Genomic DNA, 229,998 nt, shown 5'->3' with positions numbered 1-229,998 from the left:
CGGCGGCCGAGGCCGTGGCGGCCGGCCGCACCGGAGATCTCGGGGCGGGGCTGGTGGCGGGCACCGTGCCACCCGGTGAGCTGCCGGAGGCCGCCGTGCCGGAGCCGGAATCGCTGCCCGCGCAGGCGCGCTCGGCCGCACTCGCCCGGCTCGCGCAGCGCGCGGTCACCGGCGCGGGGCTGCGCCCGGTGGGGGAGCGCACACCCCCCATCACCCTGCCGCCGAGCCCGCTCGCCCCGCGCCACCACTGGGTGGTGGACGAGTCGGCACGCGCTCCCGAGGAAGAGGACACCGCCCCCGCGGCCGTGGGGGCGGGCCGGACCGGGTCGGCGGTCGCGCCCGCGGCGGCGCACGGCGGCGGGGCGTCCGCCGGGTCCATCGTGCTCGAAGAGCTGTCGCGGACCGGCGTCTTCCCGCTCGCCGACCTGACCGAGCGGATGCAGTTGGTGGCCGACCTGGGCTTCGACTCCCTGATGCTGCAGGAGCTGGAGGTCAACATCGGCAAGCGCATACCGGGATTCCGCACCGAGGAGATCTTCTCGCCCGACCTCACCGTGGAACGGCTGGTCGCGCTGGTCGATCCGCATGTCACGCACGAGCCGGCCGCCGGTGCGCCGCTGCCGCAGCGGACGCGGGGGGAGTGGGACGCGGCGAGTGCCCGCGCCGACGACTTCCCCGAGGTGCGGCAGTTCGAGGAGCGGTTGAGCGCGATCGCCGGCAGCGGCGCGGACTTCCCGTACTTCCGCGTCCATCAGGGCAACATCCGCGATACGACCATGATCGACGGACGGCCGTACCTGTCCTTCGGCAGCTACAACTACCTGGGGCTCTCCGGCCATCCGGCGGTCAACGAGGCCGTGCACCGGGCGGTGGACCGGTACGGCACCTCGGTCTCCGCGAGCCGGGTGCTCTCCGGCGAACGGGAGCTGACCGTACGGCTGGAGCGGGCGCTCGCCGACTTCCTCGGCGTCCCGGACTGCCTGGCGCTGGTCAGCGGCCACGCCACCAATGTCACCGCGATAGGGCATCTCGTCGGCCCGCGGGACCTCGTGCTGCACGACGCGCTCGCCCACGACAGCATCCTCCAGGGCTGCGCCCTGTCCGGGGCGGCCCGGCGTCCCTTCCCCCACAACGACATCGGCGGGCTGGAGGACGCGCTGCGGCGCAACCGGTCCCGGTTCAGACGGGTGCTGATCGCCGTCGAGGGCGCCTACAGCATGGACGGCGATCTGGTCGACCTGCCCGCCGTGATCGAGCTGAAGCGGCGCTACGGCGCCCTGCTGATGGTCGACGAGGCGCACAGCATCGGCACGGTGGGCGAACGCGGCCGTGGCGTGGGCGAGTTCTTCGGCGTCGACCGGTCCGGTGTGGATCTGTGGATGGGCACCCTGTCCAAGGCGTTCGCCAGCTGCGGCGGCTATCTCGGCGGCTCGGCCCGGATGGTGCGGTGGCTGCGGCATACGCTGCCCGGCTTCGTCTACAGCGTCGGGCTGACCCCGGCCAACGCGGCCGCGGCGCTGGCCGCCACCGAGCTGATCCTCGCGGAGCCGCACCGGGTGGCCGCCCTGCGGCGCAACGCGGAGCTCTTCCTGGGCCTGGCCGCGGCGGCCGGTCTGGCGACCGGCTCCAGCGCCCACACGCCGATCGTGCCGTGTGTGCTCGGCGACTCGGCGCGGACCCTGCGCGTCGCGGACCGGCTCTTCGACCGCGGTGTCATCGCCGATCCGATCTTCCACCCGGCCGTCGAGGAAGGGCTCGCCAGGCTGCGGTTCTTCGTCACCAGCGAGCACCGCGAGGACGACATCCGGCGCACCGTGGCGATCCTGGCCGAGGAGGTGGCGGCCGCCGGGGGATGAGGGGGACACCGTCGGATCCACGTCAGATCAGGGTGCGTTCGATCCGGCTGAGCGTGGCGCCCTGCCCCGATCCCCCGGAGTCCTCGGCGGGGGCGGTGCCATGCCGCTCCTCGGCGCCGCCCACCCGCTGGGAGAGCAGATAGGCGATGATCTCCGCCTCCTGCTCCTGGACGTCGTCGTAGGTCGCGCGCAGGAGCATGTCACGCACGAGGTCGGGGTCGAGGTTGGGGAAGAGGAGGCGGGCGCTCGCCTCGTCCAGCCAACCCGCCCCGCGATGGCAGCAGATGATGTGGCCCAGCTCATGCAAGATAATGTGCTCCTGATGCGCGCTGGTCGTGTTGGCGTCGTAGAAGATGAGGTCCTCGTCGCGGGCGGCGACCCACATGCCGCACGGGTGCGTCGCGGGCATCTGCATCGGGACCAGCGTGATGGGGCGGCCGCGGACCTCGCCGAGATAGCGGCAGAGCTCGGCCACATCGGCCGTTTCCGGCAGGTCGAGGTCGGCGATCCGCCGCGCACCGGCCTTGCGGAGCTTTTTCAGCTGACTGCGCCGGTCGTGGTCGGCCGACCGTCCCTTGTTGGCGCCCCTCACCCAGCCGCACCCCTCATTCCTGGTCCGAGGAGTCGGTCACGGGCGGAAGGCCCTGCAGCTGCCGGTACTGGTCCATGATGGTCGTGATGGCCTCGAGGTTCTCCTTCTTCATCCCCGCCGCCCGCATCGCCACGGCGCGGACCCCGGCCTGACGGAGCGCCTCGATGGCGGCGACCTCGCTGAGCACGGACTCGGCGACCTGGTCGTCGAAGAAGTAGGCCACCGATACGCCGAAGAAGCGCGCCAGGGCGGCCAGCAGGTCCGGTGAGGGATTGGAGCGCTTGCCCGTCCGCAACTGCGACAGATACACACCCCCGACCTTGAGCTCGGGGTTGGCCCGCTTCAGCTCCTCCGCCACCTCGGCGTTGGTCCAGTGCTTGCCCTTGGGACGAACCGTCTTGAAGAGGTTGTCCAGACGCACTGCCAGCGTGGGCCGGTCATCAGTCTCGGACATGCGAATCTCCCTCCCTCACCTCCTCGGCTTTGCCCCCGGCTAATCGTCAGTTTCGCAGATTAGCGGTCAGTTGACAATCTGACCCAACTCCGCCAACGTGGACCTCGCCGATAGCTGCCAGCTAACTCCGCTCACGGGGGTGGCCGAGTAGGTTGTCAGTCCTGTCGGCCCGGCTCGGCCCCGCTCTCAGGGCTGCGCCGAGCTGGGCCGAGCGGGGACCACCCGTTCGGCCCGGAAGAGGAAAACGGGGGAATCACGGGGGAAATCCCGCTCGGCCTGACGGGGGCAGACCGGGCGGGATCCCTCTCGTCCCGCTCTCAGCGCGCTTTGGCCAGCCGCCGGTAGGCGGAGGCCACCTTGGTGAGCCAGACGACCTCGGCGGTGAAGTTGTCCGTGTCGCGGTCCTCGAAGTCGCCGGTGTCCGCGTTGTCATCGGGAATGGTGCCGGTGCGCTTGGCGTGCAGGGCCTGCCTGATCTGCGCCGCCTCGGCGAACGCCTGCCGGGACTCCTCGCTCCCCTTGGGGCCCGCCGGGCCGTCGCCGCCCGTGGTGCGGTCGATGTAGGGGCGCAACTCCCGCCAGCCGTCCCGTATTTCGATGACCCGCCGGTGGAGCCGGTAGTTGAGGTCGGAGACCGCGGCCCCCGGCGGCTCCAGGACGATGTCCGGAGAGGACTCGTACAGATCCCGCCACAGCGGATACAGGGCCCGGTAGGACCGGTAACCGCGCGCCCACTCCAGCAGCTTGGTGGCCGAGGGCCCCCAGGAGGAGATCGTCAGGGCGAGCGAGAGGGTGAGGATGCCCAGCGCGCTGAAGACGGAGGCGGCCAGCGTCCAGCCGCCGATGTCGAGCCCGCCCGCGGCCGTGAGGACGTTGACCACCCGGGCCAGGCAGTAGAGGAACAGGATCACCGCGGCGACGGAGAGCATCCGCAGCGCCTGCCCCAGCGAGGTCTTGCCCGCCATCCGGGCGTACGGCACGCACTGGCGCAGGATGGTGACGCACGGAACCGCCTGGGAGACCATGAAGACCAGGAGGTAGGTGAGGATCAGCGGCTGCCCGCTGCCGGTGTTGAAGTCCTCGGCCGGCCGCCCGGGGCCGTCGGCGATGAAGAACAGCGCCGTCAGCAGCGCGTCGAGGGCGAAGCCGATGATCAGCCAGTAGCGGGCCCTGCGCCCCGACTCCTCGGAGGCGGACGCCCAGTGCAGCAGGATGATCTGCGCGCTGACGCAGAAGGCGACCGCCGACAGATGCATCACCAGGATCGCGAGGTTGCCCACGCCCAGGAAGCGCTCGCTCCCCATGGCGAAGGCACCCATCGTGAAGGTGAGGCACTGCAGCAGCAGGGTGATCACGAGCGCGCGGTAGGCGGTGTCCCGCCAGCTGCGCCTGACCTGGAACAGTCGGTAGATCAGCGCGGCATACGACGACAGCGCCGCGATGACGAAGCAGAGAGTCTTGATGGTGGTCACGGCCCTTTCCCCCACAGGTGCCGAACGGTTTCAGTCGGTGTGCTCGCCCAAGGGAACCACGAGTCCGATCCCCTCGGCCGCCACCGCGATGGCGTAGTCGAAGAACGCGGTCTCGTCCCGGACGCTGTCATGGGTACGGCTGAAGACCTGGAAGACCAGGAGCCCGACCAGACTGCTCCACAGCACGATGCCGCGCTCGATGAGGTCCGAGAACGGAGCCTCGGGCACCCCGCCGAAGAGCGCCTCGGCGTCCGGCAGGAGCAGCGGCGGCCCCGGCACCTGACGCCGGGGGGCGGTGAGTTCACCGGCCTCCAGCGCCGCACGCACGATGCCGGCCAGCACCGCGGGGGTGCGTGAGGCGGGCGGGACGGTGTCCTGCGGGGCGTGGTAGCCCGGCACGGGCGAACCGTAGACCAGCGTGAACTCGGCGGGGTTGGCGAAGGACCACCGGCGCAGCGCCCGGGTGGCCGCGAGGAGCCGCCCGCCCGCCGACGCGCCGGCGTCCCGGGCGGCCTGATCGGCCTGCTCCATCGCGGCGCCGGAGTCGTTGTAGGCGTCGATGAGCAGCGCGGTCAGCAGCTCGTCCCGATGCGGAAAGACGGCTTCCACATCGCTGAGGGCGAGTCCGCCCTCACGGGCGACGGCATCCAGGGTCAGCCCTCCGGCCCCCAGTTTCACCAGCAGTTGGCGTGCGGTGGACGTGATGACCGCCCGCGGCCTGGTGTTTTCATCGGCGGAAGCTGTTCCGGAAACATCCATGGGCCAAACCGTACCGGTGCGACCGCGCTTCGCGCCCCGTGGACCCTCACCCTTCAGGGGTCTTCGCGGCTATCGTGAGCGGCAGGTGAGGGGATGCACGCGGCACGGCGGGGAACGCGCGCCGACGCCGCGAGGGAGGGGCTGCTGTGGACGGCGGCACGGTGGGGCTGCGGATCGCGTCGGCAGTGGTCGTGCCGGTGGTCAAACGGCTGCTGCTGCCGCCCGCGAGCGCGCCCGGGGCGGAGTACGGCGAGCGGCCCGTGCCGATCCGCCGGCTGGTGTCCTTCGCCCGGGAGCACCGCACCCTCACCGAGGACGATCTGCACAAGCTCGCCCGCGAGCTGGTCCGCCGCGCCGTGCGGGCCGCCGGGCCGCACGATCCGCCGATCGGCGCCGACGAGCACGACTCCGTCGGCCAGGCGCTCACCCGCACCCTGCACGCCCTCGGCGATCTCGACATGGACGACGTCCACGCCTTCGCGCTCGGCCCCGAGCGGCTGGCCGCGGAGCTGTCCCGGCGCGCCGGCCCCGACACGCGCAGGCTGCTGAGCGACGACGCCGCCCGCTTCCACGACCGGCTGCTGGAGACGGCCTGCCTCCACCTCATGCGCTTCTTCAGCCAGCGGCCCGGATTCGCGGCCCGGGCCCAGATCGAGCAGAGCCGCGAGATCCGGGAGCAGAGCGAGAAATTGGACTCCATCCTGCGGCGGCTGCCGGACATCAGCCACCAGGACGCGCGGTTCGAGGAGGAGTACGCGCGCTACGTCGTCGAGTGCCACGGCCGGCTCACGATCTACGGCGTCGACCTCCGCGAACCGGACGGCCAGGACTGGCCGCTGGAGACCGCCTATCTGAGCCTGGAGGCCAGGCCGTACCGCGACGGCACCGACCGGGTGCCGGTGGTCAGCGGCGAGCCCGGGGCCGACCGGGACACCGAGGCCGAGCGGGCCGCGGGCCCGGCCGAGGCGGTCTTCGCCAGCCATGAGCGCGTCCTGCTGCGCGGCGTCGCCGGCACCGGCAAGACCACCCTCGTCCAGTGGCTGGCCCTCTCCACGGCCCAGCAGGACCGGGTGCCGGGCGGGCTCTCGCAGCTGTTCGGGCGCGTCCCCTTCGTCCTGCCGCTGCGCACCCTGGCGCGCAGGGACTCCGAACTGCCCATGCCCGATGACTTCCTGCGCTGGATCGGCTGCCCACTGGTGGGCACCGAGCCCGACGGCTGGGCCGCCCGGGTGCTGCGGCACGGGCGCGGCGTGCTCCTGATCGACGGGGCCGACGAGATCCCGAAGGACGACCGGGCCCGGGTGCGGGCCTGGCTGAAGAAGCTGCTCGCCGTCTTCCCCGGCAACCTGTGGCTGCTCACCTCCCGCCCCTCGGCCCTGGAACGGGGCTGGCTGGCCCGCGAGGGGTTCCAGGAGTTCGCGCTCGCCGCGATGCGGCCCGCCGACATGAAGCAGTTCATCCGGCGCTGGCACACCGCGGCGGGAGCCTCGCAGGAGCTCGGCGAGTCCCTCTCGCTGTCGCTGCGCAGCAGCCCCGAGCTGAGCCGCCTGGCGACCAACCCGCTGATGTGCGGCCTGATCTGCGCCCTGCACCGGGAGCGGCGCGGCTTCCTGCCCCAGGGCCGCGCCTCCCTGTACGAGGCGGCGCTCTCCATGCTCCTGGAGCGGCGCGACCTGGAGCGCGAGGTCTACGGCCGCGGCCGTCCGGCCCTGGACCAGAAGTCGGCCACCGAGCCGCTCCAGAGGCTCGCGTACTGGCTGATCCGCAACGAGCGGACACAGCTCGACCGCCCCGACGCGGTCAACGTGGTGCGGCGGCTCCAGCCCTCCGTCCCCCGCCTCGCCGACGTCGGAACGGCGGAGGAGGCCCTGCAGCATCTGCTGGAGCGCTCCGGTCTGCTGCGCGAACCGGCCCCGGGCGCGGTCGACTTCATCCACCGCACCTTCCAGGACTTCCTGGGCGCCAGGGCCGTGCTGGAAGAGCGCGATATGGGCATGCTGGTGAACAACGCACACCTGGACCAGTGGGAGGACGTGGTGCAGATGGCCGTCGCTCAGGCTCGTCACCAAGAGCGTGCCGACCTGCTGACCCGCCTGCGCGAGCGGGGCGACCGGGAGCAGGACGCCACCGTCCAGGCGCGGCTGAGGCTCCTCGCCCTCGCCTCCCTCGAACAGGCCACCCGCCTGGAGCCGACGGTGCGCGAGGCCATCGAGGACCGGGCCGCCCGGCTGCTGCCGCCGCGCAGCCTGCGGGAGGCCAGGTCACTGGCGCAGACGGGCCCGCTGCTGCTGGGCCTGCTGCCCGACGCCAAGGACCTGGAGGGCGACGAGGAGCTGGCCACCGTCCACGCGATCTGCCAGATCGGCGGGGACGCCGCCATCCCCAGGCTCCGGGAGTTCCTGGGCACCGGCCAGCCCGCGGTGCGCGCCCAACTCCTCGCCCACTGGGACCGGTTCGACACCAAGGTCTACGCGGAGGAGATCGTACGGCCGCTCCTCGACACCGCCCCCGAGGAGATCGTCACGGTGCGCTCACCCGCCGAGCTGGAGGCGCTGCGCACCATGTCCGGCTACCAACGCGTGGGCCTGCACGGCGACTTCGACCCGGAGGACATCCGCGCCTCGCTCGACCCGCGCCGGCTGCGCGAGCTGCGCCTGCGCAACACCCTGCGGCTGGAGGACCTCACCCTGCTCTCCGCCTACCCCGAGCTGGAGACGGTCGCCCTGCAGGGATGCCGGAACGTCAAGGACCCCACGCCGCTGACCCGGCTGCCCCATCTGCGGAGGCTGGAGCTGCGCGACCTCCCCCAGTTCGAGCCCCTGCTGAAACTGGCCGACTGCCCCCGGCTGGAGGGGCTCCTCGTCGGACCGGAGGTGCCCTGGCGCGGTCTGCCCGACCTCCCGCGCCCCGCCGAGCTGCGGCTGCTCTCCCTGCCGTCGTCGGCGGCGCAGCTCGCCGGGATCGTGGAGTGCCGGGAGCTGGAGGAGCTGCGGCTGCAGGACGCCAGCGAGCGCCTGGCCCCGGACGAATGGGGCTCCCTCATCGCCGAGTTGCCCCAGCTGCGGAAGCTGACGCTCTCCCCGCAGCAGCTGAGCATGCTGCTGTTCGCCCCCCGTACCGAGATCCCCCAGGTCACCCACCTGGATGTATGGGCCAGGGCCGGTTCCGCGGTGCCGCTGCGGCGGATCGCCCGGCGCCTCCCGGGGCTCGAGGAGATCCATCTGTCGCAGGTCGCCGAGCTCGATCTCGCCTCCCTCGCCGGACTGCCCCGGCTGCGCCGGGTGCGGCTTGTCTACCCGGGCGAGATACGCGGCGCGGACTCGCTCCCCGACAGCGTGGAACTCGACATCTACCCGCACCCCTGACCGGCGCCACCGCCCACCCGGCTCACACCCGGTGCCGCGATTACCTGGTGGGATGTTTACCCAACGGGTAAGTTCAAGAAAGTAGGCGTAGTTGGTACGGATGTCAGCGGCTGATGTCTCGGGGGAGCGGTGCCGCCCGTCTCCGAGGTCACGGCTGCCGGGCAGCAGAGGACGACTGAGGCGGGACGCAGCAGGATGCGCGTATCGGAAGGGTCACCGCTCTATGGCCGGGACCCTCTGCTGCGCTCACTCGTTCCCCGGCTGACCGGCCTGGCCTACGACGAGCGGTCCCGGGTGGGCCGCGAGCACCAGGGCGACCTTCCCCTGGTGCTGGTGACGGGATACCACGGCATGGGGCGCAGCGCGGTGCTCGAAGAGCTCGCCGCGCGCTACCGCGGCCGGCTGCCGCTGGCCCATGTCCGCGCCGTGGCCACCGAATCCGAGACGTTCCCGCCCGCCCCGGCCGACGGTCGAGCCCCCACCGCCTCGACCCTCGTGGAGATCCTCGCGGAGCTGGTGTGCGGGCTCGCCCCCGATGTGCGCCGCCGCTTCCCGGTCCTGGTGCCCGGCCTGTTCGCCGTCTCCGGCTGGTCCCTGGGCAACGGCGAGCAGCGGGACGTGGCATGCCTGACCTTCGCCCGGCTGCTGCTCGCCTGCCGACTCGCCGACGGGGACGAGAACGCGCTGAGACACGCCTGGGCCACCGCCGTCGAAGGCCGTCTGGAGACGACCGGCGCGCAGGCCGACGCGGAGTGGGGCCGGGACGCGGTCACCGCCGCCGTGGTGGCGGAGTACACCGACCGGTATCAGCCGGCCGCGGCGCGGGAGTGGTACCGGCGGCGCTTCCCGCGGGGCGCGGACGGCCGGGATCCGCTGGTGCTGCTCGGGGAGTGGTTCCAGCGGGGCGGCGACTACCGGCACGCGGCCGAGCAGAGCCTGATGGCCGCCTTCCTCCACGATGTCGCCTCCTCCTACGGCAGGCTGCAGCGGTGGAACCGGGAGCCCTGGCCGCTCATCCTGCTCGACGACGCCCACTTCCCGCCCGGGCAGGACTTCCTCGACCTGCTCCTCGAACACCGCGCGCTGCCCGAACGCCCCGACCACGAGGAGCTCGTCGTCGTGGCCACCCGCCTCGGCGGCCTGCCGGAGAACGCGTCGGCCGCCATCCGCCGCGACCTGCCCGACCTGGTGAAGTCCTCCGGCTGGCAGCGCGGCGGCCTGGCCCTGTCCGCCGGACTGCTCGCCGTCCCCCTCACCCCGCTGAGCCGGGACGACATCCTGCCCCTCCTGGTGCCGGACTGGCCCGCCCGGCCGCTCCACCCCTATCTGGCCTCCGCCGTGCACTCCCTGACCGGCGGGCATCCCGCGGTGACCACCGTCCTGTGCGCGGCCGTCCTGGACGCCACCAGGCGGGGCCGCGGCGTGGGCCCGCGCGACCTCCTCGAACTGCACGCCAAGGACGGCCGCGCCGTCACCGAGGCGCTCCTGGAGCGGCTGCTCCCCAACCGGCGCCAGCGCGACCGGCTGACCCTGCTCTCGCTCGCCCGCGACAGCACCGCGGCGGAGGCGCTGGCCGAGCATCTGCGTCTCCAGGGCCCGGACCAGCTGCCCGCCAACTCCGCCACCGACTATCTCGAAGAGCAGCAGTGGCAGCAACTCACCCCACCCGACGAGCCGTTGGTCACCGACGCGCTGCTGCGGACGCTGCTCGTCCACGAGGCGCGCCGCACCTCCTCGCGGGCCGAGGACGGCCGCAGCTGGCAGGACATCCACCGCTTCCTGCGGATGCACCACGCCCAGCGCGGGGAGAGCGGCGAGGCGGACGCCCTGCGGCACACCCTCGCCGCGGGAAACGCGGAGACGGTGGTGGCCATGCTGACCGAGGAGTTCCAGTCGGAGAAGGACGCCCAGGCCGCCGCCCACTGGCTGCTGTGCCTGCGGTACGCCGCCACCGCGCCCACCCCACCGGCCGCGGAGTGGACCGACGAACGGATGCAGATCGCCCTCGGCGCGCACGACGGCCGGTACGCGGAACTGCATGAGATCGAGCGCTGCGTGAACCGGCTGCTGCACGCCCTGTGGCATGTGTCCGAGCCGCACGCCGAGCCGGACCCCGATATGTGCAAGGCGGTCGGCGAAGAGCTGGCCTACCTCTCCCCGCGCCACCCGTCCTGGCACGCGGTCCTGGGTCAGGCCGCCCGCAGCTGGCCCGCGGCGGCACGGAAGAAGCGCCCCTTCCCTATCTCCGGTCAGTGAGGAAGCATGCTGTTCCGTCTGTTCCGCCGTCACCCTCGCGAGTGGGGGCCGCTCGAATGGCTGGCCGTCGTCGGACTCGGCGCCCTGGTCGCCGGCGCGATCACCGTCGCCGTCAATGTGGTGCAGGGCCCCGGCAGGTGCGGTGACGATCTGCGGGAGATCGACGGAGACTGCGTGGGCGTCACCGCGGAAGCCTTCGAGGCGGACCCGGGCATCGAAAGCCTCATCGGGGCGGTCGCGGACGAGAACGAGCGGGTGCGGCGGGACTGGGAGGATCCGCCGAGCGGCCCCAAGATCCCGTACGTGCGGATCGCGCTGATGATGCCCTTCACCGCGGACGACCACAGCGCCATGACGGTGGACATGATCCGCCGCGGACTCGCCGGTGCCCTGGCCGCCCAACGGCAGGCCAACCGCTTCGGCGGGCCGCAGTACCAGCTGCTGCTCGCCCCCGACGGCCGGAACCTCGACCGCTGGGAGCCCGTCGTCGATCGCCTCGCCGAGCTGGCCGAGGACACCCGGGCACCGCTGGTGGGCGTGACCGGCATCCCGAGCAGCACCCCGGAGACCCGCAGGGCCATCGCCGCGCTCAGCAAGCACAGCATCCCCACCGTCGGCCCGGTCATCACCGCGGCCAACATGAACTCCCCGTACTTCTTCAAGACCTCGCCCAACAACGACCAGTTCGCCCGCGCCCTGGGGCTCTACCTGGACAAGAAGCCGGCCGGGCACCGGGGCTTCCTGGTCTGGGACAACCGCGGCGAGGACGTCTACTCCCAGAATCTGCGCAGCGTCTTCGAGCGCCACTTCGGCACGGCGTACGACCTGACCAACCACAACTCGAACTTCACCGGCACCTCCGGAACCGACAAGGGCATCCCCCAGCGGTTCACCGACGCCGTGCAGAAGATCTGCAACGAGAAGTCCGACACCGTCTTCTTCGCGGGCCGCGACCAGGACCTTCCCGCGTTCATGGAGCGCATGGCGCAGGAGGGCAGCTGCGGGCGCACCACGACGCTGCGCATCCTGAAGGTCGGCATCGGCCTGGAGCCCACCCTCACCGCGGACGCGCCCACCCGGTGGCTGGACGAGGCACGGGCCACCATCGTGGACGCCTCCTCCGTCGACCCCGCCTGGTGGGCGGGGAAGAGCAACCCCAAGAAGGCGCTCGGCCGCTTCCTCGACCGCTTCGAGGAGATACGCAAGCGGCACAAGCTGGGCGGCAAACCGCTGGACGACGGCTACGCCGTGATGTACCACGACGCCTTCGCGCTGCTCGCGGGCGCCGTGGACCGCACCTTCGCCGAGATCAACGAGGGCGGCGAGAAGGCGCCGGAGGCGATGAGCATCCCGACCAAGGACGATGTGTACAACACCCTCATCATCCCGAGCATCGCCGGCGACTCGTGCAGCTCCTGCCTGGTCGGCGCCGGAGGCACCTACGGCTTCGAGGGCCCGGGCAAGAACGACCAATGGGCCGTCTGCAAACCCGTCCCCGTGGTCGAGTACCCGTCCAGCGCCCGCTCCGGCGCCCCGGGCGCGGCCGCCCTCTACCGCACCTACCGCAGCGGCTCCAAGAGCGCCTGCCCCTCCTGACGCGACGGCTCCTCCTGCCACACCGGCTCCTGCCACACCGGCTCCTGGCGCAACAGCACGGCACGGGGTGACGTCCTCCCGTCGTTGACGCCCGACGGATTCCATCATAACGTTCCGATCCGGATCGGAACGTTACTGTGAACGGAGCAGCCCATGAAGGCCGTCATCGTCAGGTCGTCCGGGGATCTCGCCGTGGCCGACGTGCCGGAACCCGTGCCCGGGCCGGGCCAGGTGCTCGTCGACGTCGACGCGATCGGCGTCGGCTACGTGGACGTGATGGCCCGGCGAGGTGAGTACGCCTACTTTCCCGGCGCGGGTTCGGTGCCCGGCCTGGAAGTCGTCGGCCGCGTGACGGCGGTCGGGCCGAACGCGCCCGAGGCGCCGGCCGGGCGGCGAGTTCTCGCCCTGCCCGCCTTCGGCGGCTACGCCGAGAAGGTCGTCGCCGACGCCGACCGGGTCTTTCCGGCGCCGCCGGGCGCCGACGCGGCCGATGTGGTCACGCTGGGCGTGAACGCGCTGGTCGCCGAGGGCGCGCTGCACCGGGCGGGAGCCGCCGCGGGAGAACGTGTGCTCGTGCGCGGCGCCGGCGGCGGGATCGGCGTGCTCGCCACCCAGATCGCCCACGCGCGCGGAGCCGAGGTCACCGTCGTCACCTCGTCCCCGGCCCGCGGCGAACGCCTGCGGGCGCTGGGCGCCGCACGGGTCGTCGACCGGACCGGGTCCGCCCTTCCCGGCGAGACGTACGACGTCGTCGTGGACACGGTCGCCGGCCCGGATCTGGGGAAGCACCTCGAACTCCTGCGGCCCAACGGGCGTTACGTCCTGTGCGGCGCCGCCGGTGGATCCCCCGGGCCGGAAGCGTTCGCGCCGCTGCTGAGCCACTTCCACGCATCGCCGACGCTGTACGCCCTCAGCCTGAACTCGCTGTCGCCCGAGGACCTTCGCTCCTCCTGGGAGAGGATCGTGACGCTGCTGGCGGACGGCCGGCTCTCGGCCGTGCTCGACCGTCGTCTGCCCCTCACCGAGGCCGATGCCGCCCTCCGGCTGGTGGAGAGCGGAAAGCCGTTCGGCAAGGTGGTCCTGTCCCCCCGGTAGGGTGGCTGGACAACAGGGTTTCGTGTGGTTCCGGGAGAGTTCGATGGCACGCCGGCGGGACGAGCGGATCGACCACGCCGTGCTGGCCGCGGTGACCGAACTCGTGGCGGAGGTCGGTTATCCGGCCCTGACCATGGAAGCCATCGCGCAGCGGGCGGGCACCACCAAACCCGCCATCCGCCGGCGCTGGAAGAGCCAGAAACACCTGGTCGTCGAGGCCATGGCGCGGGACCGGGCCGGAGTCGTGGACATGGACACCGGATGCACGCACTGCGACATCGTCGGCCATCTGGAAGCGCTCCGGCTCGCCATGGACGACCCGGTCCTCGGCCATCTGCTCCCGGCACTCGTGGCCGATCTCGCGGACGATCCGGAGCTGCGGGACACCTTCCTCACCGCGGTCTGGGCACCTCGCCGGGAAGCGTGCGAGGTGTCGCTGCGGAAGGGGGTCGCGCGAGGCGACCTCCGCCCCGGCCTCGACGTCGACCTCGTGCTGGACCTGTTCGCCGCCCCCATCGTCTTCCGGTCGCTCTTCGGCCACTCCGGACTCGGACCGAACTTTCCGGAGGACGTCGCGCGCGCCGTGCTCCACGGGGTGGGAACGGGCGACGGGCACCGCTGCGCGGAGCGCGGCTGACACCGGCCGGCCCCGAGCCGCGGGCGGCTCAGTCCGTCTTGCGCGCCACGCCGCCGTAGTAGCCGATATCGCCGGGCCTGGTCCGCGGCGGGGCGTCCGGGCGCCAGAACGGCACCTCGGCCACACCGGGCTCGACCAGGGTGAAGCCGTCGAAGAGCCGCTCGACCTCGGCGCGGGACCGCAGGTTCAGGGTGGCGGTGGCGTTGTCGTACACGGCCTGGGCCGCGCTGCGGTCGGCGAAGTCGCCCGTGGCGTGGGAGAGCACTAGGAAGCTCCCGGCCGGAAGCCCGTCGCGCAGGGTGGCGAGGACCCGCTCGGGCTCCTCCGCCTCGGTGAGGAAGTGGACGATGGCGACGAGGAGCAACGCCACCGGCTCGTCGAAGTCGATGACCTCGCGGACGTCGGGGTGGTCCAGGACGGCCCGCGGATCGCGCAGGTCGGCCAGCGCGATGCTGGTCGCGGCGGAGCCGCGGAGAAGCACATTGGCGTAGGTGTTGACGATCGGGTCGTTGTCGACGTACGCGACGCGCACGTCCGGCGCCAACTCCCGGGCGATCTCGTGGACGTTGGGCGAGCTGGGCAGCCCGGTGCCGATGTCGAGGATCTGCCGGATGCCGCTGCCGACCACGTAGCGCACGGCGCGCCGCAGGAAGTCGCGGTTGGCCCGTACGCCGCTCCACACCTCGGGCGCCGCGGCGGCGAGCCGGTCACCCGCCTCGCGGTCCACCTCGTAGTTGTTCTTGCCGCCCAGGAGGTAGTCGTAGATCCGGGCAGGGTGCGGCCTGCTGGTATCGATCTCCTCGGCGCGGAAGCCGTTCTCCGTCACGCTGTTGCTCCTCTCGACGGCCGTCACGGCCCCCGCGTGCGTGTCCGGCTGTCGAACAGCTTCCCATATCGACGCCGCGCCCGGCCGCCGGAATCCACCCGCGGCCGGTAACGCGGTGTCAGGCGGGCTCGGGCGCCTTCGCCCCGGCGGGCGTTGCCTCGGCGGGTGTTGCCTCTGCGGCCTTCGCCTCGGCGGGCGTTGCCTCGTCCGCCGCTGCCTCGGTCTCAGTCTCAGCCTCTGCCACCGTCTCGGCCACCGTCTCGGCCTCAGCCTCGGTCATGGCCTCGGTCTCGGCCACCGTCTCAGCCTCGGTCTCGGACGGCGCCTCGGCCTTGGCCACCGCCTCAGCCTCGGCCGCGGCAGCCGCTGCCGCGGCGGCGCGTGCCTGGCCCTTGCGGCGCGACCGCTTGCCGTACACGCCCGTCCACACGCCGAGGGAGGCGAGCACGGCGTAGATCAGGACCGGGCTCAGGACCACCATGGTGTCGGTTCTCAGGCTGTAGGACAGCACGATCCGGACCGCGGACTCCATGCAGTAGGCCACACCCCAGACGGTGGTCATCGTCAGCATGGCCTTGCGGAAGCCGTCGACCTTCCACAGACCGTTCCACCAGGCGGTGCTCGCCTCGGTGCCGTCGGTGGCGAACTTGCGCCCCAGGTAGAACATCAGCGGGCGCGGCGTCAGCAGCGTCGCCAGGCACAGCAGCCCGAACAGCCCGGTGATGGCCGAGTCCTTGATCAGCAGGGCGCGGGCGGAGTGTGCGCCGACGGTCGACACCACGGCGGTGATCACGATGAACACGAGGGTGACGATGGCGAGTTCATCGAGGCGGCGGCGCCAGACGATGTGAACGGCGCCGTCGACCACCGGCCAGGCGCTGCTGAGCAGCAGGGCGGCGAATTCGCTCCAGCCGTGGTCGCGCAGCACGTTGTAGGTGAGGATCGGCGCGGCCACGTTGAGGGTGAGAGTGACGATCCAGCCGAGAATGGCGGCGCTCTTGGACCGGGCGGGCGCGGCCGGCCGGTCGCTGACCGGTGGCGCTTGTGGCTCCGGTGCGCTCGAAGCGCCTTGCGTGGTGGTGTCCTGAGTGAGCACGGTTCCCCTGTAACTGTTCCTGGTAGTGCGGGAAAAGAGAAACGTAAAGCAGCCATGTCGCAAGAGGACAGGGCCGGGACATCAAATGTCGCAAAAATCTCGCCAGAAGGTTGTTTCAAGGGGCCGGTAACGGTCAAGTGGCTGCTCGGAGCGGTATTCCGGGGCCCTCTCCGGCGTTTTGGGGCGTCAAAGGCCATTGCGGTGAGAGGCCCTGAGAAAAGCCCTTTGCGAACCCGGTCCGGTAAACGACAGTTTCCGTTGTGTACGGCCGCACCGGAAAATCCGGCCGCTACCCCTGATAGCGGGTCATTGCGGGGCTTCTCCGCACACCTGGGTGACCTGTCGGAGTGTCGTTCGTTGGGCGTCCTGCACGGGCCGTCCCACCGTGGGCGCCGGCGCGGTGAGCCAGGGAGGGTGGCATGTTCGTCCGGCTGGGGCGTTTCGACGTCGCGCGCAGGGTCTGGGTGCTCGCGGGGGCGGTGCTGGTGCTGGTGGTCTCCTGCTGGGCGTGTTCCGGGCTGTCCGGGCGGCTCAGCTACGGCGGGTTCATGGCGCCGGCCGCCGAGGCGACCCGGGCGGCGGACGCGATCCGCAACGAGGTGGGGGAGGGCGGCGCGGACGTCCTGGTCACCTTCCGCAGCAAGGAGCTGACCGCCGCCCGGCCCGCCTTCCGGGAAGCGGTGGAGGACGCGTTGCGCCGGGCGCCCGAAGGCACGGTGGACCGGGCGACGACGGCCTGGTCCTCGGCCAATCCGCTGCTGGTCTCCCTCGACCAGCACGCGACCGTGGTGCCCGTCCTGCTGCGGGGCGACGGGGAGACCGGCCGCACCCAGAGCTATCTGGCGCTGCGGGACGCCCTGCGCGCACCGGGGTTCGAGGTCACCTGGACCGGGCCGAGCGCGATCATCTCGGAGATCGTCCAGCGGTCCCAACGCGACCTGGTGCGCATTGAGTTGATGGTGCTGCCGCTGATGATGCTGCTGATGGTGTTCGTCTTCCGGGGCGTGGTCGCCGCGCTGCTGCCGGTGGTCACCGGAGTCCTGGCGACGGCCGCCGCCCTCGCCGCGCTGCGCGCCGTGGCCGATGTCATCGAGGTCCCGTATGTGACGGTCAACCTCGTGGTGGCCATCGGCCTCGCCGCGGGCGTCGACGCCGGTCTGCTCATCGTCAGCAGATTCCGGGAGGAGCTGCGGGCCGGACGCACCCCGGCGGAGGCCGTCGCCATCACCGTCGACACCGCCGGGCGGACGGTGGCGCTCTCCGGCGTCGTCATGACCTTCATCGCCGTGGGCCTCGCCTTCTTCCCGCTCGGCTTCGTCCGCGCGCTGGGCATCGGCGCGGCGGCCGGGCTGCTGGTGGGAGCCCTGGTGACGGTGACGGTGCTGCCCGCCCTGCTGTTCTGCCTGGGCGACCGCGTGGACGCGCTCTCACCGGCCTGGCTACGGCGCCAGGACGGCCGCCGGGACGGCGCGCTGTGGGGCCGCGTGGCCCGTGCGGTGATGCAGAAGCCCATCGCCTACACCTGCGCCGTCTCCGCGCTGCTGCTCGCCCTCGCGGTGCCGTTCCTGCACACCGTCATCGGCTTCCCGGACCAGCGGATGCTGCCCGCCGGGGCGCCGGCCCGGGTGGCGGCCGAACGCATGGAACACGACTTCGCCGTCTCCGGCCTCGGCACCCTGCAGGCCATCGCCACCTTCGACCACCCCGTGGACCGCGGCCGGGGCCACGCCGACCTGCTGACCTGGACGCGGCACGTCTCCGGACTCCCCGGCGCCCGTGGGGTGCTGGTGGCCGGGACCACCGGGAACAAGGCCGTCGTCTACGTCGGCCAGGACCAGCGGGTGGAGAGTGAATCGGCCAAGTCACTGGTACGGGCCGTGCGCGCGCTGCCCGTACCCGGCGGCAGCGGTGTGCTGGTGGGCGGCGCGTCGGCCCTCGCCGTGGACACCATGGACACCTTCTACCGGCTGCTGCCCCGGGTGCTGGCCTTCATGGTGATCACGAGCTTGGTGCTGCTCACCGTCGCCCTGCGCTCGCTCGTACTTCCCCTCAAGGCGCTGGTGATGAACGGCCTGTCCATCGGCGCCTCCTTCGGCGCCCTCACCTGGATCTTCCAGGACGGACACGCCAGCCGGCCGCTCGGCGCCGAACCGACGGGTTACGTGGACGCGCTGGCCCCCATCGTCATGCTGTTCCTCCTCATCGCGGTGTCCATGGACTACGAACTGTTCCTGCTGCTGCGCATCCGGGAGCAGTACCGCCTGCTCGGGGACGACCGGGAGTCGGTGGCGGTGGGGATCGAGCGCTCGGGGCGGGTGATCAGCGCCGCAGCGGCGGCCGTTCTGGTGGTGACGGCCTGCTTCGCGACCAGCAGCGTGGTCATGGTGAAGGAGATCTGCGTCGGTGTCTTCCTGGCGGTGCTGATCGATGCGGTGCTCGTACGGGCGGTCCTGGTACCCGCCGTGATGCGGCTGCTCGGCGCGGCGAACTGGTGGTGGCCCTTCTCTCGGAGCTCCGGCACGGCCGGGAAGTCCCGTTCGGGTAAGGGCGGGCGGAAATGGCGTACCGGCAAGGGCGGGCGACCGGAGGCCGCCCCGGAACACGCGGCACGGCTTCCGGCCCCCGCCGGGGCGTCAGCCGAACGTCAGCCGCGCTGAGCCGCTGCCCGAGCCGCCGGCCAGCCTGCCCTGCGTCCAGCAGTCCCGGCCCACACCGCGGTCGTTCACCGTGATGTCGACGCCCACGGAGCCTGCGAAGAGGCCCCTGGCGATCTGCACGTTCTCGGCCCGGAAGGTGACGTTGCCGTCGGCGTCGTTGGTGAAGTGGAGCTTGCCGCCACCGGTGCTGGTGCCGACCCGCGCACCGCCCGGCCCGATCCACTCCGCCGTGCCGGTGCCGGTGCCGATGGCCGCGGCACAGGTGCCCTCGGCCATGCCCTCCAGGGTGACCCGCACCTTGGAGACCACGGCGGAGCCGAGGCAGTTTCCGGTGATGGTGGCCCGGTAGCCCGCGACGCCGCTCTGGTCGCGCACGAGCACCAGGTCGGGGTTGGTGGGCTCCACCGTGGCCGTGCCCTTGCAGGTCAACGGCAGGGGCACGGCCGGGGCTTCGGCGGCCGCGCGGGCCGGGGGCTGCTGCCCCAGTAAGGCCACGGCGGTCGCCGAGGCCGCCAGCAGTCCCAGGGCCGCCGTATGGACGAGGGCGCGCCTGCGCCCGTTCGCTGAAGTCACACACTTCTCCCAGCTCGGGCCACACGAAGGGGTGGCCGCTTCCGATGGTTGATCCGTCCGATGATGGCGGCCGGGGGAGGCGTGGCCGTTGGTCCGTGCGGGTGATTCACCCGCACGGTCACCAAGGTGTACCCGTTGTCGTGAAGGCGCCCGCCAACCGCTGACGCGGCTGCCCCGGACGGTGAAGCGGCAACGCAGGGCGGTGACTTGGGCGCCGCCCGGGCGTTGTTCCGGCTGCCGGTCGGTGGCACCGGCGGAGGGGTGGTGGAGGATGACGGGCAAGCGTGGGAAGCCGACCGGAGGGCTGGTGGGGAAGTCGACCGGGACGGCGGCGGGGAAGCCGACCGGGAAACTGCCGTTTCCGGACGCGGCTCTCGTGGCGTACGGGAAGGCGCACCCCGGCACCGGACTGACCATCGGCGTGGTGCTGGAGCTGGAGGGCCCGCCTCCCGACCGGCGCCAACTCGCCGCCTCGCTACGGCCGGTGACGGAACTGCTGGGCACCGGGCCCTCGGACGGCGACCCATGGAGTGGCGCGGACGGGAACGCCGAGGCCGGTCCGGAGCGGGGGCTGTCCGACGTGGCGCACGAGGCGCTGGCGAGGCCGCTGGAGCCGCACCGCTGGTCCTGCTCCACGGTGGCGGGGCTGCAGGGCGACACGTCCGCCCTGGTGTGGCGGGCGGACCACCGGCTGCTCGACGGGGCGGGAGTGGTCGGCCTACTCGCCGCCTGGACGGGCGCTCATGGCTCGGGCGCTCATGGCTCGGCGGCCCTTGGGCCGGGCGCTCACGGTCCGGGTGCGCTTGGCACGGGCGCTCATGGCTCGGGCGCACATGGCTCGGCGGCCCTTGGCTCGGGCGCTCATGGCCCAGAGGCCCATGGCCCGGACACCGCCACGGCCTCCCCCGCGCGGGCCGAACCCTGGCGGGCGCGCGGCGCCCCGCACCGCGCCGTCACCGATCCGCTGCGCGCGGCCTGGCTGTGCGGGACGCCCCTGCTGGCGCGGCGCCGGGGGAACGTGGCGGAAGCCGCCGGTGGCCCGCCCGCCACCCTCTCCTACGCCTGCGTGGAGACCGACCTCGGCCTGCTGCGTGGCATCGCCCGCCGCCACGGCACGACCGTCAACGACGTCTACCTCGCCGCCCTGAGCGGCGCGCTGCGCACCCGGCCCGAACTCCACGGCCCCCATGGGCAGTCGCGCGCCCTGGTCCCGGTGAACGTCCGCGGGCCCGGGGACGCGGCCGTGCTGCGCAACCGCCATATCCCGCTCCGGATCCCGCTCCCCGTGGCGGAGCCCGACGCCGGACGCCGCCTCGCCCTCGTCGCCGCCCGCACGGCGGGCCGCGCCCGCGCACTGCGCCATCCGCTGGTGCGCGCGGTGTTCCGGTCCGTCCCCGCCGCGGCCGGGGGATGGTGTTTCGAGCGGTACTTCGACCCGGCCCGCGCCACCCTGCTCGCCAGCAATGTGCGGGGCCCCTCGTCCCCGCTGGTGGTGGCCGGGCGGCGGGTCCTGCGCGTACTGCCGCTGAACTTCCTCCCGGCCGGACACCGCATGTCCGCCGTCCTGGCCACCGCCCAGGGCCGGGCCGTGGCCGGCTTCACCACCTCCGAGCCGCGCCGGGTCGCCGAGTCGTTCGCGGACGCCTGGCTGGGGGAGTTGCGGGTGCTGGCCACGGCGGGGCCGTGGGGGAGGGGTCAGGCGGCCGGGGCGGATGCCACCGCCTCTCCGGCGGCGTCGGCGAGGTAGGCGGCGTCCAGGGGCCTGGGGTCCGGCAGGCCCGCCGTGTCCTCGGACAGCTTGCTCTGGGCGTACGTCCCGGGCTTGGCTTCGCCGCCTCCGTGCCCCGGCGGCTGCCGAGTCGTGGGGGACCGGTCAGGCTGCCGGGGCGGGTGCCACCGCCTCTCCGGCCGCGTCGACGGGGTAAACGGCGTCCAGGGGTTTGGGGTCGGGCGGCCAGTCGGTGTCGTGGAGCAGCGTTGGCCTCGCCACCTCCGTGCCCCGACGGGCCGCCGAGTCGTGGGGGACTCGTCAGGCGGCCGGGGCGGGTGCCACCGCCTCTCCGGCGGCGTCGGCGAGGTAGGTGGCGTCCAGGGGCTCGGGGTCGGGCAGGCCCGCGGTGTCGTGCAGCAGGTTGCTCCGGTCGTACGTCCTGCGTTGCGCGGTGAAGACCAGCAGCGAGGCCAGGTGGTGCGCGAACAGCGACTCGTAGGGGTCCGGGTCGTCCAGCTCGTCCACGAGGTCCAGGGTCAGCCCCGGGTACAGCCGCTCCAGGACCTTCACGGCGGTGGCGAAGGGGGTGTTGTGCGGATGGGTCAGATGCACGGTGCGCACCCCCGCCGGGGCGCCCGGGCGGGCCGCCGCTCGCGCGGCGCACACCGCCGCGTGGGCCGCGTACTCCACCGGGACCAGGTTGAGCGCCCCGCCGCTCCCCGCGCGGACCCGCACCCGCAGACCGCTGCCGTGGGCGTCGCCACCGTCGAGGAGCGAGGCGAGCGCCGGGTCGTCCTCGGCCCTGCGGCGCAGCGCCTCGTGGATGAGGAACGCCAGCACCGCCAGCGGCTGGCGCTGTCCGCTGCCGTGGACGGGCCGGTCGGAGACGAGCAGCGACGGCCGCAGGATCGTGGCGCCCCGGCCGGTACGGGCGCTCCAGGCGTGCACCGCGCGTTCGGCGGTGTACTTGCTCTCCTCGTACGGCGTCAGGAAGCCGTGGCCGCCGTCCAGGTCGTCCTCGCGGATGTGTCCCTCGGCGCGGCCTCCGGCGACGTACGCGGTGCTCAGGTGGACGACCCGCGCCCCGGCCGCTTCCGTGGCCAGGTCGAGGACGCGCCGGGTGCCGAGGACGTTCGCCTTGAACAGCGGCACCGGGTCGTCGTGCAGTGCGAGGTGCGCGGCACAGTGCCAGACCACCGAGCACGCGTCGGTGAGGGCGCGGCGCTCGCCGTCGGTGAGGCCGAGGCCGGGCAGGGTGAGGTCGGCGGACACGTACCGCAGCCGCCCGCGCGGCGTCGCGGCGCCCGCCAGGCCGTCGAGCCCGTCGAGGGCCGTCTCGACCCGCGCCCGCAGACTCCCTTCCCCTCCCCGGCCGAGGACGGTGACGGGCCGGTCGTCGCCGTCCTCGGCGAGCAGGTGGCGCAGGATGCGGCTGCCGAGGAAACCGGTCGCGCCGGTGAAGAGTACGGCCATGGCGGGCTCCAGACGTCGAAGGGCGGGTGCGGGGCATGGGGATCCGGCGGGGCGATCCGGCGGCGGATCCGAGGGGGCACGCGCTGCGGTGGCGGTTCCCACCGCGCGGTGACCGCGCGGGTGATCGCGCCGGTGAGCGCGCCGGGGCGCGTGCCGAGGACATCACACCGACCGCACCCCGCCGCGCCGCCCGGCCCGCCACATGCACGCTCTGTACGCGCGCTCTGCAGGGGCCTGTCGACGTACATCACCCGAATGGGCTAAGCGGTCCGGGTCGGCTCCGTTCACCTCACCGAGTGCACTTCGCCGCCGTTCCCTCCAACGGGTGTACAGAGGGCCTCGGCGGTCGTCCGTCTGGCCTAGTGTGCGTCGCTGCCGAGAGCGTGACGCGGGCTTCCCGCCGGTGTCGCGAAGTGACTGGAGAAAGGCCCCGGTATGCGTCAGGACGAGGCCGAACCGATCGCGGTGGTGGGGGCGGCCTGCCGGCTTCCCGGCGGCATCCGGGACCTTGACGGGCTCTGGGAGGCCCTGGAGCAGGGCAGGGACCTGGTGGCGGAGGTGCCCGCGGACCGGTTCGACGCCCGCCTGTTCACCGACCCCGCCGTGCCGCGCCGGGGCAAGTCGTACACCGCGGCCGGGGGTTTCCTCGAGGACGTGGCCGGATTCGACGCCGCCTACTTCGGGATCTCCCCCAAGGAAGCGGCCCACATGGACCCTCAGCACCGGCTGCTGCTGGAGATGACCGCCGAGGCGCTGGACGACGCCGCCGTGGACCCCGCCACGCTGGCCGGTTCGGACACCGCGGTGTTCGTCGGCATCTCGGACGCCTCCTACGGTGCGCTCCAGATGTCCGCGCTGCGCACGGTGGGCGCCTACACGATGTCGGGCGCCGCCTCGTCGATCGCCGCCAACCGGCTCTCACACGCCTTCGATCTGCGCGGGCCCAGCATGGCGATCGACACCGCCTGCTCCTCCTCCCTGGTGGCCCTCGACCGCGCCTGCCGCACGCTGTGGGAGGGCGGTGGCCGGGCCGCCGTCTGCGGCGGGGTCAATGTGCTGCTCAGCCCGTTCCACTACGTGGGGTTCTCCCAGGCGTCGATGCTCTCCCAGCGGGGCCGGTGCGCCTCCTTCTCGGCACACGCGGACGGCTTCGTCCGGGCCGAGGGCGGCGGCGTGGTGCTGCTGAAACGGCTGGCGGACGCGGTGGCCGACGGCGACCGGATCCACGGGCTCGTCCTGGGCACCGGCAGCAACAGCGACGGCAGGACCATGGGGCTCGCACTGCCCAGCCCCGAGGCGCAGGAGCGGCTGCTGCGCGAGGTCTACGACCGCGCCCGGGTGCACCCCGACGAGCTGGTGTACTTCGAGGCGCACGGCACCGGCACCCCGGTCGGCGACCCGCTGGAGGCCCTCGCCATCGGCCGGGCCCTCGGCGTACGCCGGATCTCCGGTGCCCTCCCGCTCGGCTCGGTGAAGACCAACCTCGGCCATCTGGAGCCCGCGTCCGGCATGGCCGGTCTGCTCAAGGCCCTCATGGTGCTGCGACACCGCACCGCACCGGCCTCCCTCCACGCCGAACCGCCGCACCCCGACATCGACTTCGAGGGCCTCGGACTGCGGCTCACCACCCGGCCCACGGCCCTCGCCCCCGCCGCGACCGGCGGGCGCGCCGTGGCCGGGGTCAACTCCTTCGGCTTCGGCGGCGCCAACGCCCACGCCATCGTGGCCGACCCCCCGCCCCCGCCGAACCGCCCGCAACCCCCCAGCTCACCGGTGCCCCTGCTCGTCTCGGCCCGCACCGCCAAGGCCCTGTCGGAGGCGGCCGAGGCCACCGCCGCACACCTGGACGAAACGCCCCCCGCCGATTTCTACGACCTGGCCCACACCTCCTGCCTCCGCCGCGGCCGCCACGAACACCGCGCCGTCGTCTGGGCCACCACGCCTGGGGAAGCGGCGCGGGGGCTGCGCGCCTTGACGGCGCCGGACCCCGAGCCGGGGCTGCCGCGTGCCGGCGGGGCTGGTGGGGAGCCGGTTGCGCCCGCCGGAGAGTCGGCCGCGCCCACTGGGGAGCCGACCGCGCCCACCGGGCAGCCGACCCCGCCAGACGGAGAATCGGCCGCGCCCGGCGGGCAGTCGGCCGCAGCCGACGACACACCGGCCACGCCCACCGGCACACCCGCCGCGCCCGCCAAGCCCTCGACCGCCGCCCCCACCCGGGCGCCAGCCGTCCCCGCCCCCGGCGCGGTGAGTCCCGCCGCCGATAGCGGGCGTGTCGCCTTCGTGTTCTGTGGGAACGGCTCGCAATGGGCGGGCATGGGGGCGGATCTCTTCGACGCCGATGCCGTCTTCCGTCGTGCCGTCTGCGAGGCCGACGCCGAGCTCGCGCCGCGTCTGGGCTGGTCGGTGGCCGATCGTCTCACCGCGCCCGCCGGGGAGGCGGACCTCGGGGCGACGGAGGTGGCCCAGCCCCTCCTCTTCGTCGTGCAGTTGGGCATCACCGCGGTGCTGCGTGCCCGGGGGATCGAGCCCGCCATGGTCGTCGGCCACAGCGTCGGGGAAGTGGCCGCCGCCCACATCTGCGGAGCGCTGTCCCTGCCGGACGCGGCGCGGGTGATCGCCGAACGTGGCCGGGTGCAGGGGACCACGGCCGGTAGTGGCCGGATGGCCGCCGTCGGGCTGTCCGCCGACCGGGCCGCGAAGGCTCTCGCCGGGTACGGGGAGAAGCTGGAGATCGCCGGGGTCAACAGCGCCGAGGACGTCACGGTGGCCGGTGACGCCGCCGCCCTCGACCTGCTCGGCGCGGAACTCGCCGCCGAGGGTGTCTTCTTCCGCGACCTGGGCCTCGACTACGCCTTCCACAGCCGCCACATGGACCCCACCGAGGACGAACTCCGCTCCCGCTTGGCCGAGGTGACGCCGTCGCCGGTCCGGGTGCCGTTCTACTCGACCGTCACCGGCTTCCGCGCCCGCGGCACCGATCTCGACGCGGCGTACTGGTGGCAGAACGTACGCCGCCCGGTCCTCTTCGCGGACGCGGTGCGGCGCGCCCTCGCGGACGGGGCCGGCATCCTCCTGGAGATCGGCCCCCATCCCGTCCTGCGCGCCTACCTCCGGCGCCTCACGTCCCGGAGCGGAAAGGCCGGCAGGGGGACCGGCTCCGGCACCCGCACCGGCCGCACCGTCGTCCTGCCGACCCTGCGCCGCGGGGCGGACGGTCCCGCCGCCCTCGGCGCGGCGGCGGCCGGAGCGCTCGCGGCCGGGGCCTCGGCCGATCTCACCCGGCACTTCCCGGTGCCGGGCCGGGTCACCCGGCTCCCCGCCTACCCATGGCAGTACGAGCGCCACTGGTCCGGCACCCCCCGCTCCTGGGCCAACTCCAGCGGTGACGGCGTCATCGTCCACCCTCTCCTCGGCGAGCGCATGCCCACCGCCGTCCCCAGCTGGGAAGGCGCGATCGAGCCCGTCCTCGTGCCCTGGCTCGCCGACCACCGGCTCGGCGGATCGGTCGTCATGCCGGCCACCGGATACGCCGAAGCGCTCCTCGCCGCGGGGCGCGCCGTGCACGGACGGCCGGTCGAGGTGGCACACCTCGACGTCAGCGCCAGCCTCGTGGTGCCCTGGGCCGACGCCTCCGCCGTACGGCTGCGGGTCGGCCTCGACCCCGACACCACCCTCGCCACCGTCACCAGCACCGACGAGCGCGGCCCGGAGCCACGGGCACACGCACGGGCCCGGGTGCGCCCGCTGCTGAGTCCCCGGCCCGGGCCGGTGGACCCGGAGCGGCTGCGCGCCCGGTGCACGACACGCATCAGCGGCGAGGCACACTACGCCGCCTGCGCCGAGGTGGGGCTCGTCTACGGGCCCGCCTTCCGGACGCTGGACGAGGTGCGCCTGGGGGCGCGGACCTCGGTCGCCACCTACCGCCACGAGGCCCCGGGCGCCCCGTACACCGCGCATCCGGCGCTGCTCGACGGAGCCCTCCAGACCGGTGTCGCCCTCCTCCACGACCGGCTGCGGGACCGGGGCGCCTATCTGCCCGCGTCCATCGGCGCGGTGCGGGTGTGGTCGGCGCCGTCGCCCACCGGGATCATGTGGGTCACCGAACGCGAGGCCACCGACAGCGAGGTCTGCTGGGACATCACGGTCGCGGACGCCGACGGCACCGTCACGGCACGCCTGGAGGAGTGCCGGCTGCGCCTGTTCCCGATCGCCCGCACCACCCCCGTCACCCTCCACCACACCGTTCCGCGGGCCGCTCCCCGCCCCCATCTCCCGGCCGCGCCCTCACCCCTGCCGCCGCCCGAGGCGATCCTCCGGGACGCCGCCCCGCGCCTGGACGCCGTACGGGAGCGGTGGCGCGAGGCCCGCTACGACCTGACCTCGCGTCATGACGAGGAGCTGACCGCGCGCTCGGCCGCCGCCGCACTGGCCCGGCTGCTGCCCGACCCCGCGGCGCCGTTCACCGCCGACGACCTCGTGGCGGCCGGTATGGAGGAGCGCCACCGCCCCCTGTTCGCCCTGCTCGAACCCCTCCTGCTGCGCCGCGGCCTGCTCACCGAGACCCCCGGCGGTGGCCGGTGCCTGACCCCCGACGCCCGCCACACCCCGCCGCCGGTGCGCGAGGCCCTCGTCCGGGCCCCCGGGGATGTGCACCGGATCGCCCTGGCGACACATCTGACCCGGCACCTGGCGGACGTCCTCACCGGCCGCGCGAACGCCCTGGCACTGCTCAGCGCCGAATCGGCCGGGCACCTCCTGGAGCAGTACTACGACACCGCGCCGGCCTCCCGCTTCCACAACCGCCTCGCCCAGGCCCTGCTCCGCACCCTGCTCGCCCACTGGCCCGCCGACCGCGCGCTGCGCGTCCTGGAGATCGGCGCCGGCACCGGCGGCATGGCCGCGGCGCTGCTGCCCCTGCTGCCCGCCGACCGCACCCGCTACCGCTACACCGATGTCTCACCGGCCTATCCGGCCCGCGCCCGCAACCGCTTCGGCGACTACGACTTCGTCGAGTACGGCACCTTCGACCTGGACCGGGACCTCGCCGAACAGGGCTACCACCCACAGGGCTTCGACCTCGTCATCGCCGCCAACGCACTGCACACGGCCAAGGACCTGGAGCCCGCCCTCGGCCGCGTGGCCTCGCTCCTCGCGCCCGGCGGACACCTGCTGGCCTTCGAATGCCACGAGCCGGAGCTCCTGCTCCCCGTCTTCGGCGCCCTCGACAGCTTCCACCACCGCACCGACACCGGCCTGCGGCCCGGCTCCCCGCTGCTGACCCGCGAGCAGTGGCCCGCGCTCCTGCGCCGGTGCGGCTTCACCTCCTGTGCCCGCACCGGCGACAGCGAGCAGCCCGGACGCGACCACGCCTCCGTCTTCCTCGCCGCGGCCGGTGGCACCCCCGCCCCCGCCGCCGCACCGCCGCCCCCCGCCCCGTCCGCCGCGTACATCGTCTGCGGCGACACGGCCGACGACCCGCTGCCCCTCGCCGTCACCGAGGCGCTGACCGCACACGGCGCCGGGCACAGCGTCCTCACCGACGCCCACACCGACGCCGCCGCGTGGGGCCGGGCGCTGAGCGGGGCCGGCACCGGCGAGACGACCGTCGTCCTGATCCTGGGCGGCGCCGAACCCGACGACGCCGAGGAGGCCGTCGCCCGCGCCACCCACGCCGGTCAGACGCTGCGGGCCGTCGCGGAGGCGCACCGGTCCCTCGGTTCGCCGGCCGGGGTCCGGCTGTGGCTCGTCACCCGGCCGCACGGCGGCGAGGCCACCCCCGGACCGATCACCCACCCCACCGACGCCGCCGCCTGGGGCGTGGCACGCTGCCTGGCCAACGAGGAACCCGATCTGCGCGGGCGCCGCCTGAGCCTGTGCCGGGGCGGTGACCCGGCCGCGGACGCCACCCGGCTGGTCCGCGAACTGCTCGACACCAAGGCCCCCGGTACCGCCGACGCCGACGACGAGGACGAGATCGTGCTCACCGCGCACGACCGCTTCGTCCCGCGCGAGCGCGCCCTGCCGCCCGCCGTCCCCCTCGCCGACGGCGCGACCCCGCCGCCGTTCGCCCTCCGCGTGCGCAGGCCCGGCCTCTCCTACCGCCTCGCCTGGCAGGAGATCCCCCCGCCGGTCGCGGGCCCCGGAGAGGTGATCGTCGAGGTGCGCGCGGCCGCCCTGAACTACCGGGACATCATGCAGACGGTCGGGCTGCTGCCCACGGAGGCACTGGCCGGCAGTCCACGCGAGGAGAACCTCGGACTCGAATGCGCGGGCGTGGTCACCGCCTGCGGGCCCGGCGTGGACCGCTTCGCGCCCGGGGACCGGGTCGTCGGGCTGCTGGCCGGGGCGCTCTCGTCCCATGTGGTCAGCCCGGCCCGAAACCTGTGGCCGATCCCCGCGGGCGTCACCTTCGCGGAGGCCGCGAGCGTGCCCGTCGCCCTGTGCACCGTCCACTACAGCCTGCTGTACACCGCCCGGATGCGGGCGGGGGAGACCGTGCTCGTGCACGGCGCGGCCGGTGGCGTCGGCCTGGCCGCCCTCCACTCCGCACGGGCGCACGGCGCCACCGTCATCGCCACGGCGGGCAGCGAGCCCAAACGCGACCTGCTGCGCGCACTCGGTGTGGAACACGTCCTCGACTCGCGCTCGCTGGACTTCACCGTCCAGGTCATGGACGTGACCGACGGCAGGGGAGTGGACATCGTCCTCAACTCCCTCTCCGGACAGGCCCTGGCGCGGGGCCTGGAAGTGCTCCGCCCCGGCGGCCGCTTCATCGAACTCGGCAAGCGCGACTTCTACGAGGACCGGACCCTGCCGCTGCGCCCCTTCGGCTCCCATATCTCCTTCCACGGCGTGGATCTGACCACCGTGCTGCGCGACCCCCGGCTGCTGGGTGACCTTCTGGAGGACGTGGGCCGGACCCTGGGGGGCGTGGGGCGGACCCTGGGGGACGGCCAGGCGCCGGGGGAAGGCCCGGAGTTCCAGCCGCTGCCGCACACCGTCTTCCCCGCCGCCCGCGTGGCGGACGCCTTCGTGCTGATGCGCCACTCACGCCATATCGGCAAGGTCGTCGTCACGTTCGACCCGCTGGACGAGCCCTGCGCCGTCGAACCCGCCGACTCGTCCACCTGTCCACCCGCACGGGCGACGTCCGCCACGCCCCGCACACCCCAACTCGACCCGAACGCCTCCTATCTCGTCACGGGCGGCACCAGCGGCTTCGGCGCGGCCACCGCGCGATGGCTCGCCGGGCTCGGCGCCCGGCACCTCGCCCTGGTGAGCCGCAGTGGCGCCCACGGTCCGGAGGCCGCCGCCGTGCGCGACGCGCTCGCCCCGGACGGGGTGCGGGTCACCGCGTACGCCGCGGACGTCGCCGACGTGGAGGCGATGCGCCGGGTGCTGAAGGACATCGACGAGAACGGCCGTCCGCTGCGCGGTGTGGTCCACGCGGCCATGGCCCTGGACGACGCACCCCTCGCCGAGCTGACCGCCGAGCGGATGAGCGCCGTCCTGCGGCCCAAGATCGCCGGAGCTCATGTCCTGGACACCCTGACCCGAGGGCGTCCGCTGGACTTCTTCCTGTGCTACTCCTCCACGACCGCCATGGTGGGCAACTTCAAGCAGTCGGCCTATACGGCGGGCAACCTCTATCTGGAGGGCCTGGCCCGGCTGCGCCGCCGGCACGGCGAGGCGGCGCTCACCCTCGCCTGGGGCGCCATCGGCGAGATCGGTTACGCGGCCCGCAACGACCTGCTCGACTCCCTCCTCGGCCTGGGCATCGAGCCCCTGGCCCCGCACACCGCCCTCGACCACGGCCGACGGCTGCTCGGCGACGACCGGCCGGACGCCCCCGCGGTGGTGGGCGTCTCCCGGACGGACTGGTCGCGCGCCGCCGTTCTGCTGCCCCTGCTGCGCGCCCCGCGCCTCGGCGACCTCGTACCGCCCCAGGTGGGGGACGGGGAGGCCACTCGCGAGGAACTCCTGCGCCGGCTCTCCCTCATGGATGAGGAGACCGCCCTCGCCCACCTCGTGGACCAGCTCACCCGCCTGCTCGCGGAGGTCCTGCAGATGGATCACGAGGCACTCGACCCGCACCGGCGCCTGGACTCGTACGGCATGGACTCCCTGATGGCCGCTCAGGTGCTCGTCTCGCTCAATCAGCGCTACGAACTCGACATCCCGCCCATGGAACTGCTGCGCAGCAACGGCACCATCGCCGAGTTCGCCAGGATCGTGCAGCTCCGGCTGGGACTGCAGGTCACGGCTCCCCCCGGGGCCCCGCCGGGCCCTGGGATCCCCGGCCCGGGCATCCCCGGCCCGGGCATCCCCGGCCCGGGCATCCACGGCCCCGCGACGGAATCCCCCGCCGCCACCGAAGTCCAAGCCCCAGCAGGACCGCTGCCCGTCCCGGCCCAGGCCGGACCGGACCGCTCGGTCACGGCAGGCGGTGCGCGGTGAGCGAACCACAGCCGCGGAGGGGCCGGTCCGCGCCCGCCCCCACGGGCACGCCACGCCAGACACCGGCCGAGGTGGCCGGACGGCTGCTGCGCACCGCGGCCAAGCACACCTACGACCCGGCCCTCGCCATCGACTGGGACGCCCCGCCCGAGCCCGGTCACTGGTATCTCCAGCCGGAGCGGATGTCGCTGTACGCCACCCCCACCTGGCACCGGCTGAGCGAGGAGCGGCGCCTCGCGCTCTCCCGCAGCGAATGGGCCAACATGATCAGCATGGCCACCTGGTTCGAGCTGACCTTGATGCAGATGCTCACCGGCCAGCTGACCGCCCGCGATCCGGCGTCGCCACGCACCCACTACGCGCTGAGCGAGGTGGCCGACGAGACGCGCCACGTCGCCATGTTCGGCCGGGCCCTCGGCACCCTCGGCTGCCCGGCCTACCGGCCGCCCGCCCTCGTCCGGCACCTGGGCCGGGCGGTGCTCCCGCAGCTGCGCGGCGCGAGCCTGTTCGCGGCCGCGCTGCTGATCGAGGAGGTCTACGACCGCTTCCAGCGGGAGGCCATGGGCGACGAGCGGCTGCAGCCCCTCGTACGGCAGGTGTCGCGCCTGCATGTGGTGGAGGAGTCGCGGCATATCCGCTTCGCCCACTCCGAACTCCTGGACGCCACGCGCCGCAGGCCGGGGGCCGTCCTGGAGTTCCACCGGCAGCTGACCGCCTGGTGCGCGATGCTGGCCATGAGCACGTACACCAACGCCCCGATCTACCGGGCCGTGGGCCTCGACCCGCGCCGCGCCGCCCGCGAGGCCCGCGCCAATCCGCACTTCCGGCGGACCATGCGCTGGGCGGGCGAGCGCCTGGTCGCCTTCCTCACCGACGCCGGAATGATCACCGCGCTCCAGCGCCCGCTGTGGCGCCGGAGCCTGCTGCTCGGCCGAACGCACCCGGGGGCGCCCCGCGGGCGCTGAACTCCCCCGGGGAGGCGCTGAACACTCCCCGGGGGGCGCTGAACACCTCCCCGGGGCACGGCACGTCAGCTGAAGATCGCGATGGCCTCGATGGTCAGTTCACCGGTCCCCGGGTTCCAGTCGCGCACCTTGCCCAGACAGCGCGCCGGGAACGTGCCCTCGTGGCTGTCGTCGTTGCGCAGCCCGTCCGTGGCGCACAGGACACGGACCTGCGGCCCCTCGGCCGGATCCTCCGGGTCGCCGTACGGGGCGAGGAAGACGGTGCGCTCGGGGGTCTGCCGGGCCTTGCGGAACCGGCCCCGTATGGAGACGAAGTCCTCGATGTCGCGCAGCCGGACGCTGTCGGCTGCCCCCGGACCGGGGCGGTCGACCGTGTCCAGCGCCCGGGCCAGGGCGTGGTTCCAGGTGATGGTGCCGGTCCTGAGATCGCCGTGGACGATGGCGTCGGTCCGCTCCAGGGTGTCCACGATGAGGCCGATCGCCGTGATGGGCCGGGCGCTCTCGATGTACATGCTGATTTCCTCGCGGCTGACGTTCCTGCCGCCGCTGACGCCCGCGCCGAAGAACCGGGCCCGCAGCGATCCGTCCGTGGTGCGGGTGATCCGCTGCTCGACCTCCCGCTCCAGCGCCTTCTCGTAACGGCCCATCTCGTACAGGTTCATGATGGCCCGGTCATGGAGGTAGAGGCAGATGCCTTCGGTCGGCTTCTCGGGGTTCGGCCGGAAGCGTCTGCGATATCGCTGGAGGCGGACCGCCAGCCAGACCACGACGGCGATCACGCTCACGGCGGTCGCCGTCCACACGAGCATCCAGGGCCACCAGACGCTCCACCACATTCCGTTGTCAACAGCCACGGATCTCCTTGAAGGCGTCGGGGAGGGAGCGGGCGCCCGCGTCCACCATGCGCCCGCCGGTCGTACGCGCCGCCCGGGTCAGCTCCGCGGTGTCCGCCTCGCCGAACCGGAGCGGAAAGGTGGGGACGTCGCGGACCGCCTCCGGCTGTGCCGCGTAACGGCGCTGGAACTCCTTCAGACCGATGCCGGAGGTGTTCTCGCCATCGGTCATGAGGACGATGGAAATGGGCTGTCCGGGATGGTTCTCGGCGATGCCGGATGCCTTCCGGTAGGCGTGGTCGAGCGCGGACCAGATGGCGGTGGAGTTGTCGAAGTCGTCCGCCCCGACGAAGGACTTCACGGAGTCCAGGGCCCGCCGCCCGTCGACGGTGACATCCCGCTCGGCGAGCACTCTGCCGCCGAAGCGCATGACGGTGATCTTCTCCCCCTGGTAGAACCGCACGAACTTCCCCGTGGCGGAGGTGTCGGCACCGCTGAGTCCGGCGAACGTCGAGCGCAGCGAGGCCACCCGCGCGCCCCGCATCGAGGTGGAGAAGTCGAGGAGGAAGATCACGTGGTGGGCGGTGGGCAACCGGGGGTCGCCGTAGTCCTCGACGAGTCGGTCCACCACCGCCCGCTGGTCGGGGAAGTACAGCGCGTTGCCGATGTCCGCCCGCAGCCGGGGGTCCCTGCGCACCTGTGCGCCGAGCGGCCGGCGCAGCGTGCGTTCCATGATCTTCTTCTGTGCCGACGGGCTTCTGAGCCAGTCCGCCACCTTGTCGTACGCCTCGCGCTTGTGCGGGTCGAGGAGGAGCAGCGGATAGTCGGACAGCACCATGCCGTCCTTCGGGTAGACGATCTCCAGCTTCTCGTGGAGCTTGCCGCTCGCGTTGAGCGAGAGCAGCTCCGATTCGTAGGTGATCAGGGCGTCGAGCCGGTCCTGGTGGGCGATGTACTGCTCGCGCAGGTCCGCGCTGCTGTCCGCGGTCAGCTTCTGGCCGGTGCGGAAGCCGCGCAGCCGGTCGCACGAGATGTCCTCGGCGCGCAGCGCGCTGCCGGTCCCGGCCGCGGCGGTCGCGACGCCGACGAGCGCGGACAGGCCGCTGTTGGTGCGTTTCGGGTCGGCCATGCCGAAGCGCACCGAGCCCGCGGCGGCGGCGTCGGCGATGTCCGCCCAGGACACCTGCCCGCCCTTGGCCCTGGACCGCAGGGCCTTCGCCGTCTCCGGCTTCACGCCGACGACCACGGGGGAGAGCATGGTCGTGGTGGCGAGCGGTTTGGCGGTGCTCCTGGACTCCTTGAGCCGGAGCTGGAAGTAGCGGTCGGAGGAGAGCCAGGCGAGGTCGTGGTGGTACTCACCGGGCGTCAGCCCGTTCCCGGCGTCCACGCCGGCCTCGTACTCCATCTCCAGGTCCACCCCCGTGTCCCGGCGGAGGTCGTCGAGCAGTGGCTCCATGTCCCTCAGCTCCGAACTCGCCAGCACCCGCAGGGTGGTGGACTCGTCGTCACCGGAGCCGCAGGCGGTGGCGGTGGCGGTGGCGAGCAGGGCCAGACAGAGCGCGAGAACCAGGTGGCGGTGCGGACGCCGCCTCATGAGGACGTCCCGGGGGTGCTCGTCGGCGGCGGGCAGTCGCCGACGGAGGTGATCATCCGTTCCAGCAGCGGCAGGCTCGGCAGCGTCGCCTTGGTGTCATTGGCCGCCGAGGCGGGCGCCGCGATGCCCTGGTCCTCCAGGAACCGGTACAGCTCGGTGCTGGTCGCCTTGCCGCTGGAGTCCAGGACGCGGAAGCCCAGTTCCATCGCGCGGCGCTGGAGCTGGTCATCGTTCTCGATCAGTTCCCCGAGCCGGTCGCCCTTGGGGGTGAGCGCGATGTACTCGGGCTCGGTCAGGAACTGCGTCGAGGGGTAGAGCAGCACCCGCTGCGAGTCGGGCTTTCCGGTCTGCTGCCGCTGCCGGATCTGGTAGGCGAAGTACTGGTGCTCATAGACCACCACGATCGGGGCCAGGCCCTTTCCCTCGGGCACCTCGTAGGTCTGGAACATCTGCTCCGAGGGAAGCCCCTGGGAGACGAGCGTCGGTTTGATCTTCCGGGCCACGCGGTCCGCCGCCGCGTTGTCCGTCGGAACGGTGTTGCCGTTCTCGACGAAGGCGACCAGCCCCAGATACGTCCCGGCGTGGTTCGCCTCGCAGACGTTCGACGTCTGGGCCAGAATCCTGTTGCTGTTCTCCGTCCGGTATTTCTTGATATTGAGATCGTCCCATCTCGTCCCCTCCGCGCTCAGCTCGATGAACCGCTTCATGTTGAGGGTGTAGTAGAGCGTGCTGCTCCCGTCCGCGCTGACGCCCTGCCGTGGTGTGGCGAGACCGTGGTCCCGCAGGGTTTCGGCGTATTCGCGGTAGGTGGCGAGGACGATGGGGCTGACGAAGGCGGAGTGCCCCTTCGCGTACGCGTTCTTCCGCTTGCGGTCGTTCTTGATCAAGTCGGCCGCGGGCTGGCCGGACGGAAAGGCGAAGTCGTATCCGTCGAAGCCGGTGGTGGCGATGTCCCGGGAACCCATGCGGGTGATGTGCACCCTGATGCCGTGTTTCATCAGGAGGCGCTGGACCTTCTCGTCCTCGAAGAACTCCGACTTGGAGGCGATCTTGCCTTCGAGCGTGGTGACCCCGTCGAAGGGGAGCAGCAGATGCCCTCCCGCGGTGAGCGCCAGCAGCCCGGCCACGGGAAAGACGAGCGCGGTCACGAGCGAACGGAGGGTGCGGCCCCGCAGGGGGAGGCGTCGCGAGGGGCCGCGGATGGCTAAGCGTGGCTCCTCCGCATGGGGTCTTTCTGCGGTCACCGGCTCCTCCTGCCTGGGAAAGGGGAAAGATCATTTCCCTTTGCCTTGGCGGATCGGTGAATTCCGCAGGGATGCGAGCCGAATTCACTGTGGCCGCTCCAGCACCGGGGGTCGCCCGGCCCTCGCACCGCACTTCGCGCGCTCGGTTAACGCCTCAAAGCGGCGCTTTTCGGCCACCTTTGGTTCGTACCTGGCAGTGATCTCTTCCGGTGGCGAACCTGCGGGCGTAAAAGTGCCCACTGAGCCCCCGTCACTTCGCCTTGCCGTCATTTTTTTCGGGTTGCTCCCCGTCACGTTGATCCACCGTCAAGGAAGGATCCGCCTCATGTGGTACCGACGGATCGGACAGACCGCAGTGCGCCGCGCCGGAGCGCGCGGCGCCCGCGCCCTCGTGTCCGGCTGTGTCCTGGCCGCCCTCGGGCTGGCGGCCGCCCCCGCGCCCGGGGCCCTGGCCGCCCCCGCCCCGGTGCGAGGCACCACCACGGCCGCGTCCGCCGTACCGGTCGCACCCGGGACGACGGCCCGCACCGTCACCCTGGTCACCGGCGAGCGGGTCACGCTCCGCGTGGACGGGAGCGTCGTCGTGGCGCCGCGGCCGGGTGCCGAAGCGGACTATGTCACCCGGCGGTTGGACAACGATGTCTTCGTCATTCCGCTGACCGCGCTGCCGTATCTGGGCCGCACCCTGGACCCCGCGCTGTTCAACGTCTCCGCCCTCGCCGCGGCCCGGGTGACCACCACCCCGGTGCGGGTCGAGGCCACCGCGGGCGCCACGGCACCGCCCTCTGGCCCCGCCTTCGGCGCGGCGCTGGCGCGGCAGATCGGCGCCGAGGCGGCGAAGGGAACCGTGGGCGAGGGCCCGCTGTTCGGCGGCGTCACCTCCGTCGCACCGGCGGTCGCCACCGACGGCGTACGGGACACTTCGCGCTCGTCGGTGCGGGCGGACCACTCGGTGAAGGTCACCGTGCTCGGTTCGGACGGCAAACCCCTCCCGGGCACCACGTCGTTCGCGCTGGCCAACGCCGACGACGCCGCCCTCTACCAGGAGCCGTTCCTCGATGCCGTGGACGGCGAGGCGCGGGTCGAGGTCCCCGCGGGCCACTACACCGCCATGGTCTCCGCCCCGGCCTTCGACAGCGCCGGTGAGCCGGCGGGTGTACGCATGGCCACCGCCGAGTTCACCGTCCCCGACGGCGGCACCGGCACCGAGGCCGTGCTCGATCTGCGCAAGGCGACCGAGCGGGTCACCTTCTCGACCCCGAGGCCCGCGGAGGAACACCAGCTGATCCTCCACTACCTGCGCCAGGACGCGAAGCGCGCGGTGGCGGTCAACGGCGGCGTCGGCGTCTCCGGCGGCGCGCCCGTCCAGGTGCAGCCCTCCAGCCGCCCCGTCACCACCGGCGACCTGCGCTTCAACGTGTACACCCACCGCAAGGCGCCCGCGGACGCGGCCACGCCGTACTCCTACGACCTCAAGCTGGCCAACCCCGCCGGCACGATCGCGAGGAACCAGCACTACAAGGTCACCGGGCGCCAACTGGCCACAGTGCGCACCAACTACCACAGCGATACGCCGGGCCGCGCCCAGGAGGTCGCGCGCCTGATGTACCTGCCGTACGAGACCAGTGGTGAGGCGCTGTCCGAGCCGTTCAAGACCCCGGCGCGGCGGACCGAGTACGTCGGCGGCTCCGCCGGTGCCTCCTACGCGGACTGGCTCAAGGCGGGGGAGCGGCGCTTCGTGTCCCAGGAGCAGCCCCTCGTGCCCGGCCGGACCACCACGGTCGACTGGCTGCGCGGACCGCTGGTGCCGGGCTTCACCGAGCCCGCGCGGGGCGCCGCGGCGGACGAGACGTGGTACTGCTCGGCGTGCCGCAAGGGCGACGCCCTCACCTTCTCCCTGGGCGCGGCCACGGTCATGGACTCCGCCGGACACCACGTCCTCGCGGTCCCGTCCGACATCACCTCCTCGCACTTCGCGGTGGTCTCCGGTGACACGACCCTGTACGAGGGCGACGGCGTCCCCGGCGGTGTGCTGACCGTGCCGCCCGGGCAGGCCCCGTACACGGTGGTGTACGACCAGACCAGGACGAACGGCGACTTCCGCCAGTCGCTGACCACCCACACCGAGTGGACCTTCGCCTCGGGACACTCGGGCGGCCAGACCGTGCCGGACAACTGGACGTGTGTGTCGGAGGCGGGCGAGTACGACGGGCCCGCCGAGTGCTCGGCGCTTCCGGTCGTCGTTCCGCACTACCGGCTGGATGCCGGGCTGGACGGTACGAGCCCGGCCGGTGCCGGCCATCTCGTCGTCGGCTTCGGGCATGTGCCGGGCGTGGTGGCCCCGCCCGCGGTCACCAAGGCGCGGGTCGAGGTGTCCTTCGACGACGGCGAGCGGTGGACCGCGGCGTCCATCACCGCGCTCGGCAAGGGCCGGTTCCGCGCGGACTGGACCACGCCGGACTCGGCGGCGGGCCGGGACGCGTCTCTGCGTGTCACCGGGACCGACGCGGACGGCAACGCGGTGACGCAGACCGTGAAGAGCGCGTTCACGGTGGCCGGGGCCCGCGGCTAGTCCGCCTGCGGCGCGCCGTTCCCCTCCCCGCCCCTTCCCGAAACTGGGGCTCCGCCCCAGCCCCCGAAACCGGGGCTGCGCCCCGGGTCCCGGATCGGGGCTGTGCCCCGGGCTCCGGCCTAGGGCTGCGCCCCGGGTCCCGGATCGGGGCTGTGCCCTGGACCCTGGATCGGGGTTGTGCCCCGGGCTCCGGCTTGGGGGTTGTGCCCCGGCCCCGAGATCGGGGCTGTGTCCCGAGTCCTGGATCGGGGGTGTGCCCCGGGCTCCGGCCTAGGGCTGCGCCCCGGGTCCCGGATCGGGGCTGTGCCCTGGACCCTGGATCGGGGTTGTGCCCCGGGCTCCGGCTTGGTGGTTGTGCCCCGGCCCCGAGATCGGGGCTGTGTCCCGAGTCCTGGATCGGGGTTGTGCCCCGGGCTCCGGCTTGGTGGTTGTGCCCCGGCCCCGAGATCGGGGCTGTGTCCCGAGTCCTGGATCGGGGGTGTGCCCCGGGCTCCGGCCTAGGGCTGCGCCCCGGGTCCCGGATCGGGGTTGCGCCCTGGACCCCGGATCGGGGGTGTGCCCCGGGCTCCGGCTTGGTGGTTGTGCCCCGGCCCTGAGATCGGGGCTGCGCCCCGGGTCCTGGATCGGGGGTGTGCCCCGGGCTCCGGCCTAGGGCTGCGTCCCGGGTCCTGGATCGGGGTTGCGCCCTGGACCCTGGATCGGGGGTGTGCCCCGGGCTCCGGCCTAGGGCTGCGTCCCGGGTCCTGGATCGGGGCTGTGCCCCGGGCCCGGCTTGGGGTTGTGCCCCGGGCTCCGAGGGGCTCCGGCTTGGGGGGTTGTGCCCTGGCCCCCGAGATGGGGCTGCGTCCCGGGCCACGGCCCAGGGCTCCGCCCCAGACCCCGGATCGGGGCTGCGCCTTGGGCCCCGAAGCCGGGGCTGCTGGGGGTTGTGCCCCTGGCTCCGGTCCGAGGCTCCGCCCCGGCCCCTGGCCCAGGGTTCCGCCCCGGCCCCTGGCCCAGGGTTCTGCCCCGGACCCCGGATCGGGGTTGCGCCCCTGACCCTGGCCCGAGGCTCCGGCCCCTGACCCCGCCCCAGGGCTCCGCCCCAGGGGTTCTGCCCTCCACCCCGGAGCCGGGCTCCGACCCTCCCTGCCGCCGCCATGCGGCTTCGCCGCGTGGCGGGCTGCGCGGCGGACTTTGGGGTCCAGGGGCGGAGCCCCTGGTAGTGGGAAGGGGCGGGGTGGGGAAAGGTCCACCGGGTGGTCAGTCCGCGTCCCCCTTCGCCCACCGCGAGGTCACCGTGTCGATGGCCGCCGCCGCACGCCGGATCCCCGTGTCGCTCGCGCGCACCGACCGTGCGAACTCCACGTGCAGGAACGGCACATGGTCGGCGGCGGCCCTGCGGCCCTGGACGTTGTCGCGGCCCTCCAGGGGGCAGTCGCGGACCCAGGCGCGGCAGACGGTGAGGTGCCGTGCGGTCAGCGCGGACGCGAGGCGGCGGGCGTCCGGGCGGCCCGCGGAGCCCGTGCCGGTGGAGGCGACGGCGTCCCGGCCCGGCGCCGAGTCGTCGGCGAAACCGTGGACCTGGACGCCGGGCAGACCGCGCCGGGCGAGTTCGTCGCAGACGGCGTCGAAGACGGAGTCCGTACGGTGGGCGGCGTCCGCGGCATCGTCCTCCCCGGCTCTGCGGTGGGCGCCCGCGAGCACCAGGACGCCGCCGGGGGAGTCCAGGAGTACGCGCGCGCCGAGCCGTTCGGTGTCCGCGTCGGAGACCGGGTGCGGCACCTGGACCGACCAGCGGGCGGGCGCGGAGAGGTCCACGTAGACCCGGCCCCAGCCGCGCGGGGCGGGTCCGTCCTCGGTGCGGTCGGACAGTTCGGCGTAGCGGCGGCCGGTGCCGGTGTCGGTGAGGGTACGGAGCCGGAAGCCGGCGTCGGCGAGCGGTGGGCGGGCGCGGTCCGGGTGTCCGTCGAGGATCAGGCCCACCGCGTCGGCGACGGCCCGGCGTTCGGCGCGGCGCGGCTCCCGGTAGCCGGAGTCGGGGCCGAACCCGGCCGTGAAGTCGGTGATCCTGCGCTCCAGCGGGACCTCGGGGGCATCCGCACCGTCCGAGGCGGGGTCCCCGCCCGACCGGCCGATCGTATGCGCGCTCAATGCCGCCAGAAGCAGTCCGAACGCGACCGTGACGGCCGCCACGGTGATCGACTTCGTTCGTATCTCCGCCATGACCGTCCCATCGTAACGACCCCCTTTACGGGGGCATATCGGGATGGAGCGGGCGAAGAGTGGCGCGCAGGTGAACGACTGGCAAAGAAGAGAAGACCGTCGTTTGCCCAGCCTTGGTCATGGCCAAACTGGTTTTCTCGTTATTTCTCTAAGATGTGCAACCCTTTGATCCGTCTGGCTGTCTGACGGTCCGGATCGCACTCGAGTGCGCTCTGTGTGGTGTGAGTTGCATGAGAGGAGCCCATCCGTGGCCGCTTCGCGCTCGAAGCGGCGGCACAAGGTCCGCCGAAGGGCCGACATGTCGCTAGTGGGGGGTATTCGGCCGCCCATAGCGGTGCTGTCGGTGCTGCTCCTCTCCCTCGCGGGAATCACCGCCCTCACCCTGGGCAAACCGGACAACGCCCTGGTCCCCAAGGCGGTCCTGACCTCACAGCAGTACGTCGCCGAAGACGGCGCCATCGCGCTGCGGGCGTCACTGGACGAGTCGGTCACCGACCTCACCAGTACCGCGACCCTCTTCAACGAGGGCCGGCCGGTCTCCGCCGACACCGTCCTCGACAAGGTCGGCAACGTCTACCAGAAGTGGCGCGGTACCGCCGTCATCGAGATCAAATCGGGCAAGATGCTCGCCGCCCGCGGCGAGAACGTCCCGCTGACCGCGATCGATCTCACCAAGCTCACCCGCAGCGACGGGCTGGACCCGCGCATGGTGCGCCTGGAGAACGGCCAGACCCGGCTGATCATCGTCGCCCTGCTGTCCTGGAAGGGCCAGCCGCAGCAGCTGCTCGTCGCCTCCAGCACCCTCAGCTTCCCCGGTGTCGACCTCGGCCCCGGCCGTGCCATCGGCGTCGTCGACTCCACCGGCCATCTGCTCTCCAGCCACGGCGCCCTGGACAGCGAGCGGGCGCGGAAGCAGCTCACCTCGTTCGCCAAGACCGCCGCGCGCAAGGGCCGGCAGCACCCCGTCAAGGCCAAGGAGCCCGGCGCGGGCGGCTATACCGGCGTCAGCGGCCACCTCACCGGGGGCGCCGCCAAGGAGGTCCGCACCGTCGGCGGCTACGCCACACTCGCCGCCCCCCAGGCCGGTGGCGCCACCACCGCCAGCAGCCTCGGCCTGACCGTGGTCACCGAGGTCGACGTCTCGGCCAAGGTCTCCCAGATCACCCGCCCCGCCTTCGGGGTGGCCGCCGCCGGCGCCCTGCTGGCCATCGGCGGGCTCGCGGTGATCGTGCTGCTGGGCACCGTGCAGCGCCCGCTGATCCGGCTGTTCCTGGAGAGCCGCCGCCTCACCCGCGGCGATCTGGCCCGCCCGGTGAGCGTGCCGAGGGCCGGGGAGGCCGCCCGGGTAGGCGCCGCCCTGGAGCGGCTGCGCCGCCAACTCCAGGGCGAGCCCGCGGACGTCGAGGGCCCGGCCGTGCGCAAGGGTCTGGGCGCCCGCGCCCTGCTCGCCGTCTGCGCCGTCCTGCTGCTCGTCTGGTCGGTCCCGCTGATGCTGCTGCTCAACCGCGCCGACTCCGCCGTCAAGGTCCCGGTCCAGATCGTCCACGACCAGAACTCCCGCACCATCACCCTCAGCGACCGGGTCCGCCGCGCGCTCAACGAGGGCCACGCGGACCTGTCCGCGGTCGCCGCCCTGATCGGGGACCGCACCACGCCCGAGGACATGAAGCAGGTGCTGGAGCGCACCATGCAGGACCACGACCGCTATGAGTCGGTGTACGTCCTCGGCGCCGACGGCGAGATCCTCGCGCGGGCCGGCCACTCCCCGCACCACGCGGACGGCAAGGCCCCCTCCAAGCAGGCCCTCGAGGTGACCGGCGAGGGCGGCAAGAAGCCCGTCGTCACCGCCACCGCACAGGCGCCCGGCCGGGGCGGCGCCGCCGTCGTCGGCGAGTTCCGCATCGAGTTCGTCAACGCGCTGCTGGGCCGCCAGGGCATGGGCGAGGTCCGCGTCGTGGACGCCAAGGGCCGCGTCATCGGCGGCGACTCCGGTTACTTCGCCTTCGAGAAGGCGCCCTCGTACCTGAACTCGCTGCTCGCCACCAAGCGGGCGCATGCCACCGTCCAGCGCGGCGGCACGGTGCGGGTCGCGGCCGTCGCGCCGTTCAGCGGGGGCGGCGCGGCCAAGTCGCTCCAGTGGTCCCTGGCGAGCTGGCAGCCCGCGTCCAGTCTGGCGATCCCGGAGTACAGCCTGCAGAACCGGACCGTACTGGCCGGACTGCTGGGGCTGACCGCCGCGGCCGCCTGCCTGGGCTGGCTGCACATCGTCGTCGTACGGCCCCTGCGCGCTCTGGCCGGACAGGCCGAGGCGCTCGCCGCCGGCGACCGCAAGACCGTGCTGTTCCCGCGCCACCACGACGAGGTCGGCGCCGTCGTCCGCAGCCTGGAGCTGATCCGGCAGCAGCTCCAGGGGCAGCCCCGCAAACGGGACGGCGGCAGCCGGACCCCCGCCGGAGTCGGAAGGAACTGAGGCTCTCACCGTGCTCTTCCTCTACACCGTGCTCGTGGTGTGCGAGGCCGTCCTGCTGATCGCCGGCATCGTCGAACAGCGGCGGCACCAGACCAACCTCGACATGATCCCCACCCGGGTCCTGGTCAACGGCATCCGCGGCAAGTCCTCCATCACCCGGCTGTGCGCGGGCGCCCTGCGCGGCGGCGGTCTGACCACCGTCGCCAAGACCACCGGTACGGCGGCCCGCTTCATCCACCCGGACGCCACCGAGGAACCGGTCTACCGCAAGTTCGGCATCGCCAACGTGGTCGAGCAGATCGGCATCGTGCGCCGCGCCGCCGCCTACAGCCCGGAGGCGCTCGTCATCGAGTGCATGGCGGTCATGCCGGCGCTCCAGGAGATCAACCAGTCCAAGCTGATCCGCTCCACGATCGGCGTGCTGTGCAACGTCCGCGAGGACCACCTGGCCGAAATGGGCCCGACGCTGGACGACGTGGCGCGCTCGCTGTGCCGGTCCATGCCCGAGAACGGCATCTGCGTCACCGCCGAGCAGGACCGTTTCGACATCCTCCAGGAGGAGGCGGACGCCCGGAACTGCCAGTTGATCTACGCCGACCCCAAGACGGTCAGCGACGAGGAGCTGCGCGGCTTCAGCTGGTTCACCTTCAAGGAGAACGTGGCCATCGCGCTCACCGTCGCCGAGCTGGTGGGCGTCGACCGCGAGACCGCGCTGCAGGGCATGTACGACGCCCCGCCGGACCCCGGTGTCCTCTCCGTCGAGCGGTACGCCACCGAGGACGGCAAGAAGCTGCGCTTCGCCAACGTCTTCGCGGCCAACGACCCCGAGTCGACGCTGATGAACATCAACCAGCTGCTCGACCTCGGCGCCATCCACCGCCCGCTCAACGTCGTCATCAACTGCCGCCCCGACCGCGTCGAGCGCAACGGCCAGATGGGCGAGATCATCCCCGACCTCGACCCCGAGCAGGTCTTCGTCATCGGGCATCCGGCCAAGTCCGCCATCGACGCCATCCCGGCCGAGTACCGGGGCCGGGCGGTGGACCTCGGCGGCGACCGCCGGGACCCCGAGGAGTTCATGGCCGAGCTGCTCGGCCATCTCGGCCCCGACTCCTCCCTGGTGGCCATCGGCAACATCCACGGCCAGGGGGAGCTCCTCCTGGAGCACCTCGCCGAGCTGCCGGCCGACGACAGCGCCGAGGACGGCCCGGCGGCCCCGTCGGCACCGGAGGCCGAGGAGCGCCCTGTCGAGTACGTGGACACGATGCAGCTCTACGCGCCCCGCCTGGACCCCTACCAGCGGTACCCGGAGGCCTACGAGAACCGGTACGCGCCCCAGGCGCACGTACCGCATCAGCGCGGCTCCGAGGAGCCGTACCCGCGGCAGACCCACGGCCAGGACTCCCGGGAGCACTGGCCCCTGGTGATCCCGACCCCCGACTCCCCGCAGCCTCGCGGCCTGTTCGAGCCGCGTGTCCCGCCCGCCCTGCCCGCCGACGACTCCCAGCAGGGGCAGAACCCAGGAGAGCAGCACCGTTGATCCCCGCCGTCCTCACCCCCGAGATCGCCGCCATCGGCATCGCGATCGGGCTGCTCTTCTCGCTGGTGTGCTATCTGACCACCAACCTCTCGCCCGGCGGCATGATCACCCCGGGCTGGCTGGCACTGACCCTCGTCGAGGATCTGCAGCGGGCCGCGATGGTGGTCGGCGTGACCGTGCTCACCTACGTGGGCACGCTGCTGATGCAGAAGTTCGTGATCCTCTACGGCAAGCGGCTGTTCGCCGCGGTCGTGCTGCTCGGTGTGACGCTCCAGGCGACCGTGATGATCATCCTGTCGCTGGAGTTCCCGCTGATGTACGCGAACCAGACCCTCGGCTTCATCGTCCCCGGACTCATCGCCTACCAGCTGGTCCGCCAGCCCAGGGGAGCCACCCTGCTGTCCACCGGGTCGGTGACGCTGATGGCCTATGTCGTCCTCACCGCCGGAATCCTCCTCGGCGTCATGCCGTCCGCCTGACCCACGACCGGAGCCGATCCCATGCCACCCAAGAAGAAACGCCCCGTCCTGCACGCCGTCACCGTGCTCGCGCTGCTCGGCGCCAGCGGCTATCTGACCGTGGAGCTCAGAAAGGACGAGCAGGCCAAGACGCCCGCCACCCAGGCGGTCATCGACGAGCTCACCCTGGAAGGCGGCACCGGCCGGCAGAGCGGCAAGCAGACCTGGGAGCGGCTGAAGAACCCCGAGCGCACCATCCTGCGCGGTGAGAACGGCCAGATCCTCGCCACCTTCACCGACCGCGCCCGCACCGCCACCCTGCGTGGCCCCTCCCGCACCTTCAGCGAGCCCGCGAACACCAAGTCCAAGGTGATCACCGAGGACTGGGTGCGGCTGATGCCGGAGCCGTGGACCGCGGGCGCCGAGAAGGAGCAGTGGTTCAAGAGCTGGTTCAAGGAGAACTACGGCAGCAAGAAGGAGGATCTCTTCGCGATCGCCTTCCAGTATGTGCAGGGCGCGCCGGTCAAGAAGGACGCCCAGGGCATCCCGTACGCGGGCGACGCGGTCTTCGGGCCGTTCAAGCCGGACGGCGTGGACCGTCTGGAGCAGAACGACTTCTACGACTACCTGGGCATCTCCTACACCTTCCGCAACGGCACCACGCTGGCCCCGCGCCAGGACCGCTACCGGGCACTGGACTGCTCCGGTTTCATCCGCATGGTGATGGGCTACCGCGCCCGCTACCCCCTGATGGCGACCAACGTCCTCGGCGACGGTCTGCCGCGCACCGCCGACGGCATGGCCCGCTCCAAGACCGGCGTCGACATCATCAAGATCCAGGGCCCCGACCCCTGGTACACCCGGCCGACCAACATCGATGTACTGCAACCCGGTGACCTGCTGTTCTTCAAGATGGATCACCGCACCGGCAACCATATGGACCATGTCGCGTTGTACCTGGGGCTGGACACCGACGGCCACCGGGTCTTCGTCTCCAGCCGCAAGGAGCAGAACGGCCCCACCATCGGCGACAACGGCGGTGTCTCCCGTATCGACGGCAACGGCTTCTACGCCGGGCTCTTCCGCAGCGCCAAGCGCCTCTGAGGACCCGCAAGGAGAAAGCACCCGAAAATCGGGCAAAGCTTTTCCGCGTTGCGGCAGACTTTAACGCCTCGTTTCCTTGTAGCGTTCGCGTTTATGCGGGTAGGTTCTGGCGTCATGACCGCATCCCAGACTCCGACCACTGCCGAGGAGCTGCGCGGTGCCGGCCTGCGGGTGACGGCCGCCCGTGTCGCGCTGCTCGAAACCGTCCGGGACGGTGACCACCTCGGTGTCGAGGCGATCGCCTCCGGGGTACGCGATCGCGTCGGCCACATCTCCCTGCAGGCCGTGTACGAGGCCCTTCACGCGATGACCGCGGCGGGCCTCGTACGCCGCATCGAACCGGCCGGCCACCCCGTCCGGTTCGAGGGACGCGTCGGCGACAACCACCACCACGTCGTGTGCCGGTCGTGTGGTGCCGTCGCCGACGTCGACTGTGCCGCCGGTGAGGCGCCCTGCCTGACCGCGTCCGACGACCACGGCTTCTCGATCGACGAGGCCGAAGTCATCTACTGGGGCCTGTGCTCCGACTGTTCCACCGCCACGAGTTCCTGAGCACCATGATCCGCCCAGCTTGGAAGGATTCCCATGTCCGAGAACCATGAGGCAATCGTCGTAGACGCGAAGACGGAGGAGGCGGGGGGCTGCCCGGTCGCGCACGAGCGCGCTCCGCATCCGACTCAGGGGGGCGGCAACCGTCAGTGGTGGCCGGAGCGGCTCAATCTGAAGATCCTTGCCAAGAACCCGGCCGTGGCGAACCCCCTGGACGAGGGGTTCGACTACGCGGAGGCGTTCCAGGGGCTTGACCTCGCCGCGGTGAAGCAGGACATCGCCGAGGTGCTGACCACCTCGCAGGACTGGTGGCCGGCGGACTTCGGCCACTACGGCCCGTTCATGATCCGTATGGCGTGGCACAGCGCCGGCACCTACCGGATCAGCGACGGCCGCGGTGGCGCGGGCGCCGGTCAGCAGCGCTTCGCCCCACTCAACAGCTGGCCGGACAACGGCAACCTGGACAAGGCGCGCCGTCTGCTGTGGCCCGTGAAGAAGAAGTACGGACAGGCCCTGTCCTGGGCCGACCTGATGATCCTCACCGGCAATGTCGCCCTGGAGTCCATGGGCTTCACCACCTTCGGCTTCGGCGGCGGCCGCGAGGACGTCTGGGAGTCCGAGGAGGACGTGTACTGGGGCCCGGAGAGCACCTGGCTCGGGGACGAGCGCTACACCGGCGACCGTGAGCTGGAGAACCCGCTCGGCGCCGTGCAGATGGGTCTGATCTACGTCAACCCGGAGGGCCCGAACGGAAACCCGGACCCGATCGCGGCGGCCCGCGACATCCGCGAGACGTTCCGCCGGATGGCGATGAACGACGAGGAGACGGTCGCGCTGATCGCGGGCGGCCACACCTTCGGCAAGACCCACGGCGCGGGCCCGGCCGACCACGTCGGCGCGGACCCCGAGGCCGCCACCATCGAGGAGCAGGGCCTGGGCTGGCGGAACACCTACGGCACCGGCAAGGGCGCGGACGCCATCACCTCGGGTCTCGAGGTCACCTGGACCACCACGCCCACCCAGTGGAGCAACAACTTCTTCGAGAACCTCTTCGGCTACGAGTGGGAGCTGACCAAGAGCCCGGCCGGCGCCCACCAGTGGCGGCCGAAGGAGGGCGCGGGCGAGGGTACGGTGCCGCACGCCCACGACTCCTCGAAGAAGATCGCCCCGAACATGCTCACCACCGACCTGGCGCTGCGCTTCGACCCGGTCTACGAGCCCATCTCCCGCCGGTTCTACGAGAACCCGGACCAGTTCGCGGACGCCTTCGCCCGCGCCTGGTTCAAGCTGACCCACCGCGACATGGGCCCCAAGTCGCTGTACCTGGGCCCGGAGGTCCCGGCGGAGACCCTGCTGTGGCAGGACCCGCTGCCGGAGGCCGAGGGCGAGGTCATCGACGCCGCGGACATCACGGCCCTCAAGGCCAAGCTCCTCGACGCGGGCGTGAGCGTCGCCCAGCTGGTCTCCACCGCATGGGCGTCGGCCTCGACCTACCGCGGCAGCGACAAGCGCGGCGGCGCCAACGGCGCGCGCATCCGCCTCGAGCCGCAGCGCGACTGGGAGGTCAACGAGCCCGGTGAGCTCGCCACCGTGCTGCGCGCCATCGAGGGCGTCCAGCAGGAGTTCAACGCCGGTTCCGGTGCGAAGAAGGTGTCGCTGGCCGACCTGATCGTCCTCGGCGGTGCGGCCGCCGTGGAGAAGGCCGCCAAGGACGCCGGATACGACATCGAGGTGCCCTTCACCCCGGGCCGTGTCGACGCGACCGAGGAGCAGACCGACGCGGAGTCCTTCGCGGCGCTGGAGCCCACCTCCGACGGGTTCCGCAACTACGTCGGCAAGGGCAACCGGCTCCCCGCCGAGTACCTGCTGCTCGACCGGGCCAACCTGCTGACCCTGAGCGCTCCGGAGATGACCGCCCTCGTCGGCGGCCTGCGGGTGCTGGGCGCCAACTACCAGCAGTCGTCGGCCGGTGTCCTCACCGAGACGCCCGGGGTGCTGACCAACGACTTCTTCGTCAACCTGCTCGACATGGGCACGACGTGGAAGGCCACCTCGGAGGACCAGAGCACCTTCGAGGGCCGCGACGCCACCGGTGCGGTCAAGTGGACCGGCACCCGGGCCGACCTGGTCTTCGGCTCCAACTCCGAGCTGCGGGCGCTCGCCGAGGTCTACGCGAGCGATGACGCCAAGGAGAAGTTCGTGAAGGACTTCGTCGCCGCCTGGGTCAAGGTCTCCAACCTCGACCGGTTCGACCTCGTCTGACACATCTGAGCACGACGTCCAGGCCGGCCCCCACGGGCCGGCCTGGACCTTTTGGCGCCCGAAGTTCAGCCCGGGCTTCCGTCCGGCGTCCGGCCCGAACAGGGCCGGCCGACACACTTTGCCGGCTCTTTACAACGCGTCGCGCCGCTGCCTCGTCTCTCCGCTCGATCCGTAACCCGCCCGCCGAGTTGGCGGGCGGACCGACGAAAGAGAGCGATTCATGCGCCGAACTGTCCTCAGCGCGATGACACTCGCGTGCGCCGCCGTCCTGGTGAGCACCGCGCCCGCGTTCGCCGACGAGAAGACCCCGGCCCCCCGCGACCCCTCGTCCGCCGCGGCCCCCGCCCAGAGCGCGGCGCCCGCCCGCGGCCCGGCCGCCAGCCCGGTCCCGAGCCAGCAGCGGACCCGGCCGGGCGCCGCCACCCCGGCCCCGAAGGAGGAGCCGACCAAGACGCGCGACCGCGGCCAGGTCGGCGTCATCCCGAGGGGCGCGCCCAACACCGGCGTCACGGCCGAGTCCTCCGGCTCCGGGGCCGAGGGCCAACTGATCGGCGGGGGCGCCGCCGCGGCGCTCGTCGCGGGCGGCGCGGCGGTCTTCGTCGTCCGTCGCCGGCGGGCGACCGGGGCATGACCCCGTTCTCCAGGCGCGCGTTCACCACGGCGGCGATGGCCTCGCTGCTCGTGGGCTGCGGCGGCCACCCGGCCCGGCAGACCACGGCCGGACCCGGTTCCGGGAGCACGCCACCGCCTTCGACCCCCGTGAAGACGGCGCGTCCCCTGGGGCGTTCGGTCCCGGTCCGGCTGCGGATCCCGGCCATCGACGTCGACACCCCGGTCATGGGGCTGGGGCTGGCGCCGGACGGAAGTGTGCGGGTGCCGCCGGTCACGGAGCACGACCAGGCGGGCTGGTACCGGTACTCCCCGACACCGGGGCAGGTCGGCCCGTCGGTCATCCTCGGCCATGTCACGGTCGGCGCCTACGGTGACGGGGTCTTCCGTCGTCTCGCGCGGCTGCGCCGGGGCGACCGGGTCGTGGCGCGCCTGGAGAACGGCACGGCGGCGGAGTTCGCCATCACCGCCGTACGGACGGTGGCCAAGGCGGACTTCCCGGCGGACGAGGTCTACGGGGACGTGGACCGCCCGGAGTTGCGGCTGATCACCTGTGGCGGCCCGCGTTCCGGCGACGGCTACCTCGACAACGTGATCGCCTTCGCCGCGCTGACCTCCGCCGGCTCCTGACCCACCCCTGGATCCCGGGCCCACGGAACCCACACCGGCGGCCCGGGGTCTTCCCCTCCGAGTGCCATCACGACCATGGAGCGCGTTGAAACGGTCCCGTGACAGGGCGGCGTCCGAGCTGTTCGCCGCCCTCTACCCACGCCTCGCCGGCTGGTGCCGCCGGCTCGTCGACGACGACGAGACGGCCCATGAGATCGCCTCCGAGGCGTTCACCCGGCTCTGGGCCCGCTGGACGTCCGTGGAGGAGCCCCGTGGCTTCCTCTACGTCACCGCGGCCAATCTCGTCCGGGACCACTGGCGCAAGATGGAGCGCGAGCGCAAGGCCATGCGCCGGGTCACCTCCGAAGCCGCCCTCCGCCCGCACGCCGAACAGTCCGACCCGTCGGTACGCCTGCTCGTACAGTCGCTGCCGGAACGGCTGCGCGTGCCGATCCTGCTGCACTACTACGCTGACATGCCGATCCGGGAGGTGTCCGTACTGACCGGGCGCAAGGAAGGAACCGTCAAGGCCGACCTCCACGCGGCCAGAGAACTGCTCCGCGTCCACCTGAGGAGAAGCCTTGACCCCACACTTTGACGACGGCCCGGAGCTGGAACCCGACGACCCCCTCGCGGTGATCCTGCGGCCCGCCCCCGACTACCTCGGCCCGCCCCCCGGCCGGTACGAGGCGATCCGCCGCGCCGCGGCCCGCCGCCGGCTGCTGCGCACCGCGGCCGGGGTCGGAGTGTCCTGCGCCGTCGCCGCCCTCATCGCGCTGCCGCTGCGTCTGGCGGCGCCGGAGGCACCCGCGCGCCCGACGGTGCCGCTCGCCCCGCCGCCCGCGACGGGCCGTACGACGCCCCCGCTCCCGTCGGCGCCCGCCGATCGTCCCTCCGCGTCGCCCACTCCGTCGGCGCCGTCCAAGACCCCCAGCCAGCGCGCCACGCGCGGGCCCCGGGGCGAGACGGCCGGCCCCCGGGACAGCGGGGACGTGCCCCTGCGCGGGCGGTCGACCGCACCGAGCTCCTCGGCGCGGGTCGAACCGTCGGAGCGCCGGAGGGGCGCCCTCCCCGCCCCCGGCCCCATCCGCCGGTCGTAGGCGGCCCCGCTCGGGGCCGCCCGCAGCGGTCCGTCCGGCTTACGCCTTCGAGCCGATCCCGGTCAGCGACCGGACTTCCATCTCCGCCTGCTTCTTGGAGTCCGAGGACTCCTTGCTGAAGACCGTGCCGAGGAATCCGCAGAGGAAGGAGAGCGGAATCGACACCAGGCCGGGGTTGGTGAGGGGGAACCAGTGGAAGTCCATGCCCTTGATGACGGACGTGGAGCTGCCCGAGATCGCCGGCGAGAAGATGATGAGCACCAGGCCGGACCCCAGACCGCCGTAGATGCTCCACAGCGTCCCGGTCGTGTTGAACCGCTTCCAGAACAGCGTGTAGAGGATCGTCGGCAGATTGGCGGACGCGGCGAGCGCCAGCGCCAAGGACACCAGGAAGGCCACGTTCTGGCCGTTGGTGACGATGCCGCCGAGGATGGCCATGAAACCGATCACGAGCGCCGTCAGCCGCGCGACCCGGATCTCCGAGCGCGGGTCGGCCTTGCCGTCGCGGATCACGTTGGCGTACACGTCATGGGCGAACGAGGCCGAGGCGGCCAGGGTCAGCCCGGCCACCACCGCGAGGATCGTCGCGAAGGCCACCGCGGAGACGACGCCCAGCAGCATCGCGCCGCCGATCTCGAAGGCGAGCAGGGGAGCGGCGGAGTTCTCACCGCCCGGGGCGCTCACGATCCGGTCCGAGCCGACCAGCGCGGTGGCGCCGTACCCGACGATCAGGATCGACAGATAGAAGATGAACATCGACCAGGAGCACCAGACCACCGAACGCCGGGCCTCCTTGGCGTCGGGCACGGTGTAGAACCGCATCAGCACGTGCGGCAGGCTGGAGATGCCGAGGACCAGCGACAGGGAGAGCGAGACGAAGTCGAGCTTGGTCATCGAGTTCTCGCCGTACCAGCCACCGGGGTTGAGCAGCTCCCCGCCCAGCGGGCTGTTCTGCGCCGCCTGGTCGAGGATCGCCGAGAAGCTGAACCCGAACTTGCCGAGCAGGAACACGCTCATGAAGGTCACGCAGATCAGCAGCAGGCCCGCCTTGATGATCTGCACCCAGGTCGTGCCCTTCATGCCGCCCACCAGCACGTAGAAGACCATGACGAGGCCGACGCCGGTGATGATGAGGGCCTGCCCGCTCTTGCTGTTCACATTGAGCAGCAGGGCGATCAGACCACCCGCGCCGGCCATCTGGGCGAGCATGTAGAAGAACGTGATCACCAGGGTGGAGTTGGCCGCCGCCGCGCGCACCGGGCGCTGCTTCATGCGGTAGGCCATCACATCGCCGACCGTGAACCGCCCGGTGTTGCGCAGCCGCTCCCCGACGAGCAGGAGGGCGACCAGCCAGGCCACGAGCCAGCCCACGGAGTAGAGGAACCCGTCGTAGCCGTGGACGGCGATCGCCCCCGAGATGCCGAGGAACGAGGCCGCGGAGAGGAAGTCGCCGGACAGGGCGATGCCGTTCTGGACGCCGGTGAAGGCACTGCCCGCGGCGTAGTAGTCGGAGGTCGTCGAGTTTCTGTTGGTGGCCTTGTAGACGACGAACAGCGTGATGATGACGAAAGCGAAGAAGACGCTCAGGTTGATTATCGGGCTGCCGGTCGTGCGGGCTGCGATCTGCAATGTCATTCCTTGCCGACTCCCGCCAGCTCGTGGATCGTGTCCACCTGCGGGTCAAGTTTCTTGCGCGCGAAGCGCCGGTACATCAGGACGATCGCCATCGTCGTCACGAACTGCAGCAGGCCGAAGACGGTGCCGGTGTTGACCGCGCCGAACAGCTTGCGGCTCATGAAGTCGTGGTCGTAGGCGGAGAAGAGCACGAAGGTCATGTACCAGCACAAGAAGAAGGCGCTCATCGGGAAGATGAACCAGAGCAGTCTCCTGCGGAGAAGTTTGAACTCCGGGCTCTGCTGAATCGCCTCGAAATCGGGCTCCCCGATGTCGGCACCGCGATCGGCGAACCCCGTTCCGGTGGCCCGCTCGGATGGCAAGGAAGCGGGCGGTCGCACCGATGTATTCATGGTTTTCTCCGGGGTATTTCTGACGAGGCGTCGGTTCGGAGCGCCCGCGCTCGAGCGATAGATGGTGAGGGGCGACCGGCGGGCCCTTGACGCCGCAAGTGTAGTGAGGTGCCGGACGCAGTCAACGCCGCCCCCCGCTCTCAGCGGTGCAGGTGGGCGGGTGTCATGGTATGCGGCGGGCTTCGGCGCCATCTCGAATATGGCGGGAGTGGTCGCTGAACCAATACTTTGTCTCTCCTTCCCGTGTTGTCCATTTTGACTTGGTGTCAGGTTGGCGGCGGCTGCCCAGGGTTGCGCCTTGAGGACATTTCGGGACCCGGCGTTGTGTCCCAAGTGTCGCCACTGGTAGAACCTCACCTCGGGTGGAACGTCCCATCGTGCGTGAGCATGAGTGCTGTGAGCGTGCCGCTGTGCAGTGAGTCTGCCGCTGGCATATGACGGCAGCCCCGCGCTCGCCACTGCCTCCCCCGAGGTGTTTGGATGGGTTCGGAAATGCAGTCCGCGGGGGTGCTCTCAAGAAGCCGGAGGTAGGTTGATCTGTGGGTTTCCTCGATCGCTCTCGCATCATCGCAGGGCCGGGCTGGAATCGTTGGCTGATTCCGCCGGCGGCGCTCGCGATCCACTTCTCCATCGGCCAGGCGTACGCCTGGAGCGTCTTTAAGATACCTCTGGAAGATTCCCTAGACATCTCCGGGACGGCTAGCGCCCTCCCGTTCCAGATCGGCATTCTGGTGCTCGGGCTCTCCGCCGCGTTCGGGGGAACGCTGGTCGAGAGAAAAGGCCCGCGCTGGGCCATGTTCGTCTCGCTCGTGGCCTTTTCCACCGGCTTCCTGGTCGCCGCCCTCGGTGTCGCCACGCGCAATTACTGGCTGGTCGTTCTCGGGTACGGCGGCATTGGCGGGGTCGGGCTCGGCATCGGGTACATCGCCCCGGTGTCCACCTTGATGAAGTGGTTTCCGGACCGGCCGGGCATGGCCACCGGTACGGCGATCATGGGTTTCGGCGGCGGCGCGCTGATCGCCTCCCCCTGGTCCACGGAGATGCTGGGGGCGTTCGGCAGCGACACCAGCGGCATCGCGAAGACCTTCCTGGTGCACGGCCTGGCCTACGCCGCCTTCATGTCGCTGGGCGTGGTGCTGGTGCGGGTGCCGCCCGAGGGCTGGCGGCCGGCCGGCTGGACGCCGAGCGACGACGCGGCCAAGCCGCTGGTCACCACCGCGAACGTCTCGGCGAGGAACGCGGTGCGCACGCCCCAGTTCTGGCTGCTCTGGGTCGTGCTGTGCATGAACGTTACTGCTGGTATCGGGATCCTGGAGAAGGCCGCCCCGATGATCCAGGACTTCTTCCAGGACACGGACAGTCCGGTGAGCGCGAGCGCCGCCACCGGCTTCGTCGCGCTGCTGTCCCTGGCCAACATGGCCGGACGCTTCGTGTGGTCCTCGGTCTCCGACGTGGTCGGCCGGAAGAACATCTACCGCCTGTACCTGGGCGCCGGTGCCCTGCTGTACCTGACGATCATGCTCGAAAAGGACAGCAGCACCGCGCTGTTCGTCGCCTCGACCATGGTGATCCTGTCGTTCTACGGCGGTGGATTCGCCACCGTTCCGGCCTACCTCAAGGATCTCTTCGGCACCTACCAGGTCGGCGCGATCCACGGCCGGCTGCTGACCGCGTGGTCGGTCGCCGGAGTCGCCGGACCGCTCATCGTGGACTCCATCGCGGACTCCGCGCATGAGTCCGGGGACACCGGCCCGGCCCTCTACACCTTTTCGTTCACTCTCATGATGGGGCTGCTTGTCATCGGTTTCATCGCGAACGAACTGGTGCGTCCGGTGAATCCGAAGTTCCATGAACCTGAGCCGGCGGCCAGCGCGGAGCCGGCGTCCCCGGAGGACACCCCCGACCCCCTTCCGGTAGAGAGGCGGTAAGCCGGTGACTGACGCAGACAGCCCTTCGCCGGACGTGGCCAGGACGGGTTCTCCCGTGGTCATGGTCGTGGCATGGCTGTGGGTGGCTGTGCCGTTTCTGTACGGTCTTTACCAACTGGCCGAGAAGAGCAGCAAGTTGTTCGAGTAAAGGCAGGCGCGCCGGCGCATCGCCGCAAGCGATGTACCGGCGCGCTGCCGGGCGTTCGACTTTCCCCAGCCGGGGAAATCCCAGGAGAAACGGCATCGTGATACATCCCTGTGGGCAAGCCGGTCCGAGCGCGGAGCGCGCCTCATGACCCCGGGCAGGCATGCGGCCGCGCGCGATCGCTCACCGTCGTGGTGGGCCGGCGTCGTGGAATGGCGCAACTGGCGGCTGCCCGTGAAGCTGGGTGCCGTTCTGGTGGTGCCCGCTCTGCTCGCCGTCGCCTTGGGCGTCGTGCAGATCCAACGCGACGTCCAGCGCGCGAACACCTACGCGGACGTGCAGCGGCTGGTCAGACTGCGCGCTGGGCTGATGCCGTTGATCAGCGATCTGCAGATGGAACGGACGATGTCGGCCGAGCGGCTGAGAGGGGACCACGCCTCCGCCGATCCGGCCATGCTCCGGCAGCAGAACCAGCGCGTCGACCGCGCGCAGGCCGCCGTCGCACACACCACCAAGCGGGCACAGGGCCTCGAAGGGGTTTCGGCCAACCGCTATCGCGACGCGTTCAAGCTGCTGGACGGACTGCCCGCGCTGCGCAAGCAGGTGACGTCCACGGACATCGGCTCGTGGACCGCGTTGACCGAGTACAGCAAGATCATCAACGGTCTGCTCGACCTGGACCAGGCGCTGGGCAGCCGGTTCGGTGAACCCCAGCTCTCCGGACCGGCCACCGCGCTGTACGACCTGGAGCTGGCCCAGGAACAGGTCCACCTCCAGCACGTGATCGTCATGGAGGCGTCCGACCCCGGCACGCTTTCGGACCCCAAGCACATCAGGGCGCTCCAGGAGTCCGACATCCGCATGCGGGACAAGCTGAGCGACTTCCGCGCCGTGGCCACCAAGGGGGACCAGCGCGCCTACCAGCGGACGGTCACCGGCCCGGAGGTCCAGCGGCGCGCCCGGCTGCTGGACGGCGTGCTGTCCCGGACGGGGTCGCAGAGCGCCGGGCAGAACACCGCCGACGGCGCGCCGTTCGCCGTCCGCGACTGGAACCGCAGTTCGGAGGCGACCGGCACCCTCATCAACACCGTGGAGAAGCGGCTTGCCGACCGGCTCCGGGTGACCTCCGCCAAGCTGCAGGACGAGACGAGCGACCGGGCCGGTGCGGAGTCCGTGCTGCTCTTCGCGGTGCTCCTGCTCGCCTTCGCCATCGGTATCGCCATCGCCCGGCATCTGCTGCGGTCGCTGACCGTGCTGCGCTCCACCGCGCTCGACGTGGCCGAGCGCCGGCTGCCCGAAGCGGTGTCGAGCATCCGCGAGGGCGAGATGGCGACCACCTCGATCAGCGCCGTGCCCGTCCACACCACCGAGGAGTTCGGACAGCTCGCGCGGGCCTTCGACGCGGTGCACGGCCAGGCCGTACGGCTGGCCGCCGAACAGGCCGCGCTCCGCGGCGACCTGCGCGACACCCTGGTCAACCTCTCCCGGCGCAGCCAGAGCCTGGTGGACCGGCTGCTGCGGCTGATGGAACAGCTCGAACTGCACGAAGAGGACCCGGACCAGCTGGCCAGCTTCTTCAAGCTGGACCACCTGGCGACCCGGATGCGGCGCAACAACGAGAACCTCATGGTCCTGTGCGGCAGCACCCCGGTCCGCCCCTCCGAGCAGCGGGTGCCGCTCGACAATGTGCTGCGGGCCTCGGTCTCCGAGATCGAGCACTACCGGCGGGTGGTGGTGGAGCCCGTTCACGACGCCGAAGTGATCGGGTACGCTGCCGGTGACCTGGCGCGAATGATCGCTGAGCTGCTGGACAACGCCACCGCGTTCTCCCCGCCGGAGACCCAAGTGGTCGTCAGCAATACACTGCGCCTGGACGGTTCCGCACTGATCGAGGTCCGCGACGAGGGATTCGGGATGAGCGGGGCCGAATTGGCCAAGGCTCATCGGCGCGTAGCGGGGGACGTATCCGTGGAGGTACCTACGTCCCGGCAGATGGGCTTGACCGTCGTCGGCCGCCTGGCCCGTCGCCACGGCGTCACCGTGGAGCTGATCTCCGAGCGCGACACCGGCGGTGGGCTGCGCGCGGGTGTGCTGGTCCCGGCCAGGCTGATGCTCGGGGACAAGCCCGCCCTCGCGGGCCGGGAGAGCTCCCTGCCCGTCCGGCGGAGCTCCAAGTCGGCCGAGCCGGTGGGCACTCGCCGGGAGACCGGCGCGGCCCCGGCGGCGCCGCTGCCGCGCCGCGCGACCGACGGCGCCCGCTCGCTGAGTGCCGGGGACTCCTCGGTCGGCTCCGGCGACACGGGCCGCTCCCTGCCGACCCGCCCCAGCGGCTCCCGGGCGTTCGTGGACGCCTCGCAGCCCGGTGGACTGCCGCGCCGGATACCACCCGCCAAGGCCGGCCGGCCCGCCGCGGCCGGCGAGGACGCCCCGGGGAAGGCGGCCGCCCTCGGCAACGGCGACGGGCCCGGCAACGGGCCGGGGAACGGCAACGCCCCCGCCGACCGCCGTGCCGTACCGCCGCCGGGACAGCCCCCGCTGCCACCGCGGCGTTCGCGTCCGGCCGCTCAAGGCGACGCCCCCTCGCCGTGGTTCGCGTCGGCCGAGGCCGAGTCGGCCCCGGCGGGCCCCCCGGCCGAGGAGCGGGCCGAGAGCCGGAAGCCGGCGGGCCTCCCGGCGTCCGAGCTCCCCCGGCGGCCCGTTCCCGCCGCGCCCGCGCCCGGCGGCGAGAGCCGGCCGGACGCCGCCGATGACTCCGGCCAGATCGTCCACGAGCGGCCGGGCGCCGCGGACGCGGGCGGAACCACGCAGGCCGGGCTGCCCCGGCGGGTGCCGCGCCAGGGCCCGGGCACGGAACGGCCCAAGCCGCGCGCCACCGAAGAGCGCCCGAAGCCGCGTGGAGCCGGGGACGAGGAATCCGCGCGGCGGAACGCCGGCCGCACCCATTCGTTCCTCAGCAATTACCAGTCGGGCATCCGCCGGGGTCAGCCCGACGGACGCGACGAGACATAAGGTCTCAGCGAAGATGGACAGGAAGAACCCATGACCTCACCCCAGCTGCGGGAGGTGAGCCAGTTCGGATGGCTGGTCACCAATTTCACCGAGCGTGTGCCCAATGTGGCGCACGCCGTGGTGGTCTCGGCCGACGGACTGTTGCTCACCGCGTCGGACGGGCTGGCGGCCGAGCGGGCCGAGCAGGTCGCCACCATTGCCGCGGGGGCCATCAGCCTGATCCAGGGCGCCGCGCAGTGCCTGATGACCGGTGATGTGCGGTCCTCGGTCATCCAGATGGAGCTCGGGAACATGCTCCTGATGTCGATCGAGGACGGCTCATGCCTCGTGGTGCTGGCGGCGCCGGACTGCGAGATCGGTCAGGTGGCCTACGAGATGACCGTACTGGTCGACCAGGTCGGCGAGATGCTGACCCCGGAGCTCCGCGCTGAGCTGCAGCAGCTGAACCTGCAGGGCGTGAAGCGGACAGCAGCCCAATAGGCCGGACGGGGAGATGATGAGCACCGGTGAAGGCCCTTCCGGGCAGGGACCTGGGAGAGAACAGGGGGCGGAGGACGAACAGACCTTCGCCGACGTGCTCAACGCCTTCAGCTTCGGCAAAGGGCGACGCGGGCGGAAGGCATCCCGGTCCGACGGCACGCCGGAGTCCCCGGCCCGCCGTGAGGGCGGGGACGGCCGTCCCGAGGAGCCCGGGGGATCCTTCCCGAGGGCGTCGCCGGAGGACGAGGGGCCGGCTGCCTGGGAGTCCGAGCACGACGAGAGCCAGGGCCCGGCCGCGCTCGTGCGCGCCTACTCATGGACGGGCGGCCGGACCAGGTCCCACCACCACTTCGAGGTCGAGACCCTGGTGACCACCACCGAGCTGGGTCACCGCTCCACCGACGTCGTGCAGGCCGACCACCGCCCGGTGATCGCGCTGTGTCAGGAGCCGAGGTCGGTGGCCGAGGTGGCGGCCATGCTCCTGGTGCCGCTGGGGGTGGCCAAGGTCCTGCTCGGCGACCTGGCCGAGCGCGGGCTGATCGTCGTGCACCGGACCGCCTCCGAGGAGGGTGCCGCGCCGGACCGCGCCCTGATGGAGAGAGTGCTGGTGGGACTCCGGCGGATCTAGTGTGTTCGGCGCGCGGGGACCGACGGGTTCCCGCGCGTCGGCATGTCCGCATCTGTGCGTGATGTCCGCCGTGGCGCCCCTCCGTGCTGATCGCTTGTGCGTGTTCCGAGCCGACACTGAGCAGTTTCACGCTCTTGACGTGGCTCGGTTTGATCGGTTTACTCCCTGGCACGCCGATGTCGAATGCTCGGCGACAGAGGTACGCCCAGCCGGTATGCGGCCCCGCCGCGAGTCCGGCCCGAGTCGCCAGGTCGCTGTCTGCGACCGAGGCGGGGCCGTGCCCACGGATCATGGAGCTCTCAGCGATGAGCCTGAACCGTTCGCGCATCCGTACCACTGTGGGCGCCGCCGTGGCATGCGCCGCGGCCGCCGCGGCCGGCGTTCTCGCCCCCGCCCCCGCCTCGGCCACCTCGGCCGCCCTTCCGCCGGTCCACGCCGGCTTCGACTACCAGATCGGCGGGGCGTACACCCCGCCGTCCGGGGTGCGGGTCGTCAGCCGTGACCACAGCGCCTCCCCGGCGCCCGGTCTGTACAACATCTGTTACGTCAACGCCTTCCAGACGCAGAAGACCGGCCAGCCCGGCGGCCCGGATGACTGGCCCTCCGACCTGCTGCTCAAGAACGACGACGGTGACGTCATCATCGACACGGACTGGGACGAGGCGATCCTCGACATCACCACCGAGAAGAAGCGCGAGGGCATCGCGGAGAGGATCGACGCCCAGATCGACGAATGCGCCGCCAAGGGCTTCAACGCGCTGGAGCTGGACAACTTCGACACCTTCACCCGTGATGTCGTCGAGGGCCGGATCACCGAGGAGCACGCCCAGACCTACATCCGGATGCTGTCCGCCTACGGTCACGGCAAGGGCCTTGCGGTCGGTCAGAAGAACACCGTGGAGCTGGCCGGGAATCACGCGGCCAACGGCCTCGACTTCGCCATCGCCGAGGAGTGCGGCAACCCCGATTACAACGAGTGCGCCGACTACGTGGCGGAGTTCGGGGACCACGCCATCTTCATCGAGTACACGAACGCCGGGATGAAGAACGCCTGCGAGTACGGCGACCGGGTGAGCGTCGTCCAGCGCGACCGCGATGTGCTGCCCAAGGGCGAGGACGGCTACGTCCGCAAGACCTGCCCGTAGTCCTGGCCGGGGACGGTGTGGCCGCCGCGAACCGCGGCGGCCACATATCCAGCGAACTTCTGGAGGCAGACATGGACGCGGTCCGCAGCGGCCGGGGCGGGCCCTCGCGCCGTGGCATCCTGCGCGGTGGCGGCGCGCTGGCGCTCACCGCGGCAGCGGGTACGGCGGTGGCGGGATGCGGGACCGGCCTGGGCGTGGACTCCGACGGAACCGTCCACATCGAGGTGTGGCACGGGCAGAACGGCCCCTCGCTGAAGGCGTTCAAACGGCTCGTGGCCACCTTCCACCGAAGCCACCCCGGGATACGGGTCGACATCGGCGGCGGGGTGCTGGCCGACGACATGCTGCAGAAGGTGATGGCCGGTCTCGTCGCCCAGTCGCCACCCGACGTGGCCTACATCTTCGGCTCCGACCTGGCGAGCGTCGCCAGAAGTCCCCAGCTCGCGGACATGACATCGGTCGTGGAGTCCCAGCCGGTGCCCTGGAACCAGTACTGGCCGGCCGCCCGGGAGGGCGTCATGGTCGACGGTGTGGTCCGTGCGGTGCCCGCGGTGCTGGACTCGCTCGCCGTGGTGTGCAACAAGAAGCTCTTCCGCGAGGCCCGGCTGGAGCTGCCCGCACCGGGCTGGACCTGGCAGGACTTCATCGACATGGCCCGGAAGCTCACCGACCGCGGCAAGGGCACGTTCGGCACCGGCTGGCCCGGCGCGGGCGACGAGGACACGGTGTGGCGGATGTGGCCCATGATCTGGGACCTGGGCGGTGAGGTCATCGCCAAGGGCAAGCGGGAGATCGGATTCGCGGGCGAACCCGGTGTCCGCTCCCTCGATGTGCTCGCCGCGCTCGCCCGGGACCGCAGCGTCTACGTCGACCCCAAGCCCGGCGGTGAGCAGATGTACCAGGCGTTCGCCACCGGCCGGCTGGGCATGGTCGGCACCGGCCCCTGGCAGCTGCCCGACATCCGCCAGGCGAAGATCGACTATCACGTCGTCCCGCTGCCCGGCTTCCACGGCCGGTCGGTGACGATCTCAGGACCCGACACCTGGAGCGTGTTCGACAACGGCTCCGCGCGGCTGAAGGCCGCCCGGACCTTCATCGGCTGGCTCATGGAGCCCGAACAGGCCTACCAGTGGGACTCCGAGGCGGGCAGCCTGCCGCAGAGCCGGGCCGCCGAGCGCCGACCGAAGTGGCGGAAGCACGCGGCCGAGGTGCCCGGTCTCTCGGTGTTCACCGAGGTGCTTCAGACCGCGCGGGTACGGCCCGTCGACCGGGCCTACCCCAAGATCTCCATGCCGTTCGGCGAGGCCATCACCGCCGTCCTGCTCGGGAAGAGCACCCCGGCGAAGGCGCTGCGGCGGTGCGCGGACGAAGCCAACGCCGCCATGGCCAAGGTGCGTTGAGGAGCGACACATGTCCCGTCTGCCCACCCCCATCACCCGCCCGGCGCCGCGAACACCGGCCGGGCCCGCACGCCGCAGGGGCCGCCGGGAGGCCGCGACGGCCTGGGCGTTCGTCCTCCCCTCCGTCCTGGTCATCCTGGGCCTGAGCGTCGTCCCCGTCCTGTGGTCGCTGCTGCTGTCGTTCCAGTACAGCGACCTCCTCACCCCGAGCGTCTGGGTGGGCTGGGACAACTACCGCCAGCTCGCGGACGATCCGCAGTTCGCCCAGGCCGTGCGCAACACCCTGGTGTACACCGCGCTGTATGTGCCGCTGAGCATCGGCCTGGGACTGGCGCTCGCGCTGGTCCTCAACCGCCGCATCCGGTTCTCCGGGCTGTACCGCACCCTGCTCTTCGTGCCGTTCGTGGTCTCCGCCGCCGCCCAGGGCGTCCTGTTCTCCTTCATCCTCGACCCGGAGTTCGGCGCGGCCAACGCGCTGCTGCACCGGCTCGGGCTCTCCCCACAGGGGTTCCTGTCCGATCCGGCCCAGGCCCTGCTGGTCCTGGTGGCCATCTCGTTGTGGAGCGGCACCGGCTTCTGCGTCGTGATCTACCTCGCCGCCCTCCAGGACGTACCCAAGGAACTCATCGAGGCCGCCACCCTCGACGGCGCGGAACGCCGCCATGTGCTGCGCCATGTCACCCTGCCCACCATCGCGCCGGTCAGTGTGTTCCTGCTGCTCTGGCAGACGATCAGCGCGCTGCAGGTCTTCGACCTGGTGTACGTGACGACGAAGGGCGGTCCGCTCGGATCCACCACCGTGATCGTCTACTTCGTGTGGGAGCAGGCCTTCCGTAACTTCACCGCCGGATACGGGGCCGCGGCGGCCTACGTCCTCGGCGTCGCCCTGCTCGTGGTCGCCGCCGGGCTGCGGCTGGTCCGGCGCCGCGACGACCGCCGCATCGAGGGAGCCACGTCATGACGGACCTGTCCCACCTCCCCGGGAGCGCCACCGACCGGCTCCGGCCGGTCGGCCGGACCACCGGGGAGCCCGTGGCCCGCCCACGGCGCCGGTTCCGGCTGCCGTTCAGCCCGTGGCATCTGCTGCTCGCGCCACTGGCGCTGCTCTTCGCCGTGCCGCTGATCTGGCTGGGGCTCAGTTCCGTGATGAGCGACGCGGAGATCAACCGGTTCCCGCCGGCGCTCTGGCCCTCCGGGATCCATCTGGGCGGCTACCGCTTCGTCCTCGGCAACGCGATGTTCCCGCGCTGGTTCGCCAACTCCCTGATCGTCTCGGCCGTCGCGGTCGTGTCGAACCTGCTGCTGGGGACGCTGGGCGGCTACGCCTTCGCCCGGATGCGGTTCGGCGGGTCCCGGGTGCTGCTGGTCCTGATGCTGGCCACCATGGCCATCCCATTCCAGCTGACGATGATCCCGACCTTTCTGGTCATGCGGAAGCTGGGCCTCGTCGACACCCTCGGGGCGCTGATCGTGCCGTCCCTGGTGACGCCGTTCGCGGTGTTCCTGCTGCGGCAGTTCTTCCTCTCCCTGCCCAGGGAACTGGAGGAGGCCGCCTGGATCGACGGGTGTTCGCGGCTGCGGGTGCTGTTCCAGATCGTGGTCCCGCTGTCCCGCCCCGCGCTGAGCACCGTCGCCGTCCTCACCTTCCTCACCACCTGGAACGACCTGTCGTGGCCGCTCATCGCCCTGAACCACGACGCCAACTACACCCTCCAACTGGGCCTGACCACCTTCCGGGGCCAGCACCACACCCAGTGGTCGGCCGTGATGGCGGGAAACGTCATCACCGTCCTGCCGGTGCTGCTCGCTTTCCTCGCGGCCCAGAAGACCTTCGTCCGGTCCATCACCTCCACCGGCCTCAAGGGCTGACCACCGCCCCGCACCGCCCCTCCGTCACCACTCGTCAGGAAGCCGTATGCCGCCCACCTTCGACCTGCTCGTCATCGGGGACGCCAACCCGGACGTCATCGTCGGACCGCTCACCACCCCACTCGCCTTCGGCCAGCGCGAACAGCTCATCGACAGCGGCGCGCTCACCCTCGGCGGCTCCGCCGCGATCACCGCGTGCGGCGCCGCCCGGCTGGGGCTGCGGGTGGCCTTCGCCGGACGCGTCGGGGACGACGGCGCCGGACACTACATGCGCGACCGCCTCGCGGCACAAGGCGTCGACATCAGCGGGCTGCACCTGGACCCGAGCCTGCCGACACCGCTCACCGTCATCGTGACCCGCGGGGAGGACCGGGCCATCCTCACCGCGCCGGGCACCCTCGCCGCGACCTCGGGGCGCGATGTGCCCGAGCACCTGCTGACCTCGGCCCGGCACGTCCACGCCGCGTCCTACTTCCTGCTGCCGGGGCTCGCCGCCGATCTGCCGGGCCTCTTCGACACCGCCCGCGCGGCGGGCGTCACCACCTCGCTCGACACCAACGACGACCCCTCCGGCCGATGGGACCGCGCGGCGCTGGCGCCCGTGCTCGCCCGGACCGACATCCTGCTGCCCAACGCCGCCGAGGCGCACCGGCTGGCCGGCACCGACGGCACATCCGTCGCGGCCGCCGCCGAACTCCTCGCGCACCAGGTGCCGCTGGTGGCCGTCAAGAACGGTGCGGACGGCGCCCTGTGCCACGACGGCCGGACCCTGCTCACCACCGCCGGCATCCGCGTGACACCAAAGGACGCCGTCGGCGCGGGCGACAGTTTCAACGCGGGCTTCCTCGCCGCACGGCTCGCGGGCCGGCCCATCGCCGAGGCACTCGACCTCGCCGCCGCCTGCGGTGCGCTGTCCACCCGCGCCGCGGGCGGCACCACCGCCCAGCCCACCTGGGAAGAAGCCCTCACCCACCTCACCGTCAACGGAGACAGCCCGTCATGACCAATCCCAAAATCGTGCTGATCGGCGCCGGAAGCGTCGTCTTCACCCAGGGCCTGCTGGCGGACCTCTTCGCCTTCCCGGAGCTGAAGACCGCGCGGATCGCCCTGCACGACATCGACGCGGAACGCCTGGCCACCGCCGAGGCCGCCGCCCGGTACATCGCCGAGCGGCGGGGCGCCGACGCGCACATCACCGCACACGCCGACCGGCGCGCGGCACTCGACGGCGCCGACTTCGTCATCAACCTCGTCCAGATCGGCATGGGGGAGGCCACCCGCACCGACTTCGAGATCCCCGCGCGCCACGGTGTGCGGCAGACCATCGGCGACACCCTCGGCGTCGGCGGCATCTTCCGCGCCCTGCGCACCTTCCCGTTCCTCAAGGCGCTCGGCGAGGACATCGCCGCCGTATGCCCCGCGGCATGGCTGCTCAACTACACCAACCCGATGGCCATGAACGTGCAGTACCTCACCGCGGCCACCGGCCTGACCCGGGTGGTCGGCCTCTGCCATTCGGTGTACTGGACCATGCACGACCTGTGCGCCCTGCTGAACGTCCCCTTCGACGAGATCACCTACCGCGCCGCCGGGGTCAACCACCAGGCGTGGGTGCTCCGTTTCGAGCACGACGGCACCGACCTGTACCCCCGGCTGGACGCGCTGATCGCCGAGAACGAGCAGCTGCGGCGCCGGGTGCGCGTCGACATGTACCGGCGGCTCGGCCACTACCCGACCGAGACCAGCGAGCACTCCTCCGAGTATGTGCCCTGGTATCTGCACCACGACAGCGAGATCGAGCGGCTGCGGCTGCCCATCGGCGCCTATCTCGGCATCGTGGACGAGAACGTCGCCGCCTACGAGCGGACCCGCGACGACCTCGCGGCCGGTGCCTGCATCGACGTCGAGGGGACCATGGAGTACGCCCCGCAGATCATCCACTCGATGGTGACCGGCACCCCCAGGACCGTCTACGGCAATGTGCCCAACCACGGCCTCATCGAGAACCTCCCCGCCCACGGCGTGGTCGAGGTGCCGTGTCTGGTCGACCGGTCCGGTGTCCAGCCGACCCGGGCCGGAGCGCTGCCCCCGCAGCTCGCCGCGCTCAACCGCACCTACCTCAGCATGAACGACCTCGTGGTGCGCGCCGCCCTGGAGGACGAGCCGCGCCACATCCGGCACGCCGCCATGACCGACCCGGCGACCGCCGCCGCCCTGCGCGTCGAGCAGATCTGGGAGCTGTGCGACGACATGGTGCGCGCACACGCCGAACGGCTGCAGCCCGGGCTGCGCGCCACCCTCGGCAGCTGACGGCCGCCGAAGACCGCTGAATCGGAATAGTGTGCCAAGCGGCTGACGATCCGTGGTCGCATGCACCTCTCGCGCCGGGCCCCGGGGTCACGCGGATGCGGCCGGGTCACCGGGCCCGGTCGCGGGCCGGCGCCCGGCCGTGCCGTCGGTCGCCTCGCGGAGCACGTCCCGCACCTGGTCGCGCAGCCACGCATGCGCGGGATCGCTGTCGTGCCGGTGATGCCAGGTGACGACCACCTGGGTCGGCGGCAGCTCCAGTGGGAGCCGCCGGGTGACCAGGCCGAGCCGCGCCGAGGCGGGCCGGCAGACCCGCTCGGCGACGACGGCCACGGCGTCCGAGCGGGAGACCACGTCCAGCGCCGCGGTGCTCGTCGGCAGGGACGCGAGCACCCGCCTCCGCAGGCCGCGTTCGGCAAGCGCGTCGTCGACGGCGTCGTGCAGCCGGCCCCGGCGCGAGACGGTCACGAAGGTCATACGGAGGAGCTTGTCGATGTCGACCCTGCCCTTGGCGAGGGGATGCTCCCGCCGCAGGGCCAGGACCATCCGGTCGCTGCCCACCACCTCGGAGGAGATCTCCGGGCGCCCCGGCTCGTTGGCGCCGATCTCCAGGTCGACCTGGCCCCGGATGAGGTCGGGCCGGTCGGCGGAGGACTCGGCGAGCAGGCTCAGGTGGAGGTGCGGGGCCGTGGCGCCGATCCTCGCGATCAGCGGGGCGGCGAGGGCCGCCAGCAGCGCGTCATGACCGCGCACCGTGAAGTGCCGGTTCAGGCGGGCCAGGTCGAGTCGGCGTACGGGGGTGAGCACGGCGGTGGCCCGCCGGACCAGTTCGCGGGTCTCCTCGCGCAGTTCGAGCGCGCGCGGGGTCGGGACCATGGTGCGGCCGGCGCGCACCAGGATGTCGTCGCCGGTCGCGCGCCGGATCCGGGCCAGCGTCCGGCTCATGGCGGGTGGCGAGAGGCGCAGCCGGTCCGCCGCGGCGGTCACGCTGTTCTCCTCCAGCAGCGCGTCGAGCGCCACGAGCAAGTTGAGATCCACCTGCGCCACGGTAAGGGATGTCCCGGAGGGATTGCGCCGGGCGTCATCTCCGCCCGGCTCCGGCGGCTGCCCCGGCAACCGCCCACGGGGTCAGGCCAGTGGGGAGATGGGGGTGGGCAGGGCGATCGTGGAGGTGGCGTGGGCGATGTTCTCCGGGCCGTTCTCCGGGGGCCAGATGCCGCGTTCGTAGGACTCGCGGCGGATCTCCAGCCGGGCGTTGAGGTCGGGGAACGGCCAGATGTGGGTGATACGGGGGACGCCGTCCAGGCCGTACATGGCGGTCGTCAGCGGGTGGAGCCGGGTGCGCTCCGGCACCGCGGCCTCCCAGCCGGCCATGGTGGGCACCAGGCCGCCGACCTTGAGGTGGTAGGTGCGGAACTCGTACACGGAGCCGTAGTGGCCCGGCTCGACCGGGGGCAGGAAGGGGAACGGGGCGTAGCTCTCCACCTGGAAGCCGGCCAGGTGCTCCCCGATGCCGAACGGGTCGGCGCTGGTGAGTACGCGGGTGCGCTCCTCGGTGAGTTCCTCGGCGTTCTCGAAGCCGCGCAGCAGGAGCAACTGCCCGACGATGACGCCGTGTTCGGGCTCCCAGCAGCCGAGCAGCCGGCCGCCGGTGGCGTCGCTGGTGGTGTAGGTCTCCAGCGCGGACAGCGCCTTCGGGACCGTGCGCAGCTTGAGCGAAAGGGTGGCGAGTTCATAGAGCATGGTCGACGTCCTGACCGTTCCTTTGTCGCGGTTCGCGGGGGTTTCCGGCGGTCGGGTTTGCGCCGTCGGTCTCCCGAAACTAAAGTGAAGCATCACTTCACTTCAGGGGGCAAGCGAGCAACCGCAGAGGGAGGCCATCCGTGGACACCACCGCCGACGCACCCGGTGCGCCCCGCACTCAGGACCGTCCCCGGCGCCCGCGCAGCATCCGGGCGCATGACGCGGTGCTGACCGCCACCAGCGCGCTCATGCGCGAGGTGGGCACGGCCGGGGTCACCATCGACCGCATCGCGGGCCGGTCGGGGGTGAGCACGGCCACCATCTACAAGCACTGGCCCTGCAAGGCGGCGATCATGGCGGAGGCGTTCGGCCGGGATGCGGCCGAGGCGGTGGTGGTCCCGGACACCGGCCGTCCCGTCGAGGATCTGGTCACCTTCGCGACCGACCTGCTGACCTACTACACCAGTCCGGAAGGCGGCGTCTTCGGCCAGTTGCTGGCCGCCTGCGCGACCGAGCCGCAGGCGGCGCCGTACTTCCACGAGTTCTTCCTGGCGCCCCGCAGGGCGGCCCTGGAGCCGTACTGGGCCCGGGCCGCCGAGGCGGGGCTGACCAGGCGGGGTGTGGACGCCGCGACGGCCACGGACGTGCTGCTGGGCGCGCCGGCGTTCCGCCTGATGGCCGGGCATGAGTCGCTGGCCCCCGAGGAGGTGCGCAAGCTGGTGGAGTACGCCCTGCACGGTCTGCTCGTCCCGGCGGCCGACGCGCCGGAGACGCCTTAGCCCCGGAGTGTCCGGTGCTAGCGGGTGTACACCTCCGCACGGTCCACGCTCACGAACGAGGCTCCCGACTGGGCGTTGTGCTCACCGGTCACGCGGATGCGCAGGGTGTGCCGGCCGTAGGGGAGCCGGGGGCTGAGGTACTGGAGGGTCTCGCCGGTGCGGATCGCGCCGTAGAAGTCCCGGCGTTGTTCGGGGCCGCCGTCGACGCTGAGGGCGGCGATGCCGTTGCCGGTGTCGCGGACCGAGAGCAGGGCGATCCGGGTGCCGGTGAAGGAGAAGGTGGCGGTGTTGCCCGCCTGGTCGCTCCAGTGGTCGTCGCCCCAGAAGCACTGGGTGGCGCAGCCGGTCCCCGAGTTCCAGGAGCCGGTGAAGGTGGCGCTTCCGTCGCCGCTGGACCGGCCGTCGTCGTTGATCCAGTAGGTGCCCGCTCCCGGGTCGCCGGACGGCAGGTCCTGGGTGGCGCCCGCGGCGAGCGGGCGGCCCAGGTTGGGGCTGCCGTCGGCGTTCCAGGTGATCTTCTGGGCGCGGGTGGTGCGGTCGCTGTAGGTGTTCACCGACGTGGACTTGGCGTGGTAGACGATCCAGTCCTCGGTGCCGTCGGGGGAGCGGAAGAAGGCGTGGTGGCCGGGGCCGTAGACGCCGTGGTCGTCGGCGCGGGCGAACCGCGCGCCGGAGTGCTGGGTCCAGTTGCCGGGCACGAGCGGGTCGGCGCCGGAGGGCAGGGACATCATCCACACCTGGTAGTCCGGTTTGCCGGTGTCGCAGGTGGAGTACGTCATCCAGGTGCGGCCGTTGCGGTAGAGGAATTCGGCGCCCTCGCGCACCTCGGGGCAGCCACCGGCCGCGTTCAGGGCGACGGCGTTGCCGGAGACGGTGTAGGGGTTGGACAGGGGGGCGATGTTGATGCCGTTGTGCTGGTACTGGTTGATGCCGGAGTAGGCGAGGTAGAGGCGCCCGTTGTGCTGGAGGATGCCGGGGTCGATGGCGAAGTCGGAGGCGTGGTTGGGCGGCGTCAGCCGGGACTTGAAGTGGTAGGGGCCGGCCGGGTCGTCGCGGTCCGACTCCAGCACATAGAGCCTGTGGTGGTCGTCGACCCCGTCGTCGGCGGTGTAGTAGAGGTACCAGCGGTCGCCGAAGCGGTAGAACTCCGGTGCCCAGATGTGCTGGTCGCGGGAGGGGTCGGTGTCCGTCCACACGGTGATGGGGTCGGCTTCGAGCAGGGTGCCGAGCGAGGAGGAGCGCCACATCCGGATGCTGTCGCCCTGTGTGGTGGTGAGGTAGTAGTTGCCGTTCCAGACGGTCAGATACGGGTCGGGGCCGGTGTTGAGGGGGTTGCGGAAGGTGCCCGCGGCGGCGGTGTGGGGTGTCGCGGCGGCGGTGTGCGGTGTTCCTTTGGCGGCGGACGGGGCCGCGGTGGCGGCGGGTGGGGCGGAGAGTAGGCCCCACCCGATGGCCAGCAGGGCGGTGAGCAGTGCCGCGTGGCGGCGGGTGGTGCGGGGGTGCATGGGCGCCTCCTGGCGTCGATGTGCGTACCACTGGTGGGGTCCGGGCCGGGTGGTCCCCGTGTCGGCGCGGCGGGTCACAGGCCGTCCGCGGCCGTCAGCGCGCCGAGTGCGCCGGCCTGGGTGCGCCAGTCCGCCTGGTTCGGGGTGGTGCCCGCCCAGCGCTGGCCGAGCCGGTTGAGGGGGTCGCGGTCGGTGGCCCAGATCGAGTCGGCCTGCCTGGTGATGTACGCCCGGTAGGTGGCCGATCCGGTGGCGTCCGCGAGGTCGGCGAAGTGGCGCATGAAGATGCCCTTGAACTGCTTCTGGTTGTCGTCGCACGTGTTGGTGCCGGTGTCGCAGGATTCGGTGAGCACGCCGTCGCGGGTCAGCGCCGTCGAGGTGATCGCGGCATCGGCCAGGCGGCGGGCGGTGTCCAGGTACTGGCCGTTGCCGGTGGACCGCCACAGCTGGGTGAAGGCGCCGATGGCCAGGCCCTGGTTGTAACTCCACACGGTCTGGCCGTTGTTGCGGCAGTCGCCGGTCAGCCCGTCGTTGACCAGGCCCGCGCCGTTGATCAACCCGCTGCGCTGGTACCAGGTGGCGGCCGTGGCCGCCCGGTCGCCCCATACGGTGTCGCCGGAGATCCGCTGGTGCAGTGCGGTGGTGAGCCACAGGTAGAGCCCGTTGGTCACCGCGTTCTTGTAGGTGCGCTCCCGGTCCCACCACACACCGCCGCCGCAGCTGCCGGTGTCCCAGTACTGGTGGACGTAACCCGCGATGGTGACCGCCTCGTCCAGATAGCGCCGCTCATGGGTGTGGTCGTACGCGGCCAGCCAGGCCACTCCCCACCAGGCCGCGTCGTCGATGGCGCGGCTGATGAAATGGCCCTCCACCGCGTCGGAGCTGCGCACCCCGGCCGGGAAGGTGCCGCGGTTCTGCTCGAAGGTGCGGGCGATGGCCCAGTCGTAGTCGTGCCGCCCGGTGCGCTGGGCGAAGTCGATGAGCGAGGTGACCGCGACGGCCGAGTTCCACCAACTGCTGCGCCACCAGCCCTCGTAGGTCTGGTACGACGCCATCAGCGCGTCCGCCGCGGCGCGTGCCCGGCTCGGCGCGGGCCGCACCCAGGCCGTGCAGGCGCCCTCCTGGTGGGCGGCTTCCCGGCCGCAGGCCCGGACCGCGCCGCCGAACATCAGCCCGCGCGGATCCCGGGTGGCGAACATGGCCGTGCGCGTCGTGGTCTTGCCCGGGGCCACGCTCGTACGGCCGAGGGAGGAGCCCTCGGGCCAGGTGGCGCCGTTGTCCCAGGAGCGGTCGAGCCAGATCTCGTCGCCCGCGCCACCGCTTTCGATGACGCCCCACGCCATGGCGTTCTTCTGGTCGACATGGAGGCTGATGGTGCGCCCGAAGAGGCTGGTGTTCGGCACCGGGCGGTCGTCGCCGGCCGCGGTGGCGGGGTCGGCGCCGTCGCAGGAGGTGCCGTCGCACACCGTCGGGTAGGCCCAGTCGGTGCAGGTGACACCGGCGGCGTCACCGCAGGCGCGGATCCAGCCGCGCCGGTGTCCCACCGGGTCGGTGAGGTTGTACATCAGGGTGCGGGTGCCGGTCCAGGTGCCGGGGATGCTCGCCTTGCCGAGCAGGCCGTCCCAGGTCTTGCCCCGGTCCCAGGAGCGGTCGAGCCAGACCGAGTCGCCGTTCACACCGTTGTCGATGCCGGCCCAGGCCATGCTGTCGGGGTCGGACACATGCAGCTTCAGGATCCGGCCGTTCAGGTTCACCTGCGGTACGGGGAAGGTGTCGCGCTGCGCCTTCGAGGGGTCGAGGGTGTCGCATGCCAGTGCGCAGACGGGGGTCGCGGCACGGGACGGGGTGGGGAGGAGGACCAGTCCGGCCAGGGCGATGGCCAGGGTCAGGAGTCCGCGAAGGACACGGTGGAGCCGCGCTGACATGACGTACCCGCCTTTCCGTAGGGGGCCGTGCGCATGAGCGTGGGGGAGGAGAGAAATGGCGGCCGCCCGGGCGAAGCGGCGGCCGCCGGAGGGTGCGGGCCCGTCGGCGCGGGCCCGCGGCGGTGGTTCAGGGAGCCCAGGGTGGCTCGATCGCCCAGGTGGTGTCCTCGGTGAAGCCGGCCGGGTTGTCCCAGGTGTGGGCGCCGCCCGCTTGGGCCAGCCACAGCTCGGCGTTGATATGCCGCAGATACTGGCCGGGGAAGCCCGCGGCCGACATCCGGACGCCCCCGCTGCCCTGGACCGGGCACCAGGTCGCGTCCTCCTTGGACACCGTGGAGCCGTCGGGCGCCTCGCGCCGGACGCGGAATTCGCGGTGGCGCAGGTATTCGCCCGGGTAGTTGCGGGACTCGAAGGAGTAGCAGAGCTTGTTCGCAAGACCCTGCCTGACCGTCCAGGTGGCGTCCTGTTTCAGCAGGTCGCCGCTGGTGGCGTTGACCACCTCGGTGAAGCCCAGCCCGTCGTAGTGGCGGATGTAGCGGTCGGTGTAGCCGGGTGTGGTGACCCGGAGCGACACCTTCTGCCCGACCGGCAGTTTCACCGTCGCGCCCAGTGACCGGGAGGCGGCGATGAGGGCCTGGTTGGCGGCCCGGACCCGGGCCTGGTCGACCTTGACCACCTGGCGGTCGTAGGACATGAGCCCGTTGGCTTCGTTCTCGACGTCGGTGATCTGGGTGTACACGGAGGCCGACAGGCCGCCCGCGGGCATGGTGTTCTCCCGCATCCCGTCGAGCAGGCCGATGAGCCGGTTGTTGAGCGCGGTCGTGGTGGGCTGGTCCTCGTAGCTGAACCCGCCGCCCGGGTACCACTCATGGCCGGGCACCTTGTAGCCGAGGCCGCCGTACTCCCCGAGCACCGAGGCGCGCACCGGCTCGGTCGGGGTGTTGCCCGGCCCGACGTAGTTGTGGTTGTCGATGACGTCGCCGTTGCCGCCGTCCTTGGCGGCGCAGCAGTTGACGCCGCTCATGTTGTCGACCAGGCGGGAGGGGTCGTACGCCTTGACCATGTCCGCGATGCGGGCCTGGTCGTACTGGCCCCAGCCCTCGTTCTGGTCCACCCACTGGATGAGCGAGGGCGAGCTGCGGTGCTGGTCGATGATGGCGCGGTATTCGCTCTCCCACTGGGTTCGGGCCGCGGTGTCCGGGGTCTTGCCGCTGTCCATGGAGGGCATGTCCTGCCACACCAGCAGCCCGAGCCGGTCCGCCCAGTAGAACCAGCGCTGCGGCTCGACCTTGATGTGCTTGCGGACCATGTTGAAGCCCAGGTCCTTGTGTTTCTGCAGGTCGTACTTGAGGGCCTCGTCGGTGGGCGCGGTGTAGATGCCGTCCGGCCAGTAGCCCTGGTCCAGGGTGCCGGTCTGGAAGACGAACCTGCCGTTGAGCACCGGCCGCCGGACCCCGCCCACGTCCTTCACCGCGATCGACCGCATTCCGGTGTAGGAGCCGACCTTGTCGGCGCCGGTGCCGGTCAGTTCGGCCGTGACGTCGTAGAGGAACGGATCCTCCGGCGTCCACAGGTGGGCGCCCGGCACCGGTACGGAGAGTTCGGTGCCCACCGTGCCGGTGGCGCTGCCGACGGTCGTGCCGCCACTGGAGACGGTGACCTTGACGCTCGTACCGTCCGCTCCTCCGGCGCCGCGCACGGTGACCCGCAGGGTGTTGTCCTCCAGGCGCGGGACCATGTCCAGGCGGGTGATGTGCGCGGTGGCGGTGGGCTCCAGCCAGACGGTCTGCCAGATCCCGGACGAGGCGGTGTAGACGATGCTCTTGCCGGGGTGCGGGGTGACGTCCTGGATGCGCTGCTTGCCGATGGCCTGGCCGCCGGTCTCCGTCGGGTCGTACACGGAGATGACGATGGTGTTGGTGCCGCCGTTGAGCAGGGGCGTGATGTCGTACGAGAAGGCGTCGTAGCCGCCGCGGTGGGCGGCGCCGGCCTGCCGGCCGTTGACCCAGACCGTGGTTTCCCAGTCGGACGCGCCGAAGTTGAGCTGGATGTGGCGGCCGCTCCAGCCGGAGGGCACCGTGAAGGTGCGCTTGTACCAGAGCTTGTCATTCTGGGTGATCTTGCGCTGGACGCCGGAGAGCGCGGACTCGGGCACGAACGGCACCCGGATCTGCTCGCCGAACGTGGTCGGCTGTCCGGCGTCGCGCGAGGTGACCGCGAAGTCCCAAATGCCGTTGAGATCGGCCCAGTCGGGCCGGGTGAGCTGCGGGCGCGGATACTCCGGCAGCGGGTGGTCGACCGGGACCTGGTTCGTCCACGGAGTCGTCATCGGGGAGGGTTTGGGGTCCCAGGCCGGGGCGGCGTGGGAGGGACCGGCACCGGAGACGAGCAGGGCGGTGGCGGCCAGCGCGGGGACCACGGCGGCGGCAACGCGCCGCCGCCAGGTCCGTCTTGGACGGAGAAGGGAGGGGAAGCGGAGGAACAAGTGTTTCAGCACGCTGCTGCTCCATGGTCCGGTTGGCGCCGCCGCCCGGTGGGCGGCGGAACTCTTCCACAGGGAACACTTGCTGCACGAATACCAGAGCATTCACAACCGGTGTTTGTCCATAGCTGGGACAACGTTGTCGGCCTTGCTGGGCCTCGTGCGGAGCATCAGCGTGCGGGGGGCGGTACGGTCCGGCTCACACCGCTCGGGACGGCCCGGTGGCGTCCCCCGGTGACCAGTGGGGCCGGATACCGGCGATATGGCAGGTCATGAAGTACAGCGGAATCGGCGGCGTGTACGGCGAGTCGTCCTGGGGATGATGGACCAGGCGCGGGAGGCGGGAGCAGGCGCTCACGTCGGTCATCTGGGCCCCGACCGCATAGCTGGTGAACGACGGCCAGGCGACGTCGATATGCGATCCGGACGGCACGATCCACCACCACCGGTGATCGTCGGCGAAGACACAGCCGATGCGGGGCAGGCACTTCATGACCCGCCGGCCGATGTCCGCGGGCATCCCCACCGCGTCGTATCCCAGCCTGGCGGGCAGTCCGTCCGGCAGGCACAGCCGGCCGCCGTGGCCTCGCCAGCGGTTGGGCGCGCTGAGTGATGGCGCCTCGGGGGCGACAAACTGTCGGTCCATCAGTCAGTGACACTCTTCCGTGCGCGCCGGCAGCTCGGCCCAGATGATCCGACCCGGCCCGTGCGGGGCGTCCCGGACGCCCCAGGCGCTGCTCACCGCGCCGACCAGCAGCAGCCCTCGTCCGCCGTGCTCATCGGGGTCGGGGGTGCGCGGCGCGGGGAGGGTGTGGGCCCGGATCTCTTCCTCGACCTCGAGGCGCAGATGTCCCGCGCGGATGCTCAGCCTGCACTCCACATGATCGCTGAGGGTATGTGTGATCACGTTGGTGACCAGCTCGGAGACCACGAGGAGTGCGTCGTCGCGCACATGGGCGCCGATGCCCCAGGCGAGCAGCCGCTCGCGCACGGCCGTGCGCACCGTGCTCACCGAGGAGGCGATGGCCGGCAGCCGTAAGGCGACCGCCGGATGCGTGTCCCGCTCCCGGGACGTCCGAAGGGGAGTCAGGGGGAGGGCGAGGGGAGCCACGAGCGGCCGCCTTTCGTCTGCCTGCGCGTCATGGACCGTGCCGTTCCCGCACTGCGCAGTGCCTACGGACGTACCCACGCAAGCGTTCCCACCGTGATCGGACGGTGTGACCACTGTGACAGGTGCAACGAACGAGTTGCAAGCGGTAAATTGGAAATTGCAAGTTGCCATCGGGGGTTCCGCTTGTCCGGTCCGGCGACCGTGACAGACTGCAGCGGTGAAGCCCGGTGTGGGGAGGTAGAGCGTTGGCCGCGGAATCCGCATGGGGCGGTGCACCCTCTGTCCTCCGCATGATCCTCGGCAGGCAGCTGGAGGAGCTGCGGACCCGCGCCGGCCTCACCTACGACCAGGCGGGCGCGGCGATCGGGGTCAGCCACTCCACGATCCGCAGGATGGAAGCCGCCAAGGTGGCGCGGCTCAGGCTCGCGGACGTGGAGAAGCTGCTCCAGACCTACGGCGTCACCGACCGGCATGAGATCGACACCTTCCTGAAGTCGGTCCGCGAGGCCAACAAGCGCGGCTGGTGGCACACCTACCGCGATGTGATGCCGGACTGGTTCGCCGCGTATCTGAACCTGGAGCAGGCGGCCCTTCAGATCCGTGCCTACGAGGCGCAGTTCGTCCACGGGCTGCTGCAGACCGAGGACTACGCCCGTGCGCTGCTCAGCGCCGGTAACCCGCACGCTCCGGCGGAGGCCACCGAGCGCCGGGTCGCCCTGCGCATGCAGCGCCAGGAACTGCTGTCCCGGGATTCCCCTCCCCGGCTGTGGGTCGTGATGGACGAGACCGTGCTGAGGTGGCCGGTGGGCGGCGCGGCCGTGATGCGCGCCCAGATCGACCACCTGATCGAGATCAGCGCCCTCCCTCATGTGACCGTGCAGATCATGCCGTTCGGAAGCGGTCCGCATCCGGCCATGCGGGCCGGTGCGTTCCATGTCTTCCGGTTCAGGGCCGCGGAGTTGCCCGACATCGTCTACCTCAGCGGCCTGGTCGGCGCGGTGTATCTGGACAAGGAGGAAGACGTGGTGGTGTATCGCGAGGTCCTGGACCGGATGGGCGCCCAGTCGGTGCCCGCCAGGAAAACCGAGGCCGTCCTCGGCGCCATTCGCAAGGAGCTCTGAAGTGCACCACCACATACGCAGCGGCATGCCCTCCCACGATCTCGGCACCAGGGGCTGGTCCAAGCCGTGGAGCGACGACGCCGGGGGCGCCTGCGTCGAAGCCAAGAAGCTGCACGACGGGCGGGTGGCGCTGCGTCAGTCGACCGACCCCGAGGGCCCCGCGCTGGTTTTCACCACGAACGAGATGACCCGGTTTCTGGCAGGGGTGAAGGCGGGCGACGCCGACTTCCTCTGCTAGCGCCACGGCACCGCAACCTTCCCCGTCCGTGCGAGGCCGCCCGGCCCCGCACGGACGGGGGGCCACACCGACAGCGAACTGACGATCCACGTGACGATCCACTGGGAGGGGACGCCTTGAGCGACAACGGATGGTCGGCCGACCGCATCGACACCGAGAACGCGCATTCGGCACGTATCTACGACTACATCCTCGGCGGTAAGGACTACTACCCGGCCGACAAGGAAGCGGGCATCGCCATGTCCCGGGAGTGGCCCGCCCTCCCGATCCATATGCGGGCCAACCGCGACTTCATGAACCGGGCCGTGCGCTATCTGGCCGAAGAGGCGGGGATCCGGCAGTTCCTCGACATCGGGACCGGCATCCCGACCTCGCCCAACCTCCATGAGATCGCCCAGGCGGTCGCCCCGGACTCCCGGGTCGTCTACGTGGACAACGACCCCATCGTCCTCACCCTCTCCCAGGGGCTGCTCGCCAGCACACCCGAGGGCCGGACCGCCTACGTCGAGGCGGACATGTGCGAGCCCGCCTCCATCCTGGAGGCCCCCGAGCTCCGCGAGACCCTCGACCTCGGCCGCCCGGTCGCCCTGACGGTCATCGCCATCGTGCACTTCGTCCTGGACAAGGACGACGCCTACGGAATCGTCAACCGCCTCCTGGAGCCGCTGCCCTCCGGGAGCTATCTGGCGATGTCCATCGGCACCGCCGACTTCGCACCGGACGAGGTGGCCCGGGTCGCCCGCGAGTACGCGGCCCGCGACATGCCCATGCGGCTGCGCACCGAGGCCGAGGCCGAGCGGTTCTTCGACGGCCTCGATCTGGTCGAGCCCGGCCTCACCCAGGTCCACAAGTGGCGCCCGGACGGCACCTCCACCGAAACCATCAAGGACGAGGACATCGCCATGTACGGAGCGGTGGCCCGCAAGCCCTGACGTCGTTTCTCAGGCGTCCGCCCGCCATGGGCCCGCCGGTGCGGGCGGCCGCGTCACCGCGGCACGCACCGGCGGGCCCGGCGCCGTGTCCGGGCCCCCGACCACTCCTCGGCGAGGGATGCCGTTCACCGGCCGGCCGTCAGCGCGAGGGACGACGCTCCCCGGCTGCTCTCAGTGCGAGGGACCCCCGCTCACCGGCTGCCCTCAGCGCGAAGGATGCCGCTCCCGGTCGGCCACGCGCCGCGGCTGATCGGCTGCGAGGGCCGTGCGCTGCCCGGGACCCCAGGTCTCGCGGGTGGACAGCACACCGGCGAGTCCCACCAGCGCGATGCACACATAGAGCCCGGCCGGGCCCGCCCAGCCGAAGGACTCCGCGAGCAGGACGGCGAGGAACGGCGCGAAACCGGCCACCGACGCCGCCGTCTGGTAGCCCAGCGAGGCCCCGGAGGTGCGGGTGGCGGTGTTGAACAGCTCGGCGAACCAGGCCGCTTGAGTGCCCGTCAGCGCCGCGTGGATCACCCCGATGCCGATCAGGAAGATCAGCACGAGGAGCACCGGAGCCCCGGAGTTGGCCATCAGGAACATCGGGAAGCCGAAGACCGCGGCCAGCACACAGGCCACGAGATAGACCGTGCGGCGGCCCACGCGGTCCGTGAGCGCGCCGGAGAGCACGGTGGTGGCGGTGGCGAGCAGACTGGCGGTGACCACACCGGCCAGTGCCACACCACGGTCGCCCGAGTCGCGGTCGGTGATGTAGGACAGGAGATAGGTGGCGGTCAGGTAGTAGGCGCAGGACTCCACGACGCGCAGGGCGATGATGCGCAGGATGTTGCGCCAGTCCTCGCGCACCACGCTGAGCAGCGGGTTGCGGACGGTGGTGCCCTTCGCCCTGGCGGCCTCGAACTCCGGGGACTCGGTGAGCTTCATCCGGATGACCACTCCGGCCACGATCAGCAGGGCGCTGGCCAGGAAGGGCAGCCGCCAGGCCCAGTCGGAGTCGAGGGTGGAGGAGAGCAGGAAGGCGATGTTGGCGAGCGCGATGCCCAGCGGGTTTCCGGCCTGCGGTATCGCCGAGTACAGGCCCCGGCGGGCGCGGGGCGCGTGCTCGTACGTCATCATCACGGCGCTGCCCCACTCGGCGCCGAACGCCAGCCCCTGAATGCAGCGGATGACCACCAGCAGGACGGGCGCGAACACCCCGACCTGCTGGTAGGTGGGCAGCATGCCGATCAGGACGGTGGCGATGCCCATCGTCAACAGGGCCGCGACCAGGACCGGTTTACGGCCGTGGCGGTCGCCGAGATAGCCGCCGATGGCCCCGCCGATCGGGCGCATCAGAAAGCCGACGCCGAGGGTGACGAAGGCCAGCAGGGTGCCGACCACCGGGTCCGAGTTGGGGAAGAACGCGTCGCCGAAATACAGGGCGGACGCGGTGCCGTAGGCGACGAAGTCGTAGTTCTCTGTCTCTTCGTCGTGACGGTCAGGTAGGCCGCTTCTGGTTCTCGATGTAGTCCTTCACCATCTGAAGTGGTGCGCCGCCACATGATCCGGCGAAGTAGGAGCCGGACCAGAAGCGGCCGTGCATGGTTGCGCGGTCGACGCGGCTGGTGAACTCGGCGCGCAGATACCGCGAGCTGACGCCCTTGAGGCTGTTGACCAGGCTGGAGAGGGCGACTTTCGGTGGGTAGAGCACGAGCAGGTGGACATGGTCCTCTTCACCGTTGAACTCGATCAGGTCCGCTCCGAAGTCGGTGCACACGCCCCGCATGATCTCTGCGCAGCGCGTCAGCATCTCGTCGTTGAAGACATCCCGCCGGTATTTGGTGAGAAACACCAAATGTGCGTGAAGGTTGTAGACTACGTGACGGCCGCGCCGCACCTTGGGGTTTGGGTCCCAGCGTGGTGACATGCACCAAGTCTAGTGTGATTGACGGAATCGGCACGCAGGAGGTGGGCTGGATGATCCGGGCGTACAAGTTCCTCATGCGGCCCACCGTCCGGCAGGAGCAGGCGCTCGGCGAGATGCTGCGCGATCACTGCTCGCTGTACAACGGGGCGTTGCAGGAACGCCGCGACGCCTACCGGCACCCGTCGAAGACGAACATCGCGTACGGGATACAGTCCGCGCAGCTCAAGGAGATCCGGGCATGCGACCCGGAGTGTCAGGGGCGCTGGTCCTTCTCCTCGCAGCAGGCGACGCTGCGCCGTCTCGACAAAGCGTTCGCGGCATTCTTCCGGCGGGTCAAATCTGGCGAGATACCCGGTTATCCGCGCTTTCGCGGGGTCAACTGGTTCGATACGGTCGACTTTCCCAAGGACGGCGACGGCTGCCGCTGGGATTCCACCCCGCACGCCCCCGTTACCCGCGTCCGATTTCAAGGCGTCGGGCATGTAAAGGTGCACCAGCACCGGGCAGTTGTCGGCAACGTCAAGACCGTGTCCGTCAAGCGCGAGGGCCGTAAGTGGTTCGTTGTGCTGACCGCCGAGCAGGCCCGGCCCGAACCGCTTGCGCCGACCGGCTCGGTGGTCGGTATCGATCTGGGGATCGCCAACTTCCTCGCCGACTCGAGCGGCTCCTTCGTCTCCAACCCGCGCCACGGCAGGAAGGCTGCCGAGAAGCTCGAAGCCGCTCAACGGGCGCTGTCTCCGCGCCGCAAGGCCTACGATCGGACTGCCAACCACCAGCGTGCCGTGGAGAAGGTAGCCAAGCTCCACGGCAAGGTCCGGCGCCAGCGCCTCGACCACGCGCACAAGACCGCCCTCAACCTGGTCCGTGAGCACGACTTCATCGCGTACGAAGACCTCAAGATCCGCAACATGAGCAAGGCCCCTGCCCCGAAGCCCGACCCCAACCAGCCGGGCAACTTCCTGCCCAACGGGGCCAGTTCGAAGGCCGGGCTGAACCGCTCGATCGCCGATGCCGGATGGGGGGTGTTCCTCGCGATCCTGAACGCCAAGGCTGAAAGCGCCGGACGGGAAGTGATGGCCGTGGACCCCCGCAACACCTCCCGGCGGTGCCCCGCATGTAGGCACACCGCCAAGGAGAACCGGCCCACACAGGAAAAGTTCCACTGCGTCTCGTGCGGCCACAACATACACGCCGACACAGCGGGAGCGATCAACGTTCTACGGGCCGGGCTGGTCCGTCGCGAAGCCCAACCGGCCTAGCGAAAAGCCACCCCCATCAAGGGGTGGAGGAGTCACGGAATCGGTTCCAGTGGGATCTTGATGGACGCGCCGAGCCGCGTCAAGGGTCATGACAAGGCTCGTTCGGCCGTCTCGCCACGTGTCGCCGTCCGCCGGGCCGGATGCGAACCGGCGTGCACCGGACCGGGGTTGCTACGCCCGCCAGGTGTAGCGGCGCTCCGGGCGGCCGGTGGTGCCGTAGCGCAGAGCGACGTCGGCGGTGCCGGTGGCGTGGAAGTACTCCAGATAACGGCGGGCGCTGACCCGGGAGATGCCGATCGTGGTGGCCGCCTCGGCGGCGGAGACGGTGCCGTCCGCTTCGCGGAGGGCACGCTCGACGAGCTGGGCCGTCTCCACACTCAGGCCCTTCGGGAGGGCGCCGCCCGCCGGAGGCGCGAACGCCCCGGCCAGGACCCGGTCCACATCCGCCTGACCACGGACGACCGTGGTGAGCAGCCGTCCACGCTGGGTCGCATAGCGTTCGAGGCGGGGCTGCAGATCCTCGTAGTCGAAGGGCTTGAGCAGGTAGTCCACCACGCCCTGGCGGACGGCACCGCGCACCGCGTCGGCCTCCCGGGCCGCGGTGATCACCATGACGTCGCAGTCGTGCCCGGCGGTGCGCAGCCGGGGGATGACGTCCAGGCCGAAGAGGTCCGGCAGATAGAGGTCGAGCAGGACCAGATCGGGCCGGAGCGCGTCGACCGCCTCGATCGCCTGCTCACCGGTGTGGGCGGTGCCGACGACGCGGAACGGCGCCACCCGCTCCACGAAGGTGCGGTGGACACGGGCCACCATGAAGTCGTCGTCCACGACGAGCACATCGATCGTGCCGGCCGACTCGGTCATCGGGTCGCTCCTTCCGCCACCGCGTCGGCGGGGTGGCTGACGGACATGCGGGCGCTGAACATCGCGCCCTGGGGGGTGTTGGTCACCGCGATCTCGCCACCGCGGCGCTCGCAGACGAGCCGGGTGAGGGCGAGCCCGATGCCGCGCTCGCCCTCCCGGGCGGCCTTGGTGGTGAAGCCATGGGCGAAGACCTCCTGGGCGAGGTCGGGGGCGACACCGGGGCCGGAGTCGCGCACCACGATCTCCACACTGGCGTGGTCCTGGCGCAGCTCGACCTCCACCCATGGCTCGTCGCCGTCCGGGGCCACCTTCCCGTCGCCGCGCTCGGACGTGGCGGCGTCGATCGCGTTGTCGACCAGGTTGCCGACCACGGTCGCCACATCGGCGGCGTCCTCGGGCGTCAGCCGGTCCAGCGCGGTGCGGTCCGAGAGCCGCAGGGCCACCTTCCGCTCGGCGGCCTGGGACGCCTTCGCCATCAGCAGCGCGGCCACGGCGGTGTCCCGGACCCGGCGGCCGATGGACATGTCCAGCGACTGGCGGCGCTGGTTCAGCGCCCGGATGTAGCGCACCACTTCCTCCTGCTCGCCGATCTGGATCAGCCCGGAGATGGTGTGCAGCTGGTTGGCGAACTCATGGGTCTGCGCGCGCAGCAGTTCGGAGGTGCCGCGGAAGGAGCCGATCTCGCGCTCCAGCCGCGCCAGCTCGGTGCGGTCCCGCAGTGTGGTGACGGAGCCGAGCGGCCGTCCGTCCTTGACCACGGTCATCCGGTTCATCACCAGGACGCGGCCGTGCCGGACGACGACCTCGTCCTTCGGGTCGCTCGATTCCTTCCGCGCACCGGCCAGCACGTCCAGCAGCCGTCCCTCGATGCCGAGCTCGGCCAGGTTCCGGCCCACGCAGTCCTCGGGCAGGTCCAGCAGCCGTCTGCCCATGTCGTTGACGAGCGTCACGCGGTGCTGCGGATCGAGCGCGACGACGCCCTCGGCGATGCCGTACAGCATCGCCTCGCGGTGCTCGGCCAGCCCGGTGATCTCACGCGGCTCCAGCCCGAGCGTCTGCCGTTTGACGCGCCGGGCCAGCAGCCAGGAGCCGACGACGCCGAGCGCGCTGGCGACGCCGAGGTAGACGGGCAGGTACGAGGACGCGCCGCTCAGCCGCTGCCACACCGTGGGAGACGCCTCGCCGATCATGACGGTGCCCAGATGCCGCCCCAGGTCGTCGCCGGTCGCGCCGAGGACCGGCACCTGGGCCACCAGCTCCCGGCTGCCGTCCCAGTCCAGCGTGCCCGACCAGCCGCGCCCCGCGCCGACCCCCTTGCCCAGCGGCAGCCGGTCGCCGAGCACCGTGGGATTCGTCGAGCTGACGACGCGCCCGTGACCGTCGGCCACCGTGACGGACGTCACCCGCGACTGCACCCGGGACGAGTACACCAGCGGGGCCAGCGCCTCTCCCGGCGAGGGGCCCACCAGCCGGGTCCGCACCAGCGGCTGGGCGGCCAGCTGCTCGGCGAGCGCACCGACCCGGCGGCCCTCCACCCGGTTGAAGGTGGCTTCCGACTGCGCGAGCGAGACCGCGGCGACCGCCATCAGCACCACCACGACGATGGCGAGCTGCAACACCAGCATCTCGCCCGCGAGTGTTTGACGACGGAACGCGGCGACCACAATGAACTCAATCTCTCCTGCTGACACAACCTGGGCCCATTTCTCACCAGGCTGCACAATCATGGCGTCCGCCGTTTGGGAAGCGAAAGGGAGGTGCCATGAGAGGCCGCACCCGCGCCCTGTCCGGCCTCCTGGCCGCCGTGCTGTCCCTGCTCGTCGGCGCCTGCGGCACCTGGCCGGGGTCCGGGGGCACCGCGGACGACGGTCTGCGCATCCTGGTGCCCAACACTCCCGGAGGCGGGTACGACACCACGGCGCGGACCGTGGCCCGGGTGCTGGAGGAGACCGGGAGCGCCTCGGACATGGAGGTGTTCAACCTCCCCGGAGCCGGTGGCACCGTCGGCCTGCGGCGCACCGTGGACGAACGGGGCAATGGCCGGCTCGCCCTGCAGATGGGCCTCGGTGTCCTCGGCGCGGCCCATGTGCAGGGCGCGAAGGTGACCGTCGCGCGGACCACCCCGATCGCCCGCCTGATCGAGGAGCCCGAGGCGGTGGTGGTCCGCAAGGACTCGCCGTACCGCACCCTCGCCGACCTGGTCGCCGGGTGGCGCAGGAGCCCCGGAGGCGTCACGGTCGGTGGCGGCTCGTCCCTGGGCGGCCCGGACCACCTGCTGCCCATGGCGCTGGCCGGCGCCGTCGGCATCCAGCCGAAGAAGGTGCGGTACGCCGCCTACGACGGCGGTGGCGGCGATCTGCTCCCCGCCCTGCTGGACGGCCGGGTCGACTTCGCCACCAGCGGCATCGGTGAGTTCCTCGACCAGATCGCCGCCGGGCAGCTCAGGGTGCTCGCGGTCACCAGCGACCGGCCGGTGGCGGCGCTGCCCAGGGTGCCGACGCTGAAGGCCGCCGGGATCGATCTCGTCTTCGACAACTGGCGGGGGATCGTCGCCCCGCCCGGCATCAGCTCAGCGGACCGCGAACGCTGGATCGAGGTGCTGACCGCGCTGCACACCTCCCGGCAGTGGAAGGCCGAGCTCACCCGCCACGGCTGGACCGACGCCTTCACCACCGGTGGCGCCTTCGCCACCTATCTGGCCCGGCAGGACAAGGCCGTGGCCGAACTGGTCGGACACCTGGGACTGGACTGACCGACCCCCGCCGGGGCGGCCGCCACCGGTGACCGCCCCGGCGGCTGCCACCGGCTACCGCCTCACGCCCGCACGCCCCCGATCCGCACCACCCCACCACCCCCACTCCCTTACCCACCCATGCCCCGGTGGCCGTACGAACCCGCCCGCATGTCCCGTAACGACACGCATGTCCTGGAAGGCACCGCATGACCGCACACACCTGGTGGCTGCTGCTCATCCTCACGGTGGCGATAGCAGCGCTGATCTACCTCATCAACTCCCGGCTGCGTGTCCACCCGTTCGTCGCGCTGGTCCTGGTCAGCGTGGGCACGGGGATCGCGGCCGGTGAACCGGCCGCGAAACTCGCCGGATCCATCGAGGAGGGCGCCGGCGGCACCCTCGGCGACGTGGGCGTGACCCTCGCCCTGGGCGCCATGCTCGGCCGTCTGCTGTCCGACTCGGGCGCGACCGACACCATCGCCCGCGCCCTCGTCGCCCGCGCCGAGCCGCGCAGGCTGCCCTGGCTGGTCGGCGCCGCGGCGTTCGTCATCGGCGTGCCCATGTTCTTCGAGGTGGGCCTGATCGTGCTGCTGCCCTTGATCTTCAGCGTCGCCCGCAGGATGGAGAGCCACGGCGGCACGAAGGGCAGCCCGTACGTCCTCCTCGGCGTGCCCGCCATCGCCTCGCTGTCCACCCTGCACGGCATGCTCCCACCCCACCCCGGGCCGCTGACCGCGATGACCGGTCTCCACGCCGACCTCGGTCTCACCCTCGGCGTCGGTATCGTCTGCGCCGTGCCCACCGTCATCCTGGCGGGCCCCGTCTACGCCCGCTGGATCGCGCCCCGGCTGCCCGACGTCGCCCCCGACGCCGAACTGGTGGCCCAGTTCGCCGGCGCCGAGCGGCAGCCCGCCGCGGCCACCTCGGGTCCCGGTGCACAGGCGGACACGGACACGCCCCGTCGCCGGACCGGTGTGCCCACCGGCCTGGCCGTGGCGGCGGTGCTGGTCCCCGTCGTCCTGATGCTGCTGCGCACGTTCGCCGAGACGGTGCTGGACGAGTCGAGCGGGCTGGGCGCGGCGCTCGTGTTCGCCGGAGAACCCCTGGTGGCGATGCTCGCCGGTTTCGTCTTCGCCTTCGGGGTGACGGTGTTCGGCTCCGGCCGCTCCGGCGAGGAGACCCGCGCCTCCCTGACCGACAGCCTGAAGTCCATCGCCGCGATCCTGCTCATCATCGGTGGGGGAGGGGCCTTCAAGCAGGTCCTCCAGGACTCGGGCATCGGCGATGCCATCGCCTCGGCCGCCGAGGGCGCCCATATCAATGTGATCCTGCTGGGCTGGCTGATCGCCCTGCTGCTGTCGCTGACCACGGGCTCCGCCACCGTCGGCATCGTCTCCGCCACCGGCATCGTGGCCCCGCTGATCGGTGACGGAGGGGGCCTGGAGGCATCCCTGCTCGTGGTCGCGATCGGCGCCGGTTCCCTCGGCCTCAACTATGTCAACCACGCGGGGTTCTGGCTGGTGAAGGAGTCGTTCGGAATGGACCTCAGCCAGGCCACCAAGACCCAGACGGTCGTGCAGACGCTGGTCAGCGTGCTCGGCCTGGCGATGGCCTTGCTGCTGTCGGTGTTCGCCTGAGGCGGGGCGGCGGCCGGGCGGTCGCGGCGGGCCGGTGGTGGGGCGCCGATATCGACGCCGTCAACACCGCCGGTCAGACCGTGCTCGACCTGGCCGTCCGGTCCGTCCCGTACCCGGAGCGGCAGGTGCGCCCGCTGTGGAAATCTCTCCCGGATAAGGGCCATGTGTCCGGGCTTCCTTGACCCTGAAATCGCCTTCTGCCAGCGTGCTCGCCATGCCTCGCAACGCAGTCATCGGTGTGGACATCGGCACCTCGAGCAGCAAGGGCGTTCTCGTCGGCCTCGATGGCACCCTGATCCGCTCGGCCACTCGGGAGCACACCCCCGCACGGCCCGGCCCCGGCCACTTCGAGATGGACGCTGCCGTCTGGTGGCGCGAGTTCGTCGAGCTCGCCCGGGAGCTGACCGCCCCGGGGGACACTGCCGTGGTCGCCGTCGGGGTCAGCGGCATGGGGCCCTGTGTCCTGCTGGCCGATGAGCACGACACCCCGCTGCGTCCCGCCGTTCTGTACGGCGTGGACACCCGCTCGGTCCACCAGATCCAGCGCCTCGAGGCGCGGCTCGGCGCAGAGGAGATCATTCGTCGCTGCGGCTCCGCCCTGACCACACAGGCGGCGGGGCCGAAGATCGCCTGGATCGCCGAGGAGGAGCCCGAGGTCCATGCGCGGGCCCGGCGGCTGTACATGCCCAGCTCCTGGCTGGTCAGGAAGCTCACCGGGAACTACGTTCTGGACCACCACTCGGCCAGCCAGTGCACCCCGCTGTACGACACGCTCGCCGGTGAGTGGTACGCCCCCTGGGCCGCCGAGATCGCCCCCGGTATCGAACTGCCGCCACTGCGCTGGCCCGGTGAGGCGGCCGGTGTCCTCACCGCCGAGGCCGCCGAGGCGACCGGTCTGCCCGCCGGGATCCCCGTCACCACCGGCACCATCGACGCCTGGGCCGAGGCACTGAGCGTGGGGGCGCATCACATCGGCGATCTGATGCTGATGTACGGCACCACCATGTTCCTCATCCATACCGTGCCCAAGCCGCTGACCAGCCCGTCCCTGTGGGGTACGGTCGGCGCCCTGCCCGGAACCCGGAATCTGGCCGGTGGCATGGCCACCTCCGGTGCGGTCGCCGGCTGGCTGCGGGACCTGTTCGCCGACGGCGACCATGCCCAACTCACCGCGCTGGCCGCCGAGTCGGGCCCCGGCGCCAATGGCCTGCTGATGCTCCCGTACTTCTCCGGCGAGCGCACCCCGATCATGGACCCGGACGCCCGCGGAGTGATCGCCGGGCTGACCCTGTCCCACACCCGCGGCGACCTCTACCGGGCCGCACTCGAAGCCACCGGGTTCGGCGTCCGCCAGAACATCGAGGTCATCGAGGCGGCCGGTGGCGATATCCGCCGCGTGGTCGCCGTCGGCGGTGGCACCCAGGGCTCCCTGTGGACGCAGATCGTCTCCGACATCACCGGCCGCCCGCAGGAGCTGCGCACCATCACCATCGGCGCCGGTTACGGCGATGCCCTGCTGGCCGCGCGGCTCGTCGGGGACGCCTCCATCGAGGACTGGAACCCGGTGCGCGAGACGGTGACGCCCCGCGCCGAGCACACCGGACGCTACGACCAGCTGTACGACCTCTACCGGCGGCTGTACCCGGACACCGCCGCGACCGTCCACGCCCTGGCGGCCCTGCAGGAGCGTTGAGCGTCCTTCACGCCCTGAAATCGAATTCAACTTGGCGCTACTGTCCCACCCCAGCACCACGCTTGCCTTTTGAATTGGATTCGGTTTTGCTGGGAGGGTCGTCAAGGGTGTGTCGTCTCCCTTGGCGAGCCGTCGAGCTCATCGCCGGAGGGGAGTCACGTGCGCGTGGAGAATGTCGATCTGCTGGTCATCGGTGCGGGAATGGCGGGGTTGACCGCCGGTGCCCGCGCCGTTCGCAACGGTCTGTCCGTCATGGTCGTGGAGATCGGTACGGACGTCGGCGGTTCCGCGCGCTTCGCGGGTTACGCCTGGACCGCGCCGAGCCATGACGTCATGGACCAGCACAATCCATGGGGAGACACCGCGCTCAAGCGTGCCCTCGTGGATCGGTTTCCCGACGGCGTCGAATGGATCCGCTCCCTCGGCGTGGACGTCAAGGACGCGCAGCGTGTCCTCAGTTTCGGTCGCGGGCACCAGTTCGACACCCATCAGTACGTCGACACCTGCCGTCGGGTCGTCCGCGAAGGCGGTGGCATGTTGCTGTTGGAGACGTGTGCCGAACGGCTGGTGGTCGAGGACGGGGCCGTGACGGGGGCCGAGCTGAGGCTGACCGATGGCGTGCGCACGCGTGTGCGCGCCGGGTCCACGCTCATCGCGACCGGCGGGTTTCAGGGCGATCCGGAACTCCGCACCGCGCATGTGCACCCCCGCGCCGGGGACATGCAGCTGCGCTCCAACCCCTTCAGCCGCGGCGGTGGTTACCGTCTGGCCACCCAGGTCGGTGCCGCCACCGGCCACGACGACGCGGGCTTCTACGGCCATCTCATCCCCAGTGGCATTTCCTTCGCCGACCCGGCGGACTTCGTCGACCTGTCGCTCTACTACAGCGAGCATGCCCTGCTGTTCAACGTGCGCAACGATCGGTTCGTGGACGAGACGCTGGGCGACCACCTCACGGCCATGGCGTTGCTGGAGCAGCCCGAGAGCCGGGGCCTTCTCATCGCCGACGCCCGGGTGTTCCGTGACTGGGTCGTCGGGTCGTACGTCGAGGGCGCGGTCGCCGTGGACAAGTTCGCTCTGGCCGGCAAGCGGGGCGGCCGGGTGGGACTCGCCGAAGACCTCGACGAACTGGCCTACCTCCCGGAGGAATGGGGGTATCGGGGTGATGCCGTGCGCGACGCGGTCAAGCTGTTCAACGAAGACGCCGCGGCGGGGCTGGAGCCGGTGCCCGGCCGGCAGCTGGACCGCCTCCCGCTCGACGAACCGCCGTACTACGTGATCGAGACCGTACCGGCCATCACGTTCCCCTTCCACGGTGTGCGCATCGACGACCGGGCCCGCGTCCTGCGCGGGGACGGCGAACCGCTCCACGGACTCCTCGCGGCCGGGTCGGACACCGGTGGCCTGTGGCACCGCGCCTACGCGGGCGGCATCGCCTCGGCCCTGGTGTTCGGACTGACCGCCGCGGACACCGCCACCACCGCATCCGCCTCCACCGCCACCGCGACGGCGGCACAGACGAGGGCGGCACAGGCGACGGACTGACCTGATCGCCCGCCGCCCCGCCACCTGGCTCGTCCGCCGCGACGAACGCGGTGGTGGGGCGTCAGCGTGCCGTCCAGCCGCCGTCCACGTACAGCTCGGAGCCGGTCACGAAGCTCGCGTCCTGGGAGGCGAGGAACGCGACGGCCCCCGCGACCTCGTCCGGTGTGCCGAGCCGCCCCATGGGAGTGCCCTCGACCATCGCGGTGTGCCGGGGAGTGCCCCGCCACAGTTCGCGCGAGAGAGGGGTCTCGATGAAACCGGGGTGGATCGAATTGACGCGGACGCCGCGCGTGGCCCAGTGCAGGGCGGCGTTCTTCGTCATCAGCCGGACCGCGCCCTTCGCCGCGTGGTACGAGAACTGGCTGCCGAAGCCGCCCACCGTGCCGAAGATCGACGCGATGTTGACGATCGAGCCGCCACCGGAGCCTTCGATCGCGGGTCCACCGTGCTTCATGCCGAGCCAGACACCGCCCTGGGTCACGGCGATGACCTTGTCCCAGGACTCCTGGGTCTCCGTCTCCACGGTGCGCATCTTGGCGATACCCGCGTTGTTGACGAGCACGGACAGGCCGCCCAGTTCGGAGACCACGCGCTCGACCGTGCCGCGCCACGCCTCTTCGTCGCTCACGTCCAGCGCGAGGCCCAGCGCCCGCGCTCCATCGGCCGCCGGCTCCTTCGTCAGCTCCTCCGCGAGCTGCTCGCAGCGGTCGGCGTCCACGTCGGTCACCACCACCGTGGCCCCCTCGATGGCCAACCGCCGCGAGACGGCGGTTCCTATACCGCCGGTGGCGCCGGTGACCAGGGCGATCTGTCCGGACAGTCGGTCTCGCACGGGCTCTCCTCCGTCTTGCGTGGCGTCGGACGTGGCGTCCCGCGTGGCGTCGGACGTGGCGTCCCGCGTGGCGTCTCCGGTGTCCGCCGCGCCGTCTCCGATGTGACCGGTCACGGCAGCAGCTCCAGCCCCGAGCGCAGCAGCGCGGGCACCGCGGAGCCGACCCGCTCGAATCCCGTTCCGACCGTCTGTCCCGCCGCATAGCGGGCGTGGATGCCCTCCGCGATGACGGCGAGCTTGAAACAGCCCAGCGCCTGGTAGAAGGGCAGGCCACCGATGTCCCGTCCGGACTTCTCGGCGTACCGCTCGGCCACTTCGCGGCCCGAGGGAAATCCGGGGTTGGCCGTCGGGACGTGGCGCGCCCCGAGGACCGGTTCGCAGGTCCGGTCCCAGTACATGAGCAGCATCCCGAGGTCGGCGAGCGGATCGCCGAGCGTGGCCATCTCCCAGTCGACGACGGCGGCGATCCGCCCGAAGTCGCCGGGTGCCAGGAGGACGTTGTCCAGGCGGTAGTCGCCGTGCACGATGGCCGGGGCGCCGCTCGCGGGCAGCGAGCGGGCCAGCCTGCCGTGCAGTTCGCCGAGATCGGGCAGGCTCCGCGTGGCGACCTTGTCCCACTGCCCGCGCCACCGGCGCACCTGGCGCTCGAGATACCCGTCGGGCCGGCCGAAGTCACCGAGCCCTACGGTGGCGGCGTCCACCGAGTGCAGTGTGACCAGGGCGTCCACCAGCGCGTCAGCGGCGCGCCGCGCGTCCTCGGGCGGGAGTGCGGCGGCCTCGTCGCCGTCGCGCAGCACCGTGCCCTCCACGAAGTCGACGACGCAGAACGGCGCCCCGATCACCTCCGGGTCCGTGCAGGACAGCACGGCCCGGGCGACCGGCACCGCGGTGTCGCCGAGCGCCGCGACGACGCGGTATTCGCGGTCCATGTCGTGTGCGGTCGGTGTCAGCACCCCCAGTGGCGGCCGTCGCACCACCCACCGGTGTGTCCCGTCGGTCACCGCGTAGGTGAGGTTGGAGCGCCCGCCCTGCAGCAGCGTGATCGTGAGCGGGCCCGCGCACTCGGGTACGTGGCGTTCGAAGTAGCGCTGCAACGCGGCCACGTCGACTCCGGCCACCGTCGTCCCGGAACTGGTCACAGGGTGCCCCGCCGCTCCCGCGCCGCCCGCACCGCGCGCTTGGCGATGGCCCAGCGATGGGTTTCGGAAGGGCCGTCGTAGATACGGAACGGACGCACCTCGCGGTACAGCCGCGACAGCGGGGCGTCGCCGGAGATGCCGAGCGCACCGCAGATCTGGACGGCCCGGTCGACCACCCGGTTCACCGCCTCGGAGACATAGGTCTTGGCGATCGAGGTGTGCTGGGCGGCCGGGCGGCCCTGGTCCAGCTCCCAGCAGGCCCGCCACAGCACGGCCCGGCCGGTCTCGATGTCGATCTCGGAGTCGGCCAGCAGCTGCTGCACCATGCCCAGTTCGGCCAGCGGCTTGCCGAAGGCCGAACGGTCCGCCGCGCGCTCCAGGGCGATGTCCTGTGCCCGCCGGGCCACCCCGAGCCAGCGCATGCAGTGGGTCATGCGCGCCGGCCCGAGGCGTACCTGGGCATACGCGAAGCCCTGGTCCACCTCGCCCAGTACGGCATCGTCCGCGACCTCGCAGCCTTCGAAGGCGATTTCGCTATGCCCGCCGAAGAGGCCCTGGTCCAGGGTGTCGATATTCCGGACGATCTTCATGCCGGGGTTGTCGGCGGGGATGAGGAACATCGTCGCGCCGCCCGCGTCGCCGGGGCCGCCGCTGGTGCGGGCCATGCAGATGGCGAAGGCCGCACCGTCGGCGCCGCTGATGAACCACTTGCGGCCGTCGATCCGCCAGCCGCTCTCGGTCTTCGTCGCGGTCGTCGTGAGCGCCCGCGGGTCGGAGCCGGCGCCCGGCGCCGGTTCGGTCATCGCGAAGCACGAGCGCGCCTCACCGGCCGCCAGCGGCCGCAGATACCGCTCCTTCTGCTCCTCCGTGGCCACCACCTCGAGCAGATGGGTATTGCCCTCGTCGGGAGCCGCGCAGTTGAGCGCGAGGGGCCCCAGCAGCGAGTACCCGGCCGCCTCGAACACCACGGCCTGTCCGCACAGGTCCAGTCCGAGCCCGCCCCATTCGGCGCCGATGTGCGGGGCGAACACCCCCGCCTCGCGGGCCGCGTCCTGAAGCCGGCGGCGCAGCGGCTCCGGTCCGGCATGGACGTTGCCGTCGCACGCCTGCTCCTCGGATATCACCACCTCCCGTACGAACTCGGTGGTGCGCCGCGCGATCCCGGCGACTCGTTCATCGATCTCGAACCCGATGGGCACGTTGCACTCCCGAGCTTGGCTACTGCCTACCTGTACGGCGACACTTCGCGTCATGGGCGCGCGACCGCGTACCCGCGCTGCGAAGCAGATCCCAGGCGCGGGCACCGCATCCGGTGCGCCCCGCCCCTTACGAGTAAACCGAATCCAATTCAGATCATCAACCGGTCGGGCGTGCGCCGATGCGGCGACTCTCTCGCACGGCACTCCGCTGCCGACAGAGCAGCAGGTCAGACGTCGTATGCACGAAGCCTTCCGGCCTCGCGCGCGGGATGGGGTCGAGGGTCTCCGCCGCGTCCCCGGAGAAAACTCCCGTTCGACGGCTAGCTGTACTGAGTTCAGTTCTGTAGCGTCCCGGGCGTCGGCAGGGTACCGGACCGTGCCGCGGGGAAGGGAGCCGGATCATGAGCACCACACAGCAGCCCGCGCCGCCGGGGGAGGAGCCCGCGCCGCCCGAGGAGTCGGCGTCGTACGATCCCCGTACGGTGCGCCGCGCGATGCTCGCCGGGAGCATCGGCACCCTGATCGAGTACTTCGATTTCAGTGTCTACGGCTATCTCGCCGTGGCCATCGCCCCGCAGTTCTTCCCGGGCGACGATCCGGCGGCCTCGACGCTGGCGGCGCTCGCGGTGTTCGCCACGGGCCTCGTGGTGCGGCCGATCGGCGGTGTCTTCTTCGGATGGATCGGCGACCGCTGGGGGCGCCGCAAGGCGCTGGTCTCCTCGGTGCTGTGCATGGGGGTGGCCAGCAGCCTCACCGGACTGCTGCCGACCTACAGCCAGATCGGTGTGTTCGCCGCGATTCTTCTCTTCATCACCCGGCTGGCACAGGGCATCTCCTCGGGCGGCGAGTCGGTCGGCGCCTACACCTATATCTACGAGTCGGCGCCACCCGGACGCAGAGCCTTCCTCGGCTCCGTCACGCCCATCGGCTCCAATCTCGGGTTCATGTTCGCGGCCGCCACGGCCGGGGCGATCTCCGCCCTCACCACCAAGGAACAGATGGGCGACTGGGGCTGGCGGCTGCCCTTCCTGATGGCCGTGCCGCTCACCCTCCTCTGTCTGTGGGCCCGGCTGCGGATCGAGGACACCCCGGAATTCAAGAAGGCCGCAGAACGCGCCGACATCCCCGCGGCACCGATCCGAGAGGTTCTGGCCACCCACCGTACGGCGCTGCTGCAGTCCATCGGCCTGGCCATGGCGCAGGGCGGCGCCATCTTCCTCGGGCTGACGTACATCGGCATCTACATGACCAGCAACCTGGGATACGACACCACGCTGGTGTACTGGCTGTCCGCGGGTGTCGTGCTCGTCACCGTGCTGCTGATGGTGCCGGCCGGCCGGCTCGCCGCCCGGTTCGGCTGCCGTCGCGTCCTGATGGGCGGGCTGCTGGGCTTCCTGGTGACCGCCTACCCCGCGATGCTGCTGATGGGCCAGGACAGCCTGGCGCTGGCCGGTCTGGCGTATCTGCTCCTGATGCTGAGCAGTGCGTTCGTGCAGGTCCCGGCGGCGAGTCTGTGGCCGCATCTGTTCGAACGCCGGGTCCGCTACACCGGTATGGCGATCGGGTACAACGTCGGCACGGTCCTCGCGGGCGGCACGGCTCCGTACATCGCGGCCTTCCTGGTCGACCGGACCGGGAACCTGCTCTCCCCGGCGTTCTTCGTCATGCTGGTCTGTCTGATCGGCATCGGTTCCCTGCTCACCGTCCGCAAGGATGTGTAGCGGGGGTTCGGCCGTGGCGGCGGCAGGCGCCACGCACGGCCGCGGGCTCGGCGGCGCTCTCATCCGCGGAGTGGTTCTAATCCGCGGAGTGGCCGCCGTGGCCGATGGTCTGGCCGCCGTCGATGAGGAACTCCCCGCCCGTCGTGTACGAGGCGTCGTCGCTCGCCAGGAAGAGCACCATGCGGGTGACCTCCTCGGGCTCCCCGATGCGCCGCACCGGCTGATGGGCGAAGAGCGCGGGTGAGGCGGTCTCACCCATGGGCGTACGGATGACACCCGGGTGGACGGAGTTCACCCGCACCCCGCTGCCCGCCATGTCCAGTGCGGCGGCCTTGGTCATCCCACGCACCCCCCACTTGCTCGCCACATAGCCGATGCCACCGGCGAAACCCGTCATGCCGGCGGCCGATGAGACGTTGACGACGACTCCACGGCCGCGGTCGCGCATGCCGGGGAGGACGGTGTGCATCCCGAGGAACGCGCCCACCAGATTGACGTCGACGATCCGGCGGAAGTGGTCGGGCGACTGCTGCTCCACACCGCCGTAGAGCATGATCCCCGCGTTGTTGACCAGGACGTCCACGGGGCCCAGGGTGTGCTCGACCGTACGGACGACGGACTGCCACTGCGCTTCGTCGGTGACGTCGAGGTGGCAGTACCGCGTGTCGGGGAGTTCCCCGGCCAGGGCCTCCCCCTCGTCGTCCAGGACGTCACAGACGGCGACCCGGGCGCCCTCCGCGACCAGCCCCCGTACATGCGTGGCACCCATACCCCGGGCGCCGCCGGTGACGATCGCCACCTTTCCGTCGAAGCGCATGCTGAACTTCCCTTCCGCGTCGGTGAGTTGCCGCATTCGTGCGTCCACGCGCCAGTGCGTCCGCGCGCCAGTGCGCCCGCGCGTCGCTGAGCCCCGCGCGTGCCTGAGCCCCGCGTCCATGAGCCGGAGCCATCAGTCCACCGCGAAGGTGCTCAGTCCGGCACGAGCACGGTCCGGCCCCGCACCCGGCCCCCGCGAAGCCGGTCGATCGCCTCCGCGGCGGCGGACAGCGGGAAGCGCTCCGTCTCGACGTGCAGTGCCCCCGAACGCGCCAGCGCGACGACCGCGGCCAGTTCGTGGCGCGTTCCCCAGAAGGGCAGTGAAAGCCGGAAACCGGCCGGCAGGACGCCCGGCTTCGAGACCGTCAGGCTGCCGCCTCCGCTTCCCACGACGGCGAGTTCGCCGCCGGAGCGCAGGACGCCGGTCGCGAGTTCCAGCGTCTGTGGGGCGCCGACGAAGTCGAATACGGCGTCCGCCCCCACGCCTCCGCTGCGCGCCCTCAGGACGCGGGCGGTGTCCGGTCGCATCAGGGTGCTGAAGTCCGCGCCGGAGCGGTCCGCGAGAGCCAGGGCGTCCTCCCGCACATCCACCGCCAGCACACGGCTCGCGGTGGTCGCGCGGAGGGCCTGGACGGCCAGGTGGCCGAGCCCGCCGACGCCGATGACGACGGCGGTGGTGTCCTCGCCGAGTGCGTGCCGGAGCCCGGCCACGGCGTGGTAGGACGTCAGGCCCGCGTCGGAGAGCGGGGCCGCCTGGTCGGCCGGCAGGTCGCCGATCGGCACCAGCTGGCCGGCGGACGGGACGAGCACGTACTCGGCCATTCCGCCGTCCCGGCCCAGGCCCGCCCCGTGCCAGGCGAGGGTGTTCCGCCGGTCGCAGTAGTTGTCGGCGCCCGCGGCGCACCGTGCGCAGGAGCCGCAGCCCCACGGCCCGTAGAGCACCACGCGGTCACCCGCGCTCACCCCGTCGGCGGCGGGCCCCAGGGCCGTGACCTGCCCGGCGACCTCGTGGCCGAGGGTGAACGGCAGCCGGTAGGGGAGTGCGCCCGGAGCGCCGTCGATGACATGCAGGTCGGAGCGGCACAGACCGGCGGCTTCGACCCGCACCAGCACCTCGGTGCCGTGGGGGACGGGCCGCTCCACCTCTGCCGATGCCGGAGCCTCGCCCCAGGCCGTCAGTCGCAGTGCCCTCATCGTCACCGTCCCGGGTCTTGTCAGCGCTGCGGCTGCCACGGTAACAGAGGTGAAGTCGGTTCAATAGATGGTCGGAGCAACGGAAGGGGATCGGCGTGACGCACGAAGAGGTGGCGCATGAAGAGGTCCGTGCGGGGAGGTTCGCCGGCAGGGTCGCGATGGTGACGGGAGCCGCCTCGGGCATGGGCGCGGCGGTCGCCCGGCAGCTGGCCGCGGAAGGCGCGCGGGCCGTCGTCCTGGCGGATGTGAACGGCGACGGCGCGGCGGCGGTCGCCGAGGAACTGCCCGCCGCCCGGGCGGTCGCACTCGGCGTCACGGATGCGGCGGGCGTCGACAGCGCCTTCCAGGACGTACTGCGGCGCCACGGGCGCCTCGACGTCCTGGTGCACGCGGCGGGGGTCGACGATCCGGAGGCCAAGCAGCGCATCGCGGACGCGGCCGTCGAAGGGCGGCCGGTCGAGCTGACCGACTCCCTCGACGACGCCTCCTGGCAGCGGGTCCTGCGGGTGAACCTGGACGGAACCTTCCATGTGCTGCGCGCCGCGGTGCGGGTCATGCGGCCCCGCGGGACCGGGGCGATCGTGGTGATCGGATCGTCGTCGGCCTTCGACGCGCCCGTCGGCTACCCGCACTACGCCGCCTCCAAGGCGGGTGTGCACGCCCTGGCCCAGGCTGTGGCCAAGGAGGTCATCGCGTCCGGGATCCGCGTGAACCTGGTGGCGCCGGGGCCGACGGACACGGGGATGGCGGCTCGCACCCCCGAGGCGCTGCGGTCGGCATTCGCCGATCCGCGGGTGCGCCCGTACGCGACGCCCGAGGAGATATCCGAGATCGCCCTCTTCCTCGCGAGCGATGCCGCGGCGAACCTCGTCGGCGCGGTGCTGCTCGCCAACGGTGGCCGGTTCACCGCCTGAGCGGATCCGGGCCCGCCCCCATCCGGCCCGCCCCGATCCCGCCCGCCCCGATCCCGCCCGCCCCGATCCTGGCGCCGGATGCTCTTGCCTGCCTGGAGTCCCATGCCTACGGTCGTGAATTGAGTTCAATTCTTGAGCTCCTCGCCCGCCGTACGAGCACGATGGAGATCCCATGCACCGTCGCCACCCCGAGATCGACCCCCAGCTGCTGTCCGCAACCGATGAACAGCGACAACTGCGCACCGTCTTGCGGGACCTCTACGCCGAGGCGAGTGGCGTCGAGGACGTGCGCAAGCATCTGGCCACCCCGCGCGGATACGACGAAGCGCTCTGGGCGCGGCTCGCGGGCGAGATCGGCGTCCACGGCCTGGCCATTCCGGAGGAGTACGGCGGGTCGGGCTTCACCTTCGCCGAACTGGCCGTGGCCCTGGAGGAATCCGGGCGCGCCCTGTACTGCGCGCCGCTGCTGTCCACGGTGGTCCTGGCCGCACAAGCCCTGCTGTTCAGTGGCGACCGTACGGCGTGTGAGCGCTATCTGCCCCGGATCGCCGACGGCACGCTCACCGCCACCGTGGCCGGGTTCGGCCCCGATGACCGCCCCGATGGCGTCGGCGGGCCCGATGAGTCCCGTGAACTCGCCATCACCGCGGAACGGGGGAGCGGCGGCTGGGTGCTGCGCGGCCGGGCGGACTTCGTGCTCGACGGGGCCGGTGCGGATCTGCTCCTGGCGCGGGCCGGGACACCCGCCGGACCTCGGCTCTTCGCCTGTGAGCCCGCCCCCGGCACCTGCCGGCGCACTCCGCGCCGCGTCCTGGACGAGACGCGGCGCCAGGCGCTCGTGGAATTCATGGGTGCCCCGGCCACTGCCGTGGGCACGGCGGAGGAGGCCGAGGGAGCGGTTTCGGCCACGCTGGACACCGGGCGGGCCGCGCTGGCGGCCGAGCAGGTCGGCGGCAGTGGGCACGCGCTGGACGCCACGGTCGCCTTCGTGGCGCAGCGCCACCAGTTCGGGCGCCCCATCGGATCCTTCCAGGCCGTCAAGCACCGGCTGGCCGATGTGCTGGTGGCGCTGGAGGCGGCGCGCTCGGGGTCCGCGTACGCGACCGCCTGTGCCGCCATCGCCTCACCGCAGCTCCCGGTGGCCGCCTGTGCCGCCGCCGTGGTCTGCTCCGAGACCTTCCGCCTGGCCACGGCCGAGTACGTCCAGCTGCACGGCGGGATCGGCTTCACCTGGGAGCACCCGGCGCATCTGTATGTCCGCCGGGCGCGCGGCGCCGAGGTGCTGTTCGGGACGGCGGACCAGCACCGGACCCGGCTCGCCGGGCTCGTCGGCCTCGCCACCCGCCCCGCTGCCTGAACCCGAGTAGGTGTGTCTCGATCAAGGGCTTGACACCGTGCGGCTCTGGAATCAAAGTTGTAGTGAATTCAGTTCAGTTTCAGAGGGGTGAGGGATGACAACGGAAGAAGAGATCCAGTTCGAGCGCGACGGCCACGTCGCCCGTGTGTGGCTCAACCGTCCGTGGAAGAAGAACTGCGTCACCGTGCCGATCCTGGACCGGCTCGACGAGATCATCACCGAGGTGGACGAGGACCCCGAGCTCCGGGTCCTGGTGGTGCGCGGCCGTGGCGGCACGTTCTGCTCGGGGTTCGACCTCGACAGCCTGAAGGCCGAGTACGTCGGCAAGTCGAACGCGATCGACGTCGCGGTGAAGTCCGCGAAGGTGTGCGACCGCCTGTACTCGATGAAGACCCCCTCGGTCGCGGTCCTGGAGGGCCATGTCACCGCAGGCGGCTTCGAGATCATGATCTCCTGCGACTTCGCCATCTCCGCCGACGACGCGAAGATCGGCGACTTCCACATCCGCCGCGCGCTGTTCGGCGGGGCCGGTCCGATCTACCGGGTGCCGCGCATGATCGGCATCCGCAAGACCAAGGAGCTGATGCTCACCGGCAAGCTCCTCTCCGGCGTCGAGGCCGCCGAGTTCGGCCTGATCAACAAGTCGGCCCCGGCCGACGAGCTGGACGCGACGGTCGAGGAGTTCATCAGCCACCTCGCCGACAAGAGCCCCTTCACCATGTGGCTCACGAAGATGACGATCGACCGCAGCCTGGACGCCGACACCCAGTCGCTGATGGTGATGGAGCACCTCGCCGTGGGCGTGGCGCTCAACTCGGAGGACGCGAACGAGGGCGTGTCGGCGTTCCTGGAGAAGCGCGAACCCAAGTGGCAGGGGCGCTGATCCGGATGACCACGGATCCGCGGAGCCCCGCCGCCGGCGGGCTCCAGGGCGCACGCTGCTCCGGCTGCTCGGTGACGGTGTACCCCGCGGACGACACGTGCCCGCGCTGCGGAGGGCCGGCCGATCCGGCGGCCCTCCAGGGCACGGGCACGCTGTGGACCTGGACGGTGCAGCGGTACGCCCCCAAGTCGCCGCCCTACCAGGCCCCGCCCGGAGGCTTCACACCGTTCGCGCTCGGCTATGTCGAGCTGGCGGAGGGTGTGCGGGTGGCCGCCGTCCTCGATGTCGAGGACCTCGACGCCGTCCGCATCGGCATGCCGCTCTCCGTGACCGCCGGTCCCGGAGTGCCCCGGGCCAGGCCCACACCCCTGAGCGAGGAGGGCTCGTGAGCACCGATGTGCTGATCTGCGGCGCGGGGCGCACCCCGTTCGGCCGGTCGGAGGCGACCGGCCGACAGCTGGCCGTCGCCGCCGTCAACGCCGCGCTGGCGGACGCCGGGATCCCGTGGTCGCGGGTGCGGGCCGCGTTCGGCGGCAGCGACAGCGCGGGTCTCGCGGACACCCTGGTGGCCCAACTCGGCCTGACCGGGCTGCCGTTCGTCAATGTCAAGAACGGCTGCGCCACCGGTGGCAGCGCGCTGGTCTCCGCCGTGAACGCGATCCGCTCCGGCATGGCGGATGTCGTCCTCGCCGTCGGCTTCGACAAACACCCGCGCGGCGCCTTCGACCCCAGGCCCGAGGACTGGGGCCTGGGCGCGGAGTACGGCAGCGACGGGCTGATGGTGACCACCCAGTTCTTCGGTATGAAGATCCAGCGCTATATGCACGACCACGGCATCACCCCGCGGACCCTCGCCCTGGTCGCCGAGAAGGCGTACCGCAACGGCGGTCTGACCTCCGAGGCATGGCGTCGTGAACCGGTGTCCGCCGACGAGGTCCTGGCATCCGGCATGGTCAGCGATCCGCTGACCCGCTTCATGTTCTGCTCCCCGGGAGCGGGCGCGGCGGCGCTGGTCCTCTGCTCGCCCGAGGCCGCCCGCGCGATGGACGGCACACCGGTCACCCTGCGCTCGGCGGCCGTACGCACCCGGCGCTTCGGGTCGTTCGAGGTGTTCAGCCCATCGATTCCCGGGGGCACACTGACCAGCGTCAGCCGTGACGCCTCGGCCGCCGCCTTCGAGGAGGCGGGGCTCGGTCCCGGCGATGTCGACGTGTGTCAGCTGCAGGACACCGAGAGCGGTGCCGAGGTCATGCACATGGCCGAGTGCGGATTCTGCGAGGACGGCGAGCAGGAGCGGCTGATCGCCTCCGGCGCCACCGGGATCGACGGGACGCTGCCGGTCAACACCGACGGCGGCTGCATCGCCAACGGCGAACCCATCGGCGCCTCGGGGCTGCGCCAGGTCTACGAGGTCGTCCAGCAGCTGCGCGGCCGGGCCGGCGATCGCCAGGTCCCGGACCGCCCCAGGATCGGCTTCACCCATGTGTACGGCGCCCCCGGCGTGAGCGCCTGCACGGTCCTGTCCCGTTGAGTGTCCCGCCGAATCCCGCCGCGTCCCGCCGAACGTCCCGCGCCATGGCCCGCGGAATGTGCGGCTGAACGGCCCCCCGATCGGAGGTGGAGGAAGAGATGAGCGGTATCCCGGAACCCGATGAGTTCCGCGCCGAGGCCCAAACGTGGCTCGCCGGTGTGGCCCGGCCCCGCGCCACGGGCGGGGAGTGGGGCAGCGGCTCCGACTCCGTCGCCGTGTTCGAGAACTGGACCGAGGAGCAGGAGCGCGAGCACACCGCCCGCGTCCAGGAGTGGGAACGCACCCGCTACGACCAGGGCTGGTCCGCGCTCAACTGGCCGCAGGAGTACGGCGGACGAAGTCTGCCCGCCTACTACGAGCAGCTCTACCGCGGCGAGGAGGCGGCCTTCGACGTACCCCACCGCCCCGAGATCTTCCCCGTGACCCAAGCGCTCGTCGCCCCCGCGATCGGGCTGTGGGGCACCGAGGAGCAGAAGCGGCGCTGGCTCGTGCCCATGCTGCGCACCGACGAACTGGCCTGCCAGCTGTTCTCGGAGACCGAGGCGGGCTCCGACCTCGCCGCGGTGCGCACCCGGGCGGTGCGCGAGGGCGAGGGCTGGGTGCTGACCGGACACAAGGTGTGGACCTCCGGGGCCCGCGTGGCGACCTGGGGCGTGGCGGTGTGCCGCACCGATCCGGACGTCCGCAAGCACGCCGGCATCACCGTCTTCCTGGTGCGCATGGACGCGCCGGGCGTCACCGTACGGCCCATCCGGCAGATGACCGGTGGCACCAGCTTCAACGAGGTCTACCTGGACGGGGTGCGGGTGCCCGACACCGACCGGCTCGGGCCGGTCGGCGAGGGGTGGCGGGTCACGCTCAGCGTGCTGGCCGCCGAACGGCTCGACTCCGGCAGCCTCGGCCTGGACAACGCCGACCGGGCGCTGGACCTGGCCGGAAACCTGTCGCGCCCGCTCACCGGCAGCGAACGGCAGCGGGCCGCCGACCTCCACCTCCGCACCCTCGTCCAGCGACTGATGGGGCTGCGGGTGACCGCCGCCCTCGTCGCCGGGCGCGAACCGGGCGCGGAGGCGTCGGTCGGCAAGCTGTACGCCACCGAGACCATGCGGCGCACCGGCGACCTGGTGTCCGAGCTGCTGGGGCCGAGCCTCGTGGCGGACACGGGGGAGTGGGGCACCTACGCCTGGACGGAACACCTGCTGGGCGCCCCCGGCTACAGCATCGCGGGCGGCACCGACGAGATCCAGCGCACCATCCTCGCCGAGCGCGTACTCGGCCTGCCCAAGGAGCCCGTCCGATGAGCATGGCCACCGAGGTGCCGGAGCTGGCCGCGCGGGTCCGCGACCGGCTCGCCCGCCACCACCCGGGAGCGCCGGTCGGCGAGTTGACGGTGCTGCCGGGCGGGCACTCGGGGCTGACCTACGAGGTCGCGGCCGGGGACGCCCGGTACGTCGTCAAGGCGGTGCCCCCGGGCCGGCGGCCCGTCGGGCGCAACGACGTCCTGCGCCAGGCGCGGGTCCTCGGCGCGCTGGCCGGATCCACGGTGCCGGTGCCGGGCGTGGTGGCCGTCGACGAGACCCAACCGGCCTGGTTCGCCATGGACTTCGCGGCCGGGGAGGCCGTCGAGCCGGTACTGGACGACCACGAGATGGACCCCGCGACGGCCCGCGCCCGGATGCTGGAGATCGCCTCCGTCCTGCGCCGACTGCACGGCACCGATGTGCACACGCCCGGGCTCGACGCGCCCGCACCGCTGGACGCCGCGGGCGAGCTGGAGCGGTGGAGCCGCACCCTTCGTGCCGTGCCCGCCGAACTACGGCCCGGCGGCGAGGAGTTGGTGGCGCGGCTGGCCGACGGCGTACCGAGCGGCCTCCCCCCGGTGCTGCTGCACGGGGACTTCCGGCTCGGCAATGTGCTGTGCGTGGGCGAGCGGGCGGTGGCCGTCGTCGACTGGGAGATCTGGAGCGTGGGCGACCCGCGCATCGACCTGGGCTGGTTCCTGCTCTTCGCCGACCACCGCAACTTCCCCCAACTGGGACACGCCGTGCCCGGACTGCCCGGCGAGGCCGAACTGCTGGACACCTACCGCGACGGGCGGCCCGCGCTGCCCGCGATGGACTGGTTCCGGGCACTCGGCCGCATGAAGATGGCCGCGATCATGGGCCATAACCTCCGCAGGCACCGCGAGGGCAAGCACCACGACCCGGACCAGGAACGCCTGCCGCCCACCATCGCCGCGATGATCCGCACCGCCCGCGACATCCTCGGCTGATCCGGCACCGGTACGCCCCCACCGAACAGGAGCAATCGTGGATTTCGGATACTCGCCACGGGCGAGTGAACTCCAGGACCGCATGCGGTCGTTCATGGACGAACACGTCTTCCCCGCGGAGGCGACGTACGACCGGCAGCTGGCCGAAGGCGATGACCCGCACGCCCTGCCGCCGGTGATGGCCGAGCTGAAGGAGAAGGCCCGCGCCGAGGGCCTGTGGAACCTCTTCATGGCCCACGGCGACTGGGGCGCGGGGCTCACCAACCTCGAATACGCGCCGCTCATGGAGCTGGCGGGCCGCTCCATCATCGGCCCCGAAGTGTTCAACTGCTCGGCGCCCGACACCGGCAACATGGAGCTGCTCGCCCTCTACGCCACCCCCGAACAGCAGGAACGCTGGCTACGACCGCTGCTCGACGCGCGGATCCGCTCCTGCTTCGCCATGACCGAGCCGGAGGTGGCGAGCTCCGACGCCCGAAACATCCGCACCCGCATCACCCGCGACGGCGACAGCTATGTCGTCAACGGCCGCAAGTGGTACACCTCCGGGATCCTCGACCCCGACTGCAAGCTGATCATCCTGATGGGCAAGACCGACCCGGACGCGCCCACCTACCGGCAGCAGTCCATGCTGCTCGTCCCCCGCGACACCCCGGGTGTCACCGTCCTGCGCGACCTGCCGATGTTCGGCTACACCGACCGGCTCGGACACGGCGATGTGCTCTTCGAGAACGTCCGCGTCCCGGCCGAGAACATCCTCGGAGGGGAGGGCGAGGGCTTCGCGCTCGCCCAGGGACGGCTCGGCCCCGGCCGGATGCACTACGCGATGCGCGCCGTGGGTTTCGCCGAGCGCGCCCTGCGGCTGATGTGCGAGCGCGTCACCGAACGCACCGCCTTCGGCGGGCCGCTCGCCGACCAGGGAGTGGTCCGGGAGTGGATCGCCCGCAGCCGCATCGAGATCGAGCAGCTGCGCCTCCTCGTCCTCAAGTCGGCCTGGCTGATGGACACGGTCGGCAACGCAGCCGCCCGTATGGAGGTCGCCGCCATCAAGGTCGCGGCGCTGGAGGTCGCCCACAAGGTGGTCGACCGGGCGGTGCAGGCGCACGGCGCGGCGGGGGTCAGCGACGACACCGTACTGGCCCGGCTGTACGCCATCACCCGGGCGCTGCGGATCGCCGACGGTCCCGACGAAGTCCATCTGCGGACGGTGGCCCGCCAGGAACTCGCGCCGTACAAGAAGAAGACCGACACGGAGACGGGGGCGGCGTGAGCGCCAACAGCCTCGACGGCAAGGTGGCCGTCATCACCGGTGGATCCCGCGGCATCGGCCTCGGCATCGCCACCGCCTACCGGGCGGCCGGCGCACATGTGGTGATCGCGGCCCGCAAACCGGCCGGACTCGCCGAGGCCCGCGAGGAGTTGCTGCGCGTCAAGGGCGACGGCGATGTGCACACGGTGGTGGCGAACGCCGGTGAACCCGAGCAGGCCGAGCGGTGCGTCGAGGAGACCATGGCCCGCTTTGGCCGCCTCGACCTCCTCGTCAACAACGCGGCCACCAACCCGTACCACGGCGATCTGCTCGACCTGGACCTGCCGCGCGCGGAGAAGACCGTCCGCGTCAACCAGTACGGCATGATCGCCTGGACCCGGTGCGCCTGGCGGGCCTGGATGGCCGAACACGGGGGAGCGGTGGTCAACATCGCCTCCGTCGGCGGGCTCATCGTCGACCCGCACATCGGCTACTACAACGCCACCAAGGCCGCCATGCTCCATATGACCCGGCAGCTCGCCTACGAACTGGGGCCGCACGCCCGCGTCAACGCCATCGCCCCCGGACTGATCAAGACCGAGCTGGCCCGGGCGGTATGGGAGGTCCGCGAGCCGATCCTCACCGCCAAGCTGCCGCTGCGGCGCCTCGGCACCGTGGAGGACGTGGCCCACGCGGCGCTGTTCCTGGCCTCCGACGCCTCCTCCTGGATGACCGGTCAGACCCTGGTGCTCGACGGCGGCGCGACCGCCCTGCCGATCGGGGTGGAGGGATGAGCGCGCCACCACCCGCCGCGGAGCTGTTCTCGCTGCGGGGCAGGACGGCCGTGGTCACCGGTGCGTCCGCGGGGCTCGGCGCACGCTTCGCCGCCGTCCTCGCCCAGGCCGGCGCCACCGTGTTCGCCGCCGCCCGGCGGATCGACCGGCTGAAGGAACTCGCCGGCTCCGACGCGCGCATCCACCCCGTCGCCTGCGATGTCTCGCTCGCCGCCGACCGTACGCGGCTGATCGAGACCGCGCGGACCGCCACCGGCCGCGTCGACATCCTGGTCAACAACGCGGCCACGTCCGGCGAGACCCGCGCCGAGGACGAATCCCCGGACGCCTTCGCCGACGTCCTCGGCACCAACCTCACCGCCCCCTTCCACCTGGCCCGCCTCGTGGCCGAGCCACCCGCAGGGGACGGCGCGCCGCCCCGGAGCGTCATCAACGTCTCCTCCATCCTCGGCCTGGTCACCGCCGCCCCCCTGGGCGGCGCGAGCTACGCGGCGTCCAAGGCCGGGCTGATCGGGCTGACCCGCGAGCTGGCCGGACAGTGGGGCGGAAGCGGGACCCGCGTCAACGCGCTCGCCCCGGGCTGGTTCCGCACCGAGATGACCGCGGACCTCTTCGACGACGAGCGCTCCAGCCGCTGGGTCGAGCGCAACACCCTGCTGCGGCGCGGCGGCGACGCCCATGAACTCGACGGCGCCCTGCTGTTCCTGGCCTCGGACGCCTCCTCGTACTGCACCGGGCAGATCCTGACCGTCGACGGCGGGTGGACCGCGCGATGAGGGTCGGCATCGAGATCGACGACGGCCTGGCCCGCGTCACCCTGCGCCGTGGCGAGGCGGGCAACGCCATCGACCTGGAGATGGCACGCGAACTGCTGGACGCGGCGCGAGTGTGCGCCGCCGAGTCCGTACGGGCCGTGCTGCTGACCGGCGAGGGGAAGTCCTTCTGCGTCGGCGGCGACCTCGGGGAGTTCGCCCGGCTCTCCGGCGAGGTGCTGGAGAAGCACCTCATCGCGGTGACCGGCGCGCTCCACGAGGCCCTGCGCACCTTCGCGGCGGGCGACGCGCCCGTGGTGGCCGCCGTGCAGGGCGCCGTCGCCGGTGCGGGCATCGGCCTGGCCGCGTCCGCCGATGTGACCCTCGCCGCCGACAACGCCTCGTTCACCACCGCCTACACCGGGATCGGCTACTCCCCGGATGCCGGAGTGAGCTGGTTCCTGCCGCGGCTCATCGGTCCCAAGCGGGCCCTGGACCTGCTGCTGACCAACCGTCGCGTCAAGGCGGCGGAGGCCGAGGCCATCGGCCTGGTGAGCCGGATCGTCGCCCCCGACCGGCTGGCCGCCGAGGCCATCCGTACGGCCGAGGCGCTGTGCGGCGGACCCACCGCCGCCTTCGGCGCCACCCGCCGTCTCGTGGCCACCGGGCTGACCTCGGACCTCGGCACGCACCTGGACCGCGAGGCCCGTGCGATCGCCGCCGCGGCCTCCTCCGCCGCGGGCCGCGAGGGCGTCGCCGCCTTCCTGGGCAAGCGGGTACCCGACTTCCCCCGCGCCGCCTCCAGCACCTGACACCTCCCCGAAACCCCTGGAGCCCCACCGTGTCGGAAGCATTCATCGTCGGAGCCGTCCGCACCCCCGTCGGCCGCCGCAAGGGCGCGCTCAGCGGAGTGCACCCCGCCGATCTCGGCGCCCACGCACTGCGCGCCCTGCTGGAGCGCACCGGAGCCGACCCGGGCGCCGTGGACGACGTGTACTTCGGGTGCGTCAGCCAGATCGGCGCGCAGACCGGCAACGTCGCACGCACCGCATGGCTGTCGGCCGGACTGCCGCAGCACGTCCCCGGCACCACCATCGACCGCCAGTGCGGCTCCTCCCAGCAGGCCGTGCACTTCGCCGCCCAGGCGGTCGGCTCCGGGGCCGCCGATCTGGTGGTGGCCGGCGGGGTGGAGGTGATGAGCCTGGTGCCCATCGCCAGTCCCATGACCGTCGGCGAACAGGCCGGTATGGGCAGCCCGTACGCGGGGGACGGCTGGCGCGAGCGCTTCGGCGACCAGGAGGTCTCCCAGTTCCGCGGGGCCGAACTGATCGCCGAGAAGTGGGGCGTCTCCCGGGCGGACATGGAGGAATTCGCGCTCACCAGTCACCGGCGAGCCCTCGCCGCCCAGGCCGACGGCGCCTTCGACGACGAGATCACCCCGGCCTTCGGGCTCACCGCCGACGAGGGCCCGCGCGCCGACACCACCCTGGAGAAGATGGCCGGGCTGAAGACCCTCACCGAGGACGGCCGGCTGACCGCCGCCGTCTCCAGCCAGATCTCCGACGGGGCCGCCGCCCTGCTGATCGCCTCCGAGGAGGCGGTGCGCCGCCACGGCCTGACCCCGCTCGCGCGGGTGCACACCATGGCCGTCGTCGGCTCCGATCCGATCCATATGCTGACCGGTCCGATCCCGGCCACCGAGAAGGTCCTGGACCGGGCCGGGCTGTCGATCGGCGACATCGACCTGGTGGAGATCAACGAGGCGTTCGCCTCCGTCGTCCTCGCCTGGCAGAAGGAGATCGGCCCCGACCCGGAGCGGGTCAACGCCTTCGGCGGCGCCATCGCGCTCGGACATCCGCTCGGCGCCACCGGCGCCCGGCTGATGACGACGCTCGTCCACCAACTGCTCAGGACCGGTGGGCGCTACGGTCTGCAGACGATGTGCGAGGGCGGCGGCATGGCGAACGCGACCGTGCTGGAGCGCCTTTGACCCGGCTCTGTTCACGTCGATTGGCAACTGAGTTCAGCTTGGGGCTACTCTCGGGTACGGACACGGTGGGCTGCAGCCAGGAGACGAGGCATGGCGACGAGAATCGTTGAACCGGAAGCGGGACCGAGGTCCAAGCGCGCCGCCATCCTGGCGGCCGCCGTCGACTGCTTCGGCGAGACGGGGTTCGAGGCCACCAAGTGGTCCACCGTGGCGGAGCGGGTCGGCATCGGGCAGACCGCGCTGTACCACTACTTCGAGTCCAAGACGCACTGCCTGCTGACCATCATGCGGCTGGAGCTCCAGCGGTCCCACGACAAGTTCACGGAGGCGACCGAGGGCGTCGAGGACCCGACCGAGGCACTCCGGGCGGCCGTCCGCGCGGCCTACGACGTCTCGGACCAAGAGGTCCTGCAGATGCGGATCCTGCACAACCACATGGATCTGCTCTCCGGCACGCGCAAGTCCAAGCGGGAGGAGGCCGAGCGCGTCGAGGCCCGCAAGCTGGTCCAGCTCGTCGAGCGGAACTGGACGAATCTGCTGGTCCGGGGCATGTCCATGGGTGCCTTCCCGCTCCGGGACGCGCAACTGCTGGGCTCGGGTGTGCTCGGCCTGATCGTCAGCGTCTGGCGGTGGTACCGGCCCTCGGGGCCCACCCCGCTGTCCGAGGTCAGCGAGCTGATCGAGGGCGCCTGCGTACGCATGGTCGCCACCTGACCCCCTGAGCGGCCCCCTGTCGCTTCCGGCCCCCGGCGGATATCCGCCGGGGGCCGTTTCGTGTTCTTACGGACTCTTGTCAGTCGTGTTTCCCCGGGATTAGCATCCATCCCAGAATTGAACTGAACTCAGGTTGATCCGGGGGTCGTCGCAACGGCTCCGGGTCCCCGAGAGCGCTCGGCCACCCATCGAAAGGGCGCAGGCATGACGTTGCGCACGTATATGGCCAGTATGGACAGCGACCACCCGGAACGGACGCTGGACCTGCTCGAACCCGACTTCCGCTTCCTCATCGCCCTGCCCGGCAGCGAGGTCACCGGCACATCCAGGGAGGACTTCGCCGCGTACATCGCCGGCCGGAACCCCAAGGACCGGTCGCATGAGATCCTGCGCCACAGCCGGGACGGCGACGTCGAGACCGTGTACGGGGTGGTGACGGAGGGCGGGCGGTACACCGGCTCCTTCCTCTCCGCCGCGGTGATCTCGCCCGGCGGGCTCCTGTCGCGCTACCAGTCCTTCTTCACCACCTCGTTCGAACTGGTCGACTGGGCGGACGACGGGAGCCGGGCATGACGGACACCTCCGCCTCGGCCCCCTTCCTCACCGCGTGGTTCGAGATACTGGACGGCGACGAGCCGTCCCGGATCCTCGACCTGATCAGCGACGACTTCTCGCTGTCCATCCTGTTCTCCACCGGTGACGGCAACGCCACCGACTTCGCCGGGGACCGCGCCGCCCTCGTCGGCTATCTCGAACAGCGGGAGAAGGGCACCCGCACCCACCATCTGCTGTCGGCGACCACGCTCGGCCAGGAGGAGCTCTTCCTGGGCGAGGTGCGCCGGGCGGGCGTCCCCGAGGCCAGCTTCGTCGCCGCCGGGCAGGTGAACGGCGAAGGCCGGCTGCGGCGCCTGCTCATCGGGCGCTCGTCCGAGATCCGCTTCACCTGAGCGGTCCCGGACCCGCTCACCACCCCCATCCCCTCGACCTCGTGCGGAGCACCGTCATGTACAACCTCGTCCTGCTGGCAGCCCGGCCCCCGGAGTGGACGCATGAGCAGTTCATCACCTGGTGGCGCGGCGACCACGCGGAGCTGACCTACCGCCTGCCGGGGCTGCGCTCCTGGCGCCACACCGACATCGACGCCGCCCTGGAGCCGCGTTCCGAGGGCTGGGACGGGATCTCCGTGCTCGGCTTCGACTCCCCGGAGGACCTGAGGAAGGCCCTCGCCAGCCCCGAGTGGGCCGCGGCCGTCGCCCAGGTCGGCGACATGAAGGGCCGCCGGATCGCGGTCCTGGGGCATGAGGCGGAGATGTTCAGCGCCTGAGGATTCCGGGCCGCCCGGCCCGGTCCAGCGGCAGCTCAAGCACCACAGCGTTCGGCAAGCGGAGTTCGGCACAGCGCAACGAGGGGCAGGATGCGACAGGTAGCGCGGGAGTTCCAGCAGAAGGCGGAAGAAGCCGACTTCACCGCCGTGATCGACGACACCGGCAGCCATACGGCCCGGCAGCTGCTCGACGAGGCCGTACGGCTGGCCGAAGCGCTGTCCGCGGACGAGCCCGACGGCTCGGTCGGCACCGTCCTGGTCCAGGCGGACAACTCATGGCGCACCGTCGCCGCCACCCTCGCCGTGGGGCTGCGCGGCGGAGTCCTCGCGGTGGTCAATCGGCACACCACACCCGGCGAGTTCACCGCCGCATGGGAGGACATCCGCCCGGACGCCGTCGTCGCCGAGCCCTCGGCGATGGCCGAGTGGGCGGTGCCCACCCGGCTGCCCGACCCGGCGCGGACGGTGCTCGACGGCTGGACCTGCCGCTCCGCACCCGGCAAACGCGAGGTGTCGCGGTGGGCCGGCGGCGCCCTCATCGGTCTGACCTCGGGATCGACCGGGCGCCCCAAAGGCGTCGTCCAGTCCGAGCGGGCCCTGCGCTACGCCGCCATGAGCACCATCGACGTCAACGGCCTGGCGCCGGGCGACGCGATCGCCGCGATCGTGCCGCTGTCGTCCACGGCGGCGTACTGCTTCGGGGTCTATCTCTCCCTCGTGCTGCGCGGCCCGCTCGTCCTGACCGGGAAGTGGGACCGGGCGGTCGCGCTGCGGCGGATGGCCGACGCCGGTGTCCGCTGGACCATGTGCGTACCGACCATGGCGCTGCAGATGGGCACCGAGGCGGCCGGCTCCGGCGTCCTCCGGGGCGTCCGCTCGATCACCGTCGGCGGCGGGCCCATGGACCGCGGGGCGCTGGCCCGGGCCGAACGGTCCCTGGGCACCAAGATCCTCCGCGTCTTCGGCATGTCCGAATGCCTGGGCCACACCTCGCCGAGCCCCGACGACCCCGAGGAGATCCGGCTCGGCCGGGACGGCCGCCCCTTCCCGGGTACGGACGTGCGCGCGCTCACCGCCGACGGTCAGCCGGCCGGCCCGGGGGTGACCGGCCGGGCACAGGTCCGCGGCCCCTCCCTCTTCCTCGGGTACGCCCGCGAGGGCAGAACCGATCCGCCGGAGCTGACGGACGACGGCTACCTGCCCACCGGCGATCTGCTGATGGTCCACGACGACGGCACCCTCACCATCATGGGCCGCGAGAAGGACATCATCATCCGCGGCGGCCGCAACATCGACATCACCGAGATAGAGCGCGCGGTCGCCAGCCATCCCCGCGTGGCCAGGGCCTGTGTCGCACCGGTCCCCGACGATGTCCTCGGCGAACGCGTGGCGCTGCTCGTCGTCGCCGAGGACGGCGGCGGCGTCGAACTGGCCGAGGTGACCGGCCATCTGGAGAGCGTCGGCCTGTCCAAGACCAAATGGCCCGAGTACGTCTACGACGTCGAGGAGCTGCCCCAGACGAAGGTCGGCAAGCTCGACCGGGGCGGGGCCCGGGACCTGGCCATCAGGCTGCACACCCGCGAAGGAGGATCATGACGGCACGGTTCGACCAGGCTCCCTGGGCGGAGGCCGGAATCCAGACCGTACAGCCCGGGGTGCACCGCGTGCCGCTGCCCCTGCCGGGCGACGGGCTGCGCGCCGTCAACGTCTACCTCCTGGAGGATCTGGCCGACGACGGCATCGTCATGATCGACGGCGGCTGGGCGATCCCCGAGGCGCGCAAGGTGCTCGAGGACGCCCTGGCCGCCCTCGACCGCGACCCCGGCGACATCAGCCACATCCTGGTCACCCACATCCACCGCGACCACTACACGCAGGCGGTGGAACTGCGCCGGCTGCTGGGCTCGCGCGTCTACCTCGGCGCGGGGGAGCGCCCCGGTCTGGAAATGCTCGGCCGGCTGCGCAGCGACCAGCCCGTGGGCTCGCTGCGGACCCTGCGCGCGGCGGGAGCCGGGGAGCTCGCCGAGCAGATCGAGGCGATGGACCACGGCGGCTACGACCCGAGTGTGTGGGAGGCACCCGACCGCTGGCTCGGCGCGGAGACCCTGCGCTTCGGCGAGCGTGAGCTGCGGGTCGTCCCCACCCCCGGGCACACCAAGGGTCATGTGGTGTTCCTGGACGAAGAGCGGGGGCTGGTGTTCTCCGGGGACCACGTCCTGCCGCATATCACCCCGTCCATCGGCTTCGAACTGGCCGAACCGGGCGGCCGTCCGCTCGCCGACTACCTGGACTCGCTGCGGCTGATGACCCGCTACGCCGACGCCCGCCTGCTGCCCGCACACGGACCGGTCGCCGACAGCACCCACACCCGGGTCGCCGAACTGCTCACCCACCATGACGACCGGCTGGCCAGAAGCCTGGCGGCGCTGGGCGAGCACACACTCGACGCCCACGCGGTGGCGCGCGAACTCGCCTGGACGCGCCGGGCCGTGCCGTTCGCGGAGTTGAGCGCCTTCAACCAGATGCTCGCGATCAACGAGACGGCCGCACACCTCGATGTCCTCGTGCTGCGGGGGCGGGCGACAGTGGCCTTCGCCGACGGTGTGCATCGGTACACGCGGGCGGCAGGTGGCGGGTCGACGCCGGTCTCATGAACACGGCGCCCGGCCACGGTATGGCACTGAGTACCCTCTCCGGGCGCTGAGTGCCATGCCGGTGGCCAGTCGGTGGTCGGTCGGTGGCCAGTCGGTGGCTAGTCGTCCCCCAACGTCTTCTCGATCTTCTGCACCACGCGCCACAGGGGAGCCTTCCGCGGCGCGACGATGACGACCACATCGTCCTCCTCGCTCTCCCGCGCGGGCGCGGCGCCGCTCTCCGCGGATTCGCGGGCGCTGCCCCAGGTCTGCCGGACGTATGCCAGCGACTGATCCACCGACCGCGCGCCATCGCCGTGCCCACCGCCGCGCAGCCAGGTCCGCAGCCCGTTGTTGTGCGCGGCGACGATGGCCGCCGCCTGTACTTCGGCCCGCAGCGCTCCGTTCGGGTCCCCCGCATAGCGTTGCCGCAGGTAGTGGGCCAGGGTGCGCTCGTAGCGGTGCACCACGGACAGTTCGTAGCCGCGCAGACTGGGCACCTCGCGGGTGAGCTGATAGCGCCGCACGGAGAACTCCGGGTTCGCGGCGTACATCCTCATGACGAGGCGGGCCGCGTCACAGATCACGTCGAGCGGTTCGCCGTCGGTGCTCGTGGCGAGGAAGGCGCTCATCTCGGTCAGGCAGCGCTCATGGTCGGGGAAGACGACGTCTTCCTTGGACGGGAAGTAGCGGAAGAACGACCGGCGCCCCACTCCGGCCCGCGCCACGATGTCGTCCACCGTGGTCCGCTCGAAGCCATGCTCCACGAAGAGCTGGAACGCGGCCTCGATGAGCACCTCGCGCATGGGTGCCTTGCCGGACGGCCCGGGCCCGCTCACCGCCGCGGTCGCCCCGCCGTCGTCGCGTACGTCCGCCATGGAGGGAACGTAGCACCAGCGCCCGGCCAAAGCGATACTGAGTGCCTTTACTGAGGGTACTGAGTGCCATACTCTCATTCAGGTGCTCCGGTGGGGCAGCGCGGACATCCACGAACAGTAAGGAGAGCCGGCGTGAGCTTGAGGATCGTTGTCTGTGTGAAGTACGTGCCTGACGCCACCGGCGACCGGCACTTCGCCGAGGACCTGACCGTCGATCGCGACGATGTGGACGGCCTGCTCTCGGAGCTGGACGAGTACGCGGTCGAGCAGGCCCTCCAGATCGCGGAGGACGCTGACGAGGCGGAGATCACCGTGCTGACGGTCGGTCCGGAGGATGCCAAGGACGCGCTGCGCAAGGCGCTGTCGATGGGTGCGGACAAGGCGGTGCATGTCGAGGACGACGATCTGCACGGCACCGACGCGCTGGGTACCTCGCTGGTGCTGGCCAAGGCGGTGGAGAAGACCGGGTATGACCTGGTGGTCTGCGGTATGGCGTCCACCGACGGCACGATGGGCGTGCTCCCGGCGATGCTGGCGGAGCGTCTGGGTGTGCCGCAGGTGTCGCTGCTGTCGGAGGTGTCGGTCGAGGACGGCACCGTGAAGGGGCGCCGGGACGGCGACTCCGCGACCGAGCTGCTGGAGGCGCGGCTTCCGGCGGTGGTGTCGGTGACGGACCAGTCGGGCGAGGCGCGTTACCCGTCGTTCAAGGGCATCATGGCGGCGAAGAAGAAGCCGGTGGAGTCCTGGGACCTGGAGGACCTGGAGATCGAGTCGGACGAGGTCGGTCTCGAGGGTGCGTGGACCGCGGTGGACGGTGCCACGGAGCGCCCGGCCCGTACGGCGGGCACGATCGTCAAGGACGAGGGCGAGGGCGGCAAGCAGCTCGCCGTCTTTCTCGCGGAGCGCAAGTTCATCTGATGCCGCCTGGCGGGTCGGAAGTTCGTCTGACCTGTTTCCCCCGCCCTCATTTCTTTCGCATGTCGCAGGAGAGCGATTCCCATGGCTGAAGTCCTTGTCTACGTCGATCACGTGGACGGTGCCGTCCGCAAGCCCACCCTGGAGCTGCTGACCCTTGCCCGCCGTGTCGGCGAGCCCGTCGCGGTCGCGCTGGGTGCCGGTGCGGAGAGCACCGCGTCCGCTCTGGCCGAGCACGGTGCCGTGAAGGTGTTGACCGCTGACGCGCCCGAGTTCGCCGACTACCTCGTGGTCCCGAAGGTGGATGCGCTCCAGGCCGCGTATGAGGCCGTGTCGCCGGCCGCCGTGCTGTTCCCGTCCTCCGCGGAGGGCAAGGAGATCGCGGCGCGCCTCGCGGTCCGTATCGGGTCGGGCATCATCACCGACGCGGTGGATCTGGAGGCGGGTGAGGAGGGGCCGGTGGCGACGCAGTCGGTGTTCGCCGCGGCCTTCACGACCAAGTCCCGTGTCAGCAGGGGTACGCCGGTGATCACGGTGAAGCCGAACTCGGCGGCGGTGGAGGCCGCTCCGGCCGCGGGTGCGGTGGAGGCGCTGTCGGTGTCGTTCTCGGAGCAGGCGACGGGGACGAAGGTGGTGTCGCGTACGCCGCGTGAGTCGACGGGGCGTCCGGAGCTGACCGAGGCGGCGATCGTGGTTTCCGGTGGTCGTGGTGTGGGCGGTGCGGAGAACTTCCCCGTCGTCGAGGCGCTGGCCGACTCGCTGGGCGCGGCGGTGGGTGCTTCGCGTGCGGCGGTGGATGCGGGCTGGTATCCGCACACCAACCAGGTCGGGCAGACCGGTAAGACGGTCTCGCCGCAGCTGTACGTGGCGGCGGGTATCTCGGGTGCGATTCAGCACCGGGCCGGTATGCAGACCTCGAAGACGATCGTGGCGGTCAACAAGGACGCCGAGGCCCCGATCTTCGATCTGGTCGACTACGGCGTGGTGGGTGACCTCTTCGAGGTCGTCCCGCAGCTGACCGAAGAGGTCAAGACCCGCAAGGGCTGACGTCGGAACCGGCGGCCCCGTGAGCCTCCCCGAGCGAAGTCGGAAGGTGATGCCGACGGCCACCGCCACCCTATTGTGGGCTGATGCGCGCACACCGTATAGACCGCCCGGCCGATCTCGACGTGGTCCGTGAGTCCTATGACCGGGTGGCCGACAACTACGCCCACATGGCGTTGACGACGGGAGTCGGCGACATCCGTCGCCATCCCTGGCTCAAGGCATCCATCGACGCCTTCGCCGACACCGTGGGCGATCTCGGGCCCGTCCTCGACGTCGGCTGCGGACCCGGAATGGTGACCGCCTACCTCGCCGAACGCGGACTCGACGTGTCCGGAGTCGATCTCTCACCCCGCATGATCGAAAACGCGCGCCGTCTTCATCCGCAATGCCGCTTCAGCGTCTCCTCCGTCACCGACCTCGACCTCGAGGAAGCCTCCCTCGGCGGCGTCCTCGGGTGGTGGTCGCTGTTCACCCTCCCCCGCGATGTCCTTCCCCAGGTCCTCGCCCTGTTCGCGGGTGCCCTGAAGCCAGGCGGACACTTCATCACCGGGACACACGTCGGCGACGAGGACAAGGTGCGCACCGAGGCCTACGGAGGTGTGCCCGTTCGCTGGACGACACACAAGTGGCGGCCGGAACAGCTCGTGGACCTGATCGAGCAGGCCGGCCTCCGCCCGGTCGCCGAACTTCGGCTCCCCGCGGCTGAGCACACCGGGCCGAGCGTGGTCATCATGGCCGAGCGCCCCGCCTGAGCACCGGGCGCGCCTGGACATCAGGCTCGGTGACCCGGCGGGCCGGGCTCACGAGCCGGCCGTGAGGAATTCGATGAGCGCCGCGTTCACCTCCGCCGGGCGTTCCTGCTGTGTCCAGTGTCCGCAGCCCGCGAGTTCGAGGGGCGCGCGTCGCAGGTTGGGCATCAGATCGGGCAGGCTCGCGATGAGTTCGGGCGTGCCGGGGAAGGCGGCAACGGGGTCGCGGTCGCCGTAGATGTACAGGGCGGGCGGGGTGACGACGGCGCCGTGCCAGGGCGCGGTCAGTTCCCAGTTGCGGTCGAGGTTGCGGTACCAGTTGAGGGCTCCGGTGAAGCCCTGGGAGAAGCTCTCGGTGAGGGTGTCGAGGTCGTCCTCGGTGAACCACTCCGGCAGCACGTCGGGGTCCGTCATGGTCGCGAGCCAGCCCTGCTCGGGCTCGACGAGCGGCTGGTCGGCGGCGTAAGGAGCGTCACCGGAAATCGAGTAGAAGATCTTCCGCAAGGTGGTGCGGGTGTCCCTCGCGAACTCGGCGTCGGCGACACCGGGGCGGTTGAAGTAGTTCCAGTAGAAGCGGCCACCGAACCTCTTCTCCATGGCGGCCAGCGGGGGCTGCGAGCCGCGGAACGGCGGTGGCACGCTCAGGCCGGCCACCCCGAGCACCATGTCCGGCCGTAGCAGCGCGGTGTTCCACGCGACCGGCGCGCCCCAGTCGTGCCCGACGACATACGCCTTGTCCTCGCCCAGTGCCCGGATCAGGCCGACGACGTCGCCGACCAGGTGGAGGATGCTGTACGCGTCGACGTCCTCGGGATGGTCGCTGCGCCCGTAGCCACGCTGGTCGGGGGCGACCACGCGGAAGCCCGCCTCGACCAGGGGACCGAACTGGTGATGCCAGGAGTGCCATGACTCGGGGAAGCCGTGCAGCAGCACGACCAGGGGGCCTTCGCCTTCCTCGGCGATATGCAGCCGAATCCCGTTCGTCTCGACCATTCGATGCTCAACCATGCGTACGAGCGTACGCGCCATGATCGTCGGCGCCGTGGCGAACCGTACTCCGCCGGACAGCATGGTCCCGCGATTCCAGGGATAAGCCGGGTACTGGTTGAGCCACGCGGGTGCGCTGATGCTTCTTCCCACGGGCCGCTCTTCCCTTCTGCTTGCCGCGGTGGCCCGTCTGTTGCCAAGCACATCACCTTCGGAGGCGATCATGCCGAAACACCTTGTCTTCCACCTGGCGGTGGCCACTGCCGGCGCCGTGATCGGACTGACCGCGGTCTCGTCAACAGCCGAGGCGGCCGTGCCGCCGCTCTCGCACCCGCGGATCGTCGCCCATTTCGACCGCCCGGCCGGGCAGGTGGCGGAGAGCGTCGCCGTGCGGCCGAACGGGTCAGCGGATGTCGGGCTCATCCTGTCGCGGCAGGTGGCTCATGTCACGCTCGGCGGACGCGTGGAGGTACTGGCGACCATGCCGCTCCCCGCGGACGGGGGAGTGAACACCCCTGGGCCCGGGGCCGCCGCGGTGACAGGGATCGAACGAACCGGAGACGGAACCCTCTACTTCCTGTATTCGGCAGGAGACGCGTCCCTCACCGGCCTCTGGAAACTGCCCCCGGGAGGCGAACCGGAGCGCGTCGCCGCCTTTCCGGCGGCGAGCTTCCTCAACGGACTTGCCAGGGACGGCCGTACGGGCAACTTCTACATCACCGACTCCACCCAGGGCAGAGTGTGGCGGGTCGGACCGCACGGCGGAACTGCCGAGTTCTGGGCCGCGGGAGAGGATCTCGCCCCGACGCACTTCTTCGGCGCCAATGGGGTGAAGGTGCACAACGGAGCCGTATGGGTCTCCAACCTCGATCGAGGAACCATCCTTCGGATACCGGTGACAGAAAAGGGAACGGCCGGTCCGCCCCAGGTCATGGCATCCGGACTCGACAGCGTCGATGATTTCGCCTTCACCGGCCACGGTGATCAGTTGCTGGCCGCACTCAATGTCCCGAGCAAGGTGGTCCTCATCACTCCGGGAAAGGCCCGCCGTATCGTCCTCGACGAGAGCGATGGTCTGCAGAACACCACATCAGTGGCGGTCGACGGCGATACGGTCTACGTCGCCAGCGGTGCGCTCACCACGGGCGGGGACGCGAATCTCCTGACGGCCCGTCTCGCTCACCACGACTGAGGCGACCGCGGCCGCGCCGACTGCCCGGCAGTTATCCCAGGAACGACAGTCCCATGGTGGCGGCCGCAGGGCCGGTGACAATGGGAACATGAGTCGTCCAGAGAACTCGCTGGGTAACGCGCTGCGTGGCTGGCGTGCCCGCATTACGACGGAAGACGTCGGACTGCCCGCCACCCGCCGGCGACGCACCGCCGGCCTGCGCCGCGAAGAGCTCGCCCATCTGGCGGGAATATCCACGGATTACCTTCTGCGCCTTGAACAGGGCCGGTCCCAGCGCCCCTCTCGCGACGTCGTGGCCGCACTCGCCCGCGCACTGCAACTCAGTACGGATGAAACCTGCCATCTGCACCTGGTGGCCGGGCTCCGCCCACCGACGCCGCCCACCATCCCGCATCAGATGCCGCCCGGTGTACAACGGCTCGTCAGCCGCTGGGGAAACATCCCGGTGGGCGTGTTCTCCGCCTCATGGACCCTCCTGACCTGGACGTCCATGTGGGAGGCCTTGCTGGGTGACCCGTCCGCTCGGACGCCGGAGGAACGAAACCTGGTACGCGCGGTGTTCAACGAGCCGCCGGACACGGGCCGTCCGCTCTTTCCCGTCGAGCAGAGCACCCCCGCATTCAAGGCCGCTCTCGTCGTAGACCTTCGGATAACGCAGGGTGCATATCCTCATGATGAGGACTTCAGAATGCTGATCGATGAGGTCATGAGCAACAGCGAAGAGTTCCGGGAACTGTGGAGCACCCCAGCGCTCGGGTCCCGCCTGGGCGGCCATAAACGCCTGCGGCATCCTCTTGTGGGGGAGATAGGTCTCGACAACGATGTGCTGAAGCTACCCGACCACGATGTGCGGATCGTGACCTATACGGCGGAGCCCGGCTCTTCGGACGAGCAAAAGCTGGAGTACGTGCGCATTGCCGCCGCCCGGACCACGCTGCCGCTGACATCCGGCTGAGGGCCGGACGTCCCCGACTGACCCGCCACCTCTCCGAACGGCAGCCAGAGGGGGCGCGGGTGTCGCGGCGGCGCGCGAAGGGTCTCTACAAACCTGTAGATTCTGTTTTCTCCTCACTATGGAGGTATTACTGACAAGGAGATGCAGATGACGCTGTGGGACCGCCTCAAGGACTCGGTCCAGACGATGCAGGCTCAGCTCACGGCGAAGAAGAACGACCTGCGGAGCGGGGCTTTCCGGGACGCCAGCATGGCGATGTGCGCCTTGGTGGCCGCGGCGGACGGCACGATCGATCCGTCCGAGCGGCAGCGCGTCGCCCAGCTCATCGCCACCAACGACGTGCTCCAGAACTTCCCCGCGGACGATCTGCACCGCCGCTTCGAGGACCACCTCGACGAGCTGACCACGGACTTCGCCCTCGGGATGGCGAGCGCCATGCGGGAGATCGGCAAGGCGAAGCGGAGGCCCGCCGAGGCCCGGGCCGTCATCCAGATCGGCATCGTCATCGGCTGCGCCGACGGCTACTTCGACGACAGCGAGCGCGACGTCGTCCGCGAGGCGTGCTCAGCCCTGGACATCCCGCCGACCGAGTTCGACCTCCACCGCCCCCTCCGCGTCCCCCGCCCGTCCCGGGCCCCGGACGGGCTCCCGCAGGCGGCCGGCGACCGGGGGTCCGGGCGGGCGGACTCCGGTGCGGGAGGGGCCATACGCCCCGAGGCCGCCGTACCCGGCGACGACCTCCAGGTCTTCCTCAAGGCGCTGACCAGCGGCACCCGTCAGAAGCTCTTCGCGCACTTCATCCATGGCGAGGAGCTGACCGTCGGCGAGGTCGCCGAGCGGGCCGGACTCGGCCCGTCGACCACCTCCGAGCACCTCGCGGTCCTCCGGCGCGGCGGCCTGCTCCAGTCGACGCGCAGCGGCAAACTGGTCCGCTACCGCGCCGACCGGGAAGGCATCGCCGAACTGCTCGGGCAGCTCCAGGCGTATCTTCTCGCCCCCTCCGAACCGCCGGACCCGCCTCTTACGCGGGGCTGAGCAGCACCGTCCGCTCGGCGGCGGCCCCGCGGCCGCCGCCGGTGGCCCGGCTCAGGCGCCGGAGGAGACCTCGACCTTCTCGCTGGATCCCGTGTCCTTCCCCTCGGCCGCCGCCCTGCGGTTGCGCTGGACCGAGGAGAAGAAGGACCAGGCGATCAGGACGACGCCGACGAGGCCCGTGATGACCTCGTGGATCTCGTACTGGATGGTGACGAGCAGGATCACGGCGAGGGCGCCGATCGCGTAGTGCGCGCCGTGCTCCAGGTAGACGTAGTCGTCGAGGGTGCCCTGGCGGACCAGGTAGACCGTGAGCGAGCGGACGTACATCGCGCCGATGCCGAGTCCGAGCGCCATCAGGACGATGTCGTTGGTGATCGCGAAGGCGCCGATGACGCCGTCGAAGGAGAAGGACGCGTCCAGGACCTCAAGGTAGAGGAACATGAAGAACGCGGCCTTGCCGGCCATCACGACCGCCGGGACCTTCTTGCCGCTCCGCTTGGCCTCTTCCTCGGCCTCCTGCTCGCGCTCCTCCTCTTCCTCGAGCTTGTTCTCGAAGTAGCCGGAGAGGCCGGCGACGATCAGGTAGGTGATCAGGCCCGCGATGCCGGCGATCAGGACGGTCTCCGTCTTGTCGGCATGGATGCCGCCGTGCTGGTGGGCGTTGGTGGCGAAGGTCATCGCGGAGACGAGCAGCACGACGAGCGCGATGCAGACGGAGAGCATGTCGACCTTGCCGAGCTTGGCGAGCGGACGCTCCAGCCAGGCGAGCCACTTGATCTCCCGGTCCTCGAAGATGAAGTCGAGGAAGATCATCAGCAGGAACATGCCACCGAAGGCGGCGATCGACGGGTGGGCGTCGGTCACCAACTGCTGGTACTTGTCCTTGTCGTCGAGCGCGAGCCGCACCGCTTCGATCGGACCGATCTTGGCGCTGATGGCGACGATCACGACCGGGAAGACCAGGCGCATGCCGAAGACCGCGATCAGGACGCCGATGGTGAGGAAGATCTTCTGCCAGAAGGCATTCATCTTCTTCAGGATCCCGGCGTTGACCACGGCGTTGTCGAAGGACAGCGAGATCTCGAGGATGGACAGGATCGCCACGATCCCGAAGCCGGTCCACCCCCCGTAGAACACCGCCGCGACCAAGCCGAGCGCGGTGACCGCGAACGACCAGCCGAAGGTTTTCAGAAGCACTGGCTACCCAATCGTTGTGTACGGGGCTCCCCCGCGCCATACCTGGCTTTGCGAAACATTGACCCTGCAGTCTAGAGCGATGCCCCGCAGCCCCGACACATATTCCGGGCCAACAGCACAAGACTTCCACTTGCCGCCGTGCCGGCCGCCGACGGGCTCGTGGGCCCGCCGGGGGGGCGGGCCCACGAGCGGCGGCTACCGGGATGCGTCCGGGTACACGGCGGTCGCGCGGATTTCGACGAGGAGTCCCTGGCTGGCGAGGCCGCTGACCCCGATGATCGTCCAGGTCGGGTAAGGCTCCGCGACGAGGCGCTGCTTGGCCTCGATGAAGCCGGGCAGGTGCCGGTGGATGTCGACGTGGTAGCTGGTGACGTCGACGAGGGCGGACAGGTCGAGGTTCTCCAGCCGAAGGATCTCCTCGATCTTCCGGATGGCGATCTCGGTCTGCTCCTCGATGGTGTCCGGGATGGTTCCGTCGGCTCGGCGGCCGATCGTTCCCGCGATGAACAGGAGGCCGTTCGCGCGGACCGCGGCGGAATAGCCGAAGCCCGCGAAGGCGCTGGTGGTTTGTCCGAAGACGGCGTTGTCCTCGGGGACCTCGACGGTGTGGATGGTCATGGTGGTGCTTCCTTTTCCTTGTTGACGTTGACGTTGGCGTTGACGTTGACGTCGGGCGTGGAGTCCGCGGAGTCAGTCGCCCCAGCGGGACGAACGGCAGGCGTGCTCCAGCCGGGTCCGGCCGAAGGTCTCGCGCTCGCGCAGGAATTCGCCGGGAATCGTGTACCGGGGTGCGTTCGCCGGGTTCTTCGCGGCCTGCGCGACGATCGCGTCGGTGAGTGAGCGGATCATGTCCAGCCGTGGATAGGCGGCGTGCAGGGCGTCGGCCTGCTCATCGGTGACGGCGTCGAGGTGGCCGGCCCCCACTGCGCCGCCGAAGTCGAGCGCGACGCCTTCGCGGACGAGCACGCACAGCGTGCCGCGGCGTTCCGCGATACCCGGTGAGGTGTGCAGGGCGATGGCCTGCCAGACCTGGTCGGTGTCGGCCGCGGGCACGCCGCGTTCGATGAGGAACGCGGCGGCCCGGTCGGCGCCTTCGACCTCGAACCGCTGGCTGTGCGGGCCGTCCGGCGCCACGCCGAGGTCGTGCATCGCGCACGCGGCGAACAACAGGTCGTCGTGGTAGTCGTGGCCGGCGGCCAGGCCGAGGCGCCCGGCCACCAGCCGGGCGAACAGATAGCTGCGGAGACTGTGGTTGAACACGGACGGCGTTTCCACCGGTCGGATGAAGTTCACGACCGCGTCGGCAAGCGGTGTGCCGGGCAGCGTGATCAGGTCGGCGGTCGCCTCGTGGGGAGATCCGGTCATGTCCTCAGCCTGGCCGCGACCGCCCTGACCTGGCGAGAGGCAAAATTTCCGCACTTCGATAGAATCTTGCCATGGCAGTGCATCGAGTCGCGGTCCTGGCGCTGGACGGGGTCACCCCGCTCGACCTGGCGATCCCGACGCAGATCTTCACCACCCGGCCGGAAACCCCCTATGAGATGACCCTGTGCGCGCTGGACGCGAAGGTGGTCACCAGCGCGGGCTTCGCCCTGGTCGCCGACGGGGAGCTGGAGCAGCTGCGCACCGCGGACACCGTGGTCGTGCCGGGATTCGAACCGATCGTCCAGCTGCCGGACGCCGTGCTCGACACGCTGGCCGGGGCCCGCGACCGGGGCACGCGTGTGGTGTCGATCTGCACGGGCGCCTTCGCCCTGGCCGCGGCGGGCGTGCTGGACGGGCTGCACGCCACCACCCACTGGAAGCACATCGACGAGTTGGCGCGGGGCTTCCCGGCCGTCGAGGTCGATCGCGATGTGCTCTACGTGGACGAGGGCGACGTGCTCACATCGGCCGGGGTGTGCTGCGGTATCGACCTGTGCCTGCACCTCGTGCGCCGCGACCTGGGGGCCGTGGTGGCCAACGAGATCGCCCGCGGTCTGGTCGCCGCCCCCCACCGGGACGGTGGGCAGGCCCAGTACGTACCGGCGCCCGTCGCGGTGGCCGGTGAGGCGTCGCTGTCCGGCACCCGGGGATGGGCCCTGCACCGGCTCGGCGAGCCGCTCACGCTGCGGGTGCTCGCCCGGCACGCGGGCCTCTCGCAGCGCACCTTCATGCGCCGGTTCACCGAGGAGACGGGCACGACCCCGTTGCAGTGGTTGCTGGGCGCCCGCCTCAGCAGGGCGCGGGAACTGCTGGAAACCACGGACCACCCGATGGACCGGGTGGCGCGGGAGTGCGGACTGGGCACGGCGGCCAACCTGCGGCTGCACTTCCGGCGCACACTGGGCACCACCCCCACGGCCTACCGCCGCAGCTTCGGGCGCTCCGTCAACTCCGATACGCCGGTGCCCGGTCGGGCGCCGGAGCAGCGGCCTGTCCGGTGACCGCGTGGCGTCACAGGTGCTCCGTCGCCGGGGGGAGCGGGTCGAGTACGGGGTTGGTGAGGTGCTGGTAGATGATCGAGGTGCGGAAGCCGACGATCTCCCGGCGGTTGGTGAACTGGTCCAGGAGGAAGGCATGCAGATGGTCGATGTCCTGGGCCGTGACGTGGACGAGGAAGTCGTCGCTGCCGGCCATCGTGTAGACGGAGACCACCTCCGGCAGCCGGGTCACCGACCGCTCGAAGTCGGCGACGACGTCCCGGCGCAGCGGCCGGACCTGGGTGAAGACCATCGCCTGCACGGAGCGGTTGAGTGCCCGCAGGGAGACTTGGGCCCGGTAGCCCTGGATGATGCCGCGCTTGTGCAGCAACCGGGTGCGTTCGAGGCAGGTGGAGGGGGCGATACCGAGCTTCTCGGCGAGGGCCCGGTTGGACAGCCGACCATCGGCCTGCAGATGGTGCACGATCGCCGAATCAAGTTCATCCATGACCGCCTCCTGGATCGTGACACCGAATGTACTTCGGCGTCACGTCAACCGTCCCGTGCGCCAGCCTAGCTTCGGGGCATGAGCCGAGCACTCGCACATGAAGACGTGGTCATTCGACGTGGACGCCGTTCCGGGCTGCCGCTGATCGTGGCAGTGCACTCCCGGGCCCTGGGCCCGGCGGTCGGCGGCTGCCGACTGCGCCGCTACGACACCTGGCAGCATGGACTCGCCGACGCGCTGCGCCTGTCGGAGGCGATGACCTACAAGGCCGCCGTGGCCGGCCTGGACTTCGGCGGCGGCAAGAGCGTGGTCGCCCTCGACAACGACACCGCACTCACCCCACAGTTGCGCGAGGCCGCACTGGAGGATCTGGGCGAGCTGATCGCCTCCTTCCAGGGTTCCTACCGCACCGGCCCCGACGTCGGCACCGGCCCCGAGGACATGGTGGTCCTGCGGCGCTTCTCGCCGTACGCGTACTGCGCGCCCGAGGAGCACGGCGGTACCGGCAACTCCGGAGGCCCGACCGCCACCGGCGTCCTGGCGGCCCTGCGCGCCGGTGCGGGGCAGGTATTCGGGGATGCCTCCTGCACCGGACGGACCGTGGTGATCAGCGGCTTCGGGTCGGTGGGCAGCGGTATCGCCGCCGGCCTGGCCACCGAGGGCGCACATGTCGTCGTATCCGACCTGGAACCCTCCCGCAAGGAGGCGGCGTTGGCGAGCGGGTACGGATGGGTCGAGCCCGGCCAGGCCCTGTCCGCGCCGGCCGACATACTCGTCCCGGCCGCCGTCGGCGGCGTACTCGACGACATGACCGTCCCGCGGATCACCGCGCGCCTGGTCGTCGGCCCGGCGAACAACCAGCTCACCGAGGAGCGCCTGGCCGATGACCTCGCGGGGCGTGGCATCGTCTGGGTGCCCGACTTCGTCGCCAGTGCCGGCGGTATCGCCTACGCCCTCAGCCGGGAGTCGGAGGGCTACAGCCACGAGGCCGCCCAGAAGCGGGTGGAGGGCATCGGCGACACCGTGACCCGCATCCTTGACCTGGCGCTCACGACCGGCACCACCCCGCTGCGGGCGGCCCAGCGGATCGCCGAACGCCGGCTGGCGTCCTCGCAAGCGGCCCAGCGCCCGTTGCGGGCATGACCGATTGAGCTGCCCGCGGTTCTGTGGGCCTCAGCAGGCAGGGTCGGCGTCGATGGCCGCCGCGGCAGTGACCGCCTCCAGCAAGGGCCAGCCATCGACTTCCACCACCTGCCGTTCCCCCGGCTGCCAACCGCGGGCCGACGCCGCGTCGAGCAGCGCCCGGACGGCGCCCGGTTCATGCAAGTTCAGGGAGCCGCCCCGGACGTACCCCACGTCCCCGGAGCCCATGGGGAACCCGCCCGGGACGTACCGGCCCGGCCCCTCGGCGAAGACGATGCGCAGCGGGGCGCCGGTGCCGGCCGGCTGCGGGTACAGGGTGAGGGTCTGGCGGCAGGCGGTGGACCGGCCGTCGTCCAGCACGCGGTGGCTGTGGCGTAGCGTCCACAGATACGTCCGCCCGTCGGCGACCAGGCGGCGGGGCTTGTTCGGATGGCGGGGCACAGAGACGAGCGTACGAGGCTGCCGCGCCCCTCAACGTCTTTGAAGCGCCCCTGTACATATCGAGCTCAATCCAGTGCGTTCAAGCGTGCCCAGGAATCGCCGATATCCGAGGAAAAGCTTTTACATCGCGCATTCGCCTTCCCGGCCGACCGCTGACAATGGCCGGCTGGGAAGGTGGCGAGGATCCAGGAAGGATGCGGAATGAAAGCGATCGTGGTGACGGACCAGGCCGCGGGAACGGCTGGGATGACGCTCGTCGAGCGGCCGGAGCCGGCCCCCGCGGGAAACGACGTACTCGTTCGGGTTCATGCGTCGGGCTTCACCCCGGGTGAGCTGATGTGGCCCTCGAGCTGGACCGATCGCCTCAATCGCGACCGGACACCGTCGATTCCCGGGCATGAACTTGCCGGGGTGGTCACCGCTCTCGGCTATGGCTCGGCACCGGGCGCGCTGCCGACCGGCAGACGGCACTCGACTTCGGGGCGCAGGAGTTCGTCGACCTCGAGAACGACGCCCTGGAGGACGTCGGGGGAGCCCACCTGGTGTTCGACGTTAGAGTTCCGTTGTCCGCCCGGCGGCGGAACGGCCCGGGTCGTCGTCCGCCCCGGGCCGTTGTGTTGTTCAGGTCCCTGAGACCCCTTGCGGTCTCCTCAGGTCCCCTCAGAACCCCTCAGGGATGGATCCGTCCTGGTCGATGACGTTGTCGCCGGCGCCGCCGTCGATGTCGTCCTGGCCGGGGCCGCCGAAGAGGTAGTCGTTGCCCGCCCCGCCCTTGATGGTGTCGTCGCCCTCTTCACCGTCGATCGAGTCATCGTTGCCGGCGCCGTCGAGGTAGTCCTTGCCGGGGCCGCCGTAGATCTCGTTGGCCACGTCATCGCCGATGACGGTGTCGTCGCCGTCCCCGGCCCATGCCGCGTACGAGTCGGTGATGGTGTCGTTGCCGGCGTTGCCGTTCGCGTTCGTGGTGTGGCTGATGGTGTCGTCGCCGTCGCCGCCCACCGCGACGGAAGCGCCGTTGATGGTGTCGTCCCCGGCCCCGCCGTCCACGTTCACATCGCCGCCGGAGATCTTGACGGTGTCATTGCCGTCGCCGAGTACGACGTTGCCCTGGTCGCCCGGGTGGTCCGGGTCGGGGACCGGCACGGTGCAGGTCACATACGTCAGATCGGTGGCGGTGGGGTGGGTGCAGCCGGTGCCGGCGGTGATCTCGACGACGTCGTCGACACCGAAGGTCAGCGTGGTGTCGGTCTCGCTGACCCGCTTGATGGTGAGCTTGTTGGTCTGGCCGTCGGCCGCCGTGTAGGCCATCACTCCGTCGGCGGCGGTCACGGTGGCCGGCGACGCGGCCGAGGACACCGGTGACGACGCGGACGAGGTGGCGGCCTGGGCGTTCCAGGCGAAGAGTCCGGTGCTGGCCGCGACGGCCAGTAAGGCGGCGACGCCGACCGGGCGGACGCGGCGGGAACGCGGGCCAAGGGTGGACACGAAAAACCTCCGTGGGGAGTGGATCTGATTTCCGATCACCCGTTTTGACGTGGAAATTCCGCGCGGGGTTGTGCCACGCCGATGCCCTCTTCAGCGATCTTTTCGAATTCCCCTTTCGCGTTCAGCTGCATGTCGCCAGGAATTTCCCTCGTGTTGCCGGAATGTGTCACCGCCGTCAGATGTGAGGTGATCGCGTCACGGTCGTGGCCGTCGCAAGCCGAGCGCCTCGCGGCCGGCGTAGCGGGCCTGGGTGCCCAGTTCCTACGGACGGCCTCGGCGAAGGTGGCCGCGCCGATCGGGGCGATCATGAACTCCTGGAAGTCCAGGCCGTGCACCGAAGAAGTCGCCGCTCTCGCAGGCTGGTCGTCGTCTCACCGGCCCCCGAGGACACCGTCGGGTCCGCCCAGGGTCGGCGGACGGGGCGCCCGGCATGTGGCCGGGCTCGACACCGCCGGCATGAGCGCGGCGGGTACGGAACGAAGGGCGCCGTGCCATACCCGGGCCATCTTCTCGTGACCCGCCTGGTTGGGGTGCATGCCGTCCGCGAGGTCGGCGGTGGTCAACGCGTCGTACATGCGCACGAGATGCACCCGCTGCCCCTTGGCGGCGACCACCTCGGGAAGGGCCGCGTTGTAGGCCGTGACTCGCCGCTCCCGTATGGGATCGGACTGCGGCGGAACCGTGGCGACGAACACCTCACAGGCCGGCCGGGCCTCCTGGATGTGGTCGATCAGCCGGGCCAGGCGCGTCGGGGCCCGCACGGCGTCGTGATGCTCGTTCATGTCGTTCGTGCCGATCAGCAGCAACACGGTGTGGGGGACACTGTGCCGCAGCCATGCCCGTACGTGTGCGTCCACCTGGCCGATGCGCCAGCCGGAGTGTCCTTCGTGGTGGCGGCTGCCCAGTTCGACCGGGCCGTTGGCGAGGGAGCCGACGAAGTCGACGGCATGGCCGTCCGCGGCCAGCCGCTGCCCGAGTGCGACGCGGTAGCCACCGGGGTAGGCGTGGTGCCCATCGGTGATGGAATCACCCAGGGGCATGATGCGCACCCTTCCCGCGGACGTGCTGGAGTGGCCATGAGGGTTGAGTGGCGCTGCCACGAAGGGCTCCTTGGGGACGCGGGCGGTTGAAGGCCGTAGGGGGAGGGACTCAGGTCTCCTCCCGCCTACGGCAGCTCGGTCAGACCTTCGGCGGGATCGGCACGGTGGGGCTGATGCCGGTCGACCCGTTGATCATCTTGGTGACGGCGCCCGCCAGGCGCAGATAGAAGTCGGAGGAGACGCTCGTCCCGTCGGCGTCCAGGGTGAGGAAGTACTGGTTGGCGGGGATCATCGACGTGTCCGTCGCGGCCGGTGCGATGGCGGTGGCCTCGTCGTACTCGTCGAACATGGCGATGAAGGCGGACTTGGTGCCGCACCGGGCGGCGGCCACGGCCTGCTGCCACATGAAGTCACCGGCCCTGCGCGGGATCTCGTTGCGCGGGGCTCCCTCCTTCCAGTTGGACCAGGCGAATCCGGGATAGATCACGGGCTGGTAGTCCTGCCCGCGCGCCCTCAGCTCGGCCATGTCATCGTCGAACAGCTTCTGGTCCACGGTGGCGTTGCCGACGTTCCAGGGAGAGACCATGTTCAGGGCGGCGTAGACGGGACCGAAGCCGGGCTTGGCATTGGCATCGGTGCGCCAGCCCCGGGGAACGCCCCCGATGACATAGGCGCCCTTGCTCTTGAACCAATTGACCAGTTCAAGGCAGCTGTTGACGGTGCCGGGGCGGTTGGTGAAGCCGAGGCCCCACAGGTGGACGACGGGCTTTCCGCCCTCGCGCGTGTAGGCCGGGGAATCGGGAAGGCGCAGCGTGCCGTTGATGGTGTTGGTCCAGTCGCTCTGGATCGTGGCCACCAGATTGGTGTCGTTCAGGCCGCTGATGTCGTACTCGATGTAGAAGCCGCGCCCGTACTTCTGCGCCGCGTCACGTGCCCTGCTCTGGATGTCATTGCGTTGTTCGAAGCGCGGCCGGCCGACGGCGACGATGTCACTGCCGAAACGCTGGAGGGCCGCGCCGTCTATCCCGTACTGCCGCATCCAGCGGAAGTGCTGGTCGATGACCGCGGTGGAGTAGGAGCTGAACAAGGTGGCGGGCTTGCCGTTGCCCAGCCGGGCGTACCCCGTCGGGAAGAGGGACCCGGCGGGATAGGCCGAGATATCCGGGTAGAGCTCGAACGTCTGGTTGCCGGGGGACGGTGTGGTGCCCTTGGACCAGTGCGTCCAGGCGTTGATCGGAGAGCCGTCGCCGGCGGCGGCGAACCACCCCTGGTACCCCACGTACACCTTTCCCTTGACCGCGTCGGCCGCATACGTCCGCATGTGCTCTGGTGCGGGGCGCGGGCCCGAGCCACTTCCGGTCCGCGCATCGGCGGGTGTGAGACCGCCGATTCCGGTCCAGGCCGCTGCCCCTGCGACGCCGAGAGCGCCGGTACCGCGCAGGAAACTCCGCCGGTTGTGGGAGTGTTCAGCCATGTCAGCTCCTTGCCTGGCGCTGTGTGTGAGACGAGCTCGGAGGAAGCGGCACAAGCGAGCCGGGAACCGCGCGCAGCGCCCCGTACCAGACGGCGGCCATCTTCCCGTAGCCGGCCCGGGTCGGGTGAATGCCGTCGGCGAGATCCGCGGTGGTCATCGCGTCGTAGATCTTCACCAGATGCGTGTGCGGCCCCTTCGAGGCCACGATCTGGGGAATCGCCGCGTTGTATGCCCTGACCCTGCTCTCGAGGGTGGCGTTGGACTGCGGCGGAACGGTCGCGACGAACAGCTCGCACCTCGGTTTGGCGGCCCGGATGTGGTCGATCAGCAGCGACAGGCGTGCGGGCGCTTTGGCGATGTCATGGTTCTGGTTGAGGTCGTTGGTGCCGATGAGTAACAGGACCGTGCGGGGGTCGCTCTGCCGGAGCCAGGTGTTGATGTCGGCGTCCAGTTGGTCGATGCGCCAGCCGGAGTGGCCCTCATGGTCGTGATCGCCGAGCTCGGTGGGGCCGTTGGACTGGGAGCCGACGAAGTCCACGGTGTAGCCGCCGGCTGCCAGACGCTGCCAGAGACCGACGCGGTACCCGCCGGGGTAGGGGGTGAATCCGTCGGTGATGGAATCGCCGAGCGGCATGACGCGCACACCGCCGTTGGACTCTCCTGGGGTGTCCGCCGACGCTGGGGTCGATCGCAGTACGAGATCGGCGGCCACGAAGGCGCCGCCGAGAAGGGCCGCGCGTCTGGACATGGTGGCATTCATGGGACTCCTGTGAAGACGGCTGCGAAGGGGTGTGGGGATGCGCGCGCTCTCGGGCGCGAGATGGCACCTCGGTCACCGAGTGCCGGGAGTAAGGAAATGCGTGGGATCGCGTCGCGTGCGCGGGCGGGGAGCGAAGGCCGCGTGCACATCATTCCGTGATCTTGAACGTGTCCTTCGAGTCGTTCTGGAGCTCGACCTGCCCCGGCAGCAGGTTCCGCACCGTGTTGCCGGAGAACGTCCCGGTCCCGGTGACTCCCGAGGTGACCCAGATGCCCTGGTTCGCCGGGCCGTCGACCGTGTTGTTCCGCAGTGTCACCTTGACGTTCTTCCGGGTGATGAACAGGCCCGCGCGCAGCGCGCCCCGCATGACGTTGTCCGTCATCGTGACGTTCGTGAACGCGTCGGGGAAGTTCGACGTCGGAGACGGCGAGCCGATCTGCACCCCGTGGCGGAGGCCGTTCCAGCCGCCGCCACCGAGCAGGACGTTTCCGCTGACCGTGGCGGATTCCAGCGGGTGGCCCGAGTCGCCGAACACGCCGACCTCCAGCGTGCTGTTCGAGGACACGCTCTTCACCAGGTTGTTCCTGAACTGGATGTCCTTGCCGCCGGCGATCCGGAGGCCATTGGCCCACCAGGGCGCGATCGCGGTGTTGTTCAGCACCCGGGCGCCGCTCAACTGGCCGTTGTCGCCATGGGTGCCGGAGTCGGAGTAGACGGCGAAGGAGTCGTCGCCGGTGTTGCGGGCGAAGTTGTTCTGGACCGTGATGTCGTCGCCGCGCTTGTCCGGGCTGGGCGTATTGCTGTTGTTGATGTTGAAGCCATCGCCGTACGAGTCCGCGGTCCGGCTGTCGCGGATGGTCCCGCCCGTGCCGGACAGCCAGTTGGCGTCCGTGTGCCGGGTCCAGATCCGTTCGACCAGCCAGCCCTTGGCGCCGCTGGCGTTGATGCCGTAGTCGGAGCCGCCGGGACCGCGGACGTCACGGTAGATGGCGTTGGCGTCGATCTGGAGGTCGCTCAGCCGGGTGCCGGAGCCGACCAGGATCTGGGAGCGCTGCCTGGCCGGCAGCGGCGGCCTGCGGTAGATCGTGGTGTACCACATGCCGGCGCCACGCACGGTCACGCCGGTGAAGTCCAATGGCGCGGCCCCGTCGAAGCTGTTGGTGAGGTACTTGCCCTTCGGGATCCAGACCGATGTGCCCTGTGCGCGGGCGGTGTCGACGGTCTTCTGGATGGCGACCGTCGAGTCCTTCCCGAACGTCGGGTCGGCGCCGTAGTCGACCACGGAGAGCGAGCCCTTGGGGCGGGTGCGCGCGTCCCCGACGTTCTCCAGGTCGAGAGAGTCCACGTCGTAGTAGGCGGCCGTGTTGGCGGCATCCTTCTTGAGCGTGATGGTGCTGCCGTCGGGGATCGGGGCGCCCTCGACCCGGACGGGGAATTCGTTGTAGAAGCGGTAGGCCGCCCCGCCGGCGTTCGGGTCGTCCGCGTTGGTGGCGGCGTGACGGTAGTTCCACGCCTGCTTGGAACTGATCGTGATCGCCTGGCGGTACGTGCCGTCGACGTAGAGGTTCAGCGAGGCGTCGATGCCGCCGCCCTGCGGCGCGTCGGGGATGGAGGCGCGCACGACGAGCGTATTGGCCTGCTTGCCGGTCTTGTTCACCACCGCCACCGACTGGCCGGTCCGGTCCAGCTCGGCATAGGCATAGCCGGATGCCTCGGTCTCCGGAGTGGCTTTGGTGGGCGCGGGATCGCCCGGCTTGATGGCGTGGACCTTGGCGCCACCGCCGAGTGTCCCGGACTCCGCCTCGACGGTCACAAAGGGCGTACGGGCCCCGGCCTCGGCGGCGCCCTCGGCTCCGGCGGCGGCCAAGGCCTCGGCGGCGGCCTCGGCTTCGGAGCCGGCTCCGGCCGCGGCCTCCGCGTGCCCTTCGGTGCCGGGGAGGTCGATGAGGGCGCCGAGCAGTGCGACACCGGCGACCCAGATGGAGAGTCGCCGGACTCTGCGGTGATGCATGGATGACCTCTCGTTCGCCTGAGCGCGACGGGGACGGGTGAGCCCTCAGGGCGTCACTGGGCGGATATGAAAGTCCATCCGATTGACTTACGTCAATGCGGTCGACAGGCCCGATTCATCGGATGCGCGGGAGAGTTGACCCGACGGCATGATCCCGTACGTCCCACCGGGATGCCGACGGAGCGGGTGGTCCGGCCCACGCCGCGACAGGAGGCCGGACAGTCGGCCGCGCTGTCGCAGAGCTCCTGCGATATGGCTCTGACCGGCAGGTTCGCTGCCGTATGCCGCAGCGCGGAACCCCGGTCGGCGGGGCCCGATGGCATACGGGAAATCCTCCCGGCCAGGGGAGGGCCGCCAACCGCGTCCGCATGGCAAAAACTTGCCCACGGCTTCGCCGCGTTCGTGTCGCCGCCCGAGCGCACCACCCGGCAGCCACCGCCGGGCAGCGACTTAGTACAACGTATTGACAAAGACCCGAGCCGGTTCATACGTTCGCAACCTCGCGACCGGCACCGTCCATCGGTGGCACGTCTCCTCTCCCGCCAGACCTGCCGGGCGCGGCCCAGACCACCCCGAAAGCCGCGTCCTGCCACGCGGTGACGAATGGGAGCGTGCATCCACCTTGACCACCGACACCCGGCGGGCGCTGGTCGTCCGCGGCGGCTGGGACGGGCATCACCCCGTGACGATCAGCGACAGCTTCGTTCCGTACCTCAAGGATCACGGCTTCACCGTCGAGACCGCCGAGGACCTCGCGGTGTACGACGACCCGGAGCGCCTCACCACCACCGACCTGATCGTCCAGTGCTGGACCATGGGCAGCATCACCCGCGAGCAGAGCGCCAACCTCGCCGCCGCGGTCCGCGCCGGCACCGGTCTGGCCGGCTGGCACGGCGGCATCGTCGACTGCTTTCACGACCACGGCTACCACCTGCTCACCGGCGGCACGTTCGTGATGCACCCGCCCGGCTACCTCGACCACGGCTACGAGATCGCGCCCGAGCGCGCCGACCACCCCATCGTCGCCGGGCTCGACGACTTCACCCTCCACTCCGAGCAGTACTGGGTGCTCACCGACCCGCACATCGACGTGCTGGCCACCACCTCCTTCCCGCCGGACGAGTTCCACGACCGGCCCGCGGTGATGCCCGCGGTGTGGACCAGGACCTGGGGCCGGGGCCGGGTCTTCGTATCGACCATCGGACACAAGCCCGACGACTTCGAGGTGCCGGAGGTCCGGACGCTGACCGAGAGGGGACTGCTGTGGGCGAGCCGCTGAAGCCACTGCGCATAGGCGTCGTGGGCGCGGGAAAGATCAGCGGCGCCTATCTCGCCACCCTGACCGAGCTGACCTCGGTGGAGCTCACCGCCGTCACCGACCTCGACCGCGGCCGCGCCGAGGCCGTCGCCGCACGGTACGAAGGCCGGGTCGCCGTGGCGGACTCGGTGACCGACCTGGTGGCGCGGGAGGACGTGGACGCCGTCCTCAACCTCACCATCCCGGCCGCCCACGCCGACGTCGCGCTGCAGGCACTACGCGCGGGCAAGCACGTCTACGGCGAGAAGCCCCTGGCGGCGAACCGCGAGGAAGCCGACGCCGTGCTCGCCGCGGCCCGCGAGTCAGGTCTGCGGGTCGGTTGCGCGCCCGACACCGTCCTGGGCACCGGCACCCAGACCGCGCGCAAGGCCATCGACGACGGCCTGATCGGCCGACCGGTCGCCGCCACGGCCTTCATGACCGGCGCGGGGCACGAGAGGTGGCACCCGGACCCGGAGTTCTACTACCGGCCCGGGGGCGGCCCGCTGCTGGACATGGGCCCGTACTACCTCTCCGCCCTGGTGCACCTGCTGGGCCCGGTGGCCAAGGTGACCGGCGCGTCCTCCCGCCCGCGCACGGAGCGCACCATCGGCAGCGGCCCGCGCGCGGGGCTCAGCTTCCCGGTGGAGGTGGACACGCACATCACCGGCACCCTGGAGCACACCGGAGGCGCCCTGTCCACGCTCATCATGAGCTTCGACGTACGCGCCGCGCGCCTGCCGCGCATCGAGGTACACGGCACCGAGGCCTCGCTGTCCGTACCCGACCCGAACACCTTCGACGGCGCCGTCGAGCTGAACCGCGGCGACGGTTGGGAGACGCTGCCGGCCTCGGCCGGCTACCCGGACGCGGGGCGCGGCGCGGGCCTGGCCGACCTGTCCGAGGCCCTGTCGGCAGGTCGCCCGCACCGCGCGTCCGCCGAACTCGCCGCCCACGTCCTGGACGTCATGCTGACGGTCATGGACGCGGCGGAGCAGGGCCGGGCCCTGCCGATCGGCGGCACCTGCGCGCGCCCCGCCCCGGTCGCCCTCTGACCCGCACACCCCACCACCCGCCGACAAGACCCGAAAGACAGGCCCTGGATGCACGACGACCGGAAGCTGGTCGAAGCCCGCCTGGAACGCGTCCTCAACGAGCGCGTCCGTCCCGCCGTCCACCCCGCCACCACACCCCTGACCGTGGAGATCTGGTCCACGGCGGACGAGCCCGTCCCGGTGGCCGAGGGGCTGGTGGCACCGACCCGCCCGATCGTCACCGGCGCCCCCTGGGGCGCGCCGTGGGGGACCAGCTGGTTCGAGGTGACCGGCGAGGTGCCGGCCGAGTGGGCCGGAAGGACGGTCGAGGCCGTGCTCGACCTCGGCTTCACCCCGCGTACCCCCGGCTTCCAGTGCGAGGGGCTCGTCCACGAGCCCGACGGCACCCCGGTCAAGGGCCTCCATCCGCGCAACAACTACGTCCGCGTCGGCGCCCCGGCCGCCGGCGGCGAGCGGATCCACTGGCGCATCGAGGCCGCCTCCAACCCCGACCTCGAGGCGGACGGCGTGCCCTTCCGGCCGACCCTGCTCGGCGACAGGGCGACCGCGGGCGACGCGCCCCAGTACGTCCTCGGCGACATGGTGCTGGCCGTCTTCGACGAGACGGTGTGGAACCTGGTCATGGACCTGGAGGTGCTCGGCGAGCTGATGGCCGAGCTGCCCGTCGACGGCGCCCGCCGCTGGGAGCTCCTGCGCGCCGTCAGCCGTGCGCTGGACGCCATCGACCTGGGGGACGTGAACGGCACCGCCCAGGCCGCGCGGGACGAGCTCGCCGAGGTGCTGGCCGCGCCCGCGAGCCCCGCGGCGCACCGCATCAGCGCCGTCGGCCACGCCCACATCGACTCCGCCTGGCTGTGGCCGCTGCGCGAGACGGTCCGCAAGGTCGCCCGTACCACCGCGAACATGACCAGGCTCCTCGAGGACGAGCCGGACTTCGTCTTCGCCATGTCGCAGGCCCAGCAGTTCGCCTGGATCAAGGAGCACCGCCCCGAGGTCTACGCCAGGGTCAAGAAGGCGGTCGCGGACGGCCGCTTCGTGCCGGCGGGGGGCATGTGGGTCGAGTCCGACACCAACATGCCCGGCTCCGAGGCGATGGCCCGGCAGTTCGTCCACGGCAAGCGCTTCTTCCTCGAGGAGTTCGGCATCGAGAACGACGAGGCCTGGCTCCCCGACACCTTCGGCTTCGCGGCCGGCCTGCCGCAGATCATCAAGGCCGCCGGATCCGACCGCCTCCTCACGCAGAAGATCTCCTGGAGCAGGACCAACTCCTTCCCGCACCACACCTTCCACTGGGAGGGCATCGACGGCACCCGGATCTTCACCCACTTCCCGCCGGTCGACTCGTACAACTGCGAGATGACCGGCGCCCAGCTCGCCCACGCCGCCCGCAACTTCAAGGAGAAGGGCGTCGCCAGGCGGTCCCTCGCCCCGGTCGGCTACGGCGACGGCGGCGGGGGCACCACCCGCGAGATGGTCGCGAAGGCGGCGCGGCTGCGCAGCTTGGAGGGTGCGCCGAGGGTCCAGTGGGAATCTCCCGCCGACTTCTTCGAGAAGGCCGAGGCCGAATACCCCGACCCGCCCGTGTGGGTGGGCGAGCTCTACCTGGAGCTGCACCGCGCCACCCTCACCAGCCAGGCGCAGACCAAGCGCGGCAACCGGCGCAGCGAGTCCCTGCTGACGGAGGCCGAGCTGTGGGCGGCCACGGCGGCCGTACGGGCGGGAGTTCGGTATCCGTACGAAGAGCTCGACCGGATCTGGAAGACGGTGCTGCTGCACCAGTTCCACGACATCCTGCCGGGCTCCTCGATCGCCTGGGTGCACCGGGAGGCGCGGGAGACGTACGCACGGGTGGCGGAGGAGCTGGAGGGCATCATCGAGGGTGCGCAGCGCGCGCTCGCCGGCGCGGGCACCGGCGAGCTGGTCTTCAACTCGGCGCCGCACGCACGGCGCGGTGTCCCGGCCGGGGGCGCGTCGGCCGCGGCTGACGAGGGCGGTGTCGCCCCGGTCCCGCGCGACGGCGGCGGTTACCTCCTCGACAACGGCCTTCTGCGCGTCGAGATCGACGCCCGCGGCCTGGTCGTCTCCGCATACGATCACGCCGCCGACCGGGAGGCGATCGCCCCCGGGCAGGCGGCCAACCTGCTCCAGCTGCACCCCGACTTCCCCAACCAGTGGGACGCCTGGGACGTCGACGCCTTCTACCGCAACACCGGCAGCGACCTCACCGACGTGGCCGTTCTGGGTGTCGAGGGCACCTCGGTGCGTATCGTGCGCGCCTTCGGCGAATCCCGCGTCAGCCAGCTCCTGTCCGTACCGAAGGACACCAAGCGGCTGGACATCGACACCGAGGTCGACTGGCACGAGACCGAGCGCTTCCTGAAGCTCGCCTTCCCGCTGGACGTGAAGGCCGACCGGTACGCCTCGGAGACGCAGTACGGACACGTCCACCGGCCCACCCACCAGAACACCAGCTGGGAGTGGGCGAAGTTCGAGGCCTGCAACCACCGCTTCGTGCAGGTCGACGAGCCGGGCTGGGGCGTGGCGATCGTCAACGACGCCACGTACGGCCACGATGTGACCCGCGCGGTACGGACCGGTGCCGACGCGGGGACCACCACCACGGTGCGGGCGTCGCTGCTGCGCGCGCCCCGCTACCCGGATCCGGAGACGGACCAGGGCGTACACCGCTTCCACCACGCGCTGGTCCCCGGCGCCACGGTCGGCGACGCGGTACGCGAGGGCTACCGCGCCAACCTGCCGGAGCGCCGCGTCACCGGCGGTGCCGCCGGGGTGGCGCCCCTGGTCGGGGTCGACAACGACGCCGTCGTGGTGAGCGCGGTCAAGCTCGCCGACGACCGCAGCGGCGACCTGGTGGTGCGCCTCTACGAGGCCGGCGGCGCCCGCGCCCGCGCCACCGTCCGCGTCGACGGCTTCGCCGCCGGCCACGCGGTCCTCACGGACCTGCTGGAACGCCCGCTCCCCGGCGCCGAACGGCCGGTCGTGGCCGACGGTGGCGTGGCGCTCGCGCTGCGGCCGTTCCAGATGGTGACCCTGCGGCTGCCCCGCGCCTGAGAGGACCGGACCGATATGACTGCCCCAGCGGCCCGCCCGGACCGCCCCACGGTGGTGTGCGTGATGAGCCCCGACGTCGCCGGTCTCGTCCTGCCGGCACCGCTGCGCGATCGGCTGGCCGAGATGGCGCGGCTGGTCCCGGACCCGTCGGGTGCTCAGGTGCACGCCACCTTCCCCGAGGCGCTCGCCGAGGCGGAGGTGCTCGTCAGCGGCTGGGGCTGCCCGCGGCTGACGGCCGAGGTGCTGGCGCGGGCCCCGAAGCTGCGGGCCGTGGCGCACGCCGCCGGGACGGTCAAGTCGCTGGTGAGCGAGGCGGTGTGGGAGCGCGGCATCGTGGTCTCGTCGGCCGCCGACGCCAATGCCGGCCCGGTCATCGCGTACACCGCCGCTCTGATCACGCTCGCCGCCCGGCGGACGCTGACCATGGCGGCGGGATACCGGGCCGGGTGGCCGCAGACCGCGCTCCGCTCGGGTGGCGACGGCCTGACGGTGGGCATCATCGGCGCCTCCCGCATCGGCCGCGGCGTGATCGCCCAACTGGCGCGCTCCGACGCGGGCTACCGGATCCTGCTCAGCGACCCGTATGTCACGGACGAGGAGGCGCGGTCGCTGGGCGCGGAGCCGGTGGAACTCGCCGAACTCTGCCGCCGCTCCGCGGTGGTGAGCGTGCACGCGCCGCTGCTGCCGGAGACGACGGGACTGCTGGACGCGGGGCTGCTGGCGCTGCTCCCCGACGGGGCCGCGGTGATCAATACGGCACGGGGCGCGATTCTCGACACCGAGGCCCTGACCCGCGAATGCGTCTCGGGCCGGCTCGAGGCGTACCTCGATGTGACGGACCCCGAGCCGGTGCCGCCGGAGCACCCCCTGGTCTCCCTGCCGAATGTGCTGCTCACCCCGCATATCGCCGGCGCCCAGGGCACGGAGGTGCGACGGCTCGGGCAGTACGCGGTCGCCGAGGTCGCCCGCTGGCTGGCCGGCGAGCCACTGCGGGGCGAGGTCACGCGGGAGGCGCTCGCCCGGCTGGCCTGAGCCGCCGATCACCGGTAGGGCGGGGCGCCCGGCTGCCCCACTCCACGTACCTCCGCAGGATGTACGTCACCACCCGCAGACCGGGGAGTGACGCGGAACGCCGTCTTTCGATGATGAAAGGGCTCCACCTCATGACAACGGTTCAACGATCCGCCGCTCCGGCGGCCGAGGAGGGCAGAGGGGCGGACACCCGCCGGCCGCGGCGCTTGCGCCCGGCCGGCCGACGAGACGTGGCGCTGTTCTGGTTCGCGATACCAGGGCTGATAGTGCTGTTGCTGTTCCACTACGTTCCGCTGCTCGGAAACGCCATCGCGTTCCAGGACTACCAGCCGTACATCGGCATCATGCACAGCCCCTGGAGCGGGCTGGACAACTTCGATGTCCTCTTCAACGGTGACGACCAGTTCCTGCGGGCACTGGTCAACACGCTGCAACTGACGCTGATCCAGGTCGTCTTCGTCTTCCCCGCACCCATCCTCCTCGCGCTCGCTCTGAACAGCCTGGTCAGCGAGCGGATCAAGAAGTGGGTGCAGAACGTGCTGTATCTGCCGCACTTCCTGTCCTGGGTGGTCGTCGTCGCCCTCTTCCAGCAGATGCTGGGCAACACCGGCATGCTCAACCTGTTCCTGCAGGCCCACGACGTGGGCACCTGGAACATCATCGGCAACCCGGAGCTGTTCAAGTCGCTGCTCACCTCCCAGGTCATCTGGAAGGACACCGGCTGGGGCACCATCCTCTTCCTGGCCGCCCTCTCCCGCGTCGACAACGACCTCTACGAGGCCGCCGCGATGGACGGCGCCAGCCGCTTGCGGCAGACCTGGCACGTCACCCTGCCCGCGCTGCGCGGCCTGGTGATCCTGCTGCTCATCCTCCGCCTCGGCGACGCCCTCTCCGTCGGCTTCGAGCAGATCCTGCTGCAGCAGGGCGGCGTCGGCCTGGAGAACAGCGAAGTCATGGACACCTACGTCTACAACCACGGTCTCATCGGCGGGGACTGGGGCGTCAGCGCCGCCGTCGGCCTGGTCAAGGGGCTGGTCGGGGTCGTGCTGGTCCTGGGCGCCAACAAGGTCGCCCACCTCTTCGGCGAGGAAGGTGTCTACAAGTCATGACAACGCTGTCGCCCACCCACCCGGTGCGCCGCGGGCCACGCCGGGCCTACAGCGCCATCCCCGGCGAGACCCCTGGCACCCCGCCGTGGCGCGCCCTGAAGTCGTTGATCCTCCTGATCTGTGTGGTCCTGGTGCTGCTGCCGTTCCTGGCGATCATCTCGACCTCGCTCGCCGACACCGCACAGGTCACCAAGGCCGGCGGCTACATCCTGTGGCCCGACAACCCGAGCTTCTCCGCCTACTCGGCGCTGCTCTCCGGCGGGCTGGTCTCCAAGGCCATGCTGGTCAGTGTCGGCATCACCGTCGTCGGTACGGCCCTGTCGCTGCTCAGCTCCATCTCGCTGGCCTACGGACTCAGCAGGCCGGGCTCCTTCGGACACAAGCCGATCCTGATGCTGCTGCTGATGTCGTTGCTGTTCGTGCCGGGCGTCATCCCCAGCTACCTGATGGTCAAGCAGCTCGGCCTGATCAACAGCTACTGGTCGCTGATCCTGCCGACCATGATCAACGCGTTCAACGTGATCGTGTTGCGCTCCTTCTTCATGGGCATCCCCAAGGAGCTCATCGACTCGGCACGCATCGACGGCGCCTCCGAGCTGTCGATCCTGACCCGGATCGTGCTCCCCCTGTCCAAGGCATCGGTCGCGGTCATCGGCCTGTTCTACGCGGTGACGTACTGGAACGCCTTCTTCAACGCGCTGCTCTACATCAACGACGCCGCCAAGTGGCCGATGCAGATGGTGCTGCGCACGTACGTCGTCAACAACGCGGCTCTCAGCGGTGGCCAGGTCGACGCCGCGGCCGGCGCACCGCTGCCGCCGGCACAGTCGCTGCAGGCGGCCATCCTCGTGCTCTCGATCGTGCCCATCGTGATCGTCTACCCCTTCCTGCAGCGGCATATGAACAAGGGCGTCATGGTCGGAGCGGTGAAGGGATGACGGTGATGAAGCCATCTATGAGCCGCCGCGGCTTTCTCGCCTCGGCCGCCGGTGCCACGGCAGGGCTCACCCTGGCCGGCTGCGGTGACTACAAGCCGGTCTCGGCCAGGGCGGCCAACGCCAAGGCCCCGCTGCCCACGTACATCCCGTACCAGGGCGTGCCGACGTCGATGCCCGCGACAGCGGACGGCGTCTCGGTCGGCTATGAGCACTACCCCGCCAACCCCGTCACGGCGCTGCCGGACGGCCCGCCCGCCAAGGGCCCCGCCATCGACATCATGACGCTGATCTTCAATCCGGTGCCGCCGCCGGTGGGGAGCAACGTCATGTGGCAGGCGCTCAACAAGAGCATCGGCTGCGACCTCAACTTCGAGATCACGCCGGTCGCCGACTACCCGAACAAGTTCGCCGTGACGCTCGCGGGCGGCGATCTGCCGGACGCGATGCTGATGCTGCCGCCGAAGGACAATGCCGTGGCAACGCCGGGCATGCTGGACGCCCTCTTCGAGGACCTCACCCCGCATCTGTCCGGGGACAACATCCGGGACTACCCGTACCTCGCCAACATCCCGACCGCTTCCTGGGGGCCTTGTGTGCTCAACGGCGGCATCTACGGGATCCCGATGCCCCGCCCCGTCTCCGGCGGTCCGATCTTCACCCGCCTCGACCTGCTCGAGAAGCTGGACGTCGACCCGAACCCGAGCAGCTGGAAGGAGTACTTCCAGCTGTGCAAGGACGTCACCGACCGCAAGCGCAACCAGTACGCCATGGGCGACCCCATCACCGCGTTCGACACGACCATGCAGATGCTGGGCGGACCCAACAAATGGCGTGAGGAAGAGGGGAAGTTCACCTTCTGGCTCGAGACCGAGGAGGCCAAGCAGGCCATGGACGCGGTCCTCCGGATGACGAAGGCCGGAGTCATGCACCCGGACGCCTACACCGTCACGGGCAAGGCCAAGGAGTGGTTCGGCACCGGCCAGCTCGTCATCAACCCCGACGGGGCCGCCGCGTGGAACGACTACTACACCACGTACGCTCCCGCGGCGAAGGGCTTCGACCTCGGCTACCTGATGCCGCCCAGCTGGGACGGCGGTAAGGGCACCTACTGGTCGGGCCAGTCCTATTACGGCCTCCTCATCATCAAGAAGGCGCCCAAGGCACGTATCAAGCAGATCCTGCGGGCGATGAACGCCCTTGCCGCGCCCTTCGGCACGGACGGCTATCTGCTGCGCAAGTACGGCGTCCGAGGCCCGGACCACACGATGAGGGGGGCCGACCCGATCCTCACGCCGAAGGGCACGGCCGAGGTCACCCTGCCGACGACCTTCGCCACGGACGCGCCCTTCACGCTCTACTACCCGGTCAAGCCGGGGGTCGTGAAGACGCAGTACGCATTCCAGAAGGACGCCGTCGAGCGGTTGGTCCGCAACCCCACCGAGGCCCTCTACTCGCCCACCAACGCCAAGAAGTCCGCACTGCTGCAGAAGATCCTGGACGACACCCGCAAGGGCATCATGCAGGGCCGCGTCCCCCTCAAGGAGTGGGACGGCGTCATGCGGAACTGGCGCAAGGAGGCGGGCGATCAGATCCGCGTCGAGTTCGAAAAGGCATGGGAGACCCGCCACTGATGCACCACCACACCCCCGCCGAGGACCGCGCCCGCTGGGAGCGGACCGCCGACGCCATGCTGCTCGCCGTACGGCCGTACGCCACCGAAGGGCACGACCTGATCCACCTCCCCGGCGTGCCCAGCCACAACGGTGCGCACAGCGACGGCCTCGAGGGCTTCGCCCGCACGTTCCTGCTGGCCGCGTTCCGGCTGACGGGGGCGGCGGGCGCGGACCCGCACGACCTCGCCGGGTGGTACGCGGCCGGCGTCGCCGCCGGCACCGACCCGCAGAACCCGGACCGCTGGCCGGCCTTCGCCGAATGCAACCAGGCGAAGGTCGAGGCGGCCTCCATCGCGCTCGCGCTGCACGAGACCCGGCCGTGGATCTGGGACCGGCTGGACGCGAAGGTCCGGCAGCGGGTGCTGGACTGGCTGGCGCCGATGGTCGGCAACCCGATGCCGGGGAACAACTGGATCTGGTTCCAGGGCGTCACCGAAGCCTTCGCCCGGACCGCCGGCGGCGAGTGGCGCCAACAGGACCTGGACCGGACCATCGCGCTGACCGATGGCTGGTACGCGGGCGAGGGCTGGTACTCCGACGGGCTGACCGGCGCCGGACACCGCAACTTCGACCACTACAACGGGTGGGCGATGCACCTCTACCCGCTGTGGTTCTGCCGCATCCTCGGCGATGCGGCGCCCGCCGGGCTGCTGGACCGCTACCGGGAGCGGCTGCGGCGGTTCCTGGCGGACCAGCGGCTGCTGGTCGGCGCCAACGGCTCACCGCTGATCCAGGGCCGCTCGCTCACCTACCGGCATGCGGCGCTGGCCTCCGTGTGGACCGGTGCCGTCTTCGACGCCACACCGCTGGCGCCGGGGGAGACCCGGTCGCTCGCCACCCGCATGCTCGACCACTTCCACGGGCACGGGGCGCTGAACGCACAGGGGCTGCTCACGCTCGGCTGGCACCGGCCCTTCCGCGGCATGCTGCAGAGCTACTCCGGCCCTGCCTCCCCGTACTGGGCGAGCAAGGGCTTCATCGGTCTCGCCCTGCCGCCGGAGCACCCGGTGTGGACGGCGGAGGCGACACCGCTCGCCGTCGAGGAGGGCGACTTCGCACAGGCGCTGGCGACGCCCGGCTGGCTGGTCTCGGGCACCGCCGCCGATGGCGTCGTACGCGTCGTCAACCACGGCGGCGACCACGCCGACCCGGCCCGTCCGCACGCCGACGACCCGTCCTACGCGCGCTTCGCCTACTCCACGCACACCGCGCCGGAGACCCCCGGCGACCCGACCGTCCCCGGCGGCAGCGCGGACGCCGACCCGCTCGACAACGCGGTCGTGCTGCTCGACGCGGCCGGGCGCGCCTCGCACCGGCGCCCCGCCACCCGTATCTCCATCGGCGGCGCCACCGCCGTCTCGCGCTCGCGCGCGCACTGGCCCGACGACGCGACATGGGATGTGTTCGGCGGCCCCGACACCGACTACGCCCTCGGCCCCTGGGTGACCGTCGGCTCCGCGCTGCGCGGCTCCGTCGAGGTCCGTGCCGTACGCGTCGACGGCGACCGGGGCCCCGGCCATGTGCTGCGGGTCGGCGGCTGGGCCCTGGCGGTGGACGACACGCCACCGGCCGGCGGCCCCGCCCGGGTCGAAGGCACCGACGGCCTCGTCTCCCTCGTCGTGGGCGTGCGAGGGCTGCCCCACGGCGCGGTGCGCCCGGGCTCCGACAGCAACGCCCTCGGCCCCGCCTCCGCCACCCCCGTCGTGGAGACCGAAGGCCCCGTGACCCACGGCACCCTCCACATCGCCCTGGTGCACCTCGGCGGCACCGACCCCGCCGCCCTGCCCCACGTCACCACCGGTGCCGACGGCACCACCCTCCTCGCCGACGTGACCTGGGCGGACGGCACCCGGGACACGATCCGGCTCCCGGCGCCCGATCCCGACGCGTACGACCCCTGGAAGGACCACCACCGTGCATGACGACCGCAGGATCATCGAGGACCGGATCCGCAAGCTGCTCGACCGGGTCGTCCGCCCCGCCTTGTACGGCGCTGCCCGGCCGCTCTCGCTCAGCGCCTGGTTCGTGGACGGAGAGCCCGTGCCCGTGGCCGACGCGCTGACCGCCGCGTACGAGCCCTTCCAGCTCGGCTCGACCTGGGGCGCGCCCTGGTGCACCACCTGGCTCCGCGCCGGCGCCGAGATCCCCGCCGACTGGGCGGGACGCCGCGTCGAGGCCGTCTTCGACCTGGACTTCGACCTCACCAAGGGGCCCGGCGGCCAGGCCGAGGGCCTCGTCCACGACGCCCACGGCTCGCCGATCCAGGGTCTGCACCCGTACCACCGCAGCGTGCTCCTCGCCGACCCCGCCACCGGCGGCGACGGCGTCGACCTCCTCATCGAGCTCGCCGCCAATCCGCCCATCACCGGCAGTGCGGGGATCAACACCCATTACGGTTCGCGGGCGACGGCCGGCCCCGACCCTCTCTACCGCCTCAAGCAGGCCGAGATCGCGGTCCGCGAGGACGACGTCTGGCACCTCATCCACGACATCGAGGTCCTCGACGAGCTGATGCGCGAACTCCCGCTCGGCTCCACCCGGCGGCACGAGATCCTCTACGCCCTGCGCCGCGCCGCCGACGCCGTCGACCCGGCCGACGTGGCGAGCACCGCCGCCGCGGCACGCGACCGCCTCGCCGATGTGCTCGCCCGGCCGGCGCACGCCTCCGCGCACACCCTCGCCGCCGTCGGGCACGCCCATATCGACTCGGCCTGGCTGTGGCCGGTGCGCGAAACCGTACGCAAGTGCGCGCGCACGTTCACCAACATGACGGCTCTCGCCCAGGAGTACCCCGAGCTGATCTTCGCCTGCTCCTCGGCGCAGCAGTACGCGTGGATGCGCGAGCGGCGCCCCGAGATCTTCGCCCGGATGAAGAAGGCGGCCGCGGAGGGCAACTGGGTCCCGGTCGGCGGTATGTGGGTCGAGGCCGACGGCAACCTCCCCGGCGGCGAGGCCATGGCCCGCCAGCTGGTGTACGGGCGGCGCTTCTTCGCGGAGGAGTTCGGTGTCGAGCAGAAGGGCGTGTGGCTGCCGGACTCCTTCGGCTACACCGCCGCCTACCCGCAGCTGGCCAAGCTCGCCGGCGCGGAGTGGTTCCTGACCCAGAAGCTCTCCTGGAACGAGACGAACAAGCTGCCGCACCACACCTTCCACTGGGAAGGCATCGACGGCACCCGCATCTTCACCCACCTGCCGCCCGTCGACAGCTACAACGCGTCGCTCACGGCGGCCGAACTCGCCTACGCCGAGCGCAACTTCGAGGACAAGGGAGTGGCCACCCGCTCCCTCGTCCCCTTCGGCTACGGCGACGGCGGTGGCGGCCCCTCCCGCTCCATGCTGGAGAAGGCCCGCCGGCTGCGCGATCTGGAGGGCTCGCCCAAGGTCGCCATCGAGGCGCCGGACGCCTTCTTCGCGGCGGCGCGGGCCGAGCGCACCGGGCTTCCGGTGTGGCGCGGCGAGCTGTACCTGGAGAACCACCGCGGCACCTACACCAGCCAGGCCCGCACCAAGCGCGGCAACCGGCGCAGCGAGGCACTGCTGCGGGAGGCCGAGCTGTGGGCGGCGACGGCGGCGGTACGGGCGGGCGCGCCGTACCCGTACGAGCGCCTCGAAGCGCTGTGGCAGCGGGTGCTGCTGAACCAGTTCCACGACATCCTGCCGGGCACCTCCATCGCATGGGTGCACCAGCAGGCCGAGCGGGAGTACGGGGACATCCGCGACGAGCTGGAGACGCTGATCGCGGATGCGGTGGGCCGGCTGCCCGGTGCCGCCGGAGCGCTGCTCAACGCGGGGCCGTACGCCCGCCGCGAGGTCGCCGTCGTGTCCGGTGCCGAACTCCCCGGTGCGCAGCGCCTGTCGGACGGGCGCAGCGCCGTCCTCGCCGAGGTGGACGCCCTCGCCTCCGGCGGCACGGTGGCCACGCCGCGGCAGGAGGTCACGGCCGCTTCCGAGGGCGGCGGCTTCGTCCTCGACAACGGCGTGATACGGGTCGTGGTCGACCGGCGCGGTCTGATCACCTCGGTCCACGACCACGCCGCCGACCGGGAGTCGATCGCCCCCGGGGGCGCCGGCAACCTCCTCCAGCTGCACCCCGACGACCCCACCCTGTGGTCGGCCTGGAACATCGACTCCTACTACCGCGACACCGTCCGCGACCTCGACGAGGCCGAGTCGGTGACGCTGGTCGACGAGGGCCCGCTGCTCGCCTCGGTGCGGGTGGAGCGCGCCTTCGGCGCCTCCCGGATCGTCCAGCACCTCGACCTCGCCGCCGAATCCCGTCAGGTGACGGTCCGCACCGACATCGACTGGCAGGAGCGCGACACCGTACTGAAGGCGGCCTGGCCCCTCGATGTGCACGCGGAGCGCGAGAGCGCCGAGATCCAGTTCGGGCATGTGCAGCGGCCCACGCACGAGAACACCAGCTGGGACGCGGCCCGCTTCGAGCTGTGGGCGCACCGCTGGGTGCACGTGGGGGAGCGGCGCTGGGGCGCGGCGCTGCTCACCGACTCCACATACGGGCACGACATCCGCCGCGACACCCGCGCGGACGGCGGCACCACGACCACGGTGCGGCTCTCGCTGCTCCGCTCGCCGCACAGTCCCGACCCGCGGGCCGACCGCGGGCGGCACGGCTTCAGCTACGCGCTGGTGGCCGGAGCCGGCATCGAGGAGGCCATCGCGGGGGGTTACGCGCTGAACCTGCCGCTGCGCCCGGCCCCGGCGTCGGCCGCCGCCCTGGTGTCCGTCGACACCTGCGACGTCGTGGTGGAGTCGGTGAAGCTCGCCGACGACCGGGGCGGCGATGTCGTGGTGCGGCTGTACGAGGCGTGCGGCGGGGCGGTGCGGGCGGCGCGGCTCACGGCGGGCTTCGGGCTCGCCGCCGCGTACGACTGCGATCTGCTGGAGCAGCCGGGCACGCGGCTGGCCGCGTCCGAGGACGGGGCCGTGGTCCTGGCGTTCCGCCCGTTCCAGATCCGTACGCTGCGGCTGCGGCCTACGATGCGCCCGAGCCAGGGGGAGGTACGTTGACGACCGTGAAGCCCGAAAAACCGGCCATCAGGCGCGGCACCAACCTGCCGCGGATGGCGGACTTCAACGAGTCCGTGATCCTGGACGCCATCCGCCGGCACGCGGACGGCCTCAGCCGGGTGGAACTCGCCCAGGCGACCGGCCTGTCGGCGCAGACCGTCTCGAACATCACGCGCCGGTTGCTCGACCAGGGGGTGGCGCGCGAGTCGGGCAAACAGCACACCGGCAGCGGCAAGCCCCGCACGCTGCTGGAGGTCGTGCCGAGCTCGCGCTACGCCGTGGGCGTACACCTCGACCCCGCGGTGATCACCACGGTCCTGGTGGACCTGGCCGGCACCGTCGTCGCCCAGCGCAGCCGGCAGACGCCGAGCGGCGGCGACACCGACCGGACCACCGCCGACATGGCGGCATCGGTGTCGGCGCTGGTGGCCGAGACCGGCATCGACGACGCCCGGGTACTGGGCCTGGGCATCGCCGCTCCCGGCCCCATCGACGCGGAAGCGGGCTGGGTGGTGGACCCGCCGGAGCTGCCGGGCTGGGGCCGCTACCCGCTGCGCGATCGGCTGAGCGAAGCCACCGGCTTCCCGGCGCTGCTCGACAAGGACGTGACGGCGGCGGTGGTGGCCGAGCGCTGGGCGGGCGCGGCCACGGACAGCCGCAACCTGCTCTTCTTCTACCTCGGCACCGGCTCCGGCATGGGCCTGGCGGTGGAGGACACGGTGCTGCGCGGCGTGTCGGGCAACGCGGGCGAGGTCGGCGGCCTCGGCGCGTCCTTCTCGGCCCGTACGCTCGTCGACGAGGCCATCGCCCTGGGCGTGCTCGGCACCGAGTACACCTGCCTCGACCCGGCCGACGCCCAGCGCGGCCTGGAACGCCTGGCGGTGGCGGCCGGGGACGGACCGGCGGACGGCATCATCGAGCGCCTGGCCATCCGCGTCGGCCGCGGCGTCTGCGCGGCGGCGACGCTTCTGGACGTGGACACGGTCGTGTTCGGCGGTCCGGTGTGGCAGCTGCTGTCCGATCGCCTCCTGCCCACGATCGAGTCGATGGTGGCGCGGAGCCCGTTCGTCAGACCGACCCACCCGACGACGGTCACGTCGACCACCCTGGGCGAAAACGTGGCGGCGATCGGCGCGGCCGCCCTGGTCCTGGACCGCACCCTGTCCGCTCAGCCCCGGTCGCTGCTGCTGGTCTGAAGCGCCCGAAAGCGCCCGGGCGCCACGCCCTCGGCCATAGGCCGCCCGCGCGTGGTGCCCCCGTTCCCCGTCCCCACTCCCTCCCCGGAGCCCTCCGCCATGCCCGGCCATCCCCGTCTGACAGAGCTGTTCCCGCCCTCGCTGGTCGCCGCCCGTATGCCGCGGATCGGCGAGTGGAGTCCCGTACCGCCCGCGGCGGACCGGGGCGCCTGGGAGGGCATCGGCAACGACACCCGCGACCGCGTGCTGCGGGCGGCCGCCTCGACGCTCCAAGCGCCGTGGCCGTCCCTGCCCGCCTCCCTGTTCGCCCGCTTCGCGCGCGACGGCGACCGCTGGGACTACCAGGCACCGGCCGCCGCGCGGCGAGAACGGCTCGGGCGGGCGGTGCTGGCCACCGCCATGAGCCCCTCGTCCGCGGCATTCCTGGACGAGGTGATGGACGGCGTCTGGGCGCTGTGCGAGGAGACCAGCTGGGTGCTCCCGGCGCACGACTTCCGGGTCCTCGGCTCCCACGGCCGCGACCGCGGCCTGTTGCCGGACCCGGAGCGCCCCACCCTGGACCTCGGCGCCTCGATGACGGCCGTGCTCCTGGCGCTCACCGACGCGATCGTCGGCGAGGAGCTGGACCGGATCGACCCGCTGGTGCGCCGACGGCTGCGCCGGGAGGTCTCCACCCGGGTGCTGCGGCCGTATCTGCGACGCGACGACTGGGGCTGGTACGACGGTTCGACGGCCAAGCTGAACAACTGGAATCCCTGGATCCACTCCGAGCTGCTGCTGGCCACCGCGCTGACCGAGGAGTCCGACGAGGTCCGTGGCGCAGTGGTCTCCCGCATCGTCCAGGGCCTGGAGAACTACCTGGCGGCGCACCCCGAGGACGGCGGCTGCGACGAAGGACCGCACTACTGGTGGCGCGCCGGGGCCAGCCTCTTCGAGTGCCTGGAGACCCTCACCTCGCTGCTCGGCACCGACGCGGGCGTCTTCGGCCATCCGCTGATACGCGCCATCGCGCGCTATCCCCTGGCCACCTGGATCGGCGACGGCTGGGCGGTCAACTTCGCGGACGGGCCGGCGCGTCCGCGCGAGATGGCGGCGGCGGTGCTGCACCGGTACGGCCGCCGCACCGATCAGCCGGAGGTGTCCGCACACGCCCGGGCGCTGCGCGGCGGCGCCGATGCCGCGATCCCGGAGGCCGGCGGGCCGTTCGATCTGCGCCGCATCTCGGATGCCCTCTTCGACGCCGACTGGCAGGCGGCCGGGCCCGCCCCCTTCCCGCTGCCCGTACGCAGCTGGCTGCCCGACACCCAGGTCCTGGTCACCCGCGCCGCGGCGGGCACGGAGCGCGGGCTGCTGCTCGCGGCGAAGGGCGGCCACAACGACGAGAGCCACAATCACAACGACGTCGGCACCTTCATCGTCGCCCTCGACGCCCGGCCGCTGCTGATCGACGCCGGGGTCGGCACGTACCGCAAGGAGACGTTCAGCCCGGAGCGTTACGGAATCTGGTCGATGACCAGCGCGTATCACAACGTGCCGATCGTCAACGGCCTCGGCCAGCCGCCGGGGCCGGACTTCCGGGCGGCCGCGGTCGCCCACTTCTGCGACGGCACCACTGACGAACTGAGGTGTGACCTCGCCGCGGCCTATCCGCCCGAAGCAGGGCTGACTCGCTGGCAGCGTACGTTCCGGCTCGTACGCGACGCGGACGACGAGCGCATCGAGATCGGCGACGCCTGGGGCTGCTCCGCCCAGCCGGTCTCACTGGGGCTGCACCTGCTGGCCGGCGGGGAGGTGGCCCTCGCGGACGGGGGCGGCCGGGCCGTCGTCAGCCCGCCGGCCGGGCGTGGGCTGATGCTCGGCTGGAACGCCGTGGTGTTCACCGCCTCGGTGGAGACCGTCCCACTCACCGACCCGGCCTTCACCCGCGTGTGGGGCCCGGCGATCCACCGGCTCGTCCTCACCGCCCGCCGGCCCGCGACCGAGGGCGAGCACACGCTGACGGTGCGGCCGAATCCGAGGCGGGTGTCGAGGCGGATGTAACCGTACCCAGCGGCGCCGGTTCGGCGTCATGCGGCGCGGTTCGGGGACAGGACCCGGGCGAGCCAGTCGGTTCGGGTCCGGCGGGCGGTGGCCGAGATGTGTGCCTGCGGGTACAGGGCGTCGAACCCGTGGAAGCCGCCCGCCCAGACGTGGAGTTCGGCCTGGCCGCCGGCCGTCCAGATGCGGGTGGCGTAGTCGGTGTCCTCGTCGCGGAAGACTTCGGCGGAGCCGGTGTCGATGTAGGTGGTCGGCAGGCCGGAGAGGTCGGCGGCCAGCGCGGGTGAGACGTACTCGGACACCTGGTCGTCGGTCAGGTCACCGAGGACGGCGCGCCATCCGAACGCGTTCATCTCGCGAGTCCAGACGCCGGGTCCGCCGGAGTACTGGCGGCTGGAGGTGCTGGTGTTGCGGTGGTCGAGCATGGGGCAGATCAGCATCTGGGCGGCGATCGCCGGGGTGCCGAGATCGCGGGCCAGCAGGGCGACGCCCGCCGCGAGGCCGCCACCCGCGCTGGCGCCGGCGACGACGATCCGGTCGGGGTCGATGCCCAGCTCCCCGGAGTGTTCGGCGATCCAGCGCAGTCCCCGGTAGCAGTCGTCGACGAGGGCGGTGCCGGTGGCCTCGGGGGCGAGTCGGTAGTCCACGGAGACCACGACCGCGCCGAACGCGTCGAGCCACTCCAGCGGGATGTCGATCTGCGAGTAGCGGTCGCCCATGACCATTCCGCCGCCGTGCATCCAGTAGACGCAGGGTGCGGCAGTGGTGCGCTCGGTGCTCGCGGGGCTGAAGACCGACAGGGGGATCGGGGCGCCGTCCTCGACGGGCACGGTGATCTCGCGCAGGTCGGCCTGCCGGTGTGCGAGCAGGGACTCGACGGGCGTCGAGGGGAGTTGGCGCAGTTGCGCGAGTACTTCCGGGCTGAGCTGGGACATCAGCGGCATGTCGGCCAGGAGCTCGCGCAGTTCGGGGTCCAGGGCAGGTCGTGCCGTGGGCATGGTGGTTGGCCCTTCGTGGGGGTGGCGCGGGACGGTCGGAGAGGGTGGGGCCGCTTCGGTGGGCATCGAGGCGGCAGGCCGGGGGATCGGTCCGGGGTTCAGAAGGCGGTGGTCTTGCCGCGGACCGGGACGTAGTCGGTGTACTCGGATTCCCTGGCCAGCAGTCCGTCGATCTGCGCCACGATGGCCTGGGCGGCTTTGCCGGCGAAGATCCGGTGGTGGTCCTCCTCGCTGGTCCAGCCCTCGGTGATGTGGACGACGTCGGGGTCCGACGCGGAGCGGGAGACCAGATAGACGACGCAGTGCTCGCTCGCGCCGGGGTTGCCCTCGTTCAGGCCGGTCAGCAGCAGCTCGACCAGCCGGTCGCCCATGTGGGGCTTGGCGGTCAGGGTGGCGTTGAAGCCGTATGTGACGATCATGGCTGCCTTCTTCTCGGAGATGGAGTGCGGTGACTCCATTCAAGGTGCCTGGCCTGCGGAAACGTAGAACGATGCTCGCTCGTACTTGCACGATCCTCGCGGGTTTGGGAGCTGCGCTGCGAAACGGTGCTGCAATGGACGCATGTTCCTCGAAGAGCTCCGCACCCTGCTGGCCCGGCATGCCCGGCCGGACTGGACCACCGCCATCGACGGCGTCCTGATCTCGAAGGTCGACCGGGCGGACCCGCCGGCGCCCTCCACGTCCGGCACGGTGCTGGCGGTCATTGCCCAGGGCGCCAAACGACTCGCGCTGGGTGAGCGGGTCTACGAGTACGGCGCCGGGCAGTACCTGGTCGCATCCGTCGACCTGCCCGTCACCGGACAGTTCACCCAGGCCGAACCGGAGCAGCCGGCCCTCGGCTTCGGCCTCACGCTCGAACCGTCCGCCGTCGCCGAACTGCTGCTGCAGGCCGGCCCCGCGGACACCCCCCGCGGAGGCGCGGGCGCGCCGTCGGGCATCGCCGTCAGCGATGCCCCGCCCGCGCTGCTCGACGCGGTGGTCCGGCTGCTGCGCCTGCTGGACGAGCCGCGCGACCGCGTCGTACTGGCCCCGCTGGTCAAGCGCGAGATCCTGTGGCGTGTGATCACCGGCGAGCAGGGTGCGACGGTGCGTCAGCTCGGCCTCGCCGACAGCGGCCTCAGCCATGTCTCCCGGGCCGTGCGCTGGATCCGCGAGCACTACGCGGAGTCCTTCCGGGTCGAGGACGTGGCACGCCTGTCCGGCGTGAGCGTCTCCGCCTTCCACCGCAACTTCCAGGCGGTGACCGCGATGAGCCCCATCCAGTTCCAGAAGCAGATCCGGCTCCAGGAGGCCCGGCTGCTGCTCGCCACCCACCCGGGCGATGTCACCGGGGTCGGCCACCGCGTCGGCTACGACAACCCCTCGCAGTTCAGCCGCGAGTACCGCCGCCAGTTCGGCGCACCCCCGAGCCGGGACGCGGCCCGCCTGCGGGGCGCCGTACGCACCCCCGCGGGCGTCCTGCCCTGAGCGGGGCTGGACAGTCGGCGTGGAGGTTGGCGACCACCCCGGTGGGGGTCGGCTCCGGCCGGGCCACGTCTCCCGTGCGCCGCCGCCATCGCGTCCCTGAGAACCTCTCGGAGATTCCTCTCGGCGAGCGATGAGTTCCGTGGGGCAGCGCGGTCCATCTCTGTGAAGGGCCGACAGACGAAGGAGACGGCGCGTGTACCAGCAGATGATCTTCGTAAACCTCGCGACGAACGACCTGGAGACCTCGAAGAAGTTCTTCACCGAGCTCGGCTACTCGATCAACCCGCAATTCACCACGGATGACTGCGCGTCGGTGGTCATCAGCGAGACGATCGTCGCCATGCTGCTCACCAGACAGCGTTACCAGGACTTCACCAACAAGGAGATCGCGGACTCCACCAAGACCTCGGAGGTGCTTCTGTGCCTGAGCGCGGAGAGCCGCGCGAAGGTCGACGAGCTGGTGGACAAGGCACTGGCCGCGGGCGGCGCGCCCGCGGGAGAACCCCAGGACCACGGCTTCATGTACGGCCGGTCCTTCCAGGACCCCGATGGCCACACCTGGGAGGTGGTGTGGATGGACCCGTCGGCTGTCCAGAGCTGAGCTGCTCCCGCACGCGCACACGAAGGTCACCACGGCGCGGCGGGGCCGGAGCGCCTGCCCGCCCCGCCGCGCGCTGACGCTCCGGTCGGCCGGCCGTACGACGTCGTACGGCCGGCCGACCGGCTGGGCGACCATCACCCCGAGGTAGAGCAGCAGGGCCCCGATCAGCAGCGCGTCTCACCTACCGCGACGGACGAGCGGACCTGCTGGTGCTCCTGACCGGGAAAGCGAGCCGGTGCGGACCGTCCTGGACTGTGCCGCGGGCGGCCGCACCGGATGCCGTCGATCTGCTCCTCCGGGGGCGGATCGGATGGTTCGACGCCGAACCGTGGGAGAAGCGCCGTGTCGCCGCGCCACCGCGGGGACGTCCCGTTACCGTGAGGCGGCGCGGGCCGGGCCATGACATCGCGGAAGGCGGGACGGGTGAGCCAGCCAACTCACGACTCCGGGGGTGAGTCGCCACCGCAGGTGACGGTGGGCCTCGTCGCCGATCCGGACGCCCCCGTGGAGCTGGCGGAGGAGCTGGCCGAGGACCTGCCCGGACTGCTCTCCGAGCAGATCGACCCGAACGTCATGTGGTCCGTGCAGGTCGTCCGCGATCCCACGCCCGCCGCCCTGCTCGACAGCGCGAGCATCCTCGATGTGACGCGGGAGCGGAAGATCCGCGCTTCCTGGGACATCGCCATCTGCCTCACCGACCTCCCCCTGTACGGCGACGGCAGGCCACTGGCGGTCGATGCGGACACAGCGGACCGGGTGGCCCTGGTGTCCATGCCCGCGCTCGGCGGGATCTTCCTGCGACGGCGGCTGCGCCGCTCGATCGTCCGGCTGGTGAGGGATCTGATGCGGGTGGATACGGGCCCCGTGGTCCCGGAGCGGACCGCCCCGCTGAAGCGCGCGGTGGCGGACGAGGACCTCATCGATCTACGGATCGTGGGATCCGCCGCGCGGGGGCGGCTGCGCCTGCTGCTGGGCATGGTGCGGGCCAACACCCCCTGGCGGCTGATCCCCGCCCTGGCGAAGGCGCTCGCCGCCGCCCTGGCCACCAGCGCCGTCGTACTCGTCAACGGAACCCTCTGGAACGTGTCCACCGCGATCGCGGCCGAGCGGCTCGCGGTGGTGTCGGTCTTCTCCACGGCGACCATGGTGGCCTGGCTCATCGTCCACCGGCATCTGTGGGAGCGCCCCGACTCCCCATCCCGCCAGGACCGGGAGAAGGCCGCGCTGTACAACGCCTCCACGGTGGTGACCCTGTCCCTGGGCGTCCTGGGCGGCCTCCTCGGGCTCTTCGTCGTGGACTTCGCGGTGGCATCGTTCCTCATCGAGAGCGGAGTGCTGGCCAATCAGCTGAAGCGCCCGGTGGGATTCGGCGACTACGCGCGCCTGGCGTGGCTGGCGAGCTCGGCGGCCATCGTCGGCGGAGCGCTCGGCTCGGAGTTCGAAAGCGACGAAGCGGTCCGCCGCGCCGCCTACGGCAAACGGGAGAGGCTGCGCCGCGAGCAGGCGGAACGCAGACGCAAAGAGGCCGAGTCCGGCACCGCACCCTCTTAGGGCCGCGGTCGCACGCGTAGATCCGGACTCCGGCACGATCTGTCCCGGGTGGTGGACGTCGCCTCCTCACTCATGCGCCTTGTGTACGGCAGGACCGGCCTACCCACGATCCTGACCTGCCGATAGGTCAGGTTCAGCCCTCGTCGACCTCGGCCCCACCTTCGGGCGGAGCCGGAACCGCTCGGCGATGCCCTCGGCGCGCATCGCGGTCCGGTCGTGCATGCGACCCGGCCGGTCCGTGCCCGGCCACAGCGGACGGCCCCGACCGTCGCTGATGGTGGTGGTCTTGATGGTGTTCAGCTTCGGCGGGGTCGCCGAAGCCGGAGGCGGCCGTGCGCGAGCCGGCCGCCGTCCCCAGGGCGCCGGGCGGTCCGCCGCCGTATGGTGGACCGCATGGTGGACGCGAGCGTGTCGACCTCGGCCGAGACTGCTGAGCAGTCGCTGGACGAGCTGCTCCGGGCGTCCCACAAGGCATCACCCGCGGAGCTCCCGGTGGCCCTGGACCGCTACGCCGAGACCATGGGCATGGGCCGCGCGGTGATCTACCTGATCGACCTCCAGCAGCGGCTGCTGATGCCGCTCGACGAGGACGAGCCGCGCTTGGAGCTCGACCACTCCCTGGCCGGATTCGCCTTCCGCACCGATTCGGTGCGGGTCGAGGACGAGAACGCGGGCGGGTTGTCCGTCTGGCTGCCGCTGGTGAACGGCGCGGAGCGGCTGGGCGTGCTGCAGCTGCGGATGGGCTCCCTGGACGGGCTCACGCTCTGGCGCTGCCGGACGCTGGCCTCGCTCCTGGCTCTGGTCATCACGTCCAAGCGGACGTATATCGACACCTTCGCGCAGCGCATCCGGACCCGGGCCATGGAGCTGCCCACCGAGATGGTGCGGGCCTTCCTCCCGCCGCGTTCGATCGGCACCGGCCGGGTGGTCTCGACGGCCGTCGTGGAGCCCGCGTACGAGCTGGGTGGCGATGCCTTCGACCATTCGTTCACCGAGGACGTGCTGCACGCGACGATCCTCGACGCCATGGGCCACGATCTGGCGTCCGGGCTGACCACCTCCGTGGCGATGGCGGGCAGCCGCAACGCCCGGCGCACCGGCGCCGACCTGGGAGCTCTCGTCGCCACCGTGGACGAGGCGCTGGCCAAATGGCTTCCGGACCAGTTCTGCACGGGCGTCTTCCTCCGGCTGCACATGCCGAGCGGGGCGCTGCGCTGGTCCAACTGCGGCCATCCCACCCCGCTGGTCATCCGCCGCCAGCGGCTGCTGGACAAGGAACTGGAGCGCGCCTTCGAGCCCCCGCTGGGGCTGCCTGGGCGGCTGTCGGACGCTCCCCGGCAGGTCCATGAGACGGTTCTGGAGCCCGGCGACCGGATCCTGCTCTACACCGACGGGGTCGTGGAGTCGCGGGACGAGGGAGGTGAGCAGTTCGGCCTGGAGCGCTTCGCCGACCACATCATCCGCTCGACGGCCGCCGGGCAGAACGCCCCCGAGGTGCTCCGGCTGCTCATCCACGCCATCCTCGATCACCGGCACAGTGAGCTCAGCGACGACGCCACGATTTTGATGATCGAGTGGCATCCACCGGATCCCTGAGCCGCCGGGACGATGTCCGATGACACCCCCCGACCCCACCGACCCCCGAGCCGGGCCGAACCCCCCGCCCAGGGACCTCGGCCTGGCCACGGCCACGGTCGACGAGCACGGCGTGGTGACCGGGTGGAGCGAGGGCGCGCGGCGGCTGCTGGGCTACCGCGCCGAGGACGTCGTTGGACGGGCGGCGGCCGAGCTGCGCGCCGAGAAGAAGACCGCCGGGAACGCCGGCGAGGGCGTCGGGCCGTGTCTGGCCGACCGGGCGCGTTGGAGCGGACGGGTCGCGCTGTGCCACCGGGACGGCCACCGGGTGGAGGTCGAGCTGCTGGCGCACCGCGGCCCGGTGGACGGTGGATCCGCGGGTTGGCTGCTGGTCTGCGCCGCGCCCCGGGAGTCGCTGCCCCAGGAGCCGGGCGTACCGGTGGACCGCGCGTTCGCCCAGTGCCCATGCGTCCTGGCGGTCTTCGACACGGAGCTGCGCCTGGTGTCGGCGAACGCCGACACGGAGGCCGCCACCGGTCGCGGCGAGGACCAGATGCGCGGGCTGCGGCTGACGGAGCTGATCCCCCACGGGGAGACCGAGCGGGTCGAGCGGGCCATGCGGCGGGTGCTGGAGAGCGGCGAGCGGCTCGAGCTGGAGACGCACCTGCGGGGGCCGGGCGAGAGCCATGAGCACGCCTGGTCGGTCTCCCTGGCCCCGCTGGTCGACCGGACCGGCAGGCACCAGGGCGTGTGCTTCGCGGCGCGCGACACCACCGCCGAGAAGGAGGCCCGGCAGCGGCTGCTGCTGCTCAGCGAGGCGGGCGCGCGGCTGGGCAGCACTCTGGACCTGGACCGGATCGCCCGGGAGCTGGCCGAGGTGGCGGTCCCCCGGTTCGCCGACTTCGCCAGCGTCGATCTGCTCACCTTCCTCCACTGGGGCGACGAGCCCCCGGCGGGGCCGCTGCGTGCGCCCATCACCCTGCGGCGCGCGGCCCACCGGTCCGTCCTCGAGGGCGCCCCGGAGGCGGTGGTCGACATCGGGGGTCTGGCCACGTATCCCCGGTACTCCTCCACGGCGGCGTGCCTGATGGAGGGCCGGGCCGCGCGATACGAGGTGACGGAGTCCCTGCTGGCGAGTTGGGAGGCCAAGGACCCCGTCCGGGCCGCCCGTATGCGTGAGAACGGAATACATGCGGTGATCGTGGCACCGATGCGCGCCCGAGGGGTCACCCTCGGTGCGGCCTTCTTCGCCCGCCACCGGACACCCGCGCCTTTCACCGAGGACGACACGATGCTGGCCGAGGAGCTCACCGCCCGGGCGGCCGTCTGTGTCGACAACGCCCGCCGCTACCTGCGGGAACGCAGGACGGCCGAAACCCTGCAGCACAGCCTGCTGCCGCAGCGGCTGCCCGAGCTGACGGCGCTGGAGATCGCCTCGCGCTATCTGCCCGCGGGCGCCTGGGCCGGGGTGGGCGGCGACTGGTTCGACGCGATTCCGCTGTCCGGCGCCCGCGCGGCCCTGGTGGTCGGCGACGTGGTGGGCCGCGGCCTCCAGGCGGCCGCCACCATGGGGCGGCTGCGCATGGCCGTGCGTACCCTGGCCGATATCGATCTGCCGCCCGGTGAGCTGCTGGCCCACCTCGACGATCTGGTCGACCGGCTGTCTTCGGACGAGAACCGCGAGAGCGACGGGGCCGTGGGCGCCACCTGTCTGTACGCGGTCTACGACCCGGTCTCCCGCCACTGCGCCATCGCCGCCGCCGGCCACCCCGCACCGCTGGTGGTCAGCCCGGAGGGCACCGCCGATCTTCTCGGTTCCGCCACCGGCCCACCCCTGGGGCTGGGCGGGCTGCCCTTCGAGGTCATGGACACGGAGCTGCCCGAGGGCAGTCTGCTGGCCCTGTACACCAACGGTCTGATCGACGGCCGCGAGCGCGAGATCGGCGAGGGGCTGGAGACGCTGCGCGAGGTCCTGAGCCGGCCCGCTCCGTCCCTGGAGGCGCTCTGCGACAACGTCCTGCGGGCCCTGCTGCCGGTCCGTCCCGACGACGACATCGTCCTGCTCCTCGCCCGCACCCGGCCGCTCGCCTCCGACCGGGTCGCCACCTGGGACATTCCCGCGGACGCGGCGGCCGTCGCCGAGGCCCGCCGGAACACCACCGGGCAACTGCTCGCCTGGGGGCTGGAGGAGGCCGTCTTCACCACCGAGCTGATCGTCAGCGAACTGGTCACCAACGCGATCCGCTACGGCCGTCCGCCCATCCGGCTGCGGCTGATCCGCGACCGCAGCCTCATCTGCGAGGTCTCCGACGCCAGCAACACGGCGCCCCACCTGCGGCGGGCCCGGCTCTTCGACGAGGGCGGCCGCGGCCTGATGCTGGTCGCCCAGCTGGCGACGCGCTGGGGCACCCGGCAGGGCGCGGACGGCAAGACGATCTGGGTCGAGCAGGACCTCCCCACGGACTGAACGGGGCCAAATAACTCCCCGGTCGCGGGCGGGTGTTACGAGTGAGACCGTTGCGAATGGAAGGGGAGCCTCCGATTTGAGGAGTGACCATGAAAGCAGCTGTATACGAGGGACCGCGGACGGTGACGGTCAAGGATGTGCCGGACGCGAAGATCGAGCATCCCTGCGACATCATCGTGCAGATCACCACCACCAACATCTGCGGCTCCGATCTCCACATGTACGAAGGGCGCACCTCGTTCGAACCGGGCCGCACCTTTGGGCACGAGAATCTGGGGAAGGTCGTCGAGGTCGGTTCGGCGGTCAGAAAGGTCAAGGTCGGTCAGTACGTGGTACTGCCGTTCAACGTCGCCTGCGGCTTCTGCAAACAGTGCGAACGCGGGCTGACCAACTACTGCCTGACCATGCAGCCGGAACCCTCTGCGGCCGGAGCCGCGTACGGCTTCGCGGACATGGGCCCGTACCAGGGCGGCCAGGCCGAGTATCTGCGTGTGCCATACGGCGACTTCAACGCGCTGCGGCTCGGTGAGGACGCCGCGGAGCGCCAGCTGGACTATGTGATGCTGGCCGACATCTTTCCCACCGGCTACCACGCCACCGAGATGGCCGGCGTCAAGCCCGGGGACCAGACCGTGATCTTCGGCGCGGGCCCGGTCGGGCTGATGGCGGCCTATTCGGCGGTGCTCAGGGGCGCCGGCCGGGTGTGGTCGGTGGACTTCCACAGCGACCGGTTGCGAAAGGCCGAGGAGATCGGGGCCATCCCGATCGACACCCGCGAGCAGGATCCGTCCGACGTCATCAAGTCGGCCACCCTGGGGCTCGGCGCCGACAACGGCTGTGAGTGCGTGGGTTACCAGGCCCATGACCCGCAAGGCCGCGAGGACGCCTCCCTGACCATGAACGGCCTGATCGACTGTGTGCGGTTCACCGGCGAGATCGGCGTCGTGGGCGTGTTCGTCCCCGAGGACCCGGGCGGGAAGGATGCCCAGGGTGAACTCGAGGCCCAGGGCAAGGTGCCGATCGACTTCGGCAAGCTGTGGTTCAAGGGCCAGCGGGTCGGCACCGGCCAGGCGCCGGTGAAGCGGTACAACCGGATGCTGCGCGATCTGATCGCCGGGGGCAAGGCCGAGCCGAGCTGGGTCGTCTCCCATGAGCTCGGGCTGGACGAGGCCCCGAGCGGCTATGAGCACTTCGACCGCCGTGACGAGGGCTGGACCAAGGTCGTCCTGCACCCGGACGGCTCGCGCTGAGGGATCGCCCTGTCCCACGGGTGTACTCGGGGGTCGAGATTGGTCCTCGGATCGCTGGACCGGTCATAGGAGGGTTTGTCACCCTTTGTGGTAGAGGCCTGTTACGGATCCCGCTCCCGCGGCCGACCGGGCGTTGACTGCGGCCCGGGGCCGTCCCGGAAGGAGTTGCCATGGCCAAGGCAGTCGGTATTGATCTGGGCACCACTAATTCGGTGATCGCGGTGTGGGAGGGTGGTGAGTCCTCGGTTGTTCCGAATTCCGAGGGGAGCCGCACCACGCCGTCGGTGGTGGCGTTCACCGATACCGGTGAACGGTTGGTGGGGCAGCTGGCCCGGCGCCAGGCGATTCTCAATCCCAAGGGCACTATCTATTCGGCGAAGCGGTTCATCGGCCGGCATTACGACGAGGTGTCCGGTGAGGCCAGGGCGGTGGCTTATGACGTGGTGCCGGATGAGCAGGGTCTGGCCCGGTTCAAGGTGCGCGAGAAGCTGTATTCGCCGGAGGAGATCAGTGCGCAGGTGTTGCGCAAGCTGGCCGATGATGCGGGGAAGCAGCTGGGTGAGCGGGTGACGGAGGCGGTTATCACGGTGCCCGCGTATTTCAACGACGCTCAGCGCAGTGCGACCAGGGATGCCGGTGAGATCGCGGGTCTGAAGGTGCTGCGGATCATCAATGAGCCGACCGCGGCGGCGCTGGCTTATGGCCTGGACAAGAAGGGTCATGAGACGGTTCTGGTCTTCGATCTGGGGGCGGCACGTTCGATGTGTCGATCCTGGATGTGGGGGACGGGGTGGTGGAGGTCCGTTCCACGGCGGGTGACAGTCATCTGGGCGGTGATGATTTCGACCGGCGGCTGGTGGATCATCTGGCGGATAAGTTCCAGCAGGAGAACGGCATTGATCTGCGGCAGGATCCGCAGGCGTTGCAGCGGTTGTTCGAGGCTGCGGAGAAGGCGAAGACCGAGTTGAGTTCGGTGACGCAGACGCAGGTGAGTCTGCCGTTCATCACGGCGGATGCTTCCGGGCCGAAGCATCTGACGGAGACGGTGATGCGGTCGACGTTCGAGCAGATCACGTCGGATCTGGTGGAGCGTTGTCTGGGGCCGGTGCAGCAGGCCATGGGGGATGCGAAGGCGGGTGAGAGCGATATCGACGAGGTGATCCTGGTCGGTGGGTCGACCCGGATTCCGGCGGTGCAGGCTCTGGTGCGGCGGTTGACGGGGGGCAAGGAGCCCAATATGAGCGTGAACCCTGATGAGGTCGTGGCGTTGGGTGCCGCGATCCAGGCGGGGGTGCTCAAGGGTGAGGTCAAGGATGTGCTGCTGCTGGATGTGACGCCGTTGTCGCTGGGTGTGGAGACCCGTGGTGGGGTGATGACGAAGATCATTGAGCGGAATACCACGATTCCGGTGCGGCGGACGGAGACGTTTTCCACGGCTGAGGACAATCAGCAGGCGGTGGACATCGTGATCTTGCAGGGTGAGCGTGAGCGGGCCGCGGACAACCGGGTGCTCGGGCGTTTCCAGCTGACGGGTATCCGTCCGGCGCCGCGGGGTGAGCCGCAGGTCGAGGTGACCTTCGATATCGATGCGAATGGCATCTTGAACGTCACCGCGCGCGACCAGGACACGGGTAAGGAGCAGTCCATCCAGATCACCGAGACCGGCAACCTGGACCGTGGTGAGGTCGAGCGGATGGTGCAGGAGGCGGAGCGGAACCGGGGTGAGGACCAGGCGCTGCGTGAGGCCGTGGATGCGCGCAATGAGCTGGATGCCATCGCCTATCAGGTGGAGAAGCGTCTTGCTGAGCTGGGTGATGCGGTGCCCTCGCATGAGCGGTCGCGTGCCGAGATGCTGGTCAACGATGCCCGTGAGGCGGTCAGGAACGAGGCCGGGGTCGACAGGACCAGGCCACTGGCCTCCGAGCTCCAGCAGGTCTACGCGGGCCTGGCCGCCCACGAGACAACCGGAGCCGGAGCCGCCGGTGCCGGTGCCGGTGCCGGGGCGGGTGCGGGTGAGGGCGGCGCCCAGGATGCCGGGGCCGGGGCCGGCGGAGGCGGGGGCGATGAGGACGTCATCGACGCCGAGTTCGACAAGGGCTGACCGATACGACCGGTAGGCCCAGAGGAAGGCTGACGGAGAGGCCGCGATGTCCACTCAACCGCAGCAGCCCGAACCGGTGCCGGAGGGCGCCGTGACGGAGCAGGAGCAGGAGCAGGGGCAGGAGCAGGGGCAGGGGCTGCCCGCGCCGGGCGCCGTGGAGGCGCGGGGGGCGGTTGGGGAGGGGCCGGGTCCGGACGCGGCCGGTGGCCCTGCCGTTGCCGCATCGGATGAGCAGGCTGCCGGGCTGGCGGAGCTGGAGGACCGTTGGCGGCGGGCGGTGGCCGATGTGGAGAATCTGCGCAAGCGTCATGCCAGGGAGGTGGAGCGGGAGCGGGCCGCGGAGCGGGCGCGTACGGCGGCGGCTCTGCTGCCGGTGATCGACAATCTCGAACTCGCTCTCTCTCATGCCGAGGCGGATCCCGGCTCGATCGTGGAGGGTGTCAAGGCCATTCGTGAGCAGGCGGTGAACACGCTGGCTCAGCTGGGTTACGAGCGGCAGGGGGAGACGGGGGTGCCGTTCGATCCGGCGAGGCATGAGGTGGTCGGTGTGGTGGAGGATCCCGAGGCGGAGCCGGGCACGGTGGTCCAGGTCCTGCGTCCTGGTTATGGGGATCCCGGGAACCAGCTGAGGCCGGTGGCGGTGGCCGTGGCGAGGCGGGAGTGAGCCGGCGATGGCACGGGATTACTACGAGGTGCTCGGTGTTTCACGGGGTGCGAGTCAGGATGAGATCCAGCAGGCGTTCCGCACCCGGGCCCGGCGTCTGCATCCTGATGTGAACAAGGATCCGAACGCGGAGGAGCGGTTCAAGGAGCTCAACGACGCCTACAGCGTGCTGTCCGACCCCAAGGCGCGGGCGCGTTATGACCGGTTCGGTGAGGACTTCCGCAAGATCCCCGAGGACTGGGAGGAACGCGTCGCCGCGGGTGCCGGTGCCGGTGCCCGAGGTGGTGGTTTTCGTGGGTGGACGACCGCCGGCGACGGCGGCCGGGTGCGGTTCACCCGTGGCTTCGGGGAGGACGCCGGGGGCGAGGGCGTGGACTTCGAGGACCTGTTCGGCTCGTTCTTCGGCCGCGGCGCGGGGCCGGGCGCCGGACGCGTCGACATCCCCGGCGCCGACCAGGAGGCGGAGTTGCCGCTGACCGTGGAGGATGCCTTTCACGGCGGCCGTCGTACGGTCACGTTGGCGGGGCCGTCGGGGCAGCGCACGTTCGAGGTGGATGTTCCGGCGGGTGTGGTGGACGGGCAGCGGATCCGGCTGGCCGGGCAGGGCGGCCGGGGCACCGGTGACGCACCGGCGGGGGATCTGTATCTACGGGTGCGGATCCAGCCCCATCCGCGGTTCCGGCTGGAGGGCCGGAACATCCATGTGACGCTCCCGGTCTCCCCGTGGGAGGCCGCGCTGGGTGCGACCGTCCCCGTGCCGACGCCTGGGGGCACGGCGAAGGTGACGGTTCCGCCCGGGTCCTCCAGCGGCCGCCGGCTGCGGCTGCGCGGTGAGGGCATGCCCAACCCGCGCGGCCCTGACGGTGATCTGTTCGCGGAGATCCGTGTCATGGTGCCGCCCAGCCTCAGCGACCGGGAGCGGGAGCTGTTCGAGGAGCTGGGCCGCACCTCCTCCTTCGACCCCAGGAGCGAACGATGACCACGCACACACCTGGGCGCACTCACACACTCGGGAGGGAGCGATGAGCACCCACACCTCCGGCACGGTTACGGCCACCCGCTATGCCCCGGTGACGTCGGTCCATTACGAGTTGGTGCCCGCGCCCAGGTTGTCCCTGGAGACGGTGGCCAGCCGTACTGGGCTGCATCCCGAGTTGATCCGGCGCTTCGTGGTCCTCGGCCTGGTCGACGCCGAGCGCGACGCCGGGGGGCGGTTGGTGTTCGCCCCGGGCGCTCCGGCGGCGCTGGGCCGTGTGGAGCGGCTGCATTCGGGGCTGTGTCTGAACTATGCCGCTATCGGTCTGGTGATGGATCTGCTGGATCGTATCGATCTGCTGGAAGCCGCACTGCGCCGCGGTGGCGCGAGGAGTGGCGTGAGGAGTGAAGAACCGTCATGGACATGAACCGCCTCACCCAGAAGTCCCAGGAAGCTCTCCAGGATGCCCAGTCCCGGGCCCAGGGGTATGGCCATAGCGAGGTCGACGGCGAGCATCTGCTGCTGGCCCTGCTGGAGCAGCCCGAGGGGCTGGTGCCCCGGCTGGTCGGTCAGCTGGGCGCGGATCCGGAGGCGGTGCGCACCATGCTGGAGGCGGAGGTGGCCCGCAAGCCGAAGGTCACCGGGCCGGGGGCGACGCCGGGGCAGGTCTTTGTCACCCAGCGGCTGTCCCGTCTGCTGGATGCCGCCGAGCAGGAGGCCAGGCGGCTGAAGGACGAATACGTGTCGGTGGAGCACCTGGTGCTCGCCCTGGCGCGGGAGGGGCCGGCCACCGCGGCCGGTCGGGTGCTGGGGGAGCACGGCATCACCCCCGAGGCATTCCTCAACGCCCTGACCCAGGTGCGTGGCAGTCAGCGGGTCACCTCCGCCAATCCGGAGGTGGCGTATGAGGCGCTGGAGAAATACGGCCGGGATCTGGTCCTGGAGGCCCGTTCCGGCAAGCTGGACCCGGTGATCGGCCGGGACGCGGAGATCCGCCGGGTGACGCAGATCCTCAGCCGCAAGTCGAAGAACAACCCCGTCCTCATCGGCGACCCCGGTGTCGGCAAGACGGCGATCGTGGAAGGTCTGGCGCAGCGGATCGTGCGCGGTGATGTGCCCGAGGGGCTGCGCGATAAGACCATCTTCGCTTTGGACATGGGTTCGCTGGTGGCGGGGGCGAAGTACCGCGGGGAGTTCGAGGAGCGGCTCAAGGCGGTGCTGACCGAGGTCAAGTCCGCTCAGGGGCGGATCCTGCTGTTCGTGGACGAGCTGCACACCGTGGTCGGCGCCGGGGCGGCGGAGGGTGCCATGGATGCCGGGAACATGCTCAAGCCGATGCTGGCCCGCGGTGAGCTGCACATGATCGGCGCGACCACGTTGGATGAGTACCGCCGGCACATCGAGAAGGACGCCGCGCTGGAGCGCCGTTTCCAGATGGTGCTGGTGGATGAGCCGAGTGTGGAGGACACCATCTCCATCCTGCGGGGCCTGCGTGAGCGCCTGGAGGTTTTCCACGGGGTGAAGATCCAGGACACCGCGCTGGTCTCCGCCGCCACCCTCAGCCACCGCTACATCAGCGACCGGTTCCTGCCCGACAAGGCCATCGACCTGGTCGATGAGGCATGTGCCCGGCTGCGTACCGAGATCGACTCCATGCCCGCGGAGCTGGATGAGATCACCCGGCGGGTCACCCGGCTGGAGATCGAGGAGGCCGCGCTGTCCAAGGAGAGTGATCCGGCCAGTGCGCAGCGGCTGGAGGAACTGCGGCGGGAGCTGGCCGATCTGCGTGCCGAGGCGGATGCCAAACACGCCCAGTGGGAGGCCGAGCGGCAGTCCATCCGCCGGGTGCAGGACCTGCGACGGGAGCTGGAGGAAGTACGCCGCGAGGCCGAGGAGGCCGAACGCGCCTATGACCTGAACCGGGCCGCCGAACTGCGCTACGGCCGACTCCAGGAACTCCAGCGCAAACTGGCCGCCGAGGAAGAACAACTGGCCGCCAAACAGGGCGCGCACCGGCTGCTGCGCGAGGTGGTCACCGAGGAGGAGATCGCCGACATCGTCTCCGCCTGGACCGGCATCCCCGTCTCCCGCCTGCAGGAAGGCGAACGGGAGAAGCTGCTGCGTCTGGACGAGATCCTCCAGGAGCGGGTCATCGGCCAGGACGAGGCGGTCAAGCTGGTCTCCGACGCCATCATCCGGGCCCGCTCGGGCATCCGGGACCCGCGCCGTCCGATCGGCTCGTTCATCTTCCTCGGCCCCACCGGCGTCGGGAAGACCGAGCTGGCCAAGGCACTGGCCGCGGCCCTCTTCGACACCGAGGAGAACATGATCCGCCTGGACATGAGCGAGTACCAGGAACGGCATACCGTCAGCCGGCTGGTCGGCGCCCCGCCCGGATACGTCGGCTACGAGGAGGGCGGCCAGCTCACCGAGGCGGTGCGGCGCAAACCGTACTCGGTCGTCCTCTTCGACGAGATCGAAAAAGCGCACACCGATGTGTTCAACACCCTGCTGCAGGTCCTGGACGACGGCCGGATCACCGACGCCCAGGGACGGCTGGTGGACTTCCGCAACACCGTGATCATCATGACCTCCAACATCGGCTCGATGCACCTGCTGGACGGTGTCACCACCGACGGCGAACTCAAGCCCGACGCCCGGGGCCTGGTGATGAGCGAGCTGCGCGGCCACTTCCGCCCCGAATTCCTCAACCGGGTCGATGACATCGTCCTCTTCAAGCCCCTCGGCGAGGCCCAGATCGAACGCATCGTGGAACTCCAACTCGACGACCTGCGCAAACGCCTGGCCGAACGCCTCATCGCCATCGAACTCACCCCCGCCGGCCGCCAGGTCATCGCCCACGAAGGCTACGACCCCGTCTACGGCGCCCGCCCACTGCGCCGCTTCATCTCCCACGAAGTCGAAACCCTCATCGGCCGCGCCCTGCTCCGCGGTGACATCGACGAAGGCACCACCATCAAGATCGACGCCCAACACGGCGAACTCGTCGTCACCCACGAACGACAACCAGAAACCGCGGAACTCGGAAAGGCCGCGTGAGAACAATGCCGACTCAGACCGTCAAGGCCCCGACCGTCACCTGTCCCACCTGCGGGAAGACCAACAAGGTGCCCGCGGCGGCGGAGGGCCGTCCGCGCTGCGGCAACTGCAAGAACCCGCTGCCGTGGATCGTGGATGCCGAGGAGCGGGACTTCGCCGAGGTCGCCGAGCAGGCCGACCCCCTGGTCGTCGTCGACCTGTGGGCCACCTGGTGCGGGCCGTGCCGCATGGTCAGCCCCGCGCTGGAGCAGGTGGCCCGGGAACTCGCCGGAGAGATCAAACTCGTCAAGGTCGACATCGACCGCAACCCCCGGCTCGCCCAACGGTTCGAGGTGCAGGCCGTGCCGACCCTGCTCATCCTGGACAAGGGGGAACTGGTCGCCCGCCGCGCGGGCGCGGCGCCCGCGGGCACCCTGCGTTCGTGGATCGAGCAGGTGATGACGGGCCGCGACAGCAAGGAAGGGTGAACGCCATGGCCATCGAGCCCGATCCGCACCTGTCGATGGTGCGGCCGGTCACCCCGCGCAGCCCCGAGGGGTGTGAGGAGTGCCTGCGCCTGGGGTCCCCCTGGGTCCATCTGCGGCTCTGTCTGACCTGCGGACACGTCGGGTGCTGCGACTCCTCGCCGCTCAAGCACGCCCGTGCGCACGCGTACGCCGACCAACACCCGATCGTCGAGCCCATGGAACCGGGCGAGACGTGGCGGTGGTGCTACGCCCACGAGGCCATGGCCTGATGACGAGTGAGGACTGGTCCGCAGGCACCGCACCCGAGGGAGCGGTTCCGGACGAGACCCCGGATGTGTACGGCGCGTATCCGCGGCTGACGGACGAGCAGATCACGTTCCTGGCCGGGCACGGTACCCGCCATCCGGTGGTGCCCGGCCAGGTGCTGATCCGCGAGGGCGACCAGTGCACGGACTTCTATGTCATCCTCAGCGGCTCGGTCGCGATCATCGAGGACTACGACACCCCGGACGAGCGGGTCCTGAGGGTGCACGGCCCGGGGCGCTTCCTGGGCGAGCTGGGCCTGCTCCAGGGGCAGGTGGCCTTCTACACCGCCCGCTCCCGCCAGGCCGGGGAGGTGCTGGCCGTGCCGGTGGACCGGCTGCGGGTGCTGGTCGCCCGCGACCCCGTCCTCGGCGACCTCATCCTCCGCGCCTATCTGGGCCGCCGCGCCCTGCTGGTCGGGGCCGGCGCCGGGTTCCGCATCCTCGGCTCGCGCTACTCGCCCGACACCCGGCGGCTGCGCGAGTTCGCGGCCCGCAACCGGCTGCCGCACCGCTGGATCGACCTGGAGACGGACCGGGAGGCCGAGGCGCTGCTGCGCCGCTTCTCCATCAGCCCGGAGGACACTCCCATCGTCATCTGGCGTGACCACCAGGTGCTGCGCAACCCTGACAACGCCGAACTGGCCCGGCTCATCGGCCTGTCCGCACCGGTCCCCGACCGCAGCAAAAACGATCTGCTGGTCGTCGGCTGTGGCCCGGCGGGGATCGCCGCCGCCGTCTACGGCTCCTCCGACGGGCTGACCACCACGGTCGTGGACGCGGTGGCCACCGGCGGTCAGGCCGGTACCTCGTCCCTGATCGAGAACTACTTCGGCTTTCCGACGGGGGTCTCCGGCTCCGAGCTGGCCGAGCGGGGTGTGCTGCAGGCCCGCAAGTTCGGAGCACAGGTGCGGCTCCCGGCCGAGGCGACGTCCCTGGTACCGGACGACGGCCACTACCGCGTCACCTTCGCCGACGGCAGCGAAACGCTGTGCCGTACCGTCGTCCTGGCCACCGGCGCCCATTACCGCAGACTCAAGGTCCCCGGGATCGAGCGTCTTGAGGGGGCGAGCGTCTACTACGCGGCGACCCTCTACGAGGCGCAGCAGTGCGGGGCGGACCCCGTCGCCGTGGTCGGCGGGGGCAATTCGGCGGGCCAGGCGACGCTCTTCCTCGCCGAACGGGTGCCCCGGGTCCATCTGCTGATCAGGGGGCCGGATTTGAGCGCCAAGATGTCCCGCTATCTGGTCGACCAGATCGAGCGCCATCCCCGGGTGAGCGTGGCTGTGGACACCGAGGTCCGCGAGGTGCGCGGCGATGACGTCCTGCGGTCGATCGTGGTGGAGCAGACCCGCACCGGGGAGCGCCGCACTGTGGACGTCCGCGCGCTGTTCGTCTTCATCGGGGCCAAGCCGTGCACCGACTGGCTCGCCGACGTCCTGGCCCTGGACGACCGGGGCTTCGTGCTCACCGGCGCCGAGGCCGAGGCCCGGTCGGCCGCCGGCGTCTGGAAAGGCCAGAGCCACGGCTGTCTGAGTCTGGAGACCAGTCTGCCGGGGGTCTTCGCCGCCGGTGATGTGCGCAGCGGCTCGGTCAAGCGGGTCGCCTCGGCGGCCGGCGAGGGGGCGATGGCCGTCCACCACATCCATGACCATCTCGGCCACACCACCGCCGACCCCACTCGCCCGAACGGTGACATCCAAGCTCCGTCCGGCCGGTCCGCCGCGCCGGGCGGTGACCCACGCATCCGCTACACCTGACCGGAGGTGAAGGACAATGAGCACACCCGTCCGACGACAGCAACAGCAGCGCCAAGGCGCGATGGACCGACCCCGGGTGTGGGCGCGCAATCCACTGGCGGAATTCGACGAGCTGCTCAACCAGATGGGCGGTCTGCTCGAATCCACGGTCGGCGGAGCGGCGACGCCCGGTCTGGCGACGTGGACGCCCGCCGCCGATGTGACCGAAGGCGACGAGGCGTACCACGTCGAACTCGAACTCCCCGGCGTCAAGCGCCAGGACATAGACATCGAGGTCAACGGCCAGGAGCTGACCGTCACCGGGGAGATCAAGGAACGGGAGCGCAAGGGCGTCCTGCGCCGCGGCGGCCGCCGCACCGGTCGGTTCGAGTACCGGCTGCTGCTCCCGAGCGAGGTGAACACCGAGGGCGTCAAGGCGGCCATGTCCGAGGGCGTCCTCACGATCACCGTTCCGAAGGCGGAGACCGCCAAGCCCCGCCATATAGAGATCACCGAGAGCGTTCAAGGCGAAAGCCGGCGGCAGCAGGAACCCCAGCAACAACAACAGCCGCAGCAGTCGCAGGGCAGCCCCTGAGGCTGCGCGCCTGCCGGCCGCGAACCAGCTCTCTCCTCCCCGCGGCGGCCCCCGCTCCGCCGGGCCGGCCGCCGCGGGCACCGGAAGGACGAACACGATGGTTGCGACAGGCTTTCCCGCGTTCGACACGACCGTCGACAAGACCAACCGGCTCCTCAAGGAGATCGAGGACGCGTACGGCTGGCCCAAGGAGCGCCGCAAACAGTCCTACGCCGCCCTGCGCGCGGTCCTGCACCACCTGCGGGACCGGCTGACGGTGGACGAGGCCGTGCAGTTCGGCGCACAGCTCCCGCTCCTGGTGCGCGGCATCTACTACGACGGCTGGAAACCCGCGGAGACGCCCGTGAAGATGCACAGCGAGGAGTTCTACCAGCGGATCCGGCACGACTTCCCGTACTCGATCCAGGGCGACACCGAGCAGCTGGTCCACACCGTCCTGGAGACCCTGCAGCGCCACATCAGCGAGGGCGAATGGCACGACCTCCGGGGCCGGATGCCCGCCGATCTGGCCACCGTCATCCCGGGATAGCCGCGGAGGGCCCAGCACCGGCAGGTGTCACAGCAGGAGATCGAAGAGCCGCCCGACCCTCTCCCAGTGCTGGGTCTGGGGGTTCTTCACGTCCGGGTAGACGATCTTGAAAGTCTGGGCCAGCGCGAGGCTGAGCCCACCGATGATCTCGGGATACCTTGCCTCGGTGTCGGCGTCGGGCGTGCGGTCCAGGGCCGGATGGGTGGTGAGCTGGTCGAGGATGGGCTTCAGCTCGATCTCCTGGTCGAGGGCGCGGAAGCGGTGGATGCTCTCCTGCAGCCCCTTGGTGATCGGCAGGTCCCAGGGCAGGATCACGTCCCGGGTGTTGGCCTTCGCGGTCGCCTCGGCGATGAGCAGCAGATCGTAGAGTTTGCCGTTCACGAAATCGCTGTAGCGCTTGAGGTCGTTCTTGTCGACATCAAGCCCCGCCGCCGCCCGGAAGAACCGCTCGAACCTGGGCACGGACATCACCGTCATGGTCACCAACCTCCAGTCGTCCGGCGCTGGGCGGCAACCCGGCGCACCTCGTCAGCGCCACCCTCGCTCGCCGGACGCGCGACCGCACGGGCCCGCGAGAACCAATCGCGTGGCCCGCTCTCTGTCGACAGGCCGGTGCCCGCGCCAGCTCACCTTATGGTCGCGGGCACCGCCCCGACGGCGACACTCGGGGAGCGCCGTCCGGAACACTCCGTCGGCCCAGGGGAGCCGGGGGAGCGGCGGAGAACTCGCGGCGGTTCGGGCACGCCTCGGACGGCCGGGCGCCACGGCGGGGCACACTGTCGCCTGACGCCCCCGATATCCCGCCCCGAGGTTCACCATGGCGTTCGGACTGGCACACCGCAAGGAACGGCCCCGGGTACCGCTGCGCCACGGGGAGGGCGACAAACACCGGCTCACCAGCCTCGAGGGGCTGGCCGCGCTGTCCCTGGACGCGCTGAGTTCGGTCGCGTACGGCCCCGAGGCCATCGTGGTCGTCCTGATCGCCGCCGGAACCGGGGCGCTGACCGCCACGCTGCCCATCACCATGGTCATCGTCGTTCTGCTCACCGTGCTGGTGATCTCCTACTGCCAGGTGATCGCCGTCCATCCGGACGGAGGCGGCGCCTACGCGGTGGCGAAGAAGAGCCTGGGGCCACGGCTGAGCCTGCTCGCCGCGGCGGCCCTGATCGTCGACTACGTCCTCACCGTCGCCGTCAGCCTGGCCGCCGGCGCCGCCAGCCTCGCCTCCGCCTTTCCGGTCCTCTCCACGCATCTGCTCGCCGTCTGCCTGGTGCTGCTCGTCCTGCTCACCACGGTGAATCTGTGGGGAGTGGCCGAGAGCGCTCGCGTGCTGATGCTGCCGACTGTTCTGTTCATCGTCAGCATGCTCGGCATCGTCGTCATGGGGATCCTGCGCTCGCACCCCGCGGCCGTCGTCGGCACCGCCCACTCCGTCCGGGCCACCGAGTCGCTGGGCATCCTGCTCATTCTCAAGGCGTTCTCCTCAGGCTGCTCCGCCCTGACCGGTGTGGAGGCCATCGCCAACGGTGTGCCGATGTTCCGTGCGCCGCGCGTCAAGCGGGCCCAGCACACCGAGCTGATGCTGGGCTTACTTCTCGGCGCGATGCTTCTCGGGATGGCGTATCTCATCCGCCGCGACCAGGTGGCGCCGCGCGGTGGGGTGACGGTCCTCGCCCAGCTCGCCGCCGGCGCGTACGGAACCGGATGGGAGTACTACGCCACCAGCCTCATCGTCACCCTCGTCCTCGCGCTCGCCGCGAACACCAGCTTCGGCGGTCTCCCCGTCCTGATGAGCGTGCTGGCGCGGGACAACCGGCTGCCCCACCTGTTCGGGCTGCGCGCCGAGCGGCCGGTGTACCGGTACGGGGTGGTGGCGCTGGCGGTGCTCTCGGCGCTGCTGCTCATCGCGGTCGGGGCCGAGACCCACCGGCTGATCCCGCTGTTCGCCGTCGGGGTGTTCACCGGCTTCACCATCAGCCAGGTCGGCCTGGTACGCCACTGGGCGACCCAGCAGCCCGAAGGGTGGCTGCGCCGGGCCATGATCAACGGCCTGGGGGCCGTGCTGACGACCGTGGCCGGGCTGGTCCTGCTGACCACCAAGTTCCTCGAGGGGGCCTGGCTGGTCATGGTCGCGGTGCCGCTGCTGATGCTGCTGTTCACCCGCATCCAGCGCTACTACGAGGCGGTCGGCGAGGAACTGGGGCTCGGGCGGACCCCGCCCCCGCCCGTGCACACCATGAGCCTGGTCATCGTCCCACTCGGCGAGGTCAGCAGGGTCGCGCAGCGTGCGCTGACGGCGGCGCTGGCCCTGGGCGACGAGGTCGTGGCGGTCAGCGTCCAGGCCGAGCCCGAGAAGGCGCTGGCGCTGCGGGACGCCTGGGAGCGCTGGAATCCCGGGGTGCGTCTGGAGATCGTCGACAGTCCGCACCGCTCTTTGGTGCAGCCGATGGTCGCCTACGTGCGGCGCGAGACGGAGACCGGCCGCGAGGTCGCCGTGCTCATCCCCGAGGTGGAGCCCCGGCACCGGCGCTACGCGCTCCTCCAGAACCAGCGCGGCCTGCTGCTGGCCGCGGTCCTACAGGCGCGCACCGATGCGGTCGTCTGCATGATGCCGTACCGCCTGAGGCTGTGACCGGTCCCATGGCCGGGATCGCGGTGACCTCATGACCCGCCCGCACCTCCCTCAACCGGCACCGAACCGGCCGCGCTCGGGGAGCCGTTCGAGGATCTCCGCCGCGACCTCCTTACCCGAATCGCGGGAGAAGTCGACCTGGTCGGTGATCATGAGCCGCAGGGATGCCGCTGGAGCGGGATGGGGTGCGGATCGTCGCCGGTCAGGAGGGCGGTGCGGGGGCGCCCCCCCGGGGGGTGCGGAGGAAACGATGAACCGGCAATGAGGTGAAAGCGATCCAAAGGTGGCATCGCGGGGCCAACCGTGCGGTAAGAGCAGAACCGTTGTCACCATAGGAGCCCATATGTCGTTCAACCCGTTGGAGCAGCGGGGCATCCCCCTCGACCGCCAGGTCCGCACCTGGCGTGAGCTGGACGTCGCCCCCATCGACCCGGACCGCTGCGACCCGTACACCCGGTGCCGCATCATCGCCATGAACGGCATCGAGATCGAGGCGATCCTCTTCAGCCACCAGATGGCGCGCCACTGTCCGGACCTCGAGGTGAAGCGGGAGCTGGCTCGGACCCGCTATGTCGAGGCGCAGCAGCAGAAGGCGGTGAACTGGTTGCTGCCGGGGGTCGCCTCGGTGCTGGAGACGACGATCGCCTATGAGCAGGTGGCGGTGGACCTCACGGCCTGGGTGGCCCGCATGGAGCCTGATCCGTATCTCACGCAGGCGTACCAGTTCGGTGTGCTGGAGGACTTCGATCATCTGTACCGGTACGCGAACCTGTACGAGATGATCGAGCATCGGAAGGCCGAGGAGATCGTCCAGGGGCTGACCGAGGTCATGCCGGGCCGTCCGACGCCCTACCACCACCGTCACCCGGTGGACAACGTCCGCGATTCCTACGACCGGACGCGGGTCGAGCCGCTCTCCAAACTGCACGCGCTGACGATCATGGCGACTGAGCAGCAGACCATGAACTTCTACATGAACGTCGGCCCGCAATACATGGAACCGATCGCCAGACAGCTCTACCAGGAGATCGGAATGATCGAGGAAGAGCACGTCACCCACTACGAGTCCCTGGTGGATCCGGGCGAGACCTGGTGGGAGCGGCTGGTCGTGCACGAGTACAACGAGTGCTACCTCTACCACTCCTTCATGGAGCAGGAGCCCGATCCCAAGGTGAAGGCCGTCTGGGAGCTGCACCTGAACATGGAGCTGGAGCATCTGCGCATCGCCGGTGACCTGATGCGTCGCAACGACGGCCGCGAGCCCGAGGAGGTCGTCGGCCGGGAGCTGCCGAACGTGCTCACCTTCGAGCCCAACAAGCAATACGTCCGTGAGCTGCTGGCCACCCAGATGGACCTCACCACCCTCGGCACCGGTTATGTACGCGAGGCACACGAGCGTTTCGAGGCCATGCAGGCTCTGCTCAACAACGGTGACCAGCCGCCGAGCGAGCGGGTGATGGCGCAGCACCGCGACATGTTCGGCCGGGAGTACCGGCTGCAAACCGAGGGCGAGCACCCCGCGCCGTCGCAGCGCTCCCGCGACTGACCCACACCGGCCTCTGGAGGACATCGTGACCGACGACGCTCAGCGCCACGCCGCCGACGGCCTGGACGATGTGGTGGCGCTCCTGATGCGTCAGCACGGCGAGATCCGCAACCTCTTCGACGAGGTGGAGCGGGCCACGGGAGACGGCCGGCGGGAGGCCTTCCGCCGCCTGGTCCGGATGCTGGCCGTCCACGAGACGGCGGAGGAGGAAGTGGTGCACCCCGTGGCCCGCCGGTCCTTCGACGGCGGAGAAGGGGTCGTCGAGGACAGGTTGCGAGAAGAGAAGCAGGCCAAGGAGAAGCTCAGCCGCCTCGACGGGATGGACACCGCGGACGCCGGGTTCCTGCCGCTGCTGAGAGAGCTGCGCACCGAGGTCATGGCGCACGCTCGCGCCGAGGAGCGCTACGAATTCGTGCAGCTGCGGCGACGCACGGACGCCGGGCAGCTCGCCGCCATGGCCAAGATGGTCAAGGCGGCCGAAGCCACGGCTCCCACTCATCCGCATCCGGGCGTGGAGACCGCCGCGAAGAACATCGCGGCGGGCCCGATGGCGGCTGTCGTCGACCGCGCCCGTGACACCATCCGCAAGGCCATGGGTAAGGACGGCTGACCAAGGCGAAGGCGGGCGGGCGCGGGGGGCACGACCTTCCGGTGCCTGGTCAGGCGGCGCCCACGGGGTCGTTGTGCAGGCGCTCGAGCAACTGCGCATGGTGCAGGTCCGCGACCGGTGCCAGGAGATCCGGGTGGCGCAGCAGCGGCGCGGCCTTCCGGTCGTACTCGTCGGGAGCCGTCAGGCGCCGGAAATCGACCGGTGAGGCGGCCGCGTGCTCGCAGGCGGCGAGCGCCGCCACGGCCGCGTGGGCCAGGGCGGGCGAGGCGAGCAGGGCCGCCGCCCAGCTGGCCACGACCTCGTCCACCCAGGTGCGCCAGGCGATGTCCGCTCCGTCCACCTCGAGCGGCTCGCTGCCCAGGAGCCACTCCAGTCGGGCGGAGCCGCCCGGACCCGCCATCGCCACGAGTGCGGACTCCGTCACTGTCGGATACCGAAGCCAGGCGGCCACGGTCACGGCCTGCCGGGCCTGAGCCTCGGCGAGCGCGGTATTCATCGTTCCTCCGGCCGCCGGGTAGGCCCGGACCAGCCATTGAGCCGTGGCCGCGATGATGGATGACAGATCCCCTGACAACGAAGCCGCTCCTCTCCTGCGGGGCTCCGGTGGGTGCCACCATACGGGTGAATCGGACACGGGGGGCCATCCGGGTGGAAGGCGGAAGGCGGCGGACTCGCTCCGGGCTGTCGCGGGGAGTCCCCTCCGTCCGGATGTCCAGCGAAACGACCATGCGGCTCATTCGCCAGTGCGCGGCAATTGGTCGGCCATGGCTGGTTGGGTCGGATGGCGGCGGGTTACCCGGCGGCGCAAGGCACGGCGGATCGAGTGCCGTGCCGATGAAGGCAGCGAAACCCGAGAAGTGCGAAGGGAGGGATGCGCCGTGGCCAAGCCCAATCCCACAGACCTCCAGAAGGCCCTGAAGGACGCGAGCTATCCGGCCGACCGCGACTCCCTGGTCGAACGGGCCAAGGACAACGGTGCGGACCGGCAGCTGGTCGATCAGCTGGCGCATCTCAAGAAGGGCCGTTTCGAGGGCCCGGACGAGGTGCAGAAGGCCGTCTTCAAGGGCAAGTGACCCGACCGTGAGAACGGGCAATGATGGGCGGAGGGAAGCGCGCACGCGCTGAATGCCGCCCATCACCACCCCGGCCGAGCACGAGGTGGCGGGAGGCCGAATGGCCATCGAGCACGAGGCGGCGAAGCCCGGGAGAGTGTTGCTCACCGGCTGGTTCAGCTTCCTGGACGGTGAGGTCACCGCGGGCGACGCGCTCGCGCTGCGCCGGGTCCGAGCCTGCCTGGACCACCTCCGCATCCCGTACGACGTGGCCTGGAGTCCGGGCTACCGGCCCGGCGCCCTGCACCTGTCCGAGGCGGCCGGACACCGCTATACCCATCTGGTCTTCCTCTGCGGCCCCGCGCACGGGCCCCAGGTCGAGGAACTGCACCGGAGCTTTCCCTCCTGTGTGCGGATCGCCGTCGGCACGTCCGTGATCGACGGCTCCGCCCCGGCCGTCACCGGCTTCCACCACGTCCTGCCCCGTGACGCTCCCGGCGGTGTCCGTCCGGTACGGGACCTGGCCGCCGCCGCTCCCACCGGCCCCGGTGCCCCGGTCGTCGGGGTGGTCCTCACCCACGGGCAGGGGGAGTACGCGGGCGCGCGCCGCCACCCCGAGGTGGCAGCCACGCTGACCCGGTGGCTGGCGGCCAAGGACTGTGCATGTCTGGAGCTGACCACGCGGCTCGACGCGCACGACTGGCGGCTGTGTACGACGGCGGAGCAGTTCGAGTCGGTGGTGAGCCGGCTGGACCTGGTGGTCACCGACCGTCTGCACGGGCTCGTACTGGCCCTGCGGGCGGGTGTTCCGGCGCTGGCCGTCGACCCCGTCGCCGGTGGGGCGAAGGTATCGGCGCAGGCGCGGGCCCTCTCCTGGCCCGCGACGCTGGGCGCCGGGCAGTGCGTCCGCGCCGAACTCGACCGGTGGTGGTCCTGGTGCCTGGGCGACGGCCGGAATCTCGCCGAGCGCCGCCGGGAGGAGTTCCTGGGCGCGCGTCTCCATGACACCGGGGACGACGGGACGGCGGGGCTGGCGCGGGTGCTCTCGACGGTCGCGTGGCCCGAGGGCCGACGAGAGCGTACGAGCGGCGCGAGGAGCGGGCCATGACCGGCGATCGCATCACCGTGGTCATCATCACCCGCAACCGGCGCGCGGAGCTGCTGCATACGCTCGACCGGCTGGCGGAGCTGCCCGAACGGCCGCCCGTGATCGTGGCCGACAACGGTTCCACCGACGGGACCGCCGACGCGGTAGCCCGTCTGCACGGCGGCGTACGGCTGCTGCGCCTCAGCCGCAACCTCGGGGCACTCGGCAGGAACGTGGCCATCAGGGAGGTGCGCAGCCCGTACACCGCCTTCTGCGACGACGACTCGTGGTGGGAGCCCGGCTCCTTGGAGATCGCCGTGGACCGGTTGGACCGCCATCCGCTCCTCGCCACGGTGACGGCCCGCATCCTCGTGGAGCCCGCCGGCACCGAGGACCCCATCGTGGCGGAGCTGCGCTCCTCACCCGTCCCGGGGCCGCCGTGGCTGCCGGGCCCGGCCCTCGGCTCCTTCGTCGCCGCCGGGACCTGTGTGCGGACCGATGCGTTCCGTAGTGTCGGCGGTTTCTCGCCGCGGCTGTGGCTGGACGGCGAAGAGGAGCTGCTCGCCGCCGATCTGGCGGTGCGCGGCTGGTGGCTCGCCTACATTCCGGAGATGACGGCTCACCACGCGCCCTCGGTGGTTCGGGACCCCGTGGCCAGGCGCGTACGGGGGCTGCGCAACACCCTGTGGTTCACCTGGCTGCGCCGACCGCTTCCCGCCGCCGTGCGCCGCACCCTGTTCCTGGCCCGCACGGTCCCCCGGGACTCGGCGAGTCTGCGCGGCTTCCTCCAGGCGGCGGCAGGTGCACCCCGGACGCTGGCGCTGCGGCGGGTCGTCCCCGCGGAGATCGAGGACCGGCTCCGGCTGCTGGACGAGACACAGCGGACCTCGACGGCGCGGCGGTACGTGAGCTGAGGAGCGCCTTCGGGCGGGCCTCCTGGTTCCGGGCCCGGCCTGTGCCTTCCGGTGTGAGTAAGGCCACCGGCGGCGGGGTCTTCGCCCGGAGGACTCGTCTGTGATGATGGACGGTCGCTGGGCCGTAGCAGTGTTGCCGTGCCCAGCCGCCCCCTGACGGGGCTCCCTTATCCGTCCTCCCCCTCGGCCTGCCCGCGTGACCTCCTCCTTGCCTTCGATACCCGCGCCTCGATCTCCCGAACGCCCCGCACCACCCTCGTCCGGGCGGAGCGAGCGCTCCGCTTGGCGTTGCCTCCGGCACGGCGGCATGCGGTGGTGGTCGGCGGCGAACCTGGTGTCGAACGTCGGTACGTGGATGCAGCTGACCGTGCAGAACCTGCTGGTGCTGCACATCACCGGATCCGCCGCCACCACAGGTGTCTCGCTGGCGGTGCAGGCGGCTCCGGGACTGCTGCTCGGGCTGGCCGGGGGAGCGGCGGTGGATGCCTGGCCCCGCAAGCTCACGGCGGCCGTCAGCCAGGTGGCGCTGGCGGTCATCGCCTTCACCACGGCGGCCCTGGTCGCGTTCGACCTGCTCGACGTCGCCGCGCTCATGGTCCTTTCCGCACTGACCGGGCTGGTGGCCACCGTGGAGGGGCCGGCGTGTGCCCTGCTCGGCAACGAACTGGTACCCGTCCGGGACGTGTCCTCGGCGATCGCCCTGGGTTCGGTGGTGCACAGCGCGGGACGGCTCATCGGGGTGGCCTGCGCCGGGGTCGCGGTGGGGGCGCTCGGCACCTCCGCGGCCTACGCGGCCAACGGGCTGTCCTTCCTCTTCGTTGCCGCCGTCATCCCCTTCCTCCGCCCGGTGGCCGGACACGCCCCGGCCGAACCCGACCGGCGGGCGCGACGGCCGGTGGCCGCCGCCCGTGAGGGGCTGGCCTACTTCATGAGCAGGCCACGGCTGGTCGCCCTCACGGTGGTCACCGCGGTGAGTGCCATGTTCGGACGCAACTACGGGCTGACGCTGGCGGTACTGGTCACGGGACCGCTGGCGGGGAGCGACGAGCAGTTCGGGACCGTCGCCACCGTGCTGGCCGTCGGCGGCATCCTGGGCGCCGTCCTGGCCGGGCGCATGCAGCGGCCGTCCGTACGGTTGGTCGGCGCGTTCGCCGCGGTCGGGGCGCTCTTGCAGGTGGTCGCCGGGCTCTCCCCCACCCTGGTGGTGCTGCTGGTGGTCACGGCGCCGATGGCCGTCGTGGAGTCGGTCTCCGACACGGCCGGGACCACGGTGCTGCAAACCGATCCGCCGCCGGGGATGCGCGGACGGGTACTGGGTGTGTGGCGCACCGCGCAGACGGGCTGGGGCCTGGCGGGCCCGCCGTTGCTCGGACTGCTCATGGAGTGGGCGGGGCCGCGCCTCGCCCTCGTCCTCGGCGGGCTGCTCATCGCGTCGGTGATCGGGGCGGGCGCGCTGTGCCGCACCCGCCGCGCGGCGCCCGGTTCCGGAGCGAAGTCCGTAACCGCCCATGTGCCCGGGGCCGCACCCCCCTCGGCGCGGCAGGCCCCGCACGCCGAGGAGCCGGCCCCCGTCCCGTGACCGGTGCGGACGGGGAAGCGGTGGGCCGAGCGGTCCGCGTAGCCGCCATGTCCTGATTGCGTCCCCTTCATGCGGGTATCCGGGGGTCCCATGCGTGAAGGGAAGGGAAGGGCCATGGTGACCAGTGACTCCGCAGCTTCCGCCCCCTCCTGGGCGCACGCCGTCGTCACCGGCGGGGCCGGGTTCGTCGGCTCGCACCTGTGCTCGGCGCTGCTCGCCCGAGGAGCCACCGTCACCTGTGTGGACGACTTCTGCACCGGCACCCCGGAGAACGTCGCCCACCTGAGGGGACAGACCGGTTTCACCCTGCTGCGCAGGGACGTCACCGAGCCCTTCGACGTGGAACGGCCCGCCGACCTCGTCCTGCACTTCGCGTCACCGGCCTCGCCCGCCGACTATCTGCGACTGCCCCTGCACACCCTGGAGACCGGCAGCCTCGGCACGCGCAACGCGCTGGCCCTGGCCCGCCGCCACGGGGCACGCTTCGTGCTGGCCTCGACCTCCGAAGCGTACGGCGACCCCCAGCAGCACCCGCAGAACGAGCGCTACTGGGGCAACGTCAACCCGGTGGGGCCGCGCAGCGTCTATGACGAGGCCAAGCGCTTCGGCGAGGCGCTGACCGTCGCGGAGGCGGCAGGCAACGGTACCGATGCCGCCGTCGTCCGGCTGTTCAACACCTACGGCCCGCGGATGCGCGGCCATGACGGACGAGCCGTGCCCACCTTCATCCGTCAGGCGCTGGCCGGGGAACCGCTCACCGTCACCGGCGACGGCGCGCAGACGCGCTCCCTCGCCTACATCGACGACACCGTGCGCGGCATTCTCGCGCTGGCGGCGTCGGACCTGCGCGGACCGGTGAACATCGGCAACGCGGACGAGATCACCATGCTGGATCTCGCCCACAAGATCATCCAGCTGGCCGGGTCCCGCTCCACCGTCGAGTTCATCGGCCGTCCCATCGACGACCCCGCCGTCCGCTGCCCGGACATCACCCTCGCGCGCGGCAAGCTGCAATGGGCGCCGGCCGTCTCCGCCGACGAGGGGCTGGCCCGCACCATCGAGTGGTTCCGCGCGCGGGCCGCCGCCTGAGCCCCCGCCCCGTATCCCGCCCCGTACCCGTTTCCCCAGCGGCCCCGGAGCCACGGAAAGGCCCCGCCCATGCGCATCCTCGGCATCAACGCCCTCTTCCACGACCCGGCCGCCGCCCTCGTCGTCGACGGACGCACCGTCGCCGCCGCGGAGGAGGAACGGTTCTCGCGGCGCAAGCACGGCAAGCGCCCGGTTCCCTTCTCCGCCTGGGAACTCCCCGAGAAGGCGGCCGTGTGGTGCCTGGAGCAGGCGGGCCTGCGCCCCCAGGACCTGGACGCCGTCGCCTACTCCTTCGACCCGGCCCTGGCCCGGCCCGCCGCGACCATGGGCCTGGACGACCCCTGGGACCACCTCCGGCTCACCTACGCCCGCCAGGCCCCCGGCTTCCTCCACACCGCCCTTCCCGGGCTCGACCCGGACGCCGTGCGCTTCGTCCCCCACCACATGGCCCACGCCGCCTCCTGCGCCCTCGCCGCGCCCGGCGCCGAGACCAGCTCCGTCCTCGTCCTCGACGGACGGGGCGAAGCCACCTCCCACCTGGCGGCCCGCCGCACCGGCGACCGGCTGGAGCCGCTGTACGGGCAGGAACTGCCGCACTCCCTGGGGCTGGTGTACGAGGAACTCACCGAACACCTGGGCTTCCTGCGCTCCTCCGACGAGTACAAGGTCATGGCCCTCGCCTCCTACGGCACCCCCCGGATGCTCCCCGAGCTGCGCCGGTACGTGTTCGCCACCGGTGACGGCGGCTTCCACGCCACGGGTGTGCCGTGGGCCGGTCTGTGCCCCGCCCTCCGCTCCGGCCAGGCGTGGTCACAGGCGCACGCCGACCTTGCCGCGAGCGTCCAGGCGTGTCTGGAGGAGACGCTGCTGGACCTGGTCCGCTGGCTGCACGGACGTACCCACGACCGGGTGCTGACCCTGGCCGGGGGAGTGGCGCTCAACTGCGTCGCCAACTCGCGCATCGCCCAAGAGGGGCAGTTCGACCGGGTCTGGGTCCAGCCCGCCGCCGGTGACGCGGGCACCGCGCTGGGCGGTGCGCTGCTGCTCTCCGCCGAGGCCGGCGACCGGCCGGGGCCGATGACCGGCGCGGACCTGGGACGCCATTGGTCGGACGCCGAAGTGGAGGCGTGGCTGAAAACGGCGGCCGTGCCCTTCGAACGTCCGGCCGATGTCGCCGAGACGGTCGCCGAGGCGCTCGCGGACGACGCGATCGTCGCCTGGTTCCAGGGGCGTTCCGAGTACGGGCCGCGGGCGCTCGGCCACCGTTCGCTCTTCGCCCACCCCGGCAGGTCCGGAAACCTGGAGCGGCTCAACGACGTCAAGGGACGGGAGCAGTTCCGGCCGGTCGCTCCGATGGTGCTGGCCGAGCGCGCGCCCGAGATCTTCGACGGCCCGTTGCCCAGCCCCTACATGCTCTTCGTGCACGGTGTCGCCCCGCAGTGGCGTGATCGCATCCCGGCCGTGGTGCACGTGGACGGTACGGCCCGCATCCAGACCGTCGACGCCGCGGCCGAACCGCTGGTGGCCCGCATGCTCACCGCGTTCGAACGGCGCACCGGGCTGCCCGTGGTCGTCAACACCAGTCTCAACACCTCCGGCCGCCCCATGGTCGACGATCCGCGTGACGCCCTGGAGTGCTTCGGCTCCGCCCCCGTCGACCTGCTGGCCATCGGGCCGTTCGTGATCCGCCGCGGTGCGCTGTTCGCGGGCGGCCGGACCGATACGGCACCGCGGAAGGGGACCTGAGCGGGCTGCCCGCGCCACCGGACCACTTGTCGAGGGAGGAGCCCGCCATGACGGAAGCGGCAGAGCGGACCGCCGCACCCGAGTACGCCGTGGTCATCCCCACGCTGGGCCGGCCGAGCCTGGCCGTGACCCTGCGCGCCCTCGCCGACGCCAAAGGGCCGGCGCCGCGGCGCATCGTCCTGGTCGACGACCGGCCGCTGGACGACTGCACGGCGCTGCCCGTCGCGGTCCCCGACGAACTGGCGCCCCTGGTGGAGATCACGCCCGGGTGTGCCGCCGGGCCCGCCGCGGCGCGCAACATCGGCTGGCTTGCCGCCCCGGAACCCTGGACCGTCTTCCTCGACGACGATGTCGTCCCGGGCCCCACCTGGGCGGACGACCTTGCCGCCGATCTGGCGGCGGCCGGGCCCGGCGTCGCGGGCAGCCAGGGCCGGATCGTCGTACCGCTGCCGGACGACCGCAGGCCCACGGACTGGGAGCGCATGACCGCGGGGCTCGCCACCGCCCGCTGGATCACCGCCGACATGGCGTACCGGCGGGCCGCGCTGGAGGCCGTCGGCGGCTTCGACGAACGGTTCCCCCGCGCCTTCCGCGAGGACGCCGACCTCGCGCTGCGTATCGTGGCGGCCGGGTGGGGGCTGTCCACGGGCTCGCGCCGGACGACCCATCCCGTGCGCCCGGCAGACCGCTGGGTGTCGGTCCGCACCCAGGCGGGGAACGCGGACGACGCGCTGATGGCCAGGGTCCACGGGCGCGACTGGTGGGCCCGGGCAGGTGCTCCGCGCGGCCGTCTGCGCCGCCATCTCGCCATCACCGCGGCCGGGGCCGCCGCCGTGATCGGCGCCGCGACCGGCAGCCGGTGGCCGGCCGCGGGCGGTGCGGCGCTGTGGCTGGCCGGCACCGCCGAATTCGCCCTGGCTCGCGTTCTGCCGGGGCCGCGCACCCGGGCCGAGATCGTGACGATGGCCCTGACCAGTGCCCTGATCCCGCCCGTGGCCACCGCACACCGGGTGGCGGGCCTGATACGCCACCGCTCGGCCGCCCGCCTCGACCGCACGGCGGCGCCTTCGGGGGCGGTGGGCCATGCGTAGCACTTCGCATCGTTTGATAACGATATGTCCGGGTTACTCGAGACCCGTGTCCACCGTGGACGCCCCCGAGGTGTCGTCCGTGCGCAAAGGGCCGTGGCTGCTCACCCAGGGGGAGCAGCACGGCTCACGCACCCGTGCCCGTGGCACGGGCCCCGCGGCGGTCCTCTTCGACCGCGACGGCACCCTGGTCGAAGACCTGCCGTACAACGGCGATCCGGCTCGGGTGCGGCTCATGCCCACCGCCCGCGCCGCCGTCGACGCCGTACGGGCCCGCCGGATACCGGTCGGAGTGGTCACCAATCAGTCCGGTATCGCCCGCGGGCTGCTCACCCCCGGCGCGGTCGAGGCCGTGCGGCGGCGCGTCGAGGAACTGCTCGGCCCCCTTGACGTGTGGGCGGTGTGCCCGCACGGCCCCGACGACGGCTGCGGATGCCGCAAACCCGCCCCGGGGCTCGTCCACGCCGCCTGCGCCGCCCTGGACGTCGATCCGCGCGCGGCCGTGGTGCTCGGGGACATCGGCGCGGACATCGACGCGGCGGAAGCGGCCGGTGCGACGGGGGTGCTCGTCCCCACCCCGGTGACCCGGCCGGGGGAGACCGCCGCCGCGGAACACACCGCACCGGACCTCCTCACGGCGGTACGGGCGCTGCTCGGCGGCCCCGATGACCCGGGAGGCGGCCCTTGAACCCGCCGGGCGCCGGGCCGCGCACCCTGGTCGTACGGCTCGACAGCGCCGGTGACGTCCTACTGGCCGGGCCGGCCGTGCGTGCGGTCGCCGCCGCCTCCCGCCACACCGGGATCCTGTGTGGTCCGCTCGGCGAGCCCGCCGCCCGGCTCCTCCCCGGAGTCGACGAGGTGCTGGTCCACGATGCGCCATGGGTGGGCTTCGACGCCCCGCCGGTACGGCGTGAGACCACCGAAGCCCTGATCGCTTCGCTGGCCGCCCGACGTTTCGACCGCGCCCTGATCCTCACGTCCCACCATCAAAGTCCCCTCCCGGCCGCCCTGTTGCTGAAGCTGGCCCAGATCCCCTGGGTCGCGGCGGACAGCGAGCACTATCCGGGCACCCTGCTGGACCTGCGGCACCGGCGCGCGGCGCACCGCCACGAGGCGCGCGCCGCGCTGGAGCTGGCCGAGGCGGCCGGGTTCGCCCTGCCGCCCGGCGACACGGGGCGGCTGGGCGTGACCTCCCTTCCCGACACCGCCCCGCTCACCGGGACCGATCCCTATGTGGTCGTCCACCCCGGCGCCGCCGTTCCCGCCCGCGCCTGGAGTCCGGCCCGCGCCGCGCGGGCGGTGGCCGCCTTGGGGGCGGCCGGCCACCGGGTGGTGGTCACCGGCGGGCCGGCGGAGAAGGAACTGACGGCGCACGTCGCCGACGGAACCGCCCTGGACCTCGGCGGGCGGACGGAATTCGGCGAACTCGCCGGGGTCCTCGCGGGCGCCGACGCGGTGGTCACCGGTAACACCGGCCCGTGCCATCTGGCGAGCGCCGTGGGCACCCCGGTCGTCTGCCTCTTCGCACCCGTGGTGCCCGCCGAACGCTGGGCCCCCTACCGCGTTGCCCACCGGCTGCTGGGGCGTCAGGACGCACTCTGCGCGGGCAGCCGCGCCCGCGTCTGTCCCGTGGCGGGCCACCCCTGCCTGGACTCCGTGACCGACGCCGAGGTCCTCGCCGCCGTGGACGCGCTGATCGCCACTGGCCGGGCCGACGACCGACCCCTGGAGGCGACGGCATGAACATCCTTCTGTGGCATGTGCACGGCTCATGGACCACGGCCTTCGTACAAGGCCCCCACCGCTATCTGGTGCCCGTCCTCCCCGGCCGCGGTCCCGACGGCCGCGGCCGGGCGCGGACCTTCCCGTGGCCCGAGTCGGTCACCGAGGTCACTCCGGAAGAGCTGACCCAGACCCCGGTGGACCTGGTCGTCCTCCAGCGGCCCCACGAGCCCGGGCTCGCCCGCCGCTGGCTCGGAGGCCGCCGCCCCGGACGCGAGGTGCCCGCCGTCTACGTCGAGCACAACGCCCCGGACGGAGACGTTCCCGGCACCCGCCACCCGTGCGCTGACCGCGACGACCTCATCCTGGTCCACGTCACCCACTTCAACCGGCTCTTCTGGGACAACGGACGCGCCCCCACCGCCGTCGTCGAGCACGGCGTCATGGACCCCGGACACCGCTACACGGGGGAGTACGAACGCGCCGTCGTCGTGGTCAACGAACCGATACGGCGGGGCCGCCACACCGGCACCGACCTGCTGCCCGCACTCAGCCGGGCCGCTCCGCTCGACGTCTTCGGCATGGCCACCCGAGGACTCGCCCGCCACCTCGCCCTGCCCGGCGGTCTCTGCCGCACCTGGGAGCTGCCCCAGGCCGAGTTGCACGCCGCCATGGCACGCCGCCGTCTGTATCTGCACCCCGTGCGCTGGACCTCGCTCGGGCTGTCCCTGCTGGAGGCCATGCACCTGGGCATGCCCGTCGTGGCCCTGGCCACCACCGAGGTGGTCGAGGCCGTACCGGACGGCGCGGGAGTGCTCTCCACCCGCCCCGAGGTCCTCGCTCACGCGGCGCGTACCTACCTGCACGACCCGGACGCCGCGGCCGAGGACGGGGCACGGGCCCGCCGGGCCGCTCTCGACCGGTACGGACTCAAGCGTTTCCTCGACGACTGGGAGCGGCTGATAGCGGAGGTGACCCGATGACACCGCAGTACGACCGCCCCCGCGCGGCACTGGACATCGCGCTCGTCTCGGAGCACGCGAGCCCACTCGCCGCGCTCGGCGGAGTGGACGCCGGGGGCCAGAACGTGCACGTCGCCCGCCTCGCCGGGGCCCTCGCCGACCGCGGCCACCGGGTCCGGGTCTACACCCGCCGCGACGCGCCGGACCTGCCGGCCACGGTGCCGATGCGCGCGGGCGTCGAGGTGCGGCATGTGCCCGCGGGTCCGGCCCGGGCTCTGTCGAAGGACGACCTGCTGCCGTACATGCCCGACTTCGGAAACCACCTGGAACACGAGTGGCGGATCGCCCCGCCCGACGTCGTCCACTCCCACTTCTGGATGTCCGGCGTGGCATCGCTGCAGGCCGCCCGTGCCCTCGGACTGCGGCTCGCGCACACCTACCACGCGCTCGGGACCGTCAAGAGGCGCCATCAGAAGGACGCGGACACCAGCCCACCGGACCGCGTCGCGTGGGAGACGAAGGTCGGCGAGGGCTGTGACCGCGTCATCGCCACCTGCCGCGACGAAGTCGCCGAACTGGCCGTCATGGGCCTGAGCCCGGACCGGATCACGGTCGTACCCTGCGGCGTGGACCCACGGCTCTTCACCCCCGGCGGGCCCACCGCGCGCCGGCCCGCGGACCGGGCCCTGCTGGTGCAGATCGGCCGGCTGGTGCCCCGGAAAGGGGCGGCCGTCTCCCTCGCCGCCCTCCGCCTGCTGCCGGACGCCGTCCTGCTGATCGTGGGCGGGCCGCCGCCCGCCCAGGCGGACCATGACCCGGAGATACGCCGTCTGAGGGCCCTGGCCCGCCGGGCGGGGGTCCCCGACAGGGTCCGATTCACCGGCGGCCTGCCGCCCGAACAGGTGCCTGCCCTGCTGCGCGCCGCCGATCTCGTCCTGTGCCCCGCCGACTACGAGCCATTTGGCATCGTGCCCCTCGAGGCCATGAGCTGCGGAACTCCCGTGGTGGCCACCGCCGTGGGCGGTCAGCGCGACACGGTCGTCGATCCCGCCACGGGCCGGCTGGTACCGCCGCGGGACCCCGTAGCTCTGGCCGAGGCGGTCGCCGGGCTCCTCGCCGCCCCCGGGGTGGCCGCCGCCTGCGGCCGAGCCGGCCGACGGCGCGTCCTGGCCCACTACAGCTGGGACAGGGTCGCCGCCGCCACCGAAAGCGCCTACCGCGATCTGCTGGCCACGGCCGGACCGCCCAGGGCGGCCTGACCGCCCCGACGGCGGCGACCCGCGGGTGGCCGCCCCGCTCAACGGGAAGGAGGTGCGGGCCGAACCCGCCACCGGCGATCTACCGGCCCGGACAGCCATGACCGACACGCTGCGCGCCGCCCAGGCACACTGTCAGTCGCTCCAGGACGCCGTGGCGCACCTGCGCGACAACGGCCTGGAACAGATCACCGCGTGGGGCCGCCACCTGGCCGCCACCCTCCCTGTCGGCGGCCGGCTCATCGCCGCGGGCAACGGGGGCAGTGCCGCCCAGGCCCAGCACCTGACCGCCGAACTCGTCGGCCGCTACCGCCGCGAACGCCCCGCCTACTCGGCCATCGCCCTGCACACCGACACCTCCAGCCTCACCGCCATCGGCAACGACTACGGCTTCGAGGAGCTGTACGCCCGGCAGGTCGCCGCGCACGGCAGACCCGGCGATGTGCTGGTCCTGATGTCCACCTCCGGACGCAGCCCCAACCTGCTGGCCGCCGCCGACACCGGGCGCGCCGCCGGGCTGCGGGTCTGGGCCATGACCGGTCCCCGCCCCAACCCGTTGACCCTCCGCGCCCACGACACGCTGTCCATCGCCTCCGGCACCACGGCGACCGTCCAGGAGGCCCACCTGGTGGCCCTCCATCTGCTGTGCGAGACCTTCGACCACGAGACCCTCGACCACGAGCACGAGACCCTCGACCACGAGACCCTCGACCACGAGTCCCTCGACCACGAGTCCCTCGCCACGGACATCGCCGACCCCGTGACCACACGGCGCTACGACCTCACGCGCGCCGAATCCCTCGCCCCTCGCCCCAGCCGTGCGACCGACCGGAGGTGACCCATGAGCGCCGCGCAGCGACCCCTGGTCGTGGTCGGTGACACCCTGCTGGACCAGGACGTCGACGGCGAAGCCACCCGCCTGGCCCCCGACGCCCCGGCCCCCGTCGTCGACGTCACCGTGGACCGCAGCCGCCCCGGCGGCGCCGGACTCGCCGCTCTGCTCGCCGCCCGCGGCGGGCGCGAGGTCGTCCTCGTCACCGCGCTGGGCGACGACGCCGCGAGCCGGGTCGTCCGCGAAACCCTGCGCTCCCTGGTCACCGTGGTCGAGCTGCCCCTGGACGGCGCCCTCCCGGTCAAGACCAGGATCCGCGCCGGAGGCCGCCCCCTGGTCCGCGTCGACCGAGGGGGCGGAACGCCGGGAAGCCCTGGAAGGGCCACCGTCGCCGCCCTACGGAACGCCGGAGCCGTCCTGGTCGCCGATTACGGCCACGGCACCGCGGGCGCGCTGCGCCGCCACCTCGCCGACGCGGCGCACACCGCACCCCTGGTCTGGGACCCGCACCCGCGCGGTGAGCGGCCCGTGCCCGGCGTACGGCTCGCCACACCCAACGCCGCCGAGGCCCGGCTGCTCCTCGGCTCCGACGGCGGCCCCAGGAACGATCAGGGACCCCTCCGCGTCCACGGAGCGCGCGGCACCCGCCTCGGTGAGCTCTGGGGCGCCGCGGCCGTCGCCGTCACCCTGGGGGAGCGCGGTGCCATCCTCACCCGCCCGCGCAGCGGCGACCACATGTACGTTCCGGTCGTTCGCCGGGCCCAGGGCGACCCCTGCGGCGCCGGAGACTGCTTCGCCGCCACCGCCGCGAGCGTGCTGGCGGGCGGAGGGCTGCCGGAGGAGGCGGTCCAGCTGGCCGTCGCCGAAGCCGCCGCCTTCGTGGCGTCGGGCGGCGCCGGTGGTCTCCGGCCGGGGGAGGCCCTCAGCGATGACGAGGCTCCCAGGCGCCCGTACGACGCCTACGACCTGGCCGGGGCGGTCCGTGCCCGGGGCGGTACCGTCGTCGCCGCCGGAGGCTGTTTCGACCTGCTGCACGCCGGCCACGTCGGACTGCTCCAGAACGCCCGCCGCACCGGAGACTGCCTGATCGTGTGCGTCAACTCCGACGCCTCCGTGACCCGTCTGAAGGGCCCCGGCCGGCCGATCAATCCGGTCGCGGACCGGGTCCGGGTGCTGTCCGGACTGGGCTGCGTCGACGCCGTCGCCGTCTTCGACGAGGACACCCCGGAGCCGCTGCTGCGCAGACTGCGCCCGGACGTCTGGGTCAAGGGCGGCGACTACAGTGCCGACACCTTGCCCGAGGCCGCCGTGCTGCGCGAATGGGGTGGACAGGCCCTCGTCCTGCCGTATCTCGACGGCCGGTCCACCACCGAACTCGCCCGCCGGGCGGCTCTCGGGTCCACCGTCCGCCCGGCCCCGCCCCCGGTGCGGACCCGCCGATGACGCGCCCCGCGGGCCCCCGCCCCCGCCTGCTGGTGCTGCGCGCCCTCGGCCTCGGCGACCTGCTCACGGCCGTCCCGGCCCTCCGCGCACTCCGGCGCTCCCACCCCGGCTACGAGCTGCTGCTGGCCGCACCGGGCCGCCTGGCCGAGGCCGCGGCGGCGACCGGGGCCATCGACCGGTTGCTCCCCACCTCGGCTCCCGCCCGGGCCGTCCCCCACCGGATCGACTGGACCGGACCGCCACCGGAGGTGGCCGTGGACCTCCACGGGAACGGGCCGCCCAGCCACCGTCTGCTGAGCGCCCTGCGTCCGGGCCGCACCCTGGCCTACGCCCACCCCGACACCCCCCAGGTCCCCGGACCGCTGTGGCGCGACGACGAACACGAGTGGGTCCGCTGGTGCCGGCTGCTCCTGTGGTACGGCATCCCGGCCGACCCGGGGGACCGGCGGATCACCGCCCCCGAGGGCAGCGGCTCGCCCGCGCCCGGAGCGGTGGTCCTGCATCCTGGCGCCGACGCCGCCGCGCGCCGGTGGCCCGCCGAGCGCTTCGCCGCGGTGGGACGGGCCCTCGCCGCGACCGGTCACCGGGTCGTCGTCACCGCGGGCGCCGATGAGGCCCCCTTGGCCCATGAGGTCGCCCGGGCCGCCGGGCTGCCTCGGTCGGCCGTGCTCGGCGGCGACGCCGATGTGCCGTTCGCCGACCTCGCCGTACTCGTCGCCCGGGCCCGGGCCGTGGTCGTGGGCGACACCGGCCTGGCACATCTGGCGACCGCCCTGGGTACTCCCTCCGTCGTCCTCTTCGGACCGGTGGCCCCCCGACTGTGGGGACCACCGCGCTGCGATCTGCACCAGGCGCTCTGGTACGGCAGCGACGCCACCCCCCGGCCGGGTGACGCGCACGGCAGGGTCCCCGACGAACGACTGCTCGCCATCAGCGTGGCCGATGTCCTGGCGGCGGTCGGCAGGCTTCCCCGTCCGGCCGCCTCCGCGCCCCGCCGTCCGCGTCCGACCACCCCCACCGGAGCCGCCGGATGACTCCCAGCGACACCACCGGCTCCGGCCGCCTCGCCCGCGCCGCCGTCGTCACCGGCGCGGACTCCGGCATCGGCCGTGCCACAGCCGTGCGGCTCGCCGACGACGGCATGGACATCGGCATCACCTGGAACACCGACCACGAAGGGGCCGAACGGACGGCGGCCGAGGTGCGGGAACACGGCCGACGGGCCGTGATCGAGCGGATGGACCTCACCGGCCTCCCGGAGGCCGCCGAGGCCATCGACCGGCTGGCCGACGCCCTCGGACGCCTCGACGTCCTCGTCAACAACGCGGGCACGGGAACCGCCACCCCCTTCCTCGACCTCGACCACACCACCGTGCAACAGGTCCTCGACGTCGACCTGGTCGGCCCGTTCCTGTGCGGACAGCGCGCGGCCCGCCGGATGATTCGCCAGGGCGGGGGCGGCCGGATCGTCAACGTCACCAGCGTCCACGAACACCAGCCGCGAGTGGGCGCCGCACCCTACTGCGCGGCCAAGGGCGGGCTCGGCCTGCTCACCCAGGTGATGGCCCTGGAACTGGCCGAACACGGGATCCGGGTCAACGCGGTCGCACCAGGCGAGATCGCCACCCCGATGACCGGCCAGGAGGACACGGACGTCCGCGGCCAGGACCGGCCGGGAATCCCGCTCGGGCGGCCCGGGGACGCCCGGGAGGTCGCCGCCGTGATCGCCTTCCTCGCGGGCCCGGACGCCGGCTATGTCACCGGCGCCTCCTGGGCGGTGGACGGTGGCATGCTCCGCATGGGGCCGATGGCCGGGTCCCACCTGGAGAGCGGGGACTGGCGCCGGGGGTGAATCCTGCCGGCTCCTCAGGACACGGCCCCAGGGCATGGCCCCAGGGCATGGCGTCAGGGCATGGCCCCAGGGCATGGCGTCAGGGCATGGCGTCAGGGCATGGCCCCAGGGCATGGCCCCAGGGCATGGCCCCAGGGCATGGCCCCAGGGCATGGCCCCAGGGCACGGCCCCAGGGCACGGCCCCAGGGCATGGCCTCAGGGCGAGGACACCCGCCGGACGGCCTCCTCCACCCACGGCGGCAGCGGGCGGCGTTGCCGCAGCGCCGCCGGGAGCCGGGCGAGCAGCCCCTGGAGGGCGAGCCGCGCCTCCGGGTCGCACGCGGCCTCGGCAAGGAGCCGCGCGGTGCTCCGGAAGGCGAGGGGGAGGGGGCGCCGCAGCCAGTGGCCGATCAGCTCGTTGCGTCGCATCACGGCGTCGCGGCCAGGACGGGGCGCCGGGGCCGGGTTGTGGTGGGCCACCACCTCCGCGCAGTACGAAACGCCCCAGCCGCGCGCGGTGAGGTCATAGGCGAGAAGGGTTTCCTCTCCGCCGAAGAAGATCAGGGGATGGAAGCCCCCCGCGTCGAGAAAAGCGCTGCGGCGCACCACGGCGGCGCAGGCGAGGAAACCGAAGACCTCCGGTCCCGGCAGGTCGGGCGCCCGGCCGACCGGGGAGGCGGCAAGCACCGCGTTGAGCGGGTCGGGTCGCTCCTCGGGGCCCACCCGTACCTGTGCCGTGACCAGCCCGAGCCTGGGATGGGCGTCGAGGAGACGGGCCGCCCGACTCAGCGCGCCGTGCCGCCACCACGAGTCGTCGTCGCTGAAGGCGATGTAAGGGGTGGTCAGCGCACGTACGCCATCGTTGCGGGCCAACGCGCCGCGGTTGACGGGATGGGCCAGGAGATCCACTCCGGGGAAACGCTCGGCGACCATGGCGCGGGTGTGGTCGGTCGAACCGTTGTCCACCACCAGGACGGGTGGCCGTTCCGGCAGGGCCGTGAGGTGTTCGAGGGCGGTGGCGAGGGTGCCGGCGCGATTGCGGGTGGCGACGACGACACCGACGGCTGGCGTCGTCACAGCGCCTGCCGGGGTCCGTACCGCTGGAGAGGGCCGCGCGGAGCGGCGGCGCATTCCATCACCATGGGTTCTCCTCCCCGCGCGGCCTCCCCGCGCATGCGAGCACCCGCGTCCGAGTACCCGGGGCATCCGAGCACCCAGGGCGTCCGAGTACCCGTGCCAGGGGGCGCTACGCGGCGTGCCGGCCCCCGTGCGACCAGGGGGGCACAACCAGCAGCTGCTCTGCTGGGCGACCCCCATGGAGCGGGCCGGCTCGGCGCCGTAGCCATGCGGGCTCTCCCACATCGCGGTACGCACCGGGCCCGGCGAGATGGTGTGGATGCGCACGCTCTGCGGTCCGAACTCCTCCGCCATCCGGATCGGGGACCCGGCCTCGTCCGAGACGACGATGGGCTCCCTGATCACGACCGCCGAGGCGGAGCGAGTGGAGCGGGCCATCGCTCAGGCCGGGGCAGCCGGTGCGCGCGTCCTGACCGGTGGATGAGCGCGACGGCGCCGTGGTGAGTCCAGAGGTCGTGGCGGATGTCGACCCTCGCTCTCCGCTCAGCCAGCAGGAGCTGTTCGGGCCTGCCGTCGCCGTCAGCCCCGCCGCCGACTGGGAGTCCGCCATCGCGCAGGCCAACGGAACGGCGTACGGGCTGGGCGCAGGAGTGTTCACCTCCGATGTCGCCGGCGCGGTACGGGCCGTTCTGGAGATCGATGCCGGGACGTCGACGTCGAGGGCATCGTGAAACACCTCAGCGCCCGCGGCTACGAGGGCTGGTACGTCCTGGAACAGGACACCATCCTCACCGACGAACCGGGTGGCAAGGGGCCGGCCGAAGATGTGTGGGCCAGCGCCGAATACCTGCGCTCAGTGCTGCGCGACCGCGGGTAACCGCGCCTCTTGTCCGTCCGGGGCCCGGGGACGATGGCCACACCAGCCGTCCCCGGTCCCTGGGCTCCGGGCCGCTCATTCACCCGGCACGTGGTGATGGGTTTTTGATGGCTTCCTGCGGATTGACCGAGGGGTATCGGGTGCTCAGGATTTGAGAGAACCCGGCCGCTGACCGGGCCTGACGTGCTGGGTGCGCTGAACGTGAGACGACGCCGCGGGGCATCCCGTCGGCACATGAACCCGGGGACGCGGTGACGACTCGGCCCGTCAACGCCCTGACATCGCCGCACCGCGCCCCCGGCCGGCAGCCCGACAACCGGGTCCACGAACAAGAGCGAGGCAACGGAGATGAACGACCGTGACGAGTGAAGACTTGTTGGCTACGTGCTGGACCACCGCGGGGGATGCCGCACCCGGGCGAGGCGACGGGCGTAGCTCGCTGACGCTGCGCGAGCGAGCGGAGGCGGCGGGTGCCGCGGGGTTTCGGGGCTTTGGACTGCTCCATGCGGACCTGGTGCGGGCCGAGCGCGAGTACGGGCTCGCGGGTATCCGGTCGCTCTTCGAGGACAACGGACTGGTCCATGTGGAGCTGGAGCTGCTGACGGACTGGTGGGCCCGGGGTCCTCGACGCGCGGCGTCGGACGCGATACGCCGGGATCTGCTGCGGGCAGCCGAGGCGCTCGGCGCGCGCCACCTCAAGATCGGCCCGGATGTCGAGGACCGGCCGTGGCAACTGGAGACGTGGGCCGAGGAGTTCGCCACGCTGGCCGCGCAGGCCGACGGTGTGGGAGCTCGGCTCGGCATCGAGTTCCTGCCCTGGACCAACCTCAAGACCCTGCACGACGGACTCGAACTCGTCGAAGCGGCTGGGCACCCGGCGGGCGGCCTGATCATCGATGTCTGGCACACCGAGCGCGCGGGGACGCCACCGGCCGACCTCGCGAAGGTGCCCCCGGGCCGCATCGTGGGCGTGGAGCTCAACGATGCCGAAAGCGACGTCGTGGGCACCCTCTTCGAGGACACCGTGCGGCGCCGTCGCCTGTGCGGCGAGGGCTCCTTCGACCTCCCCGCCATCGTCGCGGGCCTCCGTACCGCCGGCTGGACGGGCCCTTGGGGAGTGGAGATCCTTTCCGACGCACACCGCGCGCTTCCCGTGCGTACCGCTGCCGACGTGGCTTACCGGACGGCAGCTGCGGTGCTGACGTAACACCTGTCCGCAACGCTCTTCGTCAGCCCTCCACCGAAGGCTCCGGACCTGCCCGACGTCGGGGCCGCCGTCGGTCGGCTGGTCGCGGCCGGCATTCCCGTCATCACCCTGGTCACCGACCTGCCCACCACCGCACGCCTCGCGGGTCGACATGGCGCCGCCGACGTCGGCACCAGGCCCGCGCCAGTCACTACACACGACGCGGACACAGCCCACGAACCTGGTGCCCACTCGCGATCGGAGCGTCGCCACCTCCGGCAAGAACTCCCAGACGCGAGGAGCCCTGTCCCAAGGGTCGGGCCGTACGTCATCCGGCGGGTTTGATACGGAGGACGGCGGCGGTGCCGTGGATCTTGACGACCTCCAGGCTCATGGCGTCGTTGATGGTCGCGGCGGGTCCCTCACCGCAGCTCAGTCCGACGCCGCCTCCGCCCTCCGACGACACGCCGCCGCCACCGGAACAGCCCGAAACGCTGAAGCCCGAACCTGTCAGCTGCGCGACCATCTCGACCTCGCCGCCAGTGATCGCCGTCACCTTGATCCGCCCGAGGCCGTACGTCGCCGGCACTGTCACGACGTCTCCCGCGGCGACCTCGATCTCGCACGTCCCGTCAGCGCACGGCCCGGTTGGCGAGGGCGACGGCGTGGCCGACTCCGTGGGAGTCGGCGGCGACCCAGAGCCGGACCCGCTGGGCCGGCCCTCGGCGGGGGACCCGTCCGAGGTACCCGGGGAACACGACGTGAGAGCGGCGAACACGACAGCGGCAACAACGGCGAGGGCGGCGGTGGATGACGTTCCAGGCATCATGGTCCCATGGAAACCCGCCCCCACCGGGACCCCTCCCGCCCAGGCAGTGCGCGGCCAAGTAAGGGGCGTCTCACGGCCGTTCACGAACAAGCTGGTCTCGCCGAAGGTTTCGTACGCACCACCGGCTGCATTTCGCTGTAGGTCAGCTCGCGCCGTAGGTCCCGCTGGAGTTCCTCGCCGGCGTCTTCTCCCATGCCCCGCTCGATAGTGGTGAGTCAGGCGTGGGACCTCGCCGCCGAGGGGACGAAGAGACGGCCGCCAGGGCACGACGGCCTGATTTCCCAGCCCTGCACGGTCGTTGTGCCGATGCCGAGCCCTTCGGCCAGTCGGCTCTGAGTCAGCGGAATGCGCTCGCGGACGATTTTCAGTAGCTGACCGCGGACGATGCCACCCGCAGGGCGAAGTCGGGAACCCTGACCGCGAGTCAGTGTTCCCGTCCTGGAGCCCGATCGCTTCTGTGGTGCCATGCCGTGCTCCCGCGTGGGGGCCACCCGCCGGGCCGCCGAAGCGCTGGGGCTCGGCGAGGTGACAGGACGTGTCGCCCCGGGTTTCCGGGCCGATCTCGTCCTTGTCGGCGGTGATCCGCTCAAGGATCTCGATGCTTCGCAGCGGGTCAGGACCGTTGTCAGCGCCGGCCACAGGCACGAACGGGAGTAGGCCGCACGGGATCAGCGACTCAGCGACCTGGAACAGCGGATCCGCGCCCTCCGCGCCTGGTCTGGTCGATGCTCATGGGCGATGACGGCGTGCCGGGCCTCCCTGCTGCCGTTCGCCTTCGACTTCGCGATGGGAACGGTGGATCCGTCGGCACCGCCCATGCCGTGGTGGGCCCCGGCCTACGTGTTCGGACTGAGCGTGCTCACCGAGGCACTGGCACTGCTCTGTACCGGCCTGGTCAGCGGGTGGGGCGAGAAGGTCCCGGACTGGGTGCCGCTGGTCGGCGGTCGGCGGGTCGCACCGCTTGCCGCGCTCATTCCAGCAGCCTTGGGCGGGCTGGGCCTGGTCGCGATGTGGGACACCATGCCCCTTGCCTGGTTCGGTCTGCTGGACTTCCACGAGGTCGCCTTCAGCAACGGCTGGTGGATGGTCCTGGCACGTGTGTGCATCAGCCCGGTGATGCTGTGGGGCCCTATCGTGCTTGCCCTTGCCTACGCCTACTACCGACGTCGCCGAGCTGTCTGACTGCCGCGGGCCGGGCCGGTGGGCACGCCGACCTGTTGCGCGCGTGCGTTGACGGGAGGGTGGGCCAGTGACGAGGACGGGGTTCGCCCCTCGCCCATCTTGTTGACCATGGTCGACGACCACAGCTTCGTCACGGGTGGCTTGACCCGGATACTGGGTCGTATGCGTATCGACTTCGAGCCCGAGGCCATGGGCCCAACCCCCTTCTACAAGCTGCTGACCTCGGTGATCGTCCCCCGGCCGATCGCCTGGGTGTCGACGGTGGGCCGGGATGGCTCCGCGAACCTCGCCCCTGCGAAGTTCTGAGGAAAGCGGTGTCGGTGAGCGGGACGTTAGCCCAGGTCAGAGGCACCGAGCAATCCCTCTTAGGATCCGAGGCGCTATAAGTCCTCGCCGCGCAGCAACGCTGCTGGCATGGACTGAGGCTGACCTTGGCCGCATCTCAGAAAATCCGAGAGCAGCCAACCGTGATGTGGGCCCGCCGGAGGGCAAACCCGGCGGGTCCACGTCATGAGGTGTCAGGCCGCCTTGATGAGGCGGACCGGTTCCGGGCTCTGGGCGTTGTGCCGTTCCCTCCATGTGTTCAGGGCGGCGCTGGAAGCGTGGTCGAGGTGGCGCAGGTCCCGTAGGTCGAGCTCGACGGGGCGGTCGACCGGCAGGTTCTCCAGAGTGTCGAGCATCTTCGGCAGCCGCAGGAAGGTGGCGTTGCCGGTGATGCGGACGCGGACCGGGCCGCTCTCGTCGTCGGTGACATGGACCTGGATGTGGGAGGTCTCCCAGGCGGTTTTGACAACTGCCAGGACCAGCCCGACCAGCACGCCCTCGAACATGTTCACCGCCACGATCGCCACCGCGGTGACCATGAGGATCACGGCCTCCCCGCGGTGTGTACGCCACAGGGGGCCGAGCTTGCTGACCGGAAGCAGCTTGAAGCCAGCGTGGACCAGGACCCCGGCGAGGGCCGCGATGGGGATGATTCCGAGGGCGGCGGGCAGCAGGGCGGCGAACAGCAGGAGCCACAGCCCGTGTAGCACCCGGGATGCCTTGGTTTTCGCGCCCGCTTGGACGTTGGCGGCGCTGCGGACGATGACGGCGGTCATGGGCAGGGCGCCCAGGGCTCCGCAGATAGTGTTGCCCGCGCCTTGGGCCATGAGCTCCTTGTCGTAGTCGGTGCGCGGCCCGTCGTGCAGCCGGTCCACCGCGGCTGCGCTGAACAGGCTCTCCGCGGAGGCGATCAGAGTGAAGGCGGCGATGGTGCCCAGCAGGCCGACCTCAGCCAGCGCGCCGAAGTCGTCGAGACCGGGCGGCTGGATGGAGTCCAGGAGGCCCCGCACCTCGATCTTCGCCACGGACAGATCCAGTAGCGCGGTGGTGGCGGTGGCCAGGGCCACGGCGATCAATGCGCCGGGCACCGTCCGCACCTTCGCGGGCATACGTGTCCAGAGCACCATTACCGCGATGGTCCCCGCGCCGACGGCGAAGGCGGACAGCGAGGCGGTCGTTTTGGTGAGGTCGCCGACCAGCCCCGGCAACCCGATGATCTTGTCCAGGCCGCTGGCCGGTGCCTTGGTGTCGGCCATGGCGTAGAGCTGCCCGGCGATGATGACCAGGCCGATACCGGCGAGCATTCCTTCGACGACGGCCACCGAGATGGCGCGGAACCAGCGGCCCAGCCGCAGGGCGCCGAGGGCGAGTTGGATGAGCCCCGAGGCCAGGACGATGACGCCGAGCGCGCCGATGCCGTAGGTGTCGACGGCCTCATAGACCAGGACGGTGAGGCCGGCGGCGGGGCCGGACACCTGGAGGCTGCTGCCCGGGAGCAGACCGGTGACCAGACCGCCGGCGATACCGGTGATCAGGCCGAGCTCAGCCGGTACTCCGGAGGCGACGGCGACGCCCACGCACAGGGGCAGGGCGACGAGAAAGACCACGATGGACGCGGTGAAATCCGCGCGCCAGGCGCGCCGGGATGGCGCGGTGAGGGAAGGCATGGGTTTCTTTCCGTGATGGGGAAGACATGGACGGGCGTGCGGCGGTGCGGGTGCCGGAAACGCCCGGTTACAGCGGGCGGAACGCGCGCGTACCGGAGTGGTGGGCGAGGACCTGGCCGGTTTCGACGGAGTAGAACCACGCATGCAGCCGTAGCCGCCGCTCTGCGAGCTTCTGGGCGACGCACGGGTACGTCCGCAGGTGGTCCAGTTGGGTCAGCAGGTGGCGCTGCACGGCGGTTTCCGTGTCCGGTCCCGATGGGTGGGTCTGCCGGAGTCCGTCGTGGTTGTGGGGGCGGCGGCCGGCGCCGGAGAGCCAGCTCCTCACCAAGGGCATGGACTGGACGGTCTCTGCGCGGAGCAGACCCTGCACGGCCCCGCAGTGGGAGTGTCCGCAGATCACGATGTCGGGCACGTTCAGCGCCGTCAGAGCGAATTCGAGGGTGCCCGCGACACCGCAGACGGTGTCCGGGCGGTAGCGCGGAACGATGTTGCCCGCGGTGCGCAGTTCGAAGATTTCACCGGGCCGGGCTCCGGTGATCAGGGAGGGCATGACCCGGGAGTCGGAGCAGGCGATGAACAGCGCCTGAGGACGCTGGCCGCGCGCCAGCTTGGCGAACTCCTCGCGCTGCGCGGCGATCTTCTCGGGGAAGCTGCGGGCATGGTCGATGATTGACTGCATGATCGGCCTCGGCTCTGGAAGTCGGTGGGAAACAGAGTCGTCAGGCGCGCGACGGGACCCGGTGGGCTCGCCAACCGGTGTGTGGGCAGGGCTTCATGGCCCTGCGGCACATCGGGTGACAGAGGGATGTGGATGCGTATCGGGTCCGCGGGACGCGCTGCCGATCAGCAGCGGAAGACCTGAAGGGCGATGGAGGTGGGGGCTTCTCCCGCGCTCGGAGCCCATCTGTCTCTGGCTGTCAGTGCGTGTGCGGCCCCGGCGACTGAGGTATCGGCGTCGGCCACGACGCCTTGATCCGGCCCTTCGACGAGCGGAACGGTGATCTGCTGACGTGTCGGTAGCCCGGCCGGATCCGAGGTGTCACCGTGATGGCCGGACGGAACGTTCGTCGACAGCGTCTGGCGACACGACTCGGAATCCCGGGTCTTCGACTCGGCTCGCTCCGAGGACCGTTCGCCCGCGCAGGCCGATGCCAAGGCCGGAGCCGGGCCGGAGTGTGACAGGCCCATGTGCAGCAGGAAGGCGGATACGAGCAGCGCGATGATCGCCGCTGCCCTGCGCCCCATCCGGGATCTCCTCCACCCGCCGTGTCCAGACCGTTACGTACCCCGTCAACGTCGCTGCGCGAGCTCGGGTTTCCGCATGCCGTGTGACGCTGGTCATGAATCGCGCACCGGAGCGGGACGGGTCAGGGACTCCAGGAGGAGCCTGGTCAGCCCCGGCTCGAGGGCGCTCCGGTTGTCCATGACCGCCGCGCGGAAGTGGTGCGAGTTGAGGAGGGACATCAGCCACCACGCCCCTGTCTCGGGGTCGAGGTCGGCACGGATGTCTCCCGTGCGCCGGCCCTGGCGGAGCAGCTCGGCGAGACCGGCGGTGATCTGCTGGACGGCCGTGCGGACCGCGCCGTGGACTTCGGGTGCGGTGGCGGGTCCGAGGTTGTCGGCGAACAGCACCCCCACAGACCCACGGGCATGCATCCGGTCGACGTGATCCGGCGCCAGCCAGGCGGCGAGCAGGTCGGGCACTGACTGGCCGCCGTCGACGGCGGCTCGAAGCTGCGCGGTGATCTGACGGGCCGCTCGCTCCAGCACCGCTGAGAACAGGGACGCCTTGGTCCCGAAGTTCTGGAAGATCACGGGCTCGCTCACCCCGATGCGCCGGGCGATGTCCGAGACTTTGCCGCGCTGGTAGCCCACGTCGGCGAACACCTCGGTGGCGGCGTCCAGGATCGACTCGCGACGCTGTTCGGCGGTCAGGCGCGTACGGCGCGGCGCGGCGGGCGTGGACGGCGTCGGGGGCTGGCTCACACACCCAGCCTAGTCGGGCCTTGCCCGGCTACTTAGTCACCACTAAGCTCACTGGGAGTCTTCTTAGTGGCAACTAAGTAAGAAGGTGGAGTCAGTGCTCGGACGGCTTCTCCATGGGCGGCCACATGCGGCGGCGCCAGGAGCCATCGGACATGCGCGCGCTTATGAGGTCTTCGCCGCGATAGCCCTCGCCGGGCGGCGTCGGCGCCTGTACGGGCGGCTCGTCGCGCTCAGCGGTGCGCGCCCCGGAGAGCGGGTGCTCGATGTCGGCTGCGGCACCGGCTATCTGGCCCGCATGATGGCCCGGACGGTGGGGCCGGAAGGGTCCGTGCTGGGTGTGGATCCCTCGGTGCCGATGATCCGCTACGCCCGCGAACACACAAGGGAGGCTGGCTGCGTGTTCACGGAGGGATTCGCCGAGGACCTGGATGCACCGGAGAGTGCCTTCGATGTGGTGGTGACCAGTCTGGCGGTGCATCACTTCCCCGAGGAGAAGCGTGGTCAGGCGATCAAGGAGATGTTCCGGGTGCTGCGCCCTGGCGGCCGGGTGCTCATCGCCGACTTCCGTCCGCCGGTCGGAGGGTCGGCCCAACGTCTCGTCGGGGCCCTGGCCGGGCCGGTCATGCGGCACAACCCGGTCCATCTGCTCGAACCCTTCGCCCGGGAGGCGGGATTCCGCGAGCTCGACTCCGGTGACCTGCGTCCCTTCCTCCACTATGTGCGAGGGGTGAAGCCGGGTGGGCAAGCGGGGAGAGGATGTCGCGGAGGGGTGACGGGGTGAGGCTCGGACCGAGATGCGGGTGAGGCTGCCGTGACTCGGCGCCTGGGTGGGTGCGACATTGGACACGGTGCGTGCCTCTGTACCATTATGTGCATATGAATGCACGCATGCATCCATCGGATGCGGAAAGTTCGCCCCCGGATCGCTCGGACCCCGAACCGTTCACCCGAGCCGCTTGGACCGGCGGATGCCGGTGACTGATGAGCCCGCGACCGGGACCCGGTCGCATACGCATCACAGCGGCGCGGCGCAGTTCTCCACGGCCGCCAATGTCTTCTCGCTGCTCTCCGATCCGACCCGGCTGCATCTGGTGTGGTCCCTCGCCCGGGGCGAGGCCGATGTCAACACCCTCACCGAGGCCAGCGGGGCGGCCCGCCCGGCAGTGAGCCAGCATCTGGCCAAGCTGAGGCTGGCCGGGCTGGTCCAGGTGCGCAAGGAGGGCCGCCGTTCGGTGTACTCCCTCCATGATGGCCATCTGCGCCGCCTGGTCGTCGAGGCGGTCAACCACGCCGATCACATGGTCACCGGGGCCCCACCGCACGACTGAGACCGGCCCCGAACCGGTCATGCGCCACGGCGCACAGCGATGATCTTCGGTTCGGTCATGGCTTCCACGGCGTATCGCACGCCCTCGCGGCCAATGCCCGACCGCTTGGGCCCGCCGAAGGGCATGGCGTCGATGCGGAAGTCGCTGCTGTCGTTGATCATCACCGCGCCCACCCGGAGCCGTTCCGCGAGGTCCAGGGCGGTCTCCAGCGCGGTGGTGAAGACGCCTGTCTGGAGGCCGTAGCGGGTGTCATTGGCACGTGAGACGGCCTCTTCCAGCGTGCCGAACGGCTCGATCACCAGCACCGGGCCGAAGATCTCCTCCGTCATCACCTTCGCGTCCGCCGGTACGCCGGTGAGTACGGTCGGCCAGTGGAACGCCCCCTGCTGCCGTCCGCCCGTACGCACCTCGGCGCCGCCCTCGCGGGCCTCCCGTACCCATTCCCGGACCCGGCGTGCCTCGCGCTCGCTGATGAGCGGGCCGATGTCCGTACGGGGGTCGGCCTTGCTGCCCACCCGTAGTGCCTCGGTGGCCGTCACTACGTCCCGGACGAAGCGGTCGGCGATCCGGGAGGCGACGAAGACGCGCTGCACCGACAGGCAGTTCTGCCCCGCCACCCCGAACGCCCCCGTCACCACAGCCTGCGCCGCCGCCTCGCGGGCGGCATCGTCCAGCACCAGCACGGCGTTGTTGCCGCCCAGTTCCATGAGGGTCTTCTTGGCTCCGGCGGCGCGGGCCACTTCATTGCCGGTGCGGAAGCCCCCGGTGAAGGACACGAGGTCGACGAGAGGATGGCCGACGAGGGCGCGTCCCGCGCCGGCGCCGGTTCCGGGGATGACGGCGAGGCGGTCTGCGGGCACCCCGGCGTCCAACACGATCTCGGCGAACGCCAGCGCGGTGAGCGGTGTGGCCTCGGCCGGTTTGAGGACGACGCCGTTCCCGCCGGCCAGCGCGGGGCCCACCTTGTGTGCTACGAGATTGAGCGGGTCGTTGAAGGGGGTGATGGCGGCGACCACGCCGACCGGTTCCCGGGTGTACCAGCCCAGTCGGCCCGCACCACGCGGGGTGTCGGAGAACGGCAGGGTCTCACCGGTGAGGTGGGCGGTCTGCTGGGCCGAGAGCCTGAGGGTCTCCGCGGCGCGGGACACCTCGCTGCTCGCCTCGCGTATGGTCTTGGAACCCTCCCGGGAGATCACCTCGGTCAGCCGCTCACGGTGGCGCAGTACCAGCCGGGCGGCCGCGTCCAGGGCCTCGCGGCGCTGCCAGGCGGGCCAGTCCTCCCCGGAGGCGACGGCAGCGGCCACATCGGTGACGGCCTGGTCGACCTCGGTGGGACAGGTGTCGGTGACATGACCGAGGAGGCTGCCGTCCTCCGGGTCGCGTACGGGCATGGCGGACGCACCGTCCGCCCACTTCCCGGACCACAGCGCCCCGGCGGGCGGCCGCCAGATCGGCTGGGTGGTGGGCGCGGACTCGACTGTCGTCATCGGCTCGCTCTCTTCGTCTGTACGGTGCGTCAGGCGTTCGGGTAGTGGCACGAGACGACCCGCTCCAGAGGTCCGGCGCCCAGCGTGGGAGCCTCGGTGCGGCACCGGTCGCGGGCCTGAGGGCAGCGTGGATGGAAGCGGCATCCCGAGGGTGGGCTGACTGGGCTGGGCGGCTCACCGCGCAGAGGGCCGGAACCGACCTCCGCGCCGGACTCCTCGGGCAGTGAGGCGGTCAGCAGTGCCTGGGTGTACGGGTGGGCCGGGCGCTCGAACAGGTCCTCGCGGGAGGCCACTTCGACGATCTCGCCGAGGTACATCACCGCCACCCGGTCGCAGATGTGGCGGACGACGCGCAGGTCGTGGGAGATCATCAGCAGGGTGAGGTCCAGCTCGCCCTTCAGCTCGATCAGCAGGTTGAGGATCTGGGCGCGGACCGAGGCATCGAGCGCCGAGGTGGGTTCGTCGCAGATCAGCAGGCGCGGGCGGAGCAGCAGAGCTCGTGCCACGACGATCCGCTGGAGCTGGCCGCCGGAGCATTCGCCGGGGTGTCGCTTTAGGAACGACGCGTCGAGCCCCACGTGGCCGAGCGTCTCGAGGATGCGCTGGTGACGCTCCTCCCTCGTGCCGAGGCCGTGCTGGGCCAGTGGCGCGCCGAGGCTCGTCCCCAGGCGCATCCGCGGGTCCAGTGCGGCGAACGGATCCTGGAAGACGAGCTGCATCGAGCGGCGCAGGGCCTTGCGCTCACGGCCCTTGGTCCGGGCCACATCGACGCCGTCGAACAGCACGCGCCCGGAGTCGACCGGCGTCAGCCCGAGCATGGCCCTGGCCAGCGTGCTCTTGCCACAGCCCGATTCGCCCACCAAGCCGAGCACTTCGCCGGGTGCAAGGGTGAACGAGACGTGGTCCACGGAGTGAACGTGCTGTTTGCGCCCGAACACCCCGCCCCGCAAGGGGAAGTGCTTGACCAGGTCCTCGACGACGACGAGCGGCCGGTGCGCTGCGGGGTCGGGTGCCCGGTCCGCTTCCGCGAGTGTTCTCATATCCCCACCGCCTCGCTGACGCGCTCGGTGCCGGGCCGGGAGGCCCAGCAGCGGCAGCGGTGCTCGCCACCGCAGGTGTGCAGGGGCGGTTCGTCGCCCGAGCACCGGCCGGTGATGCCCAGGTCAAGGGCGAGCGGACATCGGGGGTGGAACCGGCATCCGTGGTCCAGGCCGCGGGACTGCACCGCGCTGCCCGGAATGGAGAAGAGCCTGCCCTCCTCCGACTGGAGCAGTGATGCCTTCAGCAGCGCCCGGGTGTACGGGTGCTCGGGCGAGTCGAAGACCTCGTGCACCGAGCCCTCCTCCACCACACGTCCGGCATACATAACGGCGACGCGATCGGCGATCGAGGTGACGATGGTGAGGTCATGCGTGATGAGCAGCACGGACATACCGGATTCCCGCTGCTTGCGGCAGAGCAGTCGCAGGATCTGGGCCTGAACGGTGGCGTCGAGCGCGGTCGTCGGCTCATCCGCGATCAGCAGCCCGGGTTCCCCGGCGAGTGCGGCCGCGATCATCACGCGCTGGGCCATGCCACCGGAGAGCTGGTGCGCGTACGCCGAGGCCCGGCGTTCGGGCTCGGGGATGCCGACGTCCCGGAGGAGTTCCACGACCCGTGCCTTCGCCTGGTGACGGCTGAGCCCCCCATGCACGCGCAGGGGTTCGGCGACTTGGCTCCCTACCGTGCAGGTGGGGTCGAGCATGACCTTGGGCTGCTGGAAGAGCATCGCCATCCGGTGCCCGCGGATACGGTTCATGCGTTTCGGCGGCAGGGTGGTCAGGTCCTCGTCGCCGAGGGTGATCCGGCCTCCGGTGATCCTGGCGCCGGGCGGCAGCAGCCCCATGACGCTGAGCGCCGTGAGGGTCTTGCCGGAGCCCGACTCCCCGACCAGGGCCACGATTTCGCCACGCCGGACGGTCACGTCGAGGCCGTCGACGGCGGGGGTGGCGGAGGCGGTACCGGCTTCGGAGAAGTCCACCCGCAGGCCCCGGACGTCGAGCGCGGTATCGAGGGTGGTGCCGGGGCCCGGAGGTGGACGGTGGGGCAGGCGCATGTCCGGGTTCCTTTCAGCGTCGGACCGCACGAACGCGGTTCCGTACGGTCACGGTGGCTTCTGCGAAGTGCTGGGTGAGGGTGGACAGTGCGGCGTCGACGTCGTCGCCCGCGATCAGCCGCGCCAGTTCCCGGTGTTCGTCGAGGAGGTCCATCCGCGCGGGGTCGGCATCGGCTTGGAGGTTGAGGCACAGCCGGGTTTCGGCGATCACGGTGTCGAACATGCGGCGGAGGCGGGGGCTGCCGGTCGCCTCGATCACCAGGGAGTGGAACCGCACATCGAGGTCGGCCACCTTCGACCAGTCGCCCACCCGCGTGGCACAGGCGAGCTCGTCCACCGTCTCGTCGAGGGCGGACAGCAGGCCGGGTGATGTCGGGGAGGTGATGACGCGGCGGAAGGCGGCGGCCTCGAGCGCTTCCCTGGCGTAGTAGATGTCGACGATGTCTGCCTCGCTGAGCAAGGGCACGAACACCCCACGGTGGGGGTGGCTCAGCAGCAGCCCCTCGTGGACGAGCCGGGCGAGGCTTTCGCGTACCGGGCCGCGGCTGACCCCCAGCGATTCGGCGAGTTCGGTCTCCCCGAGCTGGGAGCCGGGCGGGAACTTACCGGTGAGGAGATCGGCCCGGATTCGGTCGGCGACCTGTGAGGTGAGCGTCTTACGGCGGACCGGGGAGGGGGACTGCGCCGCCGACACGGGCTCATGGGGCATCCGTCCTCCTCTTGCGTTCCACGTCCATGCCGTGGCCGATCAGAGTGACGCTCAACGCCGTCACGAAGATCGTGGCGCCGGGCGCGAGCACGAGCAGCGGGACGCGTTCCATATAGGGCTGGGCGTCCAGCAGCATGGCGCCCCAGTCGGAGTCGGGGGGCTGCACGCCCAGTCCCAAATAGGACAGTCCTCCTACGGTGATGAGCTTGTGGCCGAACCGCAGGAAGCCCAGGGAAAGCACGGGCCGCAGTGCGTTGGGGATGACGTGGCGGAAGATGATGAAGGGTTTGGAGCAGCCCAGTGCCTCGGCGGCCTCGATGTACTCCCGGCTGTTGATCTCCAGGGCGAGGCCGCGCATCAGCCGGGCGAAGGGGGTCCACCCCACGATCGTCAGGGCCGCGATGAGCATGCCGTAGCCGGTGCCGAAGGCCGCGATCAGGAACAGCGCGACGACCACGTCGGGAATGGCGATCAGCAGATCGGTGGTGCGCATGACCACCTCGTCCACGATCCCGCCCCGCCGGGCACTGAACGCCCCGATGACCGTGCCCGCGACGGCCGAGATCAGCAGGGTGACGGCCGCGATGGAGACCGAGAAGCGCCCGCCGTACATCAGTCGGCTGAGGATGTCCCGGCCCAACTGGTCGGTGCCGAGCCAGTGCTGGGCGCTGGGCCCGGCCAGCCGCTGGGTGAGGTCCTGACGCGCCGGGTCGAAGGGGGCGATCCACGGGGTGAGTAGCAGGGTCACCAGCACCAGGGTCAGGACGACGGCGCCGAAGCGTTGTGTCCAGTGCCGGCCGGTGACCGCGTGCAGGGAGGCGGCGGTCCAGCGCGCGAGGCGCTGTGTCGCGGGGACCGGACTGTGCGGGAGAGAGCTAGACAGCGCCATCGCGTACCCTTACGGCCGGGTTGATCAGTGCGTAGAGAAAGTCGGTCGCGGTGGTGATGAGCACCGCCAGCGCCACGATGGACAGGATTCCGCCCTGGATCAGCGGGATGTCGTGGTTGATCACGGCGTTGTAGACGAGTCGGCCCATTCCGGGGATGGCGAAGATGACCTCCACGACCACCGATCCGCCGAGCAGCCCCGCGAACCACAGAGAGAAGAGCGTCATCACCGGCAGCAGGGCGTTGCGGAGCCCGTGCCGCAGTAGGGCCTGGCGTCCGCTCAGCCCCCGGCTGCGGGCGGCGGTCATATACGGCGATGCGAGGACGTCGCTCATCGCGGCCCGGGTGACCTGGGCGAAGTACGCCATCGGCCGCAGCGCCAGGACGATCGCCGGCAGGATGATCGAGGTGGGGTCCCGCCACCCGGCGGACGGCAGCCAGCCGAGGTAGCGGGAGAAGACCAGCACGAGGACGGGGGCCAGCCAGTATTCGGGGACGGCGACGAAGCTCTGTGTCAGCACCGTCACCCCGTTGTCCAGCCGCTTCCCCGGCCGCATCGCGGCGAGGGTGCCCAGGGGCAGGGCCGCGAGGAAGGCCAGGCCGATGGCGATGACGGCGAGTGTGCCCGACACCCCCAGTGCGCTGCCCAGCAGTTGGTCGACCGGGGTACGGCTGGTGAAGGACACTCCGAAGTCGCCCCGTGCCGCCCGGCCGAGCCAGTTCAGATACTGGACGAGGATGGGCCGGTCGAGCCCGAGCTCGGAGCGCAGGGCCGCGAGCGCCGAGGGGTCGAGGGCCTGGTCGGAGACCCTGGACCGCAGGATCGTCCGGACGGGATCGCCGCCTGAGGCGTACGGGATGGCGAAGGTAGCCGCTGATACGGCGAGCAGGGTGATCAGCAGAACCAGAAGCCGCCGTACGGCGAATCTGACCATCGTTCACTCCTCCTTCCGGGCTCTTCCGGCATGGGCGGTGGGCTACTTGATGACGTCGAGGGCCCGGTAGTAGGCCCCGGCGAACGGCAGGAACCAGGGCGGCCCGAAGTGTCCGGGCACGCGGGGGAATTTCATCCCGCGCCAGATATTCGCCTCGGGCCTGCCGTCGATGACCTCGGCCATCTGCTTACCCATGTGGGTGGCCATCTGGACCCCGTGGCCGGAGTAGCCCACGGAGTAGTGGAGCCCGTCCCGCTCGCCGGAATGGACCATCTGGTCGAGGCTGATGTCGACCAGACCGCCCCAGAGGTAGTCGATGCGCACGCCGTCGAGCTGAGGAAAGACCGAGAGCATGCCCTTGCGCAGAATCTGCCCGCTCTTGGCGTCCGACTGCGGATTGGACATGGCGAACCGGGCCCGCCCCCCGAACAGCAGCCGGTTGTCGGGGGTGATGCGGAAGTAGTAGAGGATGTTCTTGGAGTCGGAGGCCATCCGGCGGGTGGGCATCAGCTCGTCGACCACCTCCTGCCGCAGCGGTTCGGTGACGATGATGAAGCTACCGACGGGGACGATGCGGTTGCGCAGCCAGCGGAACGGGGACCCGGTATAGCCGCTCGTGGCGACCAGCACATTGTCGGCGCGCAAGGTGCCGACCGAGGTGGTCAGATCGTGCGTCGAGCCGCCGATCCGGCGCGCCTTGGTCACCGGCGCCTTCTCATGGATCCGCACCCCCAGGTTCGCCGCGGCCTCGGCGAGACCGCGGACGAACTTGCCCACGTGCAGACCCGCTCCCTGAGGGTCGGCCATCGCGCCGTGGTAGTGATCGGACCCGATCTCGGACCTGATGTCCCTCTTGGGGATCAGCTGGGTCTTGTAGCCGATCAGGTCGGCGAGCGCCTCATGGGTGCGGGCCAGCCGCTCGTAGTGCGCGGGCTTACAGGCGAGGTTGAGCTTCCCGGTGCGGGAGAAGTCGCAGTCGATGGACTCCTCGTCCACCAGCTTCTCGACGGTGTCGATGGCCTCGTTGTAGGCGAGGTAGGCCGCCTTGGCGGTGGGGAGGCCATAGCGCTCCACGGCGGTGAGGAAGCCGATGGCCAGCCCCGTGGTGCACATGCCGCCGTTGCGCCCTGACGCGCCCCAGCCCACCGTCTCCTGCTCCAGGACGGTTACCTGGGCGCCCTTGCGGGCGAGGTGGAGGGCGGCGGACAGCCCGGTCAGCCCGGCGCCCACGATCGCCACATCAGTGCGGCCACCGATCTCCACGGCGCTGCGGTCGGGGCCGGCCGGGGCCGTGTCCAGCCAGTACGGAACGGTCTTCACGGCGCTCACAGCCCGAGCAGCGCGGGCAGTTCGGACAGGACCGAGACCTCGTGATAGCCGTAGTACGGCACGCTGGGCTCATAACCCCGGTTGACGTAGACCTTGTTGGGGATCCGCAGATCGTGGGCCGGGATGAGGTCGTAGCGCAGGCTTGATGAGACGTGCAGGATTTCGCCGGGACCGCACTCCAGCTGCTCCAGCATGTACTCGAACGCCTGGAGGCGCGGCTTGTAGGCACGTGCGTGCTCGGCCGTGTAGACGGCGTGGAACGGGGCGCCCAGCTTCTCGACGTTGTCGCCGATCTGGTCATTGGCGGCGTTGGAGAGGATGACCAACGGATAGCTCTCGGCGAGGGTGCGCAGCGCGTCCGGCACATCGGGGTGCGGGCCCCAGGAGGGCACCGCGGCGACGATGGCCGTGCCGTCCCCGTCGCGGTATTCGATGTTCCACAGGTTGCAGGCCCGCTTCAGGGCGTTCTTGATGACGTCGGGGTAGAGCTGGTAGGCGCCCAGCACCTCGTCGATCCGGTATGCCTCGAAGTCGTCGAGGAAGTCCTCCATCCGGTCGGCGGCGACCCGGTCGGCGAACAGTTCACGGGTGAGGGCGGACATCCCGAAGGCGGTGAGGGTGCCGTAGCAGTCGAAGGTGATGTACTTGGGCCGGAAGTCGATCACGAGGTACTCCTTCTGCGTGCGATGGGTGTGTGCGGTGGGTGTGCGTTCGGGCGTGTGCGGCGGGTGTAGGCCGTGGGGGTCACTTCGTGCCGAGGGAGAGGTTCGCGGTGAGGGTGTAGTACGGGTGGACGGCGAAGCCCTTGATGCCGGAGGCGACGGCGACGGACTCGGTCTCGTGAGCGAGGAAGACGTTCACGGCACGGGACTGGAGGCGGGCGGCGACCGCGGCGTAGTTGGCGTAGCGGGCCTTGGAGTCCTTGGTGGCTGCGGCCTTCTCGATGAGGGTGTCGGCCTTCGGGTCGCAATAGCGCGAGAGGTTGTAGTTCCCCTTGCAGGTGTAGTCCGCGGTCAGGTAGCCGGCCGGGTCGGGCATGTCGCCGAGGTGGTTGCGGGAGAGCAGCGCGGCCTGGAATCCGCCCGAGAGGAGATCCGGCTCCACCGAGGCGTAGTCGGCGGTCCGGACGGCCGCCTTCACGCCGATGGCCTTGAGCTCCTGCTGGATGACGGCGGCGAGGTCGGAGAAGCCCGCTCCCTCGTTGTAGGCGATCAGGGACACCTTGATCTCCCCGGGTTTCACACCGGCCTGGGCGAGCAGGGCCCTGGCCTTGGCCGGGTCGGCCTTTACCGGGGCGGCTCCCTCGGGTGTCCAGGGCTCACCGGGGGCGAACGGACCTACGGCCGGGCGCCCGGCTCCCTGGTACACGGCGCTGGTGATCGCCTTGGTGTCGACCGCCGCCTGGAATGCCTGCCGTACCTTTTCGTTGGTGAACGGTGCCTTTTTGTTGTTGAGGACGAGCTCCGTGGTCCGGGGAAGCTGTTCGGTCTGTACGGTGACCGCGTCGTTCCCTTTGAGGTCCTGGACGCTCGGCACGGAGAGCTTTCTGGATATCTGGGCCTCGCCAGTTTGCACCTGGGTGGCGCGCTTCGCGCCGTCCGCGATGAACCGCACCTCGGCAGAGGCCAGTTTCACCGATCCTCCCCAGTACGAGGAGTTGCGCTTGAGCTGAATCGCCTGCTGGGGAATTTCCTTGGTGATCCGGAAGGGGCCGGTACAGGTTCCCTTGGGATTGATGGACGATGCGGAGTACGCCTTCGGGGCGAGAATTCCGGTGTTGGGCGAGGCGAGACGGTACGGCAGGAGGGCATCAGGGCCGGGCGTGGTGATCCGGACCGTCGAACCGCTCACCGCCGCGAGTCCGTCGATCGTCTCGGGCGAGAAGCCCGGTGCGGGCGTCTTCGCGGCGAGGGCGTGCTTCAGGGCTCCGACGACGGTCTTCGCGTCGAGCGGTGTGCCGTCCTGGAACCTCACGCCCCGGCGCAGCTTGATGTTCCAGGTGGTCGGGGTGGTCTGCGTCCAGGACGAGGCGAGCATCGGTTTGATCGCGCCGCCCGTCTCGTACTTCACCAGGGTCTCCAGGCAGCCCGCCTTGCTGAGGACGAAGGCGTCATCTGTCTCCAGGGCCCAATTGGCGGCCGGGGCGAAGGGCTCGTCTATCACGATGCTTTGAGCTCCGGTGGCTCCGGTGCCACTGGGTGTCTGGCCACCCATTCCGCAGGACGCGAGCGTCAGGGTCGTTGCCGTCAGTACAAGAGCCAAGCGCGGTTTTTTCATGAATGTCACTGGTCCGATCAGAGCTACTGGACGTTCCCAGTCGCCGGGGAGCCGGCGCGGCGGGTGATGGCCGGAATCGGGGAGGTGGCGCTTGGTTGACGAAGGTAAGAGGCGATGACGGCGCTGTCGATACGTTGTCGACGATATTTTGTAAACAACCTATTGCCGTCAGGTCACCCGCCCGTCAGGACCGTAATTGGGACGAGCGGCAGAGGTCCCGGTAAAAAGGCATGCCAAATATATCCATGACCGTCACACCGATTGGTCTGGATATTCCCTGGACGGCGGCCCCGGCAGGGCGGGCCGGGGCCGCCCAGGTCTCATGTCATATGAGGCGCCAACTTGAGATGCGGATCGTCCTTTTCCGGGCCGAGGACCGGGTCGGTGTGCACCATGGCGGCGGTGAGTCGCGGCACCGCGTGAATCAGCGCGTGCTCGACATCGACGGCCACGGTGTGCGACTCCTGCACGCTCAGACCGCCGTCCACCTCGACCGTGGCCTCGGCGCGCAACTTGTGGCCGATCCAGCGCATCCGCAGCTCCGTCACGCCCAGCACGCCCGGTACCTGGCGGACCGCGGCCTCACCCGAGTCGATGAGCGCCGGGTCGACGGAGTCCATCAGGCGGCGGAAGACCTCACGTGCCGCGTCCTTGAGGACGAGCAGGATCGCGGCCGTGATGAGCAGCCCCACGATCGGGTCGGCCAGCTGCCATCCCAGCGCGGCACCACCGGCGCCCGCCAGTACGGCCAGGGAGGTGAAACCGTCGGTGCGGGCGTGCAGCCCGTCGGCGACCAGCGCGGCGGAGCCGATCTTGCGCCCCACGTTGATGCGGTAGCGGGCCACCCATTCATTGCCGATGAACCCGACGACCGCCGCGATGGCCACGACGCCCAGATGGGAGATGTCGCGAGGATTCAGCAGTCGGTCGATGGCCTCGTAGGCGGCCACGGCCGCCGAGGCGGCGATGGTGAGGACGATGACGATCCCGGCCAGATCCTCGGCACGGCCGTAGCCGTAGGTGAACTTGCGGTTCGCCGCGCGCCGTCCGAGGACGAACGCGACCCCGAGCGGAAGCGCCGTCATCGCGTCCGCGAAGTTGTGGATGGTGTCGCCCAGCAGCGCGACCGAACCGGACATCAGGACGACCACGGTCTGGAAGACCGCGGTGGCACCCAGGATGGCGAGGGAGAGCCACAGGGCGCGCATGCCCTCGGCCGACGACTCCATCGCGGAGTCGACCTTGTCCGCCGCCTCGTGCGAGTGCGGTTTCACTACGTGGGTGACCTGGTGCTTCCAGCGGGACCAGCGGCTCTGGCCGTGGCCGTGGCTGTGTCCATGCTCGTGATCGTGGCTGTGCCCGTGGTCATGGTCGTGCCCGTGATCGTGCCCATGGCCATGTGCCGATGCGGGGGCCTCGGGGTGGGCATGCGCCGGAGCTGGGGGATGGGGGTGTTCGTGGGCCTTCATGGATGGGCTCACCTTTCAGGAATGTCGCCGCGCGAGAGTGGTGCCGCGGGAGAGGGGTGCCGGGCACCCTCCATTCATTATGTGCATACGCGTGCACCAATGCACTTGTGGGATCGTACAGAATGGTTTCGTGACTACCTGGTGACAGTGGGTGCCCGTATCCGGCATCATGAGCGGACCATGGTGCCTTTGACCCTTGTGTCCAGCCTGCGCCGATCCGGCGGTGCGCCGAGCCCGGTGCCGGTGACGGCTGCGTGGGCGAGCGTGTTCTCGGTGACGAACACCGTGCTCGCCCTCGTGGGCCACCATGTGGTGTTCGACGCCTCCCCGTCCTGGACGGCGCGCGCCGCGGTCGCGGCGCTCCTGTTCGTCCTCGCCTTTTTCGGCGCCGGTCGGGCGAGCGTACCGGCCCGGCAGGTGAGGCTCGCGCTCGTGGCGCAAGCCGTCGCGGGCTGCTGGTTCGCCATCGGATCCGCGGATGCGCACGGGCGGCTGACCGAGGCAGGCCTCTTGGTGGCGGCCCATGTCGTGATGACCGTGCTGCTGGCGCTCATGCTTCACACCGTGTGCAGTGGTCGTCTCGCGGCCGTCCGGACGGCCGCGTCGGAGCTGCGTTCGCTGTGTGCCTGGTTGTGGCGGTTGCTTTTTCCGGGGCTCGGCGTCGACGCGACGGTCCCGGCGGTGCCGACCATGCCCGTGTTCTCCGGGTCGGCTCGCGCCTCACCGGCCGGGCCGCTGCTTGCCGACTGTGTCATACGCCGGGGTCCCCCTCCCGGCGTACCGCTCGCCACCGCCTGAAGGGCCGTACGCGGCCGCCTGGGGCGGCGAGTGGTTGCCGCACGTCGCAAGGCTCATCTTCGACAGCGGTCGCCGTCGCAACGGGGCCGCTCAGGGGGATTCATGTCCATGACCGTCGTCGTGATCGGCGCGGGCCCGTATGGCCTGTCCACTACCGCGCATCTCACCGCACGCGGCCTGCGGGTCAGGGTCTTCGGAACGCCGATGGCGAGCTGGTCCGAGAACATGCCCGCGGGGATGCTGCTCAAGTCGCCGCCGAGTGCCTCGTCTCTGGCGGCACCCGTATCCGGTTTCACCCTCGCCGACCACTGCACCCGCTTCGGCGAGACGCCGCTGGGCGAGCACGACCAGGTGCCCATCGAGTTGTTCGTCCGCTACGGGCTGTGGTTCGCCGAGCAGTTGGTGCCCCAGGTTGAGTATGTGCGGGTACTGGCGGTGGACCGGCAGCAGGGCGGATTCCGGCTCAAGCTCTCCTCAGGGGAGGAGACCAGGGCCGCCGCAGTCGTGGTCGCCAGTGGCGTGACCGGGTTCGCGCATGTCCCACGTGCGCTGGCCGAGGCGGCGTCCGAGGGCCCGTCACCCCACGGGCGGATTTCGCACAGCGGCCAGCACGGCGACGTGTCCGGCTTCGCCGGGCGGAAGGTCGTCGTGGTCGGCGCCGGACAGTCGGCCCTGGAGAGCGCGGCACTGCTGCGTGAGGCCGGGGCGCGCCCGCGATTGCTGGTGCGCGGACGGAAGGTGGTCTTCGGTGAAGCACCGAGCGGTCCGCCGCACTGGCGGCCGGACACCCCGCTGGGCCGCTCGTGGGGGCTGTACGGGGCGGTCAGCCATGCGTCCGCCTTCCGGCACCTGCCCGAGGGGCTGCGGCTGCGGCTGGTGCGTGAGGTGCTGGGACCGTGTGGGGCCTGGTGGCTCAGGAGCCGGGTGCGGGCGTTGGTGCCCATACTGGCCGGCCGGCGAATTGTCCGCACCGAGGCCGACGCGGCCGGGGTGAAGCTGTTCACCGTGGATGCGAGCGGTCATGAGCGGGTCGTCGAGGCCGACCATGTGCTGGCGGCGACCGGCTACCGGCCGCGGCTGGAAGCGCTGGACTTCCTCTCGCCCGAACTGCGCGCCGGCCTGGACCGAACCGGGGGCTTCCCGAGCCTGGGCAAGGACTTCTGCTCGTCGGTGCCCGGCCTGTACTTCACCGGGCTGCCGGCGGCGGCGACCTTCGGGCCGGTACTGCGCTTCGTGTGCGGTACGCGGTTCGCCTCGCCGCGCCTCGCCGCCGCGGTGTCGGCGTACGTCGCGCGCTGAGCCGCTGAATCAGCAGGTGGCCGCCCGGGGGACGTCCTTGCCGTACTTCGTCAGGGAGCACACCGTCATGAACGAGATCTTCCAGACGCCGTCCTGACGCACCGATGCCCCCGGGCCGGCCGGCCCGATCTTCCGCCCCTCGGAGAAGAGGGTGTAGTGGATCGTGGCGTGTTGATCGGAGGTGAACGTCACGGAGTCGACGCGCGCCCGCAGAAGGCGGGCCCGCGGATCCTTGGCCAATGCCTCGATCATCAGCTCGTACTGATATCCATCCTCCATCACCTTTGCCCGGTCCTCGGGCGACGACCGAGGGCTGAAGAAGCGGGACCAGGACCTGCGGATCTGTGCTTTCGCATCGGCCGGATCCGCGGGGGCGCTCGCCGTCGATGTGGGTGAGGGGGTGCTCGCGGTCGCGGATGTCCGCTGCGGGGTTGTCGGCGACGGGTGCGTGGACGCCGGGCGGGAGGTGGGAGAAGGAGACGGTCTCGCATCGTCCGCGCAGGACACGGTCAGTGCGAACACCGCGGCTGCCGCTGCGTAGGCCGGAGCCGGTCGCGTACGGATGATGACCACCGCCTCTCCTCGCGTTGGGTCGTATGCGGCGGGTACCCGGTGCGAGCCCTGTCCACGCCGTGACGGTGAGACTCAAGCGGACCGCTGATGTTACGTAGCGCGCATAAATGGATACCGTGAGTACGTGATCGGATTGCGGGGCCGTCCCGCGTTCACCGGGTGTCCCGGCCGTGCTGCCCTGCTGATGGGCCTTGTGGTGCTGATCGCTGTCCATCTCGCGGGCGCGGTGCACGGTGCCGCCTTCGAGGGGTCGCATGTCGGTCTCGACGCCGTCGAGTCTTCTCATGCCACGGCGCCCGCCGCGCCCGCCCACGGGCATGAGCAGGAACACGAGCACGAGGCGCACGGACACATCGATCACGCCGCCGACCGGCCGCGGGGCCCCGCTCGCTCCCCTGACGACCTGGGCGCCGACCCCGCCGATGACGGGCTGGTGCTGTTCCCCTCCCTGCCTGAGAGTCCCGTCGCGTACATGGCCGGTCTCTCCCAGGGGGCCGCCGCCCCGCGCGGGCGGTTCACTCTCGTGCTCCACTGCGTCTGGCGGGTGTAGGCGCTGCCCGCACGTCCTGACCGGGCCGCGCCTTCGCTGTGTTCCACGGGCGGCGGTCCGTGGTGAGGCGTGCTCGCATGCCCCCGACCCGACTGCGCCGTGCCTCGCCCCGATGCGGGGCGCGTAGGAGCTGTACGACTATGGATCTCCCCCTGCTCGAACTCTTCTTCCCCGGGGTACACACCACCGCCCCCGCGATCGCCAGACGCCCGGCCCAGCTCGTGGGCAACACCCCGGTGCTGTGGGTCGACGAGCCGTTCGCCCCGCCCGGGCGCGGTTTCTTCGCCAAGCTGGAGGACGCCAACCCCGGCGGCATCAAGGATCGGCCTGGACTGCACATGGTGCGCGAGGCCCGGCGCCGTGGTGAGCTCGCACCCGGCGCCCCTGTTGTCGAATCCTCCAGCGGCACCCTCGGCCTCGGTCTGGCGCTGGCCGGGCTGACCTACGGTCACCCGGTCACTGTCGTCTCGGATCCCGGTATGGAACCTGCCGTGGTGCGGCTGCTCACCTCCCTCGGCGCCCGTGTCGAACAGGTGGCCGTCCCGCACCCCGAAGGCGGCTGGCAGCAGGCCCGCCGCGAGAAGGTCGGGGAACTGCTGGACCGGGCCCCGGGCGCCTACTGCCCGGACCAGTACCACAACCCCGACAACGTCGCCGCCTACCGCCCGCTGGCCACCGAGCTGATCGCCCAACTGGGCCGCATCGACGTCCTGGTCGCCTCCGTGGGTACCGGCGGGCACTCCGCCGGTACCGCCGCCGTGCTGCGCGAGTCCTTCCCCGGCCTGACGGTGATCGGGGTGGACGCGGTCGGGTCGACCATCTTCGGCCAGCCCGCGGGGACCCGGCTGATGCGGGGGCTCGGCTCCAGCATCTACCCCACCAACGTCGACTACTCGGCATTCGCCGAGGTCCACTGGGTGGGGCCGGCCGAAGCGGTGTGGGCCTGCCGCCGGCTGGCCCGCCGCCACCGCGTCTCCGGAGGCTGGAGCGTGGGCGCGGTGGCACTGGTCGCGGGCTGGGTGGCGCGCATGGTGCCCGCCGGTGCCCGGATCGCGGCCATCTTCCCCGACGGGCCGCACCGCTATCTGGAGACCGTGTACAACGACGCCTGGTGCCGCGAGCACGACCTGCTGGACCAGGCGCCGCCCACCGAACCGGACGAGATCACCGAGCCGGATGAGCGTGTGGTCACCCGCTGGACCCGCTGCACCCGGGTCCGCGACCCGCTCGGCCGGGACCGCGAACCCCTCGACGACCGAGCCGGGGCAGGTGCGCGATGAAGGGGCTGCGGACCCAGGTGGCCTCCTTCGACCGCGGCGCGCGGCTGTTGATGGCCAACCAGTTCGCCATCAACCTCGGCTTCTACATGCTGATGCCCTACCTGGCCGACCATCTCGCCCACGGTCTGGGGCTGGCCGCCTGGGCTGTCGGCCTCGTCCTGGGCGTCCGTAACCTCTCCCAGCAGGGCATGTTCCTCATCGGCGGCACCCTGGCCGACCGCTACGGCTGCAAACCGATGATCCTGGCCGGATGCGCCCTCCGTACGGTGGCCTTCGCCCTGCTCGGACTGGTCGACACACTGCCCGCGCTGATCGTGGCCTCCGCCGCCACCGGCCTGGCCGGAGCCCTCTTCAACCCGGCGGTGCGCGCCTATCTGGCCGCCGAGGCGGGGGAAGAGCGGCGGGTCGAGGCGTTCGCCACCTTCAACGTCTTCTACCAGGCGGGCATCCTGGTCGGCCCCTTGGCCGGACTGGCCCTGCTCAGCTGGGACTTCCGCGCGGTGTGCGCGGTGTCCGCGGCCATCTTCGGCCTCCTCGCCCTGCTCCAGGCCCGTGCCCTGCCCGCCCGTCCACCGGCCGGTCGCGGTACCGAACCGGCCTGGCGGGCGGTGTCGGCCGACTGGCGCACCATCGCGGCCAACCGGCCCTTCCTGCTGTTCGCCGCCGCGATGACCGGCTCGTATGTGCTGGCCTTCCAGGTCTATCTCGCCCTCCCGCTCAGAGCCCGGGAACTGTTCGGCACCCATACGGGCCAGGTCACCGGAGCGGTTTTCGCCGTCTCGGCCCTCGCGGCGCTCGCGGGACAGCTGAAGCTCACCGCCTGGGCCAAGCGGAACCTTCCCGGGCCACGGGCCATCGCCTGCGGACTGGCCCTGATGGGAGTCGCCTTCGTACCGATGCTGTTCGTACCGCACGGCGGCAGGACCGGACTGGTGGCGGGGGTCGTCAGCCTCACCGTATGCGCGGCGCTGCTGGCCTTGGGCGGTGCGCTGCTCTACCCGTTCGAGATGGACACCATCGTCCGGCTCGCGGGCGACCGGCTGGTCGCCACGTACTACGGCGCCTACAACACGGCTTCCGGTATCGCCATCTCGCTGGGGAACCTCGCCGTCGGCGCGCTCTTCGACACCGGTGTGCCATGGCTGCCGTGGGCGGCGATGGCGGCCACCGGCCTGGGGTGCGCGGCCGCGGTGGCGGGCCTGCACCGCACCGGTCGCCTCACCCCGGGCCCGGCCCCGGTGCCGGTACCGGGGTGACGGCGCCGGGCCGGGCGGCGGGCTCACACGATCCGGACCCACCGCCCGGCCCGGCCGGTTGCTCGCAGGAGGGCCTCAGCGGGCCGGAGCCCGTTCCGGAAGGGCGGGCCAGGTGGAGTGGAGGTCGTCGACGACGTAGCTGTGGCTGTGACGCCAGCCTCCCGGGACGCGCGCCGCGTCGGCCAGGTGCGGGTGCTCGGCGTCGAGGGTGGTGTGCAGATGGGTGAGGTGGTCCGGGTCGTGCGACGGCCACAGCTTCACCGCCAGCAGCGCCGCCGCGAAGGCGAGTGCACCCAGTGCGATCACCGCCGACTGGAGTCCGGCCGCCGCGCCGAGCCATCCGGCCAGCGGATAGGTCAGCAGCCAGCAGGAATGGGAGAGCGAGAACTGCGCGGCGAAGGCCGACGTGCGCTCCTCGGGCGGCGCCGAGCGCCGGACCAGGCGGCCGGTGGGCGTGAGCACCATGGAACACGCGCCGCCGAACGCGGCCCACGCGGCGAGCAGCGCCGGCCACCGCCACCCTCCCGTGTGCGCCGCCGTCAAGGCGCCAAGTCCCGCATACACCACGGTGAGCAAAAGGGCCCCGCGCAGCATCACGGCCCGGTCCGAGACCTTGTCGAGAACACGGGGCAGCAGCAGGGCGACGACCATCGAGCCCGCGCCGTACGCGCCGAGGGCGAGCGGTACGTCGGCGATGGAACGGCCGAGGTGCTCGCGGACATACACCACCGTGTTGACGGTGACGGTCGCGCTGGCGGCGGCGACCGCGAGGTTGAGGGCGAGCAGGGCACGTAGCCGCGGAGTGGCGAAGAAGAGCCGGGTGCCCGCGGTGGCCTTGGCGTAGACGGTGCCGGTGCGGGGTGCCGCGAGCGGTTTGGGCAGGACGGCGGAGACCACGAGCGCGGCCGAGGCCAGGAATCCGAGCATGGTGCCGGTGAACAGCCAGTTGTAGCTGATCAGGGTGAGCAGCGCGGCCGCGAGGGCCGGGCTGAACAGGCTTTCCAGGTCATAGGCGAGCCGCGAGAGGGACAGTGCGTGGGTGTAGTCGCGCTCGGCGGGCAGGACGGCCGGGATGAGCGACTGGAAAGTCGGGGTGAAGGCGGCCGAGGCGGACTGGAGCGCGAAGACCAGGACGTACACCTGCCAGACCTGGTCGACGAACGGCAGCGTCAGCGCCACCGCGGCCCGGATCAAGTCAGCGCCGACCAGCAGCGCCCGCGGCGGCAGCCGGTCTGCGATGGCGCCGACGACCGGTGCGATCAGTACATACGCCACCATCTTGATCCCCAGCGCGGTGCCAAGTACCGAACCGGCGTCCGCGCCCGCGATGTCGTAGGCCAGCAGACCCAGTGCGACGGTGGCCAGACCGGTGCCGACCAGAGCGATCACCTGAGCCGTGAAGAGGTGGCGATAGGTGCGGTTGCGCAGGACAGAGAGCATGCGGCGGTCCCTTGGCCGGAGGGGCGGGCGACCGATCACTATAGGTATAGATGCGCATCTGCGCACATGTGGAGATGGGTTTCCGGTCATCGACGCCGCTCGGTCACGTCCCGGACCACCTCTATCCCCAGGGAAAATCTGCTGTTTGTAACGCTCGAGCCGTGGGTCGGCGACGTCGTCCTCGGAGAGGGTGTGTTGGTACTCGCGCTCGGACTCCGCCATACCGACGAGGAACGCGAACAGGGTGGTGCCGTGCCCGGGCGGGTCGCCAGACGCCTTGGAGAGGCCGATGAGGAGTTCGAGCTGGACGTCGCGGTGCCGTAGGTCTTCGGCGATGGTCAGCAACTCGGCGGCGCCGCGGCCGAGGCGCTTCACAGCCACAGGACAACGGAACAGGGGCTATCAGCGAGCCTGATCTTGTACCTGTGAAGCTCGCCGGTGTGGCTCAGTACAGGTAGACGTCAACGACGAGAGCGGCTAGTCCGGCGAGCAGGGCGTAGGTGACGGTGCGGCGGGCGGGTTCGTTGCGCAGGGGGCCCAGGCCGAGAGCGAGCACGGCGGTGGCGAGGGCGAAGACGCCGGAGCCGGTGTCCTGCCAGCTGACCGGGAAGGCTGCCAGTGGCGCATCGGTGAAGAACTGATCTCCGTGGGCGGCACGCAGGATGGCGTTCCAGGCGATGGGCCCGGCTGCGGCGGCCAGTGCGCCGGTGACGATCACCGCCAGGCGGCGGCCGCGCAGGACGATAGCGAGCAGCACGCCGCTGAGCACGGCCGACAGGGCCGCTCCGTAGAAGATCTGTCCCCAACCGATCATGGCGCTGTGCCTTTCGTATTCGAGGGCTTGGTATGGACGATCTCAGCGATGCGCTTCAGAGCGGCGTCGCAGGAGGGTCTCGAAGCTGCGGTCGCCGTGGTGGTTGCCGGGTTCGGTGCCGCGCCTGCCGGGTTGCGCCGACGGGAGGACTGGGCCGGGCCGGTGAAGCGGTGGATCAGCCGGGCTTGTGGACGCCGGTGCGGGTGGCCCATTTCATGCGACCTCCTCGGTACCGATGCGGGGTGGGTGCAGGGTGTTGACGCCGGTTTCGGCCACGCGGCGGGTGGCTGGGGGGTAGTAGTCGCGGCGGTGGAGGCGGCGCAGTTCGGCGCGGAGTATGCGCGATGTTCGCCGGCGCTCCTCGGCGCCGAGGATGCGGGCGGCTTCGGCCTGGGCCAGGACGTGCTGTTATTCGGCGGTGCGGGCGTCGGCCATGCTCCGGGTGAGATGGCCTTCCTGCTCTGCTGCGCCGGGCTGGGCGATCCACACGGTGGCGGTGCCTCCGAGGCCGGTGATCTTCTCAGCGATCCGGTCGATGTGTTCGCGGGTGCGGGCGTCGGCGGGCAGGACGATGAGGCCGTCGCCGATCTGGGCGACGCCGAGCCGCTTGAGCTTGCGCCATATGGTGATGCGCCGGGTGTAGGGCTTGCGTGGCAGCCGGTAGGACAGCAGTACCCACTGTCCCGGTCCGCTGCTGGGTGCGGGGCGCCGGACGAGGGTCGTCGGTCATCCCCGCACGCTCCGGCGGTAGTGGGCGGCGGGGGCGGTGCCATGTCCGGTGTCTCCTCGAGGGGTCGGCCGCCGGGGGGCCGAGCTCCTGCTGGGTGGAGTCCGGCCCCGTGGAGGGGTCAGCCGGCGGGCTTGACGTCCTGGTTGTCGACAGCGTGGCCCAGGCCGCGGGCGAGTTTGACCGCGTTGTCGTTGGCCCAGAAGTGCAGGTAGAACAGGCGCGGGTCGTCGTCGAGGGCGTGGTTGTGCAGCTCGACGATGTCGATCCCGCCCGCGCGCAGGGCTTTGATGACTTTCTGGACTTCGCCTGCGGTCATGGCGAAGTCGCCGTTGATGGCGGCCTTGCCGCCGCCGGTGGGCTGGAAGTTGATGGCGGTGGTGACCCCCATGGCCGGCGGCAGCACCCTGCCGTGCGCGGTGATGGTCTGATTGTGGGCAAAGGTGAACTTGTAGATCCCGCCCTCGCTTGTGCCCTTGGTGCCCAGGGCCTTGTCGATCGCTCGGGTGTCCAGGCCGACCGGACCCGGTGAGGTGGGCTTGGCGGATGGCGGGGTGCCGGTGGCATCCAGGACAGCCTTCAGGCCGCGGGCGATCTTTTCCTGGTTCGTGCCGGTGGCGTGGAAGTGGGTCCACCAGATCTGCGGGGTCTGGGCGAGCAGGTGCTTGTGCAGCGCGGTCTGATCGATACCGGCCTTCTGCAGGGCGTCGGTGACCTTCGGCAGCTCTTTCTCGGTGACCACCAGGTCGCCCATGGCCAGGTTCTGGCCGCCCGGGTAGCGGGCGAAGGCGGCGTACGAGCCGAGAGCCAGGCCGGCCTTGACCTGTACCCCGTAGGAGGTGACCTTCAGGTCGCCACGTGGGAGGGCGACGCGGTAGACCGTGCCGCCCATCACCTTCCCTTCCCGGCCCAGCGCGTCCGCGACGCCTTTCCAGTCCCGCGCGGTGGTGGACACCGGCTTCTGCCCGCCGCCGGCAGCGGCGGGCGCGCCGGCGTCCTGGCCACCCGTCCCGCAGGCACCGGCCAGCAGGACGGCACCGGCTGCGGCCAGCAGCCGCAGTGAGGTGTTCACATTCATCGCTGCCAGGCTCCCTTGCTCCGTCTGCATAGGTGATGTGACCGGGGTTACATCATCCGAGAGGAGGGGGTGCCAGGTGCTCGACGACACACGCAGCACCGGGTCGGCTCAATGCTCTTTTACGAGGTCGCAAGACCAATAGTCAGGGGTAAATCGGACACGGTTTCGATGGGTTTCGTGATCTCTCGGAACTACTGGTTCCTGAGAAGGCTTCCGCTTTCCGAACGTGGTCGTTTGATTGGGTCTGGGTGGGCATGAACTGCCGCTGCTGCGGGGGAAGAGAGAGCGGGTTGTTCGTCGGCTCGTACTCGCTGGTCGAGGTGGCTGGCGCTGTCGGTACTGGAACTGCTGGAGGCGCGGGAGGTCTAGGTCCGCGAGGAGGTCGCGCGGCTGCGCGAGCGAGCGGGTGCAGGCGGTGCTGGTTGTGGCGGAGAGCGCGTTGGCGCGGTTGGGCGGGGCGCGGGCGACGGTGGCCGAGGTGCTGGCCGAGATTCCCGGGCGGCCACCGAGGATCGACAAGCAGCCTCGCCGGGAAGGCACATATCGGGTGTGAGGCCCCGGCACCGTGGACCTGCCCTCGACGGCCGTGTAGCGAATTCGCCGTCCGGCTGCGCGTCTACGTCCGCGTTCCTATGCTGACACCGAGGGTGGAGACGACCTGGGGGGCCATGCGTAATGAGGGCAGCAGGCAGGGGAACGTCAGCATTGAAGTCGGGGGTCAAGCGGCTCTTGGGACGTGCTGGATTCGACATCGTGCGCAGCACCAACAACCTGGGTGGCGTCGACGACTTCATCCCGTTTGAGGCAACGATGCGGGCTGCACGGGCGGCCGGTCTGTCGGTCGGTGACTACATCGACGAGGTGATGAACGGGACGCCTGGTGCCACCCAGTCCACCATCGATGAACTACGCGCTCTCGGCGTCTTCGCTGCCAACCCGAACACGGTGCTGGAGATCGGCCCCGGGTCCGGGCGGTACCTGGAGAAGACGCTGAAGGAGTGTTCGCCAGACCGCTACGAGATCTACGAGACGGCAGCGCCCTGGGCCGACTACCTGGTGGACACATTCAGCGTGGTCGCCCAACCGACCGCAGGATGCAGTCTCGCCCCGACACCCGACGGCAGCGTCGACCTCGTTCAGGCCCATAAGGTCTTCAATACCGTGCCCTTCCTCGGCGCCTCTCGCTACTTCTTCGAGATGGCACGTGTGACGCGACCCGGTGGTCGGATCGTCTTCGATGTAATGACAGAGACCTGCCTGGACCCGGTCGCGGTACGCGCCTGGGCGACGCAGGGCGGCGCGGGGCACGACTCCTACCCAGCTGCCATGCCTCGCCGGACATGCGTGGACCTCTTCGCGACCCTCGGCTGCAGTCTGGAGGCCAGCTTCCTGGCGCCCATGGGCGTCGCCTCCACGGAGGTGCTTGTCTTCGGAAAGGGGGTTTGACCCTCAGAAGGCTTCCGCGTGCCAATCGGCGGGGCTGTGAGGTCGTGTAGGTTCCTGGCCGGGTGATCTCCGCTGTGTCCGCGCATGAAGACAGGGCCTCTTGGTAGCTCGCGAAGAGTTTCGGGAGGCCCTGCTTGCTGCAGTCTTCCGTGCATACGTCCGTGGAGTCCAATGCCTCGGCGCGGTCGTGTGACTGTCTCGTGCACCGGTTCGGCAACGCGGCGGACCAGCCGGACCGCGCGCCGTGCTACCGCTCCGACAAGACGGAGGCGGAGTGGCAGGTCGTGGGGCTGCCCTGTCTGTGCCGGCCTGGTTGGAGGGCCGGGGAGGCCGGCCGGAGGGCTACTGCCACCGCATCATGATCGACGCGGTGCGGTATGTGGTGGACAACGGGATCAAGTGGGCGAACATGCCGACGGACTTCCCGCCGTCTCGGCGGGTGCATGCCTTCGTCCGCCGTGCGTCGGTCATCGTTGTCGGGTCATCGGTGCCGCGCTGCCGCAGGGGCCGGTGCCTGCGTTCATCTAGCTGGGCGAGTTCGCGTTCGCGTACCCAACAGCTACCCGTCGGTTCGTTTCCCTCGCAGGCAGAGGCAGGAGTCCGGGGCCGACCAGGCGGGTTCTAAGCTGTCCGCATGACCGACCGCGAACCTGTGCCAACTGCGTCTGATGCGCATCTGCGCCCTCCGGACGGCGCGCGCCTCGCCGAGGCGACCGGTGTGTTCGCGATGCTGGCCGATACCACCCGGCTGCATGTGCTGTGGTTGCTCGCGCAGAAGGAGGCGGACGTCGGCTCGCTGGCCGAACGCTGTGAGACGTCACGGACCGCCGTCAGTCAGCATCTGGCGAAGCTGCGGCTCGCGGGGCTTGTCGATACGCGCCGTGCGGGCCGGCACATCTACTACCGGCTGAGCGACGGCCATCTGCGTCGCCTTGTCCTGGAAGCTCTCAGCCACGCGGACCACCGGGTGAGCGGCCGGGCCCCGCACGACTGACCGCCGGGGCCCTCCGTAGTGGGATGCCCCGGCCGGGGCGGGGGCGCGCTACCGGCCGGGGCTGCCTGGGGGACGTGGGGCGTCCGGCCCAGGCGACTCGGGGAGGGCGGATGCGTCACCGCCGGGTTTCAGGAGCGGTGTACGGCTTGGACGGGTAGCCCGTATCGAAGTGCATGTAGTCGGGCACATCGATGTCCTGCCAGATCCAGCCCTCTTCCTTGAACACCTTCCAGACCGTGCCGCCCTTCACGATCACGCCCTTCTTGCCTGCGGTGCGCTCCTTGTGCCGGGCGCTGGGTGACCAGCACTTGCAGCGCGGGTCCTGCCAGGGGTTCTCCAGGGGGTTGATGTCGACCGCGCGGCCGTTGGCGTGGGGTGACTCCTTCTCCGGGGCGTTGATCTGGTCGGGGCGGCGGCAGTTGTAGGCGGCGGTGTTGTCGTCGCGCAGGCTGGCGTCGCTGTCCCCGTCGTACTCCTCCAGCGGCCTCATCTTGCGGATGGGGAACCTCTCGTCGAAGAGCCGGGTGAAGACGCGGACGACGGTGTCGGCCGTGTCCGTGTGGACGACGAGGACCCCGCGGTGCACCTTGTCGTCGAAGCCGTGATGGTTGATCTCCACCCTCCGCAACTGGGTGCGGGTGGCCGGGCATCCTTCGCGCCACATCCCGGCGGTCACCATCCGCTCCCATTGCGCCGCGGGGAGCCGCCGGACGACGGCGTCGGCGGACGGGGACGGGCTCGCGGCAGTGTCGTCCGGCGCGGCGGAGGTGCGGTCGGTGTCCGCCGCCGCGGTGCAGGCCGTGGCGAGTAAGACGATCGCGAGGACGGGCGGTGGCCATCGGCGGGCAGGGTGGATCACTGTGCTGGTCCTTGGAAGTAGCGGAGTCTGGGGTCGTCCGGGAAGGGGGTGTAGAGGGCGTATTCGTAGGTGAGGAACAAGCGGCCGTCGGGTGTGCGCGTCGAACCGGCGAACCGCCAGCCGAGTCGCTCGTAATAGCGGCCCGCGCCGTCCGGCCCGGCCGCCGTGACCAGGCTCACCCGGGCACAGCCCGCGGCCGCAGCGTCCTGGATGAAGCGTTCAATGAGCGCCGAGCCCAGGCGGAGGGATCGGGCCCGGCTGTTCACGGCGACATGGGAGAGGACCGCGGTGGCGCCGTCGCGTCGGGCGGGGCCGGGCTCCTCCTTGCCGCGCGCGTATCGCGCCGGGAGGAGCTTGCGGCAGTACCGGCTCAGCCGTGTCCGCAGGAAGTGCAGCGCCAGCAAGGGGCGCAGGGAGAGTGCGGCGCACGCGCGCAGAGCGAGCCGGGTGCCGTGCTTGCGTACGAGCTGACCGCGGTGGGCGGCAGGGTCGATCACTCCCACGAGGAATCCGGTCGGCTGGCCGCCGGTCTCAGCGATGTAGGCCCGGGCGCAGGGCGTCGCCAGGTAGGTGGCCGTGTACGCGGTCAGGAACCGCGGGCCGAGGCGCGCGAAGAAGCCGTCGGGGAAGTGTGCGCGGTGCTCGTCCACCACGAACGGCAGGTCCTCGTGTGCCATCGGCCGCAGTGTGCAGCCGAAGGGAGGTCTCCGGCCGGGAGTACGCATCGGGGGGATGCGGCCATGATGGTCGGAGGGGGCGAAAGGGGGCAGGGCAGGGCTCGATGGCGCGGAGGCGCCTCGTTCGACGTCCACACCAGCAAACTACTACACGTCGTAGAAGTTCGTGGTGTGCTCCGCGGAATGCGGGTACCGTCATCGACAGCGAACAGCACGGTCGGAAGTGCGGGACGAGGGACGAGGGCGATGCGGCCATTCGGCGACCTGGAAGCGGACATCATGCGGGTGATGTGGGCGAGCGACGAGCCGCTCACCATCCAGCGGATCACCGATGCCCTCAACGAGGAGCGCCCGCTGGCGTACACCACGGTGATGACGGTCACCGAGCGCCTGCGCACCAAGGGGTGGCTGGACCGCGCCAAACAGGGCAGGTCCTACCGCTACAGCGCGCTGCGCTTCGAGGACGACTACACGGCCGAACTCATGGAGCACGCCCTGGAGTCCTCCGCCAACCGCGCCGAGGCCCTGCTCCGCTTCGCGGGCCGCCTCGACGCCTCCGAGGCGGCGACGCTGCGCGAAGCGCTGGGCAGGATGCCGCACGGCCCCGACGCTGACGGCTGAGGGGGCGCCGTGATTGTCATCGCCGCGCTGCTCACCCATGCGACCCTGCTCGGCGGACCGGGCGCCCGCCTGCTGGCCCGGGCTCGATGGGTCACCCGCTTCCCGCAGGTCACGCTGCGTTGCTGGCATGCCTGCGCGCTGGGACTGTTCGCCTCGCTGGCCGCCGCCCTCGTCCTAGTCGCCCACGACGTGTGGGAACACGGCATGGTGTGGCTCTTCCACGCCGACAAGCCACTGGTCCACGCCGCCTACGGAGGGGCCTGGCAGGTGGCGGGCATCGCCGAGGCCGCGCTGCTCGCCCTGCTGCTGGGTGCCGTGACGCTGTCCATACTCACCCTGCGGCGCTCGCTGCGTCTCCGTCGTGAACGCGACCGCTACCGTCTGACCGCCGACACCCAGGGTGCGTACGACCGGACCGGCGACCCCACCGTGCGGGTGCTGCGGCACCCGGCCCCGGCAGCGTTCTGCATCCCCGGGCCGCGGGGAGGTGACCGCATCGTCGTGACCACCGCGGCCCAGGACATGCTCTCCAGGGCCGAGCTGGCCGCCACCGTCGAACACGAACGCGCCCATCTGCGGCTGCGTCACCACCGGGCGATCCTCGCCGCGGACATCCTCACCACCGCCATCGCCTGGACCGGGCTGCTGCGCGGATACGCGGACCAGGTGCGCCGCCTTGCCGAGATGGCCGCGGACGACCAGGCGGCGCGGAAACATGGCCGCCGCACCGTGGCCTCGGCACTGCTGGAGATGTGCACCGTGACCGGCCCCGCCGCCGACCCCTCGGACCTACCAGCGATGACCGGGCCCGATCCGGCCGAGCGCATCCGCCGTC

General features: G+C 71.3%; 199 protein-coding genes and 6 pseudogenes (2 of these 205 running past the window's edge). 135 read left to right on the top strand and 70 right to left on the bottom strand.

Annotated features, from left to right (window positions below; translation table 11 throughout):
• Positions 1 to 1,856, top strand: partial view of an aminotransferase class I/II-fold pyridoxal phosphate-dependent enzyme gene (locus tag J8403_RS08005; RefSeq protein ID WP_281427909.1) — the 3' portion only. 1,594 nt of this gene lie to the left of the window's left edge; 1,856 of the gene's 3,450 nt are visible here — the last part of the coding sequence; the start codon falls outside the window, past its left edge; it ends in the stop codon at positions 1,854 to 1,856.
• 22 nt (positions 1,857 to 1,878) lie between these two features.
• On the opposite strand, the gene J8403_RS08000 is transcribed toward J8403_RS08005, so the two are convergent.
• The 4 genes from J8403_RS08000 to J8403_RS07985 form a co-directional block, all read right to left on the bottom strand.
• Complete coding sequence (locus J8403_RS08000; protein ID WP_211122554.1) at positions 1,879 to 2,448, bottom strand: toxin; 570 nt, start codon at positions 2,446 to 2,448, stop codon at positions 1,879 to 1,881.
• Between the two features lie 13 nt (positions 2,449 to 2,461).
• Positions 2,462 to 2,902, bottom strand: a complete 441-nt coding sequence (locus tag J8403_RS07995) for a helix-turn-helix domain-containing protein (RefSeq protein ID WP_161559218.1) — start codon at positions 2,900 to 2,902, stop codon at positions 2,462 to 2,464.
• Positions 2,903 to 3,219: 317 nt separating this feature from the next.
• Complete coding sequence (locus J8403_RS07990; protein WP_211122553.1) at positions 3,220 to 4,374, bottom strand: MAB_1171c family putative transporter; 1,155 nt, start codon at positions 4,372 to 4,374, stop codon at positions 3,220 to 3,222.
• A gap of 30 nt (positions 4,375 to 4,404) precedes the next feature.
• Positions 4,405 to 5,133: a TetR/AcrR family transcriptional regulator gene (locus J8403_RS07985; RefSeq protein ID WP_211122552.1), complete on the bottom strand. Its 729-nt coding sequence runs from the start codon at positions 5,131 to 5,133 to the stop codon at positions 4,405 to 4,407.
• A gap of 146 nt (positions 5,134 to 5,279) precedes the next feature.
• Here J8403_RS07985 and J8403_RS07980 point away from each other — a divergent pair, with 146 nt between their 5' ends.
• The 5 genes from J8403_RS07980 to J8403_RS07960 all read left to right on the top strand — a co-directional run bounded on the left by J8403_RS07980 (position 5,280) and on the right by J8403_RS07960 (position 14,082).
• The gene (locus tag J8403_RS07980) at positions 5,280 to 8,498 is read left to right on the top strand and encodes an NACHT domain-containing protein (protein ID WP_211122551.1); all 3,219 of its coding nucleotides are present in this window, start codon (positions 5,280 to 5,282) and stop codon (positions 8,496 to 8,498) included.
• 195 nt (positions 8,499 to 8,693) lie between these two features.
• A complete protein-coding gene (locus J8403_RS07975) occupies positions 8,694 to 10,754 on the top strand; it encodes an ATP-binding protein (RefSeq protein ID WP_211122550.1) in 2,061 nt (686 codons plus the stop codon).
• Positions 10,755 to 10,760: 6 nt separating this feature from the next.
• Positions 10,761 to 12,350 (top strand): ABC transporter substrate-binding protein, encoded by a 1,590-nt coding sequence (locus tag J8403_RS07970; protein ID WP_211122549.1) that lies wholly within the window; start codon positions 10,761 to 10,763, stop codon positions 12,348 to 12,350.
• A 153-nt stretch (positions 12,351 to 12,503) separates the two neighbouring features.
• Complete coding sequence (locus J8403_RS07965; RefSeq protein WP_211122548.1) at positions 12,504 to 13,445, top strand: quinone oxidoreductase family protein; 942 nt, start codon at positions 12,504 to 12,506, stop codon at positions 13,443 to 13,445.
• Positions 13,446 to 13,488: 43 nt separating this feature from the next.
• Positions 13,489 to 14,082: a TetR/AcrR family transcriptional regulator gene (locus tag J8403_RS07960; protein ID WP_211122547.1), complete on the top strand. Its 594-nt coding sequence runs from the start codon at positions 13,489 to 13,491 to the stop codon at positions 14,080 to 14,082.
• Positions 14,083 to 14,110: 28 nt separating this feature from the next.
• Here J8403_RS07960 and J8403_RS07955 read toward each other — a convergent pair whose 3' ends face one another.
• Together J8403_RS07955 and J8403_RS07950 are read right to left on the bottom strand one after the other, a co-directional pair.
• Entirely contained in the window at positions 14,111 to 14,908 is a 798-nt protein-coding gene (locus J8403_RS07955) for an SAM-dependent methyltransferase (protein ID WP_211122546.1), read from the bottom strand.
• 118 nt (positions 14,909 to 15,026) lie between these two features.
• Positions 15,027 to 16,004, bottom strand: a complete 978-nt coding sequence (locus J8403_RS07950) for a VC0807 family protein (RefSeq protein ID WP_246585754.1) — start codon at positions 16,002 to 16,004, stop codon at positions 15,027 to 15,029.
• 419 nt (positions 16,005 to 16,423) lie between these two features.
• On the opposite strand from J8403_RS07950, the gene J8403_RS07945 reads away from it, so the two are divergent.
• Positions 16,424 to 18,661 carry an MMPL family transporter gene (locus J8403_RS07945; RefSeq protein ID WP_211122545.1) on the top strand — a complete coding sequence of 746 codons (2,238 nt, stop codon included), beginning with the start codon at positions 16,424 to 16,426 and terminating at the stop codon, positions 18,659 to 18,661.
• Here J8403_RS07945 and J8403_RS07940 read toward each other — a convergent pair.
• The gene (locus tag J8403_RS07940) at positions 18,638 to 19,234 is read right to left on the bottom strand and encodes a hypothetical protein (protein ID WP_211122544.1); all 597 of its coding nucleotides are present in this window, start codon (positions 19,232 to 19,234) and stop codon (positions 18,638 to 18,640) included. The genes J8403_RS07945 and J8403_RS07940 overlap by 24 nt on opposite strands.
• A 271-nt stretch (positions 19,235 to 19,505) precedes the next feature.
• On the opposite strand from J8403_RS07940, the gene J8403_RS07935 reads away from it, so the two are divergent.
• Positions 19,506 to 20,981: a WS/DGAT domain-containing protein gene (locus J8403_RS07935; RefSeq protein ID WP_211122543.1), complete on the top strand. Its 1,476-nt coding sequence runs from the start codon at positions 19,506 to 19,508 to the stop codon at positions 20,979 to 20,981.
• Positions 20,982 to 21,263: 282 nt separating this feature from the next.
• Here J8403_RS07935 and J8403_RS07930 read toward each other — a convergent pair whose 3' ends face one another.
• Positions 21,264 to 22,418, bottom strand: coding sequence for an SDR family oxidoreductase (locus J8403_RS07930; protein ID WP_211122542.1), 1,155 nt, complete (start codon positions 22,416 to 22,418; stop codon positions 21,264 to 21,266).
• A gap of 435 nt (positions 22,419 to 22,853) precedes the next feature.
• Between J8403_RS07930 and J8403_RS07925 the strand changes: the two genes are divergently transcribed.
• Both J8403_RS07925 and J8403_RS07920 read left to right on the top strand, forming a co-directional pair.
• On the top strand, positions 22,854 to 30,875 hold the full coding sequence (locus tag J8403_RS07925) for a type I polyketide synthase (RefSeq protein WP_211122541.1): 8,022 nt from the start codon (positions 22,854 to 22,856) through the stop codon (positions 30,873 to 30,875).
• Positions 30,872 to 31,840 carry an AurF N-oxygenase family protein gene (locus J8403_RS07920; RefSeq protein WP_211122540.1) on the top strand — a complete coding sequence of 323 codons (969 nt, stop codon included), beginning with the start codon at positions 30,872 to 30,874 and terminating at the stop codon, positions 31,838 to 31,840. The genes J8403_RS07925 and J8403_RS07920 overlap by 4 nt, the downstream gene beginning before the upstream one ends.
• Before the next feature lie 65 nt (positions 31,841 to 31,905).
• Here the strand turns inward: J8403_RS07920 and J8403_RS07915 are convergent, their stop codons facing one another.
• From J8403_RS07915 to J8403_RS07905, 3 genes are read right to left on the bottom strand one after another with little or no spacing between them, the layout of a single operon-like run.
• Positions 31,906 to 32,694: a hypothetical protein gene (locus tag J8403_RS07915; RefSeq protein WP_246585753.1), complete on the bottom strand. Its 789-nt coding sequence runs from the start codon at positions 32,692 to 32,694 to the stop codon at positions 31,906 to 31,908.
• The gene (locus J8403_RS07910; protein ID WP_211122539.1) at positions 32,684 to 34,267 is read right to left on the bottom strand and encodes a substrate-binding and vWA domain-containing protein; all 1,584 of its coding nucleotides are present in this window, start codon (positions 34,265 to 34,267) and stop codon (positions 32,684 to 32,686) included. Before J8403_RS07910 ends, J8403_RS07915 begins: the two co-directional genes overlap by 11 nt.
• Complete coding sequence (locus tag J8403_RS07905; RefSeq protein WP_211122538.1) at positions 34,264 to 35,415, bottom strand: hypothetical protein; 1,152 nt, start codon at positions 35,413 to 35,415, stop codon at positions 34,264 to 34,266. Before J8403_RS07905 ends, J8403_RS07910 begins: the two co-directional genes overlap by 4 nt.
• 421 nt (positions 35,416 to 35,836) lie before the next feature.
• On the opposite strand from J8403_RS07905, the gene J8403_RS07900 reads away from it, so the two are divergent.
• A complete protein-coding gene (locus tag J8403_RS07900; RefSeq protein ID WP_211122537.1) occupies positions 35,837 to 38,083 on the top strand; it encodes a molybdopterin-binding protein in 2,247 nt (748 codons plus the stop codon).
• A gap of 1,242 nt (positions 38,084 to 39,325) precedes the next feature.
• Here the strand turns inward: J8403_RS07900 and J8403_RS07895 are convergent.
• Positions 39,326 to 40,288, bottom strand: a complete 963-nt coding sequence (locus J8403_RS07895; protein WP_211122536.1) for a hypothetical protein — start codon at positions 40,286 to 40,288, stop codon at positions 39,326 to 39,328.
• Between the two features lie 298 nt (positions 40,289 to 40,586).
• Here J8403_RS07895 and J8403_RS07890 point away from each other — a divergent pair, with 298 nt between their 5' ends.
• The 10 genes from J8403_RS07890 (at position 40,587) to J8403_RS07845 (ending at position 50,989) form a co-directional block, all read left to right on the top strand.
• Positions 40,587 to 42,758 carry a HAMP domain-containing protein gene (locus tag J8403_RS07890; RefSeq protein WP_211122535.1) on the top strand — a complete coding sequence of 724 codons (2,172 nt, stop codon included), beginning with the start codon at positions 40,587 to 40,589 and terminating at the stop codon, positions 42,756 to 42,758.
• Between the two features lie 10 nt (positions 42,759 to 42,768).
• On the top strand, positions 42,769 to 44,298 hold the full coding sequence (gene pgsB, locus J8403_RS07885) for a poly-gamma-glutamate synthase PgsB (protein WP_211122534.1): 1,530 nt from the start codon (positions 42,769 to 42,771) through the stop codon (positions 44,296 to 44,298).
• Positions 44,295 to 44,777: a poly-gamma-glutamate biosynthesis protein PgsC/CapC gene (locus J8403_RS07880; protein WP_014056460.1), complete on the top strand. Its 483-nt coding sequence runs from the start codon at positions 44,295 to 44,297 to the stop codon at positions 44,775 to 44,777. Before pgsB ends, J8403_RS07880 begins: the two co-directional genes overlap by 4 nt.
• Positions 44,778 to 44,798: 21 nt before the next feature.
• Positions 44,799 to 45,860: an NlpC/P60 family protein gene (locus J8403_RS07875; protein ID WP_211122533.1), complete on the top strand. Its 1,062-nt coding sequence runs from the start codon at positions 44,799 to 44,801 to the stop codon at positions 45,858 to 45,860.
• A 114-nt stretch (positions 45,861 to 45,974) separates the two neighbouring features.
• Positions 45,975 to 46,412, top strand: a complete 438-nt coding sequence (locus J8403_RS07870) for a Fur family transcriptional regulator (protein ID WP_211122532.1) — start codon at positions 45,975 to 45,977, stop codon at positions 46,410 to 46,412.
• Positions 46,413 to 46,445: 33 nt separating this feature from the next.
• Positions 46,446 to 48,671 carry a catalase/peroxidase HPI gene (gene katG / locus J8403_RS07865; RefSeq protein ID WP_211122531.1) on the top strand — a complete coding sequence of 742 codons (2,226 nt, stop codon included), beginning with the start codon at positions 46,446 to 46,448 and terminating at the stop codon, positions 48,669 to 48,671.
• Positions 48,672 to 48,891: 220 nt separating this feature from the next.
• Positions 48,892 to 49,302, top strand: a complete 411-nt coding sequence (locus J8403_RS07860) for a Tat pathway signal sequence domain protein (protein WP_211122530.1) — start codon at positions 48,892 to 48,894, stop codon at positions 49,300 to 49,302.
• Entirely contained in the window at positions 49,299 to 49,910 is a 612-nt protein-coding gene (locus J8403_RS07855; protein WP_211122529.1) for a class F sortase, read from the top strand. Before J8403_RS07860 ends, J8403_RS07855 begins: the two co-directional genes overlap by 4 nt.
• Before the next feature lie 85 nt (positions 49,911 to 49,995).
• Positions 49,996 to 50,487, top strand: a complete 492-nt coding sequence (locus J8403_RS07850; RefSeq protein ID WP_059143301.1) for an RNA polymerase sigma factor — start codon at positions 49,996 to 49,998, stop codon at positions 50,485 to 50,487.
• A complete protein-coding gene (locus tag J8403_RS07845; RefSeq protein WP_211122528.1) occupies positions 50,471 to 50,989 on the top strand; it encodes a hypothetical protein in 519 nt (172 codons plus the stop codon). Before J8403_RS07850 ends, J8403_RS07845 begins: the two co-directional genes overlap by 17 nt.
• A 39-nt stretch (positions 50,990 to 51,028) precedes the next feature.
• On the opposite strand, the gene J8403_RS07840 is transcribed toward J8403_RS07845, so the two are convergent.
• Both J8403_RS07840 and J8403_RS07835 read right to left on the bottom strand, forming a co-directional pair.
• Positions 51,029 to 52,624 carry a solute symporter family protein gene (locus J8403_RS07840; protein WP_211122527.1) on the bottom strand — a complete coding sequence of 532 codons (1,596 nt, stop codon included), beginning with the start codon at positions 52,622 to 52,624 and terminating at the stop codon, positions 51,029 to 51,031.
• Entirely contained in the window at positions 52,621 to 53,004 is a 384-nt protein-coding gene (locus J8403_RS07835) for a DUF485 domain-containing protein (protein WP_237517068.1), read from the bottom strand. The genes J8403_RS07840 and J8403_RS07835 overlap by 4 nt, the downstream gene beginning before the upstream one ends.
• A 551-nt stretch (positions 53,005 to 53,555) precedes the next feature.
• Here J8403_RS07835 and J8403_RS07830 point away from each other — a divergent pair.
• From J8403_RS07830 to melA, 11 genes are all read left to right on the top strand, one after another.
• On the top strand, positions 53,556 to 54,944 hold the full coding sequence (locus J8403_RS07830; protein WP_211122525.1) for an L-lactate MFS transporter: 1,389 nt from the start codon (positions 53,556 to 53,558) through the stop codon (positions 54,942 to 54,944).
• Positions 54,945 to 55,005: 61 nt separating this feature from the next.
• Positions 55,006 to 55,092 carry an MFS transporter small subunit gene (locus J8403_RS44710; protein WP_413116947.1) on the top strand — a complete coding sequence of 29 codons (87 nt, stop codon included), beginning with the start codon at positions 55,006 to 55,008 and terminating at the stop codon, positions 55,090 to 55,092.
• A gap of 144 nt (positions 55,093 to 55,236) precedes the next feature.
• Positions 55,237 to 58,098, top strand: a complete 2,862-nt coding sequence (locus J8403_RS07825; RefSeq protein ID WP_211122524.1) for a nitrate- and nitrite sensing domain-containing protein — start codon at positions 55,237 to 55,239, stop codon at positions 58,096 to 58,098.
• A gap of 30 nt (positions 58,099 to 58,128) precedes the next feature.
• Positions 58,129 to 58,578, top strand: a complete 450-nt coding sequence (locus tag J8403_RS07820) for a roadblock/LC7 domain-containing protein (RefSeq protein ID WP_211122523.1) — start codon at positions 58,129 to 58,131, stop codon at positions 58,576 to 58,578.
• Between the two features lie 16 nt (positions 58,579 to 58,594).
• Entirely contained in the window at positions 58,595 to 59,206 is a 612-nt protein-coding gene (locus J8403_RS07815) for a DUF742 domain-containing protein (RefSeq protein ID WP_246585752.1), read from the top strand.
• A gap of 305 nt (positions 59,207 to 59,511) precedes the next feature.
• Complete coding sequence (locus J8403_RS07810; RefSeq protein ID WP_211122521.1) at positions 59,512 to 60,351, top strand: endo alpha-1,4 polygalactosaminidase; 840 nt, start codon at positions 59,512 to 59,514, stop codon at positions 60,349 to 60,351.
• Positions 60,352 to 60,422: 71 nt separating this feature from the next.
• On the top strand, positions 60,423 to 61,751 hold the full coding sequence (locus J8403_RS07805) for an ABC transporter substrate-binding protein (protein WP_211122520.1): 1,329 nt from the start codon (positions 60,423 to 60,425) through the stop codon (positions 61,749 to 61,751).
• Between the two features lie 10 nt (positions 61,752 to 61,761).
• On the top strand, positions 61,762 to 62,712 hold the full coding sequence (locus J8403_RS07800) for a carbohydrate ABC transporter permease (RefSeq protein WP_211122519.1): 951 nt from the start codon (positions 61,762 to 61,764) through the stop codon (positions 62,710 to 62,712).
• Complete coding sequence (locus J8403_RS07795) at positions 62,709 to 63,620, top strand: carbohydrate ABC transporter permease (protein ID WP_211122518.1); 912 nt, start codon at positions 62,709 to 62,711, stop codon at positions 63,618 to 63,620. Before J8403_RS07800 ends, J8403_RS07795 begins: the two co-directional genes overlap by 4 nt.
• 46 nt (positions 63,621 to 63,666) lie before the next feature.
• The gene (locus tag J8403_RS07790) at positions 63,667 to 64,623 is read left to right on the top strand and encodes a carbohydrate kinase family protein (protein WP_211122517.1); all 957 of its coding nucleotides are present in this window, start codon (positions 63,667 to 63,669) and stop codon (positions 64,621 to 64,623) included.
• Positions 64,620 to 65,930 (top strand): alpha-glucosidase/alpha-galactosidase, encoded by a 1,311-nt coding sequence (gene melA / locus J8403_RS07785; protein WP_211122516.1) that lies wholly within the window; start codon positions 64,620 to 64,622, stop codon positions 65,928 to 65,930. Before J8403_RS07790 ends, melA begins: the two co-directional genes overlap by 4 nt.
• Before the next feature lie 87 nt (positions 65,931 to 66,017).
• Here melA and J8403_RS07780 read toward each other — a convergent pair whose 3' ends face one another.
• Positions 66,018 to 66,965, bottom strand: a complete 948-nt coding sequence (locus J8403_RS07780) for a LysR family transcriptional regulator (protein ID WP_246585751.1) — start codon at positions 66,963 to 66,965, stop codon at positions 66,018 to 66,020.
• A gap of 90 nt (positions 66,966 to 67,055) precedes the next feature.
• Positions 67,056 to 67,670 carry an NIPSNAP family protein gene (locus J8403_RS07775; RefSeq protein ID WP_211122514.1) on the bottom strand — a complete coding sequence of 205 codons (615 nt, stop codon included), beginning with the start codon at positions 67,668 to 67,670 and terminating at the stop codon, positions 67,056 to 67,058.
• A 140-nt stretch (positions 67,671 to 67,810) separates the two neighbouring features.
• Here J8403_RS07775 and J8403_RS07770 point away from each other — a divergent pair, with 140 nt between their 5' ends.
• Positions 67,811 to 68,449: a TetR/AcrR family transcriptional regulator gene (locus J8403_RS07770; protein ID WP_211122513.1), complete on the top strand. Its 639-nt coding sequence runs from the start codon at positions 67,811 to 67,813 to the stop codon at positions 68,447 to 68,449.
• Between the two features lie 17 nt (positions 68,450 to 68,466).
• Here the strand turns inward: J8403_RS07770 and J8403_RS07765 are convergent, their stop codons facing one another.
• The 5 genes from J8403_RS07765 to J8403_RS07745 form a co-directional block, all read right to left on the bottom strand.
• A complete protein-coding gene (locus tag J8403_RS07765) occupies positions 68,467 to 69,954 on the bottom strand; it encodes a glycoside hydrolase family 43 protein (RefSeq protein ID WP_211122512.1) in 1,488 nt (495 codons plus the stop codon).
• A 74-nt stretch (positions 69,955 to 70,028) separates the two neighbouring features.
• On the bottom strand, positions 70,029 to 71,879 hold the full coding sequence (locus J8403_RS07760) for a glycoside hydrolase family 76 protein (RefSeq protein ID WP_211122511.1): 1,851 nt from the start codon (positions 71,877 to 71,879) through the stop codon (positions 70,029 to 70,031).
• Between the two features lie 127 nt (positions 71,880 to 72,006).
• Positions 72,007 to 74,298 carry an AbfB domain-containing protein gene (locus J8403_RS07755; protein ID WP_211128133.1) on the bottom strand — a complete coding sequence of 764 codons (2,292 nt, stop codon included), beginning with the start codon at positions 74,296 to 74,298 and terminating at the stop codon, positions 72,007 to 72,009.
• Positions 74,299 to 74,560: 262 nt separating this feature from the next.
• On the bottom strand, positions 74,561 to 75,007 hold the full coding sequence (locus tag J8403_RS07750; protein ID WP_211122510.1) for a hypothetical protein: 447 nt from the start codon (positions 75,005 to 75,007) through the stop codon (positions 74,561 to 74,563).
• A gap of 3 nt (positions 75,008 to 75,010) precedes the next feature.
• Positions 75,011 to 75,472, bottom strand: a complete 462-nt coding sequence (locus tag J8403_RS07745) for an ATP-binding protein (protein WP_246585750.1) — start codon at positions 75,470 to 75,472, stop codon at positions 75,011 to 75,013.
• A 245-nt stretch (positions 75,473 to 75,717) separates the two neighbouring features.
• Here J8403_RS07745 and J8403_RS07740 point away from each other — a divergent pair, with 245 nt between their 5' ends.
• The 3 genes from J8403_RS07740 to J8403_RS07730 all read left to right on the top strand — a co-directional run bounded on the left by J8403_RS07740 (position 75,718) and on the right by J8403_RS07730 (position 77,763).
• Positions 75,718 to 76,593 carry a helix-turn-helix domain-containing protein gene (locus J8403_RS07740; protein WP_211122508.1) on the top strand — a complete coding sequence of 292 codons (876 nt, stop codon included), beginning with the start codon at positions 75,718 to 75,720 and terminating at the stop codon, positions 76,591 to 76,593.
• 25 nt (positions 76,594 to 76,618) lie between these two features.
• Complete coding sequence (locus J8403_RS07735; RefSeq protein ID WP_211128132.1) at positions 76,619 to 76,831, top strand: DUF397 domain-containing protein; 213 nt, start codon at positions 76,619 to 76,621, stop codon at positions 76,829 to 76,831.
• Between the two features lie 116 nt (positions 76,832 to 76,947).
• On the top strand, positions 76,948 to 77,763 hold the full coding sequence (locus tag J8403_RS07730; RefSeq protein WP_211122507.1) for an SAM-dependent methyltransferase: 816 nt from the start codon (positions 76,948 to 76,950) through the stop codon (positions 77,761 to 77,763).
• A gap of 204 nt (positions 77,764 to 77,967) precedes the next feature.
• On the opposite strand, the pseudogene J8403_RS07725 reads toward J8403_RS07730, so the two are convergent.
• Both J8403_RS07725 and tnpA read right to left on the bottom strand, forming a co-directional pair.
• Positions 77,968 to 79,206 (bottom strand): annotated as a pseudogene (locus tag J8403_RS07725) (MFS transporter); the annotation flags it as partial.
• Positions 79,207 to 79,243: 37 nt separating this feature from the next.
• Positions 79,244 to 79,672 (bottom strand): IS200/IS605 family transposase, encoded by a 429-nt coding sequence (gene tnpA / locus J8403_RS07720; RefSeq protein WP_211122506.1) that lies wholly within the window; start codon positions 79,670 to 79,672, stop codon positions 79,244 to 79,246.
• A 50-nt stretch (positions 79,673 to 79,722) separates the two neighbouring features.
• Here tnpA and J8403_RS07715 point away from each other — a divergent pair, with 50 nt between their 5' ends.
• Positions 79,723 to 80,931, top strand: coding sequence for an RNA-guided endonuclease InsQ/TnpB family protein (locus J8403_RS07715; RefSeq protein ID WP_211128131.1), 1,209 nt, complete (start codon positions 79,723 to 79,725; stop codon positions 80,929 to 80,931).
• Positions 80,932 to 81,102: 171 nt separating this feature from the next.
• Here the strand turns inward: J8403_RS07715 and J8403_RS07710 are convergent, their stop codons facing one another.
• A complete protein-coding gene (locus J8403_RS07710; RefSeq protein ID WP_211122505.1) occupies positions 81,103 to 81,795 on the bottom strand; it encodes a response regulator in 693 nt (230 codons plus the stop codon).
• Positions 81,792 to 83,459: a sensor histidine kinase gene (locus J8403_RS07705; RefSeq protein WP_211128130.1), complete on the bottom strand. Its 1,668-nt coding sequence runs from the start codon at positions 83,457 to 83,459 to the stop codon at positions 81,792 to 81,794. Before J8403_RS07705 ends, J8403_RS07710 begins: the two co-directional genes overlap by 4 nt.
• A 98-nt stretch (positions 83,460 to 83,557) precedes the next feature.
• Here J8403_RS07705 and J8403_RS07700 point away from each other — a divergent pair, with 98 nt between their 5' ends.
• From J8403_RS07700 to J8403_RS07685, 4 genes are all read left to right on the top strand, one after another.
• Positions 83,558 to 84,547 carry a Bug family tripartite tricarboxylate transporter substrate binding protein gene (locus J8403_RS07700; protein WP_211122504.1) on the top strand — a complete coding sequence of 330 codons (990 nt, stop codon included), beginning with the start codon at positions 83,558 to 83,560 and terminating at the stop codon, positions 84,545 to 84,547.
• A 188-nt stretch (positions 84,548 to 84,735) separates the two neighbouring features.
• Complete coding sequence (locus J8403_RS07695; protein WP_211122503.1) at positions 84,736 to 86,166, top strand: GntP family permease; 1,431 nt, start codon at positions 84,736 to 84,738, stop codon at positions 86,164 to 86,166.
• A 214-nt stretch (positions 86,167 to 86,380) separates the two neighbouring features.
• Positions 86,381 to 87,859 carry an FGGY-family carbohydrate kinase gene (locus J8403_RS07690; protein ID WP_211122502.1) on the top strand — a complete coding sequence of 493 codons (1,479 nt, stop codon included), beginning with the start codon at positions 86,381 to 86,383 and terminating at the stop codon, positions 87,857 to 87,859.
• A 159-nt stretch (positions 87,860 to 88,018) separates the two neighbouring features.
• Positions 88,019 to 89,404: an FAD-dependent oxidoreductase gene (locus tag J8403_RS07685; RefSeq protein WP_211122501.1), complete on the top strand. Its 1,386-nt coding sequence runs from the start codon at positions 88,019 to 88,021 to the stop codon at positions 89,402 to 89,404.
• Between the two features lie 61 nt (positions 89,405 to 89,465).
• Here the strand turns inward: J8403_RS07685 and J8403_RS07680 are convergent, their stop codons facing one another.
• The 3 genes from J8403_RS07680 to J8403_RS07670 form a co-directional block, all read right to left on the bottom strand.
• The gene (locus J8403_RS07680; RefSeq protein WP_211122500.1) at positions 89,466 to 90,236 is read right to left on the bottom strand and encodes an SDR family NAD(P)-dependent oxidoreductase; all 771 of its coding nucleotides are present in this window, start codon (positions 90,234 to 90,236) and stop codon (positions 89,466 to 89,468) included.
• Between the two features lie 110 nt (positions 90,237 to 90,346).
• The gene (locus tag J8403_RS07675) at positions 90,347 to 91,375 is read right to left on the bottom strand and encodes a phosphotransferase family protein (protein WP_211122499.1); all 1,029 of its coding nucleotides are present in this window, start codon (positions 91,373 to 91,375) and stop codon (positions 90,347 to 90,349) included.
• Entirely contained in the window at positions 91,372 to 92,574 is a 1,203-nt protein-coding gene (locus J8403_RS07670; protein ID WP_211122498.1) for an acyl-CoA dehydrogenase family protein, read from the bottom strand. The genes J8403_RS07675 and J8403_RS07670 overlap by 4 nt, the downstream gene beginning before the upstream one ends.
• A gap of 401 nt (positions 92,575 to 92,975) precedes the next feature.
• On the opposite strand from J8403_RS07670, the gene J8403_RS07665 reads away from it, so the two are divergent.
• Positions 92,976 to 94,295, top strand: coding sequence for an MFS transporter (locus J8403_RS07665; RefSeq protein WP_211122497.1), 1,320 nt, complete (start codon positions 92,976 to 92,978; stop codon positions 94,293 to 94,295).
• A gap of 76 nt (positions 94,296 to 94,371) precedes the next feature.
• Here the strand turns inward: J8403_RS07665 and J8403_RS07660 are convergent, their stop codons facing one another.
• Together J8403_RS07660 and J8403_RS07655 are read right to left on the bottom strand one after the other, a co-directional pair.
• On the bottom strand, positions 94,372 to 95,112 hold the full coding sequence (locus tag J8403_RS07660; RefSeq protein WP_211128129.1) for an SDR family oxidoreductase: 741 nt from the start codon (positions 95,110 to 95,112) through the stop codon (positions 94,372 to 94,374).
• Positions 95,113 to 95,264: 152 nt separating this feature from the next.
• Positions 95,265 to 96,305, bottom strand: coding sequence for an NAD(P)-dependent alcohol dehydrogenase (locus J8403_RS07655; protein ID WP_211122496.1), 1,041 nt, complete (start codon positions 96,303 to 96,305; stop codon positions 95,265 to 95,267).
• A 95-nt stretch (positions 96,306 to 96,400) separates the two neighbouring features.
• Here J8403_RS07655 and J8403_RS07650 point away from each other — a divergent pair, with 95 nt between their 5' ends.
• The 18 genes from J8403_RS07650 to J8403_RS07565 all read left to right on the top strand — a co-directional run bounded on the left by J8403_RS07650 (position 96,401) and on the right by J8403_RS07565 (position 112,739).
• Positions 96,401 to 97,219: an SDR family NAD(P)-dependent oxidoreductase gene (locus J8403_RS07650; RefSeq protein WP_246585749.1), complete on the top strand. Its 819-nt coding sequence runs from the start codon at positions 96,401 to 96,403 to the stop codon at positions 97,217 to 97,219.
• Between the two features lie 172 nt (positions 97,220 to 97,391).
• Positions 97,392 to 98,576, top strand: a complete 1,185-nt coding sequence (locus J8403_RS07645; protein ID WP_211122495.1) for an acyl-CoA dehydrogenase family protein — start codon at positions 97,392 to 97,394, stop codon at positions 98,574 to 98,576.
• 94 nt (positions 98,577 to 98,670) lie between these two features.
• Positions 98,671 to 99,459 (top strand): enoyl-CoA hydratase/isomerase family protein, encoded by a 789-nt coding sequence (locus J8403_RS07640; RefSeq protein ID WP_020866740.1) that lies wholly within the window; start codon positions 98,671 to 98,673, stop codon positions 99,457 to 99,459.
• Positions 99,460 to 99,464: 5 nt separating this feature from the next.
• Positions 99,465 to 99,848 (top strand): Zn-ribbon domain-containing OB-fold protein, encoded by a 384-nt coding sequence (locus J8403_RS07635; RefSeq protein ID WP_211122494.1) that lies wholly within the window; start codon positions 99,465 to 99,467, stop codon positions 99,846 to 99,848.
• Entirely contained in the window at positions 99,845 to 100,990 is a 1,146-nt protein-coding gene (locus J8403_RS07630) for a thiolase family protein (RefSeq protein WP_211122493.1), read from the top strand. Before J8403_RS07635 ends, J8403_RS07630 begins: the two co-directional genes overlap by 4 nt.
• 98 nt (positions 100,991 to 101,088) lie before the next feature.
• Positions 101,089 to 102,291 carry an acyl-CoA dehydrogenase family protein gene (locus tag J8403_RS07625; RefSeq protein WP_211122492.1) on the top strand — a complete coding sequence of 401 codons (1,203 nt, stop codon included), beginning with the start codon at positions 101,089 to 101,091 and terminating at the stop codon, positions 102,289 to 102,291.
• A complete protein-coding gene (locus tag J8403_RS07620) occupies positions 102,288 to 103,262 on the top strand; it encodes a phosphotransferase family protein (protein WP_211122491.1) in 975 nt (324 codons plus the stop codon). Before J8403_RS07625 ends, J8403_RS07620 begins: the two co-directional genes overlap by 4 nt.
• 37 nt (positions 103,263 to 103,299) lie before the next feature.
• On the top strand, positions 103,300 to 104,532 hold the full coding sequence (locus tag J8403_RS07615) for an acyl-CoA dehydrogenase family protein (RefSeq protein ID WP_211122490.1): 1,233 nt from the start codon (positions 103,300 to 103,302) through the stop codon (positions 104,530 to 104,532).
• Positions 104,529 to 105,305: an SDR family oxidoreductase gene (locus J8403_RS07610; RefSeq protein WP_211122489.1), complete on the top strand. Its 777-nt coding sequence runs from the start codon at positions 104,529 to 104,531 to the stop codon at positions 105,303 to 105,305. The genes J8403_RS07615 and J8403_RS07610 overlap by 4 nt, the downstream gene beginning before the upstream one ends.
• A complete protein-coding gene (locus J8403_RS07605) occupies positions 105,302 to 106,081 on the top strand; it encodes an SDR family NAD(P)-dependent oxidoreductase (protein ID WP_211122488.1) in 780 nt (259 codons plus the stop codon). Before J8403_RS07610 ends, J8403_RS07605 begins: the two co-directional genes overlap by 4 nt.
• Positions 106,078 to 106,869 carry an enoyl-CoA hydratase/isomerase family protein gene (locus J8403_RS07600; RefSeq protein ID WP_211122487.1) on the top strand — a complete coding sequence of 264 codons (792 nt, stop codon included), beginning with the start codon at positions 106,078 to 106,080 and terminating at the stop codon, positions 106,867 to 106,869. Before J8403_RS07605 ends, J8403_RS07600 begins: the two co-directional genes overlap by 4 nt.
• A 29-nt stretch (positions 106,870 to 106,898) precedes the next feature.
• On the top strand, positions 106,899 to 108,047 hold the full coding sequence (locus J8403_RS07595; RefSeq protein WP_211122486.1) for an acetyl-CoA C-acetyltransferase: 1,149 nt from the start codon (positions 106,899 to 106,901) through the stop codon (positions 108,045 to 108,047).
• Positions 108,048 to 108,137: 90 nt separating this feature from the next.
• Positions 108,138 to 108,761, top strand: coding sequence for a TetR/AcrR family transcriptional regulator (locus J8403_RS07590; protein WP_211122485.1), 624 nt, complete (start codon positions 108,138 to 108,140; stop codon positions 108,759 to 108,761).
• 204 nt (positions 108,762 to 108,965) lie between these two features.
• Positions 108,966 to 109,334, top strand: a complete 369-nt coding sequence (locus J8403_RS07585) for a nuclear transport factor 2 family protein (protein WP_211122484.1) — start codon at positions 108,966 to 108,968, stop codon at positions 109,332 to 109,334.
• Positions 109,331 to 109,708 (top strand): hypothetical protein, encoded by a 378-nt coding sequence (locus J8403_RS07580; RefSeq protein ID WP_211122483.1) that lies wholly within the window; start codon positions 109,331 to 109,333, stop codon positions 109,706 to 109,708. Before J8403_RS07585 ends, J8403_RS07580 begins: the two co-directional genes overlap by 4 nt.
• Positions 109,709 to 109,764: 56 nt before the next feature.
• Positions 109,765 to 110,085, top strand: a complete 321-nt coding sequence (locus J8403_RS07575) for an EthD family reductase (protein WP_211128127.1) — start codon at positions 109,765 to 109,767, stop codon at positions 110,083 to 110,085.
• Positions 110,086 to 110,175: 90 nt separating this feature from the next.
• Complete coding sequence (locus tag J8403_RS07570) at positions 110,176 to 111,681, top strand: class I adenylate-forming enzyme family protein (RefSeq protein ID WP_211122482.1); 1,506 nt, start codon at positions 110,176 to 110,178, stop codon at positions 111,679 to 111,681.
• A complete protein-coding gene (locus J8403_RS07565) occupies positions 111,678 to 112,739 on the top strand; it encodes an MBL fold metallo-hydrolase (RefSeq protein WP_211122481.1) in 1,062 nt (353 codons plus the stop codon). The genes J8403_RS07570 and J8403_RS07565 overlap by 4 nt, the downstream gene beginning before the upstream one ends.
• 98 nt (positions 112,740 to 112,837) lie before the next feature.
• Here the strand turns inward: J8403_RS07565 and J8403_RS07560 are convergent, their stop codons facing one another.
• Positions 112,838 to 113,596 (bottom strand): TetR family transcriptional regulator, encoded by a 759-nt coding sequence (locus tag J8403_RS07560; protein WP_211122480.1) that lies wholly within the window; start codon positions 113,594 to 113,596, stop codon positions 112,838 to 112,840.
• 132 nt (positions 113,597 to 113,728) lie between these two features.
• Between J8403_RS07560 and J8403_RS07555 the strand changes: the two genes are divergently transcribed.
• From J8403_RS07555 to J8403_RS07545, 3 genes are all read left to right on the top strand, one after another.
• Complete coding sequence (locus J8403_RS07555; RefSeq protein ID WP_211122479.1) at positions 113,729 to 114,514, top strand: electron transfer flavoprotein subunit beta/FixA family protein; 786 nt, start codon at positions 113,729 to 113,731, stop codon at positions 114,512 to 114,514.
• An 81-nt stretch (positions 114,515 to 114,595) separates the two neighbouring features.
• The gene (locus J8403_RS07550) at positions 114,596 to 115,558 is read left to right on the top strand and encodes an electron transfer flavoprotein subunit alpha/FixB family protein (protein WP_211122478.1); all 963 of its coding nucleotides are present in this window, start codon (positions 114,596 to 114,598) and stop codon (positions 115,556 to 115,558) included.
• Positions 115,559 to 115,641: 83 nt separating this feature from the next.
• Positions 115,642 to 116,310: a class I SAM-dependent methyltransferase gene (locus tag J8403_RS07545; protein ID WP_211122477.1), complete on the top strand. Its 669-nt coding sequence runs from the start codon at positions 115,642 to 115,644 to the stop codon at positions 116,308 to 116,310.
• Between the two features lie 48 nt (positions 116,311 to 116,358).
• On the opposite strand, the gene J8403_RS07540 is transcribed toward J8403_RS07545, so the two are convergent.
• Positions 116,359 to 117,315 carry an alpha/beta fold hydrolase gene (locus J8403_RS07540; protein WP_246585747.1) on the bottom strand — a complete coding sequence of 319 codons (957 nt, stop codon included), beginning with the start codon at positions 117,313 to 117,315 and terminating at the stop codon, positions 116,359 to 116,361.
• Between the two features lie 202 nt (positions 117,316 to 117,517).
• Between J8403_RS07540 and J8403_RS07535 the strand changes: the two genes are divergently transcribed.
• From J8403_RS07535 to J8403_RS43520, 4 genes and pseudogenes are all read left to right on the top strand, one after another.
• Positions 117,518 to 118,486, top strand: a complete 969-nt coding sequence (locus tag J8403_RS07535; protein ID WP_211122476.1) for an SMP-30/gluconolactonase/LRE family protein — start codon at positions 117,518 to 117,520, stop codon at positions 118,484 to 118,486.
• Between the two features lie 88 nt (positions 118,487 to 118,574).
• Positions 118,575 to 119,441 carry a helix-turn-helix domain-containing protein gene (locus J8403_RS07530; protein WP_211122475.1) on the top strand — a complete coding sequence of 289 codons (867 nt, stop codon included), beginning with the start codon at positions 118,575 to 118,577 and terminating at the stop codon, positions 119,439 to 119,441.
• Positions 119,442 to 119,588: 147 nt separating this feature from the next.
• Positions 119,589 to 120,041, top strand: a pseudogene (locus tag J8403_RS43525) (tellurite resistance TerB family protein); the annotation flags it as partial.
• Positions 120,018 to 120,476 carry an ArsR/SmtB family transcription factor gene (locus tag J8403_RS43520; RefSeq protein ID WP_246586310.1) on the top strand — a complete coding sequence of 153 codons (459 nt, stop codon included), beginning with the start codon at positions 120,018 to 120,020 and terminating at the stop codon, positions 120,474 to 120,476. The pseudogene J8403_RS43525 and the gene J8403_RS43520, both read left to right, overlap by 24 nt.
• A gap of 51 nt (positions 120,477 to 120,527) precedes the next feature.
• On the opposite strand, the gene J8403_RS07520 is transcribed toward J8403_RS43520, so the two are convergent.
• The 3 genes from J8403_RS07520 to J8403_RS07510 all read right to left on the bottom strand — a co-directional run bounded on the left by J8403_RS07520 (position 120,528) and on the right by J8403_RS07510 (position 123,038).
• Positions 120,528 to 121,673 carry a DUF475 domain-containing protein gene (locus J8403_RS07520; protein ID WP_211122473.1) on the bottom strand — a complete coding sequence of 382 codons (1,146 nt, stop codon included), beginning with the start codon at positions 121,671 to 121,673 and terminating at the stop codon, positions 120,528 to 120,530.
• A 195-nt stretch (positions 121,674 to 121,868) separates the two neighbouring features.
• Positions 121,869 to 122,291, bottom strand: a complete 423-nt coding sequence (locus J8403_RS07515) for a Rid family hydrolase (protein ID WP_211122472.1) — start codon at positions 122,289 to 122,291, stop codon at positions 121,869 to 121,871.
• A gap of 72 nt (positions 122,292 to 122,363) precedes the next feature.
• Positions 122,364 to 123,038, bottom strand: a complete 675-nt coding sequence (locus tag J8403_RS07510; RefSeq protein ID WP_211122471.1) for an HD domain-containing protein — start codon at positions 123,036 to 123,038, stop codon at positions 122,364 to 122,366.
• Between the two features lie 71 nt (positions 123,039 to 123,109).
• Here J8403_RS07510 and J8403_RS07505 point away from each other — a divergent pair, with 71 nt between their 5' ends.
• The gene (locus J8403_RS07505) at positions 123,110 to 124,099 is read left to right on the top strand and encodes a GlxA family transcriptional regulator (RefSeq protein WP_211122470.1); all 990 of its coding nucleotides are present in this window, start codon (positions 123,110 to 123,112) and stop codon (positions 124,097 to 124,099) included.
• Between the two features lie 10 nt (positions 124,100 to 124,109).
• Here J8403_RS07505 and J8403_RS07500 read toward each other — a convergent pair whose 3' ends face one another.
• The gene (locus J8403_RS07500; RefSeq protein WP_211122469.1) at positions 124,110 to 124,583 is read right to left on the bottom strand and encodes an Lrp/AsnC family transcriptional regulator; all 474 of its coding nucleotides are present in this window, start codon (positions 124,581 to 124,583) and stop codon (positions 124,110 to 124,112) included.
• A gap of 78 nt (positions 124,584 to 124,661) precedes the next feature.
• On the opposite strand from J8403_RS07500, the gene J8403_RS07495 reads away from it, so the two are divergent.
• Positions 124,662 to 125,726, top strand: a complete 1,065-nt coding sequence (locus J8403_RS07495) for a Glu/Leu/Phe/Val dehydrogenase family protein (RefSeq protein ID WP_211122468.1) — start codon at positions 124,662 to 124,664, stop codon at positions 125,724 to 125,726.
• Positions 125,727 to 125,756: 30 nt separating this feature from the next.
• Here the strand turns inward: J8403_RS07495 and J8403_RS07490 are convergent, their stop codons facing one another.
• A complete protein-coding gene (locus J8403_RS07490; RefSeq protein WP_211122467.1) occupies positions 125,757 to 126,167 on the bottom strand; it encodes a hypothetical protein in 411 nt (136 codons plus the stop codon).
• A gap of 201 nt (positions 126,168 to 126,368) precedes the next feature.
• Here J8403_RS07490 and J8403_RS07485 point away from each other — a divergent pair, with 201 nt between their 5' ends.
• Positions 126,369 to 126,800, top strand: coding sequence for an alcohol dehydrogenase catalytic domain-containing protein (locus J8403_RS07485; protein ID WP_211122466.1), 432 nt, complete (start codon positions 126,369 to 126,371; stop codon positions 126,798 to 126,800).
• 27 nt (positions 126,801 to 126,827) lie between these two features.
• On the opposite strand, the gene J8403_RS07480 is transcribed toward J8403_RS07485, so the two are convergent.
• From J8403_RS07480 to J8403_RS07455, 6 genes are all read right to left on the bottom strand, one after another.
• Positions 126,828 to 127,652 (bottom strand): calcium-binding protein, encoded by an 825-nt coding sequence (locus J8403_RS07480; protein ID WP_211122465.1) that lies wholly within the window; start codon positions 127,650 to 127,652, stop codon positions 126,828 to 126,830.
• A 35-nt stretch (positions 127,653 to 127,687) separates the two neighbouring features.
• The gene (locus tag J8403_RS07475) at positions 127,688 to 127,960 is read right to left on the bottom strand and encodes a hypothetical protein (protein ID WP_211122464.1); all 273 of its coding nucleotides are present in this window, start codon (positions 127,958 to 127,960) and stop codon (positions 127,688 to 127,690) included.
• 63 nt (positions 127,961 to 128,023) lie between these two features.
• Positions 128,024 to 128,692: an SGNH/GDSL hydrolase family protein gene (locus J8403_RS07470; RefSeq protein WP_246585746.1), complete on the bottom strand. Its 669-nt coding sequence runs from the start codon at positions 128,690 to 128,692 to the stop codon at positions 128,024 to 128,026.
• A 139-nt stretch (positions 128,693 to 128,831) separates the two neighbouring features.
• On the bottom strand, positions 128,832 to 130,166 hold the full coding sequence (locus J8403_RS07465) for a glycoside hydrolase family 99 protein (protein WP_211122462.1): 1,335 nt from the start codon (positions 130,164 to 130,166) through the stop codon (positions 128,832 to 128,834).
• Between the two features lies 1 nt (position 130,167).
• Positions 130,168 to 130,914, bottom strand: a complete 747-nt coding sequence (locus J8403_RS07460; RefSeq protein ID WP_425519757.1) for an SGNH/GDSL hydrolase family protein — start codon at positions 130,912 to 130,914, stop codon at positions 130,168 to 130,170.
• A 160-nt stretch (positions 130,915 to 131,074) separates the two neighbouring features.
• Positions 131,075 to 132,937: a right-handed parallel beta-helix repeat-containing protein gene (locus J8403_RS07455; protein ID WP_211122460.1), complete on the bottom strand. Its 1,863-nt coding sequence runs from the start codon at positions 132,935 to 132,937 to the stop codon at positions 131,075 to 131,077.
• 622 nt (positions 132,938 to 133,559) lie between these two features.
• Between J8403_RS07455 and J8403_RS07450 the strand changes: the two genes are divergently transcribed.
• The 11 genes from J8403_RS07450 to J8403_RS07400 all read left to right on the top strand — a co-directional run bounded on the left by J8403_RS07450 (position 133,560) and on the right by J8403_RS07400 (position 151,377).
• Positions 133,560 to 134,216 (top strand): ThuA domain-containing protein, encoded by a 657-nt coding sequence (locus J8403_RS07450; protein ID WP_211122459.1) that lies wholly within the window; start codon positions 133,560 to 133,562, stop codon positions 134,214 to 134,216.
• On the top strand, positions 134,201 to 135,289 hold the full coding sequence (locus J8403_RS07445) for a Gfo/Idh/MocA family protein (protein WP_211122458.1): 1,089 nt from the start codon (positions 134,201 to 134,203) through the stop codon (positions 135,287 to 135,289). The genes J8403_RS07450 and J8403_RS07445 overlap by 16 nt, the downstream gene beginning before the upstream one ends.
• A 48-nt stretch (positions 135,290 to 135,337) precedes the next feature.
• A complete protein-coding gene (locus J8403_RS07440; RefSeq protein ID WP_211122457.1) occupies positions 135,338 to 138,361 on the top strand; it encodes an alpha-mannosidase in 3,024 nt (1,007 codons plus the stop codon).
• A 15-nt stretch (positions 138,362 to 138,376) separates the two neighbouring features.
• On the top strand, positions 138,377 to 139,393 hold the full coding sequence (locus tag J8403_RS07435; RefSeq protein WP_211122456.1) for a hydroxyacid dehydrogenase: 1,017 nt from the start codon (positions 138,377 to 138,379) through the stop codon (positions 139,391 to 139,393).
• 131 nt (positions 139,394 to 139,524) lie between these two features.
• On the top strand, positions 139,525 to 140,502 hold the full coding sequence (locus J8403_RS07430) for an ABC transporter permease (RefSeq protein ID WP_211122455.1): 978 nt from the start codon (positions 139,525 to 139,527) through the stop codon (positions 140,500 to 140,502).
• On the top strand, positions 140,499 to 141,440 hold the full coding sequence (locus J8403_RS07425; protein WP_211122454.1) for a carbohydrate ABC transporter permease: 942 nt from the start codon (positions 140,499 to 140,501) through the stop codon (positions 141,438 to 141,440). The genes J8403_RS07430 and J8403_RS07425 overlap by 4 nt, the downstream gene beginning before the upstream one ends.
• A 5-nt stretch (positions 141,441 to 141,445) precedes the next feature.
• Positions 141,446 to 143,071, top strand: a complete 1,626-nt coding sequence (locus J8403_RS07420; protein ID WP_211122453.1) for an extracellular solute-binding protein — start codon at positions 141,446 to 141,448, stop codon at positions 143,069 to 143,071.
• Positions 143,071 to 145,035: a DUF2264 domain-containing protein gene (locus tag J8403_RS07415; RefSeq protein ID WP_211122452.1), complete on the top strand. Its 1,965-nt coding sequence runs from the start codon at positions 143,071 to 143,073 to the stop codon at positions 145,033 to 145,035. Before J8403_RS07420 ends, J8403_RS07415 begins: the two co-directional genes overlap by 1 nt.
• Positions 145,028 to 148,141, top strand: a complete 3,114-nt coding sequence (locus J8403_RS07410; protein WP_211122451.1) for an alpha-mannosidase — start codon at positions 145,028 to 145,030, stop codon at positions 148,139 to 148,141. Before J8403_RS07415 ends, J8403_RS07410 begins: the two co-directional genes overlap by 8 nt.
• Positions 148,142 to 148,194: 53 nt before the next feature.
• On the top strand, positions 148,195 to 149,337 hold the full coding sequence (locus J8403_RS07405; protein ID WP_343245360.1) for an ROK family transcriptional regulator: 1,143 nt from the start codon (positions 148,195 to 148,197) through the stop codon (positions 149,335 to 149,337).
• A 99-nt stretch (positions 149,338 to 149,436) separates the two neighbouring features.
• Positions 149,437 to 151,377 (top strand): heparinase II/III domain-containing protein, encoded by a 1,941-nt coding sequence (locus J8403_RS07400; RefSeq protein ID WP_211122449.1) that lies wholly within the window; start codon positions 149,437 to 149,439, stop codon positions 151,375 to 151,377.
• Between the two features lie 26 nt (positions 151,378 to 151,403).
• Here J8403_RS07400 and J8403_RS07395 read toward each other — a convergent pair whose 3' ends face one another.
• Both J8403_RS07395 and J8403_RS07390 read right to left on the bottom strand, forming a co-directional pair.
• Entirely contained in the window at positions 151,404 to 152,372 is a 969-nt protein-coding gene (locus tag J8403_RS07395) for an alpha/beta hydrolase (protein ID WP_211122448.1), read from the bottom strand.
• A gap of 98 nt (positions 152,373 to 152,470) precedes the next feature.
• On the bottom strand, positions 152,471 to 152,791 hold the full coding sequence (locus tag J8403_RS07390; protein ID WP_211122447.1) for a putative quinol monooxygenase: 321 nt from the start codon (positions 152,789 to 152,791) through the stop codon (positions 152,471 to 152,473).
• Positions 152,792 to 152,933: 142 nt separating this feature from the next.
• Between J8403_RS07390 and J8403_RS07385 the strand changes: the two genes are divergently transcribed.
• From J8403_RS07385 to J8403_RS07310, 16 genes and pseudogenes are all read left to right on the top strand, one after another.
• Complete coding sequence (locus tag J8403_RS07385) at positions 152,934 to 153,839, top strand: AraC family transcriptional regulator (RefSeq protein WP_211122446.1); 906 nt, start codon at positions 152,934 to 152,936, stop codon at positions 153,837 to 153,839.
• 193 nt (positions 153,840 to 154,032) lie between these two features.
• Complete coding sequence (locus J8403_RS07380; RefSeq protein ID WP_211122445.1) at positions 154,033 to 154,440, top strand: VOC family protein; 408 nt, start codon at positions 154,033 to 154,035, stop codon at positions 154,438 to 154,440.
• A gap of 423 nt (positions 154,441 to 154,863) precedes the next feature.
• Complete coding sequence (locus J8403_RS07375) at positions 154,864 to 155,991, top strand: hypothetical protein (protein ID WP_211122444.1); 1,128 nt, start codon at positions 154,864 to 154,866, stop codon at positions 155,989 to 155,991.
• 393 nt (positions 155,992 to 156,384) lie between these two features.
• Positions 156,385 to 157,587: a PP2C family protein-serine/threonine phosphatase gene (locus J8403_RS07370; RefSeq protein WP_211122443.1), complete on the top strand. Its 1,203-nt coding sequence runs from the start codon at positions 156,385 to 156,387 to the stop codon at positions 157,585 to 157,587.
• 19 nt (positions 157,588 to 157,606) lie between these two features.
• Positions 157,607 to 160,033 carry a SpoIIE family protein phosphatase gene (locus tag J8403_RS07365; RefSeq protein ID WP_211122442.1) on the top strand — a complete coding sequence of 809 codons (2,427 nt, stop codon included), beginning with the start codon at positions 157,607 to 157,609 and terminating at the stop codon, positions 160,031 to 160,033.
• An 89-nt stretch (positions 160,034 to 160,122) separates the two neighbouring features.
• The gene (locus J8403_RS07360; protein ID WP_211122441.1) at positions 160,123 to 161,283 is read left to right on the top strand and encodes a glutathione-independent formaldehyde dehydrogenase; all 1,161 of its coding nucleotides are present in this window, start codon (positions 160,123 to 160,125) and stop codon (positions 161,281 to 161,283) included.
• Between the two features lie 170 nt (positions 161,284 to 161,453).
• Positions 161,454 to 163,384: pseudogene (gene dnaK / locus J8403_RS07355) on the top strand (molecular chaperone DnaK).
• A gap of 46 nt (positions 163,385 to 163,430) precedes the next feature.
• Positions 163,431 to 164,048, top strand: coding sequence for a nucleotide exchange factor GrpE (locus J8403_RS07350; protein WP_211122440.1), 618 nt, complete (start codon positions 163,431 to 163,433; stop codon positions 164,046 to 164,048).
• A 7-nt stretch (positions 164,049 to 164,055) separates the two neighbouring features.
• Positions 164,056 to 165,027 carry a DnaJ C-terminal domain-containing protein gene (locus J8403_RS07345; protein WP_211122439.1) on the top strand — a complete coding sequence of 324 codons (972 nt, stop codon included), beginning with the start codon at positions 164,056 to 164,058 and terminating at the stop codon, positions 165,025 to 165,027.
• 43 nt (positions 165,028 to 165,070) lie between these two features.
• Positions 165,071 to 165,451 carry a chaperone modulator CbpM gene (locus J8403_RS07340; RefSeq protein WP_211122438.1) on the top strand — a complete coding sequence of 127 codons (381 nt, stop codon included), beginning with the start codon at positions 165,071 to 165,073 and terminating at the stop codon, positions 165,449 to 165,451.
• Positions 165,442 to 168,084, top strand: a complete 2,643-nt coding sequence (gene clpB, locus J8403_RS07335; RefSeq protein WP_211122437.1) for an ATP-dependent chaperone ClpB — start codon at positions 165,442 to 165,444, stop codon at positions 168,082 to 168,084. The genes J8403_RS07340 and clpB overlap by 10 nt, the downstream gene beginning before the upstream one ends.
• Positions 168,085 to 168,089: 5 nt before the next feature.
• Complete coding sequence (trxA, locus tag J8403_RS07330; RefSeq protein ID WP_211122436.1) at positions 168,090 to 168,551, top strand: thioredoxin; 462 nt, start codon at positions 168,090 to 168,092, stop codon at positions 168,549 to 168,551.
• 5 nt (positions 168,552 to 168,556) lie between these two features.
• A complete protein-coding gene (locus tag J8403_RS07325) occupies positions 168,557 to 168,820 on the top strand; it encodes a UBP-type zinc finger domain-containing protein (protein WP_198267890.1) in 264 nt (87 codons plus the stop codon).
• Positions 168,820 to 170,613, top strand: coding sequence for an FAD-dependent oxidoreductase (locus J8403_RS07320; RefSeq protein WP_211122435.1), 1,794 nt, complete (start codon positions 168,820 to 168,822; stop codon positions 170,611 to 170,613). Before J8403_RS07325 ends, J8403_RS07320 begins: the two co-directional genes overlap by 1 nt.
• Before the next feature lie 16 nt (positions 170,614 to 170,629).
• A complete protein-coding gene (locus J8403_RS07315) occupies positions 170,630 to 171,187 on the top strand; it encodes an Hsp20/alpha crystallin family protein (protein WP_211122434.1) in 558 nt (185 codons plus the stop codon).
• Between the two features lie 97 nt (positions 171,188 to 171,284).
• The gene (locus tag J8403_RS07310) at positions 171,285 to 171,716 is read left to right on the top strand and encodes a DUF2267 domain-containing protein (protein WP_211122433.1); all 432 of its coding nucleotides are present in this window, start codon (positions 171,285 to 171,287) and stop codon (positions 171,714 to 171,716) included.
• Between the two features lie 27 nt (positions 171,717 to 171,743).
• Here J8403_RS07310 and J8403_RS07305 read toward each other — a convergent pair whose 3' ends face one another.
• Positions 171,744 to 172,193, bottom strand: a complete 450-nt coding sequence (locus tag J8403_RS07305) for a DUF1931 family protein (RefSeq protein WP_211122432.1) — start codon at positions 172,191 to 172,193, stop codon at positions 171,744 to 171,746.
• Positions 172,194 to 172,533: 340 nt separating this feature from the next.
• Between J8403_RS07305 and J8403_RS07300 the strand changes: the two genes are divergently transcribed.
• The 3 genes from J8403_RS07300 to J8403_RS07290 all read left to right on the top strand — a co-directional run bounded on the left by J8403_RS07300 (position 172,534) and on the right by J8403_RS07290 (position 176,504).
• Positions 172,534 to 174,348: an APC family permease gene (locus J8403_RS07300; protein ID WP_211122431.1), complete on the top strand. Its 1,815-nt coding sequence runs from the start codon at positions 172,534 to 172,536 to the stop codon at positions 174,346 to 174,348.
• Between the two features lie 343 nt (positions 174,349 to 174,691).
• Positions 174,692 to 175,894, top strand: a complete 1,203-nt coding sequence (locus J8403_RS07295; RefSeq protein ID WP_211122430.1) for a hypothetical protein — start codon at positions 174,692 to 174,694, stop codon at positions 175,892 to 175,894.
• A 25-nt stretch (positions 175,895 to 175,919) separates the two neighbouring features.
• Positions 175,920 to 176,504: a hemerythrin domain-containing protein gene (locus J8403_RS07290; protein WP_281427907.1), complete on the top strand. Its 585-nt coding sequence runs from the start codon at positions 175,920 to 175,922 to the stop codon at positions 176,502 to 176,504.
• A 49-nt stretch (positions 176,505 to 176,553) separates the two neighbouring features.
• Here the strand turns inward: J8403_RS07290 and J8403_RS07285 are convergent, their stop codons facing one another.
• Positions 176,554 to 177,078: a hypothetical protein gene (locus tag J8403_RS07285; RefSeq protein WP_211122429.1), complete on the bottom strand. Its 525-nt coding sequence runs from the start codon at positions 177,076 to 177,078 to the stop codon at positions 176,554 to 176,556.
• A 304-nt stretch (positions 177,079 to 177,382) separates the two neighbouring features.
• Here J8403_RS07285 and J8403_RS07280 point away from each other — a divergent pair, with 304 nt between their 5' ends.
• The 15 genes from J8403_RS07280 (at position 177,383) to J8403_RS07210 (ending at position 193,126) form a co-directional block, all read left to right on the top strand.
• Entirely contained in the window at positions 177,383 to 177,577 is a 195-nt protein-coding gene (locus J8403_RS07280; RefSeq protein WP_211122428.1) for a DUF2795 domain-containing protein, read from the top strand.
• A 100-nt stretch (positions 177,578 to 177,677) separates the two neighbouring features.
• Positions 177,678 to 178,664, top strand: a complete 987-nt coding sequence (locus J8403_RS07275; RefSeq protein WP_211122427.1) for a polysaccharide pyruvyl transferase family protein — start codon at positions 177,678 to 177,680, stop codon at positions 178,662 to 178,664.
• Entirely contained in the window at positions 178,661 to 179,557 is an 897-nt protein-coding gene (locus J8403_RS07270) for a glycosyltransferase family 2 protein (RefSeq protein WP_211122426.1), read from the top strand. Before J8403_RS07275 ends, J8403_RS07270 begins: the two co-directional genes overlap by 4 nt.
• 307 nt (positions 179,558 to 179,864) lie before the next feature.
• Complete coding sequence (locus tag J8403_RS07265) at positions 179,865 to 181,136, top strand: MFS transporter (RefSeq protein ID WP_246585742.1); 1,272 nt, start codon at positions 179,865 to 179,867, stop codon at positions 181,134 to 181,136.
• Positions 181,137 to 181,250: 114 nt separating this feature from the next.
• Positions 181,251 to 182,225 carry an NAD-dependent epimerase/dehydratase family protein gene (locus J8403_RS07260; RefSeq protein WP_211122425.1) on the top strand — a complete coding sequence of 325 codons (975 nt, stop codon included), beginning with the start codon at positions 181,251 to 181,253 and terminating at the stop codon, positions 182,223 to 182,225.
• A gap of 69 nt (positions 182,226 to 182,294) precedes the next feature.
• Positions 182,295 to 183,971: a carbamoyltransferase family protein gene (locus J8403_RS07255; protein WP_211122424.1), complete on the top strand. Its 1,677-nt coding sequence runs from the start codon at positions 182,295 to 182,297 to the stop codon at positions 183,969 to 183,971.
• Between the two features lie 47 nt (positions 183,972 to 184,018).
• Positions 184,019 to 185,062, top strand: coding sequence for a glycosyltransferase family 2 protein (locus J8403_RS07250; RefSeq protein WP_211122423.1), 1,044 nt, complete (start codon positions 184,019 to 184,021; stop codon positions 185,060 to 185,062).
• Positions 185,055 to 185,747 (top strand): D-glycero-alpha-D-manno-heptose-1,7-bisphosphate 7-phosphatase, encoded by a 693-nt coding sequence (locus J8403_RS07245; protein ID WP_211122422.1) that lies wholly within the window; start codon positions 185,055 to 185,057, stop codon positions 185,745 to 185,747. Before J8403_RS07250 ends, J8403_RS07245 begins: the two co-directional genes overlap by 8 nt.
• Positions 185,744 to 186,802, top strand: coding sequence for a glycosyltransferase family 9 protein (locus tag J8403_RS07240; protein ID WP_211122421.1), 1,059 nt, complete (start codon positions 185,744 to 185,746; stop codon positions 186,800 to 186,802). Before J8403_RS07245 ends, J8403_RS07240 begins: the two co-directional genes overlap by 4 nt.
• Positions 186,799 to 187,764, top strand: coding sequence for a glycosyltransferase (locus tag J8403_RS07235; RefSeq protein ID WP_211122420.1), 966 nt, complete (start codon positions 186,799 to 186,801; stop codon positions 187,762 to 187,764). The genes J8403_RS07240 and J8403_RS07235 overlap by 4 nt, the downstream gene beginning before the upstream one ends.
• Positions 187,761 to 189,002: a glycosyltransferase gene (locus tag J8403_RS07230; protein WP_211122419.1), complete on the top strand. Its 1,242-nt coding sequence runs from the start codon at positions 187,761 to 187,763 to the stop codon at positions 189,000 to 189,002. The genes J8403_RS07235 and J8403_RS07230 overlap by 4 nt, the downstream gene beginning before the upstream one ends.
• A gap of 97 nt (positions 189,003 to 189,099) precedes the next feature.
• Positions 189,100 to 189,837 carry a D-sedoheptulose-7-phosphate isomerase gene (locus tag J8403_RS07225; protein ID WP_211122418.1) on the top strand — a complete coding sequence of 246 codons (738 nt, stop codon included), beginning with the start codon at positions 189,100 to 189,102 and terminating at the stop codon, positions 189,835 to 189,837.
• 3 nt (positions 189,838 to 189,840) lie between these two features.
• Entirely contained in the window at positions 189,841 to 191,274 is a 1,434-nt protein-coding gene (gene rfaE2 / locus J8403_RS07220; RefSeq protein ID WP_211122417.1) for a D-glycero-beta-D-manno-heptose 1-phosphate adenylyltransferase, read from the top strand.
• Complete coding sequence (locus J8403_RS07215) at positions 191,271 to 192,308, top strand: glycosyltransferase family 9 protein (RefSeq protein WP_211122416.1); 1,038 nt, start codon at positions 191,271 to 191,273, stop codon at positions 192,306 to 192,308. Before rfaE2 ends, J8403_RS07215 begins: the two co-directional genes overlap by 4 nt.
• Positions 192,305 to 193,126 carry an SDR family oxidoreductase gene (locus J8403_RS07210; RefSeq protein WP_211122415.1) on the top strand — a complete coding sequence of 274 codons (822 nt, stop codon included), beginning with the start codon at positions 192,305 to 192,307 and terminating at the stop codon, positions 193,124 to 193,126. The genes J8403_RS07215 and J8403_RS07210 overlap by 4 nt, the downstream gene beginning before the upstream one ends.
• Positions 193,127 to 193,322: 196 nt before the next feature.
• On the opposite strand, the gene J8403_RS07205 is transcribed toward J8403_RS07210, so the two are convergent.
• The gene (locus tag J8403_RS07205; protein WP_211122414.1) at positions 193,323 to 194,183 is read right to left on the bottom strand and encodes a glycosyltransferase family 2 protein; all 861 of its coding nucleotides are present in this window, start codon (positions 194,181 to 194,183) and stop codon (positions 193,323 to 193,325) included.
• A gap of 310 nt (positions 194,184 to 194,493) precedes the next feature.
• Here J8403_RS07205 and J8403_RS44540 point away from each other — a divergent pair.
• The 4 genes and pseudogenes from J8403_RS44540 to J8403_RS43510 form a co-directional block, all read left to right on the top strand.
• Positions 194,494 to 194,914, top strand: a pseudogene (locus J8403_RS44540) (aldehyde dehydrogenase family protein).
• Complete coding sequence (locus J8403_RS07195; protein ID WP_246585741.1) at positions 194,911 to 195,060, top strand: hypothetical protein; 150 nt, start codon at positions 194,911 to 194,913, stop codon at positions 195,058 to 195,060. Before J8403_RS44540 ends, J8403_RS07195 begins: the two are co-directional and overlap by 4 nt.
• A 358-nt stretch (positions 195,061 to 195,418) precedes the next feature.
• Entirely contained in the window at positions 195,419 to 196,267 is an 849-nt protein-coding gene (locus tag J8403_RS07190; protein ID WP_211122413.1) for a sugar phosphate isomerase/epimerase family protein, read from the top strand.
• Positions 196,268 to 196,303: 36 nt separating this feature from the next.
• Positions 196,304 to 196,411: pseudogene (locus tag J8403_RS43510) on the top strand (LacI family transcriptional regulator); the annotation flags it as partial.
• 163 nt (positions 196,412 to 196,574) lie between these two features.
• Here J8403_RS43510 and J8403_RS07185 read toward each other — a convergent pair.
• Entirely contained in the window at positions 196,575 to 196,841 is a 267-nt protein-coding gene (locus J8403_RS07185) for a hypothetical protein (protein ID WP_211122412.1), read from the bottom strand.
• Between the two features lie 699 nt (positions 196,842 to 197,540).
• Between J8403_RS07185 and J8403_RS07180 the strand changes: the two genes are divergently transcribed.
• The 3 genes and pseudogenes from J8403_RS07180 to J8403_RS07170 form a co-directional block, all read left to right on the top strand.
• A complete protein-coding gene (locus tag J8403_RS07180) occupies positions 197,541 to 197,732 on the top strand; it encodes an amidohydrolase family protein (protein ID WP_211122411.1) in 192 nt (63 codons plus the stop codon).
• Positions 197,733 to 197,813: 81 nt separating this feature from the next.
• Positions 197,814 to 198,257, top strand: a complete 444-nt coding sequence (locus J8403_RS07175) for a hypothetical protein (RefSeq protein WP_211122410.1) — start codon at positions 197,814 to 197,816, stop codon at positions 198,255 to 198,257.
• Between the two features lie 162 nt (positions 198,258 to 198,419).
• Positions 198,420 to 198,560 (top strand): annotated as a pseudogene (locus J8403_RS07170) (flavin reductase family protein); the annotation flags it as partial.
• A gap of 215 nt (positions 198,561 to 198,775) precedes the next feature.
• Here the strand turns inward: J8403_RS07170 and J8403_RS07165 are convergent.
• The 4 genes from J8403_RS07165 to J8403_RS07150 form a co-directional block, all read right to left on the bottom strand.
• On the bottom strand, positions 198,776 to 200,248 hold the full coding sequence (locus tag J8403_RS07165; RefSeq protein WP_211122409.1) for a SulP family inorganic anion transporter: 1,473 nt from the start codon (positions 200,246 to 200,248) through the stop codon (positions 198,776 to 198,778).
• A gap of 67 nt (positions 200,249 to 200,315) precedes the next feature.
• A complete protein-coding gene (locus J8403_RS07160) occupies positions 200,316 to 200,927 on the bottom strand; it encodes a carbonic anhydrase (protein ID WP_211122408.1) in 612 nt (203 codons plus the stop codon).
• A 164-nt stretch (positions 200,928 to 201,091) separates the two neighbouring features.
• Positions 201,092 to 201,493: a hypothetical protein gene (locus tag J8403_RS07155; RefSeq protein ID WP_211122407.1), complete on the bottom strand. Its 402-nt coding sequence runs from the start codon at positions 201,491 to 201,493 to the stop codon at positions 201,092 to 201,094.
• 93 nt (positions 201,494 to 201,586) lie between these two features.
• The gene (locus tag J8403_RS07150) at positions 201,587 to 202,234 is read right to left on the bottom strand and encodes a TetR/AcrR family transcriptional regulator (protein ID WP_211122406.1); all 648 of its coding nucleotides are present in this window, start codon (positions 202,232 to 202,234) and stop codon (positions 201,587 to 201,589) included.
• A gap of 94 nt (positions 202,235 to 202,328) precedes the next feature.
• Here J8403_RS07150 and J8403_RS07145 point away from each other — a divergent pair, with 94 nt between their 5' ends.
• Both J8403_RS07145 and J8403_RS07140 read left to right on the top strand, forming a co-directional pair.
• Positions 202,329 to 203,015 (top strand): class I SAM-dependent methyltransferase, encoded by a 687-nt coding sequence (locus J8403_RS07145; RefSeq protein ID WP_211122405.1) that lies wholly within the window; start codon positions 202,329 to 202,331, stop codon positions 203,013 to 203,015.
• A gap of 187 nt (positions 203,016 to 203,202) precedes the next feature.
• Positions 203,203 to 203,562, top strand: coding sequence for an ArsR/SmtB family transcription factor (locus tag J8403_RS07140; protein ID WP_211122404.1), 360 nt, complete (start codon positions 203,203 to 203,205; stop codon positions 203,560 to 203,562).
• Between the two features lie 17 nt (positions 203,563 to 203,579).
• On the opposite strand, the gene J8403_RS07135 is transcribed toward J8403_RS07140, so the two are convergent.
• From J8403_RS07135 to J8403_RS07090, 10 genes are all read right to left on the bottom strand, one after another.
• Positions 203,580 to 205,049: an aldehyde dehydrogenase family protein gene (locus tag J8403_RS07135; protein WP_211122403.1), complete on the bottom strand. Its 1,470-nt coding sequence runs from the start codon at positions 205,047 to 205,049 to the stop codon at positions 203,580 to 203,582.
• 29 nt (positions 205,050 to 205,078) lie between these two features.
• The gene (locus J8403_RS07130; RefSeq protein ID WP_211122402.1) at positions 205,079 to 206,089 is read right to left on the bottom strand and encodes an ABC transporter ATP-binding protein; all 1,011 of its coding nucleotides are present in this window, start codon (positions 206,087 to 206,089) and stop codon (positions 205,079 to 205,081) included.
• Positions 206,086 to 207,144, bottom strand: a complete 1,059-nt coding sequence (locus tag J8403_RS07125; protein WP_211122401.1) for an ABC transporter ATP-binding protein — start codon at positions 207,142 to 207,144, stop codon at positions 206,086 to 206,088. Before J8403_RS07125 ends, J8403_RS07130 begins: the two co-directional genes overlap by 4 nt.
• A gap of 13 nt (positions 207,145 to 207,157) precedes the next feature.
• Positions 207,158 to 207,853 carry a GntR family transcriptional regulator gene (locus J8403_RS07120; RefSeq protein WP_211122400.1) on the bottom strand — a complete coding sequence of 232 codons (696 nt, stop codon included), beginning with the start codon at positions 207,851 to 207,853 and terminating at the stop codon, positions 207,158 to 207,160.
• Positions 207,843 to 208,742, bottom strand: a complete 900-nt coding sequence (locus tag J8403_RS07115) for an ABC transporter permease (protein WP_211122399.1) — start codon at positions 208,740 to 208,742, stop codon at positions 207,843 to 207,845. The genes J8403_RS07120 and J8403_RS07115 overlap by 11 nt, the downstream gene beginning before the upstream one ends.
• The gene (locus tag J8403_RS07110; protein WP_211122398.1) at positions 208,729 to 209,676 is read right to left on the bottom strand and encodes an ABC transporter permease; all 948 of its coding nucleotides are present in this window, start codon (positions 209,674 to 209,676) and stop codon (positions 208,729 to 208,731) included. The genes J8403_RS07115 and J8403_RS07110 overlap by 14 nt, the downstream gene beginning before the upstream one ends.
• Positions 209,677 to 209,718: 42 nt before the next feature.
• On the bottom strand, positions 209,719 to 210,996 hold the full coding sequence (locus J8403_RS07105) for an NAD(P)/FAD-dependent oxidoreductase (protein WP_211128123.1): 1,278 nt from the start codon (positions 210,994 to 210,996) through the stop codon (positions 209,719 to 209,721).
• Positions 210,997 to 211,001: 5 nt separating this feature from the next.
• Entirely contained in the window at positions 211,002 to 211,670 is a 669-nt protein-coding gene (locus J8403_RS07100) for a haloacid dehalogenase type II (RefSeq protein ID WP_211122397.1), read from the bottom strand.
• A 79-nt stretch (positions 211,671 to 211,749) separates the two neighbouring features.
• Complete coding sequence (locus J8403_RS07095; protein WP_246585740.1) at positions 211,750 to 213,168, bottom strand: ABC transporter substrate-binding protein; 1,419 nt, start codon at positions 213,166 to 213,168, stop codon at positions 211,750 to 211,752.
• A gap of 434 nt (positions 213,169 to 213,602) precedes the next feature.
• Positions 213,603 to 214,751, bottom strand: a complete 1,149-nt coding sequence (locus J8403_RS07090) for a cation diffusion facilitator family transporter (RefSeq protein WP_211122396.1) — start codon at positions 214,749 to 214,751, stop codon at positions 213,603 to 213,605.
• Between the two features lie 99 nt (positions 214,752 to 214,850).
• Here J8403_RS07090 and J8403_RS07085 point away from each other — a divergent pair, with 99 nt between their 5' ends.
• Positions 214,851 to 215,549, top strand: coding sequence for a hypothetical protein (locus J8403_RS07085; protein WP_211122395.1), 699 nt, complete (start codon positions 214,851 to 214,853; stop codon positions 215,547 to 215,549).
• 102 nt (positions 215,550 to 215,651) lie between these two features.
• Positions 215,652 to 216,848, top strand: coding sequence for an FAD-dependent oxidoreductase (locus J8403_RS07080; RefSeq protein ID WP_211122394.1), 1,197 nt, complete (start codon positions 215,652 to 215,654; stop codon positions 216,846 to 216,848).
• Positions 216,849 to 216,857: 9 nt separating this feature from the next.
• On the opposite strand, the gene J8403_RS44915 is transcribed toward J8403_RS07080, so the two are convergent.
• Positions 216,858 to 217,355 carry an MTB12 C-terminal domain-containing protein gene (locus tag J8403_RS44915; RefSeq protein ID WP_485129831.1) on the bottom strand — a complete coding sequence of 166 codons (498 nt, stop codon included), beginning with the start codon at positions 217,353 to 217,355 and terminating at the stop codon, positions 216,858 to 216,860.
• Positions 217,356 to 217,545: 190 nt separating this feature from the next.
• On the opposite strand from J8403_RS44915, the gene J8403_RS07070 reads away from it, so the two are divergent.
• From J8403_RS07070 to J8403_RS07060, 3 genes are all read left to right on the top strand, one after another.
• Positions 217,546 to 217,971 carry a hypothetical protein gene (locus tag J8403_RS07070; protein WP_211122392.1) on the top strand — a complete coding sequence of 142 codons (426 nt, stop codon included), beginning with the start codon at positions 217,546 to 217,548 and terminating at the stop codon, positions 217,969 to 217,971.
• 140 nt (positions 217,972 to 218,111) lie between these two features.
• Positions 218,112 to 219,251 (top strand): PLP-dependent cysteine synthase family protein, encoded by a 1,140-nt coding sequence (locus J8403_RS07065; protein WP_211122391.1) that lies wholly within the window; start codon positions 218,112 to 218,114, stop codon positions 219,249 to 219,251.
• The gene (locus J8403_RS07060; RefSeq protein WP_211122390.1) at positions 219,248 to 220,507 is read left to right on the top strand and encodes an MFS transporter; all 1,260 of its coding nucleotides are present in this window, start codon (positions 219,248 to 219,250) and stop codon (positions 220,505 to 220,507) included. The genes J8403_RS07065 and J8403_RS07060 overlap by 4 nt, the downstream gene beginning before the upstream one ends.
• A 75-nt stretch (positions 220,508 to 220,582) precedes the next feature.
• On the opposite strand, the gene J8403_RS07055 is transcribed toward J8403_RS07060, so the two are convergent.
• Entirely contained in the window at positions 220,583 to 221,947 is a 1,365-nt protein-coding gene (locus J8403_RS07055) for an MFS transporter (protein WP_211122389.1), read from the bottom strand.
• A 192-nt stretch (positions 221,948 to 222,139) separates the two neighbouring features.
• Here J8403_RS07055 and J8403_RS44320 point away from each other — a divergent pair, with 192 nt between their 5' ends.
• A complete protein-coding gene (locus tag J8403_RS44320) occupies positions 222,140 to 222,271 on the top strand; it encodes a hypothetical protein (RefSeq protein WP_281427904.1) in 132 nt (43 codons plus the stop codon).
• Between the two features lie 121 nt (positions 222,272 to 222,392).
• Here the strand turns inward: J8403_RS44320 and J8403_RS07050 are convergent, their stop codons facing one another.
• The 3 genes from J8403_RS07050 to J8403_RS07045 all read right to left on the bottom strand — a co-directional run bounded on the left by J8403_RS07050 (position 222,393) and on the right by J8403_RS07045 (position 224,566).
• On the bottom strand, positions 222,393 to 222,761 hold the full coding sequence (locus J8403_RS07050) for a hypothetical protein (protein WP_211122388.1): 369 nt from the start codon (positions 222,759 to 222,761) through the stop codon (positions 222,393 to 222,395).
• A gap of 408 nt (positions 222,762 to 223,169) precedes the next feature.
• Positions 223,170 to 223,385 carry a Chromate resistance protein ChrB gene (locus J8403_RS44705; protein ID WP_425519885.1) on the bottom strand — a complete coding sequence of 72 codons (216 nt, stop codon included), beginning with the start codon at positions 223,383 to 223,385 and terminating at the stop codon, positions 223,170 to 223,172.
• A gap of 224 nt (positions 223,386 to 223,609) precedes the next feature.
• Positions 223,610 to 224,566 carry a DUF1259 domain-containing protein gene (locus J8403_RS07045; RefSeq protein WP_246585739.1) on the bottom strand — a complete coding sequence of 319 codons (957 nt, stop codon included), beginning with the start codon at positions 224,564 to 224,566 and terminating at the stop codon, positions 223,610 to 223,612.
• Between the two features lie 675 nt (positions 224,567 to 225,241).
• Between J8403_RS07045 and J8403_RS07040 the strand changes: the two genes are divergently transcribed.
• The 3 genes from J8403_RS07040 (at position 225,242) to J8403_RS07025 (ending at position 227,006) form a co-directional block, all read left to right on the top strand.
• On the top strand, positions 225,242 to 226,012 hold the full coding sequence (locus J8403_RS07040) for a methyltransferase domain-containing protein (protein WP_211122386.1): 771 nt from the start codon (positions 225,242 to 225,244) through the stop codon (positions 226,010 to 226,012).
• Positions 226,013 to 226,370: 358 nt separating this feature from the next.
• Complete coding sequence (locus J8403_RS07030; RefSeq protein WP_211128121.1) at positions 226,371 to 226,637, top strand: transposase; 267 nt, start codon at positions 226,371 to 226,373, stop codon at positions 226,635 to 226,637.
• Positions 226,638 to 226,646: 9 nt separating this feature from the next.
• Positions 226,647 to 227,006, top strand: coding sequence for an ArsR/SmtB family transcription factor (locus J8403_RS07025; RefSeq protein ID WP_211122385.1), 360 nt, complete (start codon positions 226,647 to 226,649; stop codon positions 227,004 to 227,006).
• 115 nt (positions 227,007 to 227,121) lie between these two features.
• On the opposite strand, the gene J8403_RS07020 is transcribed toward J8403_RS07025, so the two are convergent.
• On the bottom strand, positions 227,122 to 227,865 hold the full coding sequence (locus J8403_RS07020) for a M15 family metallopeptidase (RefSeq protein WP_246585738.1): 744 nt from the start codon (positions 227,863 to 227,865) through the stop codon (positions 227,122 to 227,124).
• Positions 227,862 to 228,542 carry a GNAT family N-acetyltransferase gene (locus J8403_RS07015; protein ID WP_211122384.1) on the bottom strand — a complete coding sequence of 227 codons (681 nt, stop codon included), beginning with the start codon at positions 228,540 to 228,542 and terminating at the stop codon, positions 227,862 to 227,864. The genes J8403_RS07020 and J8403_RS07015 overlap by 4 nt, the downstream gene beginning before the upstream one ends.
• A gap of 246 nt (positions 228,543 to 228,788) precedes the next feature.
• On the opposite strand from J8403_RS07015, the gene J8403_RS07010 reads away from it, so the two are divergent.
• Together J8403_RS07010 and J8403_RS07005 are read left to right on the top strand one after the other, a co-directional pair.
• The gene (locus tag J8403_RS07010; protein ID WP_211122383.1) at positions 228,789 to 229,163 is read left to right on the top strand and encodes a BlaI/MecI/CopY family transcriptional regulator; all 375 of its coding nucleotides are present in this window, start codon (positions 228,789 to 228,791) and stop codon (positions 229,161 to 229,163) included.
• Between the two features lie 9 nt (positions 229,164 to 229,172).
• Positions 229,173 to 229,998 carry the 5' portion of a M56 family metallopeptidase gene (locus tag J8403_RS07005; protein ID WP_211122382.1) on the top strand. It continues 146 nt past the right edge of the window, so 826 of the gene's 972 nt are visible here — the first part of the coding sequence; it begins with the start codon at positions 229,173 to 229,175; its stop codon lies off the right edge, out of view.

Source organism: Streptomyces yatensis, assembly GCF_018069625.1.
Taxonomy (GTDB): Bacteria; Actinomycetota; Actinomycetes; order Streptomycetales; family Streptomycetaceae; genus Streptomyces; species Streptomyces yatensis.
The sequence above is the reverse complement of the archived record's forward strand: the minus strand, read 5'-3'. Positions and strand labels throughout refer to the sequence as shown.

Excerpts from the sequence above, each read along its gene's own strand:
- J8403_RS07130 (WP_211122402.1), bottom strand. The coding sequence starts at position 206,089 with ATGAGAACACTCGCGGAAGCGGACCGGGCACCCGACCCCGCAGCGCAC.
- J8403_RS07300 (WP_211122431.1), top strand. The coding sequence starts at position 172,534 with ATGGCGTTCGGACTGGCACACCGCAAGGAACGGCCCCGGGTACCGCTG.
- J8403_RS07535 (WP_211122476.1), top strand. The coding sequence starts at position 117,518 with ATGCCGAAACACCTTGTCTTCCACCTGGCGGTGGCCACTGCCGGCGCC.
- J8403_RS07325 (WP_198267890.1), top strand. The coding sequence starts at position 168,557 with ATGGCCATCGAGCCCGATCCGCACCTGTCGATGGTGCGGCCGGTCACC.
- J8403_RS07255 (WP_211122424.1), top strand. The coding sequence starts at position 182,295 with ATGCGCATCCTCGGCATCAACGCCCTCTTCCACGACCCGGCCGCCGCC.
- J8403_RS07440 (WP_211122457.1), top strand. The coding sequence starts at position 135,338 with ATGCACGACGACCGGAAGCTGGTCGAAGCCCGCCTGGAACGCGTCCTC.
- J8403_RS07660 (WP_211128129.1), bottom strand. The coding sequence starts at position 95,112 with ATGCGCTTCGACGGAAAGGTGGCGATCGTCACCGGCGGCGCCCGGGGT.
- J8403_RS07645 (WP_211122495.1), top strand. The coding sequence starts at position 97,392 with ATGCACCGTCGCCACCCCGAGATCGACCCCCAGCTGCTGTCCGCAACC.
- J8403_RS07010 (WP_211122383.1), top strand. The coding sequence starts at position 228,789 with ATGCGGCCATTCGGCGACCTGGAAGCGGACATCATGCGGGTGATGTGG.
- J8403_RS07820 (WP_211122523.1), top strand. The coding sequence starts at position 58,129 with ATGACCTCACCCCAGCTGCGGGAGGTGAGCCAGTTCGGATGGCTGGTC.
- J8403_RS07965 (WP_211122548.1), top strand. The coding sequence starts at position 12,504 with ATGAAGGCCGTCATCGTCAGGTCGTCCGGGGATCTCGCCGTGGCCGAC.
- J8403_RS07080 (WP_211122394.1), top strand. The coding sequence starts at position 215,652 with ATGTCCATGACCGTCGTCGTGATCGGCGCGGGCCCGTATGGCCTGTCC.
- J8403_RS07030 (WP_211128121.1), top strand. The coding sequence starts at position 226,371 with ATGATCGACGCGGTGCGGTATGTGGTGGACAACGGGATCAAGTGGGCG.
- J8403_RS07350 (WP_211122440.1), top strand. The coding sequence starts at position 163,431 with ATGTCCACTCAACCGCAGCAGCCCGAACCGGTGCCGGAGGGCGCCGTG.
- J8403_RS07420 (WP_211122453.1), top strand. The coding sequence starts at position 141,446 with ATGAAGCCATCTATGAGCCGCCGCGGCTTTCTCGCCTCGGCCGCCGGT.
- J8403_RS07465 (WP_211122462.1), bottom strand. The coding sequence starts at position 130,166 with ATGGCTGAACACTCCCACAACCGGCGGAGTTTCCTGCGCGGTACCGGC.
- J8403_RS07045 (WP_246585739.1), bottom strand. The coding sequence starts at position 224,566 with ATGAATGTGAACACCTCACTGCGGCTGCTGGCCGCAGCCGGTGCCGTC.
- J8403_RS07805 (WP_211122520.1), top strand. The coding sequence starts at position 60,423 with ATGGACGCGGTCCGCAGCGGCCGGGGCGGGCCCTCGCGCCGTGGCATC.
- J8403_RS07700 (WP_211122504.1), top strand. The coding sequence starts at position 83,558 with ATGAGAGGCCGCACCCGCGCCCTGTCCGGCCTCCTGGCCGCCGTGCTG.
- J8403_RS07165 (WP_211122409.1), bottom strand. The coding sequence starts at position 200,248 with ATGCCTTCCCTCACCGCGCCATCCCGGCGCGCCTGGCGCGCGGATTTC.
- J8403_RS07625 (WP_211122492.1), top strand. The coding sequence starts at position 101,089 with ATGAGCGGTATCCCGGAACCCGATGAGTTCCGCGCCGAGGCCCAAACG.
- J8403_RS07790 (WP_211122517.1), top strand. The coding sequence starts at position 63,667 with ATGCCGCCCACCTTCGACCTGCTCGTCATCGGGGACGCCAACCCGGAC.
- J8403_RS07585 (WP_211122484.1), top strand. The coding sequence starts at position 108,966 with ATGACGTTGCGCACGTATATGGCCAGTATGGACAGCGACCACCCGGAA.
- J8403_RS07115 (WP_211122399.1), bottom strand. The coding sequence starts at position 208,742 with ATGGCGCTGTCTAGCTCTCTCCCGCACAGTCCGGTCCCCGCGACACAG.
- J8403_RS07620 (WP_211122491.1), top strand. The coding sequence starts at position 102,288 with ATGAGCATGGCCACCGAGGTGCCGGAGCTGGCCGCGCGGGTCCGCGAC.
- J8403_RS07210 (WP_211122415.1), top strand. The coding sequence starts at position 192,305 with ATGACTCCCAGCGACACCACCGGCTCCGGCCGCCTCGCCCGCGCCGCC.
- J8403_RS07390 (WP_211122447.1), bottom strand. The coding sequence starts at position 152,791 with ATGATCGTCACATACGGCTTCAACGCCACCCTGACCGCCAAGCCCCAC.
- J8403_RS07050 (WP_211122388.1), bottom strand. The coding sequence starts at position 222,761 with ATGATCGGTTGGGGACAGATCTTCTACGGAGCGGCCCTGTCGGCCGTG.
- J8403_RS07855 (WP_211122529.1), top strand. The coding sequence starts at position 49,299 with ATGACCCCGTTCTCCAGGCGCGCGTTCACCACGGCGGCGATGGCCTCG.
- J8403_RS07985 (WP_211122552.1), bottom strand. The coding sequence starts at position 5,133 with ATGGATGTTTCCGGAACAGCTTCCGCCGATGAAAACACCAGGCCGCGG.
- melA (WP_211122516.1), top strand. The coding sequence starts at position 64,620 with ATGACCAATCCCAAAATCGTGCTGATCGGCGCCGGAAGCGTCGTCTTC.
- J8403_RS07815 (WP_246585752.1), top strand. The coding sequence starts at position 58,595 with ATGAGCACCGGTGAAGGCCCTTCCGGGCAGGGACCTGGGAGAGAACAG.
- J8403_RS07360 (WP_211122441.1), top strand. The coding sequence starts at position 160,123 with ATGAAAGCAGCTGTATACGAGGGACCGCGGACGGTGACGGTCAAGGAT.
- J8403_RS07975 (WP_211122550.1), top strand. The coding sequence starts at position 8,694 with ATGCGCGTATCGGAAGGGTCACCGCTCTATGGCCGGGACCCTCTGCTG.
- J8403_RS07895 (WP_211122536.1), bottom strand. The coding sequence starts at position 40,288 with ATGGCGGAGATACGAACGAAGTCGATCACCGTGGCGGCCGTCACGGTC.
- J8403_RS07765 (WP_211122512.1), bottom strand. The coding sequence starts at position 69,954 with ATGCACCCCCGCACCACCCGCCGCCACGCGGCACTGCTCACCGCCCTG.
- J8403_RS07580 (WP_211122483.1), top strand. The coding sequence starts at position 109,331 with ATGACGGACACCTCCGCCTCGGCCCCCTTCCTCACCGCGTGGTTCGAG.
- J8403_RS07775 (WP_211122514.1), bottom strand. The coding sequence starts at position 67,670 with ATGCTCTATGAACTCGCCACCCTTTCGCTCAAGCTGCGCACGGTCCCG.
- J8403_RS07860 (WP_211122530.1), top strand. The coding sequence starts at position 48,892 with ATGCGCCGAACTGTCCTCAGCGCGATGACACTCGCGTGCGCCGCCGTC.
- J8403_RS07640 (WP_020866740.1), top strand. The coding sequence starts at position 98,671 with ATGACAACGGAAGAAGAGATCCAGTTCGAGCGCGACGGCCACGTCGCC.
- J8403_RS07540 (WP_246585747.1), bottom strand. The coding sequence starts at position 117,315 with ATGGTTGAGCATCGAATGGTCGAGACGAACGGGATTCGGCTGCATATC.
- J8403_RS07715 (WP_211128131.1), top strand. The coding sequence starts at position 79,723 with ATGATCCGGGCGTACAAGTTCCTCATGCGGCCCACCGTCCGGCAGGAG.
- J8403_RS07510 (WP_211122471.1), bottom strand. The coding sequence starts at position 123,038 with ATGACCGGATCTCCCCACGAGGCGACCGCCGACCTGATCACGCTGCCC.
- J8403_RS07530 (WP_211122475.1), top strand. The coding sequence starts at position 118,575 with ATGAGTCGTCCAGAGAACTCGCTGGGTAACGCGCTGCGTGGCTGGCGT.
- J8403_RS07475 (WP_211122464.1), bottom strand. The coding sequence starts at position 127,960 with ATGATCGCCCCGATCGGCGCGGCCACCTTCGCCGAGGCCGTCCGTAGG.
- J8403_RS07305 (WP_211122432.1), bottom strand. The coding sequence starts at position 172,193 with ATGACGGTGATGTCCGTGCCCAGGTTCGAGCGGTTCTTCCGGGCGGCG.
- J8403_RS07065 (WP_211122391.1), top strand. The coding sequence starts at position 218,112 with ATGGATCTCCCCCTGCTCGAACTCTTCTTCCCCGGGGTACACACCACC.
- J8403_RS07575 (WP_211128127.1), top strand. The coding sequence starts at position 109,765 with ATGTACAACCTCGTCCTGCTGGCAGCCCGGCCCCCGGAGTGGACGCAT.
- J8403_RS07515 (WP_211122472.1), bottom strand. The coding sequence starts at position 122,291 with ATGACCATCCACACCGTCGAGGTCCCCGAGGACAACGCCGTCTTCGGA.
- J8403_RS07215 (WP_211122416.1), top strand. The coding sequence starts at position 191,271 with ATGACGCGCCCCGCGGGCCCCCGCCCCCGCCTGCTGGTGCTGCGCGCC.
- J8403_RS07735 (WP_211128132.1), top strand. The coding sequence starts at position 76,619 with ATGCCCTCCCACGATCTCGGCACCAGGGGCTGGTCCAAGCCGTGGAGC.
- tnpA (WP_211122506.1), bottom strand. The coding sequence starts at position 79,672 with ATGTCACCACGCTGGGACCCAAACCCCAAGGTGCGGCGCGGCCGTCAC.
- J8403_RS07875 (WP_211122533.1), top strand. The coding sequence starts at position 44,799 with ATGCCACCCAAGAAGAAACGCCCCGTCCTGCACGCCGTCACCGTGCTC.
- J8403_RS07795 (WP_211122518.1), top strand. The coding sequence starts at position 62,709 with ATGACGGACCTGTCCCACCTCCCCGGGAGCGCCACCGACCGGCTCCGG.
- J8403_RS07365 (WP_211122442.1), top strand. The coding sequence starts at position 157,607 with ATGACACCCCCCGACCCCACCGACCCCCGAGCCGGGCCGAACCCCCCG.
- J8403_RS07695 (WP_211122503.1), top strand. The coding sequence starts at position 84,736 with ATGACCGCACACACCTGGTGGCTGCTGCTCATCCTCACGGTGGCGATA.
- J8403_RS07320 (WP_211122435.1), top strand. The coding sequence starts at position 168,820 with ATGACGAGTGAGGACTGGTCCGCAGGCACCGCACCCGAGGGAGCGGTT.
- J8403_RS07565 (WP_211122481.1), top strand. The coding sequence starts at position 111,678 with ATGACGGCACGGTTCGACCAGGCTCCCTGGGCGGAGGCCGGAATCCAG.
- trxA (WP_211122436.1), top strand. The coding sequence starts at position 168,090 with ATGCCGACTCAGACCGTCAAGGCCCCGACCGTCACCTGTCCCACCTGC.
- J8403_RS07655 (WP_211122496.1), bottom strand. The coding sequence starts at position 96,305 with ATGAGGGCACTGCGACTGACGGCCTGGGGCGAGGCTCCGGCATCGGCA.
- J8403_RS07135 (WP_211122403.1), bottom strand. The coding sequence starts at position 205,049 with ATGACGACAGTCGAGTCCGCGCCCACCACCCAGCCGATCTGGCGGCCG.
- J8403_RS07935 (WP_211122543.1), top strand. The coding sequence starts at position 19,506 with ATGACGGGCAAGCGTGGGAAGCCGACCGGAGGGCTGGTGGGGAAGTCG.
- J8403_RS07055 (WP_211122389.1), bottom strand. The coding sequence starts at position 221,947 with ATGCTCTCTGTCCTGCGCAACCGCACCTATCGCCACCTCTTCACGGCT.
- J8403_RS07750 (WP_211122510.1), bottom strand. The coding sequence starts at position 75,007 with ATGGACCGACAGTTTGTCGCCCCCGAGGCGCCATCACTCAGCGCGCCC.
- J8403_RS07825 (WP_211122524.1), top strand. The coding sequence starts at position 55,237 with ATGACCCCGGGCAGGCATGCGGCCGCGCGCGATCGCTCACCGTCGTGG.
- J8403_RS07265 (WP_246585742.1), top strand. The coding sequence starts at position 179,865 with ATGCGGTGGTGGTCGGCGGCGAACCTGGTGTCGAACGTCGGTACGTGG.
- J8403_RS07340 (WP_211122438.1), top strand. The coding sequence starts at position 165,071 with ATGAGCACCCACACCTCCGGCACGGTTACGGCCACCCGCTATGCCCCG.
- J8403_RS07315 (WP_211122434.1), top strand. The coding sequence starts at position 170,630 with ATGAGCACACCCGTCCGACGACAGCAACAGCAGCGCCAAGGCGCGATG.
- J8403_RS07230 (WP_211122419.1), top strand. The coding sequence starts at position 187,761 with ATGACACCGCAGTACGACCGCCCCCGCGCGGCACTGGACATCGCGCTC.
- J8403_RS07125 (WP_211122401.1), bottom strand. The coding sequence starts at position 207,144 with ATGCGCCTGCCCCACCGTCCACCTCCGGGCCCCGGCACCACCCTCGAT.
- J8403_RS07560 (WP_211122480.1), bottom strand. The coding sequence starts at position 113,596 with ATGGCGGACGTACGCGACGACGGCGGGGCGACCGCGGCGGTGAGCGGG.
- J8403_RS07840 (WP_211122527.1), bottom strand. The coding sequence starts at position 52,624 with ATGACATTGCAGATCGCAGCCCGCACGACCGGCAGCCCGATAATCAAC.
- J8403_RS07925 (WP_211122541.1), top strand. The coding sequence starts at position 22,854 with ATGCGTCAGGACGAGGCCGAACCGATCGCGGTGGTGGGGGCGGCCTGC.
- clpB (WP_211122437.1), top strand. The coding sequence starts at position 165,442 with ATGGACATGAACCGCCTCACCCAGAAGTCCCAGGAAGCTCTCCAGGAT.
- J8403_RS07970 (WP_211122549.1), top strand. The coding sequence starts at position 10,761 with ATGCTGTTCCGTCTGTTCCGCCGTCACCCTCGCGAGTGGGGGCCGCTC.
- J8403_RS07395 (WP_211122448.1), bottom strand. The coding sequence starts at position 152,372 with ATGCCCACGGCACGACCTGCCCTGGACCCCGAACTGCGCGAGCTCCTG.
- katG (WP_211122531.1), top strand. The coding sequence starts at position 46,446 with ATGTCCGAGAACCATGAGGCAATCGTCGTAGACGCGAAGACGGAGGAG.
- J8403_RS07760 (WP_211122511.1), bottom strand. The coding sequence starts at position 71,879 with ATGTCAGCGCGGCTCCACCGTGTCCTTCGCGGACTCCTGACCCTGGCC.
- J8403_RS07085 (WP_211122395.1), top strand. The coding sequence starts at position 214,851 with ATGCACTTGTGGGATCGTACAGAATGGTTTCGTGACTACCTGGTGACA.
- J8403_RS07435 (WP_211122456.1), top strand. The coding sequence starts at position 138,377 with ATGACTGCCCCAGCGGCCCGCCCGGACCGCCCCACGGTGGTGTGCGTG.
- J8403_RS07250 (WP_211122423.1), top strand. The coding sequence starts at position 184,019 with ATGACGGAAGCGGCAGAGCGGACCGCCGCACCCGAGTACGCCGTGGTC.
- J8403_RS07295 (WP_211122430.1), top strand. The coding sequence starts at position 174,692 with ATGTCGTTCAACCCGTTGGAGCAGCGGGGCATCCCCCTCGACCGCCAG.
- J8403_RS07225 (WP_211122418.1), top strand. The coding sequence starts at position 189,100 with ATGACCGACACGCTGCGCGCCGCCCAGGCACACTGTCAGTCGCTCCAG.
- J8403_RS07690 (WP_211122502.1), top strand. The coding sequence starts at position 86,381 with ATGCCTCGCAACGCAGTCATCGGTGTGGACATCGGCACCTCGAGCAGC.
- J8403_RS07550 (WP_211122478.1), top strand. The coding sequence starts at position 114,596 with ATGGCTGAAGTCCTTGTCTACGTCGATCACGTGGACGGTGCCGTCCGC.
- J8403_RS07570 (WP_211122482.1), top strand. The coding sequence starts at position 110,176 with ATGCGACAGGTAGCGCGGGAGTTCCAGCAGAAGGCGGAAGAAGCCGAC.
- J8403_RS07500 (WP_211122469.1), bottom strand. The coding sequence starts at position 124,583 with ATGGATGAACTTGATTCGGCGATCGTGCACCATCTGCAGGCCGATGGT.
- J8403_RS07930 (WP_211122542.1), bottom strand. The coding sequence starts at position 22,418 with ATGGCCGTACTCTTCACCGGCGCGACCGGTTTCCTCGGCAGCCGCATC.
- J8403_RS07180 (WP_211122411.1), top strand. The coding sequence starts at position 197,541 with ATGCCGTGCTCCCGCGTGGGGGCCACCCGCCGGGCCGCCGAAGCGCTG.
- J8403_RS07485 (WP_211122466.1), top strand. The coding sequence starts at position 126,369 with ATGAAAGCGATCGTGGTGACGGACCAGGCCGCGGGAACGGCTGGGATG.
- J8403_RS07800 (WP_211122519.1), top strand. The coding sequence starts at position 61,762 with ATGTCCCGTCTGCCCACCCCCATCACCCGCCCGGCGCCGCGAACACCG.
- J8403_RS07140 (WP_211122404.1), top strand. The coding sequence starts at position 203,203 with ATGCCGGTGACTGATGAGCCCGCGACCGGGACCCGGTCGCATACGCAT.
- J8403_RS07870 (WP_211122532.1), top strand. The coding sequence starts at position 45,975 with ATGACCGCATCCCAGACTCCGACCACTGCCGAGGAGCTGCGCGGTGCC.
- J8403_RS07025 (WP_211122385.1), top strand. The coding sequence starts at position 226,647 with ATGACCGACCGCGAACCTGTGCCAACTGCGTCTGATGCGCATCTGCGC.
- J8403_RS07495 (WP_211122468.1), top strand. The coding sequence starts at position 124,662 with ATGAGCCGAGCACTCGCACATGAAGACGTGGTCATTCGACGTGGACGC.
- J8403_RS07900 (WP_211122537.1), top strand. The coding sequence starts at position 35,837 with ATGTGGTACCGACGGATCGGACAGACCGCAGTGCGCCGCGCCGGAGCG.
- J8403_RS07175 (WP_211122410.1), top strand. The coding sequence starts at position 197,814 with ATGACGGCGTGCCGGGCCTCCCTGCTGCCGTTCGCCTTCGACTTCGCG.
- J8403_RS07600 (WP_211122487.1), top strand. The coding sequence starts at position 106,078 with ATGAGGGTCGGCATCGAGATCGACGACGGCCTGGCCCGCGTCACCCTG.
- J8403_RS07455 (WP_211122460.1), bottom strand. The coding sequence starts at position 132,937 with ATGCATCACCGCAGAGTCCGGCGACTCTCCATCTGGGTCGCCGGTGTC.
- J8403_RS07890 (WP_211122535.1), top strand. The coding sequence starts at position 40,587 with ATGTCGCTAGTGGGGGGTATTCGGCCGCCCATAGCGGTGCTGTCGGTG.
- J8403_RS07405 (WP_343245360.1), top strand. The coding sequence starts at position 148,195 with ATGGCGGACTTCAACGAGTCCGTGATCCTGGACGCCATCCGCCGGCAC.
- J8403_RS07505 (WP_211122470.1), top strand. The coding sequence starts at position 123,110 with ATGGCAGTGCATCGAGTCGCGGTCCTGGCGCTGGACGGGGTCACCCCG.
- J8403_RS07260 (WP_211122425.1), top strand. The coding sequence starts at position 181,251 with ATGGTGACCAGTGACTCCGCAGCTTCCGCCCCCTCCTGGGCGCACGCC.
- J8403_RS07110 (WP_211122398.1), bottom strand. The coding sequence starts at position 209,676 with ATGGTCAGATTCGCCGTACGGCGGCTTCTGGTTCTGCTGATCACCCTG.
- J8403_RS07605 (WP_211122488.1), top strand. The coding sequence starts at position 105,302 with ATGAGCGCGCCACCACCCGCCGCGGAGCTGTTCTCGCTGCGGGGCAGG.
- J8403_RS07090 (WP_211122396.1), bottom strand. The coding sequence starts at position 214,751 with ATGAAGGCCCACGAACACCCCCATCCCCCAGCTCCGGCGCATGCCCAC.
- J8403_RS07635 (WP_211122494.1), top strand. The coding sequence starts at position 99,465 with ATGACCACGGATCCGCGGAGCCCCGCCGCCGGCGGGCTCCAGGGCGCA.
- J8403_RS07430 (WP_211122455.1), top strand. The coding sequence starts at position 139,525 with ATGACAACGGTTCAACGATCCGCCGCTCCGGCGGCCGAGGAGGGCAGA.
- J8403_RS07015 (WP_211122384.1), bottom strand. The coding sequence starts at position 228,542 with ATGGCACACGAGGACCTGCCGTTCGTGGTGGACGAGCACCGCGCACAC.
- J8403_RS07040 (WP_211122386.1), top strand. The coding sequence starts at position 225,242 with ATGAGGGCAGCAGGCAGGGGAACGTCAGCATTGAAGTCGGGGGTCAAG.
- J8403_RS07060 (WP_211122390.1), top strand. The coding sequence starts at position 219,248 with ATGAAGGGGCTGCGGACCCAGGTGGCCTCCTTCGACCGCGGCGCGCGG.
- J8403_RS07385 (WP_211122446.1), top strand. The coding sequence starts at position 152,934 with ATGTTCCTCGAAGAGCTCCGCACCCTGCTGGCCCGGCATGCCCGGCCG.
- J8403_RS07370 (WP_211122443.1), top strand. The coding sequence starts at position 156,385 with ATGGTGGACGCGAGCGTGTCGACCTCGGCCGAGACTGCTGAGCAGTCG.
- J8403_RS07275 (WP_211122427.1), top strand. The coding sequence starts at position 177,678 with ATGGCCATCGAGCACGAGGCGGCGAAGCCCGGGAGAGTGTTGCTCACC.
- J8403_RS07460 (WP_425519757.1), bottom strand. The coding sequence starts at position 130,914 with ATGTCCAGACGCGCGGCCCTTCTCGGCGGCGCCTTCGTGGCCGCCGAT.
- rfaE2 (WP_211122417.1), top strand. The coding sequence starts at position 189,841 with ATGAGCGCCGCGCAGCGACCCCTGGTCGTGGTCGGTGACACCCTGCTG.
- J8403_RS07665 (WP_211122497.1), top strand. The coding sequence starts at position 92,976 with ATGAGCACCACACAGCAGCCCGCGCCGCCGGGGGAGGAGCCCGCGCCG.
- J8403_RS07400 (WP_211122449.1), top strand. The coding sequence starts at position 149,437 with ATGCCCGGCCATCCCCGTCTGACAGAGCTGTTCCCGCCCTCGCTGGTC.
- J8403_RS07960 (WP_211122547.1), top strand. The coding sequence starts at position 13,489 with ATGGCACGCCGGCGGGACGAGCGGATCGACCACGCCGTGCTGGCCGCG.
- J8403_RS44710 (WP_413116947.1), top strand. The coding sequence starts at position 55,006 with ATGGTCGTGGCATGGCTGTGGGTGGCTGTGCCGTTTCTGTACGGTCTT.
- J8403_RS07155 (WP_211122407.1), bottom strand. The coding sequence starts at position 201,493 with ATGGGGCGCAGGGCAGCGGCGATCATCGCGCTGCTCGTATCCGCCTTC.
- J8403_RS07310 (WP_211122433.1), top strand. The coding sequence starts at position 171,285 with ATGGTTGCGACAGGCTTTCCCGCGTTCGACACGACCGTCGACAAGACC.
- J8403_RS07245 (WP_211122422.1), top strand. The coding sequence starts at position 185,055 with ATGCGTAGCACTTCGCATCGTTTGATAACGATATGTCCGGGTTACTCG.
- J8403_RS07270 (WP_211122426.1), top strand. The coding sequence starts at position 178,661 with ATGACCGGCGATCGCATCACCGTGGTCATCATCACCCGCAACCGGCGC.
- J8403_RS07995 (WP_161559218.1), bottom strand. The coding sequence starts at position 2,902 with ATGTCCGAGACTGATGACCGGCCCACGCTGGCAGTGCGTCTGGACAAC.
- J8403_RS07415 (WP_211122452.1), top strand. The coding sequence starts at position 143,071 with ATGCACCACCACACCCCCGCCGAGGACCGCGCCCGCTGGGAGCGGACC.
- J8403_RS07945 (WP_211122545.1), top strand. The coding sequence starts at position 16,424 with ATGTTCGTCCGGCTGGGGCGTTTCGACGTCGCGCGCAGGGTCTGGGTG.
- J8403_RS07160 (WP_211122408.1), bottom strand. The coding sequence starts at position 200,927 with ATGCAGTCAATCATCGACCATGCCCGCAGCTTCCCCGAGAAGATCGCC.
- J8403_RS07235 (WP_211122420.1), top strand. The coding sequence starts at position 186,799 with ATGAACATCCTTCTGTGGCATGTGCACGGCTCATGGACCACGGCCTTC.
- J8403_RS07590 (WP_211122485.1), top strand. The coding sequence starts at position 108,138 with ATGGCGACGAGAATCGTTGAACCGGAAGCGGGACCGAGGTCCAAGCGC.
- J8403_RS07710 (WP_211122505.1), bottom strand. The coding sequence starts at position 81,795 with ATGACCGAGTCGGCCGGCACGATCGATGTGCTCGTCGTGGACGACGAC.
- J8403_RS07470 (WP_246585746.1), bottom strand. The coding sequence starts at position 128,692 with ATGCCCCTGGGTGATTCCATCACCGATGGGCACCACGCCTACCCCGGT.
- J8403_RS07910 (WP_211122539.1), bottom strand. The coding sequence starts at position 34,267 with ATGAGGCGGCGTCCGCACCGCCACCTGGTTCTCGCGCTCTGTCTGGCC.
- J8403_RS07545 (WP_211122477.1), top strand. The coding sequence starts at position 115,642 with ATGCGCGCACACCGTATAGACCGCCCGGCCGATCTCGACGTGGTCCGT.
- J8403_RS07120 (WP_211122400.1), bottom strand. The coding sequence starts at position 207,853 with ATGCCCCATGAGCCCGTGTCGGCGGCGCAGTCCCCCTCCCCGGTCCGC.
- J8403_RS07425 (WP_211122454.1), top strand. The coding sequence starts at position 140,499 with ATGACAACGCTGTCGCCCACCCACCCGGTGCGCCGCGGGCCACGCCGG.
- J8403_RS07810 (WP_211122521.1), top strand. The coding sequence starts at position 59,512 with ATGAGCCTGAACCGTTCGCGCATCCGTACCACTGTGGGCGCCGCCGTG.
- J8403_RS07345 (WP_211122439.1), top strand. The coding sequence starts at position 164,056 with ATGGCACGGGATTACTACGAGGTGCTCGGTGTTTCACGGGGTGCGAGT.